Source organism: Phaeobacter sp. HS011, assembly GCF_018101215.1.
Lineage (GTDB): Bacteria > Pseudomonadota > Alphaproteobacteria > Rhodobacterales > Rhodobacteraceae > Phaeobacter > Phaeobacter inhibens.
Genome location: NZ_JAGEUF010000003.1, coordinates 1 through 229,729, shown reverse-complemented (window position 1 = coordinate 229,729; position 229,729 = coordinate 1). Strand labels below are relative to the sequence as shown.

Annotated in this window: 210 protein-coding genes and 1 tRNA gene (1 of these 211 cut by a window edge); 118 read left to right on the top strand and 93 right to left on the bottom strand. The window is 61.2% G+C overall.

All coding sequences use genetic code 11. The features are described 5' to 3' along the window. Together J4721_RS07050 and J4721_RS07045 are read right to left on the bottom strand one after the other, a co-directional pair. A protein-coding gene (locus J4721_RS07050; protein ID WP_211002403.1) for an ABC transporter ATP-binding protein crosses the window boundary here: on the bottom strand, positions 1-920 show its 5' portion. The gene continues 163 nt to the left of window position 1, outside the view; the window shows 920 of its 1,083 coding nt (coding positions 1-920); it begins with the start codon at positions 918-920; the stop codon falls past the left edge of the window. 118 nt (positions 921-1,038) lie between these two features. Beyond that, positions 1,039-1,968, bottom strand: coding sequence for a LysR substrate-binding domain-containing protein (locus J4721_RS07045; RefSeq protein ID WP_211003473.1), 930 nt, complete (start codon positions 1,966-1,968; stop codon positions 1,039-1,041). Positions 1,969-2,171: 203 nt separating this feature from the next. Here J4721_RS07045 and J4721_RS07040 point away from each other — a divergent pair, with 203 nt between their 5' ends. The 7 genes from J4721_RS07040 (at position 2,172) to J4721_RS07010 (ending at position 10,511) form a co-directional block, all read left to right on the top strand. Then, positions 2,172-2,498, top strand: a complete 327-nt coding sequence (locus J4721_RS07040; RefSeq protein ID WP_211002405.1) for a hypothetical protein — start codon at positions 2,172-2,174, stop codon at positions 2,496-2,498. Next, the gene (locus tag J4721_RS07035) at positions 2,499-3,920 is read left to right on the top strand and encodes an amidohydrolase family protein (protein WP_211002406.1); all 1,422 of its coding nucleotides are present in this window, start codon (positions 2,499-2,501) and stop codon (positions 3,918-3,920) included. Continuing rightward, a complete protein-coding gene (locus tag J4721_RS07030) occupies positions 3,920-4,849 on the top strand; it encodes a GTP-binding protein (RefSeq protein WP_211002407.1) in 930 nt (309 codons plus the stop codon). The genes J4721_RS07035 and J4721_RS07030 overlap by 1 nt, the downstream gene beginning before the upstream one ends. A 665-nt stretch (positions 4,850-5,514) precedes the next feature. Continuing rightward, positions 5,515-8,331, top strand: coding sequence for a glutamine-synthetase adenylyltransferase (locus J4721_RS07025; RefSeq protein ID WP_211002408.1), 2,817 nt, complete (start codon positions 5,515-5,517; stop codon positions 8,329-8,331). After that, positions 8,321-8,611 carry a hypothetical protein gene (locus J4721_RS07020; protein WP_014874985.1) on the top strand — a complete coding sequence of 97 codons (291 nt, stop codon included), beginning with the start codon at positions 8,321-8,323 and terminating at the stop codon, positions 8,609-8,611. The genes J4721_RS07025 and J4721_RS07020 overlap by 11 nt, the downstream gene beginning before the upstream one ends. 121 nt (positions 8,612-8,732) lie before the next feature. Continuing rightward, on the top strand, positions 8,733-9,947 hold the full coding sequence (locus J4721_RS07015; RefSeq protein WP_102883641.1) for an RSP_2647 family RNA methyltransferase: 1,215 nt from the start codon (positions 8,733-8,735) through the stop codon (positions 9,945-9,947). A 21-nt stretch (positions 9,948-9,968) separates the two neighbouring features. Next, on the top strand, positions 9,969-10,511 hold the full coding sequence (locus J4721_RS07010) for an RSP_2648 family PIN domain-containing protein (protein WP_014880344.1): 543 nt from the start codon (positions 9,969-9,971) through the stop codon (positions 10,509-10,511). 8 nt (positions 10,512-10,519) lie between these two features. On the opposite strand, the gene J4721_RS07005 is transcribed toward J4721_RS07010, so the two are convergent. From J4721_RS07005 to mazG, 3 genes are all read right to left on the bottom strand, one after another. Next, positions 10,520-11,515: an LLM class flavin-dependent oxidoreductase gene (locus tag J4721_RS07005; RefSeq protein WP_211002409.1), complete on the bottom strand. Its 996-nt coding sequence runs from the start codon at positions 11,513-11,515 to the stop codon at positions 10,520-10,522. Positions 11,516-11,699: 184 nt separating this feature from the next. Then, positions 11,700-12,392, bottom strand: coding sequence for a M48 family metallopeptidase (locus J4721_RS07000; RefSeq protein WP_211002410.1), 693 nt, complete (start codon positions 12,390-12,392; stop codon positions 11,700-11,702). Between the two features lie 46 nt (positions 12,393-12,438). After that, the gene (gene mazG, locus J4721_RS06995) at positions 12,439-13,275 is read right to left on the bottom strand and encodes a nucleoside triphosphate pyrophosphohydrolase (protein ID WP_211002411.1); all 837 of its coding nucleotides are present in this window, start codon (positions 13,273-13,275) and stop codon (positions 12,439-12,441) included. 64 nt (positions 13,276-13,339) lie between these two features. On the opposite strand from mazG, the gene J4721_RS06990 reads away from it, so the two are divergent. Genes J4721_RS06990 through J4721_RS06975 form a run of 4 tightly spaced genes read left to right on the top strand, consistent with a single transcriptional unit; the run spans position 13,340 to position 16,968 of the window. Next, positions 13,340-14,533, top strand: a complete 1,194-nt coding sequence (locus J4721_RS06990) for a M20 aminoacylase family protein (RefSeq protein ID WP_211002412.1) — start codon at positions 13,340-13,342, stop codon at positions 14,531-14,533. A 59-nt stretch (positions 14,534-14,592) separates the two neighbouring features. Then, positions 14,593-15,561, top strand: coding sequence for an agmatinase (gene speB / locus J4721_RS06985; RefSeq protein WP_211002413.1), 969 nt, complete (start codon positions 14,593-14,595; stop codon positions 15,559-15,561). Further along, positions 15,554-16,501 (top strand): agmatinase, encoded by a 948-nt coding sequence (gene speB / locus J4721_RS06980; protein WP_014874977.1) that lies wholly within the window; start codon positions 15,554-15,556, stop codon positions 16,499-16,501. The genes speB (J4721_RS06985) and speB (J4721_RS06980) overlap by 8 nt, the downstream gene beginning before the upstream one ends. 44 nt (positions 16,502-16,545) lie before the next feature. Continuing rightward, positions 16,546-16,968 carry a DUF1499 domain-containing protein gene (locus J4721_RS06975; protein WP_014874976.1) on the top strand — a complete coding sequence of 141 codons (423 nt, stop codon included), beginning with the start codon at positions 16,546-16,548 and terminating at the stop codon, positions 16,966-16,968. Positions 16,969-17,010: 42 nt separating this feature from the next. Here J4721_RS06975 and J4721_RS06970 read toward each other — a convergent pair whose 3' ends face one another. Next, positions 17,011-17,409 (bottom strand): hypothetical protein, encoded by a 399-nt coding sequence (locus J4721_RS06970; RefSeq protein WP_102874092.1) that lies wholly within the window; start codon positions 17,407-17,409, stop codon positions 17,011-17,013. Positions 17,410-17,471: 62 nt separating this feature from the next. Here J4721_RS06970 and prfA point away from each other — a divergent pair, with 62 nt between their 5' ends. The 3 genes from prfA (at position 17,472) to J4721_RS06955 (ending at position 20,325) form a co-directional block, all read left to right on the top strand. Beyond that, positions 17,472-18,527, top strand: coding sequence for a peptide chain release factor 1 (prfA, locus tag J4721_RS06965; protein ID WP_061047731.1), 1,056 nt, complete (start codon positions 17,472-17,474; stop codon positions 18,525-18,527). Continuing rightward, positions 18,524-19,381: a peptide chain release factor N(5)-glutamine methyltransferase gene (gene prmC / locus J4721_RS06960; protein ID WP_102883638.1), complete on the top strand. Its 858-nt coding sequence runs from the start codon at positions 18,524-18,526 to the stop codon at positions 19,379-19,381. The genes prfA and prmC overlap by 4 nt, the downstream gene beginning before the upstream one ends. 224 nt (positions 19,382-19,605) lie before the next feature. Further along, entirely contained in the window at positions 19,606-20,325 is a 720-nt protein-coding gene (locus tag J4721_RS06955; RefSeq protein ID WP_102854829.1) for a DUF4167 domain-containing protein, read from the top strand. A gap of 141 nt (positions 20,326-20,466) precedes the next feature. On the opposite strand, the gene rsmA is transcribed toward J4721_RS06955, so the two are convergent. The 6 genes from rsmA to lptF form a co-directional block, all read right to left on the bottom strand. After that, positions 20,467-21,312 carry a 16S rRNA (adenine(1518)-N(6)/adenine(1519)-N(6))-dimethyltransferase RsmA gene (rsmA, locus tag J4721_RS06950; protein WP_102914912.1) on the bottom strand — a complete coding sequence of 282 codons (846 nt, stop codon included), beginning with the start codon at positions 21,310-21,312 and terminating at the stop codon, positions 20,467-20,469. Positions 21,313-21,435: 123 nt separating this feature from the next. Beyond that, positions 21,436-22,413: a 4-hydroxythreonine-4-phosphate dehydrogenase PdxA gene (pdxA, locus tag J4721_RS06945; RefSeq protein WP_211002414.1), complete on the bottom strand. Its 978-nt coding sequence runs from the start codon at positions 22,411-22,413 to the stop codon at positions 21,436-21,438. Then, on the bottom strand, positions 22,410-23,675 hold the full coding sequence (locus J4721_RS06940) for a peptidylprolyl isomerase (RefSeq protein ID WP_027247116.1): 1,266 nt from the start codon (positions 23,673-23,675) through the stop codon (positions 22,410-22,412). The genes pdxA and J4721_RS06940 overlap by 4 nt, the downstream gene beginning before the upstream one ends. Beyond that, complete coding sequence (locus tag J4721_RS06935; RefSeq protein ID WP_211002415.1) at positions 23,660-25,849, bottom strand: LPS-assembly protein LptD; 2,190 nt, start codon at positions 25,847-25,849, stop codon at positions 23,660-23,662. The genes J4721_RS06940 and J4721_RS06935 overlap by 16 nt, the downstream gene beginning before the upstream one ends. Position 25,850: 1 nt before the next feature. Further along, complete coding sequence (gene lptG, locus J4721_RS06930) at positions 25,851-26,954, bottom strand: LPS export ABC transporter permease LptG (protein ID WP_061047735.1); 1,104 nt, start codon at positions 26,952-26,954, stop codon at positions 25,851-25,853. Then, complete coding sequence (gene lptF / locus J4721_RS06925) at positions 26,951-28,102, bottom strand: LPS export ABC transporter permease LptF (protein ID WP_014874966.1); 1,152 nt, start codon at positions 28,100-28,102, stop codon at positions 26,951-26,953. The genes lptG and lptF overlap by 4 nt, the downstream gene beginning before the upstream one ends. A gap of 226 nt (positions 28,103-28,328) precedes the next feature. On the opposite strand from lptF, the gene J4721_RS06920 reads away from it, so the two are divergent. Further along, positions 28,329-29,804, top strand: coding sequence for a leucyl aminopeptidase (locus J4721_RS06920; RefSeq protein WP_211002416.1), 1,476 nt, complete (start codon positions 28,329-28,331; stop codon positions 29,802-29,804). A gap of 20 nt (positions 29,805-29,824) precedes the next feature. After that, the gene (locus tag J4721_RS06915; RefSeq protein WP_014874964.1) at positions 29,825-30,289 is read left to right on the top strand and encodes a DNA polymerase III subunit chi; all 465 of its coding nucleotides are present in this window, start codon (positions 29,825-29,827) and stop codon (positions 30,287-30,289) included. Between the two features lie 33 nt (positions 30,290-30,322). Here J4721_RS06915 and J4721_RS06910 read toward each other — a convergent pair whose 3' ends face one another. From J4721_RS06910 to J4721_RS06900, 3 genes are all read right to left on the bottom strand, one after another. Beyond that, positions 30,323-30,904, bottom strand: coding sequence for a TIGR02281 family clan AA aspartic protease (locus J4721_RS06910; RefSeq protein WP_014874963.1), 582 nt, complete (start codon positions 30,902-30,904; stop codon positions 30,323-30,325). Between the two features lie 67 nt (positions 30,905-30,971). Continuing rightward, positions 30,972-31,592 carry a MarC family protein gene (locus J4721_RS06905; RefSeq protein ID WP_014874962.1) on the bottom strand — a complete coding sequence of 207 codons (621 nt, stop codon included), beginning with the start codon at positions 31,590-31,592 and terminating at the stop codon, positions 30,972-30,974. Continuing rightward, a complete protein-coding gene (locus tag J4721_RS06900) occupies positions 31,592-33,445 on the bottom strand; it encodes an ABC-F family ATP-binding cassette domain-containing protein (protein ID WP_027247123.1) in 1,854 nt (617 codons plus the stop codon). Before J4721_RS06900 ends, J4721_RS06905 begins: the two co-directional genes overlap by 1 nt. A gap of 243 nt (positions 33,446-33,688) precedes the next feature. Here J4721_RS06900 and ndk point away from each other — a divergent pair, with 243 nt between their 5' ends. Beyond that, positions 33,689-34,111 carry a nucleoside-diphosphate kinase gene (gene ndk, locus J4721_RS06895; protein ID WP_014874960.1) on the top strand — a complete coding sequence of 141 codons (423 nt, stop codon included), beginning with the start codon at positions 33,689-33,691 and terminating at the stop codon, positions 34,109-34,111. A gap of 104 nt (positions 34,112-34,215) precedes the next feature. On the opposite strand, the gene J4721_RS06890 is transcribed toward ndk, so the two are convergent. The 3 genes from J4721_RS06890 to J4721_RS06880 all read right to left on the bottom strand — a co-directional run bounded on the left by J4721_RS06890 (position 34,216) and on the right by J4721_RS06880 (position 35,302). Then, on the bottom strand, positions 34,216-34,740 hold the full coding sequence (locus tag J4721_RS06890; RefSeq protein WP_211002417.1) for a DUF4112 domain-containing protein: 525 nt from the start codon (positions 34,738-34,740) through the stop codon (positions 34,216-34,218). Further along, positions 34,733-34,903, bottom strand: a complete 171-nt coding sequence (locus tag J4721_RS06885; protein ID WP_014874958.1) for a YqaE/Pmp3 family membrane protein — start codon at positions 34,901-34,903, stop codon at positions 34,733-34,735. The genes J4721_RS06890 and J4721_RS06885 overlap by 8 nt, the downstream gene beginning before the upstream one ends. 69 nt (positions 34,904-34,972) lie before the next feature. Further along, positions 34,973-35,302 carry a TfoX/Sxy family protein gene (locus tag J4721_RS06880; protein ID WP_102914920.1) on the bottom strand — a complete coding sequence of 110 codons (330 nt, stop codon included), beginning with the start codon at positions 35,300-35,302 and terminating at the stop codon, positions 34,973-34,975. 239 nt (positions 35,303-35,541) lie between these two features. On the opposite strand from J4721_RS06880, the gene J4721_RS06875 reads away from it, so the two are divergent. Further along, positions 35,542-36,891, top strand: a complete 1,350-nt coding sequence (locus J4721_RS06875; RefSeq protein ID WP_211002418.1) for an alginate biosynthesis protein — start codon at positions 35,542-35,544, stop codon at positions 36,889-36,891. A gap of 93 nt (positions 36,892-36,984) precedes the next feature. Here the strand turns inward: J4721_RS06875 and J4721_RS06870 are convergent, their stop codons facing one another. The 3 genes from J4721_RS06870 to J4721_RS06860 all read right to left on the bottom strand — a co-directional run bounded on the left by J4721_RS06870 (position 36,985) and on the right by J4721_RS06860 (position 39,853). Next, complete coding sequence (locus tag J4721_RS06870) at positions 36,985-38,739, bottom strand: SulP family inorganic anion transporter (protein ID WP_102914922.1); 1,755 nt, start codon at positions 38,737-38,739, stop codon at positions 36,985-36,987. A gap of 120 nt (positions 38,740-38,859) precedes the next feature. Continuing rightward, positions 38,860-39,072 carry a DUF2892 domain-containing protein gene (locus J4721_RS06865; RefSeq protein WP_102858724.1) on the bottom strand — a complete coding sequence of 71 codons (213 nt, stop codon included), beginning with the start codon at positions 39,070-39,072 and terminating at the stop codon, positions 38,860-38,862. A 112-nt stretch (positions 39,073-39,184) separates the two neighbouring features. Further along, on the bottom strand, positions 39,185-39,853 hold the full coding sequence (locus tag J4721_RS06860) for a Crp/Fnr family transcriptional regulator (RefSeq protein WP_102876788.1): 669 nt from the start codon (positions 39,851-39,853) through the stop codon (positions 39,185-39,187). A gap of 297 nt (positions 39,854-40,150) precedes the next feature. Here J4721_RS06860 and J4721_RS06855 point away from each other — a divergent pair, with 297 nt between their 5' ends. The 3 genes from J4721_RS06855 to J4721_RS06845 are packed head-to-tail and all read left to right on the top strand — an operon-like array spanning position 40,151 to position 42,761. Beyond that, positions 40,151-41,575, top strand: a complete 1,425-nt coding sequence (locus tag J4721_RS06855; protein ID WP_014874952.1) for a cytochrome ubiquinol oxidase subunit I — start codon at positions 40,151-40,153, stop codon at positions 41,573-41,575. Between the two features lie 14 nt (positions 41,576-41,589). Continuing rightward, entirely contained in the window at positions 41,590-42,594 is a 1,005-nt protein-coding gene (cydB, locus tag J4721_RS06850; RefSeq protein ID WP_211002419.1) for a cytochrome d ubiquinol oxidase subunit II, read from the top strand. Beyond that, positions 42,594-42,761, top strand: a complete 168-nt coding sequence (locus J4721_RS06845; protein ID WP_211002420.1) for a DUF2474 family protein — start codon at positions 42,594-42,596, stop codon at positions 42,759-42,761. The genes cydB and J4721_RS06845 overlap by 1 nt, the downstream gene beginning before the upstream one ends. 165 nt (positions 42,762-42,926) lie before the next feature. Here J4721_RS06845 and J4721_RS06840 read toward each other — a convergent pair whose 3' ends face one another. Further along, positions 42,927-43,541, bottom strand: coding sequence for a response regulator transcription factor (locus J4721_RS06840; protein WP_014874950.1), 615 nt, complete (start codon positions 43,539-43,541; stop codon positions 42,927-42,929). A gap of 262 nt (positions 43,542-43,803) precedes the next feature. Between J4721_RS06840 and J4721_RS06835 the strand changes: the two genes are divergently transcribed. Further along, positions 43,804-44,436: a molybdopterin-dependent oxidoreductase gene (locus tag J4721_RS06835; RefSeq protein WP_102849267.1), complete on the top strand. Its 633-nt coding sequence runs from the start codon at positions 43,804-43,806 to the stop codon at positions 44,434-44,436. 50 nt (positions 44,437-44,486) lie between these two features. Further along, positions 44,487-47,126 carry an ATP-binding protein gene (locus J4721_RS06830; protein ID WP_371816060.1) on the top strand — a complete coding sequence of 880 codons (2,640 nt, stop codon included), beginning with the start codon at positions 44,487-44,489 and terminating at the stop codon, positions 47,124-47,126. A gap of 241 nt (positions 47,127-47,367) precedes the next feature. Here the strand turns inward: J4721_RS06830 and J4721_RS06825 are convergent, their stop codons facing one another. Continuing rightward, a complete protein-coding gene (locus tag J4721_RS06825; RefSeq protein WP_014880317.1) occupies positions 47,368-47,541 on the bottom strand; it encodes a DUF1328 domain-containing protein in 174 nt (57 codons plus the stop codon). A 20-nt stretch (positions 47,542-47,561) separates the two neighbouring features. Continuing rightward, the gene (locus J4721_RS06820) at positions 47,562-48,029 is read right to left on the bottom strand and encodes a hypothetical protein (protein WP_247655924.1); all 468 of its coding nucleotides are present in this window, start codon (positions 48,027-48,029) and stop codon (positions 47,562-47,564) included. Between the two features lie 89 nt (positions 48,030-48,118). Here J4721_RS06820 and J4721_RS06815 point away from each other — a divergent pair, with 89 nt between their 5' ends. The 4 genes from J4721_RS06815 (at position 48,119) to J4721_RS06800 (ending at position 51,938) form a co-directional block, all read left to right on the top strand. After that, on the top strand, positions 48,119-48,850 hold the full coding sequence (locus tag J4721_RS06815; RefSeq protein ID WP_211002422.1) for a Crp/Fnr family transcriptional regulator: 732 nt from the start codon (positions 48,119-48,121) through the stop codon (positions 48,848-48,850). A 156-nt stretch (positions 48,851-49,006) separates the two neighbouring features. Beyond that, entirely contained in the window at positions 49,007-50,038 is a 1,032-nt protein-coding gene (gene dusA / locus J4721_RS06810) for a tRNA dihydrouridine(20/20a) synthase DusA (protein ID WP_211002423.1), read from the top strand. A gap of 213 nt (positions 50,039-50,251) precedes the next feature. Continuing rightward, positions 50,252-51,118: a sulfite exporter TauE/SafE family protein gene (locus J4721_RS06805; RefSeq protein ID WP_211002424.1), complete on the top strand. Its 867-nt coding sequence runs from the start codon at positions 50,252-50,254 to the stop codon at positions 51,116-51,118. A 25-nt stretch (positions 51,119-51,143) separates the two neighbouring features. After that, positions 51,144-51,938, top strand: coding sequence for a hypothetical protein (locus J4721_RS06800; protein ID WP_211002425.1), 795 nt, complete (start codon positions 51,144-51,146; stop codon positions 51,936-51,938). A 162-nt stretch (positions 51,939-52,100) separates the two neighbouring features. Here the strand turns inward: J4721_RS06800 and J4721_RS06795 are convergent, their stop codons facing one another. From J4721_RS06795 to ccmI, 3 genes are read right to left on the bottom strand one after another with little or no spacing between them, the layout of a single operon-like run. Then, complete coding sequence (locus J4721_RS06795; RefSeq protein ID WP_102876778.1) at positions 52,101-52,334, bottom strand: DUF1289 domain-containing protein; 234 nt, start codon at positions 52,332-52,334, stop codon at positions 52,101-52,103. 5 nt (positions 52,335-52,339) lie between these two features. Continuing rightward, on the bottom strand, positions 52,340-52,813 hold the full coding sequence (gene ruvX, locus J4721_RS06790; RefSeq protein WP_014874940.1) for a Holliday junction resolvase RuvX: 474 nt from the start codon (positions 52,811-52,813) through the stop codon (positions 52,340-52,342). Continuing rightward, positions 52,810-54,066, bottom strand: a complete 1,257-nt coding sequence (ccmI, locus tag J4721_RS06785; RefSeq protein WP_211002426.1) for a c-type cytochrome biogenesis protein CcmI — start codon at positions 54,064-54,066, stop codon at positions 52,810-52,812. The genes ruvX and ccmI overlap by 4 nt, the downstream gene beginning before the upstream one ends. Before the next feature lie 233 nt (positions 54,067-54,299). On the opposite strand from ccmI, the gene J4721_RS06780 reads away from it, so the two are divergent. From J4721_RS06780 to J4721_RS06740, 9 genes are all read left to right on the top strand, one after another. Continuing rightward, entirely contained in the window at positions 54,300-55,544 is a 1,245-nt protein-coding gene (locus tag J4721_RS06780) for a sarcosine oxidase subunit beta family protein (RefSeq protein WP_014880281.1), read from the top strand. Positions 55,545-55,629: 85 nt separating this feature from the next. After that, a complete protein-coding gene (locus tag J4721_RS06775; RefSeq protein WP_014874937.1) occupies positions 55,630-55,959 on the top strand; it encodes a sarcosine oxidase subunit delta in 330 nt (109 codons plus the stop codon). A 58-nt stretch (positions 55,960-56,017) separates the two neighbouring features. Next, complete coding sequence (locus J4721_RS06770) at positions 56,018-59,050, top strand: sarcosine oxidase subunit alpha family protein (protein WP_211002427.1); 3,033 nt, start codon at positions 56,018-56,020, stop codon at positions 59,048-59,050. Continuing rightward, positions 59,043-59,615, top strand: a complete 573-nt coding sequence (locus tag J4721_RS06765; protein WP_102849258.1) for a sarcosine oxidase subunit gamma — start codon at positions 59,043-59,045, stop codon at positions 59,613-59,615. Before J4721_RS06770 ends, J4721_RS06765 begins: the two co-directional genes overlap by 8 nt. Positions 59,616-59,792: 177 nt before the next feature. Further along, on the top strand, positions 59,793-60,248 hold the full coding sequence (locus J4721_RS06760) for a hypothetical protein (protein ID WP_014874934.1): 456 nt from the start codon (positions 59,793-59,795) through the stop codon (positions 60,246-60,248). A gap of 110 nt (positions 60,249-60,358) precedes the next feature. Further along, complete coding sequence (locus J4721_RS06755; RefSeq protein ID WP_014874933.1) at positions 60,359-60,781, top strand: hypothetical protein; 423 nt, start codon at positions 60,359-60,361, stop codon at positions 60,779-60,781. 176 nt (positions 60,782-60,957) lie between these two features. Then, positions 60,958-61,557 carry a superoxide dismutase gene (locus J4721_RS06750; protein WP_014874932.1) on the top strand — a complete coding sequence of 200 codons (600 nt, stop codon included), beginning with the start codon at positions 60,958-60,960 and terminating at the stop codon, positions 61,555-61,557. A gap of 141 nt (positions 61,558-61,698) precedes the next feature. Continuing rightward, positions 61,699-61,899 (top strand): hypothetical protein, encoded by a 201-nt coding sequence (locus J4721_RS06745; RefSeq protein ID WP_014880275.1) that lies wholly within the window; start codon positions 61,699-61,701, stop codon positions 61,897-61,899. Beyond that, the gene (locus J4721_RS06740; protein WP_014874930.1) at positions 61,899-62,351 is read left to right on the top strand and encodes a host attachment family protein; all 453 of its coding nucleotides are present in this window, start codon (positions 61,899-61,901) and stop codon (positions 62,349-62,351) included. The genes J4721_RS06745 and J4721_RS06740 overlap by 1 nt, the downstream gene beginning before the upstream one ends. 112 nt (positions 62,352-62,463) lie before the next feature. Here J4721_RS06740 and J4721_RS06735 read toward each other — a convergent pair whose 3' ends face one another. Beyond that, positions 62,464-63,006: a TIGR00730 family Rossman fold protein gene (locus tag J4721_RS06735; RefSeq protein WP_211002428.1), complete on the bottom strand. Its 543-nt coding sequence runs from the start codon at positions 63,004-63,006 to the stop codon at positions 62,464-62,466. Between the two features lie 165 nt (positions 63,007-63,171). Between J4721_RS06735 and J4721_RS06730 the strand changes: the two genes are divergently transcribed. Beyond that, positions 63,172-64,938 (top strand): LysM peptidoglycan-binding domain-containing protein, encoded by a 1,767-nt coding sequence (locus J4721_RS06730; protein ID WP_211002429.1) that lies wholly within the window; start codon positions 63,172-63,174, stop codon positions 64,936-64,938. 135 nt (positions 64,939-65,073) lie between these two features. Then, complete coding sequence (locus J4721_RS06725; protein ID WP_211002430.1) at positions 65,074-66,882, top strand: ABC transporter ATP-binding protein/permease; 1,809 nt, start codon at positions 65,074-65,076, stop codon at positions 66,880-66,882. A 47-nt stretch (positions 66,883-66,929) separates the two neighbouring features. Here the strand turns inward: J4721_RS06725 and J4721_RS06720 are convergent, their stop codons facing one another. The 3 genes from J4721_RS06720 to J4721_RS06710 form a co-directional block, all read right to left on the bottom strand. Next, positions 66,930-67,157 carry a hypothetical protein gene (locus J4721_RS06720; protein ID WP_027247145.1) on the bottom strand — a complete coding sequence of 76 codons (228 nt, stop codon included), beginning with the start codon at positions 67,155-67,157 and terminating at the stop codon, positions 66,930-66,932. 90 nt (positions 67,158-67,247) lie between these two features. Beyond that, positions 67,248-71,054, bottom strand: coding sequence for an efflux RND transporter permease subunit (locus J4721_RS06715; protein ID WP_211002431.1), 3,807 nt, complete (start codon positions 71,052-71,054; stop codon positions 67,248-67,250). Beyond that, positions 71,051-72,343, bottom strand: a complete 1,293-nt coding sequence (locus tag J4721_RS06710) for an efflux RND transporter periplasmic adaptor subunit (protein WP_211002432.1) — start codon at positions 72,341-72,343, stop codon at positions 71,051-71,053. The genes J4721_RS06715 and J4721_RS06710 overlap by 4 nt, the downstream gene beginning before the upstream one ends. Positions 72,344-72,640: 297 nt before the next feature. On the opposite strand from J4721_RS06710, the gene J4721_RS06705 reads away from it, so the two are divergent. From J4721_RS06705 to J4721_RS06685, 5 genes are all read left to right on the top strand, one after another. Further along, positions 72,641-73,312 (top strand): tetratricopeptide repeat protein, encoded by a 672-nt coding sequence (locus tag J4721_RS06705; RefSeq protein ID WP_014880268.1) that lies wholly within the window; start codon positions 72,641-72,643, stop codon positions 73,310-73,312. A gap of 66 nt (positions 73,313-73,378) precedes the next feature. Continuing rightward, the gene (locus J4721_RS06700; RefSeq protein ID WP_211002433.1) at positions 73,379-74,701 is read left to right on the top strand and encodes a PQQ-like beta-propeller repeat protein; all 1,323 of its coding nucleotides are present in this window, start codon (positions 73,379-73,381) and stop codon (positions 74,699-74,701) included. Between the two features lie 99 nt (positions 74,702-74,800). Further along, positions 74,801-76,261: a ribosome biogenesis GTPase Der gene (gene der, locus J4721_RS06695; RefSeq protein WP_027247149.1), complete on the top strand. Its 1,461-nt coding sequence runs from the start codon at positions 74,801-74,803 to the stop codon at positions 76,259-76,261. A 302-nt stretch (positions 76,262-76,563) separates the two neighbouring features. Next, a complete protein-coding gene (locus tag J4721_RS06690) occupies positions 76,564-77,577 on the top strand; it encodes a fatty acid desaturase (protein ID WP_211002434.1) in 1,014 nt (337 codons plus the stop codon). After that, positions 77,574-78,257, top strand: a complete 684-nt coding sequence (locus J4721_RS06685; RefSeq protein WP_211002435.1) for a helix-hairpin-helix domain-containing protein — start codon at positions 77,574-77,576, stop codon at positions 78,255-78,257. The genes J4721_RS06690 and J4721_RS06685 overlap by 4 nt, the downstream gene beginning before the upstream one ends. A gap of 89 nt (positions 78,258-78,346) precedes the next feature. Here the strand turns inward: J4721_RS06685 and serS are convergent, their stop codons facing one another. Together serS and J4721_RS19895 are read right to left on the bottom strand one after the other, a co-directional pair. Continuing rightward, positions 78,347-79,639: a serine--tRNA ligase gene (serS, locus tag J4721_RS06680; protein WP_102883568.1), complete on the bottom strand. Its 1,293-nt coding sequence runs from the start codon at positions 79,637-79,639 to the stop codon at positions 78,347-78,349. A gap of 96 nt (positions 79,640-79,735) precedes the next feature. After that, positions 79,736-81,151 (bottom strand): pentapeptide repeat-containing protein, encoded by a 1,416-nt coding sequence (locus J4721_RS19895; RefSeq protein ID WP_211002436.1) that lies wholly within the window; start codon positions 81,149-81,151, stop codon positions 79,736-79,738. A 176-nt stretch (positions 81,152-81,327) separates the two neighbouring features. Between J4721_RS19895 and yajC the strand changes: the two genes are divergently transcribed. The 9 genes from yajC (at position 81,328) to J4721_RS06630 (ending at position 87,654) form a co-directional block, all read left to right on the top strand. Beyond that, positions 81,328-81,612, top strand: coding sequence for a preprotein translocase subunit YajC (gene yajC, locus J4721_RS06670; protein ID WP_014874916.1), 285 nt, complete (start codon positions 81,328-81,330; stop codon positions 81,610-81,612). 34 nt (positions 81,613-81,646) lie between these two features. Further along, positions 81,647-83,308, top strand: coding sequence for a protein translocase subunit SecD (gene secD / locus J4721_RS06665; RefSeq protein WP_027247154.1), 1,662 nt, complete (start codon positions 81,647-81,649; stop codon positions 83,306-83,308). A gap of 1 nt (position 83,309) precedes the next feature. Next, positions 83,310-84,278, top strand: a complete 969-nt coding sequence (secF, locus tag J4721_RS06660) for a protein translocase subunit SecF (protein ID WP_014874914.1) — start codon at positions 83,310-83,312, stop codon at positions 84,276-84,278. Positions 84,279-84,446: 168 nt separating this feature from the next. Then, on the top strand, positions 84,447-84,800 hold the full coding sequence (locus J4721_RS06655) for an Mth938-like domain-containing protein (protein WP_014880259.1): 354 nt from the start codon (positions 84,447-84,449) through the stop codon (positions 84,798-84,800). A gap of 95 nt (positions 84,801-84,895) precedes the next feature. After that, a complete protein-coding gene (gene ccmA / locus J4721_RS06650) occupies positions 84,896-85,522 on the top strand; it encodes a heme ABC exporter ATP-binding protein CcmA (RefSeq protein ID WP_211002437.1) in 627 nt (208 codons plus the stop codon). Next, positions 85,519-86,175: a heme exporter protein CcmB gene (gene ccmB, locus J4721_RS06645; RefSeq protein WP_014874911.1), complete on the top strand. Its 657-nt coding sequence runs from the start codon at positions 85,519-85,521 to the stop codon at positions 86,173-86,175. Before ccmA ends, ccmB begins: the two co-directional genes overlap by 4 nt. Before the next feature lie 45 nt (positions 86,176-86,220). Then, entirely contained in the window at positions 86,221-86,952 is a 732-nt protein-coding gene (locus J4721_RS06640) for a heme ABC transporter permease (RefSeq protein WP_102849245.1), read from the top strand. Next, positions 86,949-87,122 (top strand): heme exporter protein CcmD, encoded by a 174-nt coding sequence (ccmD, locus tag J4721_RS06635; RefSeq protein WP_199536260.1) that lies wholly within the window; start codon positions 86,949-86,951, stop codon positions 87,120-87,122. The genes J4721_RS06640 and ccmD overlap by 4 nt, the downstream gene beginning before the upstream one ends. Further along, positions 87,115-87,654 (top strand): DsbE family thiol:disulfide interchange protein, encoded by a 540-nt coding sequence (locus J4721_RS06630; protein WP_211002438.1) that lies wholly within the window; start codon positions 87,115-87,117, stop codon positions 87,652-87,654. The genes ccmD and J4721_RS06630 overlap by 8 nt, the downstream gene beginning before the upstream one ends. Positions 87,655-87,729: 75 nt before the next feature. Here J4721_RS06630 and J4721_RS06625 read toward each other — a convergent pair whose 3' ends face one another. Together J4721_RS06625 and acnA are read right to left on the bottom strand one after the other, a co-directional pair. Next, a complete protein-coding gene (locus J4721_RS06625) occupies positions 87,730-88,029 on the bottom strand; it encodes a putative quinol monooxygenase (protein ID WP_254659188.1) in 300 nt (99 codons plus the stop codon). A 277-nt stretch (positions 88,030-88,306) separates the two neighbouring features. Next, the gene (acnA, locus tag J4721_RS06620; RefSeq protein WP_014874906.1) at positions 88,307-90,994 is read right to left on the bottom strand and encodes an aconitate hydratase AcnA; all 2,688 of its coding nucleotides are present in this window, start codon (positions 90,992-90,994) and stop codon (positions 88,307-88,309) included. A 245-nt stretch (positions 90,995-91,239) separates the two neighbouring features. Between acnA and J4721_RS06615 the strand changes: the two genes are divergently transcribed. Beyond that, positions 91,240-91,971 (top strand): thioredoxin family protein, encoded by a 732-nt coding sequence (locus J4721_RS06615; RefSeq protein ID WP_211002439.1) that lies wholly within the window; start codon positions 91,240-91,242, stop codon positions 91,969-91,971. 14 nt (positions 91,972-91,985) lie between these two features. Here J4721_RS06615 and J4721_RS06610 read toward each other — a convergent pair whose 3' ends face one another. The 5 genes from J4721_RS06610 to J4721_RS06590 form a co-directional block, all read right to left on the bottom strand. Then, positions 91,986-92,921, bottom strand: a complete 936-nt coding sequence (locus J4721_RS06610) for a lysophospholipid acyltransferase family protein (RefSeq protein ID WP_211002440.1) — start codon at positions 92,919-92,921, stop codon at positions 91,986-91,988. Between the two features lie 391 nt (positions 92,922-93,312). Continuing rightward, positions 93,313-94,506 carry a flagellar motor switch protein FliG gene (locus tag J4721_RS06605; RefSeq protein WP_014874903.1) on the bottom strand — a complete coding sequence of 398 codons (1,194 nt, stop codon included), beginning with the start codon at positions 94,504-94,506 and terminating at the stop codon, positions 93,313-93,315. Positions 94,507-94,582: 76 nt separating this feature from the next. Then, positions 94,583-95,188 carry a tetratricopeptide repeat protein gene (locus tag J4721_RS06600; RefSeq protein WP_061047784.1) on the bottom strand — a complete coding sequence of 202 codons (606 nt, stop codon included), beginning with the start codon at positions 95,186-95,188 and terminating at the stop codon, positions 94,583-94,585. Between the two features lie 187 nt (positions 95,189-95,375). After that, positions 95,376-96,680, bottom strand: coding sequence for an adenylosuccinate lyase (gene purB, locus J4721_RS06595; protein ID WP_014880249.1), 1,305 nt, complete (start codon positions 96,678-96,680; stop codon positions 95,376-95,378). 274 nt (positions 96,681-96,954) lie between these two features. Beyond that, on the bottom strand, positions 96,955-98,211 hold the full coding sequence (locus J4721_RS06590) for a bifunctional alpha/beta hydrolase/OsmC family protein (protein WP_102858693.1): 1,257 nt from the start codon (positions 98,209-98,211) through the stop codon (positions 96,955-96,957). Between the two features lie 95 nt (positions 98,212-98,306). Between J4721_RS06590 and J4721_RS06585 the strand changes: the two genes are divergently transcribed. Next, a complete protein-coding gene (locus J4721_RS06585) occupies positions 98,307-98,867 on the top strand; it encodes an NUDIX hydrolase (protein ID WP_102874133.1) in 561 nt (186 codons plus the stop codon). A gap of 78 nt (positions 98,868-98,945) precedes the next feature. On the opposite strand, the gene dddP is transcribed toward J4721_RS06585, so the two are convergent. Beyond that, the gene (dddP, locus tag J4721_RS06580; RefSeq protein WP_211002496.1) at positions 98,946-100,298 is read right to left on the bottom strand and encodes a dimethylsulfonioproprionate lyase DddP; all 1,353 of its coding nucleotides are present in this window, start codon (positions 100,296-100,298) and stop codon (positions 98,946-98,948) included. 187 nt (positions 100,299-100,485) lie between these two features. On the opposite strand from dddP, the gene J4721_RS06575 reads away from it, so the two are divergent. Beyond that, a complete protein-coding gene (locus J4721_RS06575; protein ID WP_211002441.1) occupies positions 100,486-101,244 on the top strand; it encodes a DUF3445 domain-containing protein in 759 nt (252 codons plus the stop codon). A 43-nt stretch (positions 101,245-101,287) separates the two neighbouring features. Here J4721_RS06575 and J4721_RS06570 read toward each other — a convergent pair whose 3' ends face one another. The 3 genes from J4721_RS06570 to J4721_RS06560 all read right to left on the bottom strand — a co-directional run bounded on the left by J4721_RS06570 (position 101,288) and on the right by J4721_RS06560 (position 104,673). Beyond that, complete coding sequence (locus J4721_RS06570) at positions 101,288-102,313, bottom strand: hypothetical protein (RefSeq protein WP_211002442.1); 1,026 nt, start codon at positions 102,311-102,313, stop codon at positions 101,288-101,290. A gap of 521 nt (positions 102,314-102,834) precedes the next feature. Then, positions 102,835-104,241: a type I glutamate--ammonia ligase gene (glnA, locus tag J4721_RS06565; protein WP_014874895.1), complete on the bottom strand. Its 1,407-nt coding sequence runs from the start codon at positions 104,239-104,241 to the stop codon at positions 102,835-102,837. Positions 104,242-104,334: 93 nt separating this feature from the next. Then, complete coding sequence (locus J4721_RS06560; protein ID WP_014874894.1) at positions 104,335-104,673, bottom strand: P-II family nitrogen regulator; 339 nt, start codon at positions 104,671-104,673, stop codon at positions 104,335-104,337. 192 nt (positions 104,674-104,865) lie between these two features. On the opposite strand from J4721_RS06560, the gene J4721_RS06555 reads away from it, so the two are divergent. Continuing rightward, positions 104,866-106,536 (top strand): NAD(P)H-hydrate dehydratase, encoded by a 1,671-nt coding sequence (locus J4721_RS06555; RefSeq protein WP_211002443.1) that lies wholly within the window; start codon positions 104,866-104,868, stop codon positions 106,534-106,536. A gap of 115 nt (positions 106,537-106,651) precedes the next feature. Beyond that, positions 106,652-106,736 (top strand) — tRNA-Leu (locus J4721_RS06550). Between the two features lie 164 nt (positions 106,737-106,900). Here the strand turns inward: J4721_RS06550 and J4721_RS06545 are convergent. After that, the gene (locus tag J4721_RS06545) at positions 106,901-109,105 is read right to left on the bottom strand and encodes a methyl-accepting chemotaxis protein (RefSeq protein WP_211002444.1); all 2,205 of its coding nucleotides are present in this window, start codon (positions 109,103-109,105) and stop codon (positions 106,901-106,903) included. A 404-nt stretch (positions 109,106-109,509) separates the two neighbouring features. On the opposite strand from J4721_RS06545, the gene J4721_RS06540 reads away from it, so the two are divergent. Both J4721_RS06540 and tig read left to right on the top strand, forming a co-directional pair. After that, entirely contained in the window at positions 109,510-110,640 is a 1,131-nt protein-coding gene (locus J4721_RS06540; RefSeq protein ID WP_211002445.1) for a porin, read from the top strand. A gap of 271 nt (positions 110,641-110,911) precedes the next feature. Beyond that, positions 110,912-112,243, top strand: coding sequence for a trigger factor (tig, locus tag J4721_RS06535; RefSeq protein WP_102855835.1), 1,332 nt, complete (start codon positions 110,912-110,914; stop codon positions 112,241-112,243). A gap of 212 nt (positions 112,244-112,455) precedes the next feature. Here tig and J4721_RS06530 read toward each other — a convergent pair whose 3' ends face one another. The 7 genes from J4721_RS06530 to rpsF form a co-directional block, all read right to left on the bottom strand. Beyond that, entirely contained in the window at positions 112,456-113,724 is a 1,269-nt protein-coding gene (locus J4721_RS06530) for a calcium-binding protein (protein WP_211002446.1), read from the bottom strand. Between the two features lie 298 nt (positions 113,725-114,022). Next, positions 114,023-115,981: a bifunctional 2',3'-cyclic-nucleotide 2'-phosphodiesterase/3'-nucleotidase gene (locus tag J4721_RS06525; RefSeq protein WP_102876751.1), complete on the bottom strand. Its 1,959-nt coding sequence runs from the start codon at positions 115,979-115,981 to the stop codon at positions 114,023-114,025. 149 nt (positions 115,982-116,130) lie between these two features. Further along, on the bottom strand, positions 116,131-116,601 hold the full coding sequence (locus J4721_RS06520; RefSeq protein WP_014874887.1) for a transglycosylase SLT domain-containing protein: 471 nt from the start codon (positions 116,599-116,601) through the stop codon (positions 116,131-116,133). A gap of 312 nt (positions 116,602-116,913) precedes the next feature. Beyond that, positions 116,914-117,096, bottom strand: a complete 183-nt coding sequence (locus J4721_RS06515) for a hypothetical protein (protein WP_027247172.1) — start codon at positions 117,094-117,096, stop codon at positions 116,914-116,916. Positions 117,097-117,325: 229 nt separating this feature from the next. After that, positions 117,326-117,943: a 50S ribosomal protein L9 gene (rplI, locus tag J4721_RS06510; protein ID WP_014874886.1), complete on the bottom strand. Its 618-nt coding sequence runs from the start codon at positions 117,941-117,943 to the stop codon at positions 117,326-117,328. A gap of 12 nt (positions 117,944-117,955) precedes the next feature. Beyond that, on the bottom strand, positions 117,956-118,183 hold the full coding sequence (rpsR, locus tag J4721_RS06505) for a 30S ribosomal protein S18 (RefSeq protein WP_005982441.1): 228 nt from the start codon (positions 118,181-118,183) through the stop codon (positions 117,956-117,958). A gap of 28 nt (positions 118,184-118,211) precedes the next feature. Next, positions 118,212-118,565 carry a 30S ribosomal protein S6 gene (rpsF, locus tag J4721_RS06500; RefSeq protein WP_014874885.1) on the bottom strand — a complete coding sequence of 118 codons (354 nt, stop codon included), beginning with the start codon at positions 118,563-118,565 and terminating at the stop codon, positions 118,212-118,214. 625 nt (positions 118,566-119,190) lie between these two features. On the opposite strand from rpsF, the gene J4721_RS06495 reads away from it, so the two are divergent. From J4721_RS06495 to J4721_RS06485, 3 genes are all read left to right on the top strand, one after another. Continuing rightward, the gene (locus J4721_RS06495) at positions 119,191-119,787 is read left to right on the top strand and encodes a hypothetical protein (RefSeq protein WP_027247174.1); all 597 of its coding nucleotides are present in this window, start codon (positions 119,191-119,193) and stop codon (positions 119,785-119,787) included. A gap of 225 nt (positions 119,788-120,012) precedes the next feature. Continuing rightward, on the top strand, positions 120,013-120,588 hold the full coding sequence (locus J4721_RS06490) for a YceI family protein (protein WP_014874883.1): 576 nt from the start codon (positions 120,013-120,015) through the stop codon (positions 120,586-120,588). A gap of 190 nt (positions 120,589-120,778) precedes the next feature. Further along, positions 120,779-121,537 carry a hypothetical protein gene (locus J4721_RS06485; protein ID WP_211002447.1) on the top strand — a complete coding sequence of 253 codons (759 nt, stop codon included), beginning with the start codon at positions 120,779-120,781 and terminating at the stop codon, positions 121,535-121,537. 86 nt (positions 121,538-121,623) lie between these two features. On the opposite strand, the gene J4721_RS06480 is transcribed toward J4721_RS06485, so the two are convergent. Further along, entirely contained in the window at positions 121,624-122,919 is a 1,296-nt protein-coding gene (locus tag J4721_RS06480; RefSeq protein ID WP_211002448.1) for a cytochrome b/b6 domain-containing protein, read from the bottom strand. A gap of 186 nt (positions 122,920-123,105) precedes the next feature. Between J4721_RS06480 and fabD the strand changes: the two genes are divergently transcribed. From fabD to J4721_RS06460, 4 genes are all read left to right on the top strand, one after another. Continuing rightward, the gene (fabD, locus tag J4721_RS06475; RefSeq protein WP_211002449.1) at positions 123,106-124,038 is read left to right on the top strand and encodes an ACP S-malonyltransferase; all 933 of its coding nucleotides are present in this window, start codon (positions 123,106-123,108) and stop codon (positions 124,036-124,038) included. 86 nt (positions 124,039-124,124) lie between these two features. Continuing rightward, entirely contained in the window at positions 124,125-124,862 is a 738-nt protein-coding gene (gene fabG, locus J4721_RS06470) for a 3-oxoacyl-ACP reductase FabG (protein ID WP_014880178.1), read from the top strand. 635 nt (positions 124,863-125,497) lie between these two features. After that, a complete protein-coding gene (locus J4721_RS06465; RefSeq protein ID WP_005982462.1) occupies positions 125,498-125,731 on the top strand; it encodes an acyl carrier protein in 234 nt (77 codons plus the stop codon). A 164-nt stretch (positions 125,732-125,895) separates the two neighbouring features. Beyond that, positions 125,896-126,639: a HisA/HisF-related TIM barrel protein gene (locus tag J4721_RS06460; protein WP_014874878.1), complete on the top strand. Its 744-nt coding sequence runs from the start codon at positions 125,896-125,898 to the stop codon at positions 126,637-126,639. Between the two features lie 218 nt (positions 126,640-126,857). Here J4721_RS06460 and J4721_RS06455 read toward each other — a convergent pair whose 3' ends face one another. Further along, positions 126,858-127,778: a PilZ domain-containing protein gene (locus J4721_RS06455; RefSeq protein WP_244915676.1), complete on the bottom strand. Its 921-nt coding sequence runs from the start codon at positions 127,776-127,778 to the stop codon at positions 126,858-126,860. Positions 127,779-128,129: 351 nt separating this feature from the next. Here J4721_RS06455 and fabF point away from each other — a divergent pair, with 351 nt between their 5' ends. The 22 genes from fabF (at position 128,130) to J4721_RS06345 (ending at position 148,109) form a co-directional block, all read left to right on the top strand. Then, on the top strand, positions 128,130-129,395 hold the full coding sequence (fabF, locus tag J4721_RS06450; protein ID WP_014874876.1) for a beta-ketoacyl-ACP synthase II: 1,266 nt from the start codon (positions 128,130-128,132) through the stop codon (positions 129,393-129,395). Then, positions 129,395-130,549 carry an endolytic transglycosylase MltG gene (mltG, locus tag J4721_RS06445; protein WP_211002497.1) on the top strand — a complete coding sequence of 385 codons (1,155 nt, stop codon included), beginning with the start codon at positions 129,395-129,397 and terminating at the stop codon, positions 130,547-130,549. Before fabF ends, mltG begins: the two co-directional genes overlap by 1 nt. Positions 130,550-130,841: 292 nt before the next feature. After that, a complete protein-coding gene (locus J4721_RS06440) occupies positions 130,842-131,183 on the top strand; it encodes a hypothetical protein (RefSeq protein ID WP_036767253.1) in 342 nt (113 codons plus the stop codon). Next, entirely contained in the window at positions 131,155-132,447 is a 1,293-nt protein-coding gene (locus tag J4721_RS06435; protein ID WP_211002498.1) for a DNA-packaging protein, read from the top strand. Before J4721_RS06440 ends, J4721_RS06435 begins: the two co-directional genes overlap by 29 nt. A 192-nt stretch (positions 132,448-132,639) precedes the next feature. Continuing rightward, the gene (locus J4721_RS06430) at positions 132,640-133,833 is read left to right on the top strand and encodes a phage portal protein (RefSeq protein WP_102858639.1); all 1,194 of its coding nucleotides are present in this window, start codon (positions 132,640-132,642) and stop codon (positions 133,831-133,833) included. After that, positions 133,826-134,044, top strand: a complete 219-nt coding sequence (locus J4721_RS06425) for a hypothetical protein (protein WP_096871433.1) — start codon at positions 133,826-133,828, stop codon at positions 134,042-134,044. The genes J4721_RS06430 and J4721_RS06425 overlap by 8 nt, the downstream gene beginning before the upstream one ends. A gap of 35 nt (positions 134,045-134,079) precedes the next feature. Beyond that, on the top strand, positions 134,080-134,697 hold the full coding sequence (locus J4721_RS06420; RefSeq protein ID WP_211002450.1) for an HK97 family phage prohead protease: 618 nt from the start codon (positions 134,080-134,082) through the stop codon (positions 134,695-134,697). A 48-nt stretch (positions 134,698-134,745) separates the two neighbouring features. Further along, entirely contained in the window at positions 134,746-135,930 is a 1,185-nt protein-coding gene (locus J4721_RS06415; protein WP_211002451.1) for a phage major capsid protein, read from the top strand. 179 nt (positions 135,931-136,109) lie between these two features. After that, on the top strand, positions 136,110-136,757 hold the full coding sequence (locus J4721_RS06410) for a hypothetical protein (RefSeq protein WP_211002452.1): 648 nt from the start codon (positions 136,110-136,112) through the stop codon (positions 136,755-136,757). Beyond that, complete coding sequence (locus J4721_RS06405) at positions 136,754-137,125, top strand: head-tail adaptor protein (protein WP_211002453.1); 372 nt, start codon at positions 136,754-136,756, stop codon at positions 137,123-137,125. The genes J4721_RS06410 and J4721_RS06405 overlap by 4 nt, the downstream gene beginning before the upstream one ends. Then, complete coding sequence (locus J4721_RS06400) at positions 137,122-137,529, top strand: DUF3168 domain-containing protein (protein WP_014874866.1); 408 nt, start codon at positions 137,122-137,124, stop codon at positions 137,527-137,529. The genes J4721_RS06405 and J4721_RS06400 overlap by 4 nt, the downstream gene beginning before the upstream one ends. A gap of 102 nt (positions 137,530-137,631) precedes the next feature. After that, entirely contained in the window at positions 137,632-138,045 is a 414-nt protein-coding gene (locus J4721_RS06395) for a phage major tail protein, TP901-1 family (protein ID WP_014874865.1), read from the top strand. Positions 138,046-138,058: 13 nt separating this feature from the next. Further along, positions 138,059-138,463, top strand: coding sequence for a gene transfer agent family protein (locus J4721_RS06390; protein WP_102876742.1), 405 nt, complete (start codon positions 138,059-138,061; stop codon positions 138,461-138,463). Further along, positions 138,460-138,717: a rcc01693 family protein gene (locus J4721_RS06385; protein WP_211002454.1), complete on the top strand. Its 258-nt coding sequence runs from the start codon at positions 138,460-138,462 to the stop codon at positions 138,715-138,717. The genes J4721_RS06390 and J4721_RS06385 overlap by 4 nt, the downstream gene beginning before the upstream one ends. Next, positions 138,710-139,366, top strand: coding sequence for a phage tail tape measure protein (locus J4721_RS06380; protein ID WP_211002455.1), 657 nt, complete (start codon positions 138,710-138,712; stop codon positions 139,364-139,366). The genes J4721_RS06385 and J4721_RS06380 overlap by 8 nt, the downstream gene beginning before the upstream one ends. A gap of 15 nt (positions 139,367-139,381) precedes the next feature. Next, on the top strand, positions 139,382-140,014 hold the full coding sequence (locus tag J4721_RS06375; RefSeq protein ID WP_102870048.1) for a DUF2460 domain-containing protein: 633 nt from the start codon (positions 139,382-139,384) through the stop codon (positions 140,012-140,014). After that, positions 140,014-140,964 (top strand): DUF2163 domain-containing protein, encoded by a 951-nt coding sequence (locus tag J4721_RS06370; RefSeq protein ID WP_211002456.1) that lies wholly within the window; start codon positions 140,014-140,016, stop codon positions 140,962-140,964. Before J4721_RS06375 ends, J4721_RS06370 begins: the two co-directional genes overlap by 1 nt. Continuing rightward, positions 140,961-141,431: an NlpC/P60 family protein gene (locus tag J4721_RS06365; protein WP_211002457.1), complete on the top strand. Its 471-nt coding sequence runs from the start codon at positions 140,961-140,963 to the stop codon at positions 141,429-141,431. The genes J4721_RS06370 and J4721_RS06365 overlap by 4 nt, the downstream gene beginning before the upstream one ends. Next, entirely contained in the window at positions 141,431-145,411 is a 3,981-nt protein-coding gene (locus J4721_RS06360; protein ID WP_211002458.1) for a glycoside hydrolase/phage tail family protein, read from the top strand. The genes J4721_RS06365 and J4721_RS06360 overlap by 1 nt, the downstream gene beginning before the upstream one ends. A gap of 12 nt (positions 145,412-145,423) precedes the next feature. Further along, positions 145,424-145,720, top strand: coding sequence for a hypothetical protein (locus J4721_RS06355; RefSeq protein WP_102876737.1), 297 nt, complete (start codon positions 145,424-145,426; stop codon positions 145,718-145,720). A gap of 292 nt (positions 145,721-146,012) precedes the next feature. Next, on the top strand, positions 146,013-146,828 hold the full coding sequence (gene cysE / locus J4721_RS06350) for a serine O-acetyltransferase (protein ID WP_014880158.1): 816 nt from the start codon (positions 146,013-146,015) through the stop codon (positions 146,826-146,828). Positions 146,829-147,332: 504 nt separating this feature from the next. Then, entirely contained in the window at positions 147,333-148,109 is a 777-nt protein-coding gene (locus J4721_RS06345; RefSeq protein WP_211002459.1) for a glutathione S-transferase family protein, read from the top strand. Between the two features lie 377 nt (positions 148,110-148,486). On the opposite strand, the gene J4721_RS06340 is transcribed toward J4721_RS06345, so the two are convergent. The 5 genes from J4721_RS06340 to pgk all read right to left on the bottom strand — a co-directional run bounded on the left by J4721_RS06340 (position 148,487) and on the right by pgk (position 154,280). Next, on the bottom strand, positions 148,487-149,809 hold the full coding sequence (locus J4721_RS06340; RefSeq protein WP_211002460.1) for a pyruvate dehydrogenase complex dihydrolipoamide acetyltransferase: 1,323 nt from the start codon (positions 149,807-149,809) through the stop codon (positions 148,487-148,489). Positions 149,810-149,821: 12 nt separating this feature from the next. Next, positions 149,822-151,201 carry a pyruvate dehydrogenase complex E1 component subunit beta gene (locus J4721_RS06335; RefSeq protein WP_211002461.1) on the bottom strand — a complete coding sequence of 460 codons (1,380 nt, stop codon included), beginning with the start codon at positions 151,199-151,201 and terminating at the stop codon, positions 149,822-149,824. A gap of 16 nt (positions 151,202-151,217) precedes the next feature. Next, complete coding sequence (pdhA, locus tag J4721_RS06330) at positions 151,218-152,231, bottom strand: pyruvate dehydrogenase (acetyl-transferring) E1 component subunit alpha (protein ID WP_211002462.1); 1,014 nt, start codon at positions 152,229-152,231, stop codon at positions 151,218-151,220. Between the two features lie 302 nt (positions 152,232-152,533). Beyond that, positions 152,534-152,833, bottom strand: a complete 300-nt coding sequence (locus J4721_RS06325) for a septum formation initiator family protein (RefSeq protein WP_014880143.1) — start codon at positions 152,831-152,833, stop codon at positions 152,534-152,536. Between the two features lie 256 nt (positions 152,834-153,089). Further along, the gene (gene pgk, locus J4721_RS06320) at positions 153,090-154,280 is read right to left on the bottom strand and encodes a phosphoglycerate kinase (RefSeq protein WP_211002463.1); all 1,191 of its coding nucleotides are present in this window, start codon (positions 154,278-154,280) and stop codon (positions 153,090-153,092) included. Between the two features lie 181 nt (positions 154,281-154,461). On the opposite strand from pgk, the gene J4721_RS06315 reads away from it, so the two are divergent. The 3 genes from J4721_RS06315 to J4721_RS06305 all read left to right on the top strand — a co-directional run bounded on the left by J4721_RS06315 (position 154,462) and on the right by J4721_RS06305 (position 156,728). Next, positions 154,462-154,968 (top strand): peptidylprolyl isomerase, encoded by a 507-nt coding sequence (locus tag J4721_RS06315; RefSeq protein ID WP_014874849.1) that lies wholly within the window; start codon positions 154,462-154,464, stop codon positions 154,966-154,968. Next, the gene (locus J4721_RS06310) at positions 154,961-155,512 is read left to right on the top strand and encodes a peptidylprolyl isomerase (protein ID WP_211002464.1); all 552 of its coding nucleotides are present in this window, start codon (positions 154,961-154,963) and stop codon (positions 155,510-155,512) included. Before J4721_RS06315 ends, J4721_RS06310 begins: the two co-directional genes overlap by 8 nt. 241 nt (positions 155,513-155,753) lie before the next feature. After that, positions 155,754-156,728, top strand: a complete 975-nt coding sequence (locus J4721_RS06305) for a DUF3179 domain-containing protein (protein WP_211002465.1) — start codon at positions 155,754-155,756, stop codon at positions 156,726-156,728. Between the two features lie 87 nt (positions 156,729-156,815). Here J4721_RS06305 and J4721_RS19890 read toward each other — a convergent pair whose 3' ends face one another. The 6 genes from J4721_RS19890 to J4721_RS06275 form a co-directional block, all read right to left on the bottom strand. Beyond that, positions 156,816-158,312: a calcium-binding protein gene (locus J4721_RS19890; RefSeq protein WP_211002466.1), complete on the bottom strand. Its 1,497-nt coding sequence runs from the start codon at positions 158,310-158,312 to the stop codon at positions 156,816-156,818. Between the two features lie 241 nt (positions 158,313-158,553). Next, positions 158,554-159,798 carry a calcium-binding protein gene (locus J4721_RS06295; protein WP_102854722.1) on the bottom strand — a complete coding sequence of 415 codons (1,245 nt, stop codon included), beginning with the start codon at positions 159,796-159,798 and terminating at the stop codon, positions 158,554-158,556. 242 nt (positions 159,799-160,040) lie between these two features. After that, complete coding sequence (locus tag J4721_RS06290) at positions 160,041-160,583, bottom strand: polymer-forming cytoskeletal protein (protein ID WP_014874844.1); 543 nt, start codon at positions 160,581-160,583, stop codon at positions 160,041-160,043. Then, complete coding sequence (locus J4721_RS06285; protein ID WP_014874843.1) at positions 160,573-161,904, bottom strand: M23 family metallopeptidase; 1,332 nt, start codon at positions 161,902-161,904, stop codon at positions 160,573-160,575. Before J4721_RS06285 ends, J4721_RS06290 begins: the two co-directional genes overlap by 11 nt. A gap of 405 nt (positions 161,905-162,309) precedes the next feature. Then, entirely contained in the window at positions 162,310-163,191 is an 882-nt protein-coding gene (locus J4721_RS06280; RefSeq protein ID WP_102876730.1) for a ferritin-like domain-containing protein, read from the bottom strand. 141 nt (positions 163,192-163,332) lie between these two features. Then, the gene (locus J4721_RS06275; protein WP_014874841.1) at positions 163,333-163,794 is read right to left on the bottom strand and encodes a peroxiredoxin; all 462 of its coding nucleotides are present in this window, start codon (positions 163,792-163,794) and stop codon (positions 163,333-163,335) included. 100 nt (positions 163,795-163,894) lie between these two features. Between J4721_RS06275 and J4721_RS06270 the strand changes: the two genes are divergently transcribed. From J4721_RS06270 to uvrA, 7 genes are all read left to right on the top strand, one after another. Further along, complete coding sequence (locus J4721_RS06270) at positions 163,895-167,617, top strand: DUF3971 domain-containing protein (RefSeq protein WP_211002467.1); 3,723 nt, start codon at positions 163,895-163,897, stop codon at positions 167,615-167,617. A gap of 102 nt (positions 167,618-167,719) precedes the next feature. Next, the gene (gene queA, locus J4721_RS06265; RefSeq protein WP_211002468.1) at positions 167,720-168,790 is read left to right on the top strand and encodes a tRNA preQ1(34) S-adenosylmethionine ribosyltransferase-isomerase QueA; all 1,071 of its coding nucleotides are present in this window, start codon (positions 167,720-167,722) and stop codon (positions 168,788-168,790) included. Positions 168,791-169,037: 247 nt separating this feature from the next. Further along, positions 169,038-170,312, top strand: a complete 1,275-nt coding sequence (locus tag J4721_RS06260) for an MFS transporter (RefSeq protein WP_211002469.1) — start codon at positions 169,038-169,040, stop codon at positions 170,310-170,312. 137 nt (positions 170,313-170,449) lie between these two features. After that, positions 170,450-171,028, top strand: a complete 579-nt coding sequence (locus tag J4721_RS06255) for a DUF924 family protein (protein WP_211002470.1) — start codon at positions 170,450-170,452, stop codon at positions 171,026-171,028. A gap of 191 nt (positions 171,029-171,219) precedes the next feature. After that, a complete protein-coding gene (gene lpdA, locus J4721_RS06250) occupies positions 171,220-172,614 on the top strand; it encodes a dihydrolipoyl dehydrogenase (RefSeq protein ID WP_014874836.1) in 1,395 nt (464 codons plus the stop codon). 142 nt (positions 172,615-172,756) lie between these two features. Then, complete coding sequence (locus J4721_RS06245) at positions 172,757-174,007, top strand: MFS transporter (protein ID WP_211002471.1); 1,251 nt, start codon at positions 172,757-172,759, stop codon at positions 174,005-174,007. Positions 174,008-174,117: 110 nt separating this feature from the next. Continuing rightward, positions 174,118-177,018 carry an excinuclease ABC subunit UvrA gene (gene uvrA, locus J4721_RS06240; RefSeq protein ID WP_211002472.1) on the top strand — a complete coding sequence of 967 codons (2,901 nt, stop codon included), beginning with the start codon at positions 174,118-174,120 and terminating at the stop codon, positions 177,016-177,018. Between the two features lie 804 nt (positions 177,019-177,822). On the opposite strand, the gene mmsB is transcribed toward uvrA, so the two are convergent. Genes mmsB through J4721_RS06225 form a run of 3 tightly spaced genes read right to left on the bottom strand, consistent with a single transcriptional unit; the run spans position 177,823 to position 180,894 of the window. Beyond that, positions 177,823-178,698 carry a 3-hydroxyisobutyrate dehydrogenase gene (gene mmsB / locus J4721_RS06235; RefSeq protein ID WP_102858622.1) on the bottom strand — a complete coding sequence of 292 codons (876 nt, stop codon included), beginning with the start codon at positions 178,696-178,698 and terminating at the stop codon, positions 177,823-177,825. Next, on the bottom strand, positions 178,695-179,741 hold the full coding sequence (locus J4721_RS06230) for an enoyl-CoA hydratase/isomerase family protein (RefSeq protein WP_211002473.1): 1,047 nt from the start codon (positions 179,739-179,741) through the stop codon (positions 178,695-178,697). Before J4721_RS06230 ends, mmsB begins: the two co-directional genes overlap by 4 nt. Positions 179,742-179,748: 7 nt before the next feature. Continuing rightward, the gene (locus tag J4721_RS06225; RefSeq protein ID WP_014880128.1) at positions 179,749-180,894 is read right to left on the bottom strand and encodes an acyl-CoA dehydrogenase family protein; all 1,146 of its coding nucleotides are present in this window, start codon (positions 180,892-180,894) and stop codon (positions 179,749-179,751) included. 307 nt (positions 180,895-181,201) lie between these two features. Here J4721_RS06225 and J4721_RS06220 point away from each other — a divergent pair, with 307 nt between their 5' ends. Next, entirely contained in the window at positions 181,202-182,959 is a 1,758-nt protein-coding gene (locus tag J4721_RS06220) for a UDP-N-acetylglucosamine-peptide N-acetylglucosaminyltransferase (protein WP_211002474.1), read from the top strand. A 254-nt stretch (positions 182,960-183,213) separates the two neighbouring features. Here J4721_RS06220 and J4721_RS06215 read toward each other — a convergent pair whose 3' ends face one another. The 3 genes from J4721_RS06215 to J4721_RS06205 all read right to left on the bottom strand — a co-directional run bounded on the left by J4721_RS06215 (position 183,214) and on the right by J4721_RS06205 (position 186,776). Continuing rightward, positions 183,214-183,813, bottom strand: a complete 600-nt coding sequence (locus J4721_RS06215; protein WP_014874829.1) for a L,D-transpeptidase — start codon at positions 183,811-183,813, stop codon at positions 183,214-183,216. Positions 183,814-184,035: 222 nt separating this feature from the next. Next, on the bottom strand, positions 184,036-185,064 hold the full coding sequence (locus J4721_RS06210; RefSeq protein ID WP_076615560.1) for a fatty acid desaturase: 1,029 nt from the start codon (positions 185,062-185,064) through the stop codon (positions 184,036-184,038). 212 nt (positions 185,065-185,276) lie between these two features. Continuing rightward, positions 185,277-186,776, bottom strand: coding sequence for a CoA-acylating methylmalonate-semialdehyde dehydrogenase (locus J4721_RS06205; protein WP_014874827.1), 1,500 nt, complete (start codon positions 186,774-186,776; stop codon positions 185,277-185,279). Between the two features lie 132 nt (positions 186,777-186,908). Here J4721_RS06205 and J4721_RS06200 point away from each other — a divergent pair, with 132 nt between their 5' ends. From J4721_RS06200 to coaD, 3 genes are all read left to right on the top strand, one after another. Continuing rightward, a complete protein-coding gene (locus J4721_RS06200; RefSeq protein ID WP_014880124.1) occupies positions 186,909-187,805 on the top strand; it encodes a LysR family transcriptional regulator in 897 nt (298 codons plus the stop codon). A gap of 56 nt (positions 187,806-187,861) precedes the next feature. After that, on the top strand, positions 187,862-188,296 hold the full coding sequence (locus J4721_RS06195; RefSeq protein WP_102870030.1) for a CBS domain-containing protein: 435 nt from the start codon (positions 187,862-187,864) through the stop codon (positions 188,294-188,296). A gap of 142 nt (positions 188,297-188,438) precedes the next feature. Continuing rightward, positions 188,439-188,933 (top strand): pantetheine-phosphate adenylyltransferase, encoded by a 495-nt coding sequence (coaD, locus tag J4721_RS06190; RefSeq protein ID WP_014874824.1) that lies wholly within the window; start codon positions 188,439-188,441, stop codon positions 188,931-188,933. Between the two features lie 71 nt (positions 188,934-189,004). On the opposite strand, the gene J4721_RS06185 is transcribed toward coaD, so the two are convergent. Beyond that, positions 189,005-189,148, bottom strand: coding sequence for a hypothetical protein (locus J4721_RS06185; protein ID WP_014874823.1), 144 nt, complete (start codon positions 189,146-189,148; stop codon positions 189,005-189,007). Between the two features lie 101 nt (positions 189,149-189,249). After that, positions 189,250-190,251 carry a type I glyceraldehyde-3-phosphate dehydrogenase gene (gap, locus tag J4721_RS06180; protein ID WP_102854711.1) on the bottom strand — a complete coding sequence of 334 codons (1,002 nt, stop codon included), beginning with the start codon at positions 190,249-190,251 and terminating at the stop codon, positions 189,250-189,252. Between the two features lie 280 nt (positions 190,252-190,531). Between gap and J4721_RS06175 the strand changes: the two genes are divergently transcribed. Next, positions 190,532-191,503 (top strand): DUF808 domain-containing protein, encoded by a 972-nt coding sequence (locus tag J4721_RS06175; protein WP_211002475.1) that lies wholly within the window; start codon positions 190,532-190,534, stop codon positions 191,501-191,503. Positions 191,504-191,598: 95 nt separating this feature from the next. Here J4721_RS06175 and J4721_RS06170 read toward each other — a convergent pair whose 3' ends face one another. Both J4721_RS06170 and tkt read right to left on the bottom strand, forming a co-directional pair. Further along, positions 191,599-192,186 carry a hypothetical protein gene (locus J4721_RS06170; protein ID WP_211002476.1) on the bottom strand — a complete coding sequence of 196 codons (588 nt, stop codon included), beginning with the start codon at positions 192,184-192,186 and terminating at the stop codon, positions 191,599-191,601. Between the two features lie 106 nt (positions 192,187-192,292). Next, the gene (gene tkt / locus J4721_RS06165) at positions 192,293-194,314 is read right to left on the bottom strand and encodes a transketolase (protein WP_211002477.1); all 2,022 of its coding nucleotides are present in this window, start codon (positions 194,312-194,314) and stop codon (positions 192,293-192,295) included. A gap of 284 nt (positions 194,315-194,598) precedes the next feature. Between tkt and J4721_RS06160 the strand changes: the two genes are divergently transcribed. After that, the gene (locus J4721_RS06160) at positions 194,599-195,612 is read left to right on the top strand and encodes a hypothetical protein (protein ID WP_014874819.1); all 1,014 of its coding nucleotides are present in this window, start codon (positions 194,599-194,601) and stop codon (positions 195,610-195,612) included. Further along, on the top strand, positions 195,612-196,010 hold the full coding sequence (locus J4721_RS06155; protein ID WP_014874818.1) for a cell division protein ZapA: 399 nt from the start codon (positions 195,612-195,614) through the stop codon (positions 196,008-196,010). Before J4721_RS06160 ends, J4721_RS06155 begins: the two co-directional genes overlap by 1 nt. 76 nt (positions 196,011-196,086) lie before the next feature. Here J4721_RS06155 and J4721_RS06150 read toward each other — a convergent pair whose 3' ends face one another. Then, positions 196,087-196,563 carry a TetR/AcrR family transcriptional regulator gene (locus J4721_RS06150; protein WP_044040921.1) on the bottom strand — a complete coding sequence of 159 codons (477 nt, stop codon included), beginning with the start codon at positions 196,561-196,563 and terminating at the stop codon, positions 196,087-196,089. Positions 196,564-196,696: 133 nt separating this feature from the next. Here J4721_RS06150 and J4721_RS06145 point away from each other — a divergent pair, with 133 nt between their 5' ends. Then, entirely contained in the window at positions 196,697-197,377 is a 681-nt protein-coding gene (locus J4721_RS06145; RefSeq protein WP_211002478.1) for a DUF1295 domain-containing protein, read from the top strand. A gap of 114 nt (positions 197,378-197,491) precedes the next feature. On the opposite strand, the gene grxD is transcribed toward J4721_RS06145, so the two are convergent. The 7 genes from grxD to J4721_RS06110 all read right to left on the bottom strand — a co-directional run bounded on the left by grxD (position 197,492) and on the right by J4721_RS06110 (position 203,408). Continuing rightward, entirely contained in the window at positions 197,492-197,854 is a 363-nt protein-coding gene (gene grxD, locus J4721_RS06140; RefSeq protein WP_211002479.1) for a Grx4 family monothiol glutaredoxin, read from the bottom strand. Positions 197,855-197,955: 101 nt separating this feature from the next. Then, positions 197,956-198,174, bottom strand: a complete 219-nt coding sequence (locus J4721_RS06135; protein WP_244915668.1) for a hypothetical protein — start codon at positions 198,172-198,174, stop codon at positions 197,956-197,958. Between the two features lie 18 nt (positions 198,175-198,192). Beyond that, positions 198,193-198,429: a BolA/IbaG family iron-sulfur metabolism protein gene (locus tag J4721_RS06130; protein ID WP_014874813.1), complete on the bottom strand. Its 237-nt coding sequence runs from the start codon at positions 198,427-198,429 to the stop codon at positions 198,193-198,195. Positions 198,430-198,496: 67 nt separating this feature from the next. Further along, complete coding sequence (locus tag J4721_RS06125; RefSeq protein WP_014874812.1) at positions 198,497-199,045, bottom strand: hypothetical protein; 549 nt, start codon at positions 199,043-199,045, stop codon at positions 198,497-198,499. 96 nt (positions 199,046-199,141) lie between these two features. Beyond that, positions 199,142-201,307: a phosphoribosylformylglycinamidine synthase subunit PurL gene (purL, locus tag J4721_RS06120; RefSeq protein ID WP_211002480.1), complete on the bottom strand. Its 2,166-nt coding sequence runs from the start codon at positions 201,305-201,307 to the stop codon at positions 199,142-199,144. Positions 201,308-201,520: 213 nt separating this feature from the next. After that, positions 201,521-201,916 (bottom strand): hypothetical protein, encoded by a 396-nt coding sequence (locus J4721_RS06115; protein ID WP_027247228.1) that lies wholly within the window; start codon positions 201,914-201,916, stop codon positions 201,521-201,523. A 586-nt stretch (positions 201,917-202,502) separates the two neighbouring features. After that, complete coding sequence (locus J4721_RS06110) at positions 202,503-203,408, bottom strand: LysR family transcriptional regulator (RefSeq protein WP_014874809.1); 906 nt, start codon at positions 203,406-203,408, stop codon at positions 202,503-202,505. Positions 203,409-203,577: 169 nt separating this feature from the next. Between J4721_RS06110 and J4721_RS06105 the strand changes: the two genes are divergently transcribed. The 10 genes from J4721_RS06105 to J4721_RS06060 all read left to right on the top strand — a co-directional run bounded on the left by J4721_RS06105 (position 203,578) and on the right by J4721_RS06060 (position 215,543). Beyond that, positions 203,578-206,997 carry an indolepyruvate ferredoxin oxidoreductase family protein gene (locus J4721_RS06105; protein ID WP_027247230.1) on the top strand — a complete coding sequence of 1,140 codons (3,420 nt, stop codon included), beginning with the start codon at positions 203,578-203,580 and terminating at the stop codon, positions 206,995-206,997. A 262-nt stretch (positions 206,998-207,259) separates the two neighbouring features. Next, entirely contained in the window at positions 207,260-208,180 is a 921-nt protein-coding gene (locus J4721_RS06100) for a lysophospholipid acyltransferase family protein (protein ID WP_102884326.1), read from the top strand. A 20-nt stretch (positions 208,181-208,200) separates the two neighbouring features. Next, positions 208,201-209,010, top strand: a complete 810-nt coding sequence (locus tag J4721_RS06095) for a glutamate racemase (RefSeq protein WP_014874806.1) — start codon at positions 208,201-208,203, stop codon at positions 209,008-209,010. Between the two features lie 131 nt (positions 209,011-209,141). Beyond that, on the top strand, positions 209,142-210,170 hold the full coding sequence (gene argC, locus J4721_RS06090) for an N-acetyl-gamma-glutamyl-phosphate reductase (RefSeq protein ID WP_061049474.1): 1,029 nt from the start codon (positions 209,142-209,144) through the stop codon (positions 210,168-210,170). A gap of 67 nt (positions 210,171-210,237) precedes the next feature. Continuing rightward, entirely contained in the window at positions 210,238-210,681 is a 444-nt protein-coding gene (gene ccmE / locus J4721_RS06085; protein ID WP_211002481.1) for a cytochrome c maturation protein CcmE, read from the top strand. Between the two features lie 122 nt (positions 210,682-210,803). After that, on the top strand, positions 210,804-211,415 hold the full coding sequence (locus tag J4721_RS06080; protein ID WP_102876704.1) for a holin-associated N-acetylmuramidase: 612 nt from the start codon (positions 210,804-210,806) through the stop codon (positions 211,413-211,415). Then, a complete protein-coding gene (locus J4721_RS06075; RefSeq protein WP_211002482.1) occupies positions 211,406-212,017 on the top strand; it encodes a holin family protein in 612 nt (203 codons plus the stop codon). Before J4721_RS06080 ends, J4721_RS06075 begins: the two co-directional genes overlap by 10 nt. Positions 212,018-212,123: 106 nt before the next feature. After that, complete coding sequence (locus J4721_RS06070; RefSeq protein ID WP_211002483.1) at positions 212,124-214,088, top strand: heme lyase CcmF/NrfE family subunit; 1,965 nt, start codon at positions 212,124-212,126, stop codon at positions 214,086-214,088. Further along, complete coding sequence (locus tag J4721_RS06065; protein WP_211002484.1) at positions 214,085-214,579, top strand: cytochrome c-type biogenesis protein; 495 nt, start codon at positions 214,085-214,087, stop codon at positions 214,577-214,579. Before J4721_RS06070 ends, J4721_RS06065 begins: the two co-directional genes overlap by 4 nt. A gap of 187 nt (positions 214,580-214,766) precedes the next feature. Next, positions 214,767-215,543 (top strand): enoyl-CoA hydratase-related protein, encoded by a 777-nt coding sequence (locus tag J4721_RS06060; protein WP_211002485.1) that lies wholly within the window; start codon positions 214,767-214,769, stop codon positions 215,541-215,543. A 151-nt stretch (positions 215,544-215,694) separates the two neighbouring features. Here the strand turns inward: J4721_RS06060 and J4721_RS06055 are convergent, their stop codons facing one another. The 3 genes from J4721_RS06055 to gltX form a co-directional block, all read right to left on the bottom strand. Next, positions 215,695-216,585 carry a calcium-binding protein gene (locus J4721_RS06055; protein WP_247655951.1) on the bottom strand — a complete coding sequence of 297 codons (891 nt, stop codon included), beginning with the start codon at positions 216,583-216,585 and terminating at the stop codon, positions 215,695-215,697. A 336-nt stretch (positions 216,586-216,921) separates the two neighbouring features. After that, positions 216,922-218,217: a citrate synthase gene (gene gltA / locus J4721_RS06050; protein ID WP_014874797.1), complete on the bottom strand. Its 1,296-nt coding sequence runs from the start codon at positions 218,215-218,217 to the stop codon at positions 216,922-216,924. Positions 218,218-218,343: 126 nt separating this feature from the next. After that, positions 218,344-219,744 (bottom strand): glutamate--tRNA ligase, encoded by a 1,401-nt coding sequence (gltX, locus tag J4721_RS06045; RefSeq protein ID WP_211002487.1) that lies wholly within the window; start codon positions 219,742-219,744, stop codon positions 218,344-218,346. Between the two features lie 79 nt (positions 219,745-219,823). Here gltX and J4721_RS06040 point away from each other — a divergent pair, with 79 nt between their 5' ends. Beyond that, on the top strand, positions 219,824-221,893 hold the full coding sequence (locus J4721_RS06040) for a ComEC/Rec2 family competence protein (protein WP_211002488.1): 2,070 nt from the start codon (positions 219,824-219,826) through the stop codon (positions 221,891-221,893). 316 nt (positions 221,894-222,209) lie between these two features. Here the strand turns inward: J4721_RS06040 and lexA are convergent, their stop codons facing one another. The 7 genes from lexA to J4721_RS06005 all read right to left on the bottom strand — a co-directional run bounded on the left by lexA (position 222,210) and on the right by J4721_RS06005 (position 227,759). Continuing rightward, on the bottom strand, positions 222,210-222,893 hold the full coding sequence (gene lexA / locus J4721_RS06035; protein WP_027247240.1) for a transcriptional repressor LexA: 684 nt from the start codon (positions 222,891-222,893) through the stop codon (positions 222,210-222,212). A gap of 139 nt (positions 222,894-223,032) precedes the next feature. After that, on the bottom strand, positions 223,033-224,205 hold the full coding sequence (gene glp, locus J4721_RS06030; protein ID WP_211002489.1) for a gephyrin-like molybdotransferase Glp: 1,173 nt from the start codon (positions 224,203-224,205) through the stop codon (positions 223,033-223,035). Further along, a complete protein-coding gene (gene moaC / locus J4721_RS06025) occupies positions 224,206-224,676 on the bottom strand; it encodes a cyclic pyranopterin monophosphate synthase MoaC (protein WP_211002490.1) in 471 nt (156 codons plus the stop codon). Next, entirely contained in the window at positions 224,676-225,488 is an 813-nt protein-coding gene (gene trpC, locus J4721_RS06020) for an indole-3-glycerol phosphate synthase TrpC (protein WP_014874791.1), read from the bottom strand. Before trpC ends, moaC begins: the two co-directional genes overlap by 1 nt. 14 nt (positions 225,489-225,502) lie before the next feature. Then, positions 225,503-226,156, bottom strand: coding sequence for a uracil-DNA glycosylase (locus J4721_RS06015; protein WP_102874187.1), 654 nt, complete (start codon positions 226,154-226,156; stop codon positions 225,503-225,505). Continuing rightward, positions 226,153-227,181 carry an anthranilate phosphoribosyltransferase gene (gene trpD / locus J4721_RS06010; RefSeq protein WP_102854691.1) on the bottom strand — a complete coding sequence of 343 codons (1,029 nt, stop codon included), beginning with the start codon at positions 227,179-227,181 and terminating at the stop codon, positions 226,153-226,155. Before trpD ends, J4721_RS06015 begins: the two co-directional genes overlap by 4 nt. Continuing rightward, positions 227,178-227,759 (bottom strand): aminodeoxychorismate/anthranilate synthase component II, encoded by a 582-nt coding sequence (locus tag J4721_RS06005; protein WP_211002499.1) that lies wholly within the window; start codon positions 227,757-227,759, stop codon positions 227,178-227,180. Before J4721_RS06005 ends, trpD begins: the two co-directional genes overlap by 4 nt. A 198-nt stretch (positions 227,760-227,957) precedes the next feature. Here J4721_RS06005 and J4721_RS06000 point away from each other — a divergent pair, with 198 nt between their 5' ends. After that, positions 227,958-229,631 carry a divergent polysaccharide deacteylase family protein gene (locus J4721_RS06000; protein ID WP_211002491.1) on the top strand — a complete coding sequence of 558 codons (1,674 nt, stop codon included), beginning with the start codon at positions 227,958-227,960 and terminating at the stop codon, positions 229,629-229,631. The last annotated feature ends 98 nt before the right edge of the window (positions 229,632-229,729 follow it).

Sequence of the window (229,729 nt, the reverse complement as noted above, 5' to 3'; positions counted from 1 at the left end):
ACCACCCGGGCGGGCACTATATTGGTCTGATCTGCAGGGTGCTCGGAGCTGAGTGTCATGTGTTCAGGCCGCACGGCGATGTTGACGGTGCTGTTCACGCGGTTTCCCGGATTGGCGGCCGAAAGCGTCGTGCCGTCCAGATTAGCGCGCAAGAGGTCGCCATCCATGCCGGGGCTCGTTACCGGGAAGATATTGATCTGGCCCAGGAATTCTGCGACAAAGCGCGAGTCCGGCGCGCTATAGATCCGGTCAGGCGAGTCCAGTTGCATCAGTCGACCCTTGTTGAAAATGGCCACCTTGTCGGACATCGCCAGCGCCTTACCCTGGTCGTGGGTGACAAAGACAAAGGTGGTTCCGGTTTCCTCATGCACCCGCTTCAGTTCGCTCTGCATCTGTTCGCGCAGATTGCGGTCGAGCGCCGACAGCGGCTCATCCAGCAGCAACACATCCGGCTGGAACACCAATGAGCGCGCCAGGGCCACCCGCTGCTGCTGCCCTCCGCTGAGTTGCGAGGGTTTCTTGTGATCATGTTCAGTAAGGCCAACGGTTTCGATGATCCGCCCAACCTTCTGCTTGCGTTCGGCGCTGCCCATCTTACGCACCCGCAAGGGGTAATCGACATTCTGCCAGACCGTCATATGAGGAAGCAGCGCATAGCCCTGAAACACCATGCCAAAGTTTCGCTCTTCTGCCACCATTGCGCTGATGTCCCGGGCGTCTTTCATCAATTGGCCGGATGTTTGTTCGGTAAAGCCTGCAAGAATCATCAGAAAAGTGGCCTTGCCGGAACCGGAGGGGCCGAGAAAGGTCAGGAACTCGCCTTTGTTGATCTCCATGCTGACATCGTGAAGAGCCTTGAAGTTGCCATATGACTTGCAGATGCTGCTGGCCGCGATTTGTGACACTGACTGGTTCCCCATCGTTCCTGGCCCCGGTAAGGCCCTGAGCATTGGCGAAAGGATTGCAGTCAGTTTTTTTCACGTCAAATGAAAGAAAATTCCGTATTTACTTGAGATTTTTTCATGAATTTGCGTATTACTAACTCTGCGTTTGCAGTGTGTATTCCTTGAACCAGCGCGACAGCCAGTCGATCGCCAGCTGGCAAACCCGGCGTTCCATCCGCTCTTTCTGGGTAACGATGTAATAGGCGTGGGGGCCGCGAATATCGGCGTCAAACAGGCGTACCAGCTTACCCTCACTCAGCGCGTGGCGGCCCAGGATGTCGTCCCCGATTGCTATCCCGGCTCCGGCAATAGCTGCGTTGATATTTTGGGTCACGTCCGAAAACATGATGCCCTTGCTCAACTCAAAGCTCTTCTTGCTGGCGGCAGACAGCCAGACCACCCAATCGCTTTGATTGCGGTGGTGCAGTAGCGGCAGTTTCACTAGATCCTCGGGCGTACGGATGCGGCCGTGGCGCTCTAGGAAGGCGGGCGAACAGACTGGGAAAGCGCGTGGGGTGAACAGGTGCTGGACGTGCTTGCCCGGCCAGGCGCCGTCGCCGTAGATGATCGAGAAATCAGTTTGATCGTTGAGGATATCGCTGCGATCGGTCTCGTTGGTGATTTCCAGGTCTATGTTGGGAAAGAGGTCCAGGAACTCGGTGATGTGGTACGCGAGCCAATAGCTGCCCAAGCCTGACGCACAGTTGATCCGCAAGGGTCCGAAGGGTTCGCTGCCGCCAAGCGGAGCGTTGGCGCGTTCGACAATTTCCAGCGCCTTGCGGATGTCCTGCACATAGCGGTTGCCGGCTGAGGTCAGCTCCACTTTGCGGCCCGCACGGCTGATCAGTTTGACACCCAGCATTTGCTCCAGATTTCGCAGCTGATGCGAAACCGCGCTGGGGGTCACAAACATCGCCTCGGACGCCTTGTGTAGGCTGCCCAGCCGCGACACCGCCTCCAGCATCCTGAGTGCGGTCATCGACGGGTAGATCCGGCGCGCATCGCTTGCATCTCTTTCGGCCATGCTACCCATGTTCGAGACCTCCCCATGCAGGGTTTCGGGCATGTTACATGAGGAAAATTTAGAATTGCAGCCGAATTTCTTTCATTTGACGTGAGAAATTTTGCGTTCTTACTGTGTTCGGACAAACTAGCCGTGTTTCCGGCTGTGTTTCCGGCCTGGTTGGCGCGGGGCCGCGGCTTCAAGGCAAAGGAAAGGACACTCGCATGGCTTCGAGCACTGGAATCCGGTCGACCAACACGCCTGAAGGGCTGCCTGCGGCGGATATGGTGCTGCGGAACGGACGGATTTACACCGTTGATCAGGATCAGCCCTGGGCCGAGGCGGTGGCAATCAAACACGGGCGGTTCATGGCGGTTGGCAGCAATGCCGAGATAGAGCCGCTGATTGCCGATTGCACCCATGTGCATGATCTGAACGGCGCCTTTGCGATGCCGGGGCTGTACGATATGCATACCCATCCGGATCTGGCTCTGGGGCCGAAATACTCCGACTATCTGGACGTGGGACTGGAGACGCCCTCCCCGGATTAGGTGCGCGAGGCGACCCTGCGCTATGCAACCGAAAACCCGGACCGCGAGTGGATTTTCGGCAAGCATTTCGTCCACTACGCCTTCCGCAAGGCGGGGCTGAAGCCGGGGCGCGACTGGCTCGACAGTTTTATCCCCGACCGGCCGGTTGCGATCATGGACCGGATGTGGGGCAGCTGCATGGCCAACTCAAAGGCGCTGGAGCTGGCAGGCGTCAGCAAGGACACAGTCGATCCCAACAACGGCTACATCGTGCGCGACCCGCTGACCGGCGAGCCGGACGGCATTCTGGTTGATGGGACCTATGCGCTGATCATGGCGGCGATGCCGCCGCCGCCGATGCACGCTCTGACCCGTGCCTACCGCGAGGGCGCCCGGTTCCAGTCCGCCCGCGGTGTGGTGGCCACCAAATACGTCCATGTCTGTGAACGACGGCTGGACGCACTGCGCGCCATTGATCTGGAGGGTGAGCTGCCGGTGCGGGTCGAAGCCGCGATCAGCTGGCAAGACGACATCTTCCCAGTGCGCCGCCGCTGGGAGCTGCTGGCGGGCGAGCGGCATTACTACCGCTCCAAGCGTCTGAATGCTAATGCCGTGAAGTTCCACTTTGACGGCACTGCCGAGCCGCGCACCTCTTATTTGATCACCCCATGGCCGAACGAAAAGACCTGGCAGGGCTCGCTGAACCTGACGCCCGAACATATCTACGACATGGTGGCAGAGATGGACCGCAAGCGGATCCGGGTAATCGCCCATTGTACCGGTGATGGCGCCTCAGACATTTTCCTGGATGCAGTAGCTGAGTGCCGCCGCCGCAATGGTTCGGGTGGCATGCGCCACCAATGCGCCCATTCCACCCTGCTGGACGAGGGCAACCTGGCTCGGTTCGCTGAGCTGGATGTGATTGCCGAGTTCTCGCCGGTCGGCTGGTTCCCGTCCGAGTTCACCATCGGCGCGCGGTCTTCCTTCGGAGAGCGGCTGCAAGAGGCCTATAACGTCCGTGGCGTGCTGGATGCGGGCGGAGTCGCCGTAATGGGCACCGACTGGCCTGTCAGTAGCATCGACCCCTGGTTCGGGTTCGAAACGCTTGTCACCCGCGAAAACCCGCGCGGGGAGATGGAGGGAAAGCTGGGCCAGCCCATCACACCAGAGGAGGCCATCCCGATGCTGACCCTCAACGGCGCCTATGCGATGGGCTGCGAGGATGTGTCCGGTTCGATAACCGCAGGCAAGACCGCCGATCTGATCGTTCTGGACCGCAACCTGTTGGAAATTAAGGCCAAGGGCAACTGGCACAAATCGCAGGTGCATCTGACGATGGTGGATGGCGAGATTGTGCATGACCCAAAGGGCTGGATGCAGGGCACAGATTTTGAAAGCCGCATCACCTCTCCGGTGCCTGATTTCGCTCCGGTGGACATCTGATGAACACGCGCGTTCCGGTTACCCTCATCGCGGGCTTTCTCGGTTCTGGAAAAACCACTCTGATCAACACCCTGCTGCAGGGGGAGCATGGGTTGAACATCACCGTGCTGGTCAATGATTTCGGCGCGGTCAATATCGACGCCGACCTGATCCTGAAGCGCGAGCGCGAGGTGGTGGAGCTCTCCAACGGCTGCGTTTGCTGCTCGATCCAAAGTGATCTGGTGGCGCAGCTCCAGGCCCTGTTCCGCTCAGGCAACTCGCCTGAGTATCTGCTGATCGAGGCCAGCGGGGTTTCTCAGCCCGGCCGCATCGCGTCTGTCTTCGGCTATCCTCAGCTGCGGAACTATGCACGGCTCGACGCGGTCGTAACTTTGCTGGACGCCGAAAACACCGACATGCTGTCGGACAACTGCCAGCAACTGGTACAGGCGCAGATTGCGGCGGCGGATATCGCGGTGCTGACCAAGACAGATCTTGTCGACGCGCAAAGGGTCGGAGATTTCCGCGAGCGGTGGCTGTTCCCGGATTTGCCCAGCTATGAGGCCCGTGATGGACATGTTCCCCTGCAGTATCTGTTGGACACCGGCCTGCATGACCCAAGCAGTGCGGCCCTGCTGCAATCCAACCCAGCGGCCGGATTTTACTCGCAAAGCTGGTCATCGCAGAAGCCGTTTAGCTACGCCAGCTTCAAATCTGCGCTGGGTGCCTTGCCCGCTTCGGTATTCCGGGCAAAGGGCGTGCTTTATTGCATAGACTTCCCCGACACTGGGATTGTGTTCCAGAAGGTTGGTTCCCGTTTGGAATTCCGCCACGACGGCCCATGGCGCGGGACCCCGGAAACCCGGCTGGTTATCATAGGTGAAGACGGACTTGACCAGGACGGTTTCCTGCAAAAGCAAATGGAACAATCCCTGGCCGCCCGCTCTTAAGTTTATGCGGGGCTCTGCCGGACGAACGGCTGGAACAGGGCCAAGGAGATAACGACTTCATCTTGCGGGGCGGGGATATTTAACCGCCCTTGGTCCGGGGGTGTTGCACGATGGTGTGGCGTGTTTTCCCTTGGCAATGTCCATCCCTCGGCTGGTCGCCGTGGCGGTGCGGAACGCCGCAATATTGGTGACAGTTACCAAACTGTGTTCCGCGAACAGTTGCAGGCTGGTCGTCTTGCAACCGCTGGACGCGGGAATAGACGGTCACAGCGCCTCAGGATCCTGGCGGTCTGGCCGGTGATCTTGGATGCACGCGAGGAAGATTCTGCCGATCTGGTCAAGGGGGGGTGGCCCAAAGAGAGGAGGAGAAAGCACACGGCTGCGCTTTGCCGTCAGACGATGTGAAATATACCTGATGAGGGCGACAGGCCGGTGCCGTCCGGTTCTGGACGTCCGCGTGCCGCTGATCACCGTATCACTCGTTACTACAAAGCTGTCTGACAGGCCCCCGGAACGTGAGCGCAGCCGCAGAAACAGCCTTAACTTATCGTTAATCAGGGGGCTATTCCGGTATTCCTTACCTAACGTCATCCTTTGCTATATGGCAGCGCGCTGGTGCGGTTTCGCCGATTGACGGCGACTGCATCTGATCGCAGTGTCACCACATGGGACAGTCAATTGAAATTCAGCGCCTTCCACGGGCATTTGATGCAGATCTGGGACAGGATGCGCTGGCACTTGTGCCTGCTCTTCACGGTGATCAGGCCCGTCTGGTGGCCGGTGCGGCAGGGTCCAGCCCTTATCTGAAGGAGCTGATCAGCCGCGAGGCGGATTGGCTGGCGCCCGCGCTGGCGGATCCGCAGACCGCTCTTGCTGGCATTTTTGCGGATGTGCGGGCTTTGGCGCCAGACCAGCTGAAGCCGGGGCTACGGCGGGCCAAGCGCCAGTTAGCGTTGCTGAGCGGCTTATGTGATCTGGCCGGGGCCTGGGATCTCATGCAGGTGACCACCGCGCTGACACAGTTTGCAGAGCTTTGCGCAGATGTCGCCGTCAAGGCCGAGATCGCCGCCCTCATCCGCCGCAAGAAATTGCCGGGACTGACCGAAGCGGATGTTGACACAGCGGGCGGGCTGACTCTTTTGGCGATGGGCAAAATGGGCGCCTATGAGCTGAACTACAGCTCGGACATCGACATGATCTGCCTCTTTGATGAGACACGGTTTGACCCTGATGATTTCTATGAGGCGCGTCAGGGCATGGTTCGGGCCACCCGCAATATGTGTACGGTGCTCAGTGAGCGCACCGCTGATGGCTATGTGTTCCGCACCGACCTGCGGCTGCGGCCCGACCCGTCGGTGACGCCGGTTGCCATGGCGATGGAGGCGGCGGAGCGCTACTATGAGAGCCTTGGTCGCACCTGGGAACGGGCGGCCTACATCAAGGCGCGCCCCTGCGCCGGTGATCTGAAGGCGGGCGCGGATTTCTTGCAGACGCTGCGCCCCTTCGTCTGGCGGCGGCATTTGGATTTCGCAGCCATTCAGGATGCCCATGATATGCGTCTGCGGATCCGCGAGAACAAAGGCACCGGTGGCCCGCTGACTGTGCCCGGCCATGATATGAAGCTGGGGCGTGGTGGCATTCGCGAGATTGAGTTTTTCACCCAGACCCGGCAGCTGATCGCGGGTGGGCGTGATGAAAGCCTGCGTCCGCGCGGCACTCTGGACGGGCTGCGCGCACTGGCCGCAAAGGATTGGGTGCCACAGGATGTCTGCGACCAGCTTGGCGCGCATTATGTCGCCCACCGAGAGGTGGAGCACCGGATCCAGATGGTGCATGACGCCCAGACTCACCGGATGCCACAGTCTGAGGACGGCATCGCCCGGATTGCCTGCCTGATGGACCGTGACCCGGCGGCGCTGCTGGCGCAGACCAAGGCGCGATTGCAGGAGGTGCATGAGTTGACCGAAGGGTTTTTCGCGCCGGATGCACCGCCGGAGGTTGCGCCTCAGACCCTGCCGGATGCATTGGACAGCGATATCCTGGCCCGTTGGCCCACCTATCCGGCGTTGCGCTCGGCGCGGGGGGCGCAGATCTTTGAACGGCTGAAGCCAGAACTGCTGGCGCGGTTGTCGCGCACCGCCCAACCGGCAGAGGCCTTGGTGGCGCTGGACGGGTTTCTGGCCGGGCTGCCTGCGGGGGTGCAGCTGTTTTCGCTGTTTGAGGCCAATCCGCAGCTGATTGATCTGCTGATTGATATTGTTGGCACCTCTGGCACGCTGGCGAGCTATCTGTCGCGCAATTCCAGCGTATTTGACGCGGTGATCGGAGGATCGTTTTTTGATGACTGGCCCGGACGTGAGGCATTGGGTCAGTTGCTGGCGGCGGTGCTGGCGCAGGAAGAGGATTATGAGACGCAGCTGGATGCGACCAGACGCTGGTGTAAGGAATGGCATTTCCGCATCGGCGTGCACCACCTGCGCGGGTTGATTGATGCCGCAACAGCCGGGGCGCAATATGCTGAACTGGCAGAGGTTGTGATTGCTGGGCTGGCACCGGTGGTGGTGCAGCAGTTCGCGCAAAAGCACGGCCCCCCGCCGGGGCGCGGCGCAGCCGTTCTGGGAATGGGGTCGCTGGGCGCGGGGCGGATCAATGCGCTGTCAGATCTGGACGTCATTGTGATCTATGATCCGGGAACGGCAGAGGCTTCGGACGGGCCGCGACCACTGGCGACGCGCCCCTATTATGCGCGACTGACGCAGGCGCTGATCACGGCGCTGACGGCACGGATGTCGCAGGGCCAGCTCTATGAGGTGGACATGCGGCTGCGCCCCTCGGGCACGCAGGGGCCGGTGGCCACCAGTCTGGAGAGCTTCTGCCAGTATCAACGCAATGACGCCTGGGTCTGGGAGCATCTGGCACTGACCCGGGCACGTGTGGTCGCAATCGCACCGCTGCCTGCGGCCGCTGGTCTGGCGCAGGATATCGCTGCGTTTCGGCGTACATTTCTAGCAGCCCCTCGCAGTCGGGATGCGATCCTGCCGGATGTCGCGAAGATGCGGGCGCGTCTCGCTGCTGCGAAGGCACCAAGCGGCCCCTGGGACGCCAAGACTGGCGCGGGGCGGATGATGGACATCGAGCTGATCGCTCAGGCAGGGGTCTTGCTCAGCGAGGCGACCGGACAGGATGTGGCCGCTGGCCTGGAGGGCGCTGTCGCCTGTGGCTGGCTGGATGCCGCAGATGCGGCTGAATTGCAGCGCGGCTATGATCTATTCTGGTCGGTGCAGACAGCGGCGCGACTGGTTTCGGGCAAGGCCATTGATGCGCAGACCCTGGGAGAGGGCGGTGCGTTGTTTCTTTGCCGCAGCACCGGCTACGCGGATCTTGCGGCATTGGAAGCGGATTTGACGGCGCGCTACGCGCGGTGCGGTGACATCATCGCCGCCGCATTGGAGAGAGAAGGGGCCAGCGGCCATGACGACTGAGGCGACACCACATGCACCGCTTGCCCAGCTTGATCCCAAGGGGCTGATCCGGGAGAGTTTTTGCATCGACGGGATTCAGAGCGGGGAATGCCGCAGCATTTTTCTGGATTGGGCGCTGAGCCTGCCCGATGGGGTTGATAGCCGTCAGGCAATGTCAGCCCTGCTTGAACAGGTGGCAGCGGATCACCCGGATCATCCGATGACGGCGGTGCTGCGCGAGGGGCTGGAGAGCGCCGCCAAACCCCGCAGGCGCGGCGGCTGGCGGTCGCGCGCGCGGTAACCGGAGGGGCGCCGCGCAGGTGCCGACCGCAACGCGTGCCGCAAGGCCCTGCGACGCAGGTGATCTGCGCCTGATCCAACACGCTCTTTCAACGGGCAGAGGTTGGGGGTAAGAGGGGCATATGACAGCTTCTCCCTCCGCGCCCGAGCGCGCCCGCGTAAAACTGAAACCCAAAGCCAATGCCCGCGCTCTGCGTCACGGCTTCCCATGGGTCTATGCCAATGAGCTGGTCACCGACCGGCGCACTCGCAAACTTGCACCCGGCACCCTCGCGGTGCTGGAAGATGACGGCATGACGCAGATGGGTCTGGTCGCGGTCAACCCCGAGAGCAAGATCATCGCGCGCATGCTGGACACGGATCCGGCTGCTGAGATCAACCAGGATTGGTTCGCGATCCGCCTGAGCCGCGCACTGGCGTTGCGCGAACAGCTTTACGATGCGCCCTATTACCGGCTGGCCCATGCCGAATCCGATGGCTTGCCCGGCGTGGTGATCGACCGGTTCGGCGATACCTGCGTGGTGCAGCCCAATGCAGCCTGGGCCGAGGCCCATCTCGATGCGCTGACCGACGCGCTGGTTGCGGTTACCGGGGTCACCACCGTTCTGAAAAACGCCTCCGGCAGGGCGCGCGGCCTGGAAGGTCTGGATGATGTCAGCACAACCCTGCGCGGCACGACCCCGGAGGCCCCGGTGCAGGTCACGATGAATGGCGCGACCTATATGGCGGATCTGACCGGCGGGCAGAAAACCGGGTTGTTCTACGACCAGCGCGACAACCACGCCTTTGCTGCGAAACTGGTGAAACCCGGTGCCAAGGTGCTCGACGTGTTTTCCCACGTGGGTGGCTTTGGTCTGGCGATGCTTGCTGCGGGTGCTGCAGAGGCAACCTGCGTTGATGGCTCCGCCCCGGCGCTGGACCTGGCCCGCGAAGGGGCTGCGGCCAGTGATTTTGCGGATCGGTTCGCGGCGCGGCAGGGCGATGCCTTTGAGGTGTTGACACAGCTGGCCGAGGAAGGCGTGCAGTTTGACGTGGTGATTTGTGATCCGCCCGCCTTTGCCCCGTCGAAACAAGCACTTGAGGCGGGCCTGCGCGCCTATGAGCGGATTGCAAAACTGGCTGCACCGCTGGTGGCTCCGGGTGGGTATCTGGGCCTCTGCTCTTGTTCCCATGCCGCTGATCTTAGCCGCTTCCGCAATGCTTCTGCGCGCGGGATCGGGCGCGGTGGGCGGCGCAGCCAGCTGCTGCACACCGGATATGCGGGTGCAGATCATCCGCAGCTGCCTCAACTGGCTGAAAGCGGCTATCTGAAGGCCGTTTTCTTCCGGCTCGACTGATCTGGCGCGGGTGTTCTGGCGATGAAACTGCTTCTGGATGCCTGCGTGCTCTATCCGACGGTGATGCGGGAGATGCTGCTGGGCACGGCCCGGATCGGCCATTTCACCCCGCTGTGGTCGCCGCGTATCCTGGAAGAATGGGCGCGGGCCGCGCGCAAGATCGGCCCCACGGGCGAGGCGCAGGCGCGGGGTGAAATCGCCCTGATTACCGCCGCTTGGCCGAGAGCAGCCATCACCCCCACACCCGCAGTAGAGGCGCGGCTCTGGTTACCGGATCTGGCGGATATTCACGTGCTGGCGGCGGCGATTGTTGGCCATGCGGATGCGGTCGTGACGGTCAACAACAAGGATTTTCCCCGCCACACACTGGCTGAGGAAGGGCTGGAGCGGATTGGCCCAGATCAGCTGCTTTATGATCTTTGGCTGAAGGATCCCAATGGTCTGTCAGAGGTGGCAACCTCGGTGCTTGCCGAGGCCAACCGGCTCTCCGGTGGCGGCTGGGAGCTGCGTCCGCTGCTGAAAAAAGCGCGCTTGCCGCGGCTGGCCAAGGCTTTGACGCGCTGACGACAGCTTTAAACGCTGCGCAGGATGTCAGCGGCAATTTCAAAGGATCTGAGCCGTGCCGCATGGTCATGGATCTGCCCCGTGATGATCACCTCATCGGGGCGATAGCGTTCAAGAATGGATGAGAGTTCTGCGCGCACGGTGTCCTTGCTCCCCGTGGCTGAAATGCGCAGCGCCTCATTCACGCTTGAGAGCACCGGCGCGGGGATATGGTCAGTGATGTCATCCACCGGCGCGGGCAATTTGCCGGGCTTTCCAAGACGCAACCGGGCGAAGGCCTGCTGCATCGTGGTTCGCAGGCGGCTGCCCTCTTCGTCGCTCTCGGCGGCAAAGACATTGATCGCCATCATTGCATGGGGGGCAGAGAGGTTGGCAGAGGGCTGGAACTGGCGGCGGTAGACCTCCAGCGCTTCTTCCAGTGCCGCAGGGGCGAAATGCGAGGCAAAAGCATAGGGCAGCCCGAGATGCGCCGCCAGCTGCGCGCCATAGAGGCTGGAGCCGAGCAGCCAGACCGGGACATGGGTGTCCTGTCCCGGGAAGGCGCGCACCGCGCGCGATGGATCATCAGCGCCCAGAAAACCCATCAGATCAATGACATCCTGCGGGAAGCTGTCACCGGAGGCATGGTCATGGGCCATGCCCCGGCGCAAGGCACGCGCCGTCTTCATATCGGTTCCGGGCGCGCGGCCTAATCCCAGATCAATCCGGTCGCCATGCAGGCTTGCCAGCGTGCCAAAGGCCTCCGCGACCATATAGGGTGCATGATTGGGCAGCATGATGCCGCCAGCCCCGACCCGGATTGAGCGGGTCTGCGCGGCGATATGGCCAATCAGCACTGCCGTCGCGGCACTTGCGATGCCCGGCATGTTGTGATGTTCGGCTAGCCAATAGCGGTGATAGCCCCAGCTTTCAGCCCGCTGGGCCAGCTCGGTGCTATTGCGCAAGGACTGGGCAATCGTCTGGCCTTCGGGCACGGGAGCAAGGTCAAGAACAGAGTAGCGCATGGGGGCTCCTATGAATTCCCAGTGCCGTTGCTTAGGGGGAGCTGGCAATGGGACTGAATGGGGCAGAAGGATAACTGTTACCTTCCCATGTGGGGAAGGTTTCCCGCCTTGGCAAGGGGCAGGGATCTATTGGGATCTGTTACCTCCCATTAACCATATCTGGCAGGTGGTTACAGGGGGAAGCTTATCCTTTGGGCCTGTCCCACTTTGCTTCCAACCGGTCGAGGGCGGCGATGCGCTCCTCGGTCTTCGGGTGGCTCATCAGCCAGGCGGGAGCCATGCCGCTGCGGGCCTGTGTCAGATCTTCCAGCTTACGAAACAGGCTCTTTTGCGGCGCGATGCCGATGCCGGATTTGGTCAGCAAGGCGGCCGCATATTCGTCAGCCTCATACTCATCGCTGCGCGACAACCGGGCGGCCAAAAGCGAGGTGAGCACATTGGCGATCCACGGCCCGACAAAGGGCACAAAGCGACCGATGATCAGCATCAGGGCGGTGCGCAGAGCGTTCTGTCCAGAGAAATCGATCATGCGCTTTTTGGCGTGCCCCAGTGCCACATGGCCCAGCTCATGGGCAATGACCGAGGCCAGTTCGGCGTCGCTGACCTCGCCATTGCGGTATTTGCGATAGAAGCCGCGGGTGATGAAAATCCGGCCATCAGGTGCGGCCAGCCCGTTCACCGGGTCGACCTCGTAGATATAGACCGGAATATGATTGATCCCGAGAGCCGCTGCCATGCGGTCGGTCAACTGACGCAGGCGGGCGTCGGCCAGCTCGGTGGATTGCTGGTCAAGGGCGCGGTGGGTGCGCCAGACCGACAGGCGATACATCACCAACCCGTAGATCACGGCCAGAAGGATGGGGGTCAAACGCAACATGATTCAGGATATGGGGCTGTGACAGGGCAGGGACAAGGCGTGGGGGTCAGCTGTCGCTGGTGCGATTGGCGGCGCGGCTCTCGGCCTTCACCTCATCCCAAAGCGCATCCATTTCGGACAGATCGCTGTTTTCGGGGCGTTTGCCACGGGCGGCCAGCTTGGCTTCGACGCCCTCAAAGCGGCGGGTGAACTTGGCATTGGCAGCCCGGAGCGCCGCCTCCGGTTCGACACCCAGATGGCGGCCCAGATTGGCCATCACAAACATCAGGTCTCCGAACTCTTCCTCCACCTCGGCTTGGCTCAGGCTGTCGCGCGCCTCGACCAGTTCGGCAGATTCTTCGGCGATTTTGGCGATCACATTGTCTGCCGAGGGCCAGTCGAAGCCGACACGCGCGGCGCGTTTTTGCAGCTTATAAGCGCGCAGAAGGGCGGGCAGGCCGACCGCAACGCCATCCAAGGTGCCCTGTTGTGCCTTGTCAGCGCGTTCCGCCGCCTTGATTTCCTCCCAGTCGGCGGTCTGCTGGTCGGCGGATTTTTCGCGGCTCTCGTCGCCAAAGACATGCGGGTGGCGCGACACCATCTTGTTGGACATGGTGGTGACCACATCCTGAAATGTGAAATGACCGGCCTCTGCCGCCATTTGGGCATGAAACACCGATTGAAACAGCAGATCGCCCAACTCCCCCTTCAGCTCATCCCAGGCTTCACGTTCAATCGCGTCGGCAACTTCGTAAGCCTCTTCAATGGTATAGGGTGCGATGCTGGCAAAATCCTGCTCGATATCCCAGGGGCAGCCGCCCTTTGGATCCCGCAAGCGGCGCATGATTTCCAACAGCCGTTCAATGCCGGCAGTTTCATTGTGGATGAGATCGGTTTCGGGCATTGCGGCGGCTCTTGTTCCAGTGTCAGATGCATCAATCCCGAGTCTGACCAAGGAGTCCACCCCAATGCCGGTTGTGAACCGAATTGCCGACTATGCCGAAGAGATGAAGACCTGGCGCCGGCATCTGCACCAGATCCCCGAACTGGCGCTGGACCTGCCGAAAACTGCGGCCTTTGTGGCTGAGAGGCTGCGCGAATTTGGTGTGGATGAATTGCATGATGGGATCGCGACCAGCGGTATGGTGGCGATCATCAACGGACAGGGAGACGAGGCGGGCGAGGGGCCGACCATTGGTTTGCGCGCCGACATGGACGCGCTGCCCATCCCCGAGGAAACGGGGGTAGACTATGTCTCGGGTCATGATGGCAACATGCACGCCTGTGGTCACGACGGTCACACCACCATGCTTTTGGGGGCCGCGAAATACCTCGCGGAGACGCGGAATTTCAAAGGTCGCGTGGCGCTGATCTTCCAGCCTGCGGAGGAGGCCATCGGCGGTGCCCGCATTATGGTCGAAGAGGGCATCATGGAGCGTTTCAACATTGGTGAGGTCTATGCGCTGCATAATGCGCCGGGTCTGCCTGTGGGCGCCTTTGCAACCACACCGGGGCCGCTGATGGCGGCCGTGGATACATTCCACATCAATATTCAGGGCGTTGGCGGCCATGGCGCGATGCCGCATGAAACCCGCGATCCGGTGATGGCGGCCTGCGGCATGGCGCAGGCGATTCAGACAATTGTATCGCGCAACCACTATGCGCTGGACGATCTCGTGGTCTCCGTCACCCAGATCCACACCGGCACCGTCGATAACGTGATCCCTGACACGGCCTATATCAACGGTACCGTGCGCACTTTTGATCCGCGTGTGCAGGAGATGGTGATGCGGCGGATGAAGGAAATCGTCGCCGGGCAGGCGGCCAGCTATGGCGTTGAGGCTGAGCTGGACTATGAGGTGGGCTACCCTGCCACCATCAACGACGCGGCCAAGACCGGTTTCGCTGCCACCGTCGCGGGTGAAATCGCAGGCCGTGAGAATGTCGAGGCGGAGGCCGGGCGCGAAATGGGGGCAGAGGATTTCTCCTACATGCTGCAGGCCCGCCCCGGCGCCTATCTGTTTTTGGGGCAGGGAGACAGCGCCGGGCTGCATCATCCCAAATATGATTTCAACGATGAGATCGCGCCGATTGGAGCGTCATTTTTTGCCCGTCTGGTCGAGAGAGCACAGCCCATGGTCAACGCATCCAACGACGGGTGACAAGGACAATGTGACCCGCTATTTGATCAAACAGCAGGTGCATCACAAGGAGGCGCAGAATGGCGCTAGAAGACGCAAAGCACATGATCGATCACGCCTTTACACGTGAGGATATGAAAGGTCTCAGCTTTGAGATCACCTTTGGTGGGGCGACCTCTTTCCTGCGACGCAAATATACCAAGGATCTGACTGGGGTGGATATCGCGGTTACGGGCGTGCCGTTTGATCAGGCGGTGACCAATCGGCCCGGAACACGGCTGGGCCCCCGCGCCATCCGCGAGGCGTCTTGTTTGCAAAGCCCGGACGAACCCTATGGCTGGCCACATAAACCGCTGAGCACACTGGCCATTGCCGATTATGGTGATCTGGCTTTTGATCACGCGGATGTTCCGGCGTTTCCGGCGGCGTTGACGGATCATATTCGCGGTATTCTGGCGACCGAGACGGCCTCGGTCGTCTTGGGTGGAGATCATTATATCAGCTTTCCGATCCTCAAGGCCTATGCCGAGAAATACGGTCCGATCTCGCTGTTGCAGTTTGATGCGCATACCGACACCTGGGCCGACGACAACATGGACCGGATCGACCATGGGACCATGTTCTATAAGGCCGTGAAAATGGGTCTCGTGGATCCGAAAACATCCGTTCAGGTCGGGATCCGCACCACCAATGACGACACGCTGGGTGTGAACATCATCGACGCGCCGACCGTGCATGAGATCGGCCCGGTTGAGACCGCGCAACGGATCAAGGCGATCCTTGGCGACCGGCCGACTTATCTGACCTTCGATATTGACTGTCTTGATCCAGCCTATGCTCCGGGCACCGGCACGCCGGTTTGGGGCGGGGTGACCTCGGCGCAGGCGTCGCGCATCCTGCGCGAGATTGCAGGCATCAATATCAAAGGTGGCGACGTGGTGGAGGTTTCCCCTCCGTTTGACACCACCGGCGCCACCGCCATCGCAGGCGCCCATGTGGCGACCGAAATTATCTGCCTTCTTGGCTGGAATATGAGAGACAATGACTGACTTCAATCAACCGATCAGCGGCAATGATCTGGCGCGGTTTTCCGGTCCGAACACCTTTATGCGGCTGCCGCAGGCCACCTCGCTGGACGGGCTGGACGTAGCCATTCTGGGCGTGCCGATGGATATCGGCACCTCCTGGCGCTCCGGCACCCGTTTTGGCCCCAAGCAGATCCGCGCCGAAAGCGCGATGATCCGCCCTTACAATATGACCTCTGGCGCGGCGCCGTTCGACAGCCTGAACATTGGCGATATCGGCGATCTGGCGATCAATACATTTTCGCTGCCCGACAGCCTGCGCATCATTCAGGAAAGCTACAGCGCCATTCTGGCCAGTGATGTGACCCCGGTTGCGATGGGCGGCGACCATTCGATCACCTTGCCGATCCTGCGCGCTGTTGCCGAAAAATACGGCCCCGTCGCCTTGGTCCATGTCGATGCCCATGCGGATGTGAACGACGATATGTTCGGCGAGCGCGAAACCCATGGCACCGTGTTTCGTCGCGCCTATGAGGAGGGTCTGATTGTCGCCGACAAGACCTATCAGATCGGGCTTCGTGGCACCGGCTACGGCGCCGATGATTTCAAGGAGGCGCAGCGCTGGGGCTTCCAGCACTTCCCAGCCAGCGAATTGTGGAACCGCTCCCTGCACGGCATGGGTGCGGAAATTCGTCGCGATATCGGCAATAGGCCGGTCTATGTCTCCTATGATATTGATAGTCTTGACCCGGCTTATGCGCCGGGCACCGGCACGCCGGAAATCGGCGGGCTGACAACGCCGCAGGCACTGGAGTTGATCCGGGCCTTGCGGGGGCTGAACATTGTGGGTTGCGACATGGTCGAAGTGTCGCCGCCTTATGACACATCGGGCAATACGGCACTGACAGCGGCCAACCTGCTGTATGAGCTGCTCTGTGTGCTGCCGGGTGTGACAACAAAATAAGGCAGGCTGTCCAGTGGCAGCTGCCACGAGGGAGAGCGGACCATATGGGTCGAGTGATGATATTTGTCTGGTTGAGCATTGCGGCACTTGTCGTGGTGCTCGGCTTTATCCGGCTGGCGCCCAGCGACCCGCTGGACTGGAACACGCAGCCGGAGTTCAGCGAGGACAAGACCTTTCGCGGGGGCGTGTTTCGGGTGCTGCGCAGCGGCGAGGACGGGCTCGAGCGGTTTCACGCGGTCGCCAGCAACGCACCGCGCACCCGTGTTCTGGCAGGCTCGGTCGAGGATGCGATGGTTACCTATGTGACCCGCACCCGGTTTCTGGGATTTCCCGATTACACCACGGCGCGGCAGCATGGCGAATTGCTGAAGGTCTATGCGCGGCTGCGTTTTGGCCGCTCTGATCTGGGCGCGAATAACGACCGGATCAACAGTTGGATCGCGCAGATGGAGCCCGCGCCGCAATAGTTCGCGGGCAGGGGTAGGTCGGCAAAGCGATTGTCAGCAGGGTCAGATCCGGGGCAGGGGGGCGGTCGCAACCGACAGGCCGGGTGCCGGATCGGCCTCAGCTGCAAGGCAACCTTTCTGCACCTCGCGCCACATCGGCACATTCAGCGACATCTGGCATTGCGCTGTGAACATGCGCCCATCAACCTGAAGGCAGATAAATTCACCCAGTTCGATCCGGCTGCCGCTCTTGTCGGTGCAATAGCAGTCGATCGTGCGCCCGTTCGGGGCGGTAACATCTGCTTGGACCGTGGTCGCGGCAGCATAAGACAGCAGCACAAGACCAAGAAGCCGCATCAGCTGCCGACCCTCGGGCACAACAGTGTGTTCCGGGGGAGTAACGGCAAGGGCGCAGCGCTGCAGGCGGCCCGTTCCCACGATATGAGGACTGGCATGTTGCATGACCCTAGCATATCACAAGGGCAGCTTTCCGCCAAAGACAGATCAACACGGACATTGCACGCATGATCCCCGAAGACCGCCTTGAACAGATTTTGCAACGGTTCCAGTATCTTGAGGCCGCAATGGCCGAGGGTGTTGCCGGTGCGGATATCGCGGCTTTGGCCAAGGAATATTCCGATCTGCGCCCGGTTGCGGAGCAGATCACCGCCTATCGCCGATTGCTCTCCGATCTGGAGGAGGCCGAACAGATGCTGGCTGATCCCGATATGGCGGAACTTGCCGAAGAGGAGCTGCCGCAGCTGCGCGCCGCCCTGCCTGAGGCGGAACACGCGCTGCAACTGGCGCTTCTGCCCCGCGATGAAGCGGACGCGCGCCCGGCGATGCTGGAAATCCGCCCCGGCACCGGCGGCGATGAGGCGGCCCTTTTTGCCGGTGATCTCTTGCGCATGTATCAGCGCTACGCCGAGGCACGGGGCTGGGGGTTTGAGATCATTGAAGAGCAGACCACCGAATTGGGCGGGCTGAAAGAAGTGGTGGCCCATGTGAAGGGCGAAAACGTCTTTGCCCGGCTGAAGTATGAATCCGGTGTCCACCGCGTGCAACGGGTGCCCGTGACAGAATCCGGGGGCCGCATTCACACCTCCGCTGCCACCGTCGCCGTGTTGCCCGAGGCGGAAGATGTGGATCTGCGCATTGATCCCGGCGATCTGCGGATCGACACCATGCGGGCCTCCGGCGCGGGCGGTCAGCATGTGAACACCACCGATTCTGCCGTGCGGATCACCCATATCCCGACCGGCATCATCGTTGTCAGCTCTGAGAAATCCCAGCACCGCAACCGCGAGATTGCCATGCAGGTGATGCGGACGCGGCTCTATGATCTGGAACGGCAGCGGATTGACAGCGAACGCTCAGCGGATCGCGCAAGTCAGGTTGGTTCCGGGGATCGCTCCGAACGGATCCGCACCTATAACTTTCCGCAGGGGCGGATGTCGGATCACCGCATCAATCTGACGCTCTATAAACTGGATCAGATCATGCAGGGCGATCTGGATGAAATCATCGACGCGCTGACGGCGGATGATCAGGCGCGGCTTCTGGCCGAGATGGGCCAATGAACGCGCCGCAGACAGCCGCGCAGGCGATGGCTGCAGCTGCGGCCCGACTGCGCGCGGCTGGCGTTCCGGATCCCGCGCGCGATGCCCGTGTCCTGCTGGCCCACGCCGCCCGGATTGAGGCCAGCCGTGTGACGTTGATCGCACCCGAAGATCTGGCGCCGGAGATTGCCGAACGCTATGAGCAGCTGATTGCCCTGCGCGCCATCCGGGTCCCGGTCTCGCATCTGATCGGCGAGCGGGAATTCTACGGGCGACGGTTCAAGGTCTCTGGCGATGTGCTGGATCCGCGCCCGGAAACCGAATGCCTGATCGAGGCGGCACTGGCCGAACCCTTCTCGCGGGTTCTGGACCTTGGCCTCGGATCCGGGTGCATTCTGGTCACCCTGCTGGCAGAGCAGGCCGACGCAACCGGTGTCGGCGTGGACCTGAGCGAGGCCGCTTGTCTGCAGGCTAGCGCCAATGCGGTGCTGCACAGGGTCGAGCCGCGCGCCGAAGTCCTGCAATCAGACTGGTTTTCGGCGGTGGAAGGCCAATTTGATCTGATCGTTTCCAACCCGCCCTATATTGCGCTGGATGAAATGTCCGACCTGTCAGATGAAGTGCGCGGGCATGAGCCTGAGATGGCGCTGACCGATGGTGGCGACGGGCTTGCGGCCTATCGCGTCATCGCGGCGGAGCTTGGCGGCTATCTGGCGCCGCAGGGGCGGGTGTTTTTGGAAATCGGCCCGACACAAGGCGCCGCCGTGAGCGATCTTCTGTTGTCGGCAGGGCTAAAAGAGGTCCGTATCATCCAGGATCTCGATGGGCGCGATCGGGTGGTTTGTGGCCGCGGCTGTGGCGAAAACACCTCCTAAATTCGTGAAAATGGCCAGAATTCGCAGTTTCGTAAGAAAAAGCACGGATAATGGCGCCTAACCCCTTGTCTGAACGGGCGTAACATGATTACTCAAAGAGGTCGCCTTCGGGCGAGGTCAAGAATACCTCCCGGCGACATCAAGCCCAAAATGGTCGATGATCCGGCGCAGAGGCGCGCCGATATGGGTCCACGACAAATACAATCAAGGCTGACGTTAGGCATATGAGATCGTCCAAATCACGTTCGCGTTCCAAGTCGAACCGGAATCGCCCAGCAGGCGCTAATGTTGTCAACCGTGTGTTCGACAGCTCTGGCCCTGAGGGTAAGGTTCGCGGAACGCCGCAACAGATCATCGATAAATACAACCAACTGGCGCGCGATGCCCAGTTGAGCAATGATCGTGTTGCCACCGAGAATTTCCAACAGCACGCCGAACATTACCTGCGCATGCTGAATGAAGCCCAACGCGAAATCGATGCGCGCCGTGAAGAGCAGGAGCGGCAAAACCGCGAGCGCCAGGCAGAGCGTGATCGGGAACGCGCCGAGCGGCTGGAGCGTCAGGAGCGCGAGGCGGGCAGCCGCAGCGATGATCCGGCAGCAGCCCCTCAGCCAGAAGTCATGGACCCGCGCGACAGCAACGGTGACAGCGGTCTGGTGGAAACCCCCGAGAGCCGCGATCAGGCCGCAGCGGAGGGTGACAGCAAGCCGCAAAAGCCTCAGGCCCGCAAACCGCGCAGCCGCAAGCCCAAGGCAGAGGGCGGCAAGGCTGAAGGTGGAAAAGCAGACGAGTCCAAAGGCGACGACACTGCAGAAACTGCAAGCACGCAGAGCGCGCCAACAGACGCAGGCGAGGCTGCCCCGGCACCGGAGCGCAAACCTGCGCCTCGTCGCAAGCCGAAGCCGAAACCCTCGGCCGAGGATGCGCCTGAGGCCGCAGAATAACGCAGTGCGCATGGCCGCATTGCATGAGACAAAGAAAAACCCCCGGCCTGAGATCAGGCCGGGGGTTTTTCTTTTTGATCATCTGTTCTGCTTGCCGATCAGCAGCACCGCGGCCAGCTGTTTAGCCCAGCCTATTAATCCCTAGTCCAGAGGCTTCAGGCTGCGGGCCAGAGCACAGAAGGCCTCCAGCCCGACCTGCTCGGCGCGCTCGGTTGGCGGAATACCAACGGTATTCAGGTGATCCTCGATATCGGGGCTGACGCTCTTGAGGCTGGCGCGCAGCATCTTGCGGCGCTGGTTGAAGGCTGCTGCCACCACCTTGTTCAGGGTTCCGGCATCTGCCGGATAGCGGGGCGCCTCAAGCGCTTTCAGATGCACCACCGCGCTATGGACCTTGGGCGGCGGGCTGAAGGCTTCGGGCGGCAGCGACAGTACGATACGGGCATCCGCGCGCCATTGCGCCAGCAGCGCCAATCGCCCATAGGCCTTGCTGCCCGGCACGGCCACGATCCGCTCCGCGACCTCACGCTGGAACATCAGGGTCAGGCTTTGCCAGAACGGCGGCCAGGCCTTCGGCGTCAGCCAGCGCACCAGCAGCTCGGTGCCGACGTTGTAGGGCAGATTGGCGGCGATGCGGATCGGCGGTGTCAGATGGGTAAGGGGGTTCACCTCCAGCGCGTCGCCCTCGATCACTTGCAACCGTCCGGGATAGGCGTCGGAAATCTCCGCCAGCGCGGGAATGCAGCGACTGTCCTTCTCCACCGCCAATACGCGGCGCGCACCCTCCGCCAGCAGACCACGGGTCAGACCACCGGGGCCTGGGCCGATTTCCAGCACATCACATTCGCTGAGATCGCCGGCCTGCCGAGCGATTTTCGCGGTCAAGTTCAGATCCAGAAGAAAGTTCTGGCCCAGCGATTTGCGCGCCAGAAGCTGGTGAGTCTCGATCACCTCACGCAGGGGAGGAAGGGAGTCGATAGCGCTCATATCATCGGTACCTTGGGACGGGACGCAGCGGGCTGCGCCAGAGTGTTCATGCCTCCGGCGGGGATATTTCCGGCCAGAAGAAGTTGCAAGGGCCAGTGTTCAGTCTGCGGGCCGCGCGCCGGGTCAACTGCACGCCATGGACTGTGCCAGCCGCAGCGCCTCGATCAGGCTGGAGGGGTTGGCAATGCCCTGTCCAGCGATATCGCAGGCAGTGCCGTGATCCGGCGAGGTGCGGATAAAGGGCAACCCCAGCGTGACATTGACGCCGCGGTCGAAATCCAGCGTCTTGATCGGGATCAGCGCCTGATCGTGATACATGCAGATCGCCGCGTCGTAGCGGGCGCGGGCCGCCGCATGGAACATCGTGTCGGCAGGGTGCGGCCCAGAGAGCGTATAGGCGCCGCCCTGCATATCGGCAATCAGCGCGCGCATCCAATCCAGTTCTTCGCGGCCCATGGCGCCCTCTTCGCCGGCATGGGGATTTAGGCCTGCAATTGCGATCCGGGGGTGCGCCAGGCCAAACTGATCGCGCAGCCCCTGGGCGGTGATTTCGATCGTGGCCCGCAGGCGCTCGGCGGTTAGCGCCTTTGGCACCTCCGCGAGGGCAATATGGATGGTGGCAGGCACCACCCGCAGCGCCGGGCTGGCCAGCATCATCACCACATTCTGAACATTGCCGAGATGGGCAAGGAATTCGGTATGGCCGGGGAAGGGAAACTGTGCCCCATCCATCAGCGCCTTCTTGTGAATCGGCGCGGTACAGAGCGCGCTGGCCTCACCGGATTGCACCAGCGCGACACCGGCCTCAATGGCGCGAATGACACCGGCGGCATTGTCGGGGTTGAGCTGTCCGGGCACTGTTGGGGCGGCAAAGTCGACCCGCAGCACAGGCATAGCGCTGGCACTGACATCGACGGCCTCAGCGGCATTGTCGATCTCTTGCCAGTCTGTTCCCGTGGGCAGGTGTCGCGGGTCGCCCAACCAAAGGAACGGGCAACTGTCACGCAAGTCCTGCCAGGCCTTCACCGCCAGTTCCGGGCCAATGCCCGCCGGTTCCCCACAGCTGAGCGCGATGGGCAAGGGGCGGGCAGGGCGGCTCATTCGTCGCTGATCCGCGCGTCAGCTTTCAACTGCTCCAGCAGACTGTCGGCAAAAGCCCCCAGCCGCTGCTGGGTCAGCGCGTTGCCGACGCTTTCGCGGCTGGCTTCGGCGTTCACCTCTGCGGTGCGGCCACACAGCATCAGCAGCATCAGGGTCTGGCCATTGTTGCGGGTCAGCGCCAGCGAGGTCTCATTGGGATCCAGTTTGGCCAGTTCAATGGCAATATCCTGCGGGATCTCCGCAGGGGCCAGCGTTTCACGGTCCAGCACAGACGGATCCTGATCCTTGGCCACGCCGTAAAGATCGTCACAGGTGTCGATGGCGTTTGCAACCTTGGTGCCTGCGGCCAGCGCCTCGGGGGTGCGGCCTCCGGGCAGGTAGTAGGCCGCGTATTCTATGGCGGCGTAGCTGGGCGCTGCACCGCTGGTTTCGCGCAGATCACGCAACTGAAACAGGGCGACGGCCCCATCCAGCGGCAGCGGGGCGGTCACCTCGCCCGGGCGCAGGCCCAGAACCACCTGTTGCAACTGCGGCGGCAGGTTGGTCAGCGGCATCCAGGGCAGTCGACCGCCACTCTGCCGGGTGGCCGTTGCGGAATATTGCTGTGCTGCCTGAGAGAAGGCGCCGGTGGTGGTGATCCGGCTCACCTGTTGGGCGATTTCCTCAACCTGGGCTGCGTTCTGCGCGTTGATCGGCATGATCAGCTCAGACAGAAGCACCTCAACCCCGCCAGAGCCGGCCAGCCCCATGGCGCGGTCGATCTCTTCCTCGCTGGGGCGGGCCTGTGCCAGATAGCGAGCGGCAACATATTCGCGCCATGCGATGCCCACACGGGTGAAATCCCGCAGGGTTTCAGGTGCCACGCCGTTCTGACCCAGCACATTCAGGAATTCCTGCAGGCTGAGATTGGCACGCCCGGCCAGCTCGGTCATGCCTTCGACGATCTCTTCTTCCGTCGGTTCAATCCCGGCCTGCGCCAGCACATCCAGCTTCAGCCGGTCGAGGATCAGATCCTCGCGGGCCTTTTTCTGCGGATCGCCTGGATCGCGCAGCAGCGTCAGGAAGCGGGCGCGCTGCTGCAGCTCATAATTGGTGACCACTGCGTCGTTTACCGTCACAGCCGGGGCAAACAGCCCCTGCGCCGCCGCAGGCGCCGGGCCAAACATGACCGCCGTTGCCAAGGCAATGGCTGCTGCGCTCTGGGTCAGGCGCTGAACGAAGGGGGCCGAATCTTGGGGCCGGAAACTCAGGTGTTTTTGCATGATCGCCTGTACTTCTTGCTGCCGCTGTCCACGGAAAACCCGTTTAACGCGATGGTAAAGCCGAAATCCGTTGTCGGCTCAACACTTGTTGTCGATGTATAGCGCCGGTTGACCGAAAGATCGACCGTCACGCATTCATTGGAATAGACCAGTCCCAGCCCGGCGCGGGTGGCGCGGGCATCTGAGATGTCGTAGCGTAAACTGGCGCTGGCGGTCCAGCCGGGGGTGACCTCATAGGCGCCGTCGAACCAGAGTTCGGAGACCTCTTCGGAACGACCTTCGGCAGGGTCGGTCCCCAGCCACATATAGGTGCCGGTCAGGCGGCTGCGGTCAGTCATCCAGTCGCCGCGCACCTCTGCCTTGGAGAAGTTGAAAGACCCGTTGAGCAGCCCGCGCGTGGTGATCGCAAGGTCGTCGTTCAGCTTCAGCTGCGCGGCCATCAACAGGTCGGAGGAGGTGCCGCCAAGGCCGGAACTCTTGGTAAACCGGCCATCGTCGCTGTCGCGGAACACCTGACCGATGGTGGCAGAGGCCTGCCAGCCACTGGGCGAGAACCGCGCCCAGTTCAGACCGTAGACAACGGTGACCCCGTCTTCGCGCGCATCCGTGGCCGGAAACCGTGAGAGTTCCAGTAGGTTGCCGCGATCAAACTCGACAAAATTGCTCTCGTCGTTAGGCACGGCCGTATCACCGGTATCGGTCCAGCCGATTTGCAGAATCGGTTCCAGATATTGTGTTGCGCCGGATTGTTCGCGCCGGGTCATCGGCAGCCGGAAGGTCAGAGCGCTGCGCGGGCTGAAGCGCGAGGTCTTATTGGCAAATACGCTATCATCATAAACCGCGAAAGCATCCGCCGCCGCCCCCAGTGACCATTCCGCGACCAGACCGCTGCCAAAGCGCCAGCTACGCTGCCAATCCACGTCGAAGGTCGCCCGGCCAACATCCCGCCCGCCCGGATCGGTCAGGTTGCCCTTGATGTCCGAGGTCCGGTTGTGGCCATGGGTTTCCAGTGACAGCCGTAGCTCGCCGCCGATCTGGGTCGGAAAGAACCGCTTCTCATAGTAGAGGTTGCCGATGGAGGAGGGGATCAGATCCTGGTTTTCACTATCCCGCAGGGTCTTGTAGGAAATGGCGCTGGCGCGGAACAGGCTGTCGCGCTGCACTTTGGACACCACCACCTCAGAGCGCAGCCGGTCCAGATCGCGCAGGCCATAGTCCACCAGATAGGCGTCATCCGACACGGTCTTGAGGTCAAAGCGCAGCTTGAACTCATTGCGCAGGTCAAATGTCCCTTCGGCAAAGACATAGCCACGATCCTCACCCCGGTAGAGCTCATCGCGGGTATAAGCGCCGTTGATCTCGATCTCACCGCGCCGGAACGCCTGCCGATAGCGCATATCCAATGTCCGGGTGCGTGACGACAGATAGGGCGATAGCGTCAGATCGCGGTGGGGGCCGATGGTCAGAAAATACGGCACCTTCACCCCGGTGCCGAGGTTCGAGGTGGTGCGGATTGACGGGATCAGAAAACCGTTGGCGCGCTCCAGCGTCGGGTCGGGCAGGCGGATGCCGGGAAAATAAAAGATCGGCGTATCCAGCACCCGCAGCTGGGCATTCTCAAGATAGAGCTGGCGCTCCTGTTGGTCGTGGGTGATCCGCTCGGCCCGGATCTGCCAAAGTGGCGGCCGCCCATCGTTGCAAACGTGACAGGAGGTGACAGCGGTTTTGTACAGCTGGGTGTAACGCCCGCCGACCCGTGTCATCTGCAGCGAGGCCAGTTGCAGCTGCTGCTGGAACACCATTCGCGCGCCCACCAGCAGACCGTTGCGCAGGTCGCGGTCCAATTCGGCGGCATCCGCCAGAATGGTGATATCGCCGCCTTCGTCGATGCGGATAGGGCCCTCGATTTGCAAGGCGCCCTGCGTCTGGTCAAAGGTGATCTTTCGCGCCGTCAACCTGATGTCGCCCTGAAACGCCTCGACATTGCCCTCTGCCACCAGCGTGCGGTCCGGGGTGATAAACAGCTGATCGGCCACAAGGATGGCCGGGGCCTGCGGTGATTGTGCGCTGGCAGAACCCAGAGGCGCGCTCTGGGCGTGGGCCACATCGGTCGTGGCCAGCTGGGCAACCGCCAGCCAAGGCAAAACCGTCGAAAGCAACAGGGCGCGGCGCATGTTATCCGTCCTCGGCATGTAAGAGTAACCCCATCGTCAGCAGGATTGCGGCCACCGGCGGTGCCCAGCCGGCCAGCGCCACGGGGATCTGACCATTCTCCCCCAGGATCTGCGCGAAATTGCGCAGGAAATAAAGCCCAAACCCCAGCAGCACAGCTGTCAGCACCGCCAGTCCCGTGCCGCCAAACCGCGCATGGCGCATGGTGAAGGCCGCGCCGACAAGCGCCATGGCGATCAGGAACAGGGGCCGCGCCAGTTCGACCTGCAACCAGACCTCATAGCGTTTGGTGGAAAAGCCCGCCTCCGAGAGTTCGCGAATGGTGGCGGGCAGATCGTAGACTGAGATCCCCGTCGCAGTGCCCAGCGTGTCGCGGATCCGTTCCGAGGTCAGCGTGGTCGACAGGCGCAGGGTGGAGTGGCGTTCGGCATTGGTCTCCGGGTTTACCCCCACGATTAGCGGCCAGACCTTAGCCTTGGTCAGAACCCAGTCACCGCCATCCAGCGCGGCTTCTTCCGCCAGCGTCTGACGGATCGGGCGGCCTTCCGGCCCGTAGGACAGGATCGTCACATCATAAAGCGTGATATCGTCGGTATCGCCGCTGTAGCCGGTGGCATGAATGACCGATTGCCCCTGCGCGCCGCCCTGACGCAGCCACAGCCCCTCACCGGTGAGGGATAGCGCCGCCGGGCCGCCGTTGCGATAGGTCTCCGCCAGGTCGCGGTAGCGGTTGGAGGTCGCCGCCACAATCGGGTTCAACGTGCTGACCGCCAGCACACCGATCAGTGCTGCCAACAGGACAGGTGCCGCCAGCGCCCGGATGCCGGAGCGGCCAATTGCGCGGGTCACCACCAATTCGCTGCTGCGGGCAAGGCCGATGAACAGCACGATGGTGGTCAGGATCATGATCAGCGGCAGAAATTCACTCAGCGCGGCGGGCGTGTTCAGCAACGTCAGGCCAAACAACTGGCCCAGCGACAGATCCTGAGCCTCAAACCGGCGAATTTGCTCGTTCAGGTCAATCAGCATCACAAGGGTCAACAGAACCCCGCAAATCACTGCAAACCATTGAAGAAACCGGCGCGCATAATAGAAATCAAGGGTCATGTCGCGCGCTCCCTGCGGTTCTGGCGGCTGTGACGGCCACGCGCCAGGATCGGACCCAGCGGCTTCGCCGCCAGTTGCAGGAAGACCAGCCCGACCAGCAGCCCGATCAGGGTTGGTATGTAGATCAACGGCCAGAGTTCTGCGTTCTGCAACACCGGTTCCGACACCACGCCGCGCAGCCCCTCGACAAAGATCAGCAGGACAAAGGCCAGCAAGGCCTGCCGCCAGACCCCAAAGCGCGAGAACCCGCCCAGCATCAGCGCCGCAAACCCGATCAGCACAACCGCCACACAGACCAGCGCCCGCGCAAACCGAAGGTGCAATTCCTCTGCCAGCGCACCCGCACTGTAGGGACCATCGGCAACCAGCTTGGCCCGGTCGCCCAGCAATTCCAGGCTGGGAATGGCACGGATATTGCGGGTTTTCTCTTCAGCTTTGTTGGCAAGGCTGCTGATATCATAGGAGAAGTCGGAGAATATGGTGGAGGAAAGCCGCTGCGTTTCCGTATTGATACGCTGTGACATGCCATCGACCATCACCAGGTGGGTCCTCTCGCCGTCGCGCACCAGATAGGCCTTGCCCCCGGTGTAGGTCACACTTTCGGCAGCGTTGCGGCGGTCAGATAGGAACACGTCATTCAGGGTGCCATCGGGATCTATCCGCCCGATGTAAAAGGTCACGCCCCGCGCCGGATGCAGGAAATCGCCCTCACTCAACAACTTGGCGGTCACATTGCGGGCAACTTCGGATTCGCGCTGCTCCAGCGTGGCAATCGAGGCCGGCAGCAGCACATGGGTCAGGATCGACATCATTACCGCCGTGATGAGGCCAAAGACCAGCGCCGGTTTCGCCATCTGCCAGGGACTGGTGCCGGTGGCCCGCAGCACCGTCAGCTCACTCTCACTGTTGAGCCGGTTGGTCACCCAGACCGAGGCGGCAAAGGCCGCGACCGGTAGCACCATACGCACCAGATTCGGCAGCGCGAGCGCGGTAAATTCGAGAAAAACCAGAGCCGACTGTCCGTCACCTATCAACCGGTCAAACAGCACTACAGCGCGGTTGATCCAGAACACGGCCACCAGAATCAAGGCAAAGAACCCGAAGAACAGCAGGTATTGGGACAGCACATATCTGTCGTATCGTGACACGCGATCCCCCCAGATCCTACTGCCCTTGTTTTGAGGTGACCTTAGAGGATTTGTTTGCCGGGGAAAACTGCATTCTGAGCACGGGCGACAGTCGGCTGGTGATCGCAGAACCAGCCATGCCTTGTACTAGGGTCGTACGTCCAAAACACATCTGTCTCTAGTCATCGTCGCACAGGCAGGCTACCTGTTGGTGATTGAGGAATTGACCCTGACAGGAGCCCCGAATATGCGTCCGCTGATCCCTACACGTTTTGTCGAATTTGATCCCAAGACCCTCTCCGATATCGAGGGCCGTGTGGTGGTACAGATCACCCCCGAAGGGACATTGGGGCAGGCGGCACGCACCGCAAACCGGCTGACCAAAGGCGCGCTGGCGCGTCTTGTTGAGGCCAAAAGCTTTGAGAAGGCCAAATCCGGCGATGTCATCTCACTGGCCTGGCCCGCAGGCATGAAGGCCGAAGCGCTGGATATCCTCGTTACCCCGCGCAAGATTAGCCCCATTGAGGCGCGCAAGGCCGGTGCCAAGCTGGCCGCGCGCAGCGGTGGTAAGACCATCACGGTGATGGCGGGGTCCATGCCCCGCGCGGCAGATCTGGCGCTAGGGATGGCGCTGCGGGATTACCGCTTTGATGATCATAAAACCGGTGACAAGCCCGCGTCTGAGGCTGAAGTGGTCATCGCCCATAAATCCCCCACCGATATCGCGGCCAGCTATGGCCCGCTGGCAGCCGTGGCCGAGGGCGTGCATATGACCCGCGATCTGGTCAATGAACCAGCCAACGTCTTGACCACCACTGAATTTGCTAACCGTCTTGCAGAGATGGAGAGCCTCGGGCTCAAGGTTGAGGTGCTGGAAGAGGACCAGTTGGAAGAGTTGGGCATGCGGACGCTGCTCTCGGTCGGGCAGGGCTCTGACAGCCCTTCCAAGGTGGTGGTGATGCAGTGGAACGGGGGCGAAGATGATGCCGCCCCGCTGGCACTGGTCGGCAAGGGCGTGGTGTTCGACACCGGCGGCATCTCGCTGAAACCTGCCGCTGGCATGGAAGATATGACCATGGATATGGGCGGTGCCGGCGTTGTGGCGGGCACCATGCGCGCACTGGCCCTGCGTAAGGCCAAGGCCAATGTGGTGGGTCTTGTCGGGCTGGTGGAAAACATGCCGTCTGGCAATGCCACCCGTCCGGGTGACGTCATCAAATCGATGAAGGGCGACACCGTTGAGGTGATCAACACCGACGCCGAGGGGCGTTTGGTGCTCTGTGATGTGATGTGGTACGCGCAGGAGCGGTTCAAACCTGCGGGTATGATCGACCTCGCCACCCTGACCGGCGCGATCATCATCGGCCTTGGCCATGAAAATGCTGGTGTGTTCTCCAACGACGATGCACTCTGCAATGCCTTCCTCAAGGCCGCCGATGCCGAGGGCGAGGGCGCGTGGCGCCTGCCATTGGGCAAGGCGTATGATGATCTGCTGAAATCGCGCATCGCGGATATGAAGAACATCGGTGGCCGCGCCGCTGGGTCCATCACCGCAGCCCAGTTCCTGCAGCGCTTTGTTCAGGACGACACCCCATGGATCCATCTTGATATCGCCGGTGTGGCGTCCGTCAAAACTGATACTGATTATGCGCCCAAAGGCGCCACCGGCTGGGGCGTCATGGCGCTGAGCCGCTTGGTGCAGAACATGTTTGAAGCGGACTGAGGCAGGCTGAGACACAGACCATGGGGGCGGCCTATTTCTATCACCTGACCCGGCGGTCTCTTGAAGAGACGCTGCCGGTTCTCCTCGACAAGGCGCTTGGCGCCGGGTGGCGCATTGTTGTGCGCGGGGTAGACCTGCCGCGGATCACGCGGTTGGACGAACGCTTGTGGCTGGGGGCGGAGGATCAGTTCCTGCCCCATGGTCTGGTCGGCGGCCCCCATGACGCGCTTCAGCCTGTCCTGCTCAGTCATGAGACCACGCCGGTGCCTGGCACAAGCTGCCTGATGACGGTGGATGGCGCGGAGGTCACGGCGGAAGAGGTGACGGCGCTGGAGCGTGTCTGCATCCTGTTTGACGGCACCAACCCGGACGCGGTGGCGCGCGCACGGGTGCAGTGGAAATCCCTCACCGATGCGGGGTGCTCAGCGCAATATTGGTCCGAAGAGAGCGGGCGCTGGGAGAAAAAGGCCGAGAAAGCCACCTAAGGCACCAACCCGCGCAGGGCGGCGGCGCTGGCTTCAGCGGGTCAGGATCAGCGATCCGTTGCGGATCTCGATACTGGACCAGCGTTGCAGATAATCCATGCCCAGTAGCGATTGATCCATCTGCCCCTCGTTCACTGACAAGCTGATGTTGCGGTCTGTGATGCCGCCCAGTGACATGCTGTCCACCTTGGCCAAGGCGGTGCGCACCTCGCCATTGGCGGTCCGTGCGCGTCCCAGATAGGCCAGATCATCGGGGTTCAGGCCAACCCGTCGGGCATCTTCATCGTTCAGCACCACGGCGCTGGCGCCGGTATCGACCAGAAACTGCACCGGCACGTCATTCACATCCACGGTCAGGTAATAATGCCCGTCGCGCGCGCGGGGCACATCGACGCGGCCCGCGTCGCGCATCACCACCTGCTGCGGTTGAACCGTACTGCGGATATCTTCCCACAGGCCATAGCCGGCAATCACCCCAAGAAAGATGAACGCCCAGATCGCCAGCTGTTGCACGGTCTTGCCCAGCCCCTGCCGGTTCTGCACGAACACCCAGGAGCCAACCGCGACCAGCAGCAGCACCAGATATATCAGCCGTGGGGTTTCGATGCCGTCCAACTTGCTTCTCCTGCGCTATTCGGGCTTCACCGCCTAATATGGGAAGGAAATCACCTGTTACGAGGGGTTACCCCCCGGCAAAGCCAAAGGCCCGCAGACCGTCCAGCACAAACTGCACCGACAGCGCCGCCAGCAGCATCCCCAAGAGGCGGGTCACGACGGTAATGCCTGTCTTACCCAACAGTCGCTCAAACAGGCCCGAGAACAGGCACATGATCAGCAGGATACCCAGCACCGCAAAGACGACACCCATCACCATGGCAAACCCGGCAAAACCCGGCTGTTGGCCGGTCAGTAGGATCACCGTGGCGATGGAGCCGGGACCGGCAATCAGCGGGATGGCCAGCGGAAATACCGATGGGTCGTCGAAGTCATCTTCTTCGCTGCGGTCCTCGCGCCGCTTGTTGCGGCGTTCAAACAGCATGTCGAGGGCGGTCAGGAACAACAGAACGCCGCCCGCGATGCGGAATGCTGCCATGGAAATCCCGGCAAACCCCAGCACCGCCTCACCAAAGGCAGCAAACACCGCCAGCAACACGGCGGCGGTCACGGTCGAGCGCAGGGCAATCGCCCGGCGCTGCGCCGGTGTCATACCCTGCGTCAGCGCCAGAAAGATGGGGGTCAGGCCAATCGGATCCACGATCACGAACAGCGTGACAAAGGAGGTGATCAGAAAGGCGGTGTCCATCACAGGGCCTCCGCTTTCTCAAGCTTCTCCACCGCCTTCAACCACAGATCCTCTGCCCGGTCCTGCGCTTCCATCACTTCCGCGTATTTGCGTTGCCAGACCACGGCCTCATCCTTCCGCTCTTCGTCATAGAGGGCCGGATCGGCCAGCTTCTTGGCCAGTTTGTCACGCATTTCACTGACCTTCTCCAGCCGTGCCTCACCTTTGCGGACCTCGGCCCGCAACGCAAGCAGCGCATCGCGCGACGGGCGTTTGGGCTTTTCGGCTTTGGTCTTGGATTTGCCCGCCGGTTTGTCGCGCGTCAGCAGCAGATCACGATAGGAGGGCAGATCGCCCTCATAGGGTTTCACCGTGCCGCCGGAGACCAGCCACAACCGGTCCGCCACAAGGCTCAGCAGGTGCATATCGTGGCTGACCAGAATGACCGCACCAGAATAGGCGGTCAGGGCCTCCACCAGCGCCTCGCGGCTTTCGATGTCCAGGTGGTTGGTCGGCTCATCGAGGATCAGGAGGTGCGGCGCGGGCAGGGTGGCCAGCAGCAGCGACAGACGCGCCTTTTGCCCACCGGACAGCCGCCCCACCTCGGTATCGGCCTGATCCGACCCGAGACCAAAACCCGCCAGCCGCGCGCGCAAACGGGCCTGTCCCTCATTGGGGCGCTCGCGTTGCAGATGCTGCAACGGGGTTTCGTCAATATGCAGCTCATCCACCTGATGCTGCGCAAAAAAGCCGATCCGCAGCTTGCTGGACTGGGTCATCTTGCCGGTCATTACACCCAGACGCCCAGACAGCATCTTGGACAGAGTGGATTTGCCCTCGCCGTTCTTGCCAAGCAGCGCGATGCGGTCGTCCTGATCAATGCGCAGGTCCAGACGGCTCAGGATTGTGGTGCCGTCATAGCCCACCGATGCGCCTTCGGTGGCGATGATCGGCGGCGAGAGTTCTTCGGGTTCGGGGAAGGTGAAGACCGTGCGCGCAGCGTCTTCGGGCGCGCGGATGGTTTCCATTTTCTCCAGCATCTTAACCCGGCTTTGCGCCTGTTTGGCCTTGCTGGCCTTGGCTTTGAAACGGTCCACAAAGGCCTGCAGATGGGCGCGGCGGGCGTCCTGTTTCTTGGCCTGAGCCGCCTGATTGGCGCGATTGGCGGCACGCTGACGGGCGAATTGATCGTAGTTGCCGGAATAATAGGTCAGGCCCAGCTCTTCGAGATGCAGGATGCCGTTCACTGACCGGTTCAGCAGCTCGCGGTCGTGGCTGATGATGATCACCGTGTGCGGGTATTTGACCAGGTAGGCCTCCAGCCACAACGCGCCTTCAAGGTCGAGATAGTTGGTCGGCTCATCGAGCAGCAATAGATCTGGTTGCGAAAACAGCACGGCGGCCAGTGCCACCCGCATCCGCCAGCCGCCGGAAAAGTCCGAACAGGGGCGCTGCTGCGCCTCATAGTCAAACCCCAGCCCCTTCAGGATCGAGGCGGCGCGCGCCTCCGCCGACCAAGCGTCGATATCGCTCAGCCGCGTCTGGATTTCGGCGATCCGATTGGGATCCTGTGCCGTCTCGGACTCGGCCAGCAGCTCTGCCCGCTCGGTGTCCGCCGCCAGAACCGTCTCGATCAGCGACACATCAGAGGCCGGTGCCTCCTGCGCCACGCCGCCGATCCGTGAGCGACTGGGCAGGGAAATGCTGCCGGATTCCAGCGACAGCTCATTGCGGATAAGGCGGAACAGGGTGGTCTTGCCGGTGCCGTTGCGGCCCACCAATCCGACCTTGTGGCCCGTGGGGATCGTGGCGCTGGCGCCATCGAAGAGAAGACGGCCTTCGACCGCATAGGAGATATCGCTGATACGTAACATGGCAGCGGTGTGACCCAGTGACCCGGTGCTGTCAATTGGCCTCAGGGCGTCCAATGGGCCAAAGCGCGCCGCGATACGTCTGAGCGGGCATATATGTCGCGACTTTGGCCTGCTGATGGCCCGCGCCGGGCAGCGGGAGTGCAACAACCCCCTTCCCATGAGGCGCAAGCCATGTTAGGCGGCGCGCGAAGTTTCCGGCCCCGGGAGGTCCTTTCCGCGGCCCAATATGCAGGAGTATGCCTAATGGCTCTGGAACGTACCTTTTCGATCATCAAACCCGATGCAACCCGCCGCAACCTGACCGGCAAGATCAACGCCAAGTTCGAAGACGCAGGTCTGCGCATCGTCGCACAAAAGCGCATCCACCTGACCAAAGCGCAAGCGGGCGAGTTCTACGCCGTACACGCTGAGCGTCCGTTCTACGATGAACTCTGCGAATTCATGGCATCCGCGCCGATCGTTGCTCAGGTTCTGGAAGGCGAAAACGCCATCGCGAAAAACCGCGAAGTTATGGGCGCCACCAACCCGGCCGACGCAGCTGCGGGCACCATCCGCGCTGAGTTCGCCGAATCCGTAGGCGAAAACTCCGTTCACGGCTCCGACGCACCGGAAACCGCAGCGGTTGAGATCGCATATTTCTTCTCCGGTCTGGAGCTGGTAGGCTAAGCCACCGCTGTTTCAGCATGAGAACATGAACAAAGGCCGCGCCGGAACATCCGGGGCGGCCTTTTTCGTAACGCGCCTCCGGGCGCGATCGTCCGTGATATCGGTCAGCTATGACGCAGCCGTGCATCAGCTGGGCTGCTCGTGGATTCCCTGCCGCCGTGGCCGTGCAGGCGTTGCGGCAGATTACGGGCGGCCTTCAATGTCCTGCGGGTTGGGGCGTTGATATGCTCGAACCCCCTGCGGGCGAGCCGTTTGGCCAAGGGCTCGCCCGCCATCGTCTTTTTTTCGAGATGCCGCCTCAGGATGGCAACGTTGCGCAGATTGGCCTTCCAGCCGATGTCGAACAGGTCACCCACCAGGGGGATCGTACCGATCACCGCGTCGACGCCGATATTGCCAACCATCCGCGCTAGCGTGCCGGTTGAGGCGCCCATGCGGTAGCCGGACAGCACAATGTATCCCGCAGGCGCCAGCGCCAGCGCATCGCCGACGCCCGGCACAAGTCCAAGGATGCTGTCCCAGCCGACCCGCGCACCCAGAACAGGCAGGCGAAAGGCGCGGTCCATGTCATGCGCCAACCGCTCAAGCGACTGTAGGCGCTCCTCATGCGGGGTGTCGACATTAGGCATGCTGGGGCTCCCGTGCGATGACCCAGACGGCGTGGACGATGCCGGGGATATAGCCGAGCAGGGTCAGCAGGATATTCAGCCAGAAGTGCTTGCCCAGACCGACCTGAAGAAAAACGCCCAGCGGCGGCAGAATGACGGCGGCGATAATACGAATAAGATCCATGATAGCTCTCCCAAAGCGTTGGTTGCTGTTACAGATACAACTCGCAAAGCTCGGGAATGGTTCCCGTTCTCACCGCCGCTCGATCACCCCGATCTCATTGAGGGCGCGCTCGAATTCAGACCTGCCGGCATCAAAGCTGCCAGCTTTCAGCGCATCAAATCGTTTGCGCAGGGCCGCTTTCTCTGCGCCTTTGCAATCGTTCCAGGGTCGCCCCTGCAGGGCCATCACCAGAACGTAATAGCCGATGAAATGCGGCCGGTTGCCCGCTTCCAGCAGTCGGGTATAGGCCGCATCCGCCCCCAGCGTGCGCAGCGTTTCGGCAGAGGGGATGCCCGCCTTGGTACAGGCCGCCTCAAAGGCGGGGCCAAGATTGCGGATGGAGGAAACAGGCGTGGACATACCGGGAACATATCCGCCAAAAGCGCTGCTGTCACGGTAGGATTTTAGGGAAATTTGAACCACTTCTATGATGAATTGCACAGAGGTCGAACGCTAAGGTTGTGCAGGTGCTATCCTTTTTCGCGCCCAGAAACACCCACTGGATAGAAGATCGTGATCGCTGAAACCCCTAATGTGAAATCAACACGCCCGCTCTGGGTCATCCCAGAACCGCCAGGATACACCGAAAGGACTGCAGCATGATCTTCCCTATCGTTCTCGCCGGAGCCACAGATGCCGATATTGCCAGCAGCGCAGATATGGTGCCGATGCATTTTGAAGACGCCGCCGGCGTCGAGAGCCGCTTTCAGACCGTCCTGTCGGCCATTGCCGCACCTGAATTTCACGCTCCGACGGTGCTGACCAGCGACACCTTTGCCGAGGTGGCATACACCCAGTTGGAGGCCACAGGCATCACCGGCCAGCTGCTGCTTGAACCCGGAGCCACCAAAACCGCTGCAGGTGTGATCGCGGCTCTGCATAGCCTGCGGGCTTCGGCTGACAGCCTTGTTCTGATCCTGCCTGCGGATCAGGATTTTGATGACGCCAACCAGCTTCAGGATGCGCTGGCTCAGGGGGTTCTGGCGGCACAGCAGGGCGATATTGTGATGCTGGGGGTGCAGACGGATCGTGCCTGCCGCAGCCATGGCTATATCGAATGTACGCAGAGCCTGACCGCAGAGGCTGCAACCCCGGTGAGCAAGTTCCTCGATCAGCGCAGCCCAACCTTTGATGGCTGGCGTGAGCAGCCTGCCGCAAAGCTCTGGAATACTGGCATTTATCTTGCCCGGCTCGACACGCTGCTGGCGGTCTACAAGAAGCACGCTGCCCGGATCCTGATGCCCAGCAGGACGGCGGTTGCCCGGGGCCTGCAGGTGAATGGCATCCTGACTCTGGATCCCGAAAGCTATCGCCGGTCCCGTGGCAGCTCCTTTGAAAATGCGGTTCTGCGCCACCTTGATGGTCTTTCGGTTGTGGAACTGGATGCAGGCTGGAATGAACTCGACGCTTGGCAGGTTGAGCCTGAGGTCGCCAGCGATGCCGAATGGGAGGCTTGGCTGTCCGGTAGCGTCTCGGGTGAGGCTGGCTGGTGCAAAACCCTGCCACATAGCCGCAAGGCGCCTGCAGAAGGCCAGACCGCAACCCTGCACGAGAGCAACGATGCGGCGACTTTGGCCAGCTGGTACGGCGATCAGCTGCGCGAAGGGGGCGCCCGCACCGCCAAGCAAGGCACCATGGAGAGCTGGGGTCACAGCGAGACCCTCGATATGGGCGCGCAGCACATCGTCAAACATCTGACTGTGTTGCCCGGACAAAGCCTGCCGCTTTCTGTGGCTACGCTGGGCACCCATTGGCGGGTGGTCGAAGGCTCCGCAATGGTTTCGTCGCAGGAGCGGGTGCAGATGGTCTGGCGGGATCAAAGCCTGACCAGCGGCGGCGAAATCCAGCAGATCGACAATATCGGCATTCGCCCTCTGCACCTGATCGAAGTGGCGCCGACCCGCAGCATCCGGATGGCAGAACGCAGGGTCCTGTCCGGCGTTGCTTAGGGGCCCCGCCGGAACACCGGTTGACCACCACCGACAAGGCAGACCTGGGCCGCGCTATTTCGCGGCCCGGTTTGCATTTGGTGGGGATCGCGCCTAACCACCAAGGGACGGCACGGAGAGACGTGTCTCGCCCCCGGCAGGCCGCAATGCCTCCACGGCGTCATGCTGGCTCAGAAACACCTTACCGGTCAGGTGATCCAGCAGCGCGCCGCGCCGCAACCGGTCCATGACCGGTCCCTTCACCTCCGACAGGTGCAGCATCACGCCCATCTCTGACAGCCGGTGCATGATCTCCTCCAGCGATTCAAGCGCACTAAGGTCGATGTCATTGATGGCCGAGCATTGCAGCACAACATGATCAATCTGCGGATCATCGGCCACCCGACGATGGATGCAATCCTCCAGAAACCGCGCATTGGCGAAAAACAGGCTCTCATCCACCCGCAGGGTCAGCAGGCCGGGGTGGGTCTCCACCTCGTGGCGCAGGATATTGCGGAAATGTTCGGTGCCCGGCACCCGGCCCACCTCGGCAATATGCGGGCGGGACGATTTATAGAGATGCAGCAGGATCGACAGAACCACCCCAGCCGAAACACCCGCCTCGACCCCCATCAGGAGCGTCAGCGCAATGGTGGTCAGAACGGCGGCGAAATCGGCTTTGGAGTAGCCCCAGCTCTTGCGCAGGATGGAGAAATCCACCAATCCCATGACGGCAGTGATGATGGTCGCGGCAAGGGTCGCCTTGGGCAGAAAATAGATCAACGGTGTCAGGGCCACAGCGGCAATCGCCAGCCCGACCGCAGTAAAGGCTCCCGCTGCCGGGGTTTCCGCTCCGGCGTCAAAATTCACCACCGACCGGGAGAATCCGCCGGTCACTGGAAACCCACCGGTGAAGGCCGCGCCGAGATTGGCGGTGCCCAGACCGATCAGCTCCTGATCCGGATCGATCCGCTGGCGCCGTTTGGCGGCCAGGGTCTGCGCCACAGAAATCGATTCCACAAATCCGATGACGGAAATCAGCACCGCTGGCAGCAACAGCTGTGCCAGCAGGTCCTGTGACAGATCTGGCAGGGTGAGGGGCGGCAGCGCCTGCGGCACCGCGCCGACAATCTTCACGCCACGCTCCGCCAGCCCCAGTTTCCAGACCGCCAGCGTGGTGACGACAACTGCGGCAACTGGTCCGGCCTTGGTCAGAAAACCCGCAAGGCGCGCGCCGATCCCAAGCCGACGCAGGGTCGGGTTCAGCCCCCGCCGCACCCAGAACAGAAATACTGTAGCGGCGCCGCCGATCAGCGCGGTTGGCCAGTTGAGCTGCGGCAGATGCTCCAGCAGCGACAGGATCAATTCAGGCAGGGTGTGCCCCTCAGCACTGATCCCTAGCAGATGCTTGATCTGGCTGGTGGCGATCAGCACGCCGGAGGCGGTGATAAATCCGGCAATCACCGGATGCGACAGGAAATTCGCCAGAAACCCCAGTCGTAGCAGCCCCATCGCCAATAGGATCGCGCCGGACAGTGCGGCCAGCGACAGGGCCGCGACCGCGTAGCCCATGCTGCCCTGTGCGGTGATCTGGCTCAGGCTGGCGGCGGTCATCAGGGAGACCACCGCCACCGGCCCCACCGCCAACGCGCGGCTGGTGCCAAATACCGCATAAAGCAGGATCGGCACGATTGAGGCATAAAGCCCGGTCTCAGGTGGCAAACCCGCCAGCAACGCATAGGCCAGCGACTGCGGGATCAGCATGATGGTGACGATCACCGCCGCAATCAGGTCATTGGTCAGGGTCAGGCGGTCATACTCCCGCCCCCAGGTCAAAAGCGGGACATAGCGGGTCAGGAGAGAGGGCATTCACGTCTTTCTTTGCGTGTGACGTACAGTCTTGCAGCGGGGGTGGGTCTCAAGCCGGTGCATCACCTTGAACGCCAGCGTGGCGCCGTGGTCAACGGTAGACAGCGCGATAGGCCGGGGTCAGAGCTTGCAGCTGCGCCAGCCGAGAATCGTGTAGACCGGACAGCTGCGTGTGAGCGCCACCAGAAGCATCACCACTCCGGCGGCCACCGACAACACGGTTGTCCAGGTTGCGGTAAAAATGGAAAATCCGCTGACAAAGGGCATGGCGATCAGGGCAACGCCCAGCATCAGGCGCATAATCCGGTCGAGGGTGCCGACGTTTCTGGTCATCTTATCTACTCCTTGGCGATATCTCCTCGCCAGAAACCGCAGATCGCCCCGTTCTGTCTGTGACAAAGTCACCCTTGCGCCCAACCATCGCCAAAAACCGGGGCGGTGCGGGTCAGCGCCCGGCCAGCTGCCGCAGCGCGTCGCGATTCACGATGTCGACACTGCCGCGCGCCAGCTGCACCCAGCCCCGGCGCTGAAACTCCTGCATCTGGCGCGACACAACCTCGCGTGCGGTGCCCAGATCCACGGCCAGCTGCTGATGGGTCACCGCCAGATGGTCGCCTGCTCCGGCCAGATCCAAAAGCCCCTGCGCCAGCCGTACGTCGACGCGCTGGAACGCGACCTCGTCAATCACCAGAAACAGATCGGTGATCCGCTTGGAAAATGCCGAGAAGACAAAGCTGCGGAACTCCGCAGAGGCGGCAACCAGCGCATCAAACACCGATCGGGGCAGGGCGGCGGCGGCCACATCCGTCTCGGCAATGCCTTCTGCAGCGTAATCCTCATAGGCCAGCAGGCAGGCGGTGGTCAGCACACAGCTCTCGCCCGCATTGATCCGGTAAAGCAGGATCTCGCGCCCGCTGTCGGAGACCTGCTGCACCCGGACCGTGCCGTCCAGCAGGAACAGCATGTTTTCGGGTGACTTGCCGGGACCAAAAATCACCGCGCCCTTCGGCACGTTCACCAGCGCGGCCTCAGCGAGGATATGCGCCTTGGTCTCTGCATCCAATCTGGCCAGTCCGGCGAAACGATCAATCCAGAGAGGGTGTGCCGGGGTCATAGCTGTCATTCCGTTCTCGTCTGCGCCATTCTGCCACCTTCCCCTGCGGACCAAAGGTCTGGCCCGGATCAGCCCTGTCAAAAGCTCGTTGAAACTGGCTGTGCAACTGCTTTTTCAGGAACTAGCATAGATTGGCGCTGTGCGGAAAACCTGAGACCTGTCGCCGCGCTGCGGCTTTCTGCCACCTGCAATTCTGCGCTCCGGTATTAGCTTTGTCACAAGAAGAAGGCCGTCCAACAACGGTTGGCACTCCTAACCGGTCAGGGGCGGCGCCGAATTCTAGGAAAGAGACCAGATATGTTTGATGGGCTAACAGCCGAGACACTGGCACGTATGCAATTTGCGTTCACCGTCTCGTTTCACATCATCTTCCCGGCATTTTCCATCGGCTTGGCCAGCTATCTGGCCGTGCTGAATGCACAGTGGCTGCGCACCCGGGATGAAACCTACTACACCCTGTTTGAATACTGGAAAAAGATCTTCGCGGTCGCCTTTGGCATGGGGGTCGTCTCCGGTATCGTGATGTCCTACCAGTTTGGCACCAATTGGTCGGTGTTCTCGGATAAGACCGGCCCGGTTCTTGGCCCGTTGATGGCCTATGAGGTGCTATCTGCGTTTTTTCTTGAGGCCGGGTTTTTGGGTATCATGCTGTTTGGCCGTGCCCGTGTGGGGGACAGGCTGCATATGTTCGCCACCGCAATGGTCGCCTTTGGGACGCTGATGTCGGCCACATGGATCCTGAGCGTAAACAGCTGGATGCAGACACCTGCAGGCTACAGCATCAATGAGGTTGGCCAGTTTGTGCCGGAGGATTGGTGGCAGATCGTCTTTAATCCCTCCTTCCCCTACCGCTTGGTGCATATGGTGCTGGCGGCCTTCCTCACCACTGCGCTGGTGGTGGGGGGTGTCGGCGCATTGCACTTGCTGCGCGACAAAACCGATGCAGCGGCGCGGCGGATGTTCTCCATGGCGATGTGGATGCTGGTGGTGGTTGCCCCGCTCCAGATCTTTGCCGGGGATATGCACGGGCTGAACACGTTGGAACATCAACCGGCCAAGGTGATGGCGATGGAAGGTCACTATGACAGCCACCCAGAGGGGGCTCCGCTGATCCTGTTTGGCCTGCCGAATGCCGAAACAAAATCAATCGACTACGCTATTGAGATCCCCAAACTCTCAAGCCTGATCCTGAAACATGATCTGAATGCGCCGCTGGCCGGGCTCGACACCATCCCGGACGAGGACGAGCCGCCAGTCGCGATCCTGTTCTGGAGCTTCCGGGTGATGGTCGCTCTTGGCTTTGCGATGGCGGGTCTTGGGCTCTGGTCGCTTTGGGGGCGCCTGCGTGGGCAACTTTATGACAGTCGCTGGCTGCACCGCGCCTCGATTGCGATGGGGCCGATGGGGTTCGTTGCGGTTCTGGCCGGGTGGATCACCACCGAGGTCGGGCGCCAGCCGTTCACGGTCTATGGTCTGCTGCGCACCTCTGACAGTCTGGCGCCGGTGTCCGCACCTGCGGTCGCGGCCTCCCTCACAGCGTTTGTGATTGTCTACTTCTTCATTTTCGGGGCTGGAACCTTCTACATCCTGCGCATGATGAACAAGGCACCTGCGACCCGCAATCTTGGCCTGCGCGATGGCCCTGTGCGCGCGGCGGGGATCACCCCGGCGCAGCAGGTCGACCGAGACATCACCGATGATCCCACCCCGCAAGGCAACTGACAGAGGTCCTTACTATGTTGTTTGATCTATCCTTCATCTGGGCCGGAATCATCGCCTTTGCGGTGCTGACCTATGTTGTCCTCGACGGATTCGACCTTGGCGTCGGCATCCTGTTCCCCTTCGCCACCTCAGAGCGCGACCGGGCCACCATGATGAACTCCATCGCGCCGGTCTGGGACGGCAATGAGACATGGCTGGTGCTGGGGGGCGGGGGGCTGTTTGCGGTCTTTCCGCTCGCTTATGCGGTGATCATGCCGGCACTCTATATGCCCATCACCCTGATGCTGCTGGCGCTGGTGTTTCGCGGTGTGGCTTTTGAATACCGCTGGCGCACCACCCGCTGGCGCGGCGTCTGGGACAGTGCGTTCTTCGGCGGATCCGTGGTCGCCGCCACCATGCAGGGCATCGCGCTGGGCGCGCTGGTACAGGGGGTCGAGATCGAGGGCCGCGCTTACGCAGGGGGGTGGTGGGACTGGCTGACGCCGTTCTCGGTCCTCACCGGGCTGGCGGTTTTGACGGGCTATGCGCTGCTGGGGGCGACCTGGCTCAATATGAAGACCGAGGGTGAGTTGCAGCGCCAGATGCGTGGCTACGCCCGTTGGCTTGGCGCAGGAACACTGGCCGCAATTGCACTGGTCAGCCTGCTGACACCGTTTCAGGACCCGGAGTATTTCCGCCGCTGGTTCAACCTGCCCGGCAGCCTGTTCAGCCTACTGGTGCCAGGACTGGTTGCGCTGTGCAGTTACGCGCTGTTTCAGGGGTTGAAGGGGACACGAGACGCGCAGCCATTCCTCGCCGCGCTTGGATTGTTTGTCCTCAGCTTCATCGGAATCGGTATCAGTTTTTATCCGTTCATCGTACCGCCGGGCCTGACCATTGCCGAGGCCGCGGGCCCGGATGAAAGCCTGATGTTCACATTGGTCGGCGCGGTGGTGCTTGTGCCGCTGATCCTGGGCTATACCGCCTATGCCTATTGGGTATTCCGCGGCAAGATCAACCCGGAGGAGGGGTATCATTGATGCGGGGAAAGCCTGCGAAAACACCAGCCAACAGCCCGAACCCGCAGCCCGAGCCGGGCGCCTCGCGCCCTGTTGGCCGACTGTTGTGGTTTGCTGCGATCTGGATTGCCAGCGTCGCTGCCCTGGGCTGCGTGGCCTACGTCATTCGCTGGGCGGTGGTTCCCTGATCTTGGCAACTCGATCGGATCTAGGTGTCCATGAACAGGTCCGGATCCCAGTCTCAAGGTGACGAAAGCGCACTCAACCATCAGGTTGGGTGCGCAATCATAGTGAGGTCACGGCAAGCAAGGCCTGCAGCAAGGCCGGTAGCCTGTTGGCGTGGATTGGCCCCCTCAGAAGAGGCCGGCCTCCTTCGCCGTCAGCGCGGCCTGGGTGCGGTTCTTGGCCTCAAGCTTCCGGCAGAGCGTGCGGACATGCAGCTTGATTGTCACCTCTTGCAACTCCAGCTCGCGGGCGATTTCCTTGTTCGACAGACCGCGACACAGCCCGTTCAGAACCTCAATCTCGCGCGGGCTCAGCTTGTCGGCAAGCGGATGGGCGGGCGCCTCGGCCTCCTTGCGCATCAGCTCAACCGGGACATAGATTTCCCCGGCGCTCATGAACCGCACGGCATTCAGAAGCGACTGCGCGCCCATGGTTTTCGGGATGAAACCAATGGCCCCGGCATCCAACGCCTCCTGCGCGGTACGGCTGGGCGCACTGCCTGAGATGATTGCAACGCCCTTGCCACCATTGGCCTTCAGCGCGGTGCCCAACCCGGCCAGCCCCTGCATGCCGGGCATGTTGTAATCCAGCAGGACCAGATCATAAGGCCCGTTCTCTTCAATCTCGCTCAGCGCGCCGGGCAGATCGATGGTCGAGGTCACGGCAGCGCCGCCTTCTGATTTCAGATAGGCGGATATTGTTTCGCGAACCATGTCGTGATCGTCCGCCAAAAGAATACGCATGTGAGCTCCTGCTAAGTACCGGCTTGGGTGTTAGGATAACCGTAATTTGGTTGATAAAATGTCAATCGCACCCGGCCCGGGGCGCAGTGGTCTTTGGACTCGGGTCTGGCAGTCGTTTGGGCGCGGCGCAAATCCCGATGCTATAGGCCATTTTGCCCTTCTGCGGGCGCAACCGCACGTAAAATCGACCTCAGGTGGCAAAAAATCGCGGTTCTGGTTACGAATCCTATACCAAAGAATAGCAGTCTATCCGCAGGAACAGATGCCCGACGCGGCGGTTTGTGACAGGCTGGACCCAGATCAGAGATGTGCATTACCGCGGAACACCACCTTGGATACGCTGGGGCGCACGGGCAAAAGGATTGACGCTATGAAAAACTGGCACCTTCACATCGCGGCACTGCTCGCAGCTGTCACATTGCTTTGCGGCCTGCCGTCTGGCGCAGCGCAGGCCTCCCAATCGGATGCGGCCGTGCTGACCGTGGCCATCAAACCTGCCGATGGCGGTGACATGCAGCGGCATGAATTCTCCATGGAGGAGCTGCGCAACCTGCCGGTGGCCCAATTTGATACCCGGACCATCTGGACCTCGGGAGAGCAGGCCTTCACCGGGGTGAGCCTGGCCGCACTTCTGGCCCATGTCGGCGTCGCCGAGGGGCAATCAGGTGTTGTCGTGGCCCGGGCGATCAACGACTACGCCGTTGAAATTCCCGTCTCCGACGCCACAAACGGCGGCCCGATGGTCGCCTATGAACGCAATGGCGCGACCATGTCGGTGCGCGACAAGGGGCCTTTGTGGATCGTCTACCCTTATGACAGCGACCCGACATATCGCACAGAGGCGGTTTATTCCCGCAGCATCTGGCAGCTTGAGGAGATCACAGTAGGCCAATGACCGGCACAGACAGAGGCCCTTCATAGGTGCGGCTCAGGGAGAACCCTTTGGTGTCGCGCAGCGTCCTGATCACCGTGGGCTTGGTTCTTGCCTTGCTCGCGGTGCAGTCTGTTCGGCTGGGGCGCGAGGTGCTGGTGCGCCTGGAGGTCCTCTCAACCGCCGCAACCGACAGCCTGCAGTGGACCTTGTCTCAGGCCGAAATTGAACAGCTGAAGCTGGAGAATGCAGTTCTGTCAGCGCGCGATGCGCAGGATCTGTCGCAGGTCCGCCGCGAATTCGATATCCTCTATAGCCGCGTTGCCACCATCCGCGAAAGCCGGACCTTCAAATCTGTTCGCGAGGCCCCGGAAAACGCTCAGATCCTGCAACGGGTCATGGCGCGGATCGACACGTTGATCACCTACATTGACGGCCCGGATGAGGCGTTGCTGTTCGGCCTGCCGCAGGTAAGCAAGATCCTGAGGAAGAACCGCGATGACCTGCGGGTGCTGGCGCTTGCGGGGCTTGCTGAACATGCGCGCATAACGGAGGAGAAACGCCTCAACCTCTTTGCGATCCTGTCTCGGTTGGCCTGGGTCGTGCTGGCGCTCTGCGTGGCGCTGGCGCTGACGGCGCTGATGATGGGGCGGCTGTATCAGCGCGGCAAACGTCTGGCCGAACGCACCCGCTTCGCCGTCGCGCGGATGCGCGCCATGATCACCTCCTCCCTGGATGCCATTCTGGTTGTCGGCGACGATGGGCGCATCCAGGAGGTGAACGGCGCGGCGGAGACGATTTTTGGCTATTCAAGGGGGGAGGCGACCGGCGCCGATATGGCGCAGCTGATCGTCCCCGACCATCTGCGCGATGCCCACGAACAGGGCATGCAGGCCTATCGCGCCGGCGGCACGGCCAAGGTCATCGGCCAGGGGCGTGTGCAGTTGGAGGCCAAGCGCAAGTCGGGTGAGATCTTCCCGGTGGAGCTGTCGATCACTGCCAGCCAATCAGCGGAAGAAACCGTCTTTGTCAGCTATCTGCGCGATATCTCGGACCGGATCGCCGCTGAGGAAGAGCTGACGCGCACCCGCGATGAGGCGCTGGCAGGCGAGCGGGCGAAGGCAGATCTTCTCACGGTGATGAGCCATGAAATGCGAACACCTCTGACCGGCGTCCTCGGCGCGGTTGAATTGCTTGAGGGCACCGCCCTGTCACCGGATCAGCACGACTATGTGTCGGCGATCCGCACCTCAGGCGACCGGTTGATGGCCCATGTCAATGACGTCCTGCAATTGTCACAGCTGGAAACCAGCGTCGATTATGAACATCAGCGCATTTTCAACCTCAGCGATCTGGTGCAGGAACTGATCGACGCACATCAGAGCACCGCCCGCCGTGGTCGCAACGATCTGAGCCTGCATTGCAGTCTTGGCGCCAGCGGAGGAGATGTGCTGGGGCGTCCGGTCGCGCTGAAGAAGGTCTTGGTCAATCTGATCGAGAACGCATTGCAATTCACCACCGATGGGGCGGTGTCGGTCGATGTGCAGCGCCTCGGGCAGAGTGACACCGTCGAGATCAGCATCGCCGACACCGGCGCCGGAATCGCTGAACGTGATCTGGACCGGATTTTTGAGGATTTCATTCGCCTTGATGCGAGTTACGCGCGCAGCAGCGAGGGCACCGGGCTAGGTCTTGCGATCACCCGCCGCATCGTTGTGGCGCTTGGGGGCGACATCTCCTGCGAAAGTGAGCTGGGGGAGGGGAGCCTCTTCACCATCTCGTTGCCACTGCCGGCCTCCCATACCGGGGGGGTGATAGATGCGGCACACGCCGATCCGGCGCCTGTGTCGCAAGCACCTGCGGCGCTGCAGAACGCGGGCAACATTCAGGCCGGGGACGATGCGGCGCGGATCCTCGTGGTCGAAGACAACGAAATCAACCGGCTTCTGGTGGAGCGGATGCTGACCAATCTTGGCCATCAGGTGGTGCTGGCCCCCGGCGGGGCTGAAGGTGTCGCAGCCGCGCGCGCCGAACGCTTCGATCTCATCTTCATGGACATCAGCATGCCGGAGGTGGACGGGATTGAGGCCACCCGCCAGATTCGCGAACAGCGCCTGGCAGAAGGCACGCAAATCGTCGCACTCACCGCGCATGTGGCCCCACGTGATCATGCGAGGATACGTGACGCCGGGCTGGCTGAGGTGGTGACCAAGCCGGTCAGCAAATCGACTCTGGCTGAGGTGATATCGCGCCAGGTCCGCCGGGATCGGCCCGGCGGCAATGCGCCCGCTGCAGGGCATCAGCCAGGATCAGGATCGGCGCCGACGGCGGCCATAGTACAAGAGCAGGCGATCGTGGCAGCACCGGGGCAGGCAGAGGCAGTTTCCTCTGATCAGGGATCAGATATCACGCAATTTTTTCAAGCCCTTGGCGCCGAGCGCGGTGCGCAGTTCCTTGCGGGGTATTGCGAGGAGGTGGATCAGTTTCTCAGCGACCTGCGCGCGGCACAAACGCTGGGTCCCGACCAGCGGCAGGAGGCCCATCGGCTGGCTGGATCAGCGGCTGTGCTTGGCTTCACTGAGTTGAGAGAGGCGCTGCTGACCATTGAACATATCGAGACCGAAGAGATGCCGGACCTGATGACCCTCGCGTGTGAGTGGGAACAGGCCAGCCGCGAGATCTCGGCAGCGCTTCCGGGGAAGGCTGCGGGCTGATCCCCCGGGGCCTGATCTCCAGCGGGCCAAGCACAAACGGACGAAACCCTGATTTGGTCGGCAACAGTGCTCCGGCCAGCTGCGGCGCGGGCCGCAAATAGATCAGAGGCCTGCCAGTCAGCGGATGACCTTCTGCACAAGTGATAAAAACACCGATGGCCCGCCATGGCTCCGATAGGACGCCGATGACGGGCCAGTTTCTCAATCTGAAATCAGGATGCGCTGCGGGTTATGCTGCGGGTTATACCGGCGGCTTTCCCTTCAGTGCGCGCATGACCATGGCCACAACGAAGAGGACAAGGAAAATAATGAAAAGGATCTTTGCGATACCAGCCGACGCCCCCGCGATACCACCGAAACCAAGCAAACCCGCGATCAGTGCCACGACCAGAAATGTAAGTGCCCAACCAAGCATCTTCTCTCTCCTTCAAAAGGTTAGTCCACAATGCGTAGATGTAGAGGTAACGTGTCAGGCCCCGCATTGTTCCCAGCTGTGGCTTTCGGGGCCGTATGCCGGGGCGGTAGCCAGCTTTTGATCACCGCAGCAGAAAACGGGCGACACAGCACCGGCCAAGGGTAGGAGCCAATCTCTGCGGCCTCTAGTTCAGCCTCCGCTGCAGTGCCCATCAACACCAGTTTGCCACCGCGCGCCGGAATGATCTGATCCAGCTGTAGCTGATCCACCAGCGCGACCCCGGCCTCGGCAAACACCACGGCGATGGTGCTGTGACGACAGATGTCGGCCATCGCCGCCTCAATTGACAGATGGCAGATCACCTGCGCATCGGTGTGAAGCTCAAAAATCGTGTCAGAGATATCGCAGGTGGTCAAATAATCTTTCGACGCAACAACATAGACAGCGCTCTTGGCTGTGGTCGAGGTGACCGGCGGATCGTCTTGCATAGGGGAGTGGCCTTTCGTTTCGTGCATCTTGCGCCGAACTGGGCTAGGCTTGCATTAATCTATGACATACCGCCGAAGGGGATTGCGCATTGTTGACCACCGACTGTCAGGATTGCCCCCTGCGAAACCGCGACATTTTCAATCCGATGAGCAAGGAAGAACTGACCTTCACTCAGGGGTTCAAGACCGGCGAATTGGTGGTCGATCCCGGGACAACCATTCTGCTGGAAGGCTCAAACAGTCCGCAGGTCTATACGGTGCTCAAGGGCATGGGCACCCGCTACACCACGCTTGAAAACGGACGCAGGCAGGTGATCAATTTCATCTTTCCGGGCGATTTCATGGGCTTGCAGGCCGGTCTTATGGGAGAGATGAAACACTCCGTTGAGGCGACAACCAGCATGACCCTCTGCGTGTTTCGGCGTTCTGAAATCTTCCGCCTGTTTGAACAGTATCCGGCGCGTGCGTATGATCTGACCTGGATTGCAGCGGTGGAGGAGCATTTCCTGGGCGAGACGATTGCATCCTTGGGGCAGCGTGATGCCTCGCAGCGCATTGCATGGGCCTTGGTGCGGATTTACCTGCGTCTGCGCGCGGTCGGGCTGGAGGAGGGGCACACGGTTCCGCTGGCCTATCGCCAGCAGGATCTGGCGGATGCGCTTGGCCTGTCGCTGGTTCATACCAACAAACGGCTGAAGGCGCTGCGCGATGCGGGATTGGCGGACTGGCAAAATGGCCTTTTGTCGATCACCGATCTGGATACCCTTGCCGAGCGTGCATTGATTGATCTGGAAAAGCCAGAACGCCGCCCGCTGATCTGATCGCGCGTCTGCCGCATGCGGTTGCGGCAGGGTGCTGGATATCCGTCGGGAATTGATGATATGCGGCGCGGAACCTGCCTGTTGCGTGGAACCACAGCAATCAGTCCCGACGAGATGAGCCCAGTTGAGAAAAGTCCTGACGAAAAGAACCCTGACATGACCGATCAGATCAACGCCCCATTTCCGCGACCCGCCAACGCCAACGCCATTCGCCAAGCGGCACGCCTGTCGGTTGCGCCGATGATGGACTGGACCGATCGCCATTGCCGTTACCTGCACCGGCTGCTGAGTCATGAAGCGTTGCTGTATACGGAGATGGTAACGGCGCCTGCCTTGGTGCGGGGCGGGGCTTTGCATTTGCTCGACCATTCCCCGCAGGAGCATCCTGTGGCGTTGCAGCTGGGCGGCTCTGACCCGGCGGAGCTGGCGCAGGCTGCAGAGTTTGGCGCCGAGGCGGGCTATGATGAGATAAACCTTAACTGTGGTTGTCCCAGTGATCGGGTGCAGTCGGGGGCCTTTGGCGCGGTGCTGATGAAATCACCGGATCTTGTGGCAGAATGTGTCGCGGCCATGCGGGCGAAGGTTGATGTCGAAGTCACCGTGAAGTGCCGCATTGGCGTCGATGATCAGGATCCGCAAGAGGTGCTGCCGGTGTTTCTGGAGCGCATCGCGGCGGCAGGCTGTGAGCGGGTCACTATCCATGCCCGCAAGGCCTGGCTGAAAGGGCTTAGCCCCAAGGAAAACCGCGATATTCCGCCCCTCGACTATGATATCGCGCATCAGATGAAGGCGGAGTTCCCGAAGCTGCATATCTCTCTCAACGGGGGGGTGGCCAGTCTGGATGAGGCGTTGCCGCATCTGGAGCGGGGCCTTGATGGTGTCATGATTGGCCGCGCCGCCTATCACCAGCCCAGCGATATCCTGTCACAGGCGGATCCGCTGATCTTTGGCACCGGCAGTGCCACAGATCCGGTGGCCGTTGTGGGGCATATGCTGGGGTATATCGACGATCAGATGGCGCAGGGGGCCCGTTTGCATCAGATCACCCGGCATATGCTTGGACTGTTCGCCGGACGGCCCGGTGCGCGCAACTGGCGGCGGGTATTGTCAGAGGGCGCAAGTCGCCAGGGGGCGGATACCCGACTGGTGGAAACTGCACTGGAACAAGTGACGGGGATTGCTGCCTGATCCGGCAGGGGCCTGCGCGTGACCTGCCGAATGGGGCAGGCCTGCGATGCCCTGCGACCACGGGTCACTGCTGCAATCGACTGAACCGCAAGAAATCCTGAGACAAATTTGCGCTCACCCTGTAGGGGAGGGGTCGGAATTGCGCCCCGCACCGTTATCCACGATGGAGCCATGTCGGGCCGGAATGCCGACCGCCAATGAGGAGAGCCGCCGATGTCAGCCCTGACCACTAGTCTTGTGACCACTGCCGCCCTGCTGCCGGAGCCTGCTGTGCTGGCGCAGATGGCTGGTTTGCTGATCGTGACAGGCGCGGTGGCCGGTGTTCTGGCAGGCCTGCTGGGGGTTGGCGGCGGCATCGTTCTGGTGCCTGCGTTTTTCTATGTCTTCCAGACGCTGGGTTATGGCGGCGATCAGTTGATGCAGATGTGCCTGGCGACGTCTCTGGCGACGATTATCGTGACCTCTCTGCGCTCGGTGATGAGCCACAACAAAAAGGGTGCAGTGGATTGGGATATCCTGCGCGGCTGGGGGCCGGGGATTGCTATCGGGGCGATCATTGGCGTCACGATTGCGTCCTCCTTGCGCTCCACCACATTGCAGGCGCTGTTTGGCGTGCTGGCGCTGGTGATCGGCTGTTACATGGCCTTTGGCCGCGCTGATTGGCGACTGGGGAGCGAGATGCCTAAGGGCGCGCGCCGCATGATCCTGTCGCCCATGGTTGGGTTTTTGTCGGTTCTGATGGGCATTGGCGGCGGCAGTTTCGGCGTGCCATTGATGAGCCTGCATGCCACGCCCATTCACCGGGCTGTGGCCACGGCGGCGGGCTTTGGTGTCATCATTGCAGTGCCCTCAGTGATTGGATTTCTGTTCCTCCCAGTTGAGGCCGCAGCGCGCCCGCCGCTCACCGTTGGGGCGGTCAATCTCGTCGCCTTTGTCGTGGTGATTGCGATGACGCTGATCACCGCCCCCTGGGGGGTGAAGCTGGCCCACGCGATGGACCCGAAACCGCTGAAGCGGGTGTTTGCGGTGTTCCTGATCCTTGTGGCGCTGAATATGCTGCGCAAGTCTCTGGGATTTTGATTTCTATCTTTGGTAAGGTTTTACAATGGATTGGCAGCGGTTCTTAACAAAGGGTTGGTGTGATTTCCCGGCGGGTGCGGACACGCTGGCCTGGGCGCGCCATGCGCATCACGCTGGCATTCAGGCGCTGCAGGATCCGGCCAATGCGGACTGGCTGCAATGTGAGGGGACGTGGTTCATCGGTGTTGATGCGCTACCCAATGATGCGCGTGGGCAGCTGCCCGCCGGGCCGGAGCTGGCAGGCCCCGCTATCGATTTCATCACAGTGCATCTGGGCGGTCTGCCAGATCTGCATCGCGGGCAGGTCTCCTCTGTTTTTCCCGGCTACCCACGGCCGCGCCCCGGTGAGGGAGAGGCTGCGCTGCGCTACCGGATCAATCGCGACGCGGCCCATGTGGACGGGGTGAAAATGTTCGGCGATGCCCGTCGCCGCCGGGTGGAAGAACCACACGCCTGGGTTCTCGGCCTGCCGCTGAATGAAAGCAGCCCGGATGCCTCTCCGCTGGTGATCTGGGAGGGCAGCCATGTGATCATGCGCCGTGCCTTCACAGCAGCATTTGACGGTATCCCACCGGGGCAGTGGGGAGAGGTCGATGTAACGGATGCCTATACCAATGCCCGCAAGGAGGTGTTCGAGACCTGCCCGCGTGTCACGGTGTCAGCAAAACCGGGTGAGGCCTATCTGATGCACCGGCTGTGCCTGCACGGGGTCGCGCCTTGGGCAGAGGGCGCCAGCGCACCTGAAGAGGGCCGCATGATCGCCTATTTCCGACCCGAGATGGCGGACTGGACCGATCCGGCGCGGGGGTGGCTGACTTAGGTCAGCAGTCCTGCCTGAATGTTTCGCGTGCGAAACAATGGGTCAGGGGTTATTCCGCATGATTATCATAAGGTTACGAGGGCGCGCGCAGCCTCTGATGGCAGAAATCGGAGGCTCTTCAGCCCGCTATCCGTTGTCGCGCGGCATGTGCCGCGCGCCGCATTAGCTGCGTTTTAGGCGGGCGCTGCGGCCGCCGCGGCGCTTGGTCAGCTCCTTGGCGCGGTCGGGCAGGGTCTCCAGCAGCTCAGCGCGTTCATCGTTGCTCATCTTGGACCAGCGGGTGATTTCGTCGATGGAGCGGTAGCAACCGGTGCAGATCCGCGCCTCCGGGTGGACGACACAGATTTGAATGCAGGGCGATTGCACCTCGTCACGTTTCCAGACCTCGTCGCTCATCAGCTTTATCCTGCCTTGATATGGCGCATGCGATCCAGCGCCCCCTGTAGGATATACGAAGCGGCGACGTGATCGATCACCTCTGCGCGACGTTTTCTGCTCGTATCCGCCTCCAAAAGCGCCCTTTCGGCGGCAACTGTGCTCAAACGCTCGTCCCAGAATCCAATCGGCAGCTCTGTCAGCTTGGCCAGATTGCGGGCAAAGGCGCGGGTTTTCTGACAGCGGGGACCTTCGGTGCCATCCATATTGCGGGGCAGGCCCAACAGCAGGGCGCCGACTTCACGGTCTTTGACGATCTCAAACAGGCGCGCGGCATCCAGGGTGAATTTCTTGCGCCGGATGGTTTCGAGCGGTGTTGCGACGGTGCCCATCCGATCAGAGATGGCGACGCCCACGGTTTTGTCGCCAAAATCCAGCCCGGCGATTGGGGTGAAATTCGGGACCGCCGCGGCGAAGGTTTCAAAGTCGTCGTAGATCATTGGGACAGTCCTGCCTGTTTGGCGGCGGCGGTGATGGTGGCGAGGGCTTCGGGCACCTCGGCGAAGACCTCTTGTGCCTCAGCGTAGATGGCCTGTGCGCGCTCGGTCTGTTTCAGCACCGTAAGGGCGCCGATCAGCCGGGCCCACTCCTGCGGCGTGCCGCCGGTGGTGGCAAGCCGGTCGGAGAGGCCCTCAACCATGCCACGGATCATCTGCTGGCGGTCTTCGGCACTCATGTCCTCAGCGGCGGCGATATCTTCGGCGCTGGGGCCAGCCGCGGGGGCGGCTGGGGCGCGGCCCGGTACGGGCACGCTGCCGGGGGTGATCGGCGTGTACTCAACACCGGCGCGATAGGCGATATCCTCAATCTGGGCGCTGATGGCGGTGACCCAGGGGGCGCCCTCCGGTCCCATGGCGAGGGTTTCGCTCCAGACCTCATAGGCGACGTCCGGGCGGCCGATCTGCGCCATCATCAGCCCCCAATAGTAGCGCGCGCCGCCGTCAAAACGGTCGAGCGTCAGCGTGGTGCGCAGGGCGTCCTCAGCCTCGGGGGAGACATAGCCGCCGGCGGCCATGATCTGCAGCTCTGCCAGCTCGCCGAAATCGCGGGCCTCAACATCGCCGGACATGATGCGGATATAGTTTGCCTTGGCCTTGGCGGCGGCGGCGAAGTTGCCGAGATTGGCCTCATGCTGGGCCAGCAGCGCCTGACCCTGGGCATCGTCAACACGTTTTCTGGCGGTGTCGCGCAGCTGATCGACCAGCGTGGCATAACCCGGTTCTACCACGCGGGCGGGGCGTTCCGGGGCGTCGGCTTCGGCCTCGGCCTGTGTGGGGCGGGTGGCGGCGCGTTCTGCCGCGGCATCGATGCGCAGTTGCAGGCCCAGGTCGTTGTATCCCGGCGCGCCGAGATTGGCATAGAGCAGGTAGGTGCCGCCGCAGACCAGCCCAATCAGCGCGATGGCGGCGGCGCTGGTCAGGGTGCGGGGCTGGGTGTGGCCGCTGGCGGCGGCCTGGACCTGAGCGTCGGCGCTCAGAATGCGGCGGGAGATTTCGGTGCGGATACGCTCTGCGTCGGCTGCCTGCAGGACCCCGCGCGCCAGGTCCTTGTCCACATCGCGCAATTGCTGGCGATAGACCTGCAGGTCATAGGCGGCGGCCGGTTCACCGCTGTCGCGTCCGCGCAGCAGCACAAGGGACAGCAGCGTGGCGGTGGCCAGCGTGATGAGGCTGATAACAATCCAGAAGGTCATGGGGGCTCCCGCAGTTTGAAACCCATGTATAGCGGTCTGGGGTCAGAAAAAAGGCCAAACGGCTGCGGCGCGCTGTCCCGGCAGATGGCGATGAGGACGCGAAGGGCGTGTTGAGCCTGAGACGTCTTTGCGTGCGGATGTCGCAACCATGCATGATTGCGACGATAAACGGCGCAAGTCGGCCCTGCCTCTGGTGCATACCCGTTAACAGTCTCGAACCATCGGATTCGCCCATGAAACGTTATTCTGCCTTTGCTGTCGCGCGTGAGGCGCTGCGCTACCACACCGGATGGGGCCGCGCCTGGCGCTCTCCCGAACCGAAACGCCACTACGATGTCATTATCGTCGGGGCCGGGGGGCATGGCCTGGCCACAGCCTATTTCCTTGGCAAGAACTACGGCATCACCAATGTCGCAGTGCTGGAAAAGGGCTGGCTGGGCGGCGGCAACACCGGGCGTAACACCACCATCATCCGCTCCAACTATCTGCAGGATCCGTCGGCGGCGATCTATGAGAAATCGCGCTCGCTTTATGAGACGATGAGCCAAGACATCAACTACAACGTGATGTTCAGCCCGCGCGGCGTGATTATGCTGGCCCAGACCGAGCATGAGGTGCGCGGCTACAAGCGGACCGCCCATGCCAACGCGTTGCAGGGGGTTCCGACCGAGTGGATCGACCCCAAACGTGTCAAAGAGCTGGTGCCGATCATCAATCTGGAAGGGCCGCGCTATCCGGTTCTGGGCGGCCTCTGGCAGGAACGCGGGGGCACGGCGCGCCACGATGCGGTGGCCTGGGGCTATGCGCGGGCCTGTTCCAACATGGGCATGGACATCATCCAGCAGTGCGAAGTCACCGGCGTGCGCAATGAGAATGGTCGTGTTGTTGGCGTCGACACCACCAAGGGCGCCATCGACTGCGACAAGCTGGGCATGGTGGTTGCGGGCAATTGTTCGCATCTGTCGGAAATGGCGGGTTTCCGTCTGCCGGTCGAAAGCGTGGCGCTGCAGGCGCTGGTCTCCGAGCCGATCAAACCCTGCATGGATGTGGTTGTGATGGCCAATACCGTGCATGGCTACATGTCGCAGTCCGACAAGGGCGAGATGGTCATCGGCGGCGGCACCGACGGGTTCAACAACTACACCCAGCGCGGATCTTTCCATCATATCGAGGAAACCGTGCGTGCCCTCAACGAGACCTTCCCGATGGTCAGCCGTCTGAAGATGCTGCGCCAGTGGGGCGGGATCGTGGATGTGACCGGCGACCGTTCGCCGCTGATCTCCAAGACGCCGGTGGGCAATATCTTTGTCAACGCAGGCTGGGGCACCGGCGGTTTCAAGGCGATCCCTGGTTCCGGCTGGGCGATGGCGGAGCTGATGGCCACAGGTCATTCGCCGCTGGCCGAAGAGTTTTCGATGATGCGCTTCAAGGAAGGCAAATTCATCGATGAGAGCGTTGCTGCCGGTGTGGCACACTGATGCCGCGCACCGTCGCAAAATTCTTGGAAGAATTTTGCCAAGGGTTTTCTAAAATCCTTGGCCCCCAGTTGGAGAGGTCCGCACAATGCTGATCCTTGAATGCCCATATTGCGGCGTCAAAGCCGAAGAAACTGAACTGCACGCAGGTGGCGAGGCGCATCTGAAGCGTTTTGGTCCCGGTTCGTCAGATGACGAGTTTCATGACTATCTGTTCATGCGCGAAAACCCCAAGGGTGTGCATTTTGAACGCTGGCGCCACGCCAATGGCTGCGGCAAGTGGTTCCATGCCGCGCGCTGCACCACCACGCTGGAGGTGTTTGGCACCTATTCGGCGCAGACCTATGAGCCGCCTCAGGACATTCTGGATGCGGTCACGGCCAAGCGCCCCGGTTGGACATGGCGGGATCTGAAATGATCGCCTGTCTGAACGTTACCTCTCTTTTCGTCGCCCTCTCTTGCGAAAGGTCCGCCACATGAGCACGCGCCTTGCCAAAAATGGCCGGTTGATCGACCGCTCCAAACCGATCGAATTCACCTTCAACGGCAAGCGGATGAAGGGCTATGCAGGCGACACGTTGGCGTCGGCCCTGTTGGCCAATGACCAGATGATGGTTGGCCGCTCGTTCAAATACCACCGCCCGCGCGGCTTGGTTGCGGCCGGCCCGGAAGAGCCCAACGCATTGGTGGGTTTGGGGACCGGTGACCGGTTTGAACCCAACCAACGCGCCACCACGACCGAGCTGTTCTCGGGTCTGTCGGCGCAGTCGCAGAACCATTGGCCGAGCCTTGAGTTTGATGTCGGTGTGGCCAACAACGCGCTGGCGCGGTTCCTGCCTGCGGGTTTCTATTACAAGATGTTCATCCACCCGCGTCCGCTGTGGAAACATGTCTATGAACCGATCATCCGTCACTCTGCTGGTCTGGGTAAAGCGCCGGACAAGGAGCTGAAGGACGCCGATACCTACGAGCATTTCTACTATTTCGCCGATGTGCTGGTGATTGGTGGCGGTGTTGCGGGTTTGCAGGCGGCCAAGGCTGCGGCGATGTCCGGTGCCAAGGTGCTGCTGTTGGAGCAGAACAACCACTGGGGTGGCCGTGCGCCGGTTGATGGCGGCACCATCGACGGAATGGAGCCGGACGCCTGGGTCGAGAAAACCCTCGCCGAGCTGCGGGGCATGGACAATGTGCTGCTGCGGGACCGCTGCATGGGCGCAGGCGTCTATGATCACGGCTATGCGCTGGGGTATGAGCGTCTGACCGATCACGCGCCGGGGCAGGGTGGTCCGCGCCATCGTCTGTGGCGGATCCGCGCCAGCCAGATCGTGACGGCGACGGGTGCGATTGAACGGCCTTTGTCCTTTGCGGGCAATGACGTGCCGGGCGTGATGCTGGCGGCGTCGATGCGTGACTATGCGGTAAACTGGGGTGTGACCCCGGGCCAGAAGGTCGTTGTCGCCACCAACAATGACGATGCTTATCGCACCGCGATTGCGCTGCACGCCGCAGGTGTTGAAGTTGTCCGGGTGCTGGACGCCCGTGACAGCGGCGGCGGCGCCTTGATGGAAGAAGTCCGCCAGTTGGGCATCCGCGTCGAATGTGGCCGGGCCATTGCCAAGGTGAAAGGCGGCAAGCGCGTGACCTCGGTGGCGATCTGCGCCCAGAACGGCGAGGGCGGTGCGCAGGAGGAGGTCGAGGCCGATGCGGTCGCGATGTCCGGCGGCTGGTCGCCGGTTGTGCATCTGTGGTCCCATTGCGGTGGCAAGCTGGTCTGGGATCAGACCCATGCAAACTTCCGCCCCGATGCCACACGTCCGCCGCTGGGTGCGGATGGCAAGGGTTTTGTGATTGCGGCGGGGGCTGCCAATGGCGCCGCTGGTCTGGCAGAGGCGCTGAGCGATGCGCAGGCCGCTGGCGAGGCGGCGGCGAAGGCGGCTGGTCGCAAGGTCAAGGCGGGCACCGCGCCCGTTGGTGACGCGCCGACAGAGACGGCAATGGAGCCGGTCTGGCTGATGCCGGCCAAGGCCGACATCAAGCTGCGCATGAAAACCTGGCTGGATTATCAGAACGACGTCAAAGTGTCGGACGTGCAGCTGGCGGCGCGCGAAGGTTACGAGAGCGTCGAACACACCAAGCGTTATACCACGCTGGGCATGGCAACCGATCAGGGGAAGCTCTCCAATATCAACGGCTTGGCGATCCTTGCTGATGCGCTGGGATCTGAAATTCCGCAAGTGGGCACCACCACCTTCCGTCCGCCCTATCACCCGATTTCGATGGGGGCGATTGGTGGTGAGGCCCGCGGGGAGATCTTCCAGCCGCTCCGCAAGACGCCGATGCACGACTGGCACGACAGCAATGGTGCAGATTGGGAACCGGTTGGCCAGTGGCGCCGTCCCTTTGCCTATGTCCGGTCTGGTGAAAGCCTGCATGACGCGGTGAACCGCGAGGTGAAGAACACCCGCGAGAACCTTGGCCTGCTGGATGCCTCGACCCTCGGCAAACTGGTCGTCAAAGGGCCGGATGCTGGCAAGTTCCTCGACATGATGTACACCAACATGATGTCGACGCTGAAGATTGGCAAATGCCGTTACGGTCTGATGTGTTCGGAGAACGGTTTCCTGATCGACGACGGCGTGGTTGCGCGTATTGATGATGATACCTGGCTCTGCCACACCACGACCGGCGGTGCCGAGCGGATCCATGGCCACATGGAAGAATGGCTGCAGACCGAATGGTGGGACTGGAAAGTCTATGTTGCCAATGTCACCGAGCAGCTGGCGCAGGTCGCCGTGGTTGGCCCCAACGCCCGCAAGGTGCTGGAAAAGCTGAACGAGAAATCGGGCGGCGGCATGGATCTGTCCAAGGAGGCGCTGCCCTTCATGGAGTGGCGCGATGGGGATATCGGCGGCTTCAAGGCGCGGGCCTATCGCATCTCCTTCTCGGGCGAATTGTCCTACGAGATCGCGGTTGCGGCCTCCGAAGGTCAGGCGTTCTGGGCCGCATTGATGGAGGCGGGCAAGGAATTCGGGGTGATGCCTTATGGCACCGAATGTCTGCATATCCTGCGGGCCGAAAAGGGCTTTATCATGATCGGCGACGAGACTGACGGGACCGTTATCCCGCAGGACCTGGGCTTGAACTGGGCACTGTCGAAGAAGAAAGAGGACTTCCTCGGCAAGCGGGCGCATACCCGCAGCCATATGGCCGATCCCGACCGCTGGCAGCTGGTGGGGCTGGAAACCACCGATGGATCGGTTCTGCCGGATGGCGCCTATGCGGTGGGCAATGGTGTCAACGCCAATGGCCAGAAAAACACCATCGGCCGCGTGACCTCGACCTACTACTCGTCGAACCTGGGCCGTGGCATTGCCATGGGTCTGGTCAAGCATGGTCCCAAGCGGATGGGCGAGGTGATCGAGTTCCCCGGCACCGACGGGACAATCTACAAGGCCAAGATCGTCGATCAGGTCTTTTACGACAAGGAAGGGGAGAAGCAGAATGTCTGATCCTGTCAGCGCAATGAATGGTGCGAAGTTCTCCGGTCTGGCACAGGTCGAGGACAGCGGGTTGCAGGGGATGATCACCCTGCGCGGCGATCTGACCTCTGCCACCTTTAAGGCGGCTGTAAAGGCCGCCACCGGGGCCGAGGTTCCGACCAGCGGTCAGGTGTCACTGGCAGAGCAGGGCGGTGTGGCCTGGATGTCGCCGGATGAGCTGCTGCTGCTGGTGCCCTACGCCGAGGTTGAGGCGAAGGTCGCTGAGTTGTCAGAGGCGCTTAAGGGCGAGCATGCGCTCGCGGTGAACGTCTCTGATGCGCGCGGTGTGTTCCGCCTGTCCGGTGATGGGGCGCGTGAGGTTCTGGCAAAGATCTGCCCGGTGGATATGTCCGCTGAGGCCTTCAAACCCGGTCAATTCCGCCGTACCCGCATGGCGCAGGTGGCGGCGGCTTTCTGGCTGGACAATAACGGTGCATTTCACATCGTTTGCTTCCGCTCAGTGGGCGGATATGTCTACAACTTGTTATGCACAGCCGCGCATCCACAATCTAAGGTAGGTGCGTTAACTGGTTAAGGCAATTTAGCCTTGTAGTGAGTTTTACGCGCATATAAAGTGTCCCTGGATTTCCGGGGGCACTTTTTATTTGGTTTTGTTGGTCCTTTGCCAACCTTGATTCGCTAACACCGCCAAATCGGGAGTTTCTATTTACAGTGTGGACTGCCACGCTGCCTTGACTGGTGGGGAGACGATATGCCCAAGGGTGCTGACCTTTTGCTGCCAACTATGCGGCGGTTTGGCCTTGTGGCCGGGCTTGCGGTTGGTAGCGGTTTGGCGACCCCGGCGATGGCGCTGGAGGGCATGTATACCTGTGCTGTGACATCGCTGTCGGGCCGGGGCTGGATCCCGCCGCAGATCAGCCTGCATTTTCACGATGAATGGACTGCCGAAGTGGTGCATTCCGGCAATGTCAGCGCCCTGTCGGGGCGCCCGCTGAAAGCGGGTTTTTTCCGCATCAGTGATGTGTCCTATCGGGTCAGCTGGACGGTGGTCAGTGCCTCGGTCGGCAATGGCGCCGAGGCGGTGAAGACCCATTATCGCGCCGTGTTCAATACCCAGAACAAGAAGCTCTCAGTGCAGGTGATTTCTCTCGACAGCGGGGCAAAACCGCCACGCGGGATCGGGCAATGTGTCCAAGTGACCAGTTAGCTGATGATGTCGCGTCTGCGCCGTAAGGATAGCGATTGACAATTCGGGGCGCAACTTTCAAGAGAGTTCCTGAATTTCTACACGTCCAAAAGAGAGCTCAGGCTTTACCGATGAAAACACTGATTAAAACCGCAGCCGCCGTCTGCACCTTGTTTGCTGCAGCGCCTGTTGCCGCGGCGCCGGTGACTTATGATTGCACCATTCAGTCTTATGAGAAACACGGCTGGATCGCGTCGCGCGTGCTTGTTTTTGTGGATCACGACGAGAAAGTGACTGGCGTGATGGATGGCATCATAGCCACCCGGCAGAAGACACCGATGATTGTGCCCTATGACCAGCGATCCAAGCAGCGGCTGAAGCTGAAGTGGAGCCTGAGCAATCTAGGCTCGAGTCAGGGGTCAACCAAGGTCAGCTATTCCGCGACGATGGATGAGCCGCGGATGAAGTTGTCGATTTCAGCTCGTGTGCACGGCGCCGACAACCGCCCGTCGGGCAGCGGCCCTTGCAAGCGCAGCAACATCAAGCTGAACTGACGTGGGAGCGCGTCAATGGCGCGCCAGAAGCGGATCGTGTAACAGGCGATCAGGCAACGGTGTTTTGCAGAATGCCGCGGATATTTTTTGGTGTTTCCCCGGCTTGGTCTTGACCAATGGGGGCACCAGCCGCATGTATCTGCTTAGAAACGCAACAGATACTACAGGGGGCCCAGATGGCTTTTGAACTTCCCGATCTTCCCTATGCCCATGACGCGCTGGCATCCAAAGGCATGTCTGCCGAAACGCTGGAATATCACCACGACCTGCACCACAAGGCTTATGTCGACAACGGCAACAAGCTGATTGCGGGCACCGAGTGGGACGGCAAGTCCATGGAAGAGATCATCAAAGGCACCTATGACGCAAATGCCGTCGCCCAGAGCGGTATCTTCAACAACATCTCGCAGCTGTGGAACCACAACCAGTTTTGGGAAATGATGGGGCCGGGCGAGAGCAAGATGCCGGGTGAGCTGGAAAAGGCGCTGGTCGACAGCTTTGGCTCCGTTGACACCTTCAAGGAAGAGTTCTCTGCCGCAGGCGCGGGTCAGTTCGGCTCCGGCTGGGCTTGGCTGGTCAAGGACACCGACGGTGGCCTGAAAGTGACCAAAACCGAAAACGGCGTGAACCCTGTCTGCTTTGGCCAGACGGCGCTGCTGGGCTGTGATGTGTGGGAGCATTCCTACTATATCGATTTCCGCAACAAGCGTCCGGCCTATCTGACCAACTTCCTCGACAATCTGGTCAACTGGGAAAACGTTGCATCGCGCATGTGATCGCTGCACAGCAGTGCTAGAATTTGGGCCTCGTCCGCTATCGGACGGGGCCTTTTTTGTGCCGGGATCATGGGATCCAGCGGAACAAATCCCTGCTCTCAGCGGTTGTGTTGGTGAACCCACAATACATGGAGGACCGACATGGCAGACCGCGTCAGATCAAAAGATGGCCGTCAGGAGACCAAGGAGATCCTTGGCGCTGAGGGCAGCGTCTCGCACGGCGGGCGCACCGGTGGTCGGCTGGCCCGGGAGGTTGCGACCGAGGATGAGGAGAAACGCGCCATGGAACGCCCGGCAGGTGCGACACGGGTGACCAAATCCAATGAGCAGGAGGACCAATAATGGCACAGCTTGACCACGGCACCTTTGTGCTGGTGACCGACAGCGAGAAGGCATTGCTGCTGCAGAACACCACCGATGCACAGAACCCGCATCTGGAGGTGCGCCGCAAGGAAGAGCAGGACAACCCTTCCGACATTGAGCAATCCGCCAACCGGCCCGGCCGGATGCATGACGGCGGCCCCGGCCAGCGCTCTGCCCTTGATGATACCGACTGGCATGAATTGGCGAAAGAACGGTTTGCAGATGACATCGCCGATCTGCTCTACGAGCGGGCGCATAAGGGCAAGCTGGGGAATATCGTTCTGGTGGCCTCGCCGCAGGTTCTGGGCAACTTGCGTGGCAAGCTGCACAAAGAAGTGCAGGATCTGGTCATGGCTGAAATTCCCAAGACGCTGACCAACCACCCGATTGATGAGATTGAGAAGATTGTCCAGCAGGAGCTGGCAGCCTGATCCGTCACAACAGATCGGTGACGAATGGACATATGAAAACGCGGTGCTGTGAGGCGCCGCGTTTTTCCATGATCCGAGGCGGCACCCGCAGCGCTGTCGCAGAGTCCGGGCGTCAGCCGCGCAGGCTCTCCAGCGCGTCGTCTACATTGCTGACCCAGGTGAGCGCCTCGGCCGTTTCTGCCCCGGCAAACCCTTCCGCCACCACATGCTCCACCAGGGCCTTCAGCGGATCCCAGTAGCCATCGATATTAAGGATCAGGATCGGTTTCCCATGCAGTTCCAGCTGGCGCCATGTCAGCGCCTCGAACAACTCGTCCAGCGATCCGGCGCCGCCGGGCAGCACCACCACCGCATCGGCATTGTAGAGCATCACCTTCTTGCGCTCATGCATGGTCTCGGTGACCACATAGGTGTTAAGATCGGTCTTGGCGACCTCACGGCGGACCAGATGCTCGGGGATGACGCCGAAGGTGCGCCCGCCCGCGGCCTGTGCCGCACGTGCTACCCGGCCCATCAGACCGACATCACCGGCGCCGTAGACCAGTCGCTGCCCCTGCGTTGCAAGCCCGGTTCCGAGCGCCTCGGCGGCATCGGCATAGGCCGGGCGGACCCCGTCGCGCGATCCACAATACACACAGACGGAATGAATACGCATGGCAGTCACCTTTTTTGTTGTGTTCGGAACGGAAATAAGTCGTCCTTTGGTCCCTGATAGCGGCATTGAATGGCTGGCTCAAGCAAGCGGGGGGCACATCCCGCAGGATCGACAGCGACGGGGCCTCGGGAGGGGTTGGTCGGTGGTCGGAAGGGAAGGAACAGAATGACGGATGTAACGGGCAAAGGCGGGCTGTCCGCAACCGCCATCGGTGGGATTGCGGCGGTGGTCGTGGTGCTGGGCGGGGTCATTTTCCTGCAATGGGGGGGACCCTCAGAGCAGAAAGAAGAGCTGCGCAGCGCGGCGGGCAAGGGGGATGGCGCGGTTATTTCGCCTTCGGCCGGCCCCGATGGCGCGCTTGGGGTGCCTGTCCCCGCCAATGAGACCCCTGTTGCGCAGTCCCCCGCAGTTGATGCGGAGACGGACAGCGCTGAAGCCGCTGTGCCCGCTGGCGATGTGGACGTAGCGGAGCTGCCCGGCGGTGACACCTCAGCGCAGGCGGTGGCGGATGAGGCCGCGGGCGAGGATGCCGCGCCGACCCTTGGTGCGCCGCAGATGGATCTGGCGCGGTTTGAGACCGACGGCAGCGGCATGGTCGCGGGACGGGCGACTCCCGGCGCGGTCGTGTCGTTGTTGCTGGATGGGGTCGTGGTGGAGCAGCTGACGGTGCCCTCTGATGGCAGTTTCGTGCTGTTCACCAGGGTTGCCCCCTCGGCCCGCCCACAGGTGATTTCGCTGGAGGCGGCGTTGGGGGAGGCTGTACTGCCTTCGGATGCGCAGTTCATTCTGGCACCGGTGGCGCCGGTTGTGGTGGCTGAAACGCAGCTGGCAGAGGGGCAGGTGGCAGAGGAGGCGGCGACAGATGAGCAGGCTTCGGGCGAACAGACGACCGGCGAGCAGGTGACTGGGCAGCCTGCGGCAGACGTCGCTTCAGCGGCAGCTCCCGAGGGGGATCGTCCCGCTGTCGATACTGCTGACGCGGATACAAAACTATCCGGGGTGCAGGCGGCCAGCGACAGTGATACAGCAGTGGCCGTAGCGGCATTGGCGGAGGCCGCCCAAGAGGCGGCGGATGCGCCAGATTTGCCTACTGCTCAGGCCAGCGAGGCGGGCAGCGCATCCGAGGAACCCGCCGTCGCGGCGACTGCGGGTGACGGCTCTGACGTGACGCAGGGTGAGACTGTGACAGCCTCCAATGACACACAGGTTCTTGAGACGCAGGTTGCCGCTGCCACGGGTGAGAGCGGCGATGAGGCACAGGACGCGGCACCTGCGCAGGTTTCCGAGGCTGGGGCGGCGCAGTCAGATGAAACACCGGCGGCCGCGACAGCGCCAGAGACCGCGCCGGAGCAAAGGGCGGTGCTGCGCTCTGATGCCAGCGGTGTGACGCTGGTGCAGCCGCCAACGCCAACCCTTGCCGAAGCACCGGAGACTGTAGCGCTGGATACCATCTCCTATGATGCGGAGGGTGCAGTGGTCCTAAGCGGCAGGGTGCGATCCGATGCGGTTGTCCGGGCCTATCTGGACAATGCAGCGGTTGCCGACCTGCCGGTGGATGAGGAAGGCCGCTGGTCTGGCGTGCTGCCGGATGTGGCGCCGGGTATCTACGCCCTGCGGCTGGATGCGTTGGACACCGAAGGCAAGGTGCTGAGCCGTCTTGAGACCCCGTTCAAACGGGAGGCGCCCGAGGTGCTGCAGCCATCGCTTGAGGCAACCGCCACCGATGCCACATCGCCGGACGCGGCACCCACCGGGGCGAAACCACTGGTGCGGCTGGTCACCGTACAAGAGGGCGATACCCTCTGGGCGATTTCGCGGGAGCGTTATGGTGACGGGCTGCTGTATGTGCGGGTGTTTGATGCCAACCGAGAGGCGATCCGTGACCCGGATCTGATCTATCCCGGTCAGGTCTTCTCCGTCCCGGTACAGTGAGACCATATGTCTAATCCCGCCAAGGGGCTGCACCCGCTGCGGCCCCTCAGCCAGAAGACGGGCCTGGGATGGGGGCTGCGCTGGTCAAAGTGCCAAACGGCCCCTATGTCATAGGTCTTGCAATAAGGACATGTGATGACAGACAGCGATATGACAACCGCGCAGGAGGAGCGCCGCTCCGGTCTGCGCACGTTGCGCCGTGTTTTTCCCTACCTCTGGCCCGAGGGGCAGGCCTGGGTCAAATACCGTGTCGTGGCAGCGCTGGCGGTGCTGATTTTGGCAAAGCTGGTCGCGGTTTATACGCCGATGCTCTACAAGGGGGCGGTGGACAGCCTCGCAGGGGAGGGCGTGCCGCCGCTGGCGCTTGGGGCGGTTGGTCTGACCGTGGCCTATGGCATGGCGCGGATCCTTACCAACGGGTTTCAACAGCTGCGCGATGCGGTGTTTGCGCCGGTGGGCCAGCGCGCCCTGCGGCGTCTGGCGCTGGAGACCTTTCGCCATATTCATCGCCTGTCGATGCGCTATCACATCACCCGCAAGACCGGCGGGCTGAGCCGCATTATCGAACGCGGCGTAAAGGGGGTGGAGTTCCTGCTGCGCTTCCTGCTGTTTTCCATCGGACCGCTGGTGCTGGAACTGGCGTTGGTTGCCATCATCCTCGCGGTGCTGTTCGACATCTGGTATCTGGTCGTGGTGGCTGTCACCATAGGGTTCTATGTCTGGTTCACCTTTGCCATCACCGAATGGCGTGTGAAGCTGCGCCGTGAGATGAACAAGCAGGACACCGATGCCAATCAGAAGGCCATCGACAGCCTGCTGAACTACGAGACGGTCAAATATTTCGGCGCCGAAGATCGCGAGACCGAGCGTTATGATGTGGCCATGCGTGCCTATGCTAAGGCGGCGCTCAAGACGGCCTATTCACTGGCATTCCTGAACTTTGGCCAGAGCTTGGTGATCACCGGTGGTCTGGTGGCGGTCATGGTGATGGCGGCGATTGGTGTGCAGCAGGGCAATCTGACGGTGGGCGATTTTGTCATGGTGAACGCCTATATGATCCAGATCACCGTGCCGTTGAACTTTCTGGGAACGGTCTATCGCGAAATCCGTCAAAGCCTGGTGGATATGGGCGAGATGTTTGATCTGATCGAACAGGATCCGGATGTGAAGGATCGGACTGATGCCAAGGTGTTGCAGGTCAACGGCGGCGCGATCACGCTGGAGAATGTGGAGTTCGGCTATGACAGCGACCGCCAGATCCTGAAGGGCGTCAGCTTTGAGGTCGCAGCGGGGCACACGGTGGCCATTGTGGGGTCAACCGGATCGGGAAAATCCACCATCGGGCGGCTGTTGTTCCGGTTCTATGACGTCACGCGCGGCGCGCTGCGCATTGACGGGCAGGATGTGCGCGACGTCACGCAAAAGAGCCTTCATGCCGCGATTGGTGTGGTGCCGCAGGATACCGTGCTGTTCAATGATACCATCCGCTACAATATCGCCTATGGCCGCGCCGGAGCCACGCAGGAAGAGGTGGAACAGGCCGCGCGGGATGCACAGATCCACGATTTCATCATACGGCTGCCTGAGGGGTATGAGACGCAGGTCGGCGAGCGGGGTCTGAAGCTGTCGGGCGGTGAGAAGCAGCGGGTGGGCATTGCCCGTACCCTGCTGAAGAACCCGCCGATCCTGCTGCTGGACGAGGCCACATCGGCGCTGGACAGCGATACCGAGCAGGAGATCAAGGAAGCCCTGTCACGGGCTGGACAGGGGCGTACGGTGATCACCATCGCGCACCGGCTGAGCACGGTTGCGGAGGCCGATCAGATCATTGTGCTGGAACAGGGCGAGATCGCCGAGCGGGGCACCCATGACGAGCTGCTGGCCAAGGACGGGCGCTACGCGCATCTGTGGCAGCGCCAGCAGTCGGATCAGGATGCGGCATAGCCGCTGCGTTCTGGATACCCGCTATCACGGGGTCTACGTCTGTGCGCCTAACCGCTGACGTAGACCCCGTCCTTGGGTTTGTAGAAAATCTTTTGATTGTGTAGCCGTCCGAGCAGATCGTGGATCTGGCGCAGACTGTCCTCGCGGCTGTGACCGGCGATGCCCTGCACCTGCTGGCTGGCATCGGCCAGGCTGTCGCGGGTGCGTTGCAGCGCCGCCTCGATCAGGTCGACATCGGCGATGGTCAATTCAAACATATCGTTGAAATCGGGCATGGGCTGGGTCCTCTCTACTGGGGCGGCTCTGGCGGTGATGATCTGCCTGCCGAAACGAACAACGCCCCGCGAGGGCGGGGCGTTGTCAGATTATTCAGCGGCGCGAAGCGGTGTTGACGGCGGGGTCTCGCGGTCGCCGTCGCGCTCGGTGGTCTTGGCTGGCTGGGTGTCAGGGCCCGGCTCTGCCTCCCAGAGGATTTCCGTGGTGGGCAGGGTGCGGGCCTTGGTGGCCAGCCGCATATCACGGGCAATCCGGCTGGATCGACCACGGGTGATCCGGGCCAGCAGGCGGCCAAGTGCCCCAACGTAGATCCAGAGCCAGACCCGGATCGCCAGCAGTGAGGGCGTGACCAATAGGGTCAGGATCGTTGCGATCCCCAGACCGAAGACCACTGCGGTTGCCAGCTGTTTCCACCACAGCGAGGTCGGGCTGTCGATCGAGTAGCCGCCATTGATGAAGTCGAGGCTGAGCCCGAACATCATCGGTGCCAAACCGGCCATCGTGGTGATGGTGGTCAGCAGAACCGGGCGAATGCGGGCCTCGGCGGTGCGAATGATCGCCTCAATCCGGGGCATCTTCTGGGCGTATTCCTGATAGGTATCGATCAGAACGATATTGTTGTTCACCACGATCCCCGCCAGCGCGACGATGCCGGTGCCGGTCATGATGATGGAGAACGGCTGCTGCATCACCATCATGCCGATCAGCACGCCGGTGGTGGAGAGCACCACCGCCAGAAGCACCAGCACCGAGTTGTAGAAGCTGTTGAACTGCGCCAGCAGGATCACGAACATCAGCGCCAATGCACCAGCAAAGGCTTTCATCAGGAAGGCACCGGATTCGGCCTGCTCTTCCTGATCACCGGTCCATTCCCAGGTAATGTCCTTGGGCAGCGGATCGGTCTCCAGCCATTTGGTCAGTGCGGCGATACGTTCATTGGCGTTGAGTGCGACAACGCGGGCGTCATCGTCCAATGCGCTTTGCACCGCCTCAAGATTATCGGCGCTGGCAAGGCTGCGCAGCTTCAACGGCGCGCCGCTTGGTCCGGTCAGGTCGCTGGCGCTGGTGTCGCTGCCCTCGGCGAAGGATTTGACATAGGCCAGCGTTTCTTCTTCACCGCTGTTCCCGCCGGTGGTGATCACCTTGGATAGGCCGGGCTCGATATCCGCCTTTACGTCATAATAGCGCTGCTGCTGGACACGGTTGATCTGTTCCAGTTTCGGCACCGGCTGGCGGGAGATGAAGTTTGACAGCGGCACCAGACCATCCTCGGTGCGCAGTTTCATCACATCAAGGGTCGAGAGCACGCGGTCCTCTTCCGGCAGGCGGACGCGGATTTCGATTTCCTCATCCGAGCTGTCCACCCGCATGGTATCCAGAAGGATCCCGCGTGTGACCAGCTGCACCATGGCGCCGACACTGGCGACATCGGCGCCGTAGCGGCCGGCCTTTTCGACATCGACGTCGATCTGCCAGTCAATGCCGGGCAGGGGCAGGCTGTCCTCGATCAGGTCCAGACCGGGGGTGTCATCGAACCGGGCACGGGCGGACTGCGTGGCGGCGGTCAGCGTGTCCCAGCGGTCGCCTTTCAGGCGCAGATGGATCGGTTTGCCAGAGGCAGGCCCCTGCGCCAGCGCACGGATCTCAGCCTCGAAACCGGGCAATTTGGCCAGCTCGGTATTGATCTCCTCAATCACGGTGTCGCCGTCGAAATCGGTTGCTGTTACCTCACGGGTGAACCAGCCGTTGAACCAGGTTTCGGTCTGGGTGGGGCGATCTTCCCAAGGGATGATTTCGAATTGCACCTGACCCACGGTGTCGGGCGGTGTCTGCGCGCCAGAGGCATCGGTGTTCAGCCCGCCCTCACCTGCGAAGGAGAAGACATTGACCACCGCCGGATGCGACAGGATGACCTGTTCGGTCTGGCGCACCATCTCGTCCTCTTCCATCAGCGAGGTATTGCCGCGTGCCCGGACATAGGCAGTGGCCTGTTCCGGTTCGGATTCGACAAAGAACTCAACGCCGTAGTTGTTGGTTGAGAAGAGCGTGAACACGGTCATGATGGAGAAGGCAACAGCCCCGATGGCGACAAGCGGCATCACCGGATTGCCGACAATGAACTTGATGAAATGACCGAAGGGGGTGTGTTTGTAACCCGCGCCGACGGATGTCTCGCGGCGGTGCAGGCTGGCAGCCCCCAGCGTGACAGAGGCGCCGAAGGAGGCCAGCACGAAGATCAGCGCGCCAAAGATCAGCGCGGCGACATCCGACACATCCGCAGGCAGCAGGTAGCTGCCGTTGAGCATCTGCATCGCCCCTGCAAACATGCCCCAAAGCATGACAGGCACCAGCGCGGCCCGCAGCCACCAGGGCGCAACGGCGCGCAACCCATCGGAGAGGTTCTCAAACAGGCGGCTCATCCGACCGGTAACGCCGCCCATGACGGGCAGGTAGATCAGCGCCACCACCAGCGACGCAGACAGAACGAAGATCAGGGTGACCGGCAGCATGCCCATGAATTCACCGGGGACACCTGGCCAGAACAGCATCGGCAGGAAGGCACAGAGCGTGGTCGCGGTGGAGGACACCACCGGCCAGAACATGCGCTGCGCCGCCTCGACATAGGCATGCATCGGGCCGCTGCCCTCTTTGATGCGCTTGTCAGCGTATTCAACCACCACGATGGCGCCATCCACCAGCATGCCCACTGCAAGGATCAGACCAAACATCACGATGTTGGAGATGCTGATCCCCATCACCGCAAGCAACGCAAAGCAGAGCAGGAAGGAGGTCGGGATCGCAAAGCCGACCAGCAGGGCAGCCCGGCTGCCAAGCGCCGACAGCACCACGATCATCACCAGTGCGACAGCGGTCAGAACCGAGCCTTCCAGCTGGCCGACCATGGAGGCCACAACGCGGCTTTGGTCGTTTGAGGTGCCGACGGAGACAGCGGCTGTCAATTCCGGCGGCCATTTGGTTTTGGCTTCGGCGAGGGTTTCCTTCACCAGGTCCACTGTGTCGATCAGGTTGTAGCCCTTCCGCTTCACCACCTGCAGGGCAACGGTGTCCTCCCCGTTGAAACGGGCGGTGCCGCGACGATCCTCGAAGGTGAAGTTGATGGTTGCCAGCTCTCCCAGAGTGACAACGCGGTCTCCATTGGTCTTGATCGGCAGTTCGTAGATATCGCGCACCTCATCAAATGAGGAGGGGATCTTCACCGAGAAGGTGCCCTGATTGCTCTCGACTTCGCCCGCTGCAATCAGCTGGTTGTTGTTCTGCACAACGGTGATCAGCTCAAGCGCTGTGACGTTATAGGCCTCCAGCCGCAGCGGATCGATCAGCACCTCGACCATCTCGTCGCGATTGCCGGCGATCCCGGCTTCAAGCACAGGTTCCAGCGCCTCAAGATCGTCCTGCAGGTCCTTGGCAATCCGCGCCATTGTGCGTTCCGGCACGGCGCCGGTCAGGTTGACGATAACGATGGGGAATTCGGAGAAGTTGATTTCGTTGATCGTGTATTTCTCGGCACCTTCGGGGAAGTCCGCCTCGGCGGCATCCATCGCATCGCGGACGTCGGCCATGATCGCGGTCTTGTCCCAGCCGAAATCGAACTCCAGCGCCACACCGCCATAGCCTTCGGCGGCGGTGGAGGACATTTTATCGAGCCCGTCCAGATCAGCCAGCTCGGTCTCCATCACCTTGACCAGCAGCGTTTCGGCATCCTCAGCAGAGATGCCGGGGAAGGGGACAGAGATGAACAGAGCCGGGATTTCGATGTCCGGCTCGCCCTCTTTCGGGAGGCTGGCATAGGCAAAGCCGCCGACCAGCAGCGAGATGGCAATGAATGCCAGGATCATACGGGCCCGTTCTGCGGCCCAGCTGACGATACCGGTCATTGGGATACCTCTTTATAGGTGGGCGCAACAGAGACGCCCGCAACAACAAAATCTTGTCCCACAACAATCACATCGGCCTGTTCCGGCAGGCCGCCCAGCCAAACGCCACTTGCTTCGTCGCGCAGCAGCTGGATGGGGTAGAACCCGACGGTCATGTCATCTTCTACCACACGCACGCCCAATTGACCGTCGTTATTCAGGGTCAGCGCCGACTGCGGCAGGTAATGGGCCTTGGAGCCTTCGGCAGAGATCACGATGTCGGCGGTCTGGCCGTCGCGGATTGCCAGATCCGGGTTGGGCACGGTGATTTCGACCTCAAAGGTGCGGGTAGTCGGGTCGGCGGAGCGGCTGATAAAGGTCACCTTGCCCTCAACATTGCGGCCATTGGCCAGCTCAGCGCGCGCGCCCGCTCCGATGGTGACGCGGTTCACCTCGGTTTCAGGCACATAGCCAACCAGTTTGATGGTCTCCAGCTGGATCACGGTCGCACAGAGGCTGCCGGGCTGCATCAGGCTGCCCAGCTCGGCGGTGTCGCTTTCCAGTAGCCCGTCGAAGGGGGCCAGAATATCCAGACGCGCCAGTTCCTTCTCGGCGGCGGCGACTTGGGCTGAGGCAGCCTCAATCCCCGCACTGGTGGTCTCCAGACCGGTTTCCGCAGTGGCCACGCCAGCCACCGCCGAGCGCTCTGCGGCCTGGGATGAGGCCAGGCGGGTTTCGGAGGCAAAGCCACCTTCGGAGAGTTTGGCGGCTGCAGTCAGGTTGATCTGTGCTTCCTTGAGGCGGGCGCGGGCCTCGTCCAGACGGGCTCGCGCCTCGGGCACGCGGATTTTCGCCTCGCTCAGCCGGGCCTTCGCCTCCAACAGGGTGGAGGGGCGGGTGCCGGGATCCAGTTTGCACAGAAGATCGCCTGCCTTCACCTGCGCGCCTTTGCGCAGCGGTTCGGACAGCACGGTGGAGGTGGTTTCGGAGCGGACTTCGACCTGGCGAATAGCCTGCGTCTGGCCGCGCAGCACAACCGCGCTGTCGATGCCGCGGGCGGTGCTGCGCAGGGCGACCACTCGGACGCCTGAATTGTCGGCCTTGTCCGCGCCGGCGGCTTGCGGGGCCACAGTTTCTGCTGCTGCGGCGGTTGTTGCGGATGCATCGGTCGGTTCGGAGACATCAGAGGATGCGGTCTCATCGCTGACCTGCTCGCCACGGGCAAAGGCCAGAAGCGCATCCCGCTCAATCACGGCATAATACAGGCCTGCCGTCACAACAGCAGCAGTCATCAGTGGAATTACACGCATCTTGGGCCTTCCTAATACATAGTCATCCCATTCGGGACATATAGAGCCACTCAACAATCATACCATTAATGGGCATGTTCGGGCGAACTGGCGCTAAGTGATATGGGCGATATAAGTATTGTCCATACTAAACTCTGTAGTTCAGTTCACATTTTTTGCCTTTTTGGAGCGGTTTGTGCCCATACCGGGGTATCAGGGCCACTTGGCTTGGCATCGGTTGCACTGTAAGAGAAGCAGAACACAGGAAACTTTCCGGCGACTGCGGGGGCGGTTGCGGGATCTGCCAGGGGCATTTTCATGAGCGACACCGACAGCTTTATCGATGAGGTGACAGAAGAGGTCCGCCGCGATCGCCTGTTCAAGATGCTCAAACGTTATGGCTGGATTGGCGGCATTGCGGTGGTGCTGATCGTTGGTGGCGCCGCCTTGCGCGAATATAACCGGGCCCAGACCGAAGCGGCATCCCAGGCGCTTGGCGATCAGATGATTGCGGCGCTGGACAGTGATGACAGTGCGGCACGGGCGACGGCCCTGGATGCGATCACCGCTGAGACCGCAGGTGGCGATACCGTTTTGAAGCTGTTGCAGGCGGGTGCTTTGGCGGATGCCGGAGACCGTGCGGCGGCTGTTGAACGGCTGAATGCGGTTGCGCGCAACGGGGAAATGCCACTGATCTATCGTCACATCGCGACGTTCAAGGCGCTTGGCCTGCAGCAGGAGAGCCTGCCCGCGGCAGATCGCCGGATTCAGTTCGAGGCGCTGGCCCAGCCGGGCGCGCCGCTGGCGCTGCTGGCACAGGAACAGCTGGCACTGATTGATATCGAAGAGGATAACACAGACGCCGCCATTTCGCGGTTGCAGGAGATTATTGCCTCCGCCGGTGTCACCTCGGACTTGAAAGACCGTGCTTCGCAAGTGATTGTGGCGCTTGGGGGAGCGCTGGAGCCGGTGTCGGCGACAGAAGGCTAAGATCAATTCGGCGCCGATGGGCGCCACGACAAACGTGCAGTAAAAGTGCAGTAATGGGGCAGGGCAATGATGGCAGTAACAAGCTTTTGGAGCGCGAGGGGCATTCTGACGGGAACCGCAGTGGCGTTGATCCTGTCCGCCTGCGCCGAGCCTGAGGTCATCCTGCGCGGCGAGCGTCTGGATTTGCGCGATGACAGCGTCACGGTTGTCAGTAATGAGACCCGCGCCATTGCGCTGCCTGCAACACGCAACAATGCCAGCTGGCCACAAGGGCCGGGTGTCGAAGGGCTGCGTCCCGCACATCCGGCGCTGGCCGCTGCGCCAAACGCGATCTGGTCCACCTCCATCGGCGACGGGGACAGCCGCCGCCAGCGCATCACCGCCACACCGGTTGTGGGCGATGGTCGCATCTACACGCTGGACAGTGGCGCCAAGGTTTCGGCCGTCAGCCCGGCAGGGGCGTTGCAGTGGCAAAGCGAGCTGCTGCCTGCGTCTGACAGTTCAGGGCAGGCAACCGGTGGCGGCTTGGCCTATGATGGTGGCGTGCTCTATGTGTCTTCCGGCTATGGCGTGCTGACCGCTCTTGATGCGGCCAGCGGTGCAACCATCTGGCGGCAGGAGCTGGAGGCCACCGGCTCCGGTCAGCCTACTGTGCGCGACGGTCTGGTCTATCTGGTGGCGGGGGATGATACCGGCTGGGCGGTCCACGCCAAGGATGGCCGCATTGCCTGGCAGGTTCAGGCCACACCCAGCCCGTCGAACATTCTGGGCGCACCGGCGCCTGCGGTCACATCTGATCTGGCGATCTTTGCCTTTGGCTCGGGCGACCTGACCGCGACCTTCCGCAAAGGTGGTCTGCGGCGCTGGAATGCCTCGGTTGCGGGCAAGCGGATTGGCCGGACAATTTCCCGCATCAGCGATGTCACCGGCGCGCCCGTCGTGTCCGGCAACCGGATGTATGTCGGCAACCAGTCGGGGCGCACGGCGGCTTTTGACCTTGGTTCCGGAGATCGTTTGTGGACGGCCCCTCATGGCGCGGTGGATCCGGTCTGGGCGGTTGCGGGCAATGTGTTCCTGATCAGCGACCTTGGCCAATTGGTGCGGCTGGATGCTGACAGTGGTGATGCAATCTGGGCCACGAACCTGCCCGGATACCTCAAGGATAAACCCCGTAAACGCGGCGCGGTGGTGGCCCATCACGGGCCGGTTCTGGCCGGTGGTCAGGTGGTGGTTGCGTCCAACGACGGGCTGTTGCGCTTCTTCAGCCCCGAAAGCGGCGCACTGCTGCGCAGTGTGGCGGTGCCCGGCGGCGCCAGCACCGCGCCCGTTGTGGCGAATGGGACGCTTTATGTTGTCTCCACCAAGGGTGAATTGCACGCTTTCCGATAGCGCTTTGATGCGGTAGGAGAGATTTACGCAGCGATGTGCTCTGGCAGGGCGCGCGCAGATGCGCTATGGGGCGCGTCTGAATCGCAGAAAGTTGGTCTGATGTCTTTTACCCTCGCTATTGTGGGCCGCCCGAATGTGGGCAAATCCACATTGTTCAATCGTCTCGTCGGCAAGCGGCTGGCGCTGGTGGATGACCAGCCCGGCGTCACGCGCGATCTGCGCGAAGGGGAAGCGCGTCTCGGCGATCTGCGCTTTACCGTGGTGGACACCGCCGGTCTGGAAGATGCCACCGACAACTCGCTGGAAGGGCGGATGCGCCGCCTGACCGAGCGGGCCGTTGATATGGCCGACGTTTGCCTGTTCATGATTGATGCACGCGTTGGCGTAACGCCCATCGACCAGATGTTTGCGGAAATCCTGCGCAAGAAATCCGCCCATGTGATTCTGGCTGCCAACAAGGCCGAGGGCAACGCCGCTGATGCCGGTGTGCTGGACGCCTGGGGGTTGGGTCTGGGAGAGCCGATCCGCCTGTCCGGTGAGCATGGCGAAGGTCTGAACGATCTTTATTCGCAGCTGATGCCCTTGGCGGATGAGTTCGAAGAACGCGCTAAGGATGACAGCCCAGAGATTGACGTCGCTCTGGACGAAGACGATGACGAAGAAGATCTGTCGGTGCCGATGCCAACCCGCAACAAACCGTTGCAGGTTGCTGTTGTTGGGCGTCCGAATGCGGGTAAATCCACGCTGATCAACAAGATCCTCGGTGAGGACCGTCTGCTGACCGGGCCCGAGGCCGGGATCACCCGCGATGCGATCTCGCTACAGATCGACTGGCAGGATGTGCCCATGCGGATCTTCGATACCGCGGGTATGCGCAAGAAGGCCAAGGTGCAGGAAAAGCTGGAGAAGCTCTCCGTGTCCGACGGCCTGCGCGCGGTAAAGTTTGCCGAGGTTGTGGTGGTCCTGCTGGACGCGGCAATTCCGTTTGAACAGCAGGATCTGCGCATTGCCGATCTGGCCGAGCGCGAAGGTCGCGCGGTGGTGGTCGCGGTGAACAAATGGGACATTGAGGACGAAAAGCAGGAGAAACTGCGCAACCTCAAGGAAGCTTTTGACCGGCTTCTGCCGCAGTTGCGCGGCGCGCCGCTGATCACCGTGTCGGCCAAAACCGGCAAGGGGCTGGACCGGCTGCACGCCGCCATCATGCGTGCCTATGACGTCTGGAACCGCCGGATACCAACAGCTGCGCTGAACCGCTGGCTGACGGGGATGCTGGAACAGCACCCGCCGCCAGCCCCGCAGGGCAAGCGGATCAAGCTGCGCTATATGACCCAGGCCAAGACCCGTCCGCCGGGCTTTGTGGTGATGTGTTCGCATCCCGACAAGATGCCCGAGAGTTACAATCGTTATCTGGTCAACGGGTTGCGGCAGGACTTTGATATGCCGGGCTCGCCGATCCGTCTGACGCTGCGCTCGCAGTCGGACAAGAACCCCTACAAGGGCAAGAAAAAGGCGCCGCCGTCGAAGCTGCGCAAACATCTGGAAGGCCGCCGCAACTAAGCGCGCAGGTGCCTGCTCCAAGAATGACAAGAGGCAGCTTTCCATGTTGGAGGCTGCCTTTTTTCATGGCAAGCGCGGGTTTGCGCCTGCGCTGACTACGTAGAATTTGACCGCAAGCCATTGGCCTTGCTAGGCTTCACTGTAATTTATTGAAATGCCGGTGGGCTGTTGCCAAGTTTGTTAGGCGCGGTATGGCCATGACCGGGATATTAACAGTGGCGTCGGGGCGCCGCGCGCTTGGTGACATATCACCTGAGGGTCGCGTCATCGTGGCGTCACACTGCATCTCTAGGGAACATCCCATGGATTTGAGAGCATATACGCGGACATATTGTGACAAGGACAACCGGCTGGCTGCACTCAGCTATTTCGGGACATTTGCAGTCTACTTCCTGTCGCTGACGGTTGCGATCCGCTACGCCGAGATCTGGTATCTGACGCTGCCTGCGGGGGGCGTGTTTGCCTTTGCGGCGGTGCGGCTATACGTGCTGCAACATGACACCGGGCATCATTCGCTGTTTGAAACCCGGATCCAGAATGAAGTTGCCGGTCATGTGCTGTCGCCCTTCACCTTTGCCCCGTTTGAGGTGATGAAACAGAACCACAATGAGCATCATGCCTATGTTGGTAATCTGGAACACCGCGAGTCCGGTGAGATCCACACCATGACGCTGCGCGAATGGCAGGCGGCAGGCTGGGCACAGCGACTGGCTTATCGGCTGTATCGCAACCCCCTTGTGCTGGTGCCGTTGGGGGCAGCGTTCACCTATTTCATCCGCTACCGCTGGCCGAAGAACACGCTGCGCTTTGGTGTCTTGGGGGTGGTGCTGCACAATGTAGTGATCGTGCTGCTGCTTGTGCTGCTCTACGCCATCGCGGGTACGACCGGTGTCCTGGTCTGGCTTGGGTTTTCCTTTTTGGGGGGCATGATCGGCGTGTTCCTGGTTTATCTGCAGCACAATTTCGAGGACACTTATTGGGATCGCCGGCCTGACCTCAACCCGCAGGTTGCGGCGCTTCAGGGATCATCCTGCCTCGATTTTGGCTGGTTTTTTGACTTTGCAGTCGCCAATATCACGCTTCATGATATTCACCATTTTAACGCCCGCATTCCCAGTTACCGGCTGCGCCGCTGCCACCACAACCTGCCGCCGGAGATTGCACCGCGCCGGATCAAATTTGGCGAGGCGATCCGCGCCATGGGGCTAAAGCTTTGGGACGAGGATCAGCAGCGGCTGGTGCCATTCCCGCCAGCTAATGCGCCGGGGACACTGGTCACGGCCACTGGGCAAACCAACACGCAGGAGCCTTCATGACATCTATCGCCAAACTTCCCGGTGTCGGCCCCGCGCTGGCCCGGATCTTATCGGAAAACGGCTACGCCACGATCGAGGCTGTGGCTGGAAAATCGCCAGAGGAGCTGAGTAAGATCCCCAGGATCGGCAAGCTGCGTGCGGCGCGACTGTCCGCAGAGGCACAGAAGGCGCAAGCAGAGGCCAGCCCGGAGCGTGGCCAACCCGCCCGCCGCGCCAATGGTGCCGCACCGACAGCGCCGAATGGCGCAACGCCGGAGCAACCTGCCGACCGCGCCGAGGCCGATAAACTCAGTTCCGCGCTGGCCGCTGCCGAGGCCGCCCGTCGTGCGGCAGAGGCCAAGGCGGAGAAAGCGGTTCTGAAAGCGAAGAAATCCGCCAGGAAAGCCGCCGCCCTTGCCGAGGAATTTGCCGCCGCAAAGGTGAAAGCCAAGGCGAAGGCCAAGCGGGTGAAGGCAAAGGCCAAACGCGCGATTGAAAAGGAAAAGGCCAAGGCGAAGGCCATCCTTGAGGCTAAGCATAACCCGAAGAAAGAGGCGCCCAAGAAAGACAGCGGCAAGAAAGATCCATCCAGGAAAGAGCCGACCAAGAAGGTCTCCGCCAAGAAGGACGGAGTAAAGAAGCCGATGACCAAGAAGCAGGGGGAGCCGAGCGTTCCTGCGAAGGGGAAGAAAAAGAAATAGCGCCGCCGGGACACTGTGCTGTGAACAAAGAAAACCGACGCTGTGAGGCGTCGGTTTTTTACTTCTTATTAAGATGTTGGGTATGGTTATTAAACCAGATCACCTGCCGCCGTCAGGGTCAGGTGTCCGCCCAGATAGGGCGCCAGAACCTCGGGCAGTTTGACGGATCCGTCTTCCTGCTGGCCGTTTTCCAACACCGCAATCAGGCAACGGCCTACCGCAAGGCCGGAGCCGTTCAGCGTGTGCAGATATTCCGGCTTGCCACCGTCCGCGGGTTTGAACCGGGCGTTCATGCGGCGGGCCTGGAAATCACCGGTGGTAGAGACCGAAGAAATCTCGCGGTAGGTGTTCTGACCGGGCACCCAGGCCTCGATGTCAAAGGTGCGGCGCGCGCCAAAGCCCATGTCACCGGTGCACAGCACCACGGTGCGATAGGGGATGCCCAGTTTTTCAAGGATCCCCTCGGCGCAGCGCAGCATACGCTTCTGTTCATCGTCGGATTTGGTCGGATGCACGACAGAGACCATTTCGACCTTCTCGAACTGGTGCTGACGCAGCATGCCGGAGGTGTCTTTGCCAGCGCTGCCCGCCTCGGAGCGGAAACACAGCGTATGCGCGGTCATGCGGATCGGCAGGGCGGCCTCATCAAGCGTGTCGCCCGCAACGGAATAGGTCAGCGGCACCTCGGAGGTGGGCACCAGCCACCAGCCATTGGTGGTCTGATAGCTGTCATCGCCGAATTTCGGCAGCTTATCGGTGCCATACATCGCCTCATCGCGCACCAGAACCGGGGAGTTCACCTCGGTCAGGCCGTTCTCATCCACATGGGTGTCGACCATGAACTGCGCTAGCGCACGGTGGATGCGGGCCACGGCGCCCTTCAGCAGCACAAAGCGCGCGCCGGAGATCTTCGCCGCAGTCTCAAAGTCCATCGCGGCAGAGACGCCTTTGATGTCAAAATGCTCTTTCGGGTCAAAGGCGAAATTGGGGATTGCGCCCCATTTGCTGACCTCGACATTGTCGTCTTCATCCGCGCCCTGCGGCACGTCCTCGGCGGGCAGGTTGGGGATGCGCGCCAGCACGTCGGTGAGCTTGGCGTCCAGCTCCTTGGCCTCGGTTTGCAGGGCGGCGACTTCGGCTTTCTTGCCGGCCACCTCTGCGCGCAGGCGTTCGAATTCGGCATCGTCCCCCTTGGCCTTGGCCGCACCAATGGCCTTGGCTGCCTTGTTCTGATCGGCCTGCGCGGTTTCAGCCGCCTGGATTTTGGCCCGGCGGGATTCATCCAGCGCCAGGATGTCAGAGGACATCGCCGCATCCCCACGCCGCGCCAAAGCGGCGTCAAAAGCGGCAGGGTTTTCGCGGATCGCGCGGATGTCATGCATGGGGGTGCTCCTAAAGCGTTGAATCAGTGCCGCCAGCATATGCCGGATGGGGGCGGGAAGGGGAAGAGGGCGCTAGTGATTGGCGAAGTTATTCGCTCATTTGTGTCTTCCATGAAAAGGGAAGTGGCAGAGGTCCAGTTTGATCATTAGGTCGTTGTAGAGAGAGTGGGTTACACCGTCGTCAGAACTATATGGTGACCAAGATCTAAATCCTTTTTCAGACAATTTACGTGACAGGTCATCGGCGCGTTCGGATTCTCCGTCATCTTTTGCATACTCCAATTCCATCCTAAGTTCAGAAATGCTGCCATTTCTGTTTGGCCGAGTGTAGCGTTCGTGAAGTTTGGTATCACTCGTGCCGAAAATCGTATTCATCTGGATATTGTCGCCGAGGTTGAATACACCTGATAAATCAGCACCTGAGACATCAAGCCCCCGCAGAGTTGCCCATCCAAGATGATTGGAGTGAAGTGAACCGACCGGTTGGTTAAGTGTCGCATGTACGAGGATCGCGCCTGTCAGATCACAATCGAGAAATCTCGAATAGTTTAGAGTGCAGTAGTTTAACTCAGCGCCTTGGAAATTCGCCCTCATAAAGTTCGCGCCCTCAATGAGACTGTGGTGGAACATTGCTCCCGAGTAATCGCGTGTAGCGAAGTCCGCACCGGAAAGATTACAGTTTCGCAAGTCCAGTCTGAAGCGCAGAAAAGCTTCTGCTTGTTTTCCCTTCGGTCCACGCCGACCGATTGCTTTTATGGCCATTTGGATGTCGTCCCTCAGTGAAGGAACTCTTTCCAGCTTCCCTGTGGGGCTAGGATCGTCACACATCGCATTGTTTCGGACATAGGCGCAGAGGATCTCGATAATCTGGATGTGAAAATCCAAATTCTCTTTCGCCAGTCTCTCCAGCGCCAAAATCGACCCAATTCGGACTTCGATGTTTGGTTTGGTGATTTCCGCCATGATCGGTTTTTTTAGATCTGGCTCACCATTCGCATCATCTTCGTAGAGCAAAGCACCTTCGGAATCCTGCCTTTGTTGCTTCACTGTTTTTTCCGCCCCCAACCCTTCAACGGCTTTGTTGATCCTGTCCGTGATCAGCCCCTGTTCGGTGGCCGTCGTGTTCCGTTCATTCGTCCACACTCGGATCGAAGCAAAGAATACGGTGGCGGAGCCTGCAAGTATGGCGACTAAGATGCCGATGCTGTGAGCGAGAAAGCGCAGCGCTTCGGCCTGCGGTTCTGCTTTGGCAAGTTCGTTCCCAAGAAGATCGACAAGGCGACGCACGCCCAGCCCGATTTCGACCAGATAAAATGTCATCGCGAGGACAAAGAGTACACCAACCACGATCAACAGCGCGCTGACGTAGTGTCGGCGCAGCCAAACCAATGGTTGCGGGAGCGCGGAGGGTTTGAGGCTTGTCGCCCAGAGAAGCGCATAGACCCCGCCACACAGCGCAATGAAGGTGAAAAACAGCGGGTGGCTGACAATCGCCAGATAGGTGTTGAGCACGAAAATAACCTTGCTGAAAAATGCGCTTTCACCCTCTCACCGCCCCTGCATCGGGTCAACTGCGTTTGCGGTATCAGATAAGGCCCCCTTAGCCTTGCAAAGCCCCGGGCCAGCGCATAGGTTCCCCTGCAAAATTAAGGGCGTCACAAGCGCCTGTCACATAGAAGGAATATCCCATGGATGGTGGCGCACTCGCCCAGTTTCTCCCGCTCATTCTGATTTTTGGCATCATGTACTTCCTGCTGATCCGGCCGCAGCAGAAAAAGCTGAAGACCCATCAATCGATGGTCGAAGCGCTGCGCCGTGGCGATCAGGTGGTGACCCAGGGTGGCATCATCGGCAAGGTGGCCAAGGTCAAGGAAGACGGTGAAATCGAAGTGGAAATCGCCGAGGGTGTCAAAATCCGCGTGATCAAATCCACCATCGCACAGGTTCTGAACAAGACCGAGCCGGCAGCGTAAGTATCCCCGCTTAACCAACTGAAAAGGCAGGGCAATGCTGCAAATTGATCTCTGGAAGCGGGTTCTCATCTGGCTGGTCTGTGTGACCGGCCTTTTGCTTGCCCTGCCAAATGCGTTTTATACGCGCGTCGAGCAGGCCAATGACGCCGCCGCCGAAATAATCGCGAAGGGCGAAAGCCCCGCGCGGCTGGACGTGGCGGGCCAATGGCCGTCGTTCATGCCGTCGTCGCTGGTTAACCTTGGTCTGGACCTGCGCGGTGGCGCGCATCTTCTGGCCGAGGTGAAGGTGGCCGACGTCTACGGCGCGCGGATGGATGCGCTCTGGCCCGAAGTGCGCGACGCGCTGCGCCCTGAGCGCGGTGAGGTTGGCACCTTTCGCCGCCAGCAGGCACCGGAAGGGCAGATTCGTCTGAAGATCTCCAAGCCTGAGGGTATGGCCCGCGCGCTGGAGGTTGTGCGTGGTCTGGCCAATCCGATCACCAGCCTGACTGGCGCCGGGGCCACGGATATCACCGTGTCCGGGACCGGTGACATTCTGACGGTGGAGCTGAGCGAGCAGGAGAAGCTGGCATCTGATGACCGCACCGTGCGTCAGGCACTGGAAATCATCCGCCGCCGGATTGACGAGGTGGGCACCCGTGAGCCGACCATTCAGCGCCAGGGCAGCGATCGGATCCTGATCCAGGTGCCGGGCATCGGGTCGGCGTCTGAGCTGAAAGAGATTATCGGCACCACCGCGCAGCTGACCTTTAACCCCGTCGTAGGGCGCGGCACGGACGCCGATGCCAATGCGGGTGTCGGCAACAAGGTTGTGCCGTCGCTGGACGAAGACGGCGTGTTCTACACCGTTGAGGCCGCACCGGTTGTGACCGGTGAGGAACTGGTGGACGCGCAGCCGTCGTTTGATCAGAACGGCCGACCGGCGGTCAGCTTCCGCTTCAATACCACTGGCGCGCGCAAGTTCGGGGATTATACGGCCGAAAACATCGGTTCGCCCTTTGCCATCGTGCTGGATGAGGAGGTGGTCTCCGCCCCGGTGATCCAGTCGCATATCCCGGGTGGCTCTGGCATTATCACCGGCAACTTCACCATCGAGGAAAGCACCAATATGGCGATCCTGCTGCGTGCAGGTGCGCTGCCTGCGGGGCTGGAGTTCCTGGAAGAGCGGACCATCGGCCCGGAACTGGGTCAGGACAGCATCGACGCGGGCAAGGTTGCGACCATCGTCGCCTTTGTCGGGGTGCTGGTGTTCATGGCGCTGAGCTACGGTCTGTTCGGGGTCTTTGCCAATATCGCGCTGATCCTCAATATTGCGCTTATCTTTGGCGCGCTGAGCCTGATTGGTGCGACGCTGACCCTGCCGGGGATCGCGGGTATCGTTCTGACGGTTGGTATGGCGGTGGATGCCAATGTGCTGATCTTTGAACGGATCCGTGAGGAGCTTAAGGCCGGTCGTGGTCCTGCACGGGCGATTGACGAGGGCTACTCTAAGGCGCTGAGTGCCATTCTTGATGCCAATATCACCACCTTCATCACGGCGGTGATCCTGTTCGCCATGGGGTCCGGCCCGGTGCGTGGCTTTGCGATCACGCTGGGGCTGGGGATCATGACCTCAGTCTTCACCGCGATCTTTGTGACACGGGTGATCATCGTGATGTGGTTTGAACGGCGTCGTCCGAAAACGATCGAGGTATAATATGCGGCTGAAACTTATTCCCGAAAATACCTCGTTTGATTTCTTCAAGCGCTGGAAACTGTGGCTGGGCATCTCTGCCCTGATGATTGTTGTCGGTTTTGCCTCCTTTGCCTTGCAAGGGCTGAATTTCGGCATCGACTTCCGGGGCGGTACAACCATCCGTACCGAAAGCACCACGGAGATTGACGTGGGCACCTATCGTGCTGCGCTGGAGCCGCTGGAGCTGGGCGACATCACCATCAGCGAGGTGTTTGATCCGACATTCGCCGAGGATCAGCATGTCGCCATGGTGCGTATTCAGGCGCAGGCCGATGGCGAGTCTATCTCTGGCGAGGTGATCGCTGATGTGAATGCCGCATTGGATGCGGTGGCACCTGGCATTAAGTTTGTGTCGGTGGAATCCGTAGGTCCCAAGGTTTCGGGTGAGCTGGTGCAGACGGCGGTGCTGGCAGTGGCGCTCGCGATTGGCGCGGTTCTGATCTACATCTGGCTGCGCTTCGAATGGCAGTTTGCACTGGGGGCCGTCGCGGCGCTTGTTCATGACGTCGTTCTGACCATCGGCGTGTTCTCGGAACTGCAGATCAAGTTCGATCTGGCCATCATCGCGGCGCTGCTGACCATCGTCGGCTATTCGCTTAATGATACCGTGGTGGTTTTTGACCGGGTTCGCGAGAACCTGCGCCGCTACAAGAAGAAGCCGCTGGCCGAGGTTCTGAACATCTCGATCAACGAAACCCTCAGCCGGACGGTGATGACCTCGGTGACTACATTGCTGGCGCTGATCTCGCTTTATGTTCTGGGCGGCGACGTGATCCGGGGCTTTGTCTTTGCAATGATCTGGGGCGTCATCATCGGTACCTATTCGTCGATCTTCGTGGCCTCCACCATCCTGCTGTGGCTGGGCGTGAAACGCGACTGGACCAAACCGTCGAACACCGCAGGCAATCAGTTCGCCAATATCGACGCCTGAGCCTTCGGGCAGATTTCAAATGTCAGAGGCCGCATCCCACACGGGTGCGGCCTCTTTTTATTGGCATCAGCCGGGCTGGTGTTTTGTCAGGGGGGCGAACATGTTATGCAGCCGGGCAGGGCGCAGCACCACGCGCCCGCCGCCGACCACGAACAGAGGATGCACGCCATGCGTTTGAACGAAGTTGCCTATACGGACGCCCTGCCAATTGACGGCTACGGGCCGGGTTTCTTTCGCGTGGGCGGTGAGGTGCATCAGGGTCATATCCTGACCGGGGCAACCGGGACCACGGGGTGGGGCGGCTATGAGGACGCTGACCCGCTATTGGCGCTTGTCGGTGAGGTTGATGTGCTGTTCATCGGCACCGGGGCCGAGGTCGCGCATATCCCCGCAAGCCTGCGTCAGCAGCTGGAAGGGGCCGGGATCGGGGTTGAGGCGATGAACTCTCCCGCGGCCTGCCGCACCTATAACGTCCTCCTGTCCGAGGGGCGCCGGATCGCCCTTGCGGCCCTTGCGGTCTGACACACTGCAGTTGTGAGCCGGGGCTTGATCTTGCGCAAGGACAGGTCGCCCCGGATCGGGTTTTTCGACAGGAACCAAAGAGGTAGGCGGATTTCATGACAGTGACCATCGCAGGGCTGAGCATCGCGCGTGGCGGCGTTCCGGTGCTGGAAGGCGTGAGCTTTGCGCTGACGCCGGGTCGGGCGCTGATCCTGCGGGGGCCGAACGGCTGTGGCAAGACCACCCTGTTGCGCACCATCGCCGGGCTGCAACCGCCACTGGCAGGGGATATTACGTTTGACGGGACCGTGGATGAAGACGACATCGCCTATGCAGGCCACGCCGATGGGATCAAGCTGACGCTGACGGTGGCGGAGAACCTGCAGTTCTGGGCGGCAATCTTTGCCACAGGTGCGATTGATGCCGCGCTGGATGCCTTTGATTTACGCGGCCTACGGGATCGTCCTGCGGGAGCCTTATCAGCGGGTCAGAAACGACGTCTGGGCCTTGCACGGCTGATGGTCACCGGGCGGCGCTACTGGATATTGGATGAGCCGACCGTTAGTCTGGATCGCGCGTCAGTGCAGCAGTTCGCGGGCGTGGTGCAGGGGCATCTGGACAGCGGCGGTGGGGCGTTGATTGCCACCCATATCGACCTCGGCCTGGATGGCGATACGCTGGATGTCAGCCGGTTTCGCGCCAAGCTGCCGGATCTGGATAATTTCGACGGAGCCTTCCTGTGAGGGCGCTGTTGCTGCGGGACCTGCGGCTGGCCCTGCGCGCGGGCGGTGGCTTTGGTCTGGGGCTGGCGTTTTTCCTGATCGTGACGGTACTGGTTCCGTTTTCCGTCGGACCGCAATCGGAGCTGCTGGGCCGGATTGCCCCCGGTGTGCTGTGGCTGGGCGCGCTGTTGGCATGTCTGTTGTCGCTGGACCGGCTGCTGGCGCTGGACTGGGAGGACGGAACGCTGGATCTGATGGCCACCGCCCCGCTACCGCTGGAAGCGGTGGTGACGATCAAGGCGTTGGCCCATTGGATCACCACCAGCCTGCCGCTGGTGCTGGCGGCCCCGGTGCTGGGGGTGCTGCTCAACCTGCCAACGGCGGGATTCCTCTGGCTGGTGGTCTCGCTGCTGCTGGGCACGCCCGCGCTGTCGGTGATCGGAACCTTTGGTGCGGCGCTGACTGTCGGGTTAAAACGGGGCGGGCTGTTGATGTCGCTTTTGGTGTTGCCGCTTTATGTGCCGACACTGATCTTCGGGGCGGAGGCCGCGCGGCGGGGCGCAGCCGGTATGGCAGTGGAAACACCGCTGTTGATGCTGGCCGGTATTTCGGCCGCGACGCTGGCGCTGCTGCCCTTTGCCAGCGCCGCCGTCCTGCGCGTCAATTTGCGCTAGGATGAATGAATTGAGATCCCTCCAAGCAAGAGCTAAATAGCCACTATGTCGATCTGGGAATATGCCAATCCAAAGAAGTTCCTGACCACCTCGGAGCGGGTGATGCCTGCGCTGTGGGTTTCGGCGGCTGTGCTGTGCACGGTTGGGCTGATCTGGGGGTTCTTCTTCACGCCTGATGACTACCGTCAGGGATCCACCGTCAAGATCATCTTCCTGCATGTGCCTGCGGCGCTGATTGCGATCAACGCCTGGTTCATGATGCTGGTCGCCTCGCTGATCTGGGTGGTACGGCGTCATCACGTCAGCGCACTGGCGGCGAAGGCTGCGGCCCCGGTCGGAGTTGTCATGACGCTGATTGCGCTGATCACCGGTGCGCTTTGGGGCCAGCCGATGTGGGGCACCTGGTGGGAATGGGATCCACGACTGACCTCATTTCTGGTGCTGTTCCTGTTCTACCTTGGCTATATCGCCCTGTGGGAAGCCATCGAGGACCCGGATACCGCCGCAGATCTGACGTCCATCCTGTGTCTGGTGGGGTCGGTCTTTGCAGTGCTCAGCCGCTATGCGGTCAATTTCTGGAACCAGGGGCTGCATCAGGGGGCCTCGCTGTCGCTGGACAAGGAAGAGAACGTGGCGGATGCGTTCTCCAACCCGCTGTATGTCTGCATGATCGGCTTTGGTCTCTTGTTTCTGGCGCTGGTGCTATACCGTACCGGAACGGAAATTCGCGCCCGGCGGATGCGCGCCCTGATGCTGCGGGAAAGGATGCAAGCATGATGCCAGATCTTGGAAAATATGCGGTTGAGGTGCTGTCCTCTTATGCCGTGTCTCTGCTGTTGTTGCTGGCTCTGCTGCTGATGACATTTGCCCGTGGTCGCCGCGTACGGCAGCAGATGCAGGAGATGGAACAGCAGATGCAAGGCCCGGGAGGAACGCCCCGTGGCTAAGATCTCCCCTGTGATGGCACTGCCCGTGCTGGTCTTTGGCAGTTTTGTTGCACTGGCCTTTGCTGGCATGTTTCGCAACGACCCCGAAAGCCTGCCGTCTGCCCGTGAGGGGCAATCCGCGCCACCGGTGGTTCTCACCAGCTTTGCCGATGATCCCGGATTTGATGATGCCATCCTGCGTGACGGCACGGTGAAACTGGTGAATTTCTGGGCCAGCTGGTGCGGTCCCTGCCGGGTGGAACATCCGAGCCTTGACGCATTGTCCAGCGAAGGGCTGGCGATCTATGGCGTCAACTACAAGGATCAGGAAGACAATGCCGTCGGGTTCTTAGAGGAACTGGGCAACCCCTATCGCGCAATAGGCCGGGACGAGGCTGGGCGGATGGCGCTGGACTGGGGTGTTTACGGCGTGCCGGAAACCTATGTGATCGACGGGGAGGGGACCATTATCCTGCGGTTTGCCGGTCCCATCACGCAGCGGGTGATCGACACCACCCTGCGTCCGGCGCTGGAGCGTGCCGCGCAGAACTGATCCGGGTCCAATGCCGCAAGGCAAGCGATTGGAAACATACTCAAGCGGGGCCGCATTTGGCTCCGCTTTTTGGTGTCAGCCAAGCGTATAGGTGCGGAAGATCTGCTCGTCGTGGATCAACTCGCCCAGACGCTCAAAGTCGCCCCGTTCCGCGCGCCAGGTCAGATAGGCGCTCTGGGCTTCGCTGCTTTCCCAGATTTGAAAAATCACCATCTCTTCGCGCTCCGGTGCCAGCAGCAGATGTGCCTCGATACAGCCGGGAAACTCGCGGGTCTCCGGCATCATTGCCTGGGTTGCGGCTGCCAACTCGTCGAACAGGCTGGGCACCGCTTTCACGGTGACGATAACGGCTTCTTTTTCAGGGGTATTTGTCACGGGCTGTCCGTTTGAGGTTGCTGTACCGCCGGGGTGGCAGGGCATGTTTGTTATCACTGATCCAGATAGGGCATCGGGATGTGTCGACCATCATCTCGAATGCTAGCCCGGTAAACGCTGTGTCGTCCAGACGGAAGTTGACGCAAGGGAAATTGGCGTCGCAGGTGCCCTTCATGCGGGTGCGGGGAAAGCGGGTTTTCGTATCCTAAACAAAAACGGGCACCGCTGTGGCGCCCGTTTTCTGTGCTTTGCCGCGCAGGGTACCTGCGCTGGTTTTTTACGATTTGGCGAGGTTGCGCAGCACGTAGTGCAGAACGCCGCCATGTTCGATGTATTCGATCTCAGGCGCGGTATCGATGCGGCACTTCAGGGTGATGGTCTTGGTTGTGCCATCGCCGTAGGTGATGTCGCAGGAGACCTCTTCCTGAGGTTTGATCGTGTCCAGACCGTGGATCGAGACGGTTTCATCTCCGGTGAGGTTCAGCGATTTGCGGGTATCACCGCCGGTGAACTCAAACGGGATGACGCCCATGCCAACCAGGTTGGAGCGGTGAATACGCTCAAAGCTCTCGGCGATCACGGCCTTGACGCCCAGCAGGGCTGTGCCCTTGGCCGCCCAGTCGCGCGAAGAGCCGGCACCATACTGCTCACCACCGAAGACAACCAGCGGGGTGCCCTGTTCCTGATAGGCCATAGAGGCCTCGTAAACAGAGGTCTGTTCGCCATCGGGGCCTTTGGTATAGCCGCCTTCGACACCGTCGAGCATCTCATTCTTGATGCGGATGTTGGCAAAGGTGCCGCGCATCATGATCTCGTGGTTGCCACGACGCGAGCCGTAGGAGTTGAACTCACGCGGTTGCACCTGACGGTCCAGCAGATACTGGCCAGCCGGGGTGGTTGTCGCGAAAGAACCTGCCGGGGAAATGTGGTCGGTGGTGACCATATCGCCAAGGATCAAGAGCGGCTTGGCGTCCTTGATGTTGGAGATGGTGCCCGGCTCCGTGCCCATACCCTGGAAGTAGGGCGGGTTCTGGATGTAGGTGGAGGCTGCAGGCCAGTCGTAGGTTTCTGCATCGGTGGTTTCCACGGCCTGCCACTTCTCGTCACCTTTGAACACATCGGCATATTTCGACAGGAAGGCTTCGCGGGTCACGGTCGCTTCGACCAGATCTGCGATCTCCTTCTGGCTCGGCCAGATGTCTTTCAGGTAGACGTCGTTGCCGTCCTTATCCTGTGCGATCGGATCGGTTGCCAGATCGATGTCCATGGTACCAGCCAGCGCATAGGCGACGACCAGCGGCGGCGAGGCCAGGTAGTTGGCACGCACATCGGGGCTGATACGGCCTTCGAAGTTGCGGTTGCCGGACAGGACGGAGGTCGCGACCAGATCCCCTTCGGCGATGGCGTCGGACAGTTCCTGCTGGATCGGGCCGGAGTTGCCGATACAGGTGGTGCAGCCATAACCCACGAGGTTAAAGCCGATCTTGTCCAGATCTTCCTGAAGGTTTGCGGCCTCCAGATAGGCGGACACAACCTGTGAACCGGGCGCAAGCGAGGTTTTGACCCAGGGTTTGCGATCCAGACCCAATGCGGCGGCCTTGCGCGCCACAAGGCCCGCACCGATCATCACATAGGGGTTGGATGTGTTGGTGCAGGAGGTGATCGAGGCGATCACGACCTTGCCGCTTTCCATGGTGTAGTCTTCGCCTTTGACGGCGATTTCCTTGCCCATGGGACGCTTGAACGTCTCTTCCATTTCCTTCTGGAAGGCCGCCTTGGCACCGGTCAGGGCGACATAGTCCTGCGGGCGTTTCGGGCCGGAGATCGCAGGCACGATGGTGCCCATGTCGAGGCTCAGCGTGTCTGTGTAGATCGGGGCGTAATCCGCATCGCGCCAGAAGCCGTTTTCCTTCGCGTAGGCTTCGACCAGCGCGATACGATCTTCGTCGCGGCCGGTGTTGCGCAGGTAGCGGATTGTTTCATCGTCGATCGGGAAGAAGCCACAGGTGGCACCATATTCAGGCGCCATGTTGGCGATGGTGGCACGGTCTGCCAGCGGCAGCGTGTCCAGACCCTTGCCGTAGAATTCCACGAATTTGCCAACAACACCCTTGGCGCGCAGCATTTCCACAACCTTCAGCACGAGGTCGGTGCCGGTGGTACCTTCGACCATGGCGCCGGTCAGCTCAAAGCCGATGACCTCAGGGATCAGCATGGAAATCGGCTGACCCAGCATCGCAGCCTCGGCCTCAATGCCGCCAACACCCCAGCCCAGAACGGCCGCGCCGTTGACCATGGTGGTGTGGCTGTCGGTGCCAACCAGCGTGTCAGGGTAGGCAACCATATCGCCGTTCTGATCCTCATCCGACCAGATGGTCTGGGCGAGATATTCCAGGTTCACCTGGTGGCAGATGCCGGTGCCCGGGGGCACAACGCGGAAGTTGTTGAACGCGCCTTGGCCCCATTTCAGGAACTGATAGCGCTCCATGTTGCGTTCGTATTCGCGGTCAACGTTCATCTGGAACGCGCGCGGGTTGCCGAACTCGTCGATCATGACCGAGTGGTCGATGACCAGATCAACCGGGTTCAGCGGGTTGATCTTCTGGGCGTCGCCCCCCAGCGCCTTGATCCCGTCGCGCATGGCGGCGAGGTCCACAACAGCGGGAACGCCGGTGAAATCCTGCATCAGCACGCGGGCCGGACGATAGGCGATTTCGCGGGGGTTCTTGCCGCCATTGGCGCCCCATTCGGCGAAGGCCTTGATATCGTCAGTGGAGACGGAGAAGCCGCCGTCCTCAAACCGTAGCATATTTTCCAGCACCACTTTCAGCGCGGCAGGCAGCTTGGCAAAATCGCCAAGACCGGCCTCGGTGGCGGCGGGGATCGAGTAATAGGAGATCGACTTGCCGCCTGCGCTCAGTTTGCGGCGCGTCTTGGCATTGTCCTGTCCGACGGTGATAGGCATGTTTGGCCTCCCTCTGGGATGTGAATACAGGGAATTCGCTACCGGCTATCTGCAACAGGTCGGGCGTGCATTCAATAGCTGAAACGCCGCAGGCGGTATTTTTGTATGCAATAGTACACAAAATTTGCACCAACGTCGCATTTTGCCCCAAATTGCCCTGCGCACGACGGTCTCAAGAATGATTGATTGGTCATTTCAACCCGGCGCCGCTACATCGGTAGATCAGAGCAAAAAGGGTTCGTTGCATGAAATTTATCGCATCGCTTTTTCTGGCCGTGTGGATGACGCTGCCAACCGGGGCCGCCGCCCAGAGCGGTGGACCGGCCACGGATCTGGTGGTGGTGGAGCTGTTCACCTCGCAGGGGTGCTCCTCCTGCCCGCCGGCCGATGCGTTGCTGCGGCAGCTGACGGCGCGGCCTGATGTGCTGCCGCTGGCGCTGCACGTGGATTACTGGGATTATATCGGCTGGAAAGATCAGTTCGCCGATCCCGCCCACACCCGCCGCCAGAAAGGATACGCCCATGTTGGCGGGCGTCAGATGGTCTACACTCCGCAGATGATCGTGAACGGTCAGGACGATGTGGTTGGGGCCAATGCGATGAAACTGAGCGAGACCATCGCCGCGCATCAGGCACGCCCAACCCCGGTTGCGATCACCATCGACAGTACTCAAAGCGGCACGGGCGGGATCGCGGTTCAGCTGCGCCGCGCCGATGCCGCACCGCTATTGTCAGGGCCGATTTCCATCCAACTGGTGCGCTATGCGCCGTTGAAAACGGTTGATATCTCTCGTGGTGAGCTGGCCGGTCGACGGCTGGACTATGCCAATGTGGTGGAGCAGATTGACCGGGTGGCGGATTGGGACGGGCAGGGCACATTGGAGCTGACCGTGGCGCTGACCGATACGCGTCCGGCGGCGCTGCTGGTTCAGCAGGCACCCTACGGCGCTATTCTTGCGGCGGCGACGCTCAACTAAGCGGCGCCTCGCTCTCAGCCGGGGCTGGAACCTGGCCCGTTCGGCGGGGATTTCGGGATCGGCACATAGGGTTTCCAGCGGCGATGAACCCAGAACCATTGCCCCATGTGCTGGCGTACCAGATCTTCCAGCCGTTGGCAGACGGTAGTGGTCATGGTGATCGGATCAGACGGGGCGATCTCCTCCTGCACGACAATCTCAAAATCGAGACCATTGGGCTGGCGAATGGCATAGACCGGGATCATCGCGGCCTTGTATTTCAGCGCCAGTTCCGCAGGCACGATGGAGGTCACGGCAGGTTCGCCGAAGAAGTCGATATTGACCCCGCCATGGGCGTGCAGATCCGCGACGATTGCAATGATGCCGCCCTGTTTCAGGTGACGGACCATCTCCATCATGCCGCGTTTGCCCTGTTCAAACATCGGTTTGCCGGTCTTTTCAATCGCCTGCACGTAGTGGTCGTTGAAATAGGGGTTGGCCATCCGGCGATAGAGCGCGCCCATGGCAAAGCCACGCCGGATTAGATTGGCGCGGGCGGCATCGTAATTGCCAAAATGCCCGGTGACCAGAATGACCGGTCGCCCCTCGGCGCGGGCGCGTTCCAGTGCTGGCAGGCCCGGGCCGGAGACGGGTGCCGCCCAGGCGCGCTCAAGGAAGGGCTGTCCGGCATAGAGCTCGGCCACCACGCGGCCCACGTTGTCGCTCACCTCATCACAGAGCCGCGCGACATCCGCCTCCGGCAGTTCAGGACGGGTGAGCGCAAGATTATCCCGGACACGTTTGTGAAACCCCACCAATGGGGCAGCCTTGCGCATCACCCAGCCCATTGCCGGAACACGCTTTTCATAAGGGATCAGCCGAAGCGCCCCGATCAGGCCACGCAGTGCCAGATTGCTGGCGTAGTAACTGGCGCGACGGCCTGGGGACAGGGTGGAGGGATCGACGGGCATGTCCGGAGGGCCTGCAATTGGAGAGACAAAATCAACCGCGACCATAAACGGCAGCGCGCAGAGGCACAAGCAAGCCCGGCGGCGATCCGCAGTCGCGGGCTGACCTTAGCGGAGCCGCCTCACCGGCAGAGGCCTGGCGTGCCGTTTGGCTAGGTATCACCTATGGACCAGTAGCCGACGGGTGGCTGGCGGCTGTCCGTGTTGCGCGCCGTTGGCCGGATCAGCCGTGGTTCGGACGCGCAGTCGCGGATCAGCTGCCGCGCCCGCCACTGCTCCGTATCTCGTCAGATCGAGGGTCAGATCATGCCAACGCGCCTTACAGCTATGACGGGCGGCAATGAACACCGGGCGAGATCACCCCGGGGGGTCGTAGCGGCGACGGGTTGCAGGCTCAGTCTTCTTCGTCTTCCTCGGCTGAGCGAAGCTCAACCTCGCCGGAGTTCACCAGCTCCCGCAGGGCGTTGACGATGGTGCTCATGGCGCCTTCTCCGACACTGCGCTTGACCTTGCCGCGCTCGCTCACCTCTTCGCGGATGTTGTTGGCCATGCGGCTGGACATATTGGCGAGCATGAATTCGCTGGTTTCGACATCTTCCTCGTCAGTGGCAAAGGCGATGGCGGTGACAAGATCCTGCTGCGCCAGAACACGGGCGATTTTCGGCACGTCCACCGGGCTCACCCGCTGGGCGATCAACGCATAGGTGAAGATCGATTTGCGCACGTCGCCGGCAAATTCCTCATCTTCCTCATCCAGGGCGGTCAGCACCTCATCGCGTTTGCCAGCTGCGGCTTGGGTCAGGATCGCGCCCATCCGCTGGCCCGGGGTCTCGTCAAAGGCGACCTCGGGCCGCGCCTCGATCTGCGCGGCGAGGGACAGGCCGATGCGATCCACCGTATCCGGGGTTACGGCGGCAGTCTGGCTGACGGCATAGGTAATGCGGCGGGCAACCGGGCCGGGCAGGTGGATCAACATCTGCGCCGCCTTGGTGGTGTCCAGCTTCGACAGCAGAACGGCGGCGACTTCTGTGCTTTCGGCCTCAGCCAGCTCGGCGAGATCCTCTGGTGGTAGGGCGCGCAGACGCTCCCACGGGTCGCCAAACTGGCGCACGCCAGCTTCCTTGCGCAGACGACTGGCGGTCTGGCGGCTGATCTTGCCCTCCATCGCAGAGAGTGCGCCGGCCAGCCCGTTGGGAAAGGACAGCCCGACATTGTCCAGCATTTCGGCAAATTCGCCGGCCACCTCATGCAGGGTGTCGCGGTCGATCAGCCCCATGCGGCCCATCTGCTGTGTCAGTTCGATCTGTAGATCATCGGGCAGGGATTCCAGCGGGATATCCGCACCTTCATTCAGCAGCAGGCGCACCACGATGGCTGCTTTTGCTTTGCCGCTAAGCTTGGATTTGGCGGGCATGCCGCCACCCATTGCGGGCATATCCAGCGCGCCACCGCTCATGCCGCCCATTCCCAGATCACCGCCGAGGTCCCCGCCGAAATCCATTCCGCCAAGCGGAGCAGGGGCGGAAAAATCACCCAAATCATCTGAGGAGGCCGCCATGGGAAGCGCCAAAGCATTTTCATTCTGCATTTATGAGCCCTAGCCAAAAAGATTCTCTTTCTGTTGTCTCCAATCTAGGGCCCAAGCAGTAAATAAATGCTGAAAATCAGTAGCTTTGCGTCTGCCCGGACAAAAGAGCCTCGCGCAGGGAGACTTCGGCCCAGCTGTCGCTGCCACCCGTGGCGCGGATGATCTTCCACTGTTCCAGCGCAAGTCCATATTTTCCTTCGGTTACAAAACCTTGACCCATATACGAACGCGCAAGGTGGTTCTGGGGATCCTGCGCGATGGCCTGAGTGTAATAGGACAGCGCCTGTTCAGAATAGCCTTGCTTACGATAGGTGAAGCCCCAATAGGTCAGCACCCGGCTATCCGTTTGGTCAGGCATCGCAGCCAGTACCGCCTGCGCGTCGCTATAGCGCCCGGCATAGGCGAGTTCGCGCACCGCATCATACATCTCGTCGGGGTCCAGCGAGGATTGTTTGGGCGCAACGCAGCGCTGTTTCTGATCATCCCAGACCTTGGCGCCCTTGCAGGTCTTGGTGGTGTTGGTTGGCTTTGGCGCGGCGCTGTCACCGCCTCCGGCTGCCAGGGCGCCGCTGGCAAATGCCGCAGAGAGCACCAGCGCGGGCAGGGTGGCGCAGCCGGCGCGTATTGCAGATGCGGGCAGAGAGCGGGCATGAGTGGCGTTACGTGTCAGCATGGCAGGCATTAGTTCGTCCTTTTGTCGCGCGCGCCGCAGGTCTGCGGCCTGTTGGATCGCTTCACCTTAGACGGTTGATCGCTGCCGCGCGATAACAAGACGGTGAGACGTGATCCCAGCGCTGTGTGACCAAAGAAAAAGGGCCGCCTGTCTGTGACAGAACGGCCCCGGATCTGTGGTGCAGATCGCCGACGGCTTAGGCGCCGAAGACCCGCTTGAAAATCGTGTCGACATGTTTGGTGTGATAGCCCATGTCGAATTTCTCGTTGATCGCCTCTTCGCCAAGGGCGGCGACCACATCCGCATCCGCCAACAGCAGTTCACGGAAATCAACGCGATCTTCCCAGACCTTCAGGGCGTTGCGCTGCACCATGGAATAGGCGTCCTCGCGGCTGACACCCGCCTGCGTCAGGGCCAGCAGAACCCGCTGCGACATCACCAGACCGGGGAATTTATTCATGTTGTCCAGCATGTTCTCCGGGAAGACCAGCATCTTGTCGATGACGCCTGCCAGACGGTTCAACGCAAAATCCAGGGTCACGGTGGCGTCGGGGCCGATGCCGCGCTCAACGGAGGAGTGCGAGATATCGCGCTCATGCCACAGGGCCACGTTTTCCATCGCCGGGATCACCGCCATGCGCACCAAACGGGCGAGACCGGTGAGGTTCTCGGTCAGAACGGGGTTCTTCTTATGCGGCATCGCAGAGGAGCCTTTCTGCCCCATGGAGAAGAACTCGGCCCCCTCCAGCACTTCGGTGCGCTGCATGTGGCGGATTTCCACCGCGATGTTTTCAATCGAGGAGGCAATCACCCCAAGCGTGGCAAAGAACATTGCGTGACGGTCGCGCGGGATCACCTGGGTCGAAATCGGTTCAGGGCTGAGGCCGAGCTGCTCGCAGACATGTTCTTCAACGCGGGGGTCGATATTGGCAAAGGTGCCAACCGCGCCGGAGATCGCGCCTGTGGCGACTTCGCTGCGGGCGTTCTGCAGGCGCTGTTTGTTGCGGTCCATCTCGGCGTAGAAACGGGCGAAGGTCAGACCCATGGTGGTCGGCTCGGCGTGGATCCCGTGGGACCGACCGACACGCACGGTGTCCTTGTGCTCGAGCGCGCGTTTCTTCAGCGCGGCCAGAACCTTGTCCATGCCACCCAGCAGGATGTCGGCGGCGCGCACCAGCTGCACGTTGAGGCAGGTGTCCAGCACGTCAGACGATGTCATGCCCTGATGCACGAAGCGGGCTTCCTCTGATCCGACATGCTCGGCCAGATGGGTCAGAAAGGCGATGACGTCATGTTTGGTGACGGCCTCGATCTCATCAATACGCGCGACATCGAATTCGACATCTTTGGCTTTCCATACCGCGTCGGCATTCTCGCGCGGGATCACACCCAGATTGGCCATGGCTTCGCAGGCGTGGGCCTCGATCTCGTACCAGATCTTGAATTTGGTTTCCGGCGACCAGATGGCAACCATTTCAGGACGGGAATAGCGGGGGATCATGGGCAGCAGCACCTTTTCATAGCAGGGCAGAAGGGAAGCGGATGATGCCGCGCGTCTTAGAGCAGCGCGCCCTACAGGGCAAGGGTGGGGGCGCGCGCCGCGACAGAAAGCCCGCAAATCCAGGTCTCTTATGGTACAAAGGCTGACGTCCGGCTTGCACGGATACGGAATTGCCCAGGGCCTGCCGATAATTGGGCAGTGCCTCAGGCTGGGGAGGAGCCCCCTTTTCGGAAGGGGGTCAGGCTGATGTCATCAGGGCCGACGGGTTTTCGGATCAGAACGGCAGATGGGCGGGATCGACATCCGCCTCGCTTTCAGGCTCATCCAACCGGGTGGTCACCTTGGCGCCATGTTCCAGCGTGCGATGCACCGGGCAGCGGTCGGCAATCTCCAGCAGTTTGGCCCGTTGATCATGGGTCAGATTACCACTGAGGTAGATCACACGGGTGAACTGGTCGATTTGCGCCGGACCGGACGGCAGCGCGTCCTGTGCATGGACCTTGTCATGGCAGACATCCACGCTGACCCCTTCCAGCGGCCAGCCTTTGCGGCGGGCATACATGCGGATGGTCATCGAGGTGCAGGCGCCCAGCCCGGCCGAGATAAACCCGTAAGGCGTCATGCCGCGATTGCTGCCGCCATAGGCCAGCGGCTCATCCGCGTAGGTGTGATGGCGCGGGCCGGACTGGATATCCTGCAGAAAACCGTTCGGATCAGCTTCGGTGACGCGCAACACACCCTCAGGCGCGCCGGGGGGCGGTGCCGGGGGTGACAGATCGATATAGCGCCCGGCCCAGGCGGCAATGACATCAGCGGCATATTCCGCATCACGGGGCCGCGTGATCAGATGATCGGCATCATCCAGGGTAATGAAGCTCTTTGGGTGTTTCGCGGCAACAAAGATATCGGCGGCATTGTCGATACTGACCGTGGCATCCAGAGGGGCGTGCATCACCAGCAGGGCGGCATCCAGACCGGCAAGGGCGCTGGTCAGCGCCTCGGCGCGGATATCATCGACAAATTGCTTGCGGATCAGGAACGGGCGGTCAGCCAGACAGACCTCCGCCGCGCCTTCGGCCTCAATGACCTCCAGCGCATCTCCAAACTGATGGGCCACATGAGAAGGGTCAGAGGGCGCGCCCAGCGTAACAACGCCGCGCACCGATGGCAGCCCGGCCCGCGCCCGCAATACCGCAGCGCCGCCCAGCGAGTGACCGATCAGCAACGAGGGCGCCAGCCCGCGCCCCGCAAGATATTGCCCGGCCGCGACCAGATCGGCGACATTGGAGCTGAAGTTGGTATTGGAAAATTCACCATCGGAATGGCCGAGGCCGGTGAAATCAAACCTTAAAACCGCAATGCCCATGGCCGCCAGACGGGCCGAGATGCGCCGTGCCGCGGGGATGTCCTTGGAGCAAGTGAAACAATGCGCAAACAGCGCAGTGGACAGGATCGGCCCTTCGGGCAGGTCCAGCCGCGCAGCCAGCTGGTCACCGGAGTGGCCGGAAAAAGAAATGCGTTCGGTGGGCATCAGGCTCGCCTTTATCTGGGGGTCACCCTAAGGTGCGGCGCCAGGCGGGCGGGCACAAGGCATCCGCCGCCCACGTCACGGGAAGGTGAGGGATATTGACAACAGAACTTTTGGCCGATGCCTGCGCAGGCATTGGAAGTTTCGCGCCGCAGGATAAGCGCGATCACGAGATGTGGCAGCGCCTGACCGCGTTTTGCGCGCGCGAACCAAAGGCGTTTGACCGGGATCCAGCCTCCGGCCATGTGACCGGATCGGCCTTTGTCCTTTCGGCGGATCTGTCAGCAGTGCTGCTGACCCATCACGCCAAACTGGACCGCTGGCTGCAATTGGGGGGACATTGCGACGGCATCGCCGATGCCCGGTTCATTGCCCTGAAAGAAGCCTATGAGGAAAGCGGTCTGGCCCGGATCAGCCTGTTGTCTGATCAGGTGTTTGACATTGATATCCACGAAATCCCTGCCAACAGCCGCGAGGCGGCGCATCTGCACTACGATGTGCGCTATCTGTTTCGCGCCGAGGCGGGGGATATCCGTGCCAGCGCCGAATCAAAGGCACTGGCCTGGGTGCCGCTGGCAAAGCTCTCGCAGTACAGTCGCGCTGACAGTGTGCTGGTCCTACAAGAGAAATTGGCCCGGTTACAAAGCGGAGGCGCCTGACGGCGCCACAGGTTCAGCCGCCTCTCCCCAGTGGGGAGAGCAGCCGTTTGGTCGTCGCACCCGCAGGCAGCAGAAACCTCAAACCCAACGGGTGGTGCCCATCAGAGCCGGATCAAACGGGTAGGTGGTGAGGTTTTCATAGCCAGTTTCCGTGATCAGGACCTGATCCTCCAGCTTGATTGAGAAATCGCCACCTTCGGGGCTGACCAGCGCCTCGACACAAAGCACCATGCCCGGCTCCAGATCATAATCGAAAGCGCCCTCGACCATGGCGTCCGGATAGGCCACCAGCGGCCATTCATCGCAAAGCCCGACGCCGTGCATCATGCAGCCGTATTTCTGCTTCTGGAACTGGGCATCCAGCAGATGGCAGTTGCGCGACAGCTCCTGCAGGTTCACGCCGGGTTTCAGCATCTCCATATTGCTCTGGATATGCTCAACCCCGTGCTGCATGGCATAGACCATATCGGCAGGCGGCGCGCGGTCGCCAATCCACCAGCTGCGCGAAATATCGATGCAGATCCCGTAGGAGCCGACCAGATCGGTGTCAAAGCTGACGATTTCATTGTTCTGGATGATGCGCCCGCCGCATTCCTGAAACCAGGGGTTGGTGCGCGGGCCTGAGGTCAGCAGCCTTGTTTCGATCCATTCACCGCCCCGGCGGATGTTTTCGGCGTGCAGAACGGCCCAGACGTCATCTTCACTGACGCCACCGCCGGGAATGGCGCTGCGGGCGAAGCGCTCCATCTCTGCGACGGCGGTTTCACAGGCGTGATTGGCGCAGCGCATGGCGAGGATTTCATCCGGCCCTTTCACAGCACGGCATTTTTCGGTCAGTTCTTCGCCGGGGAACACCTCAATCCCCTGTGCCTCAAGCGCGCGCAGCCCGTGTAGCATGATCTTGTCCACCGCGAGACGCGTGTTCTGGCCGCTATGTTCGGCCAGCAGCCGACGTACCTCATTGGCAAAGACGTCCGCCGCCACATCCACCTTATCGCCGCGATCAAAGTAGAACAGATCGGCCCCGGCCCGCTGTTCACGCACCAGAGGGTTGAATTCACTCAGGAACGGCGCCTGTTTGTAATCCCACATGACCATGTAGCCATCGGCGCAGATCAGCAGCGCGCGAAACGGATTATGGGTGTTCCACAGCTGCATATTGGTGGAATCCGTCGCGTAGCGGATGTTCATGGGGTCAAACACCAACAGCCCGGCATAATCGCGATCGTTGATGAACCGGGTCAGCCGCTCCCAACGGTAGCGGCGCATCGCCTGAAGGTCCGGCAGTTGCAGCCCTGCGGCGGCCCATTCACCAAAGGTCAGCTGGGTCGGCCCAATCTCGACGCGGTCCTGATCATTGGGGGTGTTGTCCCCAAGGGTGGCACCGCGTGTAGGGTCGATCTTGCGTGTATCGCGGTAATGCTCGTTCATCTCTGGCTCCGTATTCGACATCGTCTCGAAGGTGTCGCTGGACATCTCTGTCCAATGTTGTGCGGAGCGCGGAGGGGAGTCGCCACCAAATGCGACCGCGCAGACGGTCGTTTTCAGACAGATGTGTTTGGGGCAGCGTGTCGCATGTAGCGGGTGGTGCTACGCGTCGGGCTTGCTACAAAGTGTCATGACCGAGATTCTGCAGACCCGCCTGTCGTATAATCCGCTGGAGCAGCGGAAGTTGCCCGGTATTCAGCCATTGGCACCGGAGGACTGGCTGCATTTTGATGACGCTTACGCCGGGCAGATGGCGGAGCGGGAGCGGCTGTTGCAGCAGTGCCGCGCGCAAGTTGTGTATTGCGCGTCCGAGGCCACCCCGGCTGCTTCTGAGCTGTTGGAGGCGGTTCTGGCCCAGCTCTACCCAGATGCCGCGGGTCACAATGTGGTGCGGCCCGATGGGGGCGAGGTGACGGTAGATTGGGAGGATCCGCTGGGCACGCTTGGCCGGATTGCCCAGCAGGATTTCTGTATCCTGGAAAAACCGGAGGGCGCGCAGGAACATGTGCTGACCGGCGCGGTTCTGTGCTTTCCCGCAAATTGGACCCTGGCGGAGAAAGCGGGGCGGCCATTGATTGCCATCCACGAACCGGTCGACAGCTATGATACTGGCATTGCTGCGCGGGTGCAGCGGCTGTTTGACGGGGTGCAGGTGGGGCGGCCGATGTGGCGGTTTAATGCGTTGTGGTACGCCGATGCGACCCTGCATCAGCCGCGCCGCGTCAGTGGCGATCGCCCGCGTCCCGGCGCCGAAACGGCAGGCTATATGCGCAGTGAGCGCCAGACGATCCTTCGCCTTCCGCACAGCCGCGCCGTTATTTTCAGCATTCACACCAGTGTGTTACGTCGTGCGGATGTGATGGCCCAATGGGGGGCATCGTCGGCCTAGCCCGAATTCTCGGACTGGCTGGTCGCGAGACCGGGAAAACGGTCTAAAAGGCGACGGCGGCCGAGCTTTGCAAGGCAAGAAGGGCCGTTGCGCCGCAGACAATGTGTAGATGGCCACGCAGCTGGGGGCTGCGCAGGAGATGGCTGGTGGTTGCGATCATTCGCTGCGGCATGGCCGCGAGAAGACCGCCCAGCCGGGCAACGGCGGTTCCGCTGCCGCGGGGAGGTGTCATAACAGCTTTGGCACGCGCGCGGGCGCGATTGCGCGCCTCCAGAGCATGACGCCCGGTTGCACGGGTGTCAGGGGACTGCAACATCGCGGCGTAGTGTTCCTCCAGCTGAGCAACCGTTACCTCGACCGGCTCAAAACAGGCGCGTCCGCGCAGGCGCCCATTTGCAACCGGCTTGGCGCCGTTCGTGGGCTGGGGGAGAAGCGGCGGCGTATCAAGTGCGGCATCAATCGGTGTCGCAGCAGGGGGGGGCGCTTCGGGCGTCGTTTGCGGGCTGAGGGGCGCGCTCGACTTGGCGGCATGGATGCCGGCGATATCTGCGGCGATTTCGGTCACTGGGTAGGCGTCCGGTGCGGCGTGGTCTGCTGCTGCCTGCGCGTGGGATTCCGCCTGCGTTTCGGCATCTTCAAAAACCCCGAGGAAGGCGGCACGGGTCAGGGTGAAGGGCACGTGCAGCCAATCCACCGTCGCCACATCCAGATCCTCGGCCAGGCGGCGCAGGATCATTGCCAGCAACAGCTCGCTCAGTTCCACATCACAATGGTCCGGGTGGTTTGGGGTCAGCGTCACGCCAAGCGAACTGCGCAGCGGTGTCTCGGTGCTGTCAGCACCGGCAGCGCTGGCCTGCGTCGGTTTGATTGGATGGCGGCGATAGCGCAGCTCAACCCGGTAGTGATCACAATCAAGGCGGATCAGGTTGGGGTTTCGCGATTGGAACTGGCGCACGCTGTGGCCGTATTCTTCCAATGTATCGACCACTGCTGTCGAGCCGTTGGACAGCGCATCGGGGTCCCGGATTTCAAAACCCAGCTTGCCTTTATACTGATCTACCTGTGTCACCGTCAGGGTCCTCCGCTCAGGTGCTTCAGCAATTAAGTTAAAATTTGAAATGGCAGAAAGTGAGGCGGTGACAGCTGAGGGGTAAAAAATTCCTTTCCAATTTGATGATTGTGTTGCGATTGATTTAAGTCCCTGAAAATGAGTGAAAAAATAAGCGACTTCACCGCCGGTCTTTTTGAAATTGGGCAAGAACAGGGCAGCTGACGGCCATATTGATGCCGTAGCCCTTACAAATCAGGCCTGGGGACGAAAGTGTTTCCAATAGAATGACGCTAGGTCAACGTGGAAGGTTTGCGTGGATTTGCCGGGCTGTGCCGGGGAACCGGGGGCCGTGTTGAAAAACTGACATCCCGCATGCGACACGGCTCAGTTGGCAGCCAATCTGTCGACCGGGGCACCCGCGCGCCGATGTGGGGCACATGAGGCAGACAAGATCCTGTGGAGCCGGGTGCCGGGAAGCTGCAAACGAAAAAGGCGCCCCCAACAGATGGGAGCGCCCAGTAATTCCGCGTGATCGGGGATCAGCAGCTGTAGTACATGCCGTATTCCACCGGATGCGGCGTGTGTTCGTAGGTTTCCACCTCTTCCATCTTGAGGGCGATATAGCCTTCGATCTGGTCTTTGGTGAACACGTCGCCCTGCAGCAGGAAGTCGTGATCGCCAGCCAGCGATTCCAGCGCTTCGCGCAGGGAGCCGCAGACGGTGGGGATATCGGCCAGCTCTTCTGCAGGCAGATCATAGAGGTTCTTATCCATGGCTTCGCCCGGATCGATCTTGTTCTTGATGCCGTCCAGGCCAGCCATCAGCAGCGCGGCAAAGCACAGGTAAGGGTTCGCGGCCGGATCGGGGAAACGGGCCTCAACACGCTTGGCTTTCGGGCTTTCGGTCCATGGGATCCGCACGCAGCCGGAGCGGTTGCGGGCCGAATAGGCGCGCAGAACCGGGGCCTCAAAGCCGGGGATCAGGCGCTTGTAGGAGTTGGTCGAGGGGTTGGTGAACGCGTTGAGCGTCTTGGCGTGCTTCAGGATACCACCAATGAAATACAGCGCTTCATTGGACAGATCCGCGTATTTGTCGCCTGCAAAGAGCGGCTTGCCGTCTTTCCAGATCGACATGTTCACATGCATGCCGGTGCCGTTGTCACCGTAGATCGGCTTCGGCATGAAGGTTGCCGATTTGCCATAGGCGTGGGCCACATTGTGGATCACATATTTGTATTTCTGCAGCTCATCGGCCTGTTTGGTCAGGCTGTCAAAGATCAGGCCCAGCTCGTGCTGGCAGGAGGCCACCTCGTGGTGGTGCTTGTCGACCTTCATCCCCAGACGCTTCATGGTGGACAGCATCTCGGAGCGCAGGTCCTGAGCTTCGTCGATGGGGTTCACCGGGAAGTAGCCGCCCTTGATGCCGGGACGGTGGCCCATATTGCCCATCTCGTATTCAGTGTCAGTGTTCCAGGAGGCGTCGGTTGCGTCGACCTCAAAGGACACTTTGTTGATGGTGTTGGAGAAGCGCACATCATCAAACAGGAAGAATTCCGCCTCGGGCCCCATATAGGCCACATCACCGATGCCGGAGGACTTCAGATAGGCCTCTGCCTTCTGCGCGGTGCCGCGCGGGTCACGCGGGTAGGCTTCGCCGGTGTCGGGTTCAACCACGGAGCAATGGATGCAGAGGGTCTTTTCGGCATAAAACGGATCGATATAGGCGGAGCTGGTGTCGAGGATCAGCTTCATGTCGGAGTTTTCGATCGACTTCCAACCTGCGATGGAGGAACCGTCGAACATGAAGCCTTCTTCGATAAAGTCTTCGTCCACTAGGTCGACATCAACGGTCACGTGCTGGAGCTTGCCCCGCACATCAGTGAAACGGATGTCGACATAGGCGATGTCTTCGTCCTTGATCATCTTCAGAACTGCGTCTGCGCTCATTTCCAATGGTCCTTCTGATCTTGTAATCTTGAGTGTATCTGGGCTGCCGCGCCAATCAGCGACGGCGGACAACCGCGTGTTCTGGTGTCAGGCTCAGAGGGCGTCCGAGCCGGTCTCACCGGTCCGGATGCGGATGGCCTGCTCCACGGGGGAGACAAAAATCTTGCCATCGCCGATCTTGTCAGTCTTGGCCGCTGCCACGATTGCCTCGATGGCGGCGTCCACCTGATCGTCGTCCAGCACGACTTCGATTTTCACCTTCGGCAGGAAGTCGACGACATATTCGGCACCGCGATAGAGTTCGGTGTGGCCTTTCTGACGGCCAAAGCCCTTGACCTCGATCACCGATAGGCCTTGCACGCCGACGTCCTGCAAGGCTTCCTTCACCTCGTCCAGTTTGAACGGCTTGATGATGGCTTCGATCTTTTTCATCGGGATGGCTCCTCGCAACCTTGTCGAGAGAGGTCAGATCACTTCTACTGAGCCGGGACAATAATAGCCGCAAGCGCTGCGGCGAAACTGCGCATGATTTCGCGACGACTGCCTAAAAATTAATCACAACGCCTGATTTCTGCGCAATTTTGAATCGCTGCATGACCACGACATGAAAAAGAGGCTCCTGACATGACCGAATTGCTGACCGCCGCCCAGATGCAGGCGATTGAGCAGGCCGCTATCAGGTCCGGTGAAGTCACCGGGCTGGAGCTGATGGAACGGGCCGGGCAGGGGGTGGTCGAGGCCATCTTCGAGGAATGGCCGGAACTGGCTCAGCCTGTTGAAAGCGGGCGAGGGGCCAGCCCCTCGCGCTCCCCGGAGTATTTGGGGAAAGATGACGCGCCGCGCCGGGCAGTGGTCCTGTGCGGGCCGGGCAACAACGGCGGCGATGGTTTTGTGGTGGCGCGGCTGCTGAAGGAACGCGGCTGGGCGGTGGAGGTGTTCCTGTATGGAGAGCCTGAAAAACTGCCGCCGGATGCGAAGGTGAATTATGAGCGGTGGCAGGCGATTGGGCGCGTAGCTGAATGGGACGGGCGACGGATTGGCGAGGCGGTTGCGGACCTGTTTGTTGATGCGCTTTTCGGCGCTGGCCTGAAACGGGCGCCATCGCGCGAAATACTCGAACCCCTGACCAAGCTCTACACCGAGGGCAAGACATTCGGGCGTATGGTCGCGATTGATGCGCCAACAGGTCTTTGTATGGACAGCGGGCGCGTGCTTTGTTCAGAGTTCGGGGCGGTCTGGAGCTGGCTCACGGTGACCTTTCATAGTCCACGTATAGGTCATTTCATTGATGAGGGGCCGAGTTACTGCGGGGCAGTGAGGACCGTCGACATTGGGCTGGGTGGGCATGATTGGGGTGAGGCTGCACGAAAGGCATTGGCCGACTTCCATCGGCTTGAGAAGGGCCGAGGAATGGGGCGGGTCGTTGCTACTCTTATGTCTCCCGAACTGGTCTCGTCATATCTTGGGAAAGAAACGGAGGAGCACAAATACACCTACGGCCACGCCCTTCTCCTGTCCGGTGGACATGGTAAGACCGGTGCCGCCCGCCTGGCCGCCCGGGGCGCACTGCGGATCGGGGCGGGGCTGGTCACGGTTGGCTCACCGCGTTCGGCGATGATGGAAAACGCCTGCCAGCTGACTGCGATTATGTTGTGCCAGATCGATCGAGCAGATGAGCTGGACCAGCTATTGGAGGATCGGCGCATAAATGCGGTTTGTCTCGGTCCGGGGCTTGGGCTGGGGGCAGAGGCGCAGATGCTGGTGATGTCTGTGCTGAAACAGGAGCGCGGTACGGTCTTGGATGCGGATGCGCTGACACAGTTTGAGCAGAATCCCGGGGTCTTGTTTGAGGCGCTGCATGGAAACTGCGTGATCACGCCCCATGGCGGCGAATTTGCCAGACTGTTCCCGGACCTCGACGAAAAGCTGAACGCGCCAGCCACCACCGGCCCCGCCTATTCCAAGGTGGACGCCACCCGCGAGGCCGCCAAACGCGCGGGCTGCGTGGTGCTGTTCAAGGGGCCGGATACGGTGATCGCTGCGCCGAATGGATGTTGCTCGGTCAACTCTGCCCACTACGACCGCTCTGCGCCCTGGCTGGCGACGGCCGGGTCCGGCGACGTGCTGGCTGGATTCATCACCGGATTGATGGCGCGGGGATTGTCCCCGATGCAGGCGGCAGAAACAGCTGCATATCTGCATGTTGAATGCGCGTTGAACTTCGGCCCGGGGCTAATCGCTGAGGATCTGCCGGAGCAAATTCCTGCTGTTCTTCGCAGGCTCGATATCCCGTAGATGGAGGATGGAGGCAAAGTATGGAAAAGTTTGCCCGAAGGTCGCTTTCCCTTTTGCATCCGCCGAAAAGCTTTGCTATTGAGCGCCTCACGATGGGTCGGCCCATCGTGAGGATGCGGGTGTGGCGGAATTGGTAGACGCACCAGATTTAGGTTCTGGCGCCGCAAGGCGTGGGGGTTCAAGTCCCTTCACCCGCACCATTTTGTGTCAGTTCAACTAGATTGAGGCGGCCTTGGTTTGTCGCGTACTCGGGCCCTTTTGCCGGGACCTGTGCCGGACGGTTGCCTTGAGCTGAGAGACACCCGTGATCTCGGATGTCTCTCTACCTGTGCATGTCCAATGGATGCAGTGTTGCCTTCCCCAATCAGGCTGAGCGGGCGTAGGCGTCCCTGTCATCAAAGGCGGTGTCGGCCCAGTCGTCGGAGGCGGGCGGAGGGGCGCTCGCCTTGGCTTGGCTGGCGGGATCGATGCGAAAGCCGGAGACTGCCTGCACCAATGTCTGGGCCTCCTCGCGCAGCATCTGGCCGGCAGCAGCGGTCTGTTCCAGCATGGCGGAGTTTTTCTGCGCATTCTGATCCAGGCTGACAACCGCGGTGTTCACCTCGGAAAGCCCATTGGATTGTTCGACCGTGGTGGCGGCGATCTGTTCGACCTTGCCCACCACTGCTTCGACCGAACTTTGGATGGAGGCGAGTGCTGTGCCGGTCTGATCGACCAGTTTCACGCCCTGCGCCACCTCATGGGTGCTGACCTCAATCAGCTGGTTGATCTCCTGCACCGCATCTGCGGAGCGCTGCGCAAGGCCACGCACCTCGGACGCGACGACCGCAAAACCGCGACCGGCCTCGCCGGCGCGGGCAGCCTCGACCCCGGCGTTCAGCGCCAGAAGGTTGGTCTGGAAGGCGAGATCTTCGATCAGGTCCGTAATCTTGGCGATGGCGCCGGAAGAATCCTCAATCCGCTGCATGGCGCTGATGGTCTGGCTGGCCAGTTCGCTGGTGGTACGGGCCTGGGTGAAGGCGTCGCGCACGATGTCTTTGGCCTGTTCTGAGCCTTCTGCGGTGCCCCGCACGGTGTCATCGAGCGTTTGCAGCGCGGCGGCCGTTTCCTCGAGGGAGGCGGCGGAGGTTTCGCCCCGGCGCGAGGCGTCATCTGCGGCTGCGGCGATTTCTGCGGCGGTGGAATTCAGGACCTCACTGCTGTGCGACAGTTGCTTTACCATTCCGGTCAGATTGTCACTGAGGTTGTCGACCGCGTTGGCGATTTCCTTGAAGATACCCTTCTGTCCATCCGGCATCCGCTGGGTCAGATCGCCGGCGGCCAGCGTATCCAGAACCTGGCGAATGTCGCCCAGCCCGCCCTCGGCGGCATCGCCAATGGCATTCACGCCGCGGCCCAGCTCAGCAAAGGAGCCACTGGCCCCCTCCACCTGCAGGCGTTTGGAGAAATCGCCGGCGGCGCAGGCGCGGATCACCTCCGAGATGTCGCGCGTCAGCCGGTCCTTCATCTCATTGTCGGCCCGCAGCTCCTCAACGGCGGTGGCAATGGTCGATACCTCCCTGATGCGCGACTGCGGCGCCGGGGTGGAGAAATCACCGGCCATGATTTTCTGAAGGACGACATTGACCCGCGACAGCGGGCGCGAGATGCCGATGGCCAGGAAAAACGCGACCACGACAAAGATGCCGAGCCCGCCAAAGCCAGCCTTCAGCGCATTGGAATTGGCTGTGGTGATCGCCTCGGCGGCGCTGGCATGGATCCTGTCCAGTCGGGCAGTCGTCTGCTCATTCATGGCCGCGAGCACCGGTTCAGCGGCTTTTTCGATGGCGTCCAGCGCCTTGTAATGGCCATCGATATTGGTGACTTCCTCAGCATAAGCGTTGAAGGAATTCTGATAGCTGGTCAGCAAGCTGCCAATCCGGGCGCGCTGCGATATGTTCTTGTAGTAGCTGCCGGGAAAGGCACGGAATTCATCAACCCGCGCGTTCAGCCGCTCAATGTATTTTGCGGCGTGGCGCATGATGAAATCTTTCTCATGGCGACGCATCATCAGCATTTTGACTGTCATCTCGGGCTCGGCGGTGTCTTTCAGCGCCGTCTCAATGCTGCGAACGGAGCTGCGCAGGGCCCCCTGCAGCCCATCAGTTTCGTCAAACCCCAACCGATCCTGACTGGCAACAACCTCTGCGAAACCAGCCTCATAGGCCGTGATCGCCGTCGCCAGCTGGCGCAGATTATCCGCAGCGTCCGCCATGCCGTCCAGCTCCGCGATCTGCATTTTTGCGACCTCAATCCGGTTGGAAAGATGCGCCATCGTTTCAGCCTGCGTGGCAAGAGTGTCGTGGCTTGGTTTCAGGCGAAAGCTCATCTCCACCAGACGGGTGCTTTGAAAGTCGGCGCTCACCTCTGACAGCGTCTGTGCAAACCCTTCGACTGCCGTGACCTCCGCCTCGATCTCCGTGCGCAGCTGTTCCGTGTAGCGTGACAGCCCAATCAGGGCGAACATGACTGCGCTGGCCAGGAAAACGATCAGAAATACGGCCGTCTTGATGGAAGTCTTGAATTTCATAGTCTCAGTACCTGCTTTGTCGATCTGTCACGACTATCGGCGGGCTGTTAAGAAATCATGCAAGCTTGCGCAAAATCTGCTGGTTTCTCCCTCACAGCCGACCGCGGCCCGTACAGGTTTTACGTTCCGTGATGTCCGCCGGATGGTTGACCGGGTTTTCGCCCGGACAGATGATTGTGGTCGTGGCCTGAGGTATCGGCAGGCGACGGGGACAACGGGCAGGGGGCAGAAAGCTGGGAGCGGCGATCACAATTCTGAGAGAATTTCCCCGGCTGCTGGCAGGGGAAGCAGCGCGGTATATTTCAAGAGTATTGCCGCGAAAAAACGCGTGATAGCACCTGCGCCAGGTCAGCCCCTCAGGGATGGAGAGGGAGCTGCCCTGAACAATATTGGAGCATCTCCTCATGAACACCAGATTTGCCTCTCAACTCGGGGTGACAGCCTTGGTCTCCGGGCTTTTTGCCGGTCTTGCAGCGCCTGCGGTGGCCGGGCCAACCTACGAGAACAACTCGGGCGGAACCTTCCGCTACTATGGTCAGTTCAACCCCTCCTTCCAGTCGTTTGACGATGGCGGCGACGATTTCAGCACGCTTGTCGACAACGCCAATTCGAACTCCCGTATCGGGTTCTGGCTGGAACAGCCTTTTGGCGAAAACACCCTGCGGTTCAATTTTGAGACCGCGCTTGGCCTGCGCTCCTCTGACGGGGTGGACCAGAATGGGCGTCCACAGAATATCAGCTGGGACCGCACCCGAATCCGCAAGGTCGATATTCAATACGCAACACCGCGCTATGGCACGTTTTCCTTTGGTCAGGGGTCCATGGCGTCGGATGGGCTGGCCGAGTCTGATCTCTCCGGCACCGGCGTGATCCAGACGTCCTCGATTGCGGATTCTGCTGGGGGCTTCCTGTTCCGCACCTCTACAGGCACGCTTTCCGGTGTCAGTATCGGATCTGCCTTCCGCAGCCTGGATGGCGGTCGCCTGGGCCGGGTGCGCTACGATACGCCTGAATTCAGCGGCTTCACCGTGTCGGCGTCCTACGGCGAGGAAATCCTGCGCTCGAATTCTGACCGCGAAGCCTATGATGTTGCGGTGCGTTACACCAATGATGACCTTGGCGACTTTACCATCAATGGCGCGTTGGGCGCGGTGTGGAATGAGAACGGTCCCGGCACCAAAACCCGCGATATTGTTGCCTCTTTCGCGGCACTTCACGAGCCGTCGGGCGTGTCCTTCGCCGTTGCCGGCGGCGATCGGGACACCGGCGGCGACTATGCCTTTGCCAAGCTGGGCTATACCGCGAATTTCCTGTCCGTAGGCGCGACGTCCTTTGCCATCGATTACTATGATGGGTCGGATATGGTCACCAGCGGCGACAGCGCCGAATCCTGGGGCATCGCGGCGGTTCAGAATTTCGACAATCTGAACCTTGAGACCTATGTCGCCTACCGTGACTACTCCTACTCGGACACCAGCGCGACCAGCTATCAGGACAGCTCGTCCGTTATGGCCGGGGCCCGCTGGAAGTTCTGATCCGACCAGTCGAGACAGCGCGATCCTGTCAAAGCTGCCACATAGGCACGCGCCCTCTGACCGATTGGGCCTTCACCGGGTCGCATACCCTCAAAACACGCCCCTCTGGGCGTGTTTTTCTTTTTCAGGGGCCAAAAAACGCCGCATCCGCCCCGGTCTGAGCCGCTCTGGAGGCAATCCCTCTTGCGCCGCCGCTCATGTGCAAATAGAAGGCCACAAATTGTCTGGGGGAGCGCCTGCGCGCGCGCCCCGAATCTCTATGGGGAATATGATGCAGGTCACCGAGACGCTGAACGAAGGTCTGAAACGCGGTTACGCGATCACCGTCACCGCCGCCGAGCTGGACGCAAAGGTCAATGAAAAACTGGTCGAGGCACAGCCCGAAGTCGAGATGAAAGGCTTCCGCAAGGGAAAGGTTCCCATGGCGCTGCTGAAGAAGCAGTTCGGCCAGCGTCTGATCGGCGAAGCCATGCAGGAAACCATCGACGGTGCGATGAACAAGCACTTCGAGGAAAGCGGCGAGCGTCCGGCCATGCAGCCCGACGTGAAAATGACCAACGAAGACTGGAAAGAGGGCGACGACGTCAACGTCGAGATGTCCTATGAGGCGCTGCCTGAGATCCCCGAAGTTGATCTCTCCGGTGTTGAGCTGGAAAAGCTGGTTGTCAAAGCAGACGACGCAGCGGTTGACGAAGCGCTGGCCAACCTCGCGGAGACCGCGCAGGATTTCGAAGCCCGCGAAGACGGTGCCGCAGCAGAAGATGGTGATCAGGTTGTCATCGATTTCGTTGGCAAAGTTGACGGCGAAGCCTTTGACGGCGGCGCAGGCGACGACTACCCGCTGACACTGGGCTCCAATTCCTTCATCCCCGGTTTCGAAGAGCAGTTGGTTGGCACCAAAGCGGGCGAAGAAAAAGACGTCACCGTCACCTTCCCCGAAGAATATCAGGCCGAGCATCTGGCCGGTAAAGAAGCCGTGTTCTCCTGCACCGTGAAAGAGGTGAAAGCCCCGAAAGCGGCAGAGATTAACGACGAGCTGGCGCAGAAATTCGGTGCCGAAGACCTCGCCGGCCTGAAAGGTCAGATCTCCGAGCGTCTGGAAGCTGAATACGCCGGTGCGGCCCGTGCCGTGATGAAGCGTGGCCTGTTGGACAAGCTGGACGATCTGGTCTCCTTTGACCTGCCGCCCTCGCTGGTCGAGGCAGAAGCCAAGCAGATTGCACATCAGCTGTGGCACGAGGAAAACCCCGAGGTTCAGGGCCACGATCACGACGAGATCGAAGCCACTGACGAGCACAACAAGCTGGCCGAGCGCCGCGTGCGTCTGGGCCTCCTGCTAGCAGAACTAGGTCAGAAAGCCGAAGTCGAAGTGACTGACGCGGAAATGACCCAGGCGATCATGCAGCAGGCACGCCAGTACCCGGGTCAGGAACGTCAGTTCTTTGAGTTCATTCAGCAGAATGCCCAGATGCAGCAGCAGCTGCGCGCGCCGATCTTTGAAGACAAAGTGATCGACCACATCGCCGAGCAGGCGAAAGTGGACGAGAAAGAAGTCTCCAAGGACGATCTGCAAGCTGCCGTTGAGGCACTGGAAGACGAGTAATCAGACCTCGGGCCTGCGCGCTGGCGCAGGCTCTTGCTTCTGACTATGGAACAGGCCGCCTCTTAGGGGTGGCCTTTTTCTTTGTCAGCTCAAACGGTCCCACCCGGACCGGTGGGGCTGCCCCTCACAAGCAGAAACCGCCCCCGGGTCTATCCAAGGGCGGTGCAGGATGACGTTGACTTGGGTTTTCCGATCGACGCCGGAAACAGGTATCAGAACAAGAAGTTATCGGAACTTGACAGCTCCGCTGCTGAGACATTCTCCACCGTCACAACCACGTTGTCGAAGGAGATTACAACGTGATCGCCCTTCGCGGTGAAATCAATCTGACTGAGAGACTCTGCCCCACTAATAATGTCGATTTTGTCGACACCCACCTCGAAATCGCGGATCCGCGCGCGCCCGTGATTGCTGCCGAAAGCAAATGTATCGGCGCCGTCACCGCCGATCAGCAGGTCGTTGCCCTGCTGGCCGTACAGTTTGTCATTACCGTTGCCGCCAATCAGTGTGTCGTTGCCTGCGCCGCCACGGATCGTGTCAGCCCCGTGGGAGCCGTTCAGCTTGTCGTCACCATTCTGACCGATCAGCCGATCACGTCCGCCACCGCCGCGCAGGTCATCGTCGCCGGCGCGTCCGGCAAGCCGGTCATTACCACCTCGGCCTGAAATCAGATCATCCGCTCCGGTCCCATCGAGAATATCGCGGCTGACGGTTCCCAGCAGCGTTTCACCGACCTCAGGCTCTCCCATATCCAGCGGCGCGTTGCCACCTGCTTTGCGGTCCTGCCAGAAGGCGATCAGCGCGTCCGCAGTGGGGCTGTCGTAGCCGCCGAAATCCTTAACGTATTTCAGAATTGAGGTGCCGTATTCATCCGTCGACGCGGTATCGCTCAGCAGCAGCGTGGCCAGCCCTGAAGCGCCGCGCAGATGCGCCGCCGCCATCAGCCCGGTCAGGGACAGGGTGACGTCGACCATCGCACCATTCACATCGCGGTAAGAGACTGTTTCGCCCACGTAGTCGGCAATACTGCGTCCCTGCTGGCCCAAGTAGTGGGTGAGCATTTCGAAATTATAGCCAAAGGCCTCATTGATGGCGGTGTCCTGCGCGGCGTGGGTTTTGAAGTCATCCAGACTGTTGACGCCATTCTTGCCGGTCCAGGTGCCATCCCAGCGATTGATCGTATCACCGCCCAGGTAGTAAACATCATCCCGGTAGTAGCCGAGATCAATGAGCAGCGCCTCGCCGAATTGATAGCCGACAAAGCCCAGAGAGTTGGTCGAATGATACGCCATATCGCGCCACTGGGTGGCGTCCAGCTGACCCCAGCTGCTCAGGCCAGGATAGAAACTGCCAACCGGCGCACCGGCCCATTGTGTCAGCTGCGCATCGCTGATCTGCCCCGCATCATAGCGGTCCCGGTCCCAGCCGGATTCAAACGCCAGAAGCGCATTGCGAAAATCATTGAAACTGCCGTTTGGCATCGTCACTGCTCCTCTTGCGTATCAACCGTCTTGACGCGGACTGCTGGTGTTCAGCGTTGTCCGACACATGGCATGTCGGAAAACTCTGTCGCAAGAAGGGGGCAGAAATTTGGCAAACAAATGCCTAAAAAAGAGTAAGGGCAGCGTAATTTTGCTCGAAATTTGTAAAAATTAACCTTTAGGGCGCACCTCAATAAATAGTGTGCAAGCGGGGCGTGTACGCCTAAATATGCCGCCCGACTACGTTTGGCCGGGCGGCGAGAATCATTTCATTTTGCACAAATCGGAAACAGTCTGTTCACAGCGAGATTCTATAGCGTGCAAAGCCATCCGGGCCTTCACCTGCAGGTTCAATCGCAATGCTCTCGACGCTGTCGACATAAGCCGCCGCCTTTGGGCCGGTGTCAAACAGAACCGATGTGTCCGCCAGCGGCGCAAAGCGCCAATTGGCATCCGCACGCGGGCTGATGGTGCCTTTCTCAACGATATAGCGCACGATCACATCACGGTTGGTGTCCGGCCCCTCAAAGACAACGGTATCTCCCATCGCGCCCGGGAAGGCGCCACCGCCGCCTGCGCGGTAGTTGTTGGTGGCGATAATGAACTCCTGCGCGGGATCAATCGGCGCGCCGTCGAACTCAAGATTGACGATGCGATTGGCGTCGGGGTTTTCCAACGCGCCCTTGGGGCCGAACTTGGAGGGTTGCGACAGATCGATCTGATAGGTCACCCCGTCGATCACGTCAAAGTTGTAGCTGGGGAAGGCCGGATTGAGCAGCACCTGATCCGCCGCGCCGGGGGTAATCTGATTGAACATACCGGCAGAGCGTTCCAGCCAATCCTTTACCTGCGCGCCGGTCACACGCACCGCACGGGCAGTGTTGGGATAGAGGTAGAGATCCGCGACATTCTTGATCGCGACATCGCCCTTGGGCACATCGGTGTAATACTCCGCACCACCGCGACCGCCAGCTTTGAACGGGGCCGCTGCAGAGAGGATCGGCAGGCCTTCATGTTCGGTGCCCTTCAGCATCTGTTCGATATACCAGGTCTGCGCAATCGACACGATCTGCACCGATGGATCATCGGCGACCAGTGCAAAATAGCTGTGCAGCGGTGCGTCTGTTTTGCCCACGGCACGGCGCACATATTGCAGCGTCTCGTCATGTTCTTTCTGCGCGGCCGCCAGCACCGCAGGGGCACTTTCGACCAGGGCGGTGATCGACCGGTCCTCTTCGCGCCGCGAAATGGGCCGTGCCTCTGACGCGTGGCCGACGACGCGCCAGCCGCTGCCATCGCGTTCCAGCATCAGATCAATCAGACCCATATGGCTGCCCCAGAATCCGCCCATGGTGGCAGGTGTGCCGTGGATGGTGCCCTTGTCGACATCCACTCCGGCAAAATCGGCATAGGTGGAGGAGGGGAAGACCAGATGCGAATGGCCGGTCATAATGGCATCAATGCCCTCAACCGCCGCCAGCGGTACCGAGGCATTCTCCATCCCGTCGACTTCCTGTGCGCTGCCAATACCGGAATGTGAGAGCGCGATAATGATGTCAGCGCCTTTCTCCTTCATCTCCGGTACATAGGCGCGGGCAGTTTCCAAAATGTCGCGCGCCTGAACGTTGCCCTCCAGATGGCGGCGATCCCAGTTCATTACCTGCGGTGGCACAAAACCAATCAGGCCTATCTTGATCGGATGGGTGTTGCCCGCGCCATCAGTCAGTTCGCGCTCCAGGATCACATAGGGCGGTAGCAGGGTTGTGTCGTCGCGCGGACCGGCGCCGGTTGATTTGGCGACATTGGCGCAGACCACGGGGAAGTCGGCCCCGGCGAGGGATTTCATCAGGAAATCCAGCCCGTAGTTGAACTCATGATTGCCCAGCGTCGAGCCATCAAACCCCACGGCATTCATCGCCTGAATGACGGGGTGGGTGTCGCCTTCCTTCATGCCCCGCTCATAGGCGATGTAGTCGCCCATCGGATTGCCCTGCAGAAAATCGCCATTGTCCAGCAGCAGCGAATTGGTCGCCTCGGCGCGGATATCGCCAATCAGCGAGGCCGTACGGGCCAGTCCGACCGTGTCGCGGGGTTTGTCGGCATAATAGTCATAGGGAAACACATGCACATGCAGGTCCGTGGTCTCCATCAGGCGCAGATGCACCTGGTTGGAGGCCGCCTGAACAGAAAACGGATGCAGTGCAATAAGCCCTGCGCTGCCAGCCAGAAAGGACCGGCGATCAAGTTGGATAGGCATTTTTCACTCCGACGTCTTTTTATAATAGACATCTATGCTAGCAGAAAAATGCGCATCGTCATGTGACAGTTTTGCGCTAACAGGTTTTGCGGCAGCCTGTCGCGCAATTCTGAAATAGATTATGGTTTTCAGATGGTTGTGCGTGCCGCCTAGGGGCGCAACCCGGTTTCACGCAACATGCCCCGGCGTTTGGCGGCGTAATAGTAGCCGCGCGAATAGTGCTTTACCGCCTGATCATAACTGCCATCGGAGAGGAGCCAGGCCCCGCGCAGATATTTCACCGCGTATTTCAGATTGGTATCCGCATCCAGAAGATCCTTCGGTTTGCCCCGAAACCCCATGGAGCGGGCCGTCGCGGGCAGGATCTGCAGCAGACCATAATAGGGCCGGTTGATGGCCCAGGGGCGATGCGTGCTCTCACGGATGGCGAGCCGATGCACCAGCGGGCGCGGCACCTCATAGTGGTCAGCCCAGAAATTGATCTTGCGCCGCAGTTCGGGTGTCTCATTGGGATAGAGCGGCGGTTTGGCGGCGCGTTTTGTTGCGGCGGGTGCATCACCACAGGCCGCCAGAGCGAGCGGGCTGAGAAGGAAGGCCAAAGCCGTTCTGCGATCAATCATGGAAACTGCCTGTTAGATCCCCGGTCTGGCCAGGTCGGCGGCAGATTAGGCGGGGGATGGGATTTGGGCAAATGGCAGATATGGGCATCGGCGGATATCCCCCCCTGTCGGGGACCGGGGGCGAGGGGCGGGTGTCGCTGGCTAAAATTTTAGCGGCTATTCAATTGTGCCGGGCCGCCCGACACCGCAAGATTTTGACGCGCATGAACCGGGCACAGCCCCGTCCCAACACGGCTCCCGTGCCTGCGGCCCGCTTGGGATGCACATGCAAAGGGGCCGCGAGGGGGAGCCTTCGCGGCTCCGCCTGCGCTGTCAGGGCTGAATGAACCTGTGCGGATTGTGTTGGGTCAGCTCCGCCGTGATCAATTCCGGTGGCACCAGATTGCTGATTGCCTCGCCCTTATGGCGCGGATTTTCAAAGCTGAATCCCCGCAGCAGCCGCAACAGCAACCGGCGGCGCAATGCAGTTTCTTCCCGGATCAGTTCCTCTTCCATGGTCACCCCCAGATGACTGAATATCGTCGAGCACAGATGCGAGGGCACAAGCCCCGGCGGGGTCCAAGACTGGCAGAAACCACCGAAGATGAGATTACCAGCGCAGAGTTTATGCGGCGAGTTTGAAGCGAGTTTGATCTGTCTGCGCCCGCAGGATATCAGGCGGCATACGAAAAAGGCCGCCCCGGATGGAGCGGCCTTTCTCAATGTCGGATAGATCCAATGCCGATCAGGCGTTGGTCTCTTCGTCGTCGCTTGCAGCCGGGGCTGCATCATCGTCGTCGTCAGAAGCGGCAGAGCCGATATCGTCGAACAGCTCGGAGATTTCGAATTCAGCAGCGGCTTCTTCTTCAGCGGCCAGCTCTTGAATCGATTTGCCCGAGGCCTGCAGCTCAGCTTCTTCAGCCGAACGTGCAACGTTCAGTTTGATCTGAACTTCGACTTCAGGGTGCAGCTTCACAACAACGCTGTGCAGGCCCAGATCCTTGATCGGCGAGAGCAGAGCGATCTGCTTCTTGTCGACCGAGAAACCTTCTTCGGTGGCTGCGTCTGCGGCGTCACGGGGGGTGACGGAACCGTAGAGCGCGCCCGCGTCAGAAGCGGAGCGAATCACGATGAACTGCTGACCGTCCAGCTTTTCAGCCAGAGCTTCCGCTTCTTTTTTGGTTTCCAGGTTGCGCGCTTCAAGCTGCGCTTTCTGGTCCTCAAAACGAGCGATGTTGTTCTGCGACGCGGTCAGCGCCTTGCCTTGCGGCAGCAGGAAGTTGCGAGCATAGCCGGGCTTGACGTCCACGACTTCGCCCATTTGGCCCAGCTTGGCCACACGTTCCAGAAGGATAACTTGCATGTGCTTATCTCCTTACTTCACGGCGTAGGGCAGCAGGGCGAGGAAGCGGGCGCGCTTGATAGCACGGGCCAGTTCACGCTGCTTCTTTGCCGAAACGGCGGTGATGCGCGAAGGCACAATCTTACCACGTTCGGAAATGTAGCGCTGCAGAAGACGGGTGTCTTTGTAGTCGATTTTCGGCGCATTGTCGCCCGAGAACGGGCATACTTTACGACGACGGAAAAACGGTTTGGCTGCCATGGTTTAGCGTCCTTTTCTCAAGCGTTGATCAGCGGCGCTCACGACGCGAGTCGCGCTCATCGCGCTTCTGCATCTGAACCGAGGGGCCGTCTTCATGTGCGTCAACCTTGATGGTCAGAACGCGCATAACGTCATCATGCAGGCGCATCAGACGCTCCATTTCCTGGATCGCCGCTGCGGATGCATCGGTCTTCAGGAAGGAGTAGTGGCCCTTACGATTTTTGTTGATCTTATAGGCCATCGTCTTGACGCCCCAGTACTCGCTGTCGACCAGGCTACCGCCGTTGTCGGACAGAACAGCACCGAAATGTTCGATGAGGCCTTCAGCTTGCGAGTTGGACAGGTCCTGACGCGCAATCATGACATGCTCGTAGAGTGGCATGTGAACTCCAGTTTGTGTCTAGGCGCATTTCATAGACGGGGCGGTTGATCCTTCCGCTGCCCTGTCACGAGAGTCTGCGCGGATCGAAAATGTCGCGGAAGGAAGCCCCCATATACAGGTTGCCGACAAAAGGGCAAGACCCGTTTCCCGGCAGCCCTTGTCCGCGCGGGTTTTCGGCGGCGATTAGGCCGTGCGGGGCCGGTTCAGCGTATGTGAACCAAATTTTAGCAAAATCATGCCATTCTGAAGATGGCCAGAAGATTTTGAATGGATCCAGTGCGGCAACCACGGGTGCCGCCCCCATCAGCCCCCGCCTGAGGGGGGCACTGATCAAGGCAGTCAATGATCCGGGCAGCCAGCGGGAAACGACGGCGACCACCGGATCCACAATAACCGCCGCTCTGCTGAAATCGTGTCAAAGACGGGCAGGGCAGGACCAACCACTGGGCAATCGCATGGGCGCGACCTGTATTTACCGCAACTCCGCCCCATTTCAGCCCCAATGCTGGCGTCAATCTTGGTTAATGAAGCGTTAACCGGCCAGCCAGACCCAGACCAAAGGCGCAGAAAGCGCCGCAGAGAAGGCAGGACAGACCGACCGCGTTAAGAGTGAGAAGGACCAGAGATGAGCATCATCGAACCATCCGACATCGGGTTTCAGCCTGCGCATCAGCCTCGTTTTGGTCATGCCATGCACGGTACGTCAGCTCAATCCTATGTCAGACAGTCTCGTGCCGCGCGACGTCTGGCGGATCTGGCCCGCTCCACGCCTTTGAACCTGCAAGTACAGGCCAATTGGCCGGTTCGCTCCATTCTGCTGCGCATTCTTGGCGGTGGCATGGTGCTTGGCTCCACGGGGCTGTGGCTGCTGCCCGATGCCGGGGTTGATCCGCAGATGTCGCTGATCCGGATCGGGATTTCCATCGCCTTCCTCTTTGTCGGTCTGATCCTTCTGACCACACATCACCCCGACAGCCAGCCGGAGGCCTGTTTTGACCCGGTCCGCCGCGAGTTGCGGATCCTGCGCAAATCCCGCAATGGAGCCCCCCGCGTTGTCCTGCGCCGCAGCTATGCCAGCCTTGGCGGCGTGCGCCTTTCGGCCAATGCCATTTCGGTGCTGGACAGCGATGGCTCCGTTCTGATGGACCTGCCGATTGACAGCGCGGACACCCGTCTGCGGCTGCGCGATCAGCTCAATGGCGCCTTGCCCATTCTCAGCTGACCGCCCCGGCAGAAACCACCCCAACAGGCGGCGCTATTGCCGATCTGTTCCGGCCCATTTCATACCGCGACCCATCACAACTGCGCGAGAACCCGCCGCTCTGCACAGATGCAGCTTTGGTTGTTCATCTGAACACAGATAGTGTTGGGTTTTGCGGGCTTCCCTTTCGGGCGAGAAAATCCTCAACTGGGAAGTGATGTTACACGGTCCAATGGAGCCAAAATCATGAAAACCACTCTTCTCGCTGCCGCCCTGATGGGCGCTGCCGCCACCACTGCCTTTGCTGCGCCCGAAGCCTATAACCTGGATGCAAGCCACAGCCAGGTGGTGTTCAGCTACAACCACCTTGGGTTCTCCACCACCTATGGCATGTTCTCCGGCTTTGAGGGCGAGATTGCCTTTGATCAGGAAAACCCCGAAGCCTCCAGCGTCTCCGTCTCGATGCCGGCAAAATCCATGCTGACTGGCTGGGAAGGGCGTTTTGACCACTTTATGTCGAAGGATTTCTTTGGTGCCGATGACAAGGAGATGATCACCTTCACCTCCACCGGCATTAAGGTGACCGGCGAGAATACCGCTGAAATCACCGGCGATCTGACCCTGAACGGAGTCACCAAATCGGTGGTTCTGGACGCCAAACTGAATCAGGTTGGCGATCACCCGATGGCGGGCAAGCCCTGGGCCGGTTTCGACGCCACCACCACGCTGCTGCGCTCCGACTACGAACTGGGCAAATTCGCCCCCTTCGTCAGCGATGAGGTCGATGTGAAGATCTCGGTTGAGGCGATGAAGGCCGAATAAGCCGGAGACCACATCACGGTGCGACCATAAGGCTCACTGCGCGTAACCAGAAACCGCCGCCCCAAAGGGTGGCGGTTTTTTCTCGACACAGCACGTTGGTCCACTTTGAGCCCAAACTGTAAGATGCTGCGCTTGACGCCAATGTCTGCTAACTTCGAATTCAAGGGTTTCAGCTAGGGTTTGTTTTGAATTGAGACTATCCATCGCCGTTTTCGCTGCGCTCTTTTGGTTTGGGGTTTCATCACCCGTCCAAGCGCATTCGCCCTACTTTGGCCAAAGCGAGAGGATTGAACATCCAAAATTTGGCGTTGTTGAGTTCGCCGTTCTATACGGCGACGGCATATTCTTCGCTGATCCCTCGCAAGTAGTAGCACTTGATAGCGAAGGATATTTGCTTGCTGCAACGCCGCAGTCAAAGGCATTACTCATCCAATGCGACAGATCAGTCAGCCCACCAGATTGCCGGATTTACGATGAATTGCAGGGCGTTGTTCTTGAGCCCGACTACAAACAGTGGGCGCGGGGCAGAATAATTGAAGAAGAAGGCAGGCCGCCCCGTGACGCATATCCAGAATACATGGACATACATTATGGTTTTTCCAAGCGCCCCGCGACGCCTATAGAAAAACTCAGATTTGAGATGGCCGGGGTTTGGGGTTCCCTTACGGGTAGCGCTTTGTCAGTGCTCTGGTGGGTTGTGACTTGGTCGCTTTTAACGCGTCTCACGTGGAAATGGAAACGCAATGGCTGGCAGCTAAGACCTTTCAAAACTACGGTGTTCGCACTGGCTGTTCTTGGTCTTGCAGTGTTCATAGGAATGAGCTTCTTGGCCGCCTACGGCTGGCTGCTATCGCCGTACTCACCCTACTTCTTCGCATTTGCTTTCATATTGGGGGCGCTGATCGCTACAATCCTGACGCGACCCAAAGCAGTCGTTCAGCGAGATTGACCCAGCGTCCGGTTTGTCCCGCATAGCTGACCAAGACTCTGTGTGCATACCCTCATCCACCGGCCGTGTGCCTGCTACAGTCCCCCTCACGGCGCGCGGCTGGCGGTCAGGTCGACGGCGATGGTCACCGCATAGGCCAGAGAGCCTTCGTCCTGCACACCGCGCCCGATGTTAAAATCCAGCCGGTTCACTTCGGCGCTGCCGGACATCACCGCGGTGTCACCGTTCAGATCCAGCGTGAAGGGCAGGCGCAGTGGCACCTCCTGGTCGCGGATGCGCAGGGTGCCGTCAGCGACATAGCCCTCCGCCAGCTTCTCAATCTCGGCGCGGAACTCGGCGGAGGGGTGGCTGGCACTGTCGAAATAATCCGGCCCCATCGCCTGATCGGTGACCGATCCCAGCATCAGCGACGGGATCGCCACGGAGACGGTGACAGTGCCTGCAGGGCCGGGGGTGTTTGGCTCCTCAAACTCAATACTTGCCTGCCATTGGTCGAACTGACCGCGCACTTCACTGCCCATCTGTACGATGGCGATGGCCAGCGTGCCGTCCTGAACCACCCAGCCGCCAGCGGGCATTGTGTCGGTATCCGTGCCTGCCTCGTGGTCATGGTCATGCCCGTGGGCAGTATCGGTGTCGGCCGGCGCGTGGCTATGCGGCGCATAAAGCCCGAAGGCCCCCCCGCCCGCCAGCACCAGACCCCAGATTGCCAGCGCCACCAGAAACGGCAGGGCACCATGGGGCGTTTCGGTCTGGGCGGTGACCTCAGGTGCGCGCCCCGGCAGCATCCGGCGCAGGGTGGCGTCGCGGTCAATCACCTCATGTTTCAGCGCACCGGCAATATGCAGCCCCAACGCCACCGCAAGGGTCCAGACAAACAGCCAGTGCAGCCCGCCAAACACCGCAGCCACCGCCTCTGATTTCGGCACGAACGGCAGATCCTGACCAAACGGCCACCAGATCGGCGCAAAGCCGGTGGTCGCTGCGTGGTGGATCCAGCCCGTCAGCGGCGCGGCAACCAGCGCACCATACAGCAGCCAATGCACCACCTCAGCCAGCACTGTCTCCGCCCGTCGCTCCGGATGCAGCGGCACCGGCTTGGGCTGGCTCAGCGCCCAGAGAATGCGCAGCAGCGCGGTCAGAAACAGCGCCAGTCCCAGGGTTTTGTGCAGCGAGAACAGCAGCGCCGCGCGGGTCAGCGTCGCCTGCGCGCCGTCGAAATCGGCGCTCTGGATGTGATGTGCCAGATCATTCGCGAAATACCCCAACGGGAACACCGCCAGCATCAAGAGGGCGGTCAGCCAGTGAAACCCCTTGGCGACGCTGCCATAATGGCGGGCGGTGTTGTGGCGGGCGGCGGGAGAGCTGGCAGGGGAGGACACGTCAGGAAAAACCTTCTCTTCGGGAGCGACAGGATTACCCTATCTTCTCAGCAGACTGAGACAACACGCATCTCTGTCACCTGATGCACAGGCTTGGTGCGCCCGCGCGAAGGCTGTGCTTGTACGCAGCGTCACCTGCGTCTAAACCCGGTGCAACGCAGATGTGCAGAGAAGATGAGGTCTCAGATGACAATTGCATTCGTGTTTCCAGGGCAGGGCGCGCAGACCATCGGGATGGGCAAGGCGCTGGCCGAGGCCTATCCGGCGGCCAAAGCGGTCTTTGACGAGGTGGATGCCGCACTGGGAGAGGCGCTGAGCCAGCTGATCTGGGACGGGGATATCGACACCCTGACCCTTACCCAGAACGCTCAGCCGGCGCTGATGGCGACCTCGCTCGCCGCTATGCGCGCGCTTGAGGCTGAGGGTGTCAGCATCGATAAGGCCGCCTTTGTCGCCGGTCACAGCCTCGGTGAGTATTCCGCATTGGCCGCAGCCGGTGCGATTTCGGTGGCCGATACAGCGCGCCTGCTGCGCACCCGTGGTCAGGCCATGCAAAGCGCCGTGCCGGTGGGTGAGGGCGCAATGGCCGCCATTCTGGGGCTGGACCTTGAGGCCGTGCGTGCCGTCGCTGAGGAGGCCGCGCAAGGCGAGGTCTGTCAGGCCGCCAATGACAATGACCCGACCCAGGTGGTGGTTTCGGGAGCCAAGGCTGCCGTCGAGCGCGCCGCTGAGATCGCCAAGGAAAAAGGCGCGAAACGCGCCGTAATGCTGCCGGTCTCCGCCCCGTTCCACTGCGCCCTGATGCAGCCTGCCGCCAATGTCATGGCCGAGGCGCTGGCCGGGGTCGCCATCACATCCCCCGCCGTGCCTCTGATCGCCAATGTGCGCGCCGATGCGGTGACGGATCCGGATGAGATCCGCAAACTGCTGGTCGAACAGGTGACCGGCTCGGTGCGCTGGCGTGAAAGCGTGCAGTCCATGGCCGCCAAAGGTGTGACCGAGTTCTGGGAAATCGGCGCGGGCAAGGCGCTGTCCGGCATGATCCGCAAGATCGACCGCAATCTCACCAGCCGTCAGGTCGGCACTGCTGAGGAAGTGGCAGCCATCACCGCGGGCTGAACGCGGAATTTTCATTAAAATTCCGGCCCGTTTTCTTCCAAAGAAAACGGCGGACCGCGGGCCGGGGATGAGACAAAGGAAACCATATGTTTGATCTGACTGGCAAATCTGCCCTCATCACCGGGGCATCTGGCGGCATCGGTGGTGATATCGCCCGTGCGCTGCACGCCTCTGGCGCCACTGTTGGCCTCTCTGGCACCCGCGAAGCGCCGTTGCAGGAACTGGCGGCCGAACTGGGGGAGCGCGCGCATGTGCTGCCTTGCAATCTCTCGGATGCAGAGGCGGTCGAGGCGTTGCCGAAACAGGCCATCGCGGCGATGGGATCGGTTGATATTCTGGTCAACAACGCCGGTATCACCCGTGACAATCTCTTCATGCGGATGAAGGATGAGGAATGGGCCAGCGTGCTGGAGGTGAACCTGACCTCTACCATGCGCCTGTGCCGGGGTGTTCTGCGCGGCATGATGAAGGCACGCTGGGGCCGGATCATCAATATCTCTTCCATCGTGGGGGCGACGGGCAACCCCGGTCAGGGCAATTATGCCGCCGCCAAGGCCGGCATGGTCGGCATGTCGAAATCGCTGGCCTATGAGGTCGCCAACCGGGGCATTACCGTCAATGCCGTGGCGCCCGGCTTTATCGCCACCGCCATGACCGACAAGCTGAACGACGCCCAGAAAGACGCGATCCTGACCCAGATCCCCAGCGGTCGCATGGGCAACCCTGAGGAAATCGCCTCAGCCGTGTTGTATCTGGCCAGCGCTGAAGCAGGCTATGTCACTGGCACCACGCTGCATGTGAACGGCGGTATGGCGATGCTCTGATCTGGGGCTGAGAGCTCTTTGGATGAGGCGCCAGACGCCCGAGTCACTTGCCCCGTCTCCGGTCGTCCGGCGGCGGGGTTTTTCATTGTAAGTCCCTAACCGCAACCGAGCCGATATGTGATGCGGATGCCTCAGGACTTGTGCCGGATCCCGGCCCGCCTCGGTGGTGATTTGCGGGAGATTTCGGGTCATTTTGCGATGGGTTTGCGTATGATTGCACTAAGTATGCGGGCGAAACGCTGCCTTGCGAACCGGTGCATCTGGCTGAAACCCGCTGAAAAATAATGCAAAAATCATACCGTTGATCCACATGGGATGAAAAATATCGCATACAAGTCTTGCATGTGCCGCCGCCTGTGGCCAAATGCTCACCCTGTTGCCTGAGCCCCAGGTGACAGGCTTCGGGTCGGCGGGTGCAGTGATGCTGCGAAACCGTTTGCCTCTGCGTCGGTCTGTGTTATAGGCGGCGCATATTCGCCATCTGCGGGTCCGTGCCGGACCGGCAGGGGCACGTTCCGCTATGCGGAACACGATCGCCCGCATCGGGCACAACCACGCCGCCCCGAGCGGGCAAGGGCAGAACCGGGCGAAGGCCTGACAAACCGGGCGAATGCCTGAAAAGATGAGGAATTGACATGAGCGACGTCGCAGACCGCGTAAAAAAGATCGTTGTGGAACACCTGGGTGTTGAAGAAGACAAAGTGACCGAGAACGCGTCGTTCATCGATGATCTGGGCGCAGACAGCCTGGACACCGTTGAGCTGGTTATGGCCTTCGAAGAAGAGTTCGGCATCGAAATCCCCGATGACGCAGCCGAGACCATCCAGACCTTTGGCGATGCGGTGAAGTTCATCAGCGAAGCTTCCTGATCTCACCTAATTGGTGACGATTGCAGACGGCGCTTTCCAAGCAGGAAGGCGCCGTTTTGCGTTTGTGGACGTTTCCGACCCATGCGAGGTCGGGTTTTCTCCTTAGGGGTGATCGGTCTCCGTGCTAGCCTTGGCGAAACTGCCGACGACAGGAGGGCATTGCGATGATGATCTACCCCACGATGGAGCTGAAGGACGGGCGCTGCGTGACGCTGGACAAGGGGCGGCTTGATACCGCCATGGTCTGGCATGTGGACCCGGTGGCCACCGCTTGCAGCTTTGCGGCGGATGGTGCCGAATGGATGCATCTGACAGATTTCGATGCCATCGAAGGCGACAACCGCAATGCCGGGCTGGTGGAGGAAATCATCCGCACCGCAGGCATTCCAGTGCAGTTGGGCGGCGGGATGCGCAGCCGCGAGCATGTCGAACATTGGATCGACAAGGGGGCAGGCCGGGTTGTGGTTGGTACCCTGGCCGCGCAGGATCCGGAGATGGTGCGCATGTTGACCCGTCTCTACCCCGATCAGATCGTGCTGGCGGTGGATGTCTGGGAAGGTCAGGTGATGACCGATGGCTGGCGTCAGGCCGGGTCATTCACGCCCGAAGCCTTTATCGAAGCCTTTGCCGATTGCCCCTTTGCAGGGATCATCATCACCGACATCGAAAGCGATATGAGCGATGTAGAGGCGCAGCTGGGTCTGATCGCGGGGCTGGCAGAGAAGGCCCGCACACCGGTGATCGCCAGCGGTGTCGTGCGCACTGCTGATGATGTGGCGCGGTTGAAATACATCGGCTCGGTCTCCGGAACGCTGGTCGGGCGGGCGCTGTTCCGCAAGACATTGACACTGGCCGAAGCGCTGGAGGAAGCGGCCCCCAGCCGCGAACCCGTGGCTGAGTTCCGCTGATCCAATCAGGATCGGGCCAGGATCGTGCTGAAAATGTGCGACGATGGTGCAAGGATCGCAGGATCCACTACCCAAAGGAGGCTGCGTAGGCGACTGCGCAGCCTTTCGCCATCTTGCGTTGCTGTGTTTTGGTGGCGCGCAATCCGCGCATCAGGCCGGGTGTGATGATCTGGGTGTGATGATCCGGGTGCGATAATCCGGGGCTGGGCGTCCGGGGGTCAGCCAGAGACGGCGCTGTTGGTCTCCAGGTCCGGTGGCGTGTCGCCGCGCGCAAACCCTCGCTTGGCAGGCGATGGCGCCCGGCGGAATCCAGCCAGAGTTTTCACCACATCTCGGGGCAATCGGTCCTTGAACTGAATGCCAAAATAATTGGCGTTGCACCATTGGACCTGGCCAGACAGGTCAACCTGAGGCGCATCTTTGGGCAGATTCAGCGAGATCTTATCCCCGACAGCACAGATAACATCGGATTTGATCTTTGCTCCTTCCTGGCTGATGTCCAGAAGTGTGGCCTCCGCTTCCTCTTCTGCATACAGCAGATGGCAGTCCAGATTGCAGGTATGGCGCTTGCGCCGCCGCTTCAGCGTGGTCATGCGCCGCTCAAACAGGATAAAGCAAAGCGCTCCGAACGCCACCAATCCCAGCGAGCCCGCCGCCGCGGTGGTGCTGGAAATCTGCCCAAGCGCGGGCAGCGCGCCTAAATTGCCATCCGTGGTCCCTTTCTTATGGGCGTTCTGGCAGGGCATACGTGCCAGCTCCCGGCGATAGGCGGCCAGGGTTTCGCGAGCGAACAGCTTGATCGACGTCCGCTCCGCCGTGCGCCGATCCTTGATTGACAGAACCCGCAGCAGGCTGCGCTGCTGGGCGATCAGGTTGTGCGTGGCCTTGGACAGCTCATTCAGCTCTTCGCGCTGCATGCCACGATGCAGCTCCGTCTTGGTGGTGTTGGACAAAAACCGTTCCAACTCCTGCACGGCGCGCGAATTGCTGCCGGTGCGCAGGTAGTTCAGCATCTCCTCACTGGCGAGTGTCAGTGTCATCAATTTGTTGAACACCCGGCATTCCCGTGCGGCCAGCGGTTCGGCGCCCAGGAAAAAACTGGTCACTATCAGAAGGGCGAACAGGCTCACCCCCCACATGCGCGAAGGGCGGCGCTGTGCTGCTCGCCGCCCCTGTTGCAAATCGGGGTCCGATGACGCGGGGCGTCTGAATAATAACTGAATATACACCATTTACGCCTTGCCCCAGAGCCGTAGATCCAGATTTTGCGCCCCGTCAGTCGGGCGCGACATGTTGCGTCGCAGATGCCGTTGAGCCGGGATGACCCGGAGAGACGCCGCGAAACACCCTAGGGATACCTTCGTGAGGTTAATTGCAATCTAAGGGCGTCATTAAAATACCGTAAAACCGCGCGACTGTTCCGGCTCTTGCACCTTTGCGCCAATCCAAGCTATTTGGAGACAAATTGCCGAGGCAAAGGAGGGCAAGAAATGCGTCGAGTAGTAGTCACCGGACTGGGCCTGGTCACACCGCTGGCCAGCGGCGTCGAAGAAAGCTGGTCACGGTTGCTGGACGGGCAGTCCGGCGCGGGTCCGATCACGCATTTTGATGCGGTCGAAAGCGGTGTCGCAACCACATATGCCTGCGAAGTGCCGCGTGGCGATGGCTCCGAGGGGACCTTCAACCCTGACGACTGGGTGGTGAAGAAAGACCAGAAGAAGATTGATGATTTCATCCTCTACGGCATTGCCGCCGCTGATATGGCCGTGCGTGATGCAGGTTGGACGCCCGAGGATGAGGCAAGCCGCCTGCGCACCGGCGTGATGATCGGCTCCGGCATCGGGGGTCTCAGCTCGATCGCGGACACCGCCGTGATGATCAAGGAAAAAGGCCCGCGCCGGGTCTCGCCCTTCTTTATTCCCGGCGCGCTGATCAACCTGATTTCAGGTCAGGTCTCGATCCGCTTTGGCTTCAAGGGTCCGAACCACTCCGTTGTGACCGCGTGTTCGACCGGCGCCCACGCCATTGGCGATGCGGCCCGTCTGATCAAATCCGGTGACGCCGACGTGATGATTGCAGGCGGTGCCGAGGCGGCAATCTGCGAAATCGGCATCGCGGGCTTTAACGCCTGCAAGGCGCTGTCCACCAAACGCGCGGATGACCCTAAGGCAGCCTCGCGCCCCTATGACGCCGACCGTGACGGTTTTGTCATGGGTGAGGGCGCCGGCATTGTGGTGCTGGAAGACTATGAGCACGCCAAGGCCCGTGGCGCCAAGATCTATGCCGAGGTGCTGGGCTATGGCCTGTCCGGCGATGCCTATCATATCACCGCGCCGTCTGAGAACGGCGAAGGCGGCGAACGCTCCATGCGGGCGGCGCTGGCCAATGCAGGGCTTGAGCCGAAGGATATCGACTACATCAACGCCCATGGCACGTCCACGATGGCCGATACCATCGAACTGGGCGCGGTTGAGCGGATGATGGGCGATGCCGCAGGCAAGGTCACTATGTCCTCCACCAAATCCGCCACCGGCCACCTTCTGGGCGCGGCTGGCGCGATTGAGGCGATCTTCTCCATTCTCGCGATCCGGGATCAGGTGGCACCGCCCACCATCAATCTGGACAATCCGGCAGTGGACACGGCGGTTGACCTTGCCCCCAATGCCAAGCGTGAGCGCGAGATCAACGTGGCGCTGTCGAATTCCTTCGGGTTTGGCGGCACCAATGCGTCGGTCCTGTTCGGAAAGCCTGAGTGATGTGGCGCAGCCTCGCCTCTAATATGCTGACGGTCCTGGTGGTGGTGCTGTTCCTGCTGGGCGGCGTCATTCTCTGGGGGCAGTCGCAATACACCTCGGAAGGTCCGCTCGAGAGCGCGATCTGCCTGCGGGTGCCGTCGGGCAGCAACATGACCAAGGTCAGCCGCAACCTGCAAGAGCAGGGCGCGATCAGCTCTGGTCCGTTGTTTCGGATCGGGGTGCGTTATTCTGAAAAGACTGATCAGCTGAAGGCCGGCAGCTACCTGGTGCCTGCCGGGGCCTCCATGGATGCCATCGTTGAGCAGATCACCCGGGGCGGTGCCAGCAGCTGCGGCACTGAGATCGTCTATCGCGTGGGCGTGACCCGCGTGCTGGCCGAGGTGCGCGAACTGGATCCGGCCACCAACCGCTTTGTTGAGCGCGCGGAATTCGTGCCCGGCGTCGATGAGGTGCCAGCCGTCTACGAAGAGAAGAAAGCCGACGCCGACACCCGCTACCGCATTGCGCTGGCAGAAGGGGTGACCAGCTGGCAGGTGGTGGACTCCCTGAAGGCGATGGATATCCTCGACGGCGATCCGGGCACGCGCCCGGCGGAGGGGATGCTGGCACCCGACAGCTATGAGGTCTCCCCCGGTGACAATCGCGCCGAGATCCTGGCCGAGATGCAGGAGCGTCAGGTGCTGCGCATCAATGCTGCCTGGGAAAACCGCTCGGACCGTGCGGCCGTCACCAGCCCGGAGGAGATGCTGATCCTCGCGTCGATCATCGAGAAGGAAACCGGTGTCGCCGAGGAACGTCGTCAGGTGGCGTCGGTCTTCACCAACCGTCTCAACCGTGGCATGCGGCTGCAGACGGACCCGACAGTGATCTATGGCGTCACCAAAGGCGAGGGTGTTCTGGGCCGTGGTCTGCGCCAGAGCGAGCTGCGCCGGGCCACCCCTTGGAACACCTATGTGATCGAAGGGCTGCCGCCGACCCCCATCGCCAATCCCGGCATGGCCAGCCTTGAGGCGGCGGTGGATCCCGATCAGGGCGACTACCTGTTCTTCGTCGCGGATGGCACCGGCGGTCACGCCTTCGCCGTCACGCTGGAAGAGCACAACCGCAATGTTGCGAAATGGCGCGAGATCGAGGCCGAGCGCAACAGCAACTGATCGCAACCGCAGCATAAAACAAATCTGGGAAAGGGACGCTTCGGCGTCCCTTTTTTCATGCGCCGACCCGTTAACTCCATCGTAGCAAATTTGGCTATTTCCTTAACAAAACCGGCAGCTTGCGCACGATACTTCAGGTGGTGAATTTTGACTTTTGCGCTGCTTTATGCCATGCTCTCTAGGCAGCTGGGAAACTGATCGATCCGCCGTGCAGAGACCTCCACCGGTGCCTGCGCCTATGGCTGGATCCGTGGTTTTGCGGATGGAGGTCCATCACTATGAGGCCCCAACCATGAGCACCTACACACCGGAAAATCGGCTGGCGAAGACCGCCGATCTTCTTTTCTCACTCCACAGCTCCATCGAACGGCTCCGGCAGGAGGCCGAGCAGATGCTCGAACGCCTTGCCTGCGATGAGGATGAGGGCGGCAGCACTCCGCGCATCGCCAAATTGGAAAGCCTGATCCGTGACAGCCAGAAAGTGGAGAAAACCCTTGTCGAACAAAGTGAACAGCATCAGGCCGCAGCCGGTCTCGACATCAAGGCCGCCCGCGATGAAATCGAAAACCGGTTGGCTCGCCTGCGCGCCAGCCTCGACGCAGAAGATGTTTCTGGACCGGCTCAGCGATCATGACCTCTGTGCGATGCCCTATGTCTTTGATCTCTGGGCGCTGCCGCATCAACTGCCGCCGGCGGGGGACTGGCGCAGCTGGGTCATCCTTGGCGGACGGGGAGCGGGAAAAACCCGCGCCGGCGCCGAATGGGTGCGCACGCTGGCCGAAGGGGCAACACCGCTGTCCGCTGGCCGCGCCCGCCGCATCGCGCTCCTTGGGGAAACCTACGATCAGGTGCGCGATGTCATGGTGCAGGGCGACAGCGGCCTCCTTGCCTGCACGCCCCCCGATCGCCGCCCAACGTGGAAAGCCACCGAAAGACGGCTGATCTGGCCCAACGGGGCCACCGCGCAGGCGTTTTCGGCCCATGACCCAGAGGCGCTGCGTGGCCCGCAGTTTGATGCCGCCTGGGCGGATGAGCTGGCCAAGTGGAAGCGCGGGCAGGACAGCTGGGACATGCTGCAATTTGCTCTGCGTCTTGGTGACGACCCGCGCGTCTGCGTCACCACAACGCCGCGCAATGTGGGCGTGCTGCGCGATCTGCTTGCCAGCCCCTCCACCGTGCAGACCCATGCCGCAACGGAGGCCAACCGCGCCAATCTGGCCGCCTCCTTCATTGCGGAGGTGCGCACCCGCTACGCAGGTTCCCGCCTTGGCCGACAGGAGCTGGACGGCATCCTGTTGCAGGATGTCGAGGGCGCGCTCTGGACCAATGCCGGGCTGGTTGCGGCGCAGATCGCAAAGGCCCCGACACTGGACCGGGTGGTGGTGGCGGTTGATCCGGCGGTGAGCGCGGGCAAACGCTCCGACGCCTGCGGTATTGTGGTGGTTGGGGCGACGTTGCAGGGGCCACCACAGGACTGGTGCGCCTATGTGCTGGCCGATTGCACCGTGCAGGGGGTTGGCCCGCTGACCTGGGCGCAGGCCGCCATTGATGCGCGCGACCGCTACGGCGCCGACCGCGTGGTCGCCGAGGTCAATCAGGGCGGCGCATTGGTCGAAAGCCTGCTGCGCCAGATTGATCCGCTGGTGCCCTTTACCGCGCTGCATGCCAGCCGGGGCAAGGGCGCGCGGGCGGAACCGGTCTCCGCCCTCTACGAACAGGGCCGGGTGCGTCATGTGCCGGGGCTGGGCGCGCTGGAGGACCAGCTCTGCCAGATGACCCCGCGCGGCTATCTGGGGCAGGGGTCGCCCGACCGGCTGGATGCGCTGGTCTGGGCGGTGCAGGAGCTGATCCTGACCCCGGCCAACCGCCACCGGATGCCCCGTGCGCGCATGTTGTGAGCTGACAATATCCCGCTGACAGCCCCCGAAACGCCCGCAGTGATGCGGGCGTTTTTCGTTTTACCACAGGCGTTTGCCCTGGGTGTTGCGCGCCCGGCGCGCGCCTCGCTCAAATCTTATTCAATCCCGGCAGGCATAAAGGATCACAGCAAACAGGGGCATGGTTCGCCCCTTCAATCAAAGGAGTGGCCCATGGTCTTTGACCTCCTGCGGCGCAAGCAACAGCCCGTCGAAACCAAGACAAGCGCCGCCGCCCGCGTGGTGGCCTGGCATGGCAGCACCGGTGGCGCCGGCTGGAGCCCCCGCGACAGCAGTTCACTGACCCGCAGCGGCTTTGCTGGCAATCCAGTCGGCTACCGCGCCGTCAAGATGATCATTGAGGCCGCCGCCGCCCTGCCGCTGGTCTTGCAGGACGGCACACAGCGCTACGACAGCCACCCATTGCTGGCGCTGCTGGCCCGGCCCAATGCGGCCCAAGGCCGCGCTGAGCTGCTGGAAGCGCTGTTTGGCCACCTGCTGCTGTCGGGCAACGCTTATATTGAGGCGGTCTGCGATCCCGACGGTCGCGACGTATTGCCGGTCGAACTGCATGTACTGCGCCCGGACCGGATGAGCGTGGTGCCCGGCAGCGATGGCTGGCCCGTGGCCTATGATTACAGCGTGTCGGGGCGCAAACACCGCTTTGATGTGACCATGCCCTGCGCCCCGATCTGTCATCTGCGCAGCTTTCACCCGCAGGACGATCACTACGGGTTGTCGCCGATGCAGGCCGCAGCCATGGCGGTGGATGTGCATACCTCGGCGTCGCGCTGGTCCAAGGCGCTTCTGGATAATGCAGCCCGGCCTTCTGGCGCTCTGGTCTGGACTGGCAGCGATGGTCAGGGGCTGATGGCCGAGGATCAGTTTCGCCGCCTAAGTGACGAAATCGAAATGAATTTTCAGGGCGCGCGCAATGCCGGCCGTCCGATGGTTCTGGAAGGCGGGCTGGATTGGAAACCGATGGGGTTTTCGCCCTCGGATATGGAATTTCACCAGACCAAGGACGCCGCCGCGCGTGAAATTGCGCTGGCCTTTGGGGTGCCGCCGATGCTGCTGGGACTGCCGGGCGACGCCACCTATGCCAATTACCAGGAGGCCAACCGCGCCTTTTATCGTCTCACCGTGCTGCCCCTTGTGACGCGTGTCACGGCCACGCTGTCGGACTGGCTGTCGCGCTATCAGGGGTCTGCGGTGACGCTGAAACCGGACCTTGATCAGGTGTCTGCATTGGCCTCCGAACGTGAGGCGCAGTGGCGCCGTGTGGCCAGCGCCGACTTTCTGACCGTGGCAGAAAAACGCCGCCTTCTGGGCCTGCCGCCGCAAGAGGAGGCCGAGCGCGATGACTGAGATCCCGATCCCGCCGTTTGAATGCTCGCCGGGGCTGCGACTCACCGCCCATGAACGCATCGCCGAAATCCAGCAAGAGGCGATGAACCGTCGGCTCGACCGGCTGGAAATGATGATGGAGCGGATGGAAAAACGGCTCTGGCTCACCGTCTACGGCGTTGCTGCGGTCATTCTTGCGCAGGCTTTTCAGTCCTTTTTGGCGGTGCAGTAATACGCATGAATTCAATGAGATATAAGGGGAAGATGATGCGACATGATGAGCATCTGGAACATAAATTCGCCCGCTTCGGCGAGGATCTGACCATCGGGGCTGAGGCCGACGATATGGTTGTGATCAGCGGCTACGCCAGCCTGTTTGGTTGCGTCGATGGCGGCGGTGATCTGGTGCAACCCGGCGCCTATCAGGCGTCCCTCGACCGTCTCTCAAAGGCGGGTATCGCGGTAAAAATGCTCTGGCAGCATGACCCGGCCCAGCCCATCGGTGTCTGGGACGTCGTGCGCGAAGATGCCCGTGGCCTGCATGTCAAAGGTCGCATTCTGACCCGCACCCAAAAGGGCGCCGAGGCTGCGGCGCTGATCGCGGTTGGCGCGCTGGATGGTCTTTCCATCGGCTATCGCACCCGCCGCGCCACCGCGCGCAAAGGCGGCGGTCGCTGCCTCGCGGAACTGGATCTCTGGGAGGTGTCGCTGGTGACCTTCCCGATGTTGCCCACCGCCCGTGTCACCGCCACGGCACAGCCCGTGACTGCCGCCAAATCGACATCCGCTGAGCCGGATCTGAGCGATCCGCGCGAGACACCGCAGATCTGGCGCGAGGTGATCGAGATGTTGCGCAGCGGGGCCAGTCTCGCCCCCCTCGGCTGAGCACATCGCCGTTTCCCGTCTTCTCCAACCGACCCAAAGGACAGACAGATGAGCCACACCCAATCCCATCCGGACCCAACGGCCCACTCCCATGTGGCCCCGCAGGAGGTCAAGCAGGCCGTTGCTGACTTCGTGCATAATTTCAATGGGTTCAAAGACGACATTGCCCTGAAACTGAAACAGACAGAAGAGCGTATGACCATGCTGGATCGCAAATCCCACTTTGCCAATCGTCCCCCTCTGGCCGCTGCTGACCCAGGCGGCGCGCCCCATCAAAAGGCCTTTGATGCCTATCTGCGCTGTGGCGATGACGCCGAGTTGCGCGGCCTGGATCTGGATGCCAAAGCGATGAGTTCAACCGTCAACGGCGATGGTGGCTATCTTGTCGACCCTCAGACCGCCGAGACGGTCAAATCGGTGCTGACCAGCACCGCCTCCATCCGCGCCGTGGCGTCGGTGGTGATGGTAGAGGCGACGTCTTATGACGTGCTGATTGACCATGGTGATGTGGGCTATGGCTGGGCCAATGAGACCGGCGCCTTGACCGAGACATCCACCCCGGTGATCGACCGGATCACCATCCCGCTGCATGAGCTGAGCGCGCTGCCCAAGGCGTCGCAGCGGCTGCTGGATGACAGCGCCTTTGATATCGAGGGATGGCTGGCGGGGCGTATCGCGGATAAATTCTCCCGTGCAGAGGCCGCCGCCTTCATCATGGGGGACGGCAATGACAAGCCGACCGGCATCCTCTACCACCCGGTGGTGGCCAATGGCAGCTGGAGCTGGGGCAACATTGGCTATGTTACCACCGGTGTTGAGGGCGATATCGGCGATGGGGATGCGATCATTGATCTGGTCTATGCGCTTGGCGCGCAGTACCGGGCGAACGCCAGCTTTGTGATGAACTCCAAAACCGCCGGTCTGCTGCGCAAGCTGAAGGATGCCGATGGCCGCTTCCTTTGGTCCGATGGTCTGGCTGCCGCAGAACCGGCGCGGTTGATGGGCTATCCCGTTGTCATTGCTGAGGATATGCCCGACGCCGATGTGAACGGCTATGCGGTGGCCTTTGGCGATTTCGCGGCTGGCTACACCATCGCCGAACGCCCGGATCTGCGGGTGCTGCGCGACCCCTTCAGCGCCAAACCCCATGTGCTGTTCTATGCCACCAAACGTGTGGGCGGTGACGTCAGCGACTTTGCCGCCATCAAGCTGCTGAAATTCGGCCTGAGCTGAGGCTTGGACCGATGGCGGTGCCGGCTCGCCGGTGCCGTCCGCGGATGCGCGCCCCGGCCACTGTCGTCCAGCTGCTCCCCTTCCGTCCCGCGGCAGCAGCCCGGCGCGCATCCGCCCCGACCCATCCGGCAACAGCCAGCCCGAGCAGCCCCCGAACGAACAGCCGTTGGAGTGAAGAGATGATGTTGAATGAAGTGACACCGGTGCCAGAGGCAGTCCTGCCGCAAGAGGCGTTCAAGGCGCATCTGCGTCTGGGCACCGGGTTTGACGAGGCGGGGTTGCAGGAGGCGGTGTTGATCAGCTTCCTGCGCGCGGCCATCGCGGCGATCGAGGCACGCACCGGCAAGGTGTTGCTGGCGCGGGATTTTTTACTGACCCTTTCGACCTGGCGCGACCCGCAGGTGCAGGCGCTGCCGCTGGCGCCGGTGCAGATGATTCAATCGGTAACACTGGTGGATGGATCAGGCAGTGAACAGCTGCTGGCCCCGCAGCGCTATCGGCTGGAACCCGACAGCCAGCAGCCCCGGCTGCGCCCGGTGGGGGGACCGCTGCCGACGGTTGCCAGTGGTGGTGCGGTGCGGATTGCGATCCGCGCAGGCATGGCCAACAGCTGGGCGGCGCTGCCCGGTGATCTGGCGCAGGCGGTGCTGATGCTGGCGGCGCATTACTATGAATTTCGCGATGACACCCGGCTGCAGGGCGGTTGTATGCCCTTTGGTGTCACCAGCCTGATTGAACGCTACCGCGCCCTGCGGGTGAGCCTGGGGGTGGGGGCCGCTGGGGACCGTGGGTTTGGTCGCAACTTCGGACCGGGGGCAGGCGCATGAGCCGCCGCACCACCTCCCACCGCGCATCCGCCACGACACCACGTCTCAACCGTTGTCTGGCGCTGGAAGATCCGCGCCGCACCTGGGATGGCGCGGGCGGGTTTCTTGAGGCATGGCAGCTGCTTGGCCACCATTGGTGCGAGCTGCGTGCCCTCAGTGGCCGCAGCACCGACCAATCCGGCACCAGCCTGTCGCTGCAACGCTACCGCATCACTCTGCGTGCCCATCCCACCGGCAGCCCTGCGCGGCCCCGGCCGGACCAGCGGCTGCGCGATGGTGTCCGGATCTTTCGCATTGATGCGGTGGCCGAGGGCGACCCCGACGGCCGCTACCTGACCTGTTTCGCCACCGAGGAGACCACCGCATGACCTATGCTCTGGCCCTGCCATTGCAGGAATCCCTGTTTCAGCACCTCAGCGCGGACCCCGATCTGACCACCGCGCTGAGCGGCGCGATTTATGACGCGCTGCCTGCAGGCACGCTGCCGCAGACCTATGTGACTCTTGGCCCCGAGGAGGTGCGCGACCGCTCTGATCGCAGTGGCGCCGGTGCCCATCACCGGGTGGAGATCACCGTGCATACCGATACTGCCGGGTTCGCCGGGGCAAAGGCGATTGCCGCCATGCTCTGTGACAGCCTCGCCAGCGCCTCGCTGACCCTGTCACGCGGGCGGCTGGTGGGCCTGTGGTTTGAACGCGCCAGCGCCAGCCGCAACTCTTCCGGTGGCCGCCAGATCCGCCTGCGCTTTGCCGCGCGGCTGGAGGATGTCTGACCGCAGTCAATCCATAACAGTTCATATAATTCAGATAATTACGCGGTTCAGCTCATGTTTTTTGTGCCGTGCCGCCCCCTTCAACCACAGGAGATCACCACGATGAGTGTCCAAAATGGCAAGGATCTATTGGTCAAGGTCGATATGACTGGCGACGGTCAGTTCGAAACCATCGCAGGGCTGCGCGCCACGCGGATCAGCTTCAACGCCGAAAGCGTCGATGTCACCAGTCTGGAAAGCCAGGGCGGCTGGCGCGAGCTGCTGTCCGGCGCGGGGGTACGTTCGGCCAATATCTCCGGCTCTGGCATCTTTCGCGATGCCGGGACGGATGAGCGGGCGCGGCAGCTGTTCTTTGACGGGCTGACCCCGGCGTTTCAGGTGATCATCCCCGATTTCGGTATTGTCGAAGGCGCGTTTCAGGTGACCGCGCTGGAATATGCCGGCAGCCACAATGGCGAGGCGACCTATGAGCTGTCGCTGGCCAGCGCCGGGGCGCTGGTCTTCACCGCGATCTAAGGAGGGACCGATCATGACCTCCTCTCAACAGTCAGCCTCAGCCGTGCCCACCCAAGCAGCCAATCCCTATGCGGGCGAGGTGGCCCTTCGGATCAATGGCGAGACACTGGCGCTGAAACTCACTCTCGGGGCGCTGGCGACGCTGGAAACGCGGCTCAGGACAGGATCGCTGATTGATCTGGTGACCCGGTTCGAAAGCGGCGGGTTCTCGGCGGCGGATGTGCTGGCGCTGCTGGCGGCAGGGCTGCAGGGCGGTGGTCACCGGCTGAGTGAGGCCGATCTGGCTGCTGCCGATATCGACGGCGGTCCGATGCAGGCCGCACGGACCGCCGCACAGCTCCTGGCGCGCAGCTTTGCGCTGCCGGGAGAGGCAGGCGCGCAGGTTCCGGGAGAGGGGCCGGGATCGGTGGCCCCATGACGCTCCGGCAGCGCACCACAGATGGGCAGAACACCGGCCTTGACTGGCCGGCGCTGATACGGGCGGGGCTGGTGGGGCTGCGCCTCACGCCGGATCAGTTCTGGCGCCTCACCCCGGCAGAGCTGCGGCTGATGCTGGGGCAGGACACTGGCGCCGTCCCTTTGGGGCGGGCAGGTCTGGATCGGCTGATGCACGCCTTCCCGGATCCCGCCGCGCCGAAATCCCCAGAAACAGGAGCAGTGAGCGATGAGTGACACAGGACTGAACCAGCTGGAACAACAGGGCGAGGCGCTGAGCGACAGCCTTGGCGATGCGGCGGGCATGGCCGCCACATTCGATGCCGAACTGCGTCGGGTGCGCGCCGCCTTTGCCGCCACCGGCAAGGACGCCGAAACACTGGAGCGCGGTATGTCCAAGGGGCTGCGCCGTGCCTTTGACGGCGTTGTCTTTGACGGCATGAAGCTCTCGGATGCGCTGGATACCATGGCGCAGTCGATGATCCAGACCACCTATTCGGCGGCCATCAAACCCGTGACCAGCCATGTGGGCGGGTTGCTGTCGGATGGGGTGGGCAAGCTGATGAGCGGCATTCTCCCCTTTGCCGACGGGGCGGCATTTTCACAAGGCCGGGTGATGCCCTTTGCCAAGGGGGGGATCGTCAGCGGCCCGGTGAGATTTCCCATGCGCGGCGGCACCGGGCTGATGGGCGAGGCAGGCCCAGAGGCGATCCTGCCGCTGACCCGTGGCGCTGATGGCGCGCTTGGTGTGCGCAGTCAGGGGGGCGGAGCGACCTCAGTCGTGATGAACATCCAGACCCCCGATGTGCAGGGATTTCAACGCAGTCAGGGCCAGATCGCGGCCCAGCTGAGCCGCGCCCTGTCGCGTGGCAATCGCAACCGCTGAGCCGGAGGACAGCAGATGAATTTTCACGAGGTCAGATTTCCCGCATCGCTGAGCTTCGGCTCAATCGGCGGACCGGAGCGGCGCACCGATGTGGTGACGCTTGCCAATGGGCATGAGGAACGCAACACCCCCTGGGCGCATTCGCGGCGCCGCTATGACGCGGGGCTGGGTCTGCGGGGGTTGGAGGATATCGAGGCGCTGATTGCCTTTTTCGAGGCACGGCAAGGCCAGATGTATGGTTTCCGCTGGAAAGATTGGTCCGACTACAAATCCGCCCGCGCCACGCAGGACGTGACCTTTGGGGATCAGGTGATCGGCATGGGCGACGGGGCGCAGCAGGTGTTCCAGCTGAGCAAGACCTATCGCTCAGGCAGCTTTGCCTATCAGCGTCCGATAACGAAACCTGTGGCGGGCAGCGTGCGCATCGGGATTGAGCAGGACGCCTTGCAGGAGACGGTTGACTACACGCTCGACAGCGCCCTTGGCACCATCACGCTGGCGCATCCGCCAGAGGCGGGCCTGTCGGTGAAGGCGGGGTTTGAGTTTGATGTGCCGGTGCGCTTTGACACCGACCGGATCCAGACCAGCGTGGCGTCCTTTCAGGCGGGCGACGTGCCCAATGTCCCAGTGGTGGAGGTGCGGGTCTGATGGCGGGGGTAAGCGAGGCGTTTCAATCCCATGTGGCCAGCGGTCTGACCACGCTGTGTCGTTGCTGGCTGGTGACCCGCAGCGATGGCGTGCGGTTTGGCTTTACCGATCATGACCGCGACCTACGGTTCGAAAGCGCTGCCGAGGGCGAGGCCGGTCTGCTGTTTCGCGCAGGCACAGGCCTGACGGCGCGCAGCCTGCAACAGGCCACCGGGCTGGCGGTCGACAACACCGAGGCGCTCGGTGCGCTGAGCGATGCCGCCATCCGCGAAGACGAGATCGAGGCCGGGCGCTTTGACGGCGCCGAGGTGCGCTGCTGGCTGGTGAACTGGGCCGATGTCTCGGTGCGCTGGTTGCAGTTTCGCGGCAGCTTTGGCCAGATCCGCCGTGCCGGTGGCGCATTTGAGGCGGAGCTGCGCGGCCTGACGGAGGCGCTCAATCAGCCGATGGGGCGGATCTACCAGAAACCCTGCACGGCGGTGCTGGGCGATGGCGCCTGCCGCTTTGACATGACAACGCCGGGTTACACGATGGAGCTGGCCGCCGAAGAAATCCGTGAGGGGCAGTATTTTGGATTTGCCGCCCTGCCGGGGTTTGAGCCGAACTGGTTCACGTCGGGTCGTCTCACGGTGAGGAGCGGTGCAGCAGCGGGGCTGTGGGGCTGGATCAAGCAGGACCGTCAGCAGGTCGGACGGCTGGGACAGGACGCAAGCGCCCCGGATCCGAACGCAGAGCACCGCCAGCTGACCCTGTGGGAGCCGTTGCGGGCGCAGATCCGCCCCGGCGATCTGCTGCATCTGGCAGCGGGCTGCGACAAGCGGCTGAAGACCTGCCGGCTGAAGTTTAACAATGGCGTCAATTTTCAGGGCTTTCCGGATATCCCCGGCGAAGACTGGGTGATGAGCGTGCCGCGCCAGAGCGGCAATAACACCGGCGGTAGCCGCAGATGAGCGGCGCCACGGGGATATCGCGCGCCCAGCTGGTTACAGCGGCGCGGGGGTGGCTGGGCACGCCCTATGTGCATCAGGCCGCCCGGCGCGGTGCTGGCTGCGATTGCCTCGGCCTGATCCGGGGGGTCTGGCGCGAGGTCTACGGCCAGGAGCCGGAGGCGGTGCCGGGCTATACGATGGACTGGTCCGAACCGCAGGGCGAAGAGGCGCTGTGGCAGGCGGCTCTGCGCCATCTCAGCCCCCGACCGCTGCATGAGGCGCGCGCCGGTGACGTGATCCTGTTTCGGATGCGCCGGGGGGCGGTGGCCAAACATATCGCGCTGCAAACTGAAGCCGGCACCATGCCGCGGTTCATCCATGCCTATAGCGGCCACGGTGTGGTCGAGAGCGCATTGAGCCAGCCGTGGCGACGGCGGATCGTGGCGCGGTTTTCCTTTCCTGATGTTGATGCTGATGAGGTGACGTGATGGCGACCATTCTTCTTTCTGCGGCGGGGGCGGCCCTTGGCGGCTCGGTTGGGGGGGCTGTGGCGGGTCTGTCCTCGGTAGCGATTGGCCGCGCACTTGGCGCCACCGTCGGACGCGCCATCGACAGCCGCCTGCTGGGGGCGGGCAGTGAGCCGGTGGAGACCGGCCGGGTGGAACGCTTCCGCCTGACCCATGCCAGCGATGGCCAGCCGATTGCGCAGGTCTATGGCCGGATGCGGGTGGGCGGGCAGGTGATCTGGGCGTCTGAGTTCCGCGAGACCTCCACCACCAGTGGCGGCGGTGGCAAGGGCGGCGGTCCGCGCCAGCCCAAGGTCACCAGCTACAGCTATGATGTCTCGCTGGCGGTGGCGGTCTGCGCCGGAGAGGTCGCCTCCATCGGGCGGGTCTGGGCTGATGGGGAGGAGGTCGCGCCTAAGGATCTGAACATGACCGTCTATCGCGGCACCATGGACCAGCTCCCCGATCCGGTGATTGAGGCGGTGGAGGGTGCGGGCGAGGTGCCCGCCTATCGTGGTACCGCCTATGTGGTGATGGAGAACCTGGCGCTGGAGCGTTTTGGCAACCGGGTGCCGCAATTCTCGTTTGAGGTGCTGCGTGCAGAGCAACCGGCCTCCAGCACCTATGATCTGGATCTGCCGCAGCTGGTGCAGGGGGTTGCCCTGATGCCGGGGACCGGGGAATACGCGCTGGCCAGCACGCCGGTGCATTACGACCACGGGCCGGGACAGGCCAAGCCCGCCAATTCGCACAGCCCCTCGGGGGAGACCGATCTGGTCACTTCGCTGACGACACTTGGCGAGGAGCTGCCCGCCTGTGGCGCGGCCTCGCTGATTGTGTCGTGGTTTGGCAATGATCTGCGCTGTGGGGCCTGTACCGTCAAACCGAAGGTGGAGCGGCAGCATATCGAGGGGGCGAATATGCCCTGGTCAGTGGCCGGGCTGGCCCGCACAGAGGCCGAGCTGATCGCGCGGCAGGATGACAGACCCATATACGGCGGCACCCCCACCGATGCCTCGGTGATCGAGGCCATTCGCGCAATGCAGGCGCAGGGCAAGCGGGTGATGTTCTACCCGTTTATCCTGATGGATCAGATGGCGGGCAATGATCTGCCCGATCCCTGGAGCGGTGAGCCGGGACAGGCGCATCTGCCCTGGCGTGGACGGATTACCCTGTCACGGGCACCGGGCCAGCCCGGCAGCCCCGATGGCACGGCTACGGCGCGTATGGAGGTGCAGCAGTTCTTTGGCACGGCAACGGCGGCGGATTTCACCGTGGCTGACGGGAGCGTCACCTATAGTGGCCCGTTGGAGGATTGGGGGCTGCGGCGGTTTATCCTGCATAATGCCGCGCTTTGTGCGGCGGCAGGCGGGGTGGAGGCGTTCTGCATCAGTTCGGAGATGCGTGGGCTGACCCAGATCCGCGATGAGGCAGGCTTTCCTGCGGTGGCGGAGCTGCGGGCGCTGACACAGGAGGTGCGCCAGATCCTCGGGCCGGACACCCAGATCGGCTATGCCGCCGACTGGTCGGAATACTGGGGCTACCAGAGCCCGGAGGGGGATCGCTATTTCCACCTCGATCCGCTGTGGGCGGATGAGCAGATCGATTTCATCGGCATCGACAATTACATGCCGCTGTCCGACTGGCGCGAGGGGGAGGATCATCTGGACGCCAAAGCGGGCGCGCCCAATATCTATGACCTCAGGTATCTGCGCGCCAATATCGAAGGCGGCGAGGGCTATGACTGGTATTACCACTCGCCCGAGGCCGAGGCGGCCCAGATCCGCACCCCGATCACCGATGGCGCCTATGATGAGCCGTGGATCTGGCGTTACAAGGATCTGCGCAGCTGGTGGTCCAAGCCGCATCATGACCGGATCAACGGGCAACGTGCCGCGCTGCCCACGGCATGGGAGCCGCAGAGCAAACCGATCTGGTTCACCGAACTGGGCTGTGCCGCCATCGACAAGGGCACCAATCAGCCGAATAAGTTTCTGGATCCCAAAAGCTCGGAATCCAAACTGCCGAAATTCTCTGACGGGCAGCGCGATGACATGATGCAGCTGGCCTATCTGCGTGCTCTTTTGGGCTATTGGCAGGAGGAGGGGAAAAACCCCGTCTCCGAGGTCTATGACGGCCTGATGCTGGATATGTCGAACGCCTATGTCTGGGCCTGGGACGCGCGGCCGTTTCCGACCTTTCCCAATGCGGTGGAGGTCTGGAGCGACGGGGAGAATTACCTGCGCGGCCATTGGCTGAACGGGCGGGTGGGGCAGCGCACGCTGGCCTCGGTGCTGGAGGAGATCTGTGCCGCCTCGGGTGTTGCGGCGATTGATGTCAGTGACCTGCCAGCGCTGGTGCGCGGCTATGCGATCAGCGACGTTGGTGAAGCGCGCGCCGCGCTGCAGCCACTGTTGCTGCGCCACGGGGTGGATGCCATCGAACGCGACGGGCTGCTGCGGTTCCGCCTGCGCAATGGGCGACAGGACGCAGCGCTGGATCTGGCGCAACTGGTTGAGGGGCAGGAGCTGGACGGGGTGCTGGAACAGACCCGCGCGCCGGAGGCCGAGCTGGCCGGGCGGATGCGGCTGCGCTTTGTCGAATGGGGCGGGCGCCATGATCTGCGCGGCGAGGAGGCGGTGCTGCCCGATGAGGCCACCCATGCGGTGAGCGACAATGAGCTGCCGATGGCGCTGACCCGCGCCGAGGGGCGGCAGGTGGTGGAGCGCTGGCTGAGCGAGGCCCGTATGGCCCGTGATACCCTGCGGCTGGAGCTGCCGCCCTCGGCTATGGCGCTGGGCGCGGGCGATGTGATCCGCCTGCCGCTTGCCGGGGCAGAGGCAGGCCCGGAGGTAGGCTCAGAGGCAGGTCCGGAGGTTGGCAGCCGTGCGCAGGCCCGGTACCGGATCGACCGGGTCGAACAGGGCGCGGCACAGCTGATCGAGGCGGTGCGGATTGAGCCGGAGAACTACCAGCCTGCACCAGTGCCGGAGGAACTGCCCGGTGTCACCGCCTTTGCGGCTCCAGTGCCGGTGCTGCCACTGTTCATGGATCTGCCGCTGATTGGCGGCGATGAGGTGCCCCATGCGCCGCATCTGGCAGTGACCGCGCAGCCCTGGCCGGGGAGCGTTGCCCTGTATGGCGCGCAGAGTGATGCGGATTATGTGCTGGAAGAGGTTGTGGCCGCGGCCTCCACCATTGCCATCACCAACACGGTGCTGCCTGCGGGCGCGCTGGGCCGCTGGGAGCGCGGTGCAGATCTGGAAGTCGATATGATCACGGGTCAATTCCAGAGCCGGGACCGGGCAGCGGTGCTGAACGGGGCTAATCTGGTGGCGATTGGCGATGGCAGCCCCGGCAATTGGGAGCTGCTGCAATTTGCCAAGGCCGAGCTGATCGCGCCGGGCCGCTATCTGCTGCGCGACCGGCTGCGTGGGCAGCAGGGCAGCGATGCGCGGATGCCGGTGGCCTGGCCCAAGGGGTCTTATGTGGTGGCGCTGGATGGCACGCCGCAGCAGATCACTCTGGCTGCCAATCAGCGCGGCCTTAGCCGTCACTACCGCATCGGCACCGCCCGGCGTGCCTATGATGACCCGAGCTATGTGCATCTGGAGGCGGCCTTTGCCGGTGAAGGTCTGCGCCCCTATGCGCCGGTGCATTTGCGCCAGAAAGGCGTGTTGGGCGCCGGTGCGGTCGGGCTGGACTGGATCCGCCGCAGCCGCACCGACGGCGACCGCTGGGATCTGGCGGAGATCCCCTTGGGCGAGGATCTGGAGCGCTACCGCCTGCGGGTGCTGCGCGGCAGTGACGTGCTGCGCGAGGAGCTGCTGGACAGTCCCGGCTGGAGCTATCCGGTGGCGGCCCAGACAGCGGATGCGGTGGCGCCGGGCGATCGCGTCGAGGTGGCGCAAGTCTCGGCCCGCTACGGGGCGGGCGCGGCCACGGCCCTACGGCTCGCCTGAGGCGGGACGGGGATGCGGCGTCCTATCCTGCCCGGCGACATCACCAGCACCGCCCGGGCGTTGCTGGCGGTGGCCCCGGCGCAGCGGCGCGTGCTGTGCGAGCGGATCTTTGCCGGGGCCGGGCAGGCGTTGCGCCATTCGCGCCGCCATCGGCGGCTCTGTCCGGACTGGGGGGATGGCTCCCTGAGTGCTGCGGCGCGGAAATTCCCGCTGGCGGATGAGCCGTTTTACGATGCGCCGCAATATCTGTCCTGTACCCGGCTGGTGCTGGCCCAATTGGCGCGTCATGTCAGGCATAATCCGGAGTGATCCGGTGCCACGCTGCGCTGACGCCACCGGGTGTCGCGGCTGTGAGGATCGAAGGGGGTAGCGCGCTGGCACAGGCTGTCAGCGCGCTCACATTTCGTGCCGCACAGAGGCTGTGCGGATACGCATGTGGCCTGATCTTGCGCGTGGATGGCCGTAAAATCAACGGGCTGCCCGACCATATCTGCTGAACCTAGGCGAAAGATCAGCAGATCCGATGGCTGTCATCACGGATTTGCGGTTGGCCTTTTTGCGCTTACATAGGTAATCTGGTCGCAACACAGGAGGCAGAGCCATGCTTGAGACGCGCCACGCCGTTAGTTCCGTTGATCCGGTTTGGGATCAGATCACCACCGAGGCGCAGGACGCCGTGCGCCGCCAGCCGCTGATGGGCGGGCTGATCCATGCCTGCATCCTGCATCACACCTCGCTTGAGAAGGCGCTGTCCTATCGCATTGCGGCCAAGCTCTGCTCCAATGAGATGTCGATGGTGATCCTGCGCGAAATTGTCGACAAGGCCTATGGGGAAAACCCGGATCTGATTGCCGCTGGACGTGCCGATCTGATGGCGGTCTATGAACGTGATCCGGCCTGCCATCGCCTGTTGCAGCCGATCCTCTACTTCAAGGGCTATCAGGCGGTGCAGGCTTACCGGGTCGCCCATTGGCTGTGGCAGAAGGGTGATTACGACCTGTCCTATTTCTTCCAGATGCGAATTTCCGAGATCTTTGGCGTCGATATCCATCCGGCGGCCAAAATCGGCCGCGGCATTATGATCGACCACGCCCATTCCATTGTTATCGGTGAAACCGCTGTGGTTGGTGACAATGTATCGATGCTGCATTCGGTGACCCTCGGCGGTACCGGCAAGGAAGAGGAAGATCGCCATCCGAAGATCGGCGATGGTGTGCTGATCGGGGCCGGTGCCAAGGTTCTGGGCAACATCAAGGTCGGCCATTGCAGCCGCATTGCGGCCGGATCGGTGGTGCTGCAGGAGATCCCGCCCTGCAAGACCGTGGCGGGCGTGCCGGCCAAGATCGTCGGCGAGGCGGGCTGCGATCAGCCGTCAGTGAGCATGAATCAGGTGCTGGGAGGCGGCAAGCCGCAATAGGCCGCGCCGCTCTGCGGGTCTGAACATGGCGGGCGGTGCGCGTGCCGCCATTGGTGCATTTGTGAGTATTTTTGGAAAGATGACGATGGAGAGGGGCGGCGCTGGCGGCCCCTTTTTTCGTGGGGTGGAGGGTGATAGTGCGGCCTCAATCACAAAGATAACACTGTCGGCGCTCTTTGAACCGTTTTGAGTGTGATGACGCCCTGTGGATGTCGGCAACGCGGGGCAAACTTACCTGTGAGTTTAGAGTAATCAATGGCTGTTTTTGATCTGTCGCAAGGATCAGACCTGCTTTTGCCAGTCTCAATTGTCATTGTTCGAGTGCGGGGGCGCTTGTGATCAGCCCCACCCTAAGTGGCCGAGTTTGAATGTTCGTCCATGATCGGCCTGGGTCCATCGGAGTGATGACCTCCGGGGCTGGTGGGCGGTCGCCTTACAGTCGTGAGCGGTTGTTCGCAGATCGGGATGGTTTACTGCAGTTGATGCCGCCTGAAAATTCGGCTGATGACGCATCCTCATGACAGTTTTTGGCATGATGTCAGAATATTGCTGGAACTGATAGTAAAGGGACTTCTTATGCTGAAACTACTCACATTTCCGCCCAGTTTTGACGAACCGAGCCACAGCCCATTTTGCGTAAAAGCCATGATATTGCTGCAGATGTCAGGCCAAATCTGGCAACGCGAAAACATTGCCAACCCGTCATCGATGCCACATGGAAAGCTGCCGGTTCTGCGAGTGAAGGGACAGCTCATTCCTGATAGTGAATTGATAGAAAACTGGCTGACCAGCCAAGGCGCAGATTTTTACCTCAACCTCACAGATGAACAGAAATCTCTCGGACATGCCGTTATCCGGATGGTTGAAGAAAGCCTACGGCTATCGCTTATCTATGACAGGTGGCTGGACGACCAAAACTGGGCTCATATCTGGCCAGTTTTCTTCGCGGAGGTTCCTGGACCAATACGGAAACTTGTATCCGGTATGGCGCGTAGAACTGTAAGATCCGGACTGTTGAGCAACGGCGTCGCTTTGATGTCGCAAGAGCAACGTCTTCAAAAGGCAGAAAACGATTTGGACGCGTTGGGCCAGATCATCGGATCAGACGCTTTCATACTTGGGGATACCCCCACAGCTGTTGATGCAGCGGTCCTGCCAGTTTTGAGCATGATTGACAGGCTTCCGGTTGCGACCAAGACAACATCTCTCCTGCGTAGCAAGGAATGGGTTCAAGGATATTTGGAGCGCGGGCGTTCTGCTCTTTATTCAGACCTCATTTGACGGCGAGGATGAATAAAAGCGCATCGAAGGGAGTACAGGCTAATTGAGGCAGCACTGGCTGAGCCAAGCAGACGTTCAATTCATAGCCGCCACCGTGCCCGCACTGAGTGAGTTTTGTTAGCCTGAGCTCGCGCTCGCGCCGACGGGAGGCTCTACCAGTGAGCATGTGGCTTGGATCTCCTTCTGTGCCGCAATAGCCGACGACTTTGTAAAGTCCTCAATCTGCGAGGAGGTTACACTCGTGAACACCTAACGGTGCTTGCGGCGCTCCAGGGGATGTCCGAACAGGCCCTTCGAACCAATTACTCAAGACACAAAAAAGGACCGAGGATAACCCGGTCCTTTTTAATTCTGTACCTGTCAATGCTGGCGGCGGTTTAGGCCAGCATCATCATCGGGTTTTCGAGGTTGTCCTTGATCGCGTTCAGCAGTTCGGCGCCAAGGGCGCCGTCGATGACGCGGTGGTCGACGGACATGGTCACCGACATCACGGTGGCCACGGCCAGCTCGCCGTCTGCACCGACAACCGGTTTTTTGACCCCGGCGCCGACGGCAAGGATGCCTGCGTGCGGCGGGTTCACGATGGCGTCGAAATTGTCGATGCCGAACATGCCGAGGTTGGAGATCGCGAAAGAGCCACCCTGGTATTCATGCGGCGCAAGCTTGCGGTCGCGGGCGCGTTTGGCGAGGTCTTTCATCTCCGTCGACAGCGTCGAGAGCGATTTGGTGTCGCTGTTCTGCAGGACGGGCGTGAACAAGCCGCCCTCAATCGCGACGGCGACCGCCACATCAGAGGCCTCCATCTTCAGCACGCGATCCCCGGCCCAGACGGCGTTTGCGTCCGGCACGGCCTGCAGCGCGAGGGCGCAGGCCTTGATGATGAAGTCATTGACCGAGAGTTTGACGCCACGGGCCTCCAGCTGTTTGTTCAGCTCGCCGCGGAACTTCAGCAGCGCATCCAGCTGGATGTCGCGGCGCAGGTAGAAATGCGGCACCGTTTGCTTGGCTTCGGTGAGGCGGGCGGCGATGGTCTTGCGCATGCCGTCCAGTTTGACCTCCTCATAGGTGCGGCCTTCGTACATACGGGCGACCTGATCGGCAGAGGGACCAGTGGAGGCAGCTGCGGCTGGGGCTGCGGCGGTTGCCGGAGCGGCTGCTGCCGGGGCTGCTGCGGCCTGCGGTTTGGCGTTTTCCACGTCGGCCTTCACGATGCGGCCACGGGGGCCGGAGCCGTTCAGCTGGGCCAGATCCAACCCCTTGTCAGCCGCGATACGGCGCGCCAGAGGCGACGCAAAGATGCGGTTGCCATCGGCGCTCTGCGGGGCTGCAGGGGCTGGTGTTGCCCCTGCGGCGGCCTGAGCCGGTGCAGGAGCAGCTTTCTCGGACGCCGCAGGGGCGGCCTCGTCTGCGGCGGCTGCAGGTGCAGCTGGGGTGGCGCTGATGTCGTCAGCGCTTTCGCCATCTTCCAGCAGCACGGCGATGGGGCTGTTGACCTTCACGCCTTCAGAGCCTTCGGGGATCAGGATCTTGCCGATCACCCCTTCGTCGACGGCCTCAAATTCCATCGTCGCCTTGTCGGTTTCGATTTCCGCCAGAAGGTCGCCGGAGGCGACGGTGTCGCCTTCCTTCACGAGCCATTTGGCGAGCGTGCCTTCCTCCATGGTGGGAGAGAGGGCGGGCATCAGGATTTCTGTGGGCATCGCTGTCTCTCCTTACCGGTAGGTTACTTGTTTCACCGCTTCGATCACCTCATCGGTGGTGACCAGCGCGTGTTTTTCGAGATTGGCGGCATAGGGCATGGGCACGTCCTTGCCGGTGCAGGTGATGACGGGGGCGTCGAGGTAATCAAACGCCTCCTGCATCACGACGGAGGAGATATAGCTGCCAACAGAGCCCTGCGGCCAGCCTTCCTCAACTGTAACCAGACGGTTGGTCTTCATCACCGATTTGATGATGGAACCGGTGTCCATCGGGCGCAGGGTACGCAGGTCGATGACCTCGGCGCTGATGCCATCCTCGGCCAGTTTCTCCGCCGCTTCCAGCGCATAGGTCATGCCGATGCCAAAGGAAACGATGGTGACGTCAGAGCCTTCCCGCCAGATCCGGGCCTTGCCAAAGGGAACGGTGTAATCATCCAGCTTCGGCACATCAAAGGATTTGCCGTAGAGGATTTCGTTCTCAAGGAAGATCACCGGGTTGTTGTCGCGGATGGCGGTTTTCATCAGACCTTTGGCGTCGGAGGCGGAGTAGGGCATCGCCACCTTCAGGCCGGGGATCTGCATGTACCAGGCGGCATAATCCTGGCTGTGCTGTGCGCCCACGCGGGCGGCGGCGCCATTGGGGCCACGGAATACCATCGGTGCGCCCATCTGCCCGCCCGACATATAGAGCGTCTTGGCGGCAGAGTTGATGATGTGGTCAATCGCCTGCATGGCGAAGTTGAAGGTCATGAATTCCACAATCGGGCGCAGACCGCCAAAGGCCGCGCCGGTGGCGATGCCGGCAAAACCATGTTCGGTGATCGGGGTGTCGATCACGCGTTTGGGGCCGAATTCGTCCAGAAGACCCTGAGAGATCTTATAGGCCCCCTGGTATTCGCCGACTTCTTCGCCCATCAGGAAGACGTCTTCGTCGCCGCGCATCTCTTCAGCCATGGCATCGCGCAATGCTTCACGGACTGTGGTCTGGACCACTTCGGTGCCCTCGGGCCAGTCGGGGGTTGTGTCAACCACGGGTGCAGCGGGGGCCGCGACAGCAGTGGCTGGTGCCGCAGACTGGGCTGCGGGCGCCGCAGGGGATTCTGCTGCTTCGCTGGGTGCGGAAGACGCTGCACTGGCGTCGTAGGTTTCGCCCTCTTCGACCAAGACGGCAATAGGAGCGTTGACCTTGACGTTCTCGCTGCCTTCAGGGATCAGGATCTTGCCAATGACACCTTCGTCAACGGCTTCGAATTCCATTGTGGCCTTGTCGGTTTCAATCTCGGCGAGGATGTCGCCAGAGGTTACGGTATCGCCCTCTTTGACCAGCCATTTGGCTAGAGTGCCTTCCTCCATGGTCGGCGACAGGGCGGGCATCAGGATTTCAGTTGCCATATCGTGTTACGTCCCCTCAGGCGGTTTCTTGCGGCAGATCGTCCGCATAAATATCGGTCCAGAGTTCTTCGAGCGCCGGTTCCGGGCTTTCTTTGGAGAAGTCTGCGGATTTGTTGACGATGTCTTTGATCTCTTTGTCGATCGCCTTCAGATCATCCTCGCTTGCGTGGCTGCCAGTCAGCAGCATTTCGCGAACTTGTTCGATGGGATCGCGTTCTTCACGCATTTTCTGCACCTCTTCGCGGGTGCGGTATTTGGCGGGGTCGGACATGGAGTGACCGCGATAGCGGTAGGTTTTGACCTCAAGGATATAGGGGCCTTTGCCCGCGCGGCAGTGGGCGACGGCGCGTTCGCCGGCCTCTTTTACCGCCAGCACATCCATGCCGTCCACTTCTTCGCCCTTGATGCCGTAGGCTTCGCCGCGTTTCCACAGGGCGGGGGATTTGGTCGAGCGCTGGACCGAGGTGCCCATGGCGTATTGGTTGTTTTCAATGACAAAAACCACCGGAAGCTCCCAGAGCTGGGCCATGTTGTAGGTCTCGTAGACCTGACCCTGGTTGGCCGCGCCATCGCCGAAATAGGCGAATGTCACGCGGTCGTTGCCTTTGTATTTGTCAGAGAAGGCGAGGCCTGCACCCAGTGGCACCTGCGCGCCGACGATGCCGTGGCCGCCGTAGAAATGTTTCTCCTTGGAGAACATATGCATCGAGCCGCCCTTACCCTTGGAGTAGCCGCCTTCGCGGCCGGTCAGCTCGGCCATGACGCCGTTGGGGTCCATGCCACAGGCCAGCATATGGCCGTGATCGCGGTAGGAGGTGACACGTTTGTCGCCGTCTTCGGCGGCAGCCTCAAGACCGACAACAACCGCTTCTTGTCCAATATAGAGGTGGCAGAAGCCGCCAATCAGACCCATGCCATAGAGCTGGCCGGCCTTTTCCTCGAATCGCCGGATCAGCAGCATCTCGCGGTAGTATTCGAGCAGCTCATCGGCAGAAACGTTTGGTTTCTTGACACTTTTTCTCGCAGCCATAGTGGCGGGCTCCCCCTTAAGGCTAGATAGTTTAATGCTAAACTAGTTCATAATGGATTTTACGACGTCATGCGAGTGTTATTATGACGTGCGGTCACCAAGGGGTAAAGACGATGGCGTTTTCCGGGGGTAACGTTGGGCGAGGTGGCAGGCATGATGCCGGTTTTAAGAGGCGTCTGCGCTGGGGTCGAAATGGCAAGCGGCGGGCAGGGCGCGCAGGGTTCCCCCATCATGGCAAAACGCCCGCAAGCGGGGCTGCGGGCGGTGACACATCGATGACTGTGGTCTGCTGGCTGGGCACGTTAGCGGATGACAATCTCATCAGCGCGCAACAGGCCAAGGACCGAGCGGGCCTGCTCATCCAGCAGATCCAGATCGAGATAGTCATCAGACAGCCGGTGGGTGAGATTTTCCATCTGCGCGGTTTCGCGTTTCAGCTGGTCGAGATCCTGACGCAGCGCTTCGGCCTCGGCCTGGATCTCGACCCGCCTGAACAACCCGAAGTCGCCCTGCACGGCGGCAAAGGTAAAATATGCGCTGAGTGCGAATGCAATCGTTGAGAAAACGAATGCGCCCAGAGAGGGTCGGTTGCTTCGGGTCACGGTGGATAGCCTGTATGATCTGCTGCTCAAGTCTCGCGCCAGTTTGCCCGGCGTCTGCAACAATACTGCCACAGGCAACATGGTTTGTGAAACGTAAAAATTGTTAATTTTGAACATTCTCAGGCAAAACCGCACCCCAACCGGGTGGCAGGGGTGCGAATGGTAAACAGATGGTTAATGCGCTCTGCGGATCGCTGCGATCTTAACCTTTTGCGGCAGCGATGGCGTCAGGTCGACGACAGACCGCGGGGCCGATTCAACCTTCGAGGGCGGCAACGCCGGGCAGGGTCTTGCCCTCCATCCACTCCAGGAAGGCACCGCCCGCGGTGGAGATATAGGTGAAATCAGCCGCAGCCCCGGCCTGATTGAGGGCGGCCACGGTGTCGCCGCCGCCTGCCACGCTGACCAGCGCGCCGGATTTGGTGAGGCTGGCGGCCTGTTGTGCAGCGGCATTGGTGGCAGCATCAAAGGGCGCGATTTCAAAGGCGCCCATCGGGCCATTCCAGATCAGCGTTTTGGAGGCGGAAAGCGTATCGGCGACGGCGGCGACGGTCTGCGGGCCTGCGTCCAGGATCATCGCATCGGCGGGGCAGGCGTCGGCGGCGACGGTTTCATTGTCGGCCCCGGCCTTAAACTCGCGCGCGACCACGACGTCGATGGGTAGGATGATCTTACAGCCCTGAGTTTCGGCCTTGCTCAGGATCTCGCGGGCGGTGTCGGCCATATCATGCTCACAGAGGGATTTGCCCACGTCGATGCCCTGTGCCGCGAGAAAGGTATTGGCCATGCCGCCACCAATCACCAGATTGTCGACCTTGCCGACCAGATTGCCCAGAAGCTCGAGCTTGGTGGAGACTTTGGCGCCGCCGACGACGGCTGTCACCGGGCGCTGGGGTTGGCCAAGGGCGGCTTCAAGCGCTGTCAGCTCGGCCTGCATCAGACGACCAGCACAGGCGGGCAGCAGACGGGCCAGCGCTTCGGTCGAGGCGTGGGCGCGGTGGGCGGCAGAAAACGCATCATTGCAGTAGATATCGCCCAGCTTGGCCATCTCAGCGGCAAGATCGGCGTCGTTCTTTTCCTCGCCCGCGTGGAAGCGGGTGTTTTCCAGCAGCAGCACGCCACCGGCTGGCAGGCCCCGAGCGGCGGCTTCGGCAGCGGGGCCACGGCAATCCGCGGCAAAGGTGACGGGGGCGCCGAACGCGGCCTCAAGTGCTGGCACCAGTGGGCGCAGCGACATCTCTGCGACGACCTTGCCCTTTGGACGGCCGAAATGCGCCAGCAGAATTGGCGTGCCGCCTGCGGCGAGGATATCCTTGATCGTGGGGGCGACGCGCTGGATGCGGGTGTCATCGGTGACCCGGCCATCCTCAACCGGGACGTTGATATCGACGCGCACCAGAACGCGCTTGCCTGCCAGGTCCATCGTGTCGAGTGCGTTCCAGCCCATGATCATATCCTTCTTTGGTCTTGGTTTGATGCGCCAGCGGCGGAAACTGTGCCGCTGGCGGTGTTGGCGCGATGTTTCGGGGCTTTTTGCCGCTCAGTCAATGCTCTGTGACCAAAGCTCCCTTGGCAATTGCGGGCGCTGGCCTTAACTATCGGGCAAATGCAAAGAACAGGAGCGCCACATGGCCGAGATCAAAGACCCCGAAAACACCATCATCATGGAGCTGAAAGACGGCAAGGTGGTGATCGAACTGCTGCCCGACGTGGCCCCTCAGCACAGCGCGCGCATGAAAGAACTGGCCCGTAGCGGCGCATATGACAATGTGGCGTTTCACCGGGTGATCGATGGTTTCATGGCGCAGACCGGCGACGTGCAGCACGGCGACATGGAAGACGGGTTCAACCTGCGTATGGCGGGCACCGGTGGCTCTGATCTGCCGAATGTTCCGGCGGAATTCTCCAAGCTGCCGCATGACCGTGGCACGCTGGGCGCGGCGCGCTCCGCCAACCCGGATTCGGCCAACTCTCAGTTCTTCATCAACTTCAAGGACAACCACTTCCTGAACGGTCAATACACGGTCTATGGCCGCGTGATCGAGGGGATGGAGCATGTCGATGCGATCACCCGGGGTGAGCCGCCTGCGAACCCTGACCGCATGGTCAGCGTCAAGGTGGCAGCCGATGTATAAGCTGGCAGCGGTATTTGCGCTGATGGCGGGTCCGGCACTGGCCAGCGGTCTGGAGATCGCGGTTGAGGGTGAGGGCGCCAATGGCACCATCAAGATCGACCTGTTCGAGGACGTGGCCCCCAAGCATGTCGAGCAGATCACCGCGCTGGCGGCTGAGGGCAAATATGATGGCGTGGTCTTTCATCGCGTGATCGAAGGCTTCATGGCGCAGACCGGTGATGTGGAATTCGGCAAGCTGGGTGGCGATATGCGCCGCGCGGGCATGGGCGGTTCCGAGCGCTCGGACCTGCCGGCCGAATTCTCCGATCTGGAGTTTGATCGCGGTGTGGTCGGCATGGCCCGCTCGCAGGATCCCGATAGCGCCAATTCGCAGTTCTTCATCATGTTTGCGCCGGGGCATTTCCTGAACGGTCAGTACACAATTGTGGGCAAGGTGACCGAGGGCATGGATGTGGTCGACGCGATCAAACGTGGCAGCGGCAGTCAGAACGGCGCCGTTGTCGGTCAGCCCGATGTGATGAAAACGGTCTCTGTGACTGAGTGAGCCTTGCCTCGCGTGATCTTGTGATCCGCAGGTCATTGTTTGAACGGCCCGTACCTTGACTGGTGCGGGCCGTTTGCTGTTTTCCGCCTAGGACACGGGCGCCTGTCACGGGCTTGTGCGATGCATGTGAGGCCGATTTGCGGCAAGCTGTGCCCCTGATTTGGGCCGGGGAACCCATGATCTGTGGGGTACAGGAAGGAGGCCAGCGATGTCACAGGCGGTCAGGAGAGAGAGATCCAGAATGCAAGATCGGGCCGTGGCGGTGCTGTCGCTGCTGTTGATGCTGCCATGGTTGGCGGCGGCCCGTGCTGATCCGGCCATCTGGGCGCGCGAATGGCCGACCACGGATTTTAGCCGCACCACTGTTGCGGATTGGGGCGAAATCAAATCAGGTGGTCCGCCAAAGGATGGCATCCCGGCCCTGAGCGATCCGGCGTTTCACCCTGCCGCGCAGGTGAAGGGGCTGAGCCCCGCCGAGCCGGTTGTGGTGCTGGATCTGCCGGGGCAGGCGGCGCGTGCCTATCCGCTGCGCTACCTGATCTGGCATGAAATCGTGAATGACCGGGTGAGCGGCACCCCGGTGGCAATCACCTATTGCCCCTTGTGCAATTCCGCGATGAGCTTTGACCGGCGGGTGGCTGGTCGCACCCTGAGTTTTGGTGTCACCGGCAAGCTGCGCCAGTCCGATATGGTAATGTATGACCGCGAGAGCGAGAGCTGGTGGCAGCAGGCCACCGGCACCGGGATCGTCGGAGCGATGACTGGCCGGGAGCTGCGGCAACTGCCGAGCTGGCTGGACAGTTGGCAGGGATTTCAGGCCGCCTACCCAAAGGGGTTGGTGATGGCCGAGCCGCGCCACAACCGTAGTTACGGGCGCAACCCCTATCAGGGCTATGACCGGTCGAACTGGCCGTTTCTTTATGATGGCGCGCCACCGCCCCATGGTATCGCGCCGCTGGCGCGTGTGGTGCGGGTGGGGGATCGGGCCTGGCCCTTGGCGCGCTTGGCCAAGGCCGGGGAAATCCGCGAGGCCGGGGTGATCCTCAGCTGGCGGGCCGGGCAGGCCTCGGCGCTGGATGCAGGACACGTCGGCAAGGGGCGCGATGTGGGGTCGGTTCGGGTGCAGGGACGCAATGGCGCGGATCTGCCCCATGATGTGATGTTTGCCTTTGCCTATCACGCCTTCTGGCCCAAGGGGGACTGGATGCTGGAGTGAGGGGGCGGCGCTCAGCTGAGTTCTGCACAAAAAATGGGCGCACCGACAAAGGCGCGCCCAAGGCCATATTCTGAGAGCGGTAACTGATCAGAACAGGAAGTTATCGGTATTCATCAGCTGGTCGACAGTCACGTCTTCGACCAGGATCGAGACATTGGCGAAAGTGATGCGTACATCCGCGCCCAGCTGTGCAAACCCAAGATGGTCGATCCGGTCGGCGCCACGGGTGATCTGGATCAGATCCTCACCCAGCTGGAAATCGGTGATGGTGTCACGGCCGGAGCCGCGGGCAAAGACAAAACTGTCGCCGCCGCTTCCACCGGTCAGACGGTCATGACCGGACTGGCCAATCAGCCGGTCGGCCCCATCGCTGCCAAACAAGGTGTCGTGGCCACGCCCGCCAATCAGCAGATCGTTGCCTCCATCGCCGCGCATCACGTCATGGCCTGCGCCGCCGCTCAGCCGGTCGTTGCCGGCGCCTCCGGTCAGCGTATCATTGGCGCGGCCTCCGGCCAGAGTATCGCGCCCGTCATCGCCGGTGATCAAATCGCGCCCACGTCCACCATTGAGGATGTCATCACCTGCGCCGCCATGCAGCGTATCGGCGCCATTGCCGGCCTTCAGCGTGTCATTGCCGGCGTTGCCGTCGAGGCTGTCGTGGCCGCTGCCACCGATCAACAGGTCATCGGCGTTGTCATCGGGGCCCACATCATTGTCGCCGCGCAGCGTGTCATTGCCCGCGCCGCCGATCAACGTGTCATTGCCGAGGCTGCCGCGCAGATTGTCATCACCTGCATTGCCGGAGAGGTGATCATCATCAAGCCCGCCATCAAGGAAGTCGTCGTTTTTCCCCCCGGAGAGCCTGTCTTCCCCGGCGCCTCCCAGCAGGAAGTCCTTGCCCGCACCGCCGGTGATCGTGTCGTCGCCGCCCCGGCCATGGATCATGTCAGAACGGTTGGTGTCATCGACATTGGTGCTGAGGAGGGCCTCATCCGTGGCGCTGCCTTCCTGAATATGCAGGGTCTGGTTGGTGAGCCGGACGGTTTCCACATCAAAGAGCATGTCGCGCCCCTTGGTGGTGGTCAGCAGTGCCCCGGCGCTGTCGTCAAAGGCGAAGCTGTAGGTGTGAACACCGTCTCCCAGAACCAGCTCATCCTGACCGGCGCCGCCAAAAATGGTGTCATCGCCGTCACCCGCGCGAATGGTGTCATTGCCGGCAAACCCGTTGATCCGCTCGCCGCCGTTCCAGGCAGAGGTGATGATGTCATCCCCGGAGAGGGCCACCGCCAGCAGCGCGTAGAGATCCCCATCCGCAATCATCTGCGAGGGCAGGGTGAAGCCGCTCACCGACATGATCAGCGACTGGTCATAAAACAGGCCAAAGCCATTGAGCGGGCTGTCGGGGCTCAGATTGCCACTTTCGTCAAAGCTGAAGCTGCCCTGAAACACCATGACAAAGGCACCATATTGCACCGCGATCTGGGTGTCCGTGGCGCTGAGGACCGCGACCTTGGTGAAATCGAAGTCACTGAAATCGAACGGCGGCGCCACATTTGACGCAGCCGTGACGAGAAGTTCTGCCATGGTCTGACCTACTGCTTGAATGCCTGACGCATCTTTTCGATGCTTTTGCGGTCAGCCTAGGCGGGAGGCTTTGGTCTGGGAAGGTTGCCGTTAATGAATTCTTAACCTTTGTTAAGCCTGTTGCGCAAATTCTTCACACCCGGATCTGTGTTTGTGCCGTCAACGGTTAGGAAAAAGGCGCATCCCTTGCGGGATACGCCTGTGATCTCGGGTAAACAGTCTGCCTCAGCAAAGACGAGGCTCAGAACAGAAAGTTGTCCGCATCCTCAATCTGCGCCAGCGTGCTGTTCTCCACCATGATGGTGACATCGGCAAAAGTGATCTGAACACTATTGCCTTGGCTGGTGAAGGTCAGATCATCGATCCCGTCAGCCCCGCGACCAATCTGGATCCGATCTTCGCCGACGGTGAAATCTGTGATGATGTCGGTGCCATAGCCGCGATGGAAGACAAATGTGTCGGCATGAGCACCGCCGGTCAGGGTGTCATTGCCCTCTTGGCCGATCAGCCGATCCTGCCCGCCATCGCCATAGATGCGGTCATTGCCGCGCCCGCCCAGGAGCTGATCCCAGCCGGAGTTGCCGCGCAGTACATCGTGACCATCCTGTCCGCGCAAAGTGTCGTGACCACCACCGCCGATGAGCTTGTCACCGTGAGAACCGCCGCTGATGGCGTCCTCGCCGAGGTCGCCGGCCAACCAGTCCCGTCCGGAACCACCCAGGAGGATATCGTGCCCATCGCCACCTTTTAATGTGTCGTGGCCCTCGCCGCCCATCAGGTGGTCGTTCCCCTCTTCGCCCAGCAGCATATCGCGCCCGGAGAGCCCGGCCAAAGTGTCAGCGCCAAGGCCGCCCAGCATGATGTCGCTGGTAAGGGTGTTGTCGCGATCGCCGCTCATTGAGGTGCTGCTGCTGGTGTCCACGCTCAGGGAAAAACTACGGTTGCTGAACTGCAGCTGTTCGATCGACAGCAGGGTATCTCTCCCGTCGGCAGAGTCGATCCACACGCCGCCGTAGACCGAGGAGATGTCCGCCCGGCCATAAGTGTCGTGAATGATCAGCCTGTCGGTGCCGTACCCTCCGTGAACGTAGTCATCGCCGATACCTAGGCTGATGACGTCATCACCGCCGTAGGCCAGCCAGCGGGTTCCTTCGGCCATATTCGAGGTGATTGTGTCATCACCTGTGAGAATGGCTGCTTCCAAGGCAGCGCCGCTGCTGGCGCTGAAGCGATAGAAGTTCATTGAGAACTCACTGATCGCGTAGACCGGTGTACCACCGGAGTTAACCGCCATCGACTCAATCGTCCAAAAATAGGGTGATGAAGATGAAAAATCCCCAGTCAGCGTGATGCTGGTGCCAGTGGGGCTGGTAAAAAACAACTGATTGACCGATCGGCTGTTCAGGCTGATGTTGTCAAAGCCAAGGTCGCCGAGGTTATTCAGCGACAGCGTGCCTGTCGGGTCATTTACGGTGAAAATAGCCATTGTCGAAAATATATGTCCTGATTGTGAGGGCGGCACGCATGATGCATGCAAATTTACCTATTTCCTACATTCGGCAACTTATAGGTGCAAGGCCCAGTGTTTCAGGTTGCGCACTCTCCATATGCGACGTTGCGTTCGCTCTGCCTGCCAGTAACGTAACGTGCGCAGCACACAAAAAACGCCGCAGGGGGTGACCTGCGGCGTTTGGCTATTCTTGGCTGCCTGAATAGGCAGCTGTGGGATCAGCCTTCGGATTTATGTGCCGCGGTGGCTGCGGTGACAGCGGCTGAGGGGGCTGGCGCCGGGGCTGCGGCGCGGGGCGCTGCGGCTTTGCCGGGGTTCAGCGGATCGTCCTGACGCTGAACGGAGCCTTCGAAATGAGCGCCGCTTTCGATCGCGATGGTCTTGTGGATGATGTCGCCTTCGACGCGGGCGGTCGAGGTCAGGCGCACCTTCAGGCCGCGCACGCGACCGACAATACGACCGTTGATCACCACGTCATCGGCAGTCACTTCGCCTTTGATGGTCGCGCTCTCGCCGATGGTCAGCAGATGGGCCCGGATGTCACCTTCGACGGTGCCTTCGACCTGAATGTCACCGGTGGTCTTGAGGTTGCCGGTGATGTGCAGATCCGAGCTGAGCACGGATGCCGGCGGCTTCGCCTTGGGGGCGGTTGCCTTGAAATCGCTGGCGGGCGGAACCGGAGCGGAAGACGGCGCAGGCGCCGCAGGGGTTGCTTCGGCCGCTTTCTGGCCGGGCTCGTTGATTTTGCTCTTAGAAAACATTTCTCGCAGCCTTGATATAGATCATCGGGTTTACGGGGTTGCCATTGACCCGAACCTCGTAGTGGAGGTGGGTCCCGGTGGACCGTCCGGTGTTACCCATATCACTGATGTGATCGCCGCGCGAGACCCTTTGACCGACCTTGACGCGGATGTTGGAGTTATGGGCATATTTCGTCTCAATGCCAAAGGCATGTTGAATTGTAACAAGTTTTCCGTAGCCGGATTGCCAGCCCGCATGGGTCACAACCCCATCAGCGGTAGCAAAGATATCGGTGCCGGTGCGGCCAGCGAAATCGGAGCCCTTGTGCAGGCGGCGACCGCCTGTTTTGGGGTCACGGCGATAGCCGAAGCCGGAGCTGCGGCGCACCAGATTGAGGTTCACCGGCGAGGCAAAGGGCGCCTTTTGCGCGGCCAGCCGATAGAGGTTCAGCTGATTCATCTGATGCAGCAGGTTATTGGCGCGCAGCTCCTCGCGGGTGGGTTCCTCACCGCGCGTGGACAGGGCTAAAGGGCTGAGCGGACCGCCCTGACCGCTATATCCGCGCCGTACCTGTTCCAGGATACGGTCGGTGGGCATTCCGGCGCTGCGGAACATTTTGTCGAGCGGTGCGACAGAAACTTCCATCGCCTCTTCCAGCTGGCGGAAGATCTGATCGTTGCGTTCATCCAGCAGACGCAGTTCCAGTTCCAGCGCGTCGCGCTGCTCAAGCGCGGATTGGGCGTTGGCCTCAATCTGGTCGCGCTGTGCGGCGGTTTCGGCCAGCGCGTCGGCCATGAATTCCATCTGAACCGGGGCGCTGACGGCCATCATCTGGGCGGGGCTGTCGGCGGCGGTTTCCTGCTTCAGCGCCACCAGCGCGTCGCGGGCGGTTTCGCGTTCCTTCATGGTCTGGCGCAGCGTGGTCTGAATCACCTCGATACCGGTTTCGAGTTCGCGGCGACGAGTCTCTGACGCGAGCAGTTCCGATTGCATGGAGGAGATCTGCGTCAAGGCGGCGTTGAACCGTTCCTGTGCGGCCAGCGCCTCGGCGGCGCGATCGTCGCGTTCGCCTGACAGCGCATTCAGCCGGGCGCGGTAGGTCATCTGATCGCGCTTGGCCTGCTCCCGGAAATTGCCGGAGCCGATGCTGTCCATCAGAACAATCGCAGTGGCAACAATAGACCAGGCCACCAGCAGCGCCATGCCCGCAAAGGCGATGAGCTGGGTTTCGGACCGGAGCCGAATGAAACGTGTATCTGAGTCAGACTTGAGGAACACCCGCCGTTCCGGAAACCGCCGTTCGAGAAATGCGTGAATTTTGATTGCCAGACGTGTCCGCACGCTTTGGTCCTTAGTCCTGCCCCAGTTGCGGCGCTGCGGTCACCGGCGCTCCTCCTGCCGGTTTCTTCTGGCCAGATCCGGTCCCATCGGAGCTGCCCTGCTGCAGTGCCAGGCCGCGTTAGCGCGCCATGGCGAAAGGGAATAGCCAGCCGGATGGGTTTGGGCAAGCCTGTTGACCCGCTGTTCGGCGGGTCCGCGCGGAAACGGCGCGGCAGCTGTGGGGATCAGCTGCGAAATGAGCGAAAATTCGCCGATATCTGACGGGGGTTGGCGGGATGATGACGGCGCAGGCAGGGTGCCGGTGCGTGCGAAAAGAGCGGCCCGCCGATGATAGGCAGGCCGATTTTATCTGTGGCGGGCAAAGGTTGCGCGGAATTCACCGCTGAAGGCCCGGCTGGGCGACGCCTAGCGCAGGGCCGGGGGTTTGACCGGGATTTCGTCGGCGAGCGGCCAGTAGAAATCCGGCGGTATCCCGGCCTCGGCGCGTTTTTCCTCGTTGAAGGGCGGCTTCAGATGGCCATGGAAATATCTGCCGACGAGATCATGAAAGACCTCCTTCGGGTCCAGATTGTCGCGCCCACAGAGGAAGTGGAACCATTTTGATCCATAGGCCACATGGCTGACCTCTTCGGCATAGATCACCTCCAGCGCGTCAACCGCCTGAGTGAGCTTTGCCTTGCGGAAAACCTCGATCATGCCGGGGGTGACGTCCAGACCGCGCGCTTCCAGCACCATCGGCACGACGGCGAGGCGGCCCATCAGATCCTCGGCGGTGTCTTCGGCGGCGCGCCACATGCCGATATGGGCAGGCAGCTCTCCGTAGTAGCTGCCCAGGGCTTCAAGACAGTCGCACATCAGGTTGAAATGCTTGGATTCTTCATCCGCCGCCTTAACCCAGTCGTCAAAGAAGCCGAGCGGCATCGGCACATGGGAGAACCGCGCGATGATGTCCCAGTGCAGATCAACCGCGTTCAGTTCGATATGCGCCACCGCGTGCAAAAGCGCCTTGCGTCCGGCCTCGGATCCGGGGCGACGACGGGGCACGTCGCGCGGGTTCAGAAGTTCGGGCTTATCGGGACGCGCGGGGTGCAGTGGCGGGCTGGCGGTGCCGACCTCAATCTTTGCCACATCACCGGCGCGATAGGCAAACCAGTGCGCGGCATGGCGGCGCGACAGGGTGGTTTTCTCGCGGCCATCGGCGGTGGTCAGCACCTGCTGCGCCATTTGCGCAAGGCTGAGCGGGCGGTCAGGGCTGTCTGCGTTGGTCTGTGATGCGTCGCTGGTCATCTTCGCGGATCCGTTTCGGCGGTGGGCTGTTGAGCTGGGCTGTTGTTGGCCATTCCCTGCCACCGGGCGCGCTGACCTGCAAGCGGATAGGCGGCCCTGCGCCCGGCCAATGGGCATATGCAGGGCTGCCAGAATGGGCGATCAGAGCGCTTTGGCGGCCTCCAGCACCTCGGCGACATGGCCGTCGACCTTCACCTTGCGCCAGATCTGGGCAATGTTGCCCTCGGCGTCGATGAGGAAGGTCGAGCGTTCGATCCCCCAGTGTTTCTTGCCGTACATGTTCTTTTCCTTCCAGACGCCATAATCCTCGCAGGTGGTGCCTTCGGCATCAGAGAGGAGCGGCGTGGTCAGGCTGTGTTTGGCGACAAATTTGTCGTGTTTTGCGACCGGATCCTTGGAGATGCCATAGACCACCGCCCCGGCATCGGCAAAGGCCTGCAGATGCTCGGAAAATCCGATGGATTCCTTGGTGCAGCCCGGGGTATCATCGCGGGGGTAAAAGAACAGCACGACGGCCTTGCCGCGCAGCTCCTCCAACGTCACGGTGCCACCGCCATCGCGGGGCAGGTTAAAGGAGGGTGCGGGGTCTGAGGGGGCGAGCATAATTCGAGGTCTCCAAAACGGTTTCGCAGGGTTTGCGTGCCACAGTTAGGCCATCACAGGCAAAGGGAAAGCAAGGATTAAACCAGCCTCATCCAAAGCGGTGGATTCTGAACAGGAGCCATCTTCCTCTGCGTCGGCGGATGCCGTGCAGGATGCCGGGCCCAGTGGGGCCGTGGCCGCGGAGGGTGTGGCTGTCGCAAAGGCGGTGCCGCCGCCGGACGGGCCGGGGTTTCTGGGGCCGGATGAGGAGGCGCCGGAGGTGACCGCAGCGCCCGAAGGGGAAGAGGCCGAGGCGGAACGCATAATGCAGGACGAGGCGGTGCCGGTGCCGGTTCCGGGGCCACGGGCGTCCGATGGCATTTCCGCCGGGGATCTCGTCAAACCTGCTGACGAGGATGCAGAGACAGTGGCCGCTGCAGTGTCACAACCCGCTTCGGATGTCAGAGCCAAGCCGAAGCCCCGCATCCTGCGCCGGATGCTGCGCAGTGCAGCCATCACCGCCGTGGTTCTGGCATTGCTGGCAAGCGGGGTTGTTTTCCTTGGGCTGGGGACGCGGCTTGACGCGCCAGACTGGGTGCGTGACCGGGTGGAGCGGCGGATTGAGCGGCATCTGGGCGGGTTAAGCATTGAATTCGGCGCCATTCATCTGGTGGTGAACCGGGGCTGGCGGCCCCGCATCAGCCTGCGCGATGTGACCCTGCGTGATGAGACCGGCGCGCGGGTGGCGCGGTTGGCGGATGCGCAGGCCTCGCTGGCGATGCGGCCCCTGCTGCGCGGTCAGATCCGGCCTAAGACCATCATGTTGAGCGGGCTTTACGGAACCCTGCGGCGGGACAATAGTGGCGGTCTGGCACTGAGTTTGGCCGAGGGGGAGGCACCGCTGCGGCAGGCGGCCACCCTGCCTGCGCTGATTGAGCAATGGGACCGCCAGCTGGAGTTACCGGTGCTGTCAGCGCTGGTCGAGGTTGAGACCGACGCGCTGACCCTGCGCTATGAGGATGCGCGTCTGGGGCGGGTCTGGACGCTGGATGGCGGCAGCATTCGCATGAACCGCAGCGGTCAGGATATTGAACTGGCCGCCGGGTTCTCGCTGCTGAGCGGGCGCGATTACGTTGGGACTGTTGAGGCGAATTACAGCTCCGCGATCGGCGACAAGGCGGCGGAATTTGGCGTGCTTGTCAATTCGGTGGCGAGCAAGGATATCGCTGCCCAGAGCGCAGCACTCGGCTGGCTGGATGTTCTGGACGCGCCGATTTCGGGGTCTCTGCGCGGCGCGATCAGCAGCGAGGGGGCCTTGCTGCCGGTCTCTGCCAGCTTGCAGATTGGCGAAGGGGTGATCCAGCCCACCGCCGCCACCCGCCCGGTGCCGATCACCGGCGCGCAGAGCTATTTCACCTATCTGCCGGACCGGCAGGAACTGCGCTTCAACGAGCTGTCGGTGAACAGCGGCTGGGGCTCCGGCACGATGGAAGGGCGGGCGCGTCTGATCGGGGTGGAAAACGGCCAGCTGACCGATCTGGTCGGACAATTGCGGTTTCAGGGCCTGAGCCTCAACCCGGCGAAACTCTATGATACGCCACTGGATCTCGCCGGGGTGACGGCGGATTTCAAACTGGAGATGGCGCCGTTCCGGCTGCGTCTGGGCGAGATGCTGGTGCGCGACGGTGAGACGCGGATCCTGCTGGATGGCGAGATTTCGGCGGGGCAGACGGGTTGGGATTACGCGCTGAACGGACGCGCCAACCGGATGACCGCCGAGCGGCTGAAAGAGGTCTGGCCTGCCGCAGCGCCCCCAAAGCCGCGCGAATGGGTGCGCGAGAACCTGTTGGGTGGTTATGCGCGGGATGTGAATTTTGCCATGCGCGGCAGTGGCACGGCGAAACCCTTCGTCTATCTCGATCTGGCCTTTGAAGATGCGGCGGTGAAATTCCAGAAATCGCTGCCCCCTCTGCGGGAGGCCGCCGGGCAGTTCAGCCTTTACGGCAACCGGTTGGTGGTGATGGCGACAAAGGGCTGGGTGACGGCGGATCAGGGCGGGCGCGTGGATGCGGCGGGTACGTCGTTCATTATTCCTGACACTTCGGTGAAGGACGGCGCGCCGGGGATCGCCCGGATTGAGGCCTCGGGCGCGGTGACGGCGGCGCTCTCGCTGCTCAACCGTCCGCCGCTTTCGGTGATGGACAAGGCGGGGTTACCGGTGGATCTGGCCTCCGGACAGGTGGCGCTGAGCGGGACGCTGTCCCTGCCGCTGCGCAAAGGGGTGACACCGGAGGAGATCACCTATCACTACAGGGGGCATATTCGCGACGCGGCCAGTGCTGTGCTGGTGCCGGGCGAGCGCCTCTCGGCTGAGGTGCTGGGGCTTAGCGGGGATCAGGGCCACGTGCAGATTGAGGGGGACGGGGCGCTTTCGGGGGTGCCGGGCAGCCTCGTCTGGCGGCAGGCGGTCGGTCCGGCAGTGGAGCGGGCGAGTGCAGCGGCGGGTCAGGCGCCACCTGTGCGGGTCAAAGGCACGATTGAGCTGTCGCAGGACACGGTTGATAGGTTTGATATCGGGCTGCCTGCGGGATCTGTATTCGGTCGCGGGGTGGGCCGGTATGAAGTGGTGATCGACAAGGGCGTGGCGCCGAAGCTGACGCTCGAGAGCGATCTGAGCGGGCTGGGCCTGCGGATCCCGGCGCTGAGCTGGCGGTTGAGCGAAGCCACCACCGGCCAGCTGCGGATGCGCGCCACTCTGGGAGAGACGCCACGGGTGGAGGCGCTGTCGCTTGAGGGGGCGGGGTTGCAGGCAAGTGGGTCGGTGACGCTGGAGGCAGGCGGGGGGCTGCGCCGGGCGCGGTTCGATCCGGTGACGCTGCGCGATTGGTTCCGTGGCGCGGTCGAACTGACCGGGCGCGGTACGCGGGCGCCGGGCATTAATATCCGTAGCGGTGTGCTGGATCTGCGACAGATGCCCGATGGATCGGGCGGCAGTGGCAGCAGCGGTGGGTCCTCTGGCGGGACCGGACCAATCACCCTGCAACTGGACCGAATGCAGGTCACAGACAGCATTGCCCTGACCGGCTTTCGCGGGCGGTTTTCCACCACCGGAGGGTTGAATGGTAATTTTACTGCGGCACTGAACGGTCAAACCGGGGTCAATGGCGTGGTGGTGCCCAAGGATGGCGGTTTTGCCACCCGAATCCAGTCGCAGGATGCCGGCGGCGTGTTCCGCGCGGCGGGCGTGCTGCGCCATGGATCGGGCGGAACGTTTGATATGTCGCTGGTGCCCGCCCCCGGCGCGCCCGGTGAATATGACGGCCAGATTGAGGTGAAGAACACCCGCATTAAGGACGCGCCATCCATGGCGGCGCTGCTGAACGCGGTGAGCGTAGTCGGGCTGATTGATGCGCTGGCGGGGCAGGGCATCCTGTTCACCACGGTAGAGGCCAAGTTCCGGCTGGGGGCGACCCATCTGATCGTCCATGAAAGCAGCGCGGTGGGGCCGTCGATTGGTCTGTCGATGGATGGCAATTATGATCTGGACCGTAGCGTGCTGAACATGCGGGGCGTTATCTCTCCGATCTATCTGCTCAATGCGGTTGGCCGGGTCTTTACCCGCAAGGGGGAGGGGCTGATTGGCTTTGCCTTCACTTTGAAGGGGGCGGCGGATGATCCGCGTGTTCAGGTGAACCCGCTGTCGGGGCTGGCACCGGGGATCTTCCGCGAGTTGTTTCGGGGTCCGGCGCCAAGCCTGCCGGGGGAGGAACCACCCAGCACCGTGGTGCCACGGGCCGAGCGGGAACGGCCGCCCTATTCCGTCTCACCCGGCGAAGATCGCTAGGGGGCAGGCCTTGGGGCGGAGGCCGATTTCGGCGCGGTGTTTGACGGTTTTCTGCGCAAAACCTGTTGGCCAAGTGCGGCGCAACAGCCTATATCGCAGCCTATGAAACTCAGTGATTTTGACTTCGATCTTCCCGATGACCGCATTGCCACCCGTCCGGCAGTGCCGCGCAGCTCCGCGCGGCTGCTGGTGGCGGAAGGCGACCGTATTAGTGATGCGCGCGTGGCCAACCTGGGCCAGTGGCTGCGGTCCGGCGACCGGCTGGTGCTGAATGACACCAAGGTGATTCCCGCGCGCCTCAGCGGGTTGCGTCACCGCGACACCGCACAGGGGCCGATGGCCGCCAAGGTGGAGATCACGCTGCTGGATCCGGGCGCGGATGGCAGCTGGGCGGCGCTTTTGAAACCGCTGAAGAAGGTCAAGCCGGGCGAAGAGATCATTTTCTCCGACGCGCTTAGTGCGACATTGGAGCGGATTGAAGACGGGCAGGGCCATCTGAAATTCAATCTGAGTGGTACCGATTTTGATGCCGCTTTGGCGGAGGCCGGCGCAATGCCGCTGCCACCTTATATCGCCGCCAAACGACCGGCGGATGAGCAGGACAAAACCGACTATCAGACCGTCTGGGCGCGCAATTCCGGTGCGGTGGCGGCCCCCACGGCATCCTTGCATTTTGACGATGCGCTGTTGGCGGAGTTGCAGGCCAAGGGTGTCGAGATCAGCTATGTCACCCTGCATGTGGGCGCGGGCACCTTCCTGCCGGTGAAGGTGGAGGATGTGACCACCCACCGAATGCATGCCGAATGGGGCCGCGTCAGCGCCGAGGCGGCGACGGAGATTGCCGCGACCAAGGCGGCAGGCGGGCGGGTGATCCCGGTTGGCACCACGGCGCTACGGCTGATCGAGAGTGCGGGGCAGTCGGGTGCGATCCAGCCCTGGGAGGGGGATACTGATATCTTTATCTATCCCGGTTTCACCTTCCATGTGGCGGATGCGCTGATGACCAATTTCCACCTGCCGAAATCGACGCTGTTGATGCTGGTCTCGGCGCTGATGGGTCAGGACCGGATTCGGGCGATCTATGATCATGCGCTGGCCGAGGAATACCGGTTCTTTTCCTATGGCGATGCGTCGCTTTTGATCCCGCCGACGGCGGAGATGTCGCAGACCTGAGGCGCAATTTCAGCGAAAAGCAGATTTAACCGGTTGGTCCTATGGTCTTGCCGGGTTCTGTCGTCACCGGGTCTGCCATGGGCACACCCGGTTTTTTGGCTCTCTTGGTCATGAAAACGCCATGGGATTTCGTTCATAACGGCGCGCGGTGATGGCGATGTCCGTGACCAGTTCAACACCCCCAGCGAGGGGCCAGGGCCTGTTAGACGTGCTCTGGCACAGACAAGCAAAGTAGGAGAGACGGGCAATGTGGCAGGTGCTGTCGAGCGCATGGGCGCTGCTGTTGGGTATGGGAATGCTGATGATCGGCAACGGTCTGCAGGGCACTCTCTTGGGTGTGCGAGGGGATATCGAAGGGTTTTCGACCCTTCAGATGTCCTTTGTCATGTCGGCCTATTTCGTGGGCTTTCTGGGCGGGTCCCGACTGGCACCGGAGATGATCCGGCGGGTTGGTCATGTGCGGGTCTTTGCGGCGCTGGCCTCGTTTATTTCCGCGGTGATGATCCTGTATCCTGCGATCACCAATCCAGTGGCCTGGATGCTGGGCCGTGTTGTGATCGGGTTCTGCTTCTCTGGCGTGTATGTCACCGCAGAGAGCTGGCTCAACAATGCCTCTGACAATGCCAACCGGGGCAAGGCGCTCTCTCTCTATATGATCGTGCAGATGGTCGGCATTGTCAGCGCGCAGGCACTGATGCTGGTGGGGGATCCGTCGGGCTATGAGACCTTCGTGATTGCCTCGGTGGTGGTTTCGGTGTCCTTCGCGCCGATTCTGCTGTCGATTTCGCCGACGCCTGCGTTTGACCGGACCAAGCCGATGTCGCTGCGCCAGCTGATGGACGCCTCGCCCTTGGGTTGTGTCGGCATGTTCCTGCTGGGCGGTGTGTTCTCTGCCCAGTTCGGCATGAGTGCGGTTTACGCGGCCTCTGCGGGGCTGAGCCTGACGCAGATCTCGATTTTTGTCGCGACGTTCTACGTGGGGGCCGTGGTGATGCAGTATCCGCTCGGCTGGATGTCTGATCGGATGGACCGCCGGATCCTGATCCTGTTTGGCGCAGCTGTGGCTGGCGCAGCTGCGATTGGTGCGATGACCTTGGGGGCAGATTTCAACTTCCTTTTGATTGCGGCCTTCCTGATTGGTGGCATGACGAACCCGCTTTATTCGCTGCTGATCGCCCATACCAATGACTACCTGGAATATGATGACATGCCGGCGGCCTCGGGTGGGTTGGTGTTCATCAACGGTCTGGGGGCAGTTGCTGGCCCGCTGATCACAGGTTGGCTGATGAGCGATAGCGTCTTTGGCGCGCCGGGCTTCTTTCTATTTATGGCGGTGCTTCTGTTGGTGCTGGCGGTCTATGCCGGTTACCGGACGACTCAGCGACCAGCCATTCCCAATGATGAAACCGGGATCATGTCACCAATGGCTCCAACCGGATCACCTGTCGTGGTTGAGTTTGCCCAAGAGTATGCAATCGAAACGGATATTGAGGAGCAAGAAGCCGCCGCCGAAGCGAGTTGATTGCGCTAACTAATAGAAACTGTGGCAGAATTTTCACGAAACTGTCGTGTATGACGCAAATCGTGACGGGCTTGCCCTTGTAAAATCTCTGCAAAAGCGTCTGAATTTCAGGATGGTATCTATGTGGAGGCAGACCTATGACAGGTCCTGAGGAGATCCTAGACTTCTGGCTCGTGAACACGGGTGAGAAGGGTTGGTATGTGCAGGATGACGCTCTGGATCAGGAGATCCGGGGCCGGTTCGAGACGACGTGGGAGGCCGCCTGTGAGGGCAAATGCGACCACTGGCGCAGCGGGCCGAAGGGGGTTCTGGCCTATATCATCCTGACCGACCAGTTCCCGCGTAATATGTTCCGGGGCGTGGCGCAGGCCTTTGCCACGGATACGCTCGCGCTGGCGGCGGCGAAATGTGCGATCAGCAAGTCCTGGGACATGAAGATTGATGAGCCGCAGCGGCAGTTTTTCTACCTGCCGCTGATGCACTCGGAGAACCTGTGCGATCAGGAGCGCTGTGTGCGACTGATAGTGGAGCGGATGCCCAAGAACAGCGCCTCCAATCTGCTGCATGCGCGGGCCCACCGCGAGGTGATCCGGCAGTTTGGCCGCTTCCCCTATCGTAATGAGGCGCTGTCGCGCAGCAGCACGGCGCCGGAAATGGATTATGTGATGGCTGGCGGTTATGGCAACACCATGCGCAGTCTTCAGGCCGCAGGCTGAGGCAGTTGCCTTTCGGGCTTGCCTGAAACGCATCCTGCCCTGACACTGGTTTTGCGCCGCGCCCCAAGGATCGGGGCGCGGCGTTGCTGTTTCTTGCATGGCCGCTATGAGCCTGCACTGGATGATTGCAGTGCTGCGGAAAATAGTTTAACGGTGAACTAGTTTTTGATCCAGCTTGGCGAGGAACTACCATGGCCGCAGAAACCTATGACGTGATCGTAATCGGCGCAGGGCCGGGGGGCTACGTGGCCGCCATCCGCGCCGCTCAGCTGGGGCTGAAGACCTGCATTGTCGAACGTGAGCATATGGGTGGCATCTGCCTGAACTGGGGCTGCATCCCGACCAAGGCGCTGCTGCGGTCGTCGGAGGTGTTTCACCTGATGGAGCGGGCGAAGGATTTCGGGCTGAAAGCCGACAACATCGGCTATGATCTGGACGCGGTGGTCAAACGCTCACGCGGGGTCGCCAAACAGCTCAGCTCCGGCATCGGCCATCTGATGAAGAAGAACAAGATCGCGGTGGTGATGGGCGAAGCGACGCTCCCGGCCAAGGGCAAAGTGTCGGTGAAAACCGAAAAGGGCACGCAGGAACTGGCGGCGAAGAACATCGTGCTGGCCACCGGCGCGCGTGCGCGGGAACTGCCCGGACTTGAGGCCGACGGTGATCTGGTCTGGACCTACAAACACGCGCTGGATCCGGTGCGGATGCCGAAGAAGCTGCTGGTCATTGGTTCCGGCGCCATCGGTATCGAATTTGCCAGCTTCTACAACACGCTGGGCGCCGACACGACCGTTGTCGAAGTCATGGACCGGGTGCTGCCGGTGGAAGACGCGGAAATCTCCGCCTTTGCCAAGAAGGCCTTTGTCAAACAGGGCATGAAGATCATGGAGAAAGCCATGGTCAAGCAGCTGGACCGCGGCAAGGGCAAAGTGACTGCCCATATCGAAGTGGGCGGCAAGGTCGAAAAACAGGAGTTCGACACCGTGATCTCTGCCGTGGGCATCGTCGGCAACGTCGAGGGTCTGGGCCTGGAAGGTCTGGGCGTCAAGGTTGACCGTACCCATGTTGTGACAGATGAATACTGCCGCACCGGCGTCGATGGGCTTTATGCCATCGGCGATATCGCCGGCGCGCCCTGGCTGGCGCATAAGGCGTCGCACGAGGGCGTCATGGTGGCCGAGCTGATCGCGGGCAAACACGCGCACGCCGTAAAGCCCGAAAGCATTGCCGGTTGCACCTATTGCCATCCGCAGGTCGCCTCCGTCGGCTACACCGAGGCCAAGGCGAAGGAACTCGGGTACGATATCAAGGTCGGTCGCTTCCCCTTCATCGGCAACGGCAAGGCGATTGCACTGGGCGAGGCCGAGGGCATGGTGAAGACCATCTTTGACGCCAAAACAGGTGAGCTTTTGGGTGCGCATATGGTGGGTGCGGAAGTGACCGAGATGATTCAGGGTTATGTGGTGGGCCGCCAGCTGGAGACCACCGAAGAAGATCTGATGAACACTGTCTTCCCGCATCCGACTCTCAGCGAGATGATGCATGAGAGCGTGCTCGATGCCTTTGACCGGGTGATCCATATGTAAGCTGGTCTTAGGGCCTGCTTGATTGAGGTGACAGAGACGCCCGAGGCCATGCTTCGGGCGTTTTTGCATGTGGGGTTTTGCATATGGTTTTTGCTTGGGGCACTCAGTCTGTCTGGTGCTTCGCGATGGGGCGGGGTATGCCATGCGCTTCGGCCGGTCCTGGCGGATTCCATGCGCGACGCGCGATTGCAATGAGGGCAGCCCCATGAACACATCCCATATCAGCCAGCCGCAGACCCGTTGGGGTGTGGTGATGATCATCTGGGCCGCCGGTCTGGGGGCCGCGGCGCAATATGGCAAGATCAGCGTCATCTTCGACCAGCTGGAGGTATTGTACCCGGGGGCCGGTTCGACGCTCAGCCTGACGGTGACCATGGTCGGGGTGATGGGCATTCTGTTGGGCGTGGTTGCGGGCGGGTTTGTCGCCTCGTTCGGCTATCGTCGCAGCCTTGTGTGGGCGCTGTGGATCGGGGCGGCGATGTCGGCACTTCAGGCGCTGCATCTGCCCTATGGTCTGTTTCTGGCAACACGGCTGATCGAAGGCCTGTCGCATCTTGGGATCGTGGTGGCAGCCCCAACGTTGATCCCGCAGATCTGTAGCCCGCGCCACCGTGGCACGGCGCTGTCGATCTGGAGTACCTTCTTTGGTGTCTCCTTTGCGCTGCTGGTCTGGTTTGGCCTGCCGCTGGTTGCCGGGTTCGGCCTGTTGTCGCTGTTTGGTGCCCATGCGCTGGTGATGGCAGTGTTGGCAGTGGTGTTGGGACGGGTGCTGAAATCGGTGCAGGTCCCACCCCGTTTACCGCTGCCCAAGCTGGCGGACCTGCCGGGCCTGCATCTTGAGATCTACCGCTCTGCGGCGAAAGTGGCCCCGGCGGCGGGCTGGCTGTTCTATACCACCTGTTTTGTGGCGCTTCTGACGGTGTTGCCACCGCATCTGGACCCTGCGGTGCGGGTGGGCGTGATCAGTGCCATGCCGCTGGTCAGCATTGCCACCTCGATGACGCTGGGCGTCTGGCTGCTGCGCCGGATGGCGGCGGTGCGTGTGGTGCAGGCTGGGTTTCTGTTGGCCGCTGGTGGCGCGGTCTGGCTGCTGCTGATGCCCGGTCTGCCGCTGGCCTGCATGGCGCTGGCGGTGGCCTTTGGGCTGGTGCAGGGGGCCAGCTTTGCCTCGGTGCCGCAGCTGAACGCCGAGGCGGCAGAGCAGGCGCAATCCAATGGCGCGATGAGCCAGGCCGGCAATATGGGCAATGCCATTGGTACGCCGCTGATGGTGGCCGCCGTTGCTGTTGGCGGATACCATGGAATGATGATGCTGGCGCTGGTGTTGTTCCTCGGCGGCTTTGCTGTGCATGCGATGCTGGCACGGCGGCGCGGGCAAACCGCAGCAATCTGAGCATGTTCGCGCTCCGTTCTCATTTTTCTATTGGAGACTCGGCGCGCAGTCCCTATCTGTAGGGTCGGACACTGGCTGCAAGGGTGGCTGGCGTTGAATCTGGGGGCAGTATGGCTGAGTTGAAATCGATCGAAGTGCGCGGTGCGCGCGAGCACAACCTGAAAAACATCGACGTGGATATCCCGCGCGATCAGCTGGTGGTGATCACCGGATTGTCCGGCTCGGGCAAGTCCAGCCTCGCGTTTGATACCATCTATGCCGAAGGCCAGCGCCGCTATGTCGAGAGCCTGTCTGCCTACGCGCGCCAGTTCCTCGATATGATGGAAAAGCCGGATGTGGATCACATCAGTGGCCTGTCGCCCGCGATCTCCATTGAGCAGAAAACCACCTCGAAAAACCCGCGATCGACTGTGGGCACCGTGACCGAGATTTACGACTATCTGCGTCTGTTGTTTGCCCGCGCGGGCACGCCCTATTCGCCGGCCACCGGAATGCCAATTGAGGCGCAGCAGGTGCAGGATATGGTCGACCGGATCATGACGCTGGAGGAGGGTACCCGTGGCTTCCTGCTGGCGCCCATCGTGCGGGACCGCAAGGGGGAATACCGCAAGGAATTCCTGGAGCTGCGCAAACAGGGGTTCCAGCGCGTGAAGGTCGATGGCGAATTCTACGAGCTGGATGAGCCACCAACATTGGACAAGAAGTTCCGCCATGACATCGACGTCGTTGTTGATCGTCTGGTGGTGCGCGAGGGGTTAGAGACCCGGCTGGCCGACAGCCTGCGGACCGCGCTGGATCTGGCCGATGGGATTGCCATTCTGGAAACCGCCCCGCGTGCGGCCGAGGGTGAAGAGGCGCCTGAGCCTGAGCGGATCACCTTTTCCGAGAACTTTGCCTGCCCGGTCAGCGGTTTCACCATCCCTGAGATCGAACCGCGGCTGTTTTCCTTTAACGCGCCGTTTGGCGCCTGTCCGGAATGTGACGGTCTGGGGGTTGAGCTGTTCTTTGACGAGCGTCTGGTGGTGCCGGATCAGAACTTGAAAATCTATGACGGGGCGCTGGCCCCCTGGCGCAAGGGCAAATCGCCCTATTTTCTGCAGACCATCGAAGCCATCGCCAAGCATTATCAGTTCAACAAGAACACCAAGTGGAAAGACTTGCCGAACAAGGTGCAGCAGGTGTTCCTGCGCGGCTCCGGCGACGAGGAAATCAAGTTCCGCTACGATGAAGGCGGCCGCGTCTATGAGGTGACGCGCGTCTTCGAAGGGGTCATTCCGAATATGGAACGGCGCTACCGAGAGACGGATTCCAACTGGATTCGCGAAGAATTCGAACGCTACCAGAACAACCGGTCCTGCGGTGTCTGCGAAGGCTATCGTCTGCGCGAAGAGGCGCTGGCGGTTAAAATCGGTCCTGCTGGCGCCCGCCCGGATCAACTGCTGCATGTGGGGCAGGTGGTGCAGATGTCGATCCGCGAGGCGTTGGCCTGGATTGAGGATGTGCCTAATCAGCTGTCGGCGCAGAAACAGGAAATCGCCCGCGCCATCGTGAAGGAAATTCGCGAACGGCTTGGGTTTCTGAATAATGTCGGTCTGGAATACCTGACCCTGAGCCGCAATGCCGGCACGCTCTCCGGTGGGGAGAGCCAGCGGATCCGATTGGCATCGCAGATCGGCTCTGGTCTGACAGGCGTTCTTTATGTGCTGGATGAGCCGTCCATCGGGCTGCATCAGCGTGACAATGACCGGTTGCTGGAAACCCTGAAAAACCTGCGGGATCAGGGTAATACGGTGATCGTGGTCGAACATGACGAGGACGCGATCCGCGAGGCGGATTATGTCTTTGACATCGGTCCCGGTGCCGGTGTGCATGGCGGGCAGGTGGTCAGCCACGGCACGCCAGAGATGGTTGCCGCTGATGAAGGGTCGATCACCGGGCAGTATCTCTCCGGCACACGCGAGATTGCGGTCCCATCGGTGCGCCGCAAGGGCAATGGGAAATCGGTGAAGGTGGTCAAGGCCACCGGCAACAACCTCAAGAACGTCACGGCAGAGTTCCCGCTGGGCAAGTTTCTGTGTGTTTCGGGCGTGTCTGGTGGCGGCAAGTCCACGCTGACCATTGAAACCCTGTTCAAGACCGCGTCCATGCGCCTGAATGGCGCACGCCAGACCCCGGCCCCCTGTGAAACCATCAAGGGGCTGGAGCATCTGGATAAGGTGATCGACATTGACCAGCGCCCGATCGGGCGCACGCCGCGTTCAAATCCGGCGACCTATACCGGGGCCTTTACTCCGATCCGCGAGTGGTTTGCCGGGCTGCCGGAATCCAAAACCCGTGGCTACAAACCGGGCCGGTTCTCCTTCAACGTGAAGGGCGGACGCTGCGAGGCCTGTCAGGGCGATGGGGTCATCAAGATCGAGATGCACTTCCTGCCGGATGTCTATGTGGAATGTGAGACCTGCAAGGGCGCGCGCTACAACCGCGAGACGCTGGAAATCCAGTTCAAGGGCAAGTCGATTGCCGATGTGCTGGATATGACGGTGGAGGATGCGCAACAGTTTTTCCAGGCGGTGCCGTCGATCCGCGACAAGATGGATGCGCTGATGCGGGTGGGCCTTGGCTATATCAAGGTGGGCCAGCAGGCGACCACCTTGTCGGGCGGCGAGGCGCAGCGAGTCAAATTGTCGAAGGAACTGGCCAAACGGTCCACCGGGCGAACGCTGTATATTCTGGATGAGCCGACCACGGGTCTGCATTTCGAGGATGTTCGCAAGCTGCTGGAAGTGCTGCATGAACTGGTCGAACAGGGCAACTCCGTGGTGGTGATCGAGCATAATCTGGATGTGATCAAAACCGCCGACTGGATCATTGATATTGGGCCGGAAGGCGGCGATGGCGGCGGCGAAATCGTAGCCGCAGGCACGCCGGAGGATGTGGCCGCAACGAAGGGCAGCCATACCGGTCACTACCTCAAAGAGATCCTCGACGCCCGCAGTCTCGCGGCGGAGTGATCCGCCGCAGGCTTTGCAGTATCCCTCGACGGGTCTGACCCCAAAAAACGAAGCGCCGCCGACGTTCTGTCAGCGGCGCTTTCCACAGAGCTGGATTGGGACGGCGCGACACCCGTTGGGGGTGGGGGAGAGCCTGCAGACGAGGACATGCAGGCAGCAGATGTCGCAAACCAAAGTCTTTAATCCAATTGGCGTGGAAGTCTTCTTTTCAGAAGCCAAACGAACCTGTGTAAATGCGACGAAATAGACGAAACCGGTGGGGGATCAGTGTCGTTTCTTACGTATTCGCAAAGGATCGCTTCTGTTAATTGTTTCCTTTCTCATTCTATTTCTGTTGTTAATTTCCACAGTTTACTGACCTGATGCCAATTGACAGGTGGTGTCCGGATTGCTTCCAGAGGGAGGGGCCGTTTCTAGCCGCATCGTCGGGGGTGATCAGATATGTCGTTGATCTAATGGTAGGTTGGCATATGGGTTTTCATGCGTCTAGGAAAAAGTTAACGCGCCCGGCGGCGTAAAAATGAGAATTTTATATTTCCTAACGGCGGTTCTGGCGTGTTAGGGAAATATTAACGACAATTTCGCGATCCGCTGTTGCAGGTTTCACGGCGGTTTGGTCGAAATAATGGGGTTGGCATATTTTCGATGTGAAACGCCAATTTAAAGCAAAACACCGCAGCCTATATCCGGGCTGCGGTGTTTTGCTTTTTTATGAAAGCGCGGATGATCTGCGTAGGCACCGCTGGCTGGCCGGTATGGCGGCGCATAGGCCGCGGTAGGCTGTGCCCTGCGGTGCGTGCGGGATCAATCGTGGCGGCTGCGCGCCTCAAAGCGGGGCAGCATGGCGCTGAAATCCTTGCCTGCGCCGCCTTCTTCCTCAACAAACATGGAATAGAGCGCCTGTGCCAGCGCCCCCATCGGGGTATCGGCATCCGCACTATGGGCGGCTTGCTGTGCCAGGCGCAGATCCTTCAGCATCAGCTCTGCGGCAAAACCGGGCTGGTAGTCATTATCGGCAGGCGATTGAGGGCCAACCCCCGGCGCCGGGCAATAGGCGTTCATCGACCAGCTGTAGCCAGAGGAGGTGGAGACCACATCGAACATCTTCTGACGGTCGAGGCCCAGTTTGTCGGCAAGGGCAAAGGCCTCGCAGGTGCCGATCATGGTAATGCCGAGGATCATGTTGTTGCAGATCTTGGCGGCCTGACCGGCGCCGGCATCGCCACAATGCACAGCCTTCTGACCCATGATGTCAAACAGTGGTTCCGCTGCTGCAAAGGCTGCAGCGGAGCCGCCGGCCATAAATGTGAGCGTGCCACCTGAAGCGCCGCCAATACCGCCGGAGACCGGGGCATCGACAAACATCAGGTTGGCGGACCCTGCCTGATCGGCCACGGCACGGGCGCTGTCGACATCGACGGTGGAACAATCCACCAGCGTGGTACCCTCTGCCATGGCCGGGATGACGTCATCTGCAACCGCGCGCAGGATCTGGCCATTCGGCAGCATGGTGATCACCACGTCGGCGCCGGTCGCGGCCTCAGCGGCGGAGGCCGCCATGGTGACACCCTCAATCGAGACATCCGCCATGTCAAAGCCGGTGACGGTGTGGCCTGCCTTGGCCAGATTGGCCGCCATCGGGCCGCCCATATTGCCAAGACCGATAAATCCGATGTTCATGTGTTCTCCTCCTCAAACTGCAGCGTCTGGGTCGCCAGCGGCATCAGCATCTGGCTGACAGCGGTAGCAGGCACATCACGATCTGCATATTGCCATTTGGGCTGGCGGTCCTTGTCAATGATCTGGGCGCGGATGCCTTCCAGAAAGTCGCCCTTCTCCATCGCACGATGGGTGAAGCGGTATTCCAGTTCAAGCGCCTTGCGAATGCCCATGGTGCCGAGGCGCAGCCGGTGCAGCAGCTCGACGGTGCAGGCCATCGACAGCGGGGCGTTGCGTCGCAGGGTTTTCAGTGTCTCGTCGGCGAAGGCGCTGCTGTCTTGATCAAGTGTGGTCAGAATAGCGCCCAGTGTTTCGCCGGCAAAACTGTGGTCGATGGTGTCGCGTAGCGCCTCCAGACGGCCTTCGGGTGCGGTCTCTGCGGCGTCTGCAAGCAGATTGGCGCGGCCTGAGTGTTCCAGTTCGGCGATTAGCTCAGGCCAGCGGGTTTCGGGGATGTAGTGGTCGGCAAAGCCCGCATAGATCGCGTCCGCCGCCGTCATCCGCGCCCCTGTGAGGCCGAGGTATTCCCCCAGACGCCCCGGCGCCAGGGCCAGCATCAGGGTGCCGCCAACATCAGGAATAAGACCGATGCCAACCTCGGGCATGGCGATCTTCGTACTGTTGCCGACGATGCGATGGGTACCATGGCAGCCAAGACCGACGCCGCCACCCATGACGAACCCCTGCAGAAAACTGACCACCGGTTTGGGGTATTCAAAGATCCGGGCGTTCATACGGTATTCATCGCGCCAGAACCGGCGACCATAGTCGTAATCGCCACTGGTGCCGGTCTGGTAGAGTTCGGCAATGTCACCGCCCGCACAGAAGGCTTTCTCGCCCTCGGCGTCCATCACCACCAGATCAACGGCATCGTCATCGGCCCAGGCTTTCAGCGCGGCGTCGACGGCCATGCACATGTCATAGCTCAGCGCATTCAGCGCCTTGCTGCGGGTGAGGGTAATCCGCCCGGCGCGGCCAGTGATGCGGATATCAATATCGCTCATGGCTGCCTCAGTGGTTTTCGGCCAGAAGATGGCGCGCGGTGATCACACGCATGATCTCATTGGTGCCTTCCAGGATCTGGTGAACCCGCAGATCGCGCACCAGTTTTTCGATGCCATAGTCCGCGAGATAGCCATAGCCGCCATGCAGTTGCAGACATTGATCGACCACTTTGGAGCCAGCTTCGGTGACAAACTTCTTCGCCATAGCGCAGTGTTTGGAGGCATCCGGCGCGCCCTGATCCAACTTCCACGCGGCCTGACGCAGGAACACACGGGCCGCCTGAAGTTCGATTTCCATATCCGCAAGGCGGAATTGCAGGCCCTGGAACTGATCGATGGATTTGCCAAAGGCCTTGCGCTCGGACATATATTGCAGGGTCATGGTCAGCGCCTGCTGTGCCGCGCCGAGCGAGCAGGAGGCGATATTCAGACGCCCGCCATCCAGACCTTTCATCGCGTAGGTGAACCCTTTGCCTTCTTCTCCGACCAGATTGGCGGCGGGGATTTTGCAGTCGTCGAACTGAACCTGGGCTGTGGGCTGGCTCTTCCAACCCATTTTCTCCTCAAGCCCGCCAAAGCTGAGCCCTGCTGTGCCATCCTCGACATAGACGGTAGAGACACCTTTGGGGCCGTCCTCACCGCTGCGCACCATGCAGACATAGGCGTCGGAATACCCCCCACCCGAGATGAAGGCCTTGGTGCCGTTGAGAGTATAGCCCTCGTTGGTTTTGGCAGCACGGGTTTTCAGCGCTGCGGCATCAGAGCCGGAACCGGGCTCGGTGAGACAGTAGCTGAGCACGGTCTTCATCGACAGGATGTCAGGCATGATCCGCGCCTTCATCTCGTCACTGGCAAAGCTGTCGAGCATCTTGGCGCACATGTTGTGGATCGACAGGAAGGCCGCAACAGACGGGCAGGCCATCGACAGCGCCTCAAACACCAAGGTGGCATCCAGTCGCGACAGGCCCGCGCCGCCGGTTTCTTCGGAGACATAAAGCGCGCCAAAGCCCAGCTCGCCGATCTGCGGCCAGAGCGATTTCGGAATTGTGCCCTCGGCCTCCCACTGGCGGGCGAAGGGGGCGATATGCTCCTGTCCAAAGGCAAAAGCCATATCGAAAATGGCGGTCTGTTCCTCGGTCAATGCGAAATCCACAGCGTGTCCTCCCTCGTGTGAACGCAGCCCGGCCCGGATATGACCCGCCGGAGTCGTCATGAATTGAACGGTTGTTTATTTTTCTAGCGACCCAAGCGCGACAGGGCAAGCGGCAGCGGTGCAAAGCTGCTGTGCAGAAATGTCGGTTTGCCCTTGGTTCTGGCGGATAAGTAAGGGCATTGCTGCAAGAAGTGCGACAGGAAGTGAAGTGAACCGTTTCTTAGGCATTTTCCTTCAAACTGACTGAAATTTGTCAAAAACCGTGGCGCATTGCAGCCGCGGAGGATCAGCTGAGGGCAGACTTTCTATGAACAAGCCATTGCGCACCAAACATCTTTCGAAATCGGCGCGTCGCAAACTTGAGACGCCTGTCCTATCACCCGTTGAAAAACTCAAGGTCGAGGCCAGTCGGGCCTTTGTGGAGGCCGATTACCAACGCGCACGCGAGCTGACCACTCAGGCGCTTATGTTTGAGCCGAACAATGCCACGCTGCATGCAGAGGTCGCGTCTAGCTTTATGCAGGAGAAAAAATACGAGCTGGCCCTGAAGCATTTGATGGGTGCCCTCAAACTGGAGCCGACCAATCCCACATGGCTGAGCGCGATCGGGACCATTTTATTCCTGATGGACAAGCTTAGCGACGCGGTGGGTTTTTTCGAAGCCGTATATCAGCTGGACCCGGAAAATGCGATGAATGTTTCGCGGCTTGTGCAGTCGCAGATGAATCTCTGCGACTGGGCGGTCTATCAGGACCAGAAAAACAAGTTGAGGATACTGGACAATGATCCGGCCAATGGTGACCCGTTCACCACGCTGCTCTATGTAGATGACGGCGCCTTTCAGAAAAAGCGCGCTGTTATGAAAACCAAGAAAAAGGCGGCTATCTCGGATCGGAAAGTTGCATGCAAATTCGACCGGTCTCCCGTGGCTGGTCGTAAGATCCGGATTGGCTATTTTTCATGCGATTTCTTCAATCATGCGACGATGTTCCTGATGGCTCGCCATTTTGAGTTGCATGACAGGGGCAAGTTCGAAATCTACATTTACGACTACAGCGCACAACCCGATAACGTGATGCGTCAGCGCGTTCTGACGTCAGCAGATTGCTACCGGCAGATCGAGAACATGAAAGACGAGGATGTGGCCGAACTGGCGCGGGCGGATGGTCTCGATATTGCCATTGACCTGAAAGGTTACACCAAACATGCCCGGCCTGCGATTTTCGGTTTCCGCGCAGCGCCGGTGCAGATCTCCTATCTGGGGTATCCAGGCACAACAGGCATGCCGACGATGGACTACTTCCTCGCGGATCCCGTTACCGTCCCAAAGGAGGGGCGACGTCATTTCTCAGAGAAGATTCTCTATATGCCGAACTGTTATCAGGTGAATGACAACAGCCGCGCGCATCCTGAGGAAAAGCCGACACGGGCCGATATGGGGCTGCCGGAGGATGCGGTAGTGTTCTGTTCCTTCAACAACCACAACAAGGTTACCCCGGCAGAATTTGATATCTGGATGGACCTGCTGAAGGACGTGGATAACAGCGTTCTGTGGTTCCTGGCTGCTGCTGACATCGTCCGTGCCAATATACTGAAGGAAGCAGAGGCGCGCGGGGTTCCTGCGGATCGGATTGTCTTTGCCGGTCGCTGCAGCACTCCGGATCACGTTGCGCGCCTACCTCTTGCGGATATCTTCCTCGATACGTTTGCCTGTAATGCCCACACCACGGCGAGCGAGATGTTGTGGTCCGGCGTGCCCGTGGTCACCAAACCGGGAGAGCAATTTGCGGCCCGGGTCGCGGCGAGTATCGTGACGGCTGTCGGCTGCCCGGAGCTGATTGCCGAGACGGATGAGGAGTATCGTGCGCTGGCGCTGCGGCTGGCCACCCAGCCGGAAGAGCGGCAGGCGCTGCGTGAGAAACTGAAAGCGAATATCCCGACCACGCCGCTGTATGATACTGAGCAATATGTCCGCGATTTCGAAGCGCTGATGGAGAAGGCGATCCAGCGGTATGATGACGGTCTGAAACCGGATCATCTGAGCCTCGCGGAGGGCAAGGTCTAGGCCCTGCGCGCACGTGCTTATGGCCATCCGGGGGGGCGTCTCGGATCGGTACCGCTATACTGAGTGATCTGACTGCCAAATGAAAAGCGCGCCCCGCAATGCCGGTGCGCGCTTTGCCGGTTTGCAGCCTGTTGGGGTCCACGGTCTGAGGCGGGGCCTCAGCCGTCACCTTGTCAGGTAGAGCCGCGTTGGTGGCAATCCTCGTTATGCGCTGGAGAAATGGCCGCGGGTCCAGCTGCTGGGTGCGTCTGCGCTTAGAGCAGGCGGACCTGGGTGCCGACCTCCACCATCTCATAGAGCGCTTCGACGTGCTGATTATAGAGGCCGATACAGCCGGAGCTGCTTTGGCGACCGATCTTGCGGGTATCATGGGTGCCATGAACCAGATAGGCGGGCCAGCTGAGGTACATGGCGCGGGTACCCAGCGGATTGCCAGCGCCGCCCTCCATGCGCAAGGGCAGCGAAGGGTCGCGTTCGCGCATTGAGGCTGTCGGGGTCCAGCTTGGATTCTTGGCCTTGCGCACCACTTTGGTGTAACCGCGCTTGGTCAGTTCCTCTGTCATTGGCACAGAAGAGGGGAACAGCCGATAGGTGACCCCATCGCCCCCCCAGTAATGCAGCGCGCGCGAAGAGATATCGGCCAGCATACAGCCCACACCAAGCTCATCGAAATGATCCTGCCAGGCCTGCTGCTGGAAAGAGGAGATGTTGCGTTTGACCGGGATTTCGGTCTCGATCTTTGGCTCTTCCACCGGGAAGGCATCGCTTGACTGCGCGCGCAGCAGGGTCGGTGTGGCCAATGTGGCGCCAAGCCCGGACAGGGCGGCGCGGCGGGTCATGTAAATTTTGGTCATGGTATCCTTCGGCGGTCTGCTCGGGCATGCGGCCTTAAACTAAGCATGGGGCCGCAATTTCCTAGGGGGCAGGTTGCGAAAATTGCCGGCCTCACAGGGTTGTGTAGCCCGATGAGGCTTGGACCAGCGAAAATTTGCCACAGCTTGGTATGCGCCGTTGGAGATGCGCACCGGGACAGCTCCACTGGAGTATCCGGACGGGGCAGCCGCGCAGGGGGCCGGTCAGCCGTAGAGCTGACGGACCTGAGCGAAGGACAACAGGCGTTTGCTGTTCTCGTCCCACAGATGCAGCCGGGCGTTGGCGAGGCTCTCGCGGATGGTCATCCGGTTACCCTCGGCCAGTTCTGCATGGTCGCGCAGCACCTGCGGCAGACGGTAGAACGGGATGCGGCTGTAGAGGTGATGCACATGGTGGATGCCGATATTGGCGCTGATCCATTGCAGCACCGGCGGCAGCACGTAATGTGAACTGCCGTGCAGGGCGGCATCATGCAGCTGCCAGTCGTCTTCCTGTTCCCACTGGGTGGTTTCGAACTGGTGCTGGACGTAGAACAACCACAGCCCGGCGGTGGCGGCAAGCAGGGTTGCCGGGACAAAGATCAGCAAAAGCGGCATCAGACCGCCAAAATACCAGATCGCAGCGAGCGCAATCACGATGGTGAGATTGGTGCCCATCGCGCTGATCCAGTAGCGGGCCTGTCCCATCAGACCGTAGGGAATACGGTTCTGCAGGAAGAACAGATAGCCCGGGCCAATCGCAAACAGGGTGATCGGATGGCGGTAGAGGCGATACATCAGACGGCCCCAGCGGCTTTCGGCGTGGTATTCGGCAACGGTCATGGTGTGGATATCGCCCATGCCACGTTTGCCGAGGTTGCCATGGGTGCTGTGATGGATCGAATGGGTGCGGCGCCAGACGTCATAAGGCGTGAGGGTCAGCACACCAATGATGCGTCCGACCCAGTCGCTGAGCCGACGGTTGCTGAAAAACGAACCATGGCCGCAATCGTGCTGAATGGTGAAGAGCCGCAGAAGGAAGGCCGCGATCAGAACCGAGAGGCCCAGTGTCAGCCAGTAGCTGACCGAGAGTGACCACCAGGCCAAGGCCCAGAGCAGCACAAAAGGCACAACGGTGACGGTCAGTTCAAACAGGCTTCGCAGCATATTGGGCTCGCGGTATTGCGCGAGGATCTTGACCCAATCACGTGCCGTCTTCTCAGCCGTCTGCGGCCCGTTCTGCTTTTGGGACATACTTATCTGCCTGTCGTTTCACTGCCTCTGGCAGACCGGATAGACTACCGGTGATATTGAGCAAGTAAAATCCGGGCCAAATGCGATGAAATCACGCGCAAGTGCGCAGAAATACGGGGAGTGCGGCGCGGCAACATCAATTGCGGACCATACAATGAGAAAAGGCCCCGGCAGTGCCGGAGCCTTGAATTGCCAGCGGATTGACCTGAAAATCAGTCCATCGCCTTGAAGTTGAACTCGCCACCTTCCTTGATGCCCGAGGGCCAGCGGGAGGTCACGGTCTTGGTCCGGGTGTAGAATTTGAAGCTGTCCGGGCCGTGCTGGTTCAGGTCGCCGAACATGGATTTCTTCCAGCCGCCGAAGGTGTGATAGGCCAGTGGCACAGGGATTGGCACGTTGATGCCGACCATGCCGATGTTGACGCGGGACGCGAAGTCACGTGCGGTGTCACCATCACGGGTAAAGATCGCGGTGCCGTTGCCGTACTCGTGATCCATCGCCAGTTTCAGCGCGTCTTCATAGCTGTTCGCACGCACGGTGGACAGCACCGGGCCAAAGATCTCCTGCTTGTAGATGTCCATGTCGGGGGTGACATGGTCAAACAGATGCGCGCCAACAAAGAAGCCGTCCTCATAGCCCTGCAGTTTGAAGTCGCGGTTGTCCACCACCAGCTTGGCACCCTGGTCAACGCCGGACTGGATCAGGCCCAGGATCCGTTCTTTGGACGCAGCGGTCACAACCGGGCCGAGGTCGACGTCGTCGCCAGCCGTGTAGGGGCCGACCTTCAGCTTCTCGATGCGCGGGATCAGCTTTTCGATCAGCTTGTCGGCGGTTTCTTCACCAACGGGGACGGCAACGGAGATTGCCATGCAGCGTTCGCCAGCCGCGCCGAAACCGGCGCCAACCAGCGCATCTGCGGCCTGGTCCAGATCGGCGTCGGGCATCACGATCATGTGGTTCTTGGCACCGCCAAAACACTGCGCGCGCTTGCCGTTGGCGGTGGCGCGGGAATAGATGTACTGCGCAATCGGGGTGGAGCCGACAAAGGACACGCCCTGAATGATTTCGCTGTCCAGAATGGTGTCCACGGCTTCCTTGTCGCCGTTCACAACCTGGAACACACCTTCGGGCAGACCTGCCTCAACAAACAGCTCCGCCAGCATCAGCGGCACGGAGGGGTCACGTTCGGAAGGTTTCAGCACCACGGCGTTGCCGCAGGCCAGCGCCGGGCCAACGTGCCACAGCGGCATCATGGCAGGGAAGTTGAACGGCATGATGGAGCCGACAACACCCAGCGGCTGGCGCATGGAATACATGTCGATGCCGGGGCCTGCGCTGTCGGTGAATTCCCCCTTCAGCATCTGCGGTGCGCCAACGCAATATTCGATGACTTCCAGACCGCGCTGCAAATCGCCTTTGGCGTCGGGAATGGTTTTACCGTGCTCGCGGCTCAGAGCTTCGGCCAGCTTGTCCATGTCGCGGTTCATCAGCGCGACCATTTTCATCATCACGCGGGCGCGTTTTTGCGGGTTGGTGGCGCCCCAGGCCGGCTGCGCGGCAGCAGCCTTTTCAATGATATCGGTGGTTTCCGCAGCGCTGGCCATCGGGCACTGATACTGCACGTCGCCGGTGGCGGGGTTGAAAACATCGTCAAACCGGCCCGAGGTGCCGGAGACAAGTTTGCCGTTGATAAAGTGGCCGAGCTCTTTCATCGGATCCTCCTCTGTTCATGTTGTCGCCATCCTAGGCTTGCAAAAAACACTGGAAAAGAGGAAAGATCTCAAAGAGGCTTTGCAGGAACGCAAAGGTTAACAGAATGTTGACGGCAGGAGGAGGGAAAGCTCATGGATCCACAATGGGATGACATGCGGGTGTTCCTGGCAGTGGCGCGTGAGAGCAGCCTGTCAGGGGCCGGGCGGATCCTGAAAATGGACCCGGCAACGGTTGGGCGGCGGATTTCCCGCTTTGAAGAGGCGCTGGATACGCCGCTGTTTGTAAAATCGCCGCAGGGCTATGCGCTGAGTGCCGCCGGGGACCGTTTGTTGGGTCATGCGGAGGCGGCAGAACAGGCGATGCGCGCGGGGCAGGAGGCGCTGGTGGGGCCGAGCGATACGCTGTCCGGGCAGATCCGTATCGGCGCACCGGATGGCAGCGCCAATTATCTGCTGCCGCAGGTCTGTGCCAAGATTGGCGCTGAGAACCCGGATCTGGATATCCAGATCGTCGCCTTGCCGCGGGTGATCAACCTGAGCCGTCGCGAGGCCGATATGGCCGTGACGGTCAGCGCGCCCACCGCGGGCCAGCTGCTGGTGCAGAAAATCACCGACTACAAACTGCATCTTGTGGGATCGCGTCACTATCTGCGCGAGCATCCGCCGATCGAAAAGCTGGACGATCTGAAGCATCACAAGATGATCGGCTATATTCCCGATATGATTTTTGACCGCGAGCTGGACTACCTTGCCAATCTTGGCGTCGAGCGGGTGGCGCTGGCCTCCAATTCAGTCTCGGTGCAGATCAAACTGGCGGCGGAGGGGACAGCGCTGTGCGTGGCGCATGATTTCACGCTGCCGTCGCACCGCTCCCTGCGCAAAGTGCTGACCGACAAGATCAGCCTGACGCGTAGTTTCTACCTTGTGCGCCACCAGGGGGATCAGCGCAGCGACCGACTCAATCGGTTTGCGCAGGCGTTGTCGAAAGGCATACGCGACGAAGTGGTCCGGCTGGAAGGCTTGACTTGATGCCGCGATAGGGCAACCCTTGGTGGTACGCAAGAAAATTACAAAAAGGAGCGCCTATGCTGGTTCAATTGATTCTGAAGTCCAAGGCAAGCTCTGGGGTGGTGACCATTGCTCCTGAGGCAACGATATCTGAGGCTGCCAAACTGCTGGGCGATCACAAGATCGGGACCGTAGTGGTCTCCAGCGATGGCGAGACCGCCGACGGTATCCTGTCCGAGCGCGATATCGTGCGTGAACTGGCCCGCAGTGGCTCCGGCTGTCTCAGCAAGGCCACCAGTGAGTATATGACCCGCAAGCTGGTCACCTGTACCAGCCAGTCCAACGTCGAGGATGTGTTGAAACAGATGACCGAGGGACGGTTTCGCCACATGCCGGTGGTGGAAGATGGCAAGCTGATCGGTCTGGTGTCGCTGGGCGATGTTGTGAAGGCACAGCTGGCCGAGGTTGCGATGGAGAAAGATGCCCTTGAGGGCATGATCATGGGTCACTGACCCTGCGCTTCGACACTGGCCGTGGCCGCTGTCGAAGCCCTGACGTCACGGCGCAGGAGCGGCTCGGTATTTCCACGCTCTTGCGCCCCGATGACAAAAATGTTTGCTTGCGCGCACCCAACCAGCAGGCAGGAGAGGCCCCATGCGTATTGGCTTGTATCCCGGCACATTCGATCCCATCACATTGGGGCATATAGATATTATCCGTCGTGCCAGTGCGCTGGTGGACAAGCTTGTGATCGGCGTTGCGATCAACCGAGACAAGGGGCCGCTGTTTTCATTGGAAGAGCGTGTGGCCATGATCGAGGCGGAATGTGCCAAGCTGAGCGAACAGACCGGCACCGAGATTGTGGCCCATCCGTTTGAGAACCTGCTGATCGACTGCGCCCGCGACGTTGGCGCGCAGATCATCGTGCGGGGGCTGCGGGCGGTGGCTGATTTTGAGTATGAATTCCAGATGGTCGGGATGAATCGCGCGCTCGACAGTTCGGTTGAGACAGTGTTTCTGATGGCCGAGGCGCGGCACCAGGCAATCGCATCAAAGCTGGTGAAGGAAATCGCGCGGCTTGGGGGCGATGTCTCGAAATTCGTGACGCCGCTGGTTGAGAGCGAGCTGCGCCGTCAACTGGCGAAGTGAGCCGTGTCACATTGAGCTGAAGCTGCGGCGGTCCCATTCGGGGCCGCCTTTTTCGTGTTCCGTCCGAAAGATCAGCGCCAGAAGGCGATCCAGTCGATCAGTTCAAACAGGCGTTTGCCCAGAAACACCATATGTTCAGTGCCAAATAGCCAGAGATCCACGGCAATAGCGGTCAGGATCAGCAGCGCAAGGATGAGGGCAACTTTGTTGGTCATGATCCTGGGTTCAAAAAAGAGACGCCCGGCCAGATATGCCTGACCGGGCGGTGTCTTACAAGTCGCAGCGCCTAGAGAGCGCGTGCTATGTCGGGGCAGGGTTAGCTCAGGCGACCCATTGCCACGGCCACATCCGCCATACGGACGGAGAAGGCCCATTCATTGTCATACCAGGCCAGAACGCGGACCAGGCTGTTTTCCACCACGCGGGTCTGATCCGGCGCAAAGATGGAGCTGTGTTCCGTGTGGTTGAAATCAATCGAGACCAGCGGTGCGGGTTCGTAGCCGATCACGCGGGACATATGGCCCTTGGCGGCTTCGCTCATGATGGCGTTGATTTCGGTGACGCTGGTCTGTTTGCTGGCGCGGAAGGTCAGATCCACAGCGGAGACATTCGGCGTCGGCACGCGGATGGCGGATCCGTCCAGACGGCCCTTCAGGTTTGGCAGCACCTCACCCAGTGCCTTGGCCGCACCGGTGGTGGTTGGGATCATCGCCATGGCAGCAGCGCGGGCACGGTAGAGATCGTCGTGGCGGCGGTCCAGCGTCGGCTGATCACCGGTATAGGCGTGGATCGTGGTCATGATCCCGCTTTCGATGCCGACAGTTTCGTCCAGTACCTTGGCGAGTGGGGCGAGACAGTTGGTGGTGCAGGAGCCGTTGGAAACCATACGGTCGCTGGCGCGCAGCTTGTCGTCGTTGACGCCAAAGACGATGGTCTTGTCGACATTGGTGCCGGGGGCGGACAGCAGAACCTTCTTGGCACCGCGCGCCAGATGGGCCTTGGCCTTTTCGCCGTCGTTGAATTTGCCGGTGCATTCCAGCACCACGTCACAACCCGACCAGTCCAGATCGTCCATATTGTAGGTGGAGAACATCTGCATATCGCCACGGCCGAGGTTCATGGTGTTTTCACCCAAGGTGACCTCGCCGGGGAAACGGCCATGCACGGAGTCGTATTTCAGCAAATGCGCTGCGGTCTCCAGCGGGCCGGTGGCATTGACCTTGACCACTTCGATATCGTCCCGGCCAGAGGCTGCGATATGTGCCAGGGTGCAGCGGCCGATGCGGCCAAACCCGTTGATCCCGACTTTGATGGTCATATGCGTATCTCCAAACGAGCAAGAATTGCCCTCGCTATAGCGACCATTCCCTCGGGTCAAAAGCTTAAAAATGGCATTATTCCAGACTGTTAGCGCAAAACTTGACTGGTTGCGGTAACGGAATTGACTGATTGCGATAACGTTTCTGCCGGCGTGCAGCAGCATAAGGTGACGGTGTTTGACGCAGGGCGGGAACAAACGGGCCGCTCAACGGCTTGTACCTGATAGACGATAGGATAGGGTGGGCCAAAATGCGCGCGAATGGAAAAGGGGACCGGGTATGAGCGGATTGTTGGCTTTGCTCGATGATGTGGCAGCGATTGCAAAGGTGGCGGCGACCTCGGTCGATGATGTGGCCGCAGCAGCGAGCAAGGCGGGGGCCAAGACGGCGGGCGTGATCATCGACGATGCGGCGGTGACACCCAAGTATCTGCAAGGCTTTGCCCCTGCGCGCGAACTGCCGATCATCTGGCGCATCACCCGCGGGTCGTTGTTCAACAAACTGATCTTGCTGCTGCCGGTCGCCATGCTGCTGGCCAATTTCGCGCCCTGGCTGATTACGCCGCTGCTGATGCTGGGCGGATCCTATCTGTGTTTTGAGGGCGCCGAGAAGATCTTTCACGTGTTGTTCCCCCATGCCAGCCACGAGATCGAACAGGATATGTCGGTGAAGGATCCCGGCCATCTGGAGGAGCAAAAGATCAAAGGCGCGATCAAAACCGATTTCATCCTGTCGGCGGAAATCATGACCATCGCGCTGGCCGCCATCGAGGCGCCGAATGTCTGGATGCAGGCGGCAACGCTGGCGGTGGTCGCCATCGGGGTGACGCTGGCGGTTTACGGATCGGTTGCGGTGATTGTGAAGATGGATGACGTGGGGCTGTATCTGGCGGGCAATGCACCAACGCCCATCGGGCGCGGTCTGGGCCGTGGGCTGGTGAAATTCATGCCGGTGCTGATGTGGATCCTGTCGGTGGTCGGCACCGCAGCGATGCTGTGGGTCGGCGGCTCCATCATCATCCACGGGCTGGAGGTGCTGGGCTTTGGCTGGCTGGGCCATCACATCCACGACTGGGCCTATGCCGTCGGCCACGCGGTGCCTGCGGCTTGGACCGGTTTCGCCGAGTGGAGTGCCAAGGCCACAATGGACGGCGTGTTCGGGCTGGTCTGGGGGCTGGTCCTGATCCCGCTGGCGACGAAGGTTGTGGGGCCGGTGCTTGCGACTGTGTCGGGGAAGTCAGCGGGGCATTGATCAAAATGCCCGTGCAGAGCATGGGCAGCGCCCGGACCGACCCCTCGGCCCGAGCGCGAAGCGCCCAGTTGCTAACACTTCTGACCTAACTAAGTTTAGCTGACAAAGTTTTCAGGCTTGTTTGGTTCTAGTTCCCAGAAATGGGAAGCTGCAGTTTGATAGAGTGCATCGAATTCCTCCCAATTCAGAGGAATGAAAGTCTGCACCTTTAGGCTACCCAGATTTTTGGTTCTCTTGTGACGATCTAAACGCTCCTGAGATTTTCCCAAGTCTGTGTCTCTTCTAGGTGCTGCATATCTTCCCGCCCAATAGAGCAACTGGCTCAGTTCTGCTAAGCGGTAGGCGTCATCGTCTGTTGTTTTTGGCAGACCCGCTTGCGCCCATAGTTCGTAGACATCATGCGAAGGTGGCGGTGGTGATTTTGTCTTGACGCAAAGAATGGCCTTCAAGATCAACTCAAGCGAGATAGCGGCTTCTCTACGGAAGCCTTCTCCCAACGCGAACGCATGGGCGCCGCCATATTCAGCTTCTTTAGAAAATTGATCAGCCTGTGCCTTGTCAATATGAGATAATACAAAGGCCGACATCCGCGCATTGTCTGCTTTCGCAAAGAAGTGCCATGGTGCCTTTCTTCTTTTCTCCCAGATGCTCTCTGGTTCCTGCCAATAGTCGTCGCTAGCCATTGTTGCCTCCAATCGTTCTCCGACGTTTGCTTAACTATGCGTAACTGCTTCAACGAAAAAGGGCACCCGATTGGGTGCCCTTCGTACTTTCGAGTTATGACAGCTATTACCCCAGCAGCTCTTTCACCTTCGCGACGGTGTGGTCTGCGGTGATGCCGAACTTCTCGAACAGCTCGCCTGCGGGGGCGGAGGCGCCGAAGCTGTCCATGCCCACAAATGCGGCTTTCTTTTCCTGGCCACGTTCGCCCATCAGCAGGCGATCCCAGCCGCCGGCGCGCACGGCGGCTTCGATACCCACGCGGACCGGGCCTGCGGGCAGGACCTTGCGGCGGTAGGCTTCGTCCTGTTCGGCGAACAGTTCCATGCAGGGCATGGAGACAACGCGGGTGCCGATACCGTCGGCCTCCAGCTTCGCCTTGGCGTCCATCGCGACGGAGACCTCAGAACCGGTGGCGATCAGAATGACCTGACGCTTGCCCTCGGCCTCTGCCAGAACATAGCCGCCCTTGGCGGTCAGGTTGCTGAGCTTATGCTCGGTCCGCACGGTGGGCAGGTTCTGCCGGGTCAGGGTCATCACCGAGGGGGTGTCCTTCGAGGTCAGGGCGATTTCCCAGGCCTCTGCGGTTTCCACGGTGTCGGCGGGACGGAACACATAGGTGTTCGGCGTCGCGCGGCAGATTGCCAGATGCTCCACCGGCTGGTGGGTCGGGCCATCTTCGCCAACGCCGATGGAATCATGGGTCATGACAAAGACGGTCGGGATCTTCATCAGGGCCGCCAGACGCATCGCGGGACGCGCGTAGTCGGTGAAGCAGAAGAAAGTGCCGCCATAGGGGCGCATACCGCCGTGCAGCGCCATACCGTTCATCGCCGAGGCCATGCCGTGCTCACGGATGCCCCAGTAGACGTAGCGGCCCTTGCGATTGTCCGTGTCAAAGACGCCCAGATCGCCGGTCTTGGTGTTGTTGGAGCCGGTGAGGTCAGCAGAGCCACCCACGGTTTCCGGCATGATCGGATTGATCACTTCCAGTGCCATCTCGGAGGATTTGCGGGTCGCCACCTTGGGCTGGGTTTCGGAGATCTGCTTTTTCAGCGCCTTGACGGTGGCCGACAGCTTCTTGGGCGCGTCCAGCGCATAGGCGCGGTTGAAGCGGTCCTGTTTCTGCTGCGAGGCTTCGGCAAAGCGGGATTCCCAGGCTTCGCGCTCGGCGGCGCCGCGCTGGCCGATGGCTTCCCACTGGGATTTCACATCTGCGGGCACCTCAAACGGGCCGGTGGTCCAGCCATAGGCGGCCTTGGCGTCCCGCATCTGATCCGCATCTGTCAGCGCGCCGTGACCCTTGGAGGTGTCCTGTGCGGCATGACCCAGCGCGATGTGGGTCTTGCAGGCGATCATCGAAGGTTTCTTCGATTTCTTCGCAGCTTCAATGGCTTCGTCGATGGCCTTGGGGTCGTGGCCATCGATTTCCAGCACCTGCCAGCCAGAGGCCTTGAAGCGCTGCACCTGGTTGGTGCGATCCGACAGCTCAACGCTGCCGTCGATGGTGATGTTGTTGTTGTCCCAGAACACGATCAGTTTGCCGAGGCTGTGACGACCGGCAAGGCCGATGGCCTCCTGGCTGATGCCCTCCATCAGGCAGCCGTCGCCTGCGATCACATAGGTGTGGTGATCGACCAGCTTGCGGCCGTACTGCGCGCGCTGCATCTCCTCTGCCATGGCAAAACCCACGGCATTGGCAATGCCCTGACCCAGCGGACCCGTGGTGGTTTCCACGGCATCGATGAGGAAGTTTTCCGGGTGACCGGCGGTCAGCGCGCCCATCTGGCGGAAGTTCTTCACCTGATCCAGCGTCACCTGTGCATCGCCCATGAGATAGAGCAGCGAATAGATCAGCATGGAGCCGTGACCGGCGGACAGGATAAACCGGTCGCGGTCGGGCCACTGTGGGTTCGCCACATCGAACTTCATGTGTTTTTCAAACAGGACGGTGGCGACATCGGCCATGCCAATCGGCATGCCGGAATGGCCCGAATTTGCCGCAGCAACGGCATCAAGGGTCAGGGCACGGATGGCCGCGGCCTTGGTCCAATGTTCGGGGTTTGCGTTGCGCAGGGCTGTCAGATCCACTGGATTTTTCCTCTGGGTTTTCGGCAGACTGAGCGCTCAATAGCAGTGATATGGCAAAGATCAAGCGTTTGCGCGGCTTCCTGCGCGAAGTTGACGCTGCAAGTGGTTGAAAGCAAACAGGGGGTAATTTATCCCTGCATGAACTAAGCTGGATGTGTAGCGTCAGATCCGCCTTGATTCGCGCCCTGGATGCAAAAACAGGCCGCCGAGCGGGGGATCAGCGCGCTGCATATGGACCGGCAGACAAGACCGGCAGACACTCACGGGGTCGTAAAGGGGCAGGCATGGAGCAGATCGAAGAATTGCAGGGTCGGATCCTGGCGGCAATGGATCGGATTGGTAGCGGTGCGGCGGCGTTGCAGGCCAATGCGCGCGCCTCGGCGGAGGCCCATGCAGAGGCCCAGGCAGAGGCCCAGTCCAAGACGGATGCGGCGCAGAGTGACCTCAGCCGCGCGCTGGAAGAGGAAAAACTCGCCAATGCCCAGTTGGAAGAGCGGCTGAAAGTGCTGCGGGCCAAGCTTGAAGAGGCCGAGGCCAACGCAGCCCCGGCGCCCGGCGCTGACATCGGTGAGCTGGCCGCGCTGCAATCCGAGGTGGAGCTGCTGCGCAATGAGCTGAGCAATACAAGCGAGAAAGATGCGCTGAAGGCGGAAGTGGCGCGCCTGAAACAGGAAATGGAAGTGCAGGGCAATGAGGCGGCGACTGCCCGCGAAGCTCTGCAAGATGAGCTCGACGAGGCACAGGCCTCGCTGGCGCGACTACAGGAAGAGCTGGCCGAACAGCCGGATGATCTGGGGGCCGCGGTGGATACCGCTGCGCTGGAGGCTGAGATGGAGGCGTTGCGGCGCCAGCTGGAGGCCGCGCAATCCGAAGCTGCGCGCGCCGCAGCCGCTCTGGCGGAGCGTCCCGCAGGCCCGAGCGCTGAAGACATCGCGCAGCAGAATGAAACGCTGATGCGTCTGGATGCTGCGCTACAGGAGCTGCGGCAGAGCAACGATCAGCTGCGCGCGTCCAATGCCGCCCTGCGGGAGGCAAATGCTGCGGGTGTTGGGGATGCGACGCTGATCAACGCGGCGCTGCAGACCGATATCGATGCACTGACGGCGGCGCGGGCCAGCGATCAGGCCGAGGTCAACGCTGTATTGGCCAAGCTGGAGCCGCTGTTGGGAGCGGAGCAGACCGTCGCTGCAGCGGTTGAGCCGCCGGTTGCGGATACCGCAGTCATGTCCGCTGCGCCAACGCCAGCTGCGCCGCCACCGCTCACCGCCCAGCCTATGCCCGAAGGGGAGGATATCTGATGCCCGAAGTTACCATTCATATCGGGGGTCGCGGTTTTGAGGTCTCCTGCCAGGAGGGCGAAGAGAGCTATCTGCATTCCGCCGCCAAAATGCTGGACGATGAGGCGCAGGTGCTGTCCGATCAGATCGGGCGGATGCCTGAGGCACGGATGCTGTTGATGGCTGGGCTGATGCTCGCAGATAAAACGGCGGCTGTTGAGGACCGCATCAAGGAGGTTGAGGCCGAGCTGGCGGAGCGCAATGCCGAGTTGGCGGAGCTGCGCGCGGCGCCCGCACCGGAGCCGGAACGGATTGAGGTGCCGGTGGTGCCGCCGCTGGTGACCGAAACATTGGCGGAGCTGGCCGCGCGTACCGAAGCGCTGGCGCAGGAGCTGGAAGAGCAGACCGCGGCGGGCTAGCTCGTCCAGCCATAAAGTTGTTACATGATATAATCGTCGCAAGCATCTGGGCTTGCGGCGATTTTTTTGGGCCAGCTTATCGTCCGGACATGAATTCGAGCAGCAGCGTGCCGAGTAGCTGAGCGAGGGCGGTCTCTGCCGCGTCCTCTCCGACAATGTCGGCAACCGCGCTGCGATAGGTCGACAGCGCAAGCTGCATCGCCTCATCCGCCGCGATCTCCTCGGCGGTCTTGCCGCGCAGATAGTCGAAAATCAGCGCCATCTCACGGGCAAAACCCGGCCGCAGCAGGTCCCTCAGCTGCGCCAGTTTCTGTGCCTCAGTCGCATCTGGCGCGATGGGCAGGGACGTGAATGCGCCCATGACCTGATGCGTGCACGCCAGAAACAACGCCTCCTTGGTCGGGAAATAGTGATAGAGCGCGCTTTTGGACAGTCCCAGATGCGCGCCAATCTTGCGCATACTGCTGCCGGCATAGCCATGGCGTGAAAAATACTCTGCCGCGCGGCGCGCGAGGTCCTGGCTGTAGGCGTCGTGGTCAACAATCTTTGGCATTATTTCGTCCGGTTGGTCGAAATAGAATTGACAGAGCTCAATCAGACTGTCCAATTGTTTTTGCAGACCACTTGGACGAAATAATCGTCCATCTTGAGCAAGAACGCGGCGAAGATCACGAAAGGGCATCTGAATGAGCAGCAGCTATGGCGGTGTCGACCGCTCCCATGGGCGGTCCTTACGCACCAAACTGGGCTTTGCAGCCCTGCATGCGGGATCGGTGTCGATCTGCCTCTGGTTGGCCGTTGGTGGGGCGGGTTGGCCGGACCCTTTGCGCGTGAAAATCCTCGCCGGGGCGGCTGTGCTGTATTTTCTGCGCCATCTGGTAACGCTGTTTGTCCTGCTCCAGCGTAAGGTCGATCTGTCCGAAGGGCTGGGGTTGGCGGCGTTTATGGCGGCCTTCGAAATTGGGTTTGTGTTGCTTGGCACTGGCATCATCTCTGGTGAGGCGACGCCGTTTGGCCCCTGGGATATGCTGGGCGGTGCGCTGCTGCTGATCGGTTCTGTGGTTAACACCGGATCAGAGCTGCAGCGATGGCACTGGAAAAAGCGACCAGAGAGTAAGGGCCATTGTTACACCGATGGCCTGTTTGCCTATTCGATGCATGTGAATTACCTCGGCGACAGTATTCTGTTCACCGGATGGGCAATCCTGACAGCATCGCTTTGGGCAGCGGTTGTTCCAATGCTGATGACGGGCATGTTTATCGTCTACCATATTCCGGCGCTGGATCGGTATCTGGCGGATCGCTACGGGGCGGAGTTTCGGGCCTATGCTGCGCGGACGGCGAAATTCCTGCCCTTCGTCTACTGAGGCGGCGCGGTCGCGAAACGTTTGCCGGACGCAAGAAAAAGCCTGCCACACAGAATGTGACAGGCTTTTTCATCGTGTCGCTGCGCTGATCATCTCAGATCCGCCGCCGCAGGTTTAGCCGTTGGCTTCGCGGATCTTGTCAGCGGCGTCTTTGTCGAAGGTGACGCCGTTCTGTTCAAACATGACATCCAATTCACCCGACAGGGTCATCTCGGTGATGATGTCGCAACCGCCCACAAACTCACCTTTGACATAGAGCTGGGGAATGGTCGGCCAATCGGAATAGTCCTTGATGCCCGCGCGAATTTCCTCATCGGCCAGCACATTCACATCGGTGTAGTCAACGCCGATATAATTCAGGACGCCAGCCACGCGAGAGGAGAAGCCACATTGCGGCATATCCTTGGTGCCCTTCATGAAGAGCACGACATCGCTGGCTTTGACGGTTTCGTCGATGCGGGTTTTTACGTCGGTCATATTGCGTTTCCTTTTGGCGGATGGGCCGTTGGTCCGTTGGCCGTCATATAGGCACAAAGAGAGGGATTGCCAATCGGCACCGGATATTTCAGGTGGCGCTGTTACTTTTTCCCCTTGGGCACAAAGAAGCGGGCGTATTCGTCCGGGTCCTTGGGCACCTTCCATGTCCGCATTGAGCCGCCCCCCATGCCCGACTGATAATCAGAGCGTAAGGTGTGGTAATTCGGATCGGTCTCATCCTCTTCAATCGGCGGACGGCGCTGGCCAATCAGCGCGACAAGCGCGGTCATGACAACGATGCCGAGGATCAGAAGGGACATGAACAGCGACATGACAGGTTACTCGGGCGCCTTGGTGGTCAGCGCAAGGGCGTGCAGCTCTCCATTGGCGCCATCCATCTTGCCCTTCAGCGCGGCATAGACAGCGCGTTGCTGCTGAACGCGGTTTTTGCCGCGAAAGCTCTCATCGATGACCATCGCGGACATATGCACACCATCATGGCCACCAACCTGAATTTCCGCATCGGGGAAACTCTCGCGCAGCAGGTCTTCGATTTCTTGGGCTTGCATCGGCATTGGGGGGATGTCCTTATTTCTAGCTTATTGAAAATGTAGGGTGCTGCAGGGACCTCTGCAAGGCGGATTAGCCGCGTGGCACCACATAGGGGGCAAGGCGCGGCACGAACTCAGGAACCTGCGCCAGAGCGTCCTGAACCTCCGGTTCCTCAAAATCCCAGATCGAGGTGCCATCGCGCACGGCAAGGGTCTCACTCAGGCGGGCCAGTTGTGCCCGCAGCTCGTCCGGCAGTGTCAGGGCGGCGGCCTCCTGCAGGATCAGCAGCGCCTCATGGATGGGGCGCAGGACACGCAGGGCGTAGGTCATATGGGGCAGAAGGTCAGGGTCGTCGCGCCATGTCTCGCCCTGAAACAGCACCTCTGTCACCCGCTGCCCGGCGCCGGCGCAGGAATAGGCGATACAGCCGCCAAAACCCCGGGTATTCAGATTGGCGTGGATGGTGCAGCTGAAACAGGATTGCGAGAGGTTGGGGCACGGGTGGTCCGTCTCCTTCAGGATCGCGAAATCCTCATCCGCCTGAAACGGGTAGGCCACACAGCAGAGCGCGGCGCAGCGGCTGCAATCTGCTGTCAGTTCGGGGAGGTCGATCTGTGCTGACTTGCCGGGCAGGGGCATGCGGTCACCTGAGAGAGGTCAAAAAAAGGGTGGGATGACGCCGCCATCCCACCCGGTATCCTGTCGTTGAGGACGCAGCCCCAACGCTGACTGTCCTTAGGCCACAGCGGCAGCGAAGCTGCTGCGGAAGATGTCTGCCAGTTCGGCCAGTGGCGCTTCGGAGCCGCCGATTTTCACCATCTCGCCGCCGAATTTTCCGACGCTGGTGACCGTGACACCGGCCTGACCTGCAGCCATCATCAGGGCCTCGGCCTGATCGAAGTTGCAGGCCACGAGGTAGCGCGCCTGATCCTCGCCAAATACAGTCGGGGTGTCGCCTGCGTCGATCTGGACGCCAACGCCGGCACCTTCGGCCAGTTCAAAGGCTGCCATTGCCAGACCGCCGTCACCGAGGTCGGTACAGGCTTTGATCAGCTCACGGTTGGCGCGGATGAATTCACCGTTGCGCTTCTCGGCCTCCAGATCCACCGCCGGGGCGTCGCCGTCCTCGCGGTTGAAGACCTCCGCCAGCAGGGCTGATTGACCAAGATGGCCGATGGTGTCACCGATCAGAAGGGCGATATGGCCGTCGCGCACTTCGCCGGTGATGGCTTCCTCGCCCGCTGCGATCAGGCCAACCGCGCCAATGGTGGGCGTGGGCAGGATGCCCTGACCATCGGTTTCATTATAAAGTGAGACGTTACCGGAGACGATCGGCATATCCAGAGCGGCCACCGCCTCGCCGATACCTTTGATGGCGCCGACAAACTGGCCCATGATTTCGGGCTTTTCAGGGTTGCCGAAGTTCAGATTGTCCGTTGTTGCCAAAGGTTTGGCGCCAACAGCTGTCAGGTTGCGATAGGCCTCGGCCACCGCCTGTTTGCCGCCCTCATAAGGGTTTGCCATGACATAGCGCGGGGTCACGTCGGAGGTGAAGGCCAGCTGTTTGTCGGTGCCATGCACACGCACGATACCAGAGCCTGCGCCGGGGCGGCGGGCGGTGTCGCCCATCACGGTGGTGTCGTATTGCTCATAAACCCACTGTTTGCCGGCGTAGTTGGGGCTGGAGATCAGCGCCTTGAGACCATCAATGGGGTCGATTGTGGGCACATCGGCGTCCGTGAGCGGCTCAGCTGCCGGTGTCGGAACCCAGGGACGGTCGTATTCCGGCGCGGTAGAGGCCAGTTTGGACAGTACCAGATCCGCCTTCACGTCACCGTTGTGCAGGATCAGGAAACGGTCTTCGGCAATGGTCTCGCCGACGATGGCAAAGTCCAGGTCCCATTTCTCGAATACGGCGCGCGCTTCGGCTTCCAGTTCAGGCTTCAGCACCATCAGCATGCGTTCCTGAGATTCCGACAGCATCATTTCATAGGCTGTCATATTCTCTTCGCGCTGCGGCACGTCTTCGAGGTTCAGCTTAACGCCCAGCTTGCCTTTGTCGCCCATCTCGACTGCAGAACAGGTAAGGCCCGCGGCCCCCATGTCCTGAATCGAGATCACAGCGCCGGTCTGCATCAGCTCCAGCGTGGCTTCCATCAGGCGTTTTTCGGTGAAGGGGTCGCCAACCTGAACGGTGGGGCGTTTTTCCTCGATGGTGTCATCGAATTCGGCAGAGGCCATGGTAGCACCGCCAACCCCGTCGCGTCCGGTTTTCGCACCGAGATACACCACTGGCATGCCAACACCCGAGGCGGCGGAGTAGAAAATGCTGTCTGTTTTGGCCAGACCGGCGGCAAAGGCGTTGACCAGGCAGTTGCCATTGTAAGCAGGGTGGAATCGCACTTCGCCGCCGACGCATGGCACGCCAAAGCAGTTGCCGTAGCCGCCAATGCCCTCAACCACGCCATTGACCAGCTGGCGGGTCTTGTGGTGGGACGGCTCGCCAAAGGACAGCGCATTCATCGATGCGATGGGCCGCGCGCCCATGGTGAAGACGTCGCGCAAGATGCCGCCAACCCCGGTTGCTGCGCCTTGATAAGGCTCGATGTAGGAGGGGTGGTTGTGGCTTTCCATCTTGAAAACAACGGCATCGCCGTCGCCGATATCCACGATCCCTGCGTTTTCGCCGGGGCCACAGATTACCTGCGGGCCTTCGGTCGGCAGGGTGCGGAGCCATTTTTTGGAGGATTTGTAAGAACAGTGCTCATTCCACATGGCTGAGAAAATGCCCAGCTCCGTGAATGTTGGCTCCCGCCCGATGATTTCGAGGATCAGATCGTATTCCTCGGGCTTCAACCCGTGGTTGGCAATCAGTTCAGGCGTGATGGCGGGTTCTTGCATCCGTGTAACGTCCCCAATGGCTGCGATTGCGCGCCTTTTAGGGCAAGGAGGGCCAAGGGGGAAGGAAAAAGCGCAAGGTGACAGCTGGTGCCGCAGTGCGCTGTATAAATGTGGGTGGCAGACAAGGAGAAGGGCCAGAGCCGATACGGCTCTGACCCATATGTGATCCCCGGCCCCGCGAGGAGCGGAGGCGATAGCTGTCGGCGATATCGTTTAGTTCAGGACGGATCCGTCGGTGAGCTTGTCCGGGTTTTCGCTGGCGTAGGTCTCCAGCATGGTGCGCAGCTCGCCAGTGGTTTGACCCATGCGCAACACGCCGTCGGTTTCCCACATGCCATCAAGGTTGAAGCGCAGGCCGCTCAGCTTGTCGGAGAAGCTGTCGCGGAATTCCACCAGGATCTTGCGATCTGGACCCGGCTCGGTGCCGACCTCGACAACCTTGCCCAGGAACACGCCGTTAACGTCAACCACCGGGGCACCCATGAATTCGATATTTTCCTCAAGGAACGTCTCGCCCGCGTCATTCGGGGTGGCGTTTTCGGTTAGCACTTCAGCGCTTGCGGCGCCGGTCATTGCGATCAGGGCGGCGATAGAGGTCATGCGAAGCATATTTGCTCTCCTTCAAGTCAGTTATGTCGTTTGCTTACGATCTGGCTACTCAACGGGACGGCTCCGTCGAAGGTTCCTGACTTTTTTCAAATAGGATCGGTTTTTATGCGGTGATCAACCGAATTATTATTGTTCAACCCATTGATAGGGATGAGTTAACTCGGATCGGAATAATTTGGGAAATCATGTGCGGTGAAAATCGCAGGGGCGTGATTTTCCGGTCGGTGCAAGCGATATCTGCATGCGGAAGGGTGATAAATCCGGCAATAGCGCTGAAATTTGCAGCAGTTGCGTTCGGATCGCATACGAAGGCTGGTCAGCGCGGGATCTGCTGGTTGACGGTGGCAAGGATGGCTGTGACCTTGCAGGTGCCGATATCGCCAGACCTGCCAGAGGCATGGAGCGGGTATCGGCCAAAAAAAAGGCCGAGCACTAAGCTCGGCCGAAGTCCAACAGGGAGGTATGAAGGACGACAGTGTCGCTGCCTTCGAGAGTTGATTTAGGGGTGCAATGCGCCCCGATCAAGGGCAATCAGACCTGGAAAATGGCAAGGCCGCCATGCATTTTTTGCATGGCTCGCTGAATGTCATATTTTGCCCAGTTCTTTCATGTGCTTGCGATGTGCAATAATCTCATTCTGGACGAAATCGCGGAATGCGGAAATCCGCCGGGAGTGGCGCAATTCTTCCGGGTAGGCGAGATAGACCGGCACATCGCTGGTGTCCTCTTCCTGCAGGACTGGCACCAGATCAGGGAAGTCCTCGGTCACGTAATCCGGCAGCACCCCGATACCCAGATCATGGATCACGCCCTGTAGCACACCAAAGTAATTGTTCACTGTCAGCAGGGAGGACGGGTTATGGGTCATGAGTTTCTGCACCAGGACGGCGGCCGAGCCGACCTGAGCGGAGCGGGGGTTCTGGCAGATCAGCCGGTGATCGACGATATCCTCCGCCTGTTCCGGTGTGCCGTTGCGTTCGACGTAGGCGCGTGAGGCATAGAGTTTCATCTGCACGGTCATCAGACGCTTGCGGATCAGATCCGCCTGACTGGGTTCCTTCATACGGATGGCCACATCCGCCTCGCGCATGGGCAGGTCCAGCACGCGCTCTTCCAGCATCAGATCAATCTTGAGATCGGGGTATTGCTCATAAAGCTTGGTCAGGCGCGGCGCCAGCCACAGGGTGCCAAAGCCAAAGGTGGTGGTGACGCGCAGCTCTCCGAACACTTCTTCTTCGCTGTCGCGGATGCGGGCGGAGGCGGCCTCCAGCCGTTTTGACATCGATTTGGTGGCGTCAAACAGCAGCTCGCCCTGTTCGGTCAGAATCAACCCCCGCGCGTGGCGGTGAAACAGTGTCGAACTCAGGCTCTCTTCCAATGCGCGAATCTGTCGGCTGACCGCCGATTGCGACAAGTTCAGCTTGTCGCCTGCGTGGGTCAGACTGCCTGCGTCCGCCACCGCGTGAAATATTCTAAGCTTATCCCAATCCATACCCGTCACTTTCGATGCCTCTGTTGCAGCCTATATGAAATGTATCGAAACTTTCAATTTGATAGGGCGGTCAGAAACATATTCCGGCAAAAAACAGTATACAGGTCAGTATTTATGACCTAATATGGTGCCAAGAAGTGCAAGCTAATCGAGGTTGGGGAGGCCCAGGATGAGCACGCAGAAAATTTCTCTGAACGACAAATTTGATCTGACAAAATCTCAGGTAATGCTGAACGGCACGCAGGCGCTGGTGCGTCTGATGCTGATGCAGAAACATCGCGATAAGGCTGCAGGCCTTAACACCGCTGGTCTGGTCACGGGCTATCGCGGTTCGCCCCTTGGCGCGGTTGATATGCAGATGAAGCGGGCGGAAAAACATCTGACCGCCAGCGATGTTACCTTTCAGTTTGGTCTGAACGAAGACCTCGCCGTGACCGCCCTATGGGGCGCGCAGCAAGCTGAGGTGCGCGGCGAGGGCAAATACGACGGTGTCTTTGGGCTCTGGTACGGCAAGGGACCGGGTGTGGACCGCTCAGGCGATGCGATCCGTCACGCCAATATGGCCGGCTCGTCCAAACACGGCGGCGTTCTGGTTGCGATGGGGGATGATCACACCGGCGAAAGCTCCACCGTGCTGCACCAGTCGGAATGGTCGCTGATGGATTGTTACCTGCCCATCGTCAGCCCGGCTGGCGTGCAGGAAATCCTGGATTACGGCGCTTATGGTCTGGCACTGAGCCGGTTTTCCGGTCTGTGGGTCGGGCTGAAGACGATGAAAGACACGATTGAGGTCACATCCGTCGTCGATGGTGACCCCGACCGGATGAAGTTGGTCACGCCGGAGTTCGACATGCCTGCCGACGGGCTGAACATTCGTCTGGATGATGACCGGTTCCGCCAGGAAAACCGGATCATCGACTACAAGCGCTTTGCAGCGGAGGCGTTCAGCCACGCTAACAAGATGGACAAGCGCATGTGGGGCAAACCCGGTGCCAAGATCGGTTTTGTTGCGGCGGGCAAGAACTGGCTGGATCTGGTCCATGCCATGTCGCTGCTGAATATCGACGAGACCATGGCCGAACGTTTGGGCATCACCACCTATAAGGTCGGTCAGACCTGGCCGTTGGACATGAAGGGCTTCAACGACTGGGCCGAAGGGCTGGATCTGATCGTGGTGGTCGAAGAAAAGCGAAAGCTGATCGAGATCCAGATCAAGGAAGCTATTTTTGACGACCGTCAGGGCCGCCGCGTCTACGGCTGGTACAAGGGCGGCGCGGGTGCGATGCACCGCGAAGAGCTGTTCCCGACCAAATACGCGCTAGACCCGATCATGATCGCCGAAAAACTTGGTCAGATCCTGATCGAAGAGGGGCGCGAAACGGAGGCGATCCGCGCCGGGCTGACCGCGCTGGATGATGCCAAACGCGCCGACAACGCCGAAGAGATCGCCGCCCGTCTGCCGTATTTCTGTTCGGGCTGTCCGCATAACTCCTCGACCAAGCTGCCCGACGGCAGCCGCGCCTATGCGGGCATCGGCTGTCACTTCATGGTGCAGTGGATGGACCGCGAAACCACCGGCTTTACCCATATGGGCGGCGAAGGTGTGAACTGGGTCGGTGAGGCGCCGTTTTCCAACCGCAAACACGTGTTCCAGAACCTCGGCGACGGCACCTACAACCACTCCGGCGTGCAGGCGATCCGTGCGGCGCTGGCTGAAGGCACGAATATCACCTTCAAGATCCTCTATAATGACGCCGTCGCCATGACCGGCGGACAAGAGGCCGAAGGTGGTCTGACCGCGCATCAGATCGCGCATGAGCTGACCGCGATGGGCATGAAGACCATCGCCGTGGTTTATGATGAGAAAGAAGACGTTGACGCGAAGCTGTTCCCGGCTGGAATGCGGATGCATGAGCGGGCCGAGCTGATGGCGGTGCAAAAAGAAATGGAAACGGTCGAAGGCGTCTCTGCCATCATCTATATCCAGACCTGCGCCGCCGAAAAACGCCGCCGCCGCAAGAAGGGCCTGTTTCCGGATCCCGACCAGCGTGTGTTCATCAACTCCGATGTCTGCGAAGGCTGCGGCGATTGCGGCGTACAGTCCAACTGTGTCTCCATCGTGCCGAAGGAAACCGAGCTGGGCCGTAAACGCGCCATTGATCAATCGTCCTGCAATAAGGATTTCAGCTGTGTCAAAGGATTCTGCCCGTCCTTCCTGACCATCGAAGGTGCCAAGATCCGCAAGGAGCCGACCGCCGCACTGGATCTGCCGGACCTGCCCAAGCCAGAGCTGCCAAGCATCAACGGCACTCATAATGTGGTGATCACCGGCGTTGGTGGCACCGGCGTTGTCACCATCGGCGCGGTGCTGGCACAGGCTGCACAGATTGACGGCAAGGGTGCCGGCATGATGGAAATGGCCGGTCTCGCCCAAAAGGGCGGCGCCGTGCATATCCACTGCCGGATCGCCAACAAGCCCGAAGACATCAGTGCCATCCGTGTCGCCACTGGCGAAGCGCATGCGCTGATTGGCGGCGATCTGGTGGTCTCGGCCGGGGCGAAAACCATTGGGTTGATGAAAACTGGCAAGACCGGTGCGGTGGTGAACAGCCATGAAATCATCACTGGTGATTTCACCCGCGATACGAATTTCCAACTGCCTACTGACCGCCTTCAGGTCGCACTGGAGGCCCGGCTGCGGGACCGTCTGGATCTGTTTGATGCCTCCGATCTGGCGCGCGCCAGCATGGGCGACTCGATCTTTTCCAACATGATGATCTTTGGCGCAGCCTGGCAGCGTGGTTTGTTGCCGATCAGCCTGGAGGCCATTCAGGAGGCGATCACGCTCAATGGAGCTGCTGTTGAACGCAATTTGCGCGCCTTTGATATTGGTCGCTGGGCGGTGCTATATCCGCAGGAGGTGCAGAAACTGATCGCGCCCAATGTGGTGGAGCTGCCAAAATCGCTGGAGGAGCAGATTGCCTTCCGCAGTGCGCAGCTGGTGGACTACCAAGGCCCGCGTCTGGCCAAACGCTATGGCAAGATGCTGGACGGCATTTCTGACAAGGCACTGAAGGAAGCGGTGGCCAAGGGCTATCACAAGCTGCTGGCCTATAAGGATGAATACGAGGTCGCGCGCCTGTTGCTGTCCAGCCGGGAGAAGGCCGAGGCAGAGTTCGAGGGTGATCTGAAGATCTCTTATAATCTCGCCCCACCAATGCTGACCGGTAAGGATCCTGACGGGCGACCAAAGAAGCGCAAATTCGGCCCCGGTCTGGAGCGCGGATTGCGTCTGTTGGCGAAGTTCAAAGGCCTGCGCGGCACGCCGTTGGATGTGTTCGGCTATACCGCCGAGCGCAAGATGGAGCGGGCGTTGATCAGCCAATACGAGGCCGACATGAAGGCATGGCTGCCCAAGGCATCGCCTGAGATCATGGCGCCGCTGATTGCGCTGGCGGAATTGCCGTTGGAGATCCGGGGCTTTGGTCCGGTGAAACAGGCCAATGAGGCAAAGGCCGCCAAACGCCGCGAGGAGCTGCTGGCCGCATTGCGTCATGGCGGCACCGAGTTGAAGACCGCTGCAGAGTAATCGACTGCATTGCCCTAGGGCGCAGTTGGTAACACACCAAAGAACGATCCGGTTTACCGGGGCGTTTTTCTGTCTGGTCCATCGCGTAGGACCCAAAAGACACAGGATGGCGGGTGGGCTGTCGTGTGGCTGTTACCTCGGTTGTGCAAACTAGGATACCGGCTCTATAGCCGGAGGAGGCAGCGAGGCTGCCCCTACGTCAGACCGCGACTGAGATCACGAGGCCCATCCCATGTTTCCCACCCGCAGCACGCCCGGCAACATGAACAGTTCTCCTAGGGAATACGGATCACGACGTGAGGCAATGCGCAGCGCGCGTGATCTCTCTTATGCGCATTCCGCCCAGACCCGGCCCGGACGCGCAATGATCCGGGTGATGGAGAACGCAACCGGGCGTTTGCAGCTGATCAAACGCGCCGAAGGGTATGAGGCCGATGTCGCCGCCGGGCAAAGCTTCTGGAGCGTGATGCGCGACCGCTATGGTCTTCAGCTGGAGGTGGTGGGCGGCGCGCTTGCCAATATACCCCAAGATCAGCCTGTGGTGGTGATCGCCAATCACCCTTACGGCATTCTCGACGGGTTGATGCTGGGGCATATCCTGTCAGAGGCGCGCGGTGATTTCCGTATTCTGGCCCATCAGGTGTTTCGCAAGGCTGATGATCTGTCCCGCGTCATCCTGCCGATTGATTTTGCCGAAACCAAAGCGGCGCTGAAAACCAATCTTGAGACGCGCAAGACCGCGTTGGAGTATCTGGGGCAGGGCGGTGCAATTGGCATCTTTCCGGGGGGCACCGTGTCCACCGCCGCGCGGCCCTTTCTGCGGCCAAGGATGCCGCCGATGGACCCGATGTGGCGCGGCTTTACAGCGCGGATGATTGCCAAATCCCGTGCGGTTGTGGTGCCGATCTACTTTGACGGGCATACCTCCCGGCTGTTCCAGATGGCCAGTCATTTGCACCCGACATTGCGTATGGGTCTGTTAATCAAAGAGTTTCGCAAACGCGTTGATACGCCGGTGCGCGTCTCTATCGGTGCGCCGATCCTGCGGGATGTGCTGGACCCGCTGGCAGGTGACGCAAAAGCAATGATGGATTTCCTGCGCAAAGCCACGTATGAGCTGTCTCCGACGCCACTCAAATCCTATGACTACGGGTATGAGTTCGAGGAGAAACACCGCGCCTGAGCGCACAGCGAGAGAGACAGATGGCTGTAGGTATCTTTGATTCCGGCCTTGGCGGGCTGACCGTGCTGAATGCCGTGCAAGAGCGGCTCCCGGATGTGGACTTCCTCTACTACGGAGATAACGCGCATGCACCCTATGGCGTGCGCGATGCCGAAGATATTTATCAACTGACCAAGGCGGCGGTTGAGGACATGTGGTCCAAGGGCTGCAATCTTGTGGTCCTGGCCTGCAATACCGCTTCTGCTGCCGCACTGCGCCGCATGCAAGAGGACGGTCTGCCCGAGGGTAAGCGGGTGCTGGGTGTCTTTGTCCCGCTGATTGAGGCGCTGACCGAACGCCAATGGGGCGACAATTCCCCGCCGCGCGAGGTGGCTGTCAAACATGTGGCCCTGTTCGCGACACCCGCCACCGTCTCCAGCCGGGCATTCCAACGCGAACTGGCGTTCCGCGCCATTGGTGTAGACGTCGAGGCGCAGGCCTGTGGCGGTGTGGTAGACGCCATCGAAGACGGGGACATGATCCTCGCCGAGGCGCTGGTGCGCAGCCATGTAGATGCGCTGAAGCGCAAGATGCCAGAGCCGCAGGCCGCGATCCTTGGCTGTACCCATTATCCGCTGATGGAAGAGATCTTTCAGGCCGCACTGGGCGCTGATGTGCAGGTGTTTAGTCAGGGCAGATTGGTTGCCGATAGTCTGGCCGATTACCTTGAGCGTCACCCGCAGATGATGGGTCAGGGGCAGGGTGGGTTCTACACCACCGGCGTACCGGCCCGTGTCAGCGACCGCGCCACGCAGTTCTTGCGACGAGAGATGATCTTTCAGGCGGCCTGACCGATATTGGTGCAGCAGCTTCACGCGTGAAGTTTGATCTGCGACAATTCCTCCAGTGCCGTTATCAGCTATTGCTGCCGCGTCCCTGATGCGGTGTCTCGGTTCTACCCCAGTCACGAAAGAGGTCCCTGATGACCCATAAAGTAGCTATTCTTGGCGCCTCCGGTTACACCGGCGCTGAACTGGTGCGGTTGATTTCCCAGCACCCCACGATTGAGATCGCGGCACTGTCCGCAGAACGTAAGGCCGGTATGACCATGGCCCAGGTGTTCCCGCATCTGCGCCATCTGGAGCTGCCGGTGCTGTGCAAGATTGGTGAGATTGATTTCACCGGTATCGACCTGTGTTTCTGTGCCCTGCCGCATAAGACCAGCCAGGAGGTTATCGCGGCGTTGCCGCAGGATTTGAAGATCGTCGACCTGTCTGCGGACTTCCGGCTGCGTGATCCGGATGAGTATGAAAAATGGTATGGCAACCCACACGCGGCCCTGGCCCAGCAGAAAGAGGCGGTCTATGGCCTTAGCGAGTTTTACCGCGAGGAAATCAAATCCGCGCGTCTGGTGGCGGGCACTGGCTGCAACGCCGCCACGGGCCAGTTTGCCCTGCGTCCGCTGATCGCATCCGGGGTGATTGATCTTGATGACATTATTCTGGATCTGAAATGCGCGGTCTCCGGCGCGGGTCGCAGTCTCAAGGAAAACCTGCTGCACGCTGAGCTGAGCGAGGGCTATCACGGCTATGCCGTTGGCGGCACCCATCGGCATCTGGGCGAGTTTGATCAGGAATTCAGCAAGATTGCCGGTCGCCCGGTCAAGGTACAGTTTACCCCGCATCTGGTGCCTGCCAATCGCGGGATTCTTGCCACCGTCTATGTGAAAGGCGATGCGCAAACGATCCATCAGACCCTTGCGACGGCCTATGCGGATGAGCCGTTTATCGAGCTGCTGCCGTTTGGCGAGGCGCCCTCAACCCGGCATATCCGTGGCTCGAACTTCTGCCACATCGGGGTAGCGGCGGACCGGATTGAAGGCCGTGCCATCGTCATCGCCGCATTGGATAACCTGACAAAAGGTAGCAGCGGTCAGGCCTTGCAGAACGCCAACCTGATGTTAGGTGAGGAAGAGACTACGGGGCTGATGATGGCCCCGCTGTTCCCCTGATCGGCTTTGGTCTGGCGCAACACGCGCCGGACCCACTCCCAGCCGGACCCACACCGAAGAGGCCCCGATGAAGTCACTGAAGAAACAGCGCCGTATCCAGATCATCGCACTCACCACTGTGGCATTGGTGGTGGCCACGGCGCTGATCGGCTATGCCATGCGGGACGGCATCAACTTCTTCCGCTCGCCCAGCCAGGTGATGGAACAGCCGCCAGCGGCCAGTGAGGTGTTTCGCATCGGCGGTCTGGTGGAGGAAGGCAGCATCATGCGCGGACAGGGGGAAACCGTCCGCTTTGTTGTGACAGATGGCGGGGCGTCGGTCCCGGTGGCTTACACTGGGGTTCTGCCCGATCTCTTTTCTGAAAACCAGGGTATGGTCGGGACCGGTCGATACATTAACGGTACCTTTGAAGCCTCTGAAATTCTTGCCAAACATGATGAAACCTATATGCCGAAAGAGGTTATGGACGCGCTGAAAGAGCAGGGCGTTTATCAGGAACCCGATACCTAAATTTCGCCCCTGTAACAGGGCGCACCCTGAGGGGTGTTGCGCCCTCAGCGCGCGCTCAGGTCCGGGTGCGCTCATTCTTTGTTGTCATGCTGATGTCCCGAACCAACCAAAGGGACAGGCACATGCAAGACATTAAAGCCATTGCTCACGAAATCGTCGCCCGCGAAGGTGGCTATGTTGATGACCCGGATGATCCGGGCGGGGCGACGAACCACGGGGTGACGCTTGGCACCTTGCAACGGTTTGATATGGACCTGACCGGTGACGGACGCATCGACAGGGCAGATGTGGCGGCGGTCAGCGTGGAACACGCGGCTGAGCTCTATATCCGGCACTACTTCAACACCCCCCGGATCGCCGCATTGCCAGAGGTCCTGCACCCGTCGGTCTTCGATATGTATGTCAACGCCGGCGCCAATGCGGTGCGGATCCTGCAACGGCTGTTGGTGCAGATGGGATATCAGGTTGCTGTAGATGGTCGGATCGGTCCGCAAACCGCGGGCGCGGCCCGTAAGGCGGCCAAGATTGGGCGGGTTGCGCTGCGCGATGCCTATGGCGTGGCCCGGCGCAACTATTACTTTCGCATCGCAGATCGCCGTCCCGCCAGCCGCAAATACGCCCGCACCCGCAAAGGCGGCAAGGGGGGCTGGATCCTGCGGGCCGAGAGCTTCGTCTCGCCGCAGTACCATCTGAGTGAGGCCGAGTTTCAGGCGCGGGTGGCGGCATGGGGTTGATCGCAGATGTGCTGCGCGGGCTGTTCGGGCGGGAGCGCAATGTGGTTGCCGAAACACTGGAGGTATTTCGCGAAAACGCGGAAGCCGGCGCGATACGGGATCACACCAGCCGGGCGGACGCGTTGGCGCAGTTTACAGCAGAATTCGCCCGTAGTCAGACAGGGCTCGGCCCCGTCAGCCGGTTTGATCGCTGGATGGATGGGGTGAACCGCCTGCCACGGCCCTTGCTGGCGCTGTCAACGCTGGCGCTTCTGGGCTCGGCGATGGTGGATCCCTTGTGGTTCGCCGCCCGGATGCAGGGGTTGGCGCTGGTGCCAGAGCCGTTGTGGTGGTTGCTGGGGGTCATTGTCTCGTTTTACTTTGGCGCGCGTCAGCAGTTGAAAAGTCAGGGGTTCCAACGCGAGATTGCCGCCAGCCTGGCCCAGGCCCCCGCTGTGGCAGCGAATGTCTCCCGGATCAATGACTTGCGCGCGTCTGGACCTGATGCGCCTGTGATGGCTACCCCTTCCGAAAGAGATCATGATCAGGGTGTAACCATCGATAACAAAAAGGAAAATCCAGCACTGGAAGAATGGCTTAAACGATCCGGGGCGGGCAAGTGAACGGCTTGCACCGGCCGCTTTCAGGCGCGCGTGGGCGGGGACACTGCGGCGTGAAGACGCGCCGATTGCGATTGGCGGCCTTGTCGGATCGGCCTATAGATAGGCTATGATTACAGAACTCGGTCACTTCGCCCTCATCCTCGCATTTGTGATTGCCATCGTGCAGATGGTGGTGCCGCTGGTCGGCGCGCATTTCCGCTGGCCCGGCTGGATGTCAGTTGCGGAACCTGCGGCACAGGCGCAGTTCTTCTTTACCGGCTTCGCCTTCATGGCGTTGATGTGGGCGTTCATCACCTCCGACTTCTCGCTGCGGCTGGTGGCGCTGAACAGTCATTCCGCCAAGCCGATGCTTTACAAAATCTCAGGCACCTGGGGCAATCACGAAGGCTCGATGCTGCTCTGGGTGCTGATTGTCAGCCTGTTCGGGGCGGTTGCATCGGTGTTTGGCAACGGCTTGCCGCCGACGCTAAAGGCACGGGTGCTGGCAGTGCAGGCCTCTATCGGGGTCGCGTTCTTTGCCTTCATCCTGTTTACCTCCAACCCGTTTCTGCGCCTTGCGGTGCCGCCGTTTGACGGGCAGGGGCTGAACCCACTGTTGCAGGATCCGGGCCTCGCGTTTCATCCGCCATTTCTCTACCTCGGCTATGTCGGCCTCAGCATGGCGTTTTCCTTTGCTGTTGCTGCGCTGATTGAGGGCCGTGTGGATGCTGCCTGGGGGCGCTGGGTGCGGCCCTGGACATTGGCGGCCTGGATCTTCCTCACCATTGGTATCGCGCTGGGGTCGTGGTGGGCCTATTACGAGCTAGGCTGGGGCGGGTTCTGGTTCTGGGATCCGGTTGAAAACGCCTCCTTCATGCCGTGGTTGCTGGCGGCGGCACTGCTGCATTCCGCCATCGTCGTGGAAAAACGCGAAGCGTTGAAAAGCTGGACCATCCTGCTGGCGATCCTTGCCTTTGGTTTCTCCCTGATCGGCACATTTATCGTGCGCTCCGGGCTGTTGACCTCGGTTCATGCCTTTGCCAACGACCCGGAGCGGGGCGTGTTTATCCTGTATATTCTGGCGTTTTTCACCGGTGGCGCGCTGCTGTTGTTTGCGCTGCGCGCACAGGCGATGCAGGCCAAGGGTGTCTTTGGTCTGGTGAGCCGCGAAACCGCGCTGGTGGCCAATAACATCCTCTTGGCGGTGAGCTGCTTTGTCGTCTTCTTTGGCACGCTGTGGCCGGTGGTGGCTGAAATGGCCTTTGACCGCAAGCTGAGTGTGGGTCCGCCGTTCTTCAACGCGGCCTTCACCCCCTTCATGGTGGTGCTGGGTGCGATCCTGCCGGTGGGCGCGATGCTGCCGTGGAAACGCGGCCTTCTGGGACGCACGGCCTGGCGGCTGCGCTTTGTCTTTGCCTTGGCTGTTGCTCTTGGGGTGCTGGCCTGGGCGATGCAGACCGGCCGGTCTGGGCTGGGGCCGATTGGGCTGTTTATTGGCGTCTGGGTGGTTGTCGGGGCTATTGCTGACCTGTGGCTGCGGGGCAGCGCGACCGGTCGCTGGCAGCGTCTGCTGCGCCTGCCGCGCGCCGACTGGGGCAAGGCGCTGGCCCACGCGGGGCTGGGGGTCACGATCTTTGCCATTGCCGGGCTGACCGCCTGGCAGGACGAAGACATTCGGGTCGCCGAGGTCAACCGTCCCTTCAACGTCGGCGCCTATACGCTGGAGTTGCAGAATGTGCGCCGGGTTCAGGGACCCAACTACCTCAGCACGATGGCGGATATTGAGGTGACACGGGCCGGGCGTTTCGTAGCGTTGTTGAACCCGGAAAAGCGGGACTACCCGGTTTCGCGCATGCCCACCACCGAGGCGGCGATCGATTACCGGTTCCTGCGGGATCTCTATGTAGTGATCGGCGACCAGCAGGCCAATGGCGGCTGGACGGTGCGGACCTATATCAAACCGCTGGCCAATTGGATCTGGGGCGGTTGTCTGTTGATGGCGCTAGGTGGGTTGCTGAGCCTGACAGATCGGCGGTTCCGTGTTGCAGCTGGGGCACGTCGCACCCCGCATGAAGGAGTGCCTGCGGAATGATACGTTTGTTTCTTGCCCGGCTGTTGCTGTCGTTGACGCTGCTGGCTCCGATGGTTGTCGTCGGGACCCCGGCGCTGGCGGTTGAACCTGACGAAATTCTTGATGATCCGGTTCTGGAAGGCCGCGCGCGCGATCTGTCCAAAGATCTGCGCTGTCTGGTGTGCCGCAATGAGAATATCGACGAAAGCAACGCCGACCTGGCCCGTGATCTGCGCCTTCTTGTGCGCGAGCGTCTGGTTGCCGGTGACAGCAATGATGAGGCGATGGATTTCATCGTGGAGCGCTATGGCGAATATGTGCTGCTCAGTCCTCGGGCAAGTGGTGCCAACTGGCTGCTTTACGCGGCTGGCCCGCTGATGCTGGTTCTGGCGCTGATACTGGCTGGGGGCTATATCCGCACCCGCAGCCGCACCCCGAGCGCGGAGGATCCCGGTGCCGAGGGGCTCAGCGCGCAGGAGCGGGCGCAATTGGATCGCATCCTGAAAGACTGACTGCACAGATGTCAGCATATTCCGATGTAGCGGGCCTCGGATCGGGTGGGCTACAACCCCTCCGACATACAGTGACAGGGGCGCACCGTCTGGGTGGTTTTGCAGCCCGGGGTTACGCGGCGTTTGCCTTTTCCTGCGGGCTTGCATAGGCAAGTCTGCGAAAAACCTTTAACCACGAGGCCCTTTGATGGATTACCAGGAAATTCTGTTCTCGCTGGAAGACGGCTTGGCCGTTGTGACGCTGAACCGCCCCGCCAAGATGAACGCCTTGACCGGTCTGACGCGGGCGGAAATCACCCATGCGATGCAGCGCGCCGGCAAAGAGGCCCGTGCCGTGGTTCTGACGGGGTCCGGCGTGTCATTCTGCTCAGGTCAGGATCTGTCCGATGCGGCAAGCCAGGGCAAGCTGGATCTGGAGCGCACGCTGCGGGATGAATACACCCCGATGCTGGAGGCGATCTACAACTGCCCGGTGCCGACCATTGCCGCTGTAAACGGCCCGGCTGCGGGCGCGGGCGCCAATCTGGCGCTGGCCGCAGATGTGGTGATTGCAACGGAGAGCGCCTATTTCATGCAGGCCTTTGCCCGTATTGGCCTGATGCCGGACGCCGGGGGGACCTGGTTCATGCCGCGTCAGATGGGCATGGCAAAGGCGATGGGGGCCGCGCTGTTTGCAGACAAGATTTCCGCCAAACAGGCGAGCGATTGGGGCATGATCTGGGAGGCCATTTCCGACGCCGAGTTCGACGCCCATTGGCGCGCACGCGCGGCTTATCTGGCCTCCGGTCCGACCCGTGCCTTTGGCGCGATCAAGACGGCCATCCGCGATGGCTATGGCAACAGCCTGCCGGAGCAGCTGTCCGAAGAGGCACATCTGCAAGGCCAGTGCGGCAAAACCCGCGATTTCATGGAAGGAGTCACCGCCTTCATGGAAAAACGCCCGGCGAAGTTTGAGGGCCGCTGAGCCGCCGCGATCTGCGTCTGACTATTGATCAGTGAAAATATAAAAACCCGCCCTTCCGCTATGCGGTCGGGCGGGTTTCTTTTTGCGGCATTCGTACTGGCTATACCGGGGCGGGCCAGATCAATTGATCCCACCCCAGCGGAGTTATCTATCAGCCGCTGCGGGCAACCAGAGCGACATGCTCGGCCAGGTTAAAGGTGGTACCGGCGTTGATCAGGCGTACCACCTCCTCGCCATTGGCGACCAGGAAGGCATCGGTGCCGCCATCATCGTTGGCGCGGGTGACCACGTCCAGCTCTGGCTCGTCTTCGTTTTCGTCGTAGTAGTAGACCACCCGGTCATCATCCGCCGTGAAATCGGTGATGGTCGCCTGTTCATCCTCGGTCAGCCAGGCTCCGGTTTCGAAGCTGTCGTTGCCGCTGCCACCGGTCACCGTATCGTTGAGACCAAAGAGCACGGAATCGTCACCAGCACCGGCGTTGATGGTATCGCCTGCAGCGTCCTGATCGGCCGTGTAGTCAAAGTTCAGCAGGGCGTTGACCTCGGCTGCGGAGGTCGGCGTCTCACGGCCCTGAACGATGTCTTCATAGGCGCCTTCGTCCAGAATGCCTGCGGCGATGATCAGGTCATTGCCCTGACCGCCGACCAGATGATCTGCGCCGCGGGTGTCGATCAGGGTGTCATCCCCAGCGTTACCGCGCATGAAGTCATCGCCATTGCCGCCGACCATCGTATCGTCGCCGTCTCCGCCAAAGACGTTGTCATCTGCCGAGCCACCGTCCAGCCGGTCGTCGCCTGCGCCGCCTTCGATCGTATCGGGACCGCCGCGTGCGTCGATATTGTCGTCACCAGCGCCGCCAAGCAGGTTTTCACTGCCGGTTGTGCCAAACAGCAGGTCGGCGCCGTCGGTGCCCTCGACAACGGTTTCGGTGTTGTCTTCGTTACCGCTTTCGTTGGCGCCGGAGTCTGCGCTGTCGGAATCGTCGGAATCATTGATGATCACGCCAGCCAGCAGGCCAACCCCAAGCAATGTCATGAGCATAAGCACGGTGCGTCTCCCGTTAAGGTTTAATTAGCAATTGGCGACATGCCTATGCAGGAGGTCGAATTTCGTCAATCGAAACCCGCTCTAATTGAGTAAAATGCGATGAAAGGGGTTAACCAGGTTTCCGGATTGGAAACATCAGCGGGCTATCCTTTTGATTGTCGCACTCACCGAAAGACGTAGGTCTGCAATCGAAAGGTGTATTTCTCGATTTGGGCACGGCAGGTCCATCGTGCCTTCATCGTGTCGGCTGAGACCATGAAAAAACCCTGCCTCCGGGAAGGCAGGGTTTGCATTTTTCTGTCACCGATGATGCGGCGAAGTAGCCTGTGATCAGCGGCTTTCGATATCGATGTAGTCGCGGGCAGTTTCGCCGAGGTAGAGCTGACGCGGGCGACCGATTTTGTTCTGTGGATCCGCGATCATTTCTTTCCACTGCGAGATCCAGCCGACGGTGCGCGACAGCGCAAAGATCGGTGTGAACATCGAAGTCGGGAAGCCCATCGCCTCAAGGATGATGCCGGAATAGAAATCCACGTTCGGGAACAGTTTCTTCTCGATGAAATACTCATCGTTGAGCGCAGTGCGCTCCAGTTCCTTGGCGACCTGCAGGAGGGGGTTGTTTTCAACACCCAAGAGTTCCAGCACTTCGTCGGCGGATTGTTTCAGCACCTTGGCGCGCGGGTCGGTGTTCTTGTAGACCCGGTGGCCAAAGCCCATCAGGCGGAACGGATCGTTCTTGTCCTTGGCGCGCTCGATGAACTCAGGGATACGGTCAACCGAGCCGATTTCCTTCAGCATCTCCAGGCAGGCCTGGTTGGCGCCGCCGTGGGCCGGACCCCAGAGGCAGGCGATGCCAGCCGCGATACAGGCAAACGGGTTGGCACCGGAAGAGGACGCCAGACGCACGGTCGAGGTCGAGGCGTTTTGCTCATGATCGGCATGCAGGATGAAGATGCGGTCCATCGCGCGGGCGAGGATCGGATCGACATGGTATTCTTCTGCCGGAACCGAGAAGCACATGTGCAGGAAGTTTGCCGCGTAATCGAGATCGTTGCGCGGATACACGAAGGGCTGGCCGATCGAATACTTATAAGCCATCGCAGCAATGGTGGGCAGTTTTGCGATCAAACGGATCGCGGCCACTTCGCGCTGCCAGGGGTCATTGATGTCGGTGGAATCGTGGTAGAAGGCCGACATTGCACCAACAACACCCACCAGGGTTGCCATCGGATGCGCGTCGCGGCGGAAGCCACGGAAGAAGTTGTGCATCTGTTCATGCACCATGGTGTGACGGGTCACACGGGTCTCGAAATCTTCCAGCTGGGCTGCGGTCGGCAGCTCACCATAGAGCAGCAGGTAGCAAACTTCGAGGTGGTGCGATTTGGATGCCAGCTGGTCAATCGGGTAGCCGCGGTGCAGCAGTTCGCCTTTGCCACCATCGATATAGGTGATGGTGCTGTCACAGCTCGCGGTGGAGGTGAAGCCGGGATCATAGGTAAACACACCGGCCTGGCCGTAGAGCTTGCGGATATCCAGAACATCGGGCCCGGTCGTCGGCGAGAAAATGGGAAGCTCGTAAGTTTCGCCATTCAGGCTGAGCTGGGCGGTCTTCTTTGTATCGGTCATAGATGTCCCTTCCTGATACAGGCACGAAAGCGGGGGAGGCCCCCGCCTTGTGCAGGCAGCACCTGCACGGCAATCGCGCAGGTGAGGTCATAGCGGTACCGACTTACCCAGCAGTTAACGACAGGGTTAGCCAGCAACGTCGGAGAGTCGGGCCAGTGTTTCGTCCCGGCCCAGAATCAGCATCATGTCGAAAACTGAAGGGGTTACCGCACGACCAGCCAGCGCCGCCCGCAAGGGGCCCGCCAGTTTGCCGAACTTGGTATCCTGTGCTTCTGCGAATGCGTTCAGAAGCGCCTCCAGATCGTCTCGGGACCAGCTAGCATTTTGCAGCTGCGGCGTCAATTCACTCAGTATACCGTCGGATACAGATGCAAGGGCTTTTGCGGCCTTCTGATCTGGCTCAATCGGTCGTGAAGCCAGAATAAAATGAGCTTTTTCAAGCAGCTCAGGGAATGTCTTGGCGCGATCCTTGAGGCAATACATCGCACGTTCAAGATCGTTTGACTGAACGTCATTTAACTGTGGCTTGCCAGCCGCAGCCAGATAGGCCTGCAGCTCATTCCGCAGCGCAGCATCATCGCTGATGGCGATATGCTGGCCGCAGAGGTTTTCCAGCTTCTTGGTGTCAAACCGTGCGGGGCTTTTGCCGATGCCGTCGAGATCAAACCAGTCACGCGCCTGCGCATCGGTGAAAAACTCATCATCGCCATGGCTCCAGCCCAAACGGGCCAGGTAGTTGCGCATCCCGGCAGCAGGATAGCCCATCGCCTGATACTCCTGCGCGCCCAAGGCGCCATGGCGTTTCGAGAGTTTCTTGCCGTCCGCCCCGTGGATCAGCGGGATATGCGCCCAGACCGGCACATCCCAGCCCATCGCCTCATAGATCATCATCTGACGCGCAGCGTTGTTGAGGTGATCATCACCCCGAATGACATGGGTGACGCCCATATCGTGATCATCCACGACAACTGCCAGCATATAGACAGGCGTCCCGTCTGAGCGCAGCAGGACCATATCATCGAGCTGCGCGTTCTTGATCGTGACATCGCCCTGAACCTCGTCGCGGATCACGGTGGTGCCGTCCTGCGGGGCCTTGATGCGGATCACATAAGGTGCATCGGGATGGCTGCTGTCATCGGCATCGCGCCAAGGGGAGCGGTAGAGGGTCGATTTCCCCTCCGCCTTTGCCTGATCACGGAAGGCCGCGATTTCTTCCTGTGTGGCAAAGCACTTGTAGGCCTTGCCAGCCTCAAACAGTTCACGGGCAACGGCTGCGTGACGTTCGGCGCCTTCGAACTGGCTGACAACCTCACCGTCGTGATCCAGGCCGAGCCAGGCCATGCCCTGTAGGATCGCGGCCGTCGCCTCCGGGTTGGAGCGCTCGCGGTCGGTGTCTTCGATCCGCAACAGGAATTTGCCGCCACGGCCACGGGCATAGAGCCAGTTGAACAGTGCGGTGCGCGCACCACCGATATGCAGATAGCCGGTGGGCGAGGGGGCGAAACGGGTGACGACCGGTTTGGACATGGGGGTGATTTACCTTTTGGAAACCATGGAAGGGCTAGTTTTGTCGCCTGTCTACCGAGCCAGAAGGCAAGGAGCAAGCATGCGCGCCCTGGGCGTCCTTGATGGTCTGTTGCAATCCCAGCGCGGGGATCTCTTTCCCTGGGTGCCGGTCTTGTTCGGGATTGGCATCGGGCTGTTTTTCTCACTTAAGTTTGAGCCGGAACCGGCGCATTATCTTTGGGGCGCTGGGATTGCCTGCGTCGCGCTGGCACTGCTGTGGCGCGGCGACCGGCAGGATACTGTGGTCTTTCTGGGCTGGACGGTGCTGCTGATTGCTCTTGGGTTTGCAGCCGCCGGGATGCGCGCACATGCGGTTGGCGCGCCGGTGCTTCAGCACCGCAGCTATGGCGCGGTGGAAGGGCGGGTGATTGCCATCGATCGCTCTGCCCGTGACCGGTTGCGGATCACGCTGGATCAGCTCTTTCTTGACCGGATCGCGCCAGATCAGACCCCGGCGCGGGTACGGCTGTCGCTGCCGGAGGGGGCACGGGTTCCGCGCATTGGCGATCGGGTGATGACCACGGCCCATTTGATGCCACCGCAGGGTCCTGTTGAACCTCATGGGTTTGATTTCCGACGACATGCCTGGTTTCAACAGCTCGGCGCGGTGGGGTACACCCGTGTGCCCGTACTGATCATCAACCGCAGCCCGCATGATCTGCCGGTCGAGCAATTGCGCCAGCGGCTCTCCACCGGTATCCGTTCGCAAATGCCGGTGGCGACGGGCGGATTTGCGTCGGCCATTACCACCGGGGATCGTTCTGCGATCCCCCAGGTGGCGCTAGAGGCGTTGCGTGCCAGTAACCTCGCGCATTTGTTGGCAATTTCCGGGCTGCATATGGGGCTTCTGGCCGGCGTTGTCTTTGGCGGGCTGCGGCTGTTATTGGCGCTTGCGCCAGCCGCAGCGCAACGTGTCGACACCAAGAAACTGGCGGCGGTTGGCGCCTTGCTTGCGGCCAGCGCTTATCTGCTGCTGTCCGGGATGCAGGTTGCCAGCACACGCGCGTATATCATGGTGGCGATGATGCTGGGGGCAGTGCTGCTGGATCGGCGGGCGTTGTCCCTGCGCGCGGTGGCTTTGGCTGCCATGGTGATCCTGGTCTTGCGCCCGGAAAGCCTGCTCAGCCCGGGTTTTCAGATGAGTTTTGCCGCCACCACCGCCTTGATCGTGGTGTTTGGCGGCCTGCGAGACCGGCTGACCCCAACCGGCCCGCGCTGGCTGCGGATGGCGGCGGGTGTTGTGCTGTCCTCGCTGATAGCGGGAGTAGCGACCGCGCCATTTGGGGCCGCACATTTCAATATGATCTCGCATTACGGATTGCTGGCCAATGTCCTGGCTGTGCCTGTAATGGGCGCGCTGGTGGTGCCAGCTGCGGTTCTGTCGCTTTGTCTGGCACCTGTGGGGGCGTCATGGGTTGGTCTTGCACTGATGGATCTGGGGATCGGCTGGATCCTGTTTGTTGCCAATTGGGTCGCCGCTCTCGATGGGGCACAAGGGGCGGTGCCGATGCCGCCTGCGCTGGTCTTGCCGCTGGTGGCTTTAGGGGGGCTGCTGCTTGGCCTTTGGCGGGGGCGGTTGCGCCTTCTTGGTGTGCCGGTGCTATTGGGGGCCGCGCTGATATGGCATGGCAGCCCGCGCCCCGACGTTCTGGTAGCGCCAAATGGCGGTATCGTCGGGGTCCTGACGGCGGAGGGACGGGCACTGTCGCGTGCCAAGGGGCATGGGTATGCGGCAGAGCGTTGGGCGGAGAATGACGGGAGTTTACGGACGCAGGCAGAGGGCGCGCAGCTATGGCAGCTGGTTGCCGGTCCGGAGGCGCCCGGTAAATCGGTCACGGCATATCTGGCTGCGACGGATCAGCGGCTGATCCATGTGATCGGCAAGGCAGCGGCCGAGGCACTGACCGTATGTGCAGCCGATGAGGTAGTCATTAGCGCCAAGTCAGTGGCGCCGGTCGGGGACTGCCTGGTGTTTGATGCAGACGCGCTGCATCGTCTGGGGAGCGTGCAGATGGATGCGGCGGGGCGCTGGATTTCGGTGCGGGATGTGGTTGGGGCGCGGCTGTGGAGCCAAGGTTCGGTGCGGTCACGATCATATCAATTGCAATAGTCCAACGACGATCGAGGCCTGCGATGATCGGAGAGAGCCCCATCCTCGATTTGGCTCATCCAACCTTAAGGTGCTGATACGCTATCTGCATGGAGGTTACGTCGGGCTGCGTCTGGCCGATGTATGATCGCGCAGCACCGAGTGGGCCCAGCGATGCTGTCCGAACACCATCAAGATATAAGCCGAAACACAGGCTGCGTATCGGTCGATTTTTGTCGCTTTGCCCGTATTGTCTTGCCCGTGCCAGCTTGTCCCTATCGAAGCGCTCGGACTGATCCATGCGCTTGTCCTTGGATATTTCCGCCCGCGACGCTGGTCAGTAGGTTCGGATGAGGCCGACGAGGCGGCCCTGTACCTTTACCTGATCCTGCGGGTACCGGCGGGTTTCATAGGCAGGGTTGGCGGCCTCCAGCGCGATGGTGCTGCCCTTACGATAGATGCGTTTCAGTGTGGCTTCCTGCCCCTCGACCAGCGCAACCACCACGTCGCCGTTGTCTGCCACAGCTGTTTCCCGGATCACGACGATATCGCCGTCGTTGATCCCGGCCTCAATCATGGAGTCTCCGCGCACCTCCAATGCGAAATGTTGCCCCTGGGCGGAGAGCATGGAGGCAGGGACTGCGACCTGATGGGATACCTGATTGATGGCCTCAATCGGGACACCGGCAGCGATGCGTCCCATGACCGGCAGTTCCATCGCGGCGATCATGGCGGGCGCCGACACCTGATTGGCGGGGCCCGGGGCAGCAGGTGCCGCCTCAGCCGCTTGCGCGGTGTTTCCAAGGCTGTCCGGCAGGCGGATAATCTCAATCGCGCGGGCCCTGTGGGCAAGACGGCGAATGAATCCCCGCTCCTCCAGCGCGGTGATCAGCCGGTGGATGCCGGATTTTGAGCGCAAATCCAGAGCCACCTTCATCTCGTCGAAGCTGGGGGGGACACCATCCTGCTGCAGGCGTGTGTTGATGAAATCCAGCAAATCCAATTGCTTCTTCGTCAGCATGACATCCCTCTCAACCGCTCAATGTTTCTCTTTGTTCTACGCATGTTCTCGTTTTGTGTCAACGGTGCCTGGCGTAAAACCTTTCATATTCAGCGGAATTGACGGTGAATTGTTGGCAAAGTGAAAGCGGAGTATGGTGTCAGATAACAATGTAGGAGAGTGGCTCACCCTTACTCCGATAGGGATCATGCGGCGGTCGGATGGCGAGAGCATTGGCCTCTGACAAAAGTGTCAGCCGCGCGCTGTCTTGATCGTCGAAGACATGCAGATCGCCGCCGCTCAACCTGGCGCGCATATAGTGCGTCCGCGGTCCGTTTGCAGGCAGCTCATGAGCCAAATTCGCCGTCGATGGCTGGTGATCCATAGCGGGCAACCCCTGCATCACACGCAGCATGGGCAACAGGAAGACATGCCCGCAAACCATTGCCGAAACAGGGTTTCCCGGCAATCCGACCATCGCGGAACGGCCCAGGGTTCCGGCCATCAGCGGTTTCCCCGGACGCATGGCCACCTTGTAGAAGGCGCGGGACATGCCCAGCCCTTCGGTCACTCCGGCAACCAGATCGTGATCCCCAACCGAGGCCCCGCCAATGGTGACGATCAGGTCAGCGTTCTGCGCTAGGTCCAGTGCCATGCGCAGGCTGCTTTCGGTGTCGCGGGCAATGGGCAGAATCCGGGACTCGGCGCCGGCAGCGGCCAGCATTGCGTCCAGCCCGAAAGTATTGGAGGCGATGATCTGATCCGTGCCGGGGCTTTCGCCGGGCATAACCAGCTCATCCCCGGTGGAGATCAGCGCCACCGTTGGTTTTCGGCGCACGGGTACCTCGGCGATATTCATCGCCGCAAGCAGGGCAATGTCTGCTGGCGTCAGGACACGCGGCGCATCAACTGTGGTGCCAATCTGGAAATCACCGCCTTTTGCGCGAATATTATGGCCGGGTCCGGGATGATCTGTGATGGTCAGCAGAGATCCGGTAACGCTGGTATCTTCCTGAATAACAACGAAATCAGCGCCATCAGGCACTGGCGCTCCGGTGAAGATCCGCACCGCCTGACCGGGTCCGACACGCCCCTCAAACCCATGGCCGGCAGCGCTTTCTCCGATAACTTTGAACATCGCATCCCGCTCTACCTCTGCCGCTTTCATTGCGTAGCCGTCCATGGCGGAGGCGGCAAAGGGAGGCTGGTCGCGGTTGGCGGACACCGGCTCCGCAAGCACGCGACCGGCAGCGACGCGCAGGGGAACGGTCTCCACTTCAAGCGGTGCCACCAGATCAAGCAGCGTGTTCAATGCGTCAGAAACTGAGATCATTTAGGCCTCGTATCGTCCTGATTTTCCGCCATCTTTCAATGTTACACGGATGCCACCGATTTCCATCGCCTTGTCGACGGCCTTGGCCATGTCATAGACCGTAAGCGCGGCAGTGGAGACAGCGGTCAGCGCCTCCATTTCGACCCCGGTCTGGCCGGTGGTTTTCACGGTGGCCGCGACGCGCACGCCGGGCAGGTCGGGGTCAAGGGTCAGATCCACGGCGACCTTAGTCACGGGGAGCGGATGGCAGAGTGGGATCAGATCCGGTGTCTTCTTGGCGCCCATGATCCCTGCGAGCCGCGCCACCGACAGGACATCGCCCTTCTTTGCGCGACCTTCTGCAATAATATCAAAGGTTTCGCGCGCCATGGTGATGTGGCCTTCGGCGGTGGCGATCCGCGAGGTCACTGCCTTGTTCGAGACATCGACCATATGGGCGTCGCCGCTGCTGTTGAAGTGGGTAAGGGACATCACATTGCCCCCGGCATCAGCGGGTTAGCAAGAATATCACGGGTCGCGGCGGCGACGTCATCCTGGCGCATCAGGCTTTCACCGATGAGGAAACTACGCGCGCCATAGCGGGCCATGTCGGAGAGATCCTGTGGTGTGGAAAGCGCGCTTTCACAGACGATGGTCCGGTCGGCAGGAACCAGACGGGACAGGGTACGGGTAGTGTCCAATGTGGTCTCAAAGGTCTTGAGATTGCGATTGTTGATGCCAAGAAGGGGCGATTTCAGCTTGCAGGCGCGATGCAGCTCTTCCTCGTCATGGACCTCCAGCAGCACGTCCATATTCCAATCAGCGGCGGCGGCTTCCAGCTCAGCCGCCTGTGTGTCGGAAACGGAGGCAAGAATGATCAGGATGCAATCGGCACCAAGCGCGCGCGCCTCGGCGACCTGATAGGGATCATACATGAAATCCTTGCGCAGGGCCGGGAGGGCACAGGCCTCGCGTGCCTCCGTCAGAAAGGATTTCGCGCCCTGAAAACTGGGGGTATCGGTCAGCACGGAAAGGCAGGTTGCACCACCGGCCTCATAGGCCCGGGCGAGGTCTGCGGGGTGAAAATCTTCCCGGATCAACCCTTTGGAAGGGCTGGCTTTCTTGATTTCGGCAATCAGTCCGTAGCCATCGCGGCTGGCCTGCATCAGCGCCTTGGCAAAGCCACGCACCGGGCTGGCATCACGGGCTTCGGCCTCAACCGCTTCGAGGGGTTTGGCTGCCTTGTCGGCGGCGATCTCTTCCAGCTTGTAGGCCTTGATCTTGTCCAGCACTGTTTCAGTCATCTTGACGCCTCCCGTCACGCGTTCCAGTCAATTGTTGGCTGACCCTGCTCAGCAAGCCAGCGGTTCACCGTCGAAAAGGGGCGCGAGCCAAAAAAGCCGCGACGCGCAGACAGTGGTGAGGGGTGCGCGGTCCTCAGGATAAGGTGATCACCCGGTTGGATATATTTTTCAAGCCCTTGGGCCTGTTTCCCCCAGAGAATATAGGCCGTCGGGCGCTGACTGGTCAGGCTGAGGACCTCATGCGCCAGCTGCTGCCAGCCAAGGTTTTTGTGGCCGTTGGCATCGCCTGCGGGAACTGACAACACGGTATTGAGCAGCAGAACCCCCTGACGCGCCCAGCCGCGCAGGTCGCCTGTTTTGCGTTCGACACCAAGATCACCGTGCAACTCTTTGAAAATGTTATTCAAAGAACGCGGCAGCGGGCGCACATCAGGTGCCACTGAAAACGCCAGGCCATGGGCATGACCCGGTGTTGGATAGGGGTCCTGACCCAGAATAACCACGCGGGTTGCCTCTGACGGGGTCAGAGAGAGGGCGGCAAGGCGCTGATCCGCTGGCGGAAGAATGTCGCGCGGATCCTCGGCCACGGCCTCAGCAATGGCCGGGTAGCGTTCTGCGAAAAACGGCAGCTTGGACCAGCCGCCAAGATCCGACAGGTCCGGGGTCATGTGGCGGCGGCAGCCGTGGTGATGCGGGCGAGAGCTTCGATCTTCTCGCGTGCCGCACCGCTATCGATGCTCGCGCGGGCCATCTCTGCGCCGGTTTTCAAATCGCTTGCAGCCCCTGCCACCACCAGCGCCGCGGCAGAATTCAACAGCACAGCATCGCGGTAGGCTGATGCCTCGCCCGACAACAGTGCCGCAAAGGCCTTGGCGTTTTCTTCCGGGGTGCCGCCGACGATCGCCTCAAACGGATGCACGGGCAGGCCTGCGTCTTCGGGGTGGATTTCCATCTCAGTGACACTGCCACCTGGGTTCAGCGCGGCGACCCAGCTGACGCCGGTGATGGTCAGCTCATCCGTGCCGTCAGAGCCATGGACCAGCCAGGCCTGCTCGGATCCCAGCTGGCCAAGGGTTTCGGCCATCGGACGGATCAGATCACGGCTAAACGCGCCGGTGAGTTGTCGTTTGACGCCGGCAGGGTTGGTGAGCGGGCCGAGGATGTTGAAGATCGTGCGCGTGCCGAGTTCCTGCCGGGTGGGCATCACATGGGCAATGGCGGGGTGGTGCATCGGCGCCATCATGAAGCAGATACCTGCCTCGCGCAGCGCATGTTCGGCCACTTTCGGACCGACCATGACATTGATCCCCATCTGACCCAAGGCATCGGCTGCGCCGGATTTCGACGACAGGTTGCGGTTGCCGTGTTTTGCAACAACGGTTCCGGCCCCGGCCACGACAAAGGCGGTTGCGGTGGAGATGTTCAGCGTGCCCTTGCCATCGCCACCGGTGCCGACGATGTCCATTGCGCCCGCAGGCGCTACAACGGGGTTGCATTTGGCGCGCATCACGGCCGCCGCCGCCGCGTATTCATCTACGGTTTCGCCGCGGGTACGTAGCGCCATGAGCAGGCCACCCATCTGGCTCGGCGTGGCGTTGCCTTCAAACAGCTGGGTGAAGGCGGCCTCTGCTTCCTCCCGGCTAAGGGCGCGCTCCGCAGCGGCATCGATCAGCGGCTTCATTGCATTGCTCATGCGGGCACCTTCATCACGTTGAGGAAGTTCTTCAGCAGCGCGTGGCCGTGTTCGGAGGCGATGGATTCCGGGTGAAACTGCACACCGTGGATCGGAAGCATCTTGTGCTGAAGGCCCATAATGGTGCCGTCTTCCAGCTCGGCAGTGATCTGAAGGCTGTCAGGCAGGCTGTCGCGGTCCACAATCAATGAGTGATAGCGTGTCGCCTCAAACGGTGAGGGCAACCCGGCAAAAAGACCTGTATCGGTGTGATGCATGGTGCCCATTTTGCCGTGGACGATATCCTTGCAGCGCACAACATTGCCGCCAAAGGCCTGACCGATGGTCTGATGGCCAAGGCAGACGCCAAGCAGCGGTGTCTGGGTCTCAGCCGCTGCCTCGGTCAGGGCGAGGCATATACCGGCCTGATCCGGATCGCAGGGCCCGGGCGACAACAGAATGCCGGCCGGGTTCATCGCCATGGCCTCCTGCACATTCAGCGCGTCGTTGCGGTGGACCTGAACGTCAGCGCCCAGTTCCCCCAGATAATGCACGAGGTTGTAGGTAAAGGAGTCGTAGTTGTCGATCAGCAGCAGCATAGTCGCGGGCTCGTTTAAGGGCTGGCGGGCCGGGGCCGCGCCGCAGTATAGTGGTCGCAACATACATGTTCAGGGTTGCGCGGCAGCGTCAAGAGCACATCACCAACAGCAGGCGGGCCAAGCGTGCGCGACAGCTTTGGTGTGGCCTGGCCAACAGAATGCGACCGGTTCCAGAAGGCAACGAGAGGCAGGACAGAGATGCGAGGGTTTCTTGGAGGCGTGAGTTTCGGGGCCTTGGTGGCCGCAGGCGGCGCCGTGGTGTGGTCGCTGTCGGTGCCCTTGCCCAAATCGGTTGAGGTCAGCGTGGCCGAACCTGCCCGCAGTGAAGTGCAGGCCCCGGCGGCGGACACTCCGGTTGAAAGCGCTGGAAGCGATCCCGACCTGGTGGAAACGCCCCCAGCGGCGCTGGATCCGCAGGTGGTCGGTGATGATCTGGCCGCACTTGCGGATGCCGATACCGATCCCGCCAGCCGCCCCGACGTTGGCACCGAGCTGGGCAGCGGGGATCGCGCCGCGCCCGGTGGCGTCGGCGCACCGGCAATTGATGTGGCGCGGGATGCACCTGTCACCCCGGTTGAGGCACTGCCGGCACCCAATGCCCCCAGTCAGGAGCAGCGTCTTGTAGTGGTGTCCGAACCGGCGCAGCCACCTGTGCCGCAGACTACGAACGAAGCGCCGTCCCGACTGACGACAGCGCCGGATCAACCCTCTTCCGATCAGCCGGCGCAGGACCAGTCCACGCCGTCGGCCGAGGTTGATGGTGGCGGTGATGAGGCCTCAGCAATCGCCAGCCTTCCGGTTCCGGATGTGGCAACCGGTAGTCCGGCACTCAGCGGGGCAGACGCCGGGGGGGATCAAGGACCAGCGTTGGGTGCAGTACCCGGCCCGACGGCGATTCCTGTGGTGCCGGGACTGGGACAGGCCGGCCCGACGGAGGTGGGTACGCAGCCTGCCACAAATTCCAGACAGGTTGACGGGGCTCAACCCGAGACGACAGGCGAAGATGCAAGCGAAGACGCTGGGGCGCGGCGGATTGCGGATCTGCCAACAACCAAGCCCACGACAGAGCCGGACAGCGCAGTGGATGAAGCCGAGAGCCGCCCACGGATTGGGACCCCGGTCCGCCCTCTGACCGAGAGGGATCAGGCCAATGCTCCGGCGGTCGGCAGTCAGACCAGCGCTCAGCAGGATGGGGTGCCATTTGAACGCAACGCCGAAGCCTTCACACCGGAAGCGGACCGCGCCCTTATGTCGATTGTTCTGATCGATGATGCCGACGCGATAGGCGCTGAGGCCTTGCAGGATTTCCCTTATCCGCTGAGTTTTGCGCTGGACCCACAGGATCCCGAGGCGGCAGCGAAGATGGCGCGCCACCGCGCTGCCGGTTTTGAGGTGATGCTGATCGCCGATCTGCCCCGCGATGCCGCTCCGCAGGATGCTGAGACGGCGTTGCAGGTCTGGCTGGAAAGTTTGCCAGAGGCCGTCGCGGTGTTGGAAGGGGTGAATACCGGGTTTCAGGGCAACCGCCCACTGGCCGATCAGATGGCCACCGCGCTTGGCGCGATGGGCTACGGGATGGTGACGCAGGATGCCGGGCTCAATACCGTACAGAAACTGGCCCTGCGCGAAGGCGTACCCGCCGGGGTGGTGTTCCGCGATTTTGACGGCGCCGGGCAGGATCCCCGCGCGATCCGGCGCTTTCTGGATCAGGCTGCGTTTCGCGCCGGGCAGGAGGGCGCGGTGATTATGCTGGGCCGGGTTCAGCCGGATACGATTTCAGCGCTGTTGATCTGGGGCCTTCAGGATCGTGCCAACCGGGTGGCGCTTGCGCCGGTGTCGGCCTCTCTGCGTGCGAAGTTGCAGGCGGAATAATCGGGACGGTCAATTGGGACGGGCGACTGACCTTTATAAACAAAAGCGCCGCGCCAAAAGGAGCGGCGCGGTTTGTGGCGTCGGGCGGGGTATTTTTT

Coding starts and splice junctions, on each gene's coding strand:
- J4721_RS07045 (WP_211003473.1), bottom strand. CDS start 1,968: ATGGCCGAAAGAGATGCAAGCGATGCGCGCCGGATCTACCCGTCGATG.
- J4721_RS07040 (WP_211002405.1), top strand. CDS start 2,172: ATGGCTTCGAGCACTGGAATCCGGTCGACCAACACGCCTGAAGGGCTG.
- J4721_RS07030 (WP_211002407.1), top strand. CDS start 3,920: ATGAACACGCGCGTTCCGGTTACCCTCATCGCGGGCTTTCTCGGTTCT.
- J4721_RS07025 (WP_211002408.1), top strand. CDS start 5,515: ATGGGACAGTCAATTGAAATTCAGCGCCTTCCACGGGCATTTGATGCA.
- J4721_RS07020 (WP_014874985.1), top strand. CDS start 8,321: ATGACGACTGAGGCGACACCACATGCACCGCTTGCCCAGCTTGATCCC.
- J4721_RS07015 (WP_102883641.1), top strand. CDS start 8,733: ATGACAGCTTCTCCCTCCGCGCCCGAGCGCGCCCGCGTAAAACTGAAA.
- J4721_RS07010 (WP_014880344.1), top strand. CDS start 9,969: ATGAAACTGCTTCTGGATGCCTGCGTGCTCTATCCGACGGTGATGCGG.
- J4721_RS07005 (WP_211002409.1), bottom strand. CDS start 11,515: ATGCGCTACTCTGTTCTTGACCTTGCTCCCGTGCCCGAAGGCCAGACG.
- J4721_RS07000 (WP_211002410.1), bottom strand. CDS start 12,392: ATGTTGCGTTTGACCCCCATCCTTCTGGCCGTGATCTACGGGTTGGTG.
- mazG (WP_211002411.1), bottom strand. CDS start 13,275: ATGCCCGAAACCGATCTCATCCACAATGAAACTGCCGGCATTGAACGG.
- J4721_RS06990 (WP_211002412.1), top strand. CDS start 13,340: ATGCCGGTTGTGAACCGAATTGCCGACTATGCCGAAGAGATGAAGACC.
- speB (WP_211002413.1), top strand. CDS start 14,593: ATGGCGCTAGAAGACGCAAAGCACATGATCGATCACGCCTTTACACGT.
- speB (WP_014874977.1), top strand. CDS start 15,554: ATGACTGACTTCAATCAACCGATCAGCGGCAATGATCTGGCGCGGTTT.
- J4721_RS06975 (WP_014874976.1), top strand. CDS start 16,546: ATGGGTCGAGTGATGATATTTGTCTGGTTGAGCATTGCGGCACTTGTC.
- J4721_RS06970 (WP_102874092.1), bottom strand. CDS start 17,409: ATGCAACATGCCAGTCCTCATATCGTGGGAACGGGCCGCCTGCAGCGC.
- prfA (WP_061047731.1), top strand. CDS start 17,472: ATGATCCCCGAAGACCGCCTTGAACAGATTTTGCAACGGTTCCAGTAT.
- prmC (WP_102883638.1), top strand. CDS start 18,524: ATGAACGCGCCGCAGACAGCCGCGCAGGCGATGGCTGCAGCTGCGGCC.
- J4721_RS06955 (WP_102854829.1), top strand. CDS start 19,606: ATGAGATCGTCCAAATCACGTTCGCGTTCCAAGTCGAACCGGAATCGC.
- rsmA (WP_102914912.1), bottom strand. CDS start 21,312: ATGAGCGCTATCGACTCCCTTCCTCCCCTGCGTGAGGTGATCGAGACT.
- pdxA (WP_211002414.1), bottom strand. CDS start 22,413: ATGAGCCGCCCTGCCCGCCCCTTGCCCATCGCGCTCAGCTGTGGGGAA.
- J4721_RS06940 (WP_027247116.1), bottom strand. CDS start 23,675: ATGCAAAAACACCTGAGTTTCCGGCCCCAAGATTCGGCCCCCTTCGTT.
- J4721_RS06935 (WP_211002415.1), bottom strand. CDS start 25,849: ATGCGCCGCGCCCTGTTGCTTTCGACGGTTTTGCCTTGGCTGGCGGTT.
- lptG (WP_061047735.1), bottom strand. CDS start 26,954: ATGACCCTTGATTTCTATTATGCGCGCCGGTTTCTTCAATGGTTTGCA.
- J4721_RS06920 (WP_211002416.1), top strand. CDS start 28,329: ATGCGTCCGCTGATCCCTACACGTTTTGTCGAATTTGATCCCAAGACC.
- J4721_RS06915 (WP_014874964.1), top strand. CDS start 29,825: ATGGGGGCGGCCTATTTCTATCACCTGACCCGGCGGTCTCTTGAAGAG.
- J4721_RS06905 (WP_014874962.1), bottom strand. CDS start 31,592: ATGGACACCGCCTTTCTGATCACCTCCTTTGTCACGCTGTTCGTGATC.
- J4721_RS06900 (WP_027247123.1), bottom strand. CDS start 33,445: ATGTTACGTATCAGCGATATCTCCTATGCGGTCGAAGGCCGTCTTCTC.
- ndk (WP_014874960.1), top strand. CDS start 33,689: ATGGCTCTGGAACGTACCTTTTCGATCATCAAACCCGATGCAACCCGC.
- J4721_RS06890 (WP_211002417.1), bottom strand. CDS start 34,740: ATGCCTAATGTCGACACCCCGCATGAGGAGCGCCTACAGTCGCTTGAG.
- J4721_RS06885 (WP_014874958.1), bottom strand. CDS start 34,903: ATGGATCTTATTCGTATTATCGCCGCCGTCATTCTGCCGCCGCTGGGC.
- J4721_RS06880 (WP_102914920.1), bottom strand. CDS start 35,302: ATGTCCACGCCTGTTTCCTCCATCCGCAATCTTGGCCCCGCCTTTGAG.
- J4721_RS06875 (WP_211002418.1), top strand. CDS start 35,542: ATGATCTTCCCTATCGTTCTCGCCGGAGCCACAGATGCCGATATTGCC.
- J4721_RS06870 (WP_102914922.1), bottom strand. CDS start 38,739: ATGCCCTCTCTCCTGACCCGCTATGTCCCGCTTTTGACCTGGGGGCGG.
- J4721_RS06865 (WP_102858724.1), bottom strand. CDS start 39,072: ATGACCAGAAACGTCGGCACCCTCGACCGGATTATGCGCCTGATGCTG.
- J4721_RS06860 (WP_102876788.1), bottom strand. CDS start 39,853: ATGACCCCGGCACACCCTCTCTGGATTGATCGTTTCGCCGGACTGGCC.
- J4721_RS06855 (WP_014874952.1), top strand. CDS start 40,151: ATGTTTGATGGGCTAACAGCCGAGACACTGGCACGTATGCAATTTGCG.
- cydB (WP_211002419.1), top strand. CDS start 41,590: ATGTTGTTTGATCTATCCTTCATCTGGGCCGGAATCATCGCCTTTGCG.
- J4721_RS06845 (WP_211002420.1), top strand. CDS start 42,594: ATGCGGGGAAAGCCTGCGAAAACACCAGCCAACAGCCCGAACCCGCAG.
- J4721_RS06840 (WP_014874950.1), bottom strand. CDS start 43,541: ATGCGTATTCTTTTGGCGGACGATCACGACATGGTTCGCGAAACAATA.
- J4721_RS06835 (WP_102849267.1), top strand. CDS start 43,804: ATGCCCGACGCGGCGGTTTGTGACAGGCTGGACCCAGATCAGAGATGT.
- J4721_RS06825 (WP_014880317.1), bottom strand. CDS start 47,541: ATGCTTGGTTGGGCACTTACATTTCTGGTCGTGGCACTGATCGCGGGT.
- J4721_RS06820 (WP_247655924.1), bottom strand. CDS start 48,029: ATGCAAGACGATCCGCCGGTCACCTCGACCACAGCCAAGAGCGCTGTC.
- dusA (WP_211002423.1), top strand. CDS start 49,007: ATGACCGATCAGATCAACGCCCCATTTCCGCGACCCGCCAACGCCAAC.
- J4721_RS06805 (WP_211002424.1), top strand. CDS start 50,252: ATGTCAGCCCTGACCACTAGTCTTGTGACCACTGCCGCCCTGCTGCCG.
- J4721_RS06800 (WP_211002425.1), top strand. CDS start 51,144: ATGGATTGGCAGCGGTTCTTAACAAAGGGTTGGTGTGATTTCCCGGCG.
- J4721_RS06795 (WP_102876778.1), bottom strand. CDS start 52,334: ATGAGCGACGAGGTCTGGAAACGTGACGAGGTGCAATCGCCCTGCATT.
- ruvX (WP_014874940.1), bottom strand. CDS start 52,813: ATGATCTACGACGACTTTGAAACCTTCGCCGCGGCGGTCCCGAATTTC.
- ccmI (WP_211002426.1), bottom strand. CDS start 54,066: ATGACCTTCTGGATTGTTATCAGCCTCATCACGCTGGCCACCGCCACG.
- J4721_RS06780 (WP_014880281.1), top strand. CDS start 54,300: ATGAAACGTTATTCTGCCTTTGCTGTCGCGCGTGAGGCGCTGCGCTAC.
- J4721_RS06775 (WP_014874937.1), top strand. CDS start 55,630: ATGCTGATCCTTGAATGCCCATATTGCGGCGTCAAAGCCGAAGAAACT.
- J4721_RS06770 (WP_211002427.1), top strand. CDS start 56,018: ATGAGCACGCGCCTTGCCAAAAATGGCCGGTTGATCGACCGCTCCAAA.
- J4721_RS06765 (WP_102849258.1), top strand. CDS start 59,043: ATGTCTGATCCTGTCAGCGCAATGAATGGTGCGAAGTTCTCCGGTCTG.
- J4721_RS06760 (WP_014874934.1), top strand. CDS start 59,793: ATGCCCAAGGGTGCTGACCTTTTGCTGCCAACTATGCGGCGGTTTGGC.
- J4721_RS06755 (WP_014874933.1), top strand. CDS start 60,359: ATGAAAACACTGATTAAAACCGCAGCCGCCGTCTGCACCTTGTTTGCT.
- J4721_RS06750 (WP_014874932.1), top strand. CDS start 60,958: ATGGCTTTTGAACTTCCCGATCTTCCCTATGCCCATGACGCGCTGGCA.
- J4721_RS06745 (WP_014880275.1), top strand. CDS start 61,699: ATGGCAGACCGCGTCAGATCAAAAGATGGCCGTCAGGAGACCAAGGAG.
- J4721_RS06740 (WP_014874930.1), top strand. CDS start 61,899: ATGGCACAGCTTGACCACGGCACCTTTGTGCTGGTGACCGACAGCGAG.
- J4721_RS06735 (WP_211002428.1), bottom strand. CDS start 63,006: ATGCGTATTCATTCCGTCTGTGTGTATTGTGGATCGCGCGACGGGGTC.
- J4721_RS06730 (WP_211002429.1), top strand. CDS start 63,172: ATGACGGATGTAACGGGCAAAGGCGGGCTGTCCGCAACCGCCATCGGT.
- J4721_RS06725 (WP_211002430.1), top strand. CDS start 65,074: ATGACAGACAGCGATATGACAACCGCGCAGGAGGAGCGCCGCTCCGGT.
- J4721_RS06720 (WP_027247145.1), bottom strand. CDS start 67,157: ATGCCCGATTTCAACGATATGTTTGAATTGACCATCGCCGATGTCGAC.
- J4721_RS06715 (WP_211002431.1), bottom strand. CDS start 71,054: ATGACCGGTATCGTCAGCTGGGCCGCAGAACGGGCCCGTATGATCCTG.
- J4721_RS06710 (WP_211002432.1), bottom strand. CDS start 72,343: ATGCGTGTAATTCCACTGATGACTGCTGCTGTTGTGACGGCAGGCCTG.
- J4721_RS06705 (WP_014880268.1), top strand. CDS start 72,641: ATGAGCGACACCGACAGCTTTATCGATGAGGTGACAGAAGAGGTCCGC.
- J4721_RS06700 (WP_211002433.1), top strand. CDS start 73,379: ATGATGGCAGTAACAAGCTTTTGGAGCGCGAGGGGCATTCTGACGGGA.
- der (WP_027247149.1), top strand. CDS start 74,801: ATGTCTTTTACCCTCGCTATTGTGGGCCGCCCGAATGTGGGCAAATCC.
- J4721_RS06690 (WP_211002434.1), top strand. CDS start 76,564: ATGGATTTGAGAGCATATACGCGGACATATTGTGACAAGGACAACCGG.
- J4721_RS06685 (WP_211002435.1), top strand. CDS start 77,574: ATGACATCTATCGCCAAACTTCCCGGTGTCGGCCCCGCGCTGGCCCGG.
- serS (WP_102883568.1), bottom strand. CDS start 79,639: ATGCATGACATCCGCGCGATCCGCGAAAACCCTGCCGCTTTTGACGCC.
- yajC (WP_014874916.1), top strand. CDS start 81,328: ATGGATGGTGGCGCACTCGCCCAGTTTCTCCCGCTCATTCTGATTTTT.
- secD (WP_027247154.1), top strand. CDS start 81,647: ATGCTGCAAATTGATCTCTGGAAGCGGGTTCTCATCTGGCTGGTCTGT.
- secF (WP_014874914.1), top strand. CDS start 83,310: ATGCGGCTGAAACTTATTCCCGAAAATACCTCGTTTGATTTCTTCAAG.
- J4721_RS06655 (WP_014880259.1), top strand. CDS start 84,447: ATGCGTTTGAACGAAGTTGCCTATACGGACGCCCTGCCAATTGACGGC.
- ccmA (WP_211002437.1), top strand. CDS start 84,896: ATGACAGTGACCATCGCAGGGCTGAGCATCGCGCGTGGCGGCGTTCCG.
- J4721_RS06640 (WP_102849245.1), top strand. CDS start 86,221: ATGTCGATCTGGGAATATGCCAATCCAAAGAAGTTCCTGACCACCTCG.
- ccmD (WP_199536260.1), top strand. CDS start 86,949: ATGATGCCAGATCTTGGAAAATATGCGGTTGAGGTGCTGTCCTCTTAT.
- acnA (WP_014874906.1), bottom strand. CDS start 90,994: ATGCCTATCACCGTCGGACAGGACAATGCCAAGACGCGCCGCAAACTG.
- J4721_RS06615 (WP_211002439.1), top strand. CDS start 91,240: ATGAAATTTATCGCATCGCTTTTTCTGGCCGTGTGGATGACGCTGCCA.
- J4721_RS06610 (WP_211002440.1), bottom strand. CDS start 92,921: ATGCCCGTCGATCCCTCCACCCTGTCCCCAGGCCGTCGCGCCAGTTAC.
- J4721_RS06605 (WP_014874903.1), bottom strand. CDS start 94,506: ATGCAGAATGAAAATGCTTTGGCGCTTCCCATGGCGGCCTCCTCAGAT.
- J4721_RS06600 (WP_061047784.1), bottom strand. CDS start 95,188: ATGCCTGCCATGCTGACACGTAACGCCACTCATGCCCGCTCTCTGCCC.
- purB (WP_014880249.1), bottom strand. CDS start 96,680: ATGATCCCCCGCTATTCCCGTCCTGAAATGGTTGCCATCTGGTCGCCG.
- J4721_RS06590 (WP_102858693.1), bottom strand. CDS start 98,211: ATGCCCACCGAACGCATTTCTTTTTCCGGCCACTCCGGTGACCAGCTG.
- dddP (WP_211002496.1), bottom strand. CDS start 100,298: ATGAACGAGCATTACCGCGATACACGCAAGATCGACCCTACACGCGGT.
- J4721_RS06575 (WP_211002441.1), top strand. CDS start 100,486: ATGACCGAGATTCTGCAGACCCGCCTGTCGTATAATCCGCTGGAGCAG.
- glnA (WP_014874895.1), bottom strand. CDS start 104,241: ATGAGCGCAGACGCAGTTCTGAAGATGATCAAGGACGAAGACATCGCC.
- J4721_RS06560 (WP_014874894.1), bottom strand. CDS start 104,673: ATGAAAAAGATCGAAGCCATCATCAAGCCGTTCAAACTGGACGAGGTG.
- J4721_RS06555 (WP_211002443.1), top strand. CDS start 104,866: ATGACCGAATTGCTGACCGCCGCCCAGATGCAGGCGATTGAGCAGGCC.
- J4721_RS06545 (WP_211002444.1), bottom strand. CDS start 109,105: ATGAAATTCAAGACTTCCATCAAGACGGCCGTATTTCTGATCGTTTTC.
- J4721_RS06540 (WP_211002445.1), top strand. CDS start 109,510: ATGAACACCAGATTTGCCTCTCAACTCGGGGTGACAGCCTTGGTCTCC.
- tig (WP_102855835.1), top strand. CDS start 110,912: ATGCAGGTCACCGAGACGCTGAACGAAGGTCTGAAACGCGGTTACGCG.
- J4721_RS06530 (WP_211002446.1), bottom strand. CDS start 113,724: ATGCCAAACGGCAGTTTCAATGATTTTCGCAATGCGCTTCTGGCGTTT.
- J4721_RS06525 (WP_102876751.1), bottom strand. CDS start 115,981: ATGCCTATCCAACTTGATCGCCGGTCCTTTCTGGCTGGCAGCGCAGGG.
- J4721_RS06520 (WP_014874887.1), bottom strand. CDS start 116,601: ATGATTGATCGCAGAACGGCTTTGGCCTTCCTTCTCAGCCCGCTCGCT.
- J4721_RS06515 (WP_027247172.1), bottom strand. CDS start 117,096: ATGGAAGAGGAACTGATCCGGGAAGAAACTGCATTGCGCCGCCGGTTG.
- rplI (WP_014874886.1), bottom strand. CDS start 117,943: ATGCAAGTTATCCTTCTGGAACGTGTGGCCAAGCTGGGCCAAATGGGC.
- rpsR (WP_005982441.1), bottom strand. CDS start 118,183: ATGGCAGCCAAACCGTTTTTCCGTCGTCGTAAAGTATGCCCGTTCTCG.
- rpsF (WP_014874885.1), bottom strand. CDS start 118,565: ATGCCACTCTACGAGCATGTCATGATTGCGCGTCAGGACCTGTCCAAC.
- J4721_RS06495 (WP_027247174.1), top strand. CDS start 119,191: ATGAGCATCATCGAACCATCCGACATCGGGTTTCAGCCTGCGCATCAG.
- J4721_RS06490 (WP_014874883.1), top strand. CDS start 120,013: ATGAAAACCACTCTTCTCGCTGCCGCCCTGATGGGCGCTGCCGCCACC.
- fabD (WP_211002449.1), top strand. CDS start 123,106: ATGACAATTGCATTCGTGTTTCCAGGGCAGGGCGCGCAGACCATCGGG.
- fabG (WP_014880178.1), top strand. CDS start 124,125: ATGTTTGATCTGACTGGCAAATCTGCCCTCATCACCGGGGCATCTGGC.
- J4721_RS06465 (WP_005982462.1), top strand. CDS start 125,498: ATGAGCGACGTCGCAGACCGCGTAAAAAAGATCGTTGTGGAACACCTG.
- J4721_RS06460 (WP_014874878.1), top strand. CDS start 125,896: ATGATGATCTACCCCACGATGGAGCTGAAGGACGGGCGCTGCGTGACG.
- J4721_RS06455 (WP_244915676.1), bottom strand. CDS start 127,778: ATGTGGGGGGTGAGCCTGTTCGCCCTTCTGATAGTGACCAGTTTTTTC.
- fabF (WP_014874876.1), top strand. CDS start 128,130: ATGCGTCGAGTAGTAGTCACCGGACTGGGCCTGGTCACACCGCTGGCC.
- mltG (WP_211002497.1), top strand. CDS start 129,395: ATGTGGCGCAGCCTCGCCTCTAATATGCTGACGGTCCTGGTGGTGGTG.
- J4721_RS06440 (WP_036767253.1), top strand. CDS start 130,842: ATGAGCACCTACACACCGGAAAATCGGCTGGCGAAGACCGCCGATCTT.
- J4721_RS06435 (WP_211002498.1), top strand. CDS start 131,155: ATGTTTCTGGACCGGCTCAGCGATCATGACCTCTGTGCGATGCCCTAT.
- J4721_RS06430 (WP_102858639.1), top strand. CDS start 132,640: ATGGTCTTTGACCTCCTGCGGCGCAAGCAACAGCCCGTCGAAACCAAG.
- J4721_RS06425 (WP_096871433.1), top strand. CDS start 133,826: ATGACTGAGATCCCGATCCCGCCGTTTGAATGCTCGCCGGGGCTGCGA.
- J4721_RS06420 (WP_211002450.1), top strand. CDS start 134,080: ATGCGACATGATGAGCATCTGGAACATAAATTCGCCCGCTTCGGCGAG.
- J4721_RS06415 (WP_211002451.1), top strand. CDS start 134,746: ATGAGCCACACCCAATCCCATCCGGACCCAACGGCCCACTCCCATGTG.
- J4721_RS06410 (WP_211002452.1), top strand. CDS start 136,110: ATGATGTTGAATGAAGTGACACCGGTGCCAGAGGCAGTCCTGCCGCAA.
- J4721_RS06405 (WP_211002453.1), top strand. CDS start 136,754: ATGAGCCGCCGCACCACCTCCCACCGCGCATCCGCCACGACACCACGT.
- J4721_RS06400 (WP_014874866.1), top strand. CDS start 137,122: ATGACCTATGCTCTGGCCCTGCCATTGCAGGAATCCCTGTTTCAGCAC.
- J4721_RS06395 (WP_014874865.1), top strand. CDS start 137,632: ATGAGTGTCCAAAATGGCAAGGATCTATTGGTCAAGGTCGATATGACT.
- J4721_RS06390 (WP_102876742.1), top strand. CDS start 138,059: ATGACCTCCTCTCAACAGTCAGCCTCAGCCGTGCCCACCCAAGCAGCC.
- J4721_RS06385 (WP_211002454.1), top strand. CDS start 138,460: ATGACGCTCCGGCAGCGCACCACAGATGGGCAGAACACCGGCCTTGAC.
- J4721_RS06380 (WP_211002455.1), top strand. CDS start 138,710: ATGAGTGACACAGGACTGAACCAGCTGGAACAACAGGGCGAGGCGCTG.
- J4721_RS06375 (WP_102870048.1), top strand. CDS start 139,382: ATGAATTTTCACGAGGTCAGATTTCCCGCATCGCTGAGCTTCGGCTCA.
- J4721_RS06370 (WP_211002456.1), top strand. CDS start 140,014: ATGGCGGGGGTAAGCGAGGCGTTTCAATCCCATGTGGCCAGCGGTCTG.
- J4721_RS06365 (WP_211002457.1), top strand. CDS start 140,961: ATGAGCGGCGCCACGGGGATATCGCGCGCCCAGCTGGTTACAGCGGCG.
- J4721_RS06360 (WP_211002458.1), top strand. CDS start 141,431: ATGGCGACCATTCTTCTTTCTGCGGCGGGGGCGGCCCTTGGCGGCTCG.
- J4721_RS06355 (WP_102876737.1), top strand. CDS start 145,424: ATGCGGCGTCCTATCCTGCCCGGCGACATCACCAGCACCGCCCGGGCG.
- cysE (WP_014880158.1), top strand. CDS start 146,013: ATGCTTGAGACGCGCCACGCCGTTAGTTCCGTTGATCCGGTTTGGGAT.
- J4721_RS06345 (WP_211002459.1), top strand. CDS start 147,333: ATGACGCATCCTCATGACAGTTTTTGGCATGATGTCAGAATATTGCTG.
- J4721_RS06340 (WP_211002460.1), bottom strand. CDS start 149,809: ATGCCCACAGAAATCCTGATGCCCGCCCTCTCTCCCACCATGGAGGAA.
- J4721_RS06335 (WP_211002461.1), bottom strand. CDS start 151,201: ATGGCAACTGAAATCCTGATGCCCGCCCTGTCGCCGACCATGGAGGAA.
- pdhA (WP_211002462.1), bottom strand. CDS start 152,231: ATGGCTGCGAGAAAAAGTGTCAAGAAACCAAACGTTTCTGCCGATGAG.
- pgk (WP_211002463.1), bottom strand. CDS start 154,280: ATGGGCTGGAACGCACTCGACACGATGGACCTGGCAGGCAAGCGCGTT.
- J4721_RS06315 (WP_014874849.1), top strand. CDS start 154,462: ATGGCCGAGATCAAAGACCCCGAAAACACCATCATCATGGAGCTGAAA.
- J4721_RS06310 (WP_211002464.1), top strand. CDS start 154,961: ATGTATAAGCTGGCAGCGGTATTTGCGCTGATGGCGGGTCCGGCACTG.
- J4721_RS06305 (WP_211002465.1), top strand. CDS start 155,754: ATGCAAGATCGGGCCGTGGCGGTGCTGTCGCTGCTGTTGATGCTGCCA.
- J4721_RS19890 (WP_211002466.1), bottom strand. CDS start 158,312: ATGGCAGAACTTCTCGTCACGGCTGCGTCAAATGTGGCGCCGCCGTTC.
- J4721_RS06295 (WP_102854722.1), bottom strand. CDS start 159,798: ATGGCTATTTTCACCGTAAATGACCCGACAGGCACGCTGTCGCTGAAT.
- J4721_RS06290 (WP_014874844.1), bottom strand. CDS start 160,583: ATGTTTTCTAAGAGCAAAATCAACGAGCCCGGCCAGAAAGCGGCCGAA.
- J4721_RS06280 (WP_102876730.1), bottom strand. CDS start 163,191: ATGACCAGCGACGCATCACAGACCAACGCAGACAGCCCTGACCGCCCG.
- J4721_RS06275 (WP_014874841.1), bottom strand. CDS start 163,794: ATGCTCGCCCCCTCAGACCCCGCACCCTCCTTTAACCTGCCCCGCGAT.
- queA (WP_211002468.1), top strand. CDS start 167,720: ATGAAACTCAGTGATTTTGACTTCGATCTTCCCGATGACCGCATTGCC.
- J4721_RS06260 (WP_211002469.1), top strand. CDS start 169,038: ATGTGGCAGGTGCTGTCGAGCGCATGGGCGCTGCTGTTGGGTATGGGA.
- J4721_RS06255 (WP_211002470.1), top strand. CDS start 170,450: ATGACAGGTCCTGAGGAGATCCTAGACTTCTGGCTCGTGAACACGGGT.
- lpdA (WP_014874836.1), top strand. CDS start 171,220: ATGGCCGCAGAAACCTATGACGTGATCGTAATCGGCGCAGGGCCGGGG.
- J4721_RS06245 (WP_211002471.1), top strand. CDS start 172,757: ATGCGCTTCGGCCGGTCCTGGCGGATTCCATGCGCGACGCGCGATTGC.
- uvrA (WP_211002472.1), top strand. CDS start 174,118: ATGGCTGAGTTGAAATCGATCGAAGTGCGCGGTGCGCGCGAGCACAAC.
- mmsB (WP_102858622.1), bottom strand. CDS start 178,698: ATGAACATCGGATTTATCGGTCTTGGCAATATGGGCGGCCCGATGGCG.
- J4721_RS06230 (WP_211002473.1), bottom strand. CDS start 179,741: ATGAGCGATATTGATATCCGCATCACTGGCCGCGCCGGGCGGATTACC.
- J4721_RS06220 (WP_211002474.1), top strand. CDS start 181,202: ATGAACAAGCCATTGCGCACCAAACATCTTTCGAAATCGGCGCGTCGC.
- J4721_RS06215 (WP_014874829.1), bottom strand. CDS start 183,813: ATGACCAAAATTTACATGACCCGCCGCGCCGCCCTGTCCGGGCTTGGC.
- J4721_RS06210 (WP_076615560.1), bottom strand. CDS start 185,064: ATGTCCCAAAAGCAGAACGGGCCGCAGACGGCTGAGAAGACGGCACGT.
- J4721_RS06205 (WP_014874827.1), bottom strand. CDS start 186,776: ATGAAAGAGCTCGGCCACTTTATCAACGGCAAACTTGTCTCCGGCACC.
- J4721_RS06200 (WP_014880124.1), top strand. CDS start 186,909: ATGGATCCACAATGGGATGACATGCGGGTGTTCCTGGCAGTGGCGCGT.
- J4721_RS06195 (WP_102870030.1), top strand. CDS start 187,862: ATGCTGGTTCAATTGATTCTGAAGTCCAAGGCAAGCTCTGGGGTGGTG.
- coaD (WP_014874824.1), top strand. CDS start 188,439: ATGCGTATTGGCTTGTATCCCGGCACATTCGATCCCATCACATTGGGG.
- J4721_RS06185 (WP_014874823.1), bottom strand. CDS start 189,148: ATGACCAACAAAGTTGCCCTCATCCTTGCGCTGCTGATCCTGACCGCT.
- gap (WP_102854711.1), bottom strand. CDS start 190,251: ATGACCATCAAAGTCGGGATCAACGGGTTTGGCCGCATCGGCCGCTGC.
- J4721_RS06175 (WP_211002475.1), top strand. CDS start 190,532: ATGAGCGGATTGTTGGCTTTGCTCGATGATGTGGCAGCGATTGCAAAG.
- J4721_RS06170 (WP_211002476.1), bottom strand. CDS start 192,186: ATGGCTAGCGACGACTATTGGCAGGAACCAGAGAGCATCTGGGAGAAA.
- J4721_RS06160 (WP_014874819.1), top strand. CDS start 194,599: ATGGAGCAGATCGAAGAATTGCAGGGTCGGATCCTGGCGGCAATGGAT.
- J4721_RS06155 (WP_014874818.1), top strand. CDS start 195,612: ATGCCCGAAGTTACCATTCATATCGGGGGTCGCGGTTTTGAGGTCTCC.
- J4721_RS06150 (WP_044040921.1), bottom strand. CDS start 196,563: ATGCCAAAGATTGTTGACCACGACGCCTACAGCCAGGACCTCGCGCGC.
- J4721_RS06145 (WP_211002478.1), top strand. CDS start 196,697: ATGAGCAGCAGCTATGGCGGTGTCGACCGCTCCCATGGGCGGTCCTTA.
- grxD (WP_211002479.1), bottom strand. CDS start 197,854: ATGACCGACGTAAAAACCCGCATCGACGAAACCGTCAAAGCCAGCGAT.
- J4721_RS06135 (WP_244915668.1), bottom strand. CDS start 198,174: ATGTCCCTTCTGATCCTCGGCATCGTTGTCATGACCGCGCTTGTCGCG.
- J4721_RS06130 (WP_014874813.1), bottom strand. CDS start 198,429: ATGCCGATGCAAGCCCAAGAAATCGAAGACCTGCTGCGCGAGAGTTTC.
- J4721_RS06125 (WP_014874812.1), bottom strand. CDS start 199,045: ATGCCCCTGCCCGGCAAGTCAGCACAGATCGACCTCCCCGAACTGACA.
- purL (WP_211002480.1), bottom strand. CDS start 201,307: ATGCAAGAACCCGCCATCACGCCTGAACTGATTGCCAACCACGGGTTG.
- J4721_RS06115 (WP_027247228.1), bottom strand. CDS start 201,916: ATGCTTCGCATGACCTCTATCGCCGCCCTGATCGCAATGACCGGCGCC.
- J4721_RS06110 (WP_014874809.1), bottom strand. CDS start 203,408: ATGGATTGGGATAAGCTTAGAATATTTCACGCGGTGGCGGACGCAGGC.
- J4721_RS06105 (WP_027247230.1), top strand. CDS start 203,578: ATGAGCACGCAGAAAATTTCTCTGAACGACAAATTTGATCTGACAAAA.
- J4721_RS06100 (WP_102884326.1), top strand. CDS start 207,260: ATGAACAGTTCTCCTAGGGAATACGGATCACGACGTGAGGCAATGCGC.
- J4721_RS06095 (WP_014874806.1), top strand. CDS start 208,201: ATGGCTGTAGGTATCTTTGATTCCGGCCTTGGCGGGCTGACCGTGCTG.
- argC (WP_061049474.1), top strand. CDS start 209,142: ATGACCCATAAAGTAGCTATTCTTGGCGCCTCCGGTTACACCGGCGCT.
- ccmE (WP_211002481.1), top strand. CDS start 210,238: ATGAAGTCACTGAAGAAACAGCGCCGTATCCAGATCATCGCACTCACC.
- J4721_RS06080 (WP_102876704.1), top strand. CDS start 210,804: ATGCAAGACATTAAAGCCATTGCTCACGAAATCGTCGCCCGCGAAGGT.
- J4721_RS06075 (WP_211002482.1), top strand. CDS start 211,406: ATGGGGTTGATCGCAGATGTGCTGCGCGGGCTGTTCGGGCGGGAGCGC.
- J4721_RS06070 (WP_211002483.1), top strand. CDS start 212,124: ATGATTACAGAACTCGGTCACTTCGCCCTCATCCTCGCATTTGTGATT.
- J4721_RS06065 (WP_211002484.1), top strand. CDS start 214,085: ATGATACGTTTGTTTCTTGCCCGGCTGTTGCTGTCGTTGACGCTGCTG.
- J4721_RS06060 (WP_211002485.1), top strand. CDS start 214,767: ATGGATTACCAGGAAATTCTGTTCTCGCTGGAAGACGGCTTGGCCGTT.
- J4721_RS06055 (WP_247655951.1), bottom strand. CDS start 216,585: ATGCTCATGACATTGCTTGGGGTTGGCCTGCTGGCTGGCGTGATCATC.
- gltA (WP_014874797.1), bottom strand. CDS start 218,217: ATGACCGATACAAAGAAGACCGCCCAGCTCAGCCTGAATGGCGAAACT.
- gltX (WP_211002487.1), bottom strand. CDS start 219,744: ATGTCCAAACCGGTCGTCACCCGTTTCGCCCCCTCGCCCACCGGCTAT.
- J4721_RS06040 (WP_211002488.1), top strand. CDS start 219,824: ATGCGCGCCCTGGGCGTCCTTGATGGTCTGTTGCAATCCCAGCGCGGG.
- lexA (WP_027247240.1), bottom strand. CDS start 222,893: ATGCTGACGAAGAAGCAATTGGATTTGCTGGATTTCATCAACACACGC.
- glp (WP_211002489.1), bottom strand. CDS start 224,205: ATGATCTCAGTTTCTGACGCATTGAACACGCTGCTTGATCTGGTGGCA.
- moaC (WP_211002490.1), bottom strand. CDS start 224,676: ATGTCCCTTACCCACTTCAACAGCAGCGGCGACGCCCATATGGTCGAT.
- trpC (WP_014874791.1), bottom strand. CDS start 225,488: ATGACTGAAACAGTGCTGGACAAGATCAAGGCCTACAAGCTGGAAGAG.
- J4721_RS06015 (WP_102874187.1), bottom strand. CDS start 226,156: ATGACCCCGGACCTGTCGGATCTTGGCGGCTGGTCCAAGCTGCCGTTT.
- trpD (WP_102854691.1), bottom strand. CDS start 227,181: ATGAGCAATGCAATGAAGCCGCTGATCGATGCCGCTGCGGAGCGCGCC.
- J4721_RS06005 (WP_211002499.1), bottom strand. CDS start 227,759: ATGCTGCTGCTGATCGACAACTACGACTCCTTTACCTACAACCTCGTG.
- J4721_RS06000 (WP_211002491.1), top strand. CDS start 227,958: ATGCGAGGGTTTCTTGGAGGCGTGAGTTTCGGGGCCTTGGTGGCCGCA.